205 protein-coding genes (1 of these 205 cut by a window edge) are annotated in these 226,724 nt (G+C 69.1%); 99 read left to right on the forward strand and 106 right to left on the reverse strand.

The features are described 5' to 3' along the window. On the reverse strand, positions 1-474 hold the 5' portion of the coding sequence (gene lptC, locus HD841_RS05705) for an LPS export ABC transporter periplasmic protein LptC (protein ID WP_179507844.1). Its footprint begins 159 nt before the window's first position; 474 of the gene's 633 nt are visible here — the first part of the coding sequence; the start codon lies at positions 472-474; its stop codon lies beyond the left edge, outside the window. Between the two features lie 18 nt (positions 475-492). Further along, complete coding sequence (locus HD841_RS05710) at positions 493-1,113, reverse strand: ribonuclease D (protein ID WP_179507845.1); 621 nt, start codon at positions 1,111-1,113, stop codon at positions 493-495. A gap of 284 nt (positions 1,114-1,397) precedes the next feature. Between HD841_RS05710 and HD841_RS20865 the strand changes: the two genes are divergently transcribed. After that, positions 1,398-2,237, forward strand: a complete 840-nt coding sequence (locus tag HD841_RS20865) for a cold-shock protein (RefSeq protein WP_179507846.1) — start codon at positions 1,398-1,400, stop codon at positions 2,235-2,237. A 242-nt stretch (positions 2,238-2,479) separates the two neighbouring features. Here HD841_RS20865 and HD841_RS05720 read toward each other — a convergent pair whose 3' ends face one another. Both HD841_RS05720 and HD841_RS05725 read right to left on the reverse strand, forming a co-directional pair. Beyond that, on the reverse strand, positions 2,480-3,103 hold the full coding sequence (locus HD841_RS05720; protein ID WP_179507847.1) for an HAD family hydrolase: 624 nt from the start codon (positions 3,101-3,103) through the stop codon (positions 2,480-2,482). After that, positions 3,100-3,375 carry a DUF3572 domain-containing protein gene (locus HD841_RS05725; RefSeq protein ID WP_179507848.1) on the reverse strand — a complete coding sequence of 92 codons (276 nt, stop codon included), beginning with the start codon at positions 3,373-3,375 and terminating at the stop codon, positions 3,100-3,102. Before HD841_RS05725 ends, HD841_RS05720 begins: the two co-directional genes overlap by 4 nt. Before the next feature lie 38 nt (positions 3,376-3,413). Between HD841_RS05725 and HD841_RS05730 the strand changes: the two genes are divergently transcribed. Further along, positions 3,414-3,776, forward strand: a complete 363-nt coding sequence (locus tag HD841_RS05730; protein WP_179507849.1) for a response regulator — start codon at positions 3,414-3,416, stop codon at positions 3,774-3,776. A 441-nt stretch (positions 3,777-4,217) separates the two neighbouring features. Here the strand turns inward: HD841_RS05730 and rpmG are convergent, their stop codons facing one another. Beyond that, the gene (gene rpmG, locus HD841_RS05735; protein WP_017977469.1) at positions 4,218-4,385 is read right to left on the reverse strand and encodes a 50S ribosomal protein L33; all 168 of its coding nucleotides are present in this window, start codon (positions 4,383-4,385) and stop codon (positions 4,218-4,220) included. Between the two features lie 177 nt (positions 4,386-4,562). Between rpmG and HD841_RS05740 the strand changes: the two genes are divergently transcribed. The 3 genes from HD841_RS05740 (at position 4,563) to HD841_RS05750 (ending at position 6,077) form a co-directional block, all read left to right on the forward strand. Further along, a complete protein-coding gene (locus tag HD841_RS05740; protein ID WP_179507850.1) occupies positions 4,563-4,898 on the forward strand; it encodes a hypothetical protein in 336 nt (111 codons plus the stop codon). 24 nt (positions 4,899-4,922) lie between these two features. After that, positions 4,923-5,489: a TMEM165/GDT1 family protein gene (locus HD841_RS05745; protein WP_179507851.1), complete on the forward strand. Its 567-nt coding sequence runs from the start codon at positions 4,923-4,925 to the stop codon at positions 5,487-5,489. A 96-nt stretch (positions 5,490-5,585) separates the two neighbouring features. After that, on the forward strand, positions 5,586-6,077 hold the full coding sequence (locus tag HD841_RS05750; protein WP_179507852.1) for a Dps family protein: 492 nt from the start codon (positions 5,586-5,588) through the stop codon (positions 6,075-6,077). A 57-nt stretch (positions 6,078-6,134) separates the two neighbouring features. Here the strand turns inward: HD841_RS05750 and HD841_RS05755 are convergent, their stop codons facing one another. Continuing rightward, the gene (locus tag HD841_RS05755) at positions 6,135-6,968 is read right to left on the reverse strand and encodes a metallophosphoesterase (protein ID WP_179507853.1); all 834 of its coding nucleotides are present in this window, start codon (positions 6,966-6,968) and stop codon (positions 6,135-6,137) included. A gap of 49 nt (positions 6,969-7,017) precedes the next feature. Between HD841_RS05755 and HD841_RS05760 the strand changes: the two genes are divergently transcribed. Further along, positions 7,018-8,592, forward strand: a complete 1,575-nt coding sequence (locus tag HD841_RS05760; RefSeq protein WP_179507854.1) for a cisplatin damage response ATP-dependent DNA ligase — start codon at positions 7,018-7,020, stop codon at positions 8,590-8,592. A gap of 16 nt (positions 8,593-8,608) precedes the next feature. Here the strand turns inward: HD841_RS05760 and HD841_RS05765 are convergent, their stop codons facing one another. After that, complete coding sequence (locus tag HD841_RS05765; RefSeq protein WP_373562931.1) at positions 8,609-9,469, reverse strand: glutaminyl-peptide cyclotransferase; 861 nt, start codon at positions 9,467-9,469, stop codon at positions 8,609-8,611. Between the two features lie 186 nt (positions 9,470-9,655). Here HD841_RS05765 and HD841_RS05770 point away from each other — a divergent pair, with 186 nt between their 5' ends. Together HD841_RS05770 and HD841_RS05775 are read left to right on the forward strand one after the other, a co-directional pair. Next, positions 9,656-10,120, forward strand: a complete 465-nt coding sequence (locus HD841_RS05770) for a RidA family protein (RefSeq protein ID WP_179507856.1) — start codon at positions 9,656-9,658, stop codon at positions 10,118-10,120. Between the two features lie 142 nt (positions 10,121-10,262). Then, positions 10,263-11,399 carry a GNAT family N-acetyltransferase gene (locus HD841_RS05775; protein ID WP_179507857.1) on the forward strand — a complete coding sequence of 379 codons (1,137 nt, stop codon included), beginning with the start codon at positions 10,263-10,265 and terminating at the stop codon, positions 11,397-11,399. On the opposite strand, the gene HD841_RS05780 is transcribed toward HD841_RS05775, so the two are convergent. Together HD841_RS05780 and HD841_RS05785 are read right to left on the reverse strand one after the other, a co-directional pair. Further along, positions 11,380-12,999: a hypothetical protein gene (locus tag HD841_RS05780; RefSeq protein ID WP_373562932.1), complete on the reverse strand. Its 1,620-nt coding sequence runs from the start codon at positions 12,997-12,999 to the stop codon at positions 11,380-11,382. The genes HD841_RS05775 and HD841_RS05780 overlap by 20 nt on opposite strands. 249 nt (positions 13,000-13,248) lie before the next feature. Next, positions 13,249-14,466 (reverse strand): argininosuccinate synthase, encoded by a 1,218-nt coding sequence (locus HD841_RS05785; protein WP_179507859.1) that lies wholly within the window; start codon positions 14,464-14,466, stop codon positions 13,249-13,251. Between the two features lie 134 nt (positions 14,467-14,600). Here HD841_RS05785 and HD841_RS05790 point away from each other — a divergent pair, with 134 nt between their 5' ends. Beyond that, positions 14,601-15,008, forward strand: coding sequence for an EF-hand domain-containing protein (locus HD841_RS05790; RefSeq protein WP_179507860.1), 408 nt, complete (start codon positions 14,601-14,603; stop codon positions 15,006-15,008). 142 nt (positions 15,009-15,150) lie between these two features. On the opposite strand, the gene HD841_RS05795 is transcribed toward HD841_RS05790, so the two are convergent. From HD841_RS05795 to HD841_RS05805, 3 genes are read right to left on the reverse strand one after another with little or no spacing between them, the layout of a single operon-like run. Beyond that, positions 15,151-16,380: an SAM-dependent methyltransferase gene (locus tag HD841_RS05795; protein ID WP_179507861.1), complete on the reverse strand. Its 1,230-nt coding sequence runs from the start codon at positions 16,378-16,380 to the stop codon at positions 15,151-15,153. 18 nt (positions 16,381-16,398) lie between these two features. Then, entirely contained in the window at positions 16,399-17,145 is a 747-nt protein-coding gene (locus HD841_RS05800; protein ID WP_179507862.1) for a molybdopterin-dependent oxidoreductase, read from the reverse strand. Continuing rightward, entirely contained in the window at positions 17,142-17,861 is a 720-nt protein-coding gene (locus tag HD841_RS05805; RefSeq protein ID WP_179507863.1) for a cytochrome b/b6 domain-containing protein, read from the reverse strand. Before HD841_RS05805 ends, HD841_RS05800 begins: the two co-directional genes overlap by 4 nt. 26 nt (positions 17,862-17,887) lie before the next feature. On the opposite strand from HD841_RS05805, the gene HD841_RS05810 reads away from it, so the two are divergent. Further along, entirely contained in the window at positions 17,888-18,505 is a 618-nt protein-coding gene (locus tag HD841_RS05810) for a flavin reductase family protein (RefSeq protein WP_179507864.1), read from the forward strand. A gap of 16 nt (positions 18,506-18,521) precedes the next feature. On the opposite strand, the gene HD841_RS05815 is transcribed toward HD841_RS05810, so the two are convergent. The 4 genes from HD841_RS05815 to HD841_RS05830 are packed head-to-tail and all read right to left on the reverse strand — an operon-like array spanning position 18,522 to position 21,653. Further along, entirely contained in the window at positions 18,522-19,280 is a 759-nt protein-coding gene (locus HD841_RS05815; protein WP_257015256.1) for a sulfite exporter TauE/SafE family protein, read from the reverse strand. Continuing rightward, on the reverse strand, positions 19,273-20,517 hold the full coding sequence (gene rlmN / locus HD841_RS05820) for a 23S rRNA (adenine(2503)-C(2))-methyltransferase RlmN (RefSeq protein WP_179507865.1): 1,245 nt from the start codon (positions 20,515-20,517) through the stop codon (positions 19,273-19,275). The genes HD841_RS05815 and rlmN overlap by 8 nt, the downstream gene beginning before the upstream one ends. A gap of 27 nt (positions 20,518-20,544) precedes the next feature. Further along, entirely contained in the window at positions 20,545-20,994 is a 450-nt protein-coding gene (locus HD841_RS05825) for a hypothetical protein (protein WP_179508119.1), read from the reverse strand. A 14-nt stretch (positions 20,995-21,008) separates the two neighbouring features. Further along, complete coding sequence (locus HD841_RS05830; RefSeq protein ID WP_179507866.1) at positions 21,009-21,653, reverse strand: histidine phosphatase family protein; 645 nt, start codon at positions 21,651-21,653, stop codon at positions 21,009-21,011. A 201-nt stretch (positions 21,654-21,854) separates the two neighbouring features. On the opposite strand from HD841_RS05830, the gene dnaN reads away from it, so the two are divergent. Both dnaN and HD841_RS05840 read left to right on the forward strand, forming a co-directional pair. Continuing rightward, on the forward strand, positions 21,855-22,970 hold the full coding sequence (gene dnaN / locus HD841_RS05835) for a DNA polymerase III subunit beta (protein WP_179507867.1): 1,116 nt from the start codon (positions 21,855-21,857) through the stop codon (positions 22,968-22,970). 70 nt (positions 22,971-23,040) lie between these two features. Then, complete coding sequence (locus HD841_RS05840; RefSeq protein WP_179507868.1) at positions 23,041-24,033, forward strand: lactonase family protein; 993 nt, start codon at positions 23,041-23,043, stop codon at positions 24,031-24,033. 3 nt (positions 24,034-24,036) lie between these two features. Here the strand turns inward: HD841_RS05840 and HD841_RS05845 are convergent, their stop codons facing one another. Then, on the reverse strand, positions 24,037-24,918 hold the full coding sequence (locus HD841_RS05845; RefSeq protein ID WP_179507869.1) for an SGNH/GDSL hydrolase family protein: 882 nt from the start codon (positions 24,916-24,918) through the stop codon (positions 24,037-24,039). Between the two features lie 115 nt (positions 24,919-25,033). On the opposite strand from HD841_RS05845, the gene HD841_RS05850 reads away from it, so the two are divergent. Genes HD841_RS05850 through HD841_RS05860 form a run of 3 tightly spaced genes read left to right on the forward strand, consistent with a single transcriptional unit; the run spans position 25,034 to position 27,980 of the window. Next, a complete protein-coding gene (locus HD841_RS05850; protein ID WP_179507870.1) occupies positions 25,034-26,128 on the forward strand; it encodes an 8-amino-7-oxononanoate synthase in 1,095 nt (364 codons plus the stop codon). Next, positions 26,125-26,742, forward strand: coding sequence for a dethiobiotin synthase (gene bioD / locus HD841_RS05855; protein ID WP_179507871.1), 618 nt, complete (start codon positions 26,125-26,127; stop codon positions 26,740-26,742). Before HD841_RS05850 ends, bioD begins: the two co-directional genes overlap by 4 nt. Then, positions 26,739-27,980 carry an adenosylmethionine--8-amino-7-oxononanoate transaminase gene (locus HD841_RS05860; RefSeq protein ID WP_179507872.1) on the forward strand — a complete coding sequence of 414 codons (1,242 nt, stop codon included), beginning with the start codon at positions 26,739-26,741 and terminating at the stop codon, positions 27,978-27,980. The genes bioD and HD841_RS05860 overlap by 4 nt, the downstream gene beginning before the upstream one ends. 720 nt (positions 27,981-28,700) lie before the next feature. Here HD841_RS05860 and HD841_RS05865 read toward each other — a convergent pair. Genes HD841_RS05865 through HD841_RS05885 form a run of 5 tightly spaced genes read right to left on the reverse strand, consistent with a single transcriptional unit; the run spans position 28,701 to position 33,487 of the window. After that, positions 28,701-29,642, reverse strand: coding sequence for a Gfo/Idh/MocA family protein (locus tag HD841_RS05865; protein WP_179507873.1), 942 nt, complete (start codon positions 29,640-29,642; stop codon positions 28,701-28,703). Next, positions 29,639-30,628 carry an AraD1 family protein gene (gene araD1, locus HD841_RS05870; protein WP_179507874.1) on the reverse strand — a complete coding sequence of 330 codons (990 nt, stop codon included), beginning with the start codon at positions 30,626-30,628 and terminating at the stop codon, positions 29,639-29,641. The genes HD841_RS05865 and araD1 overlap by 4 nt, the downstream gene beginning before the upstream one ends. After that, positions 30,625-31,263, reverse strand: coding sequence for a 2-dehydro-3-deoxy-6-phosphogalactonate aldolase (locus HD841_RS05875; RefSeq protein ID WP_179507875.1), 639 nt, complete (start codon positions 31,261-31,263; stop codon positions 30,625-30,627). Before HD841_RS05875 ends, araD1 begins: the two co-directional genes overlap by 4 nt. 6 nt (positions 31,264-31,269) lie before the next feature. Continuing rightward, on the reverse strand, positions 31,270-32,169 hold the full coding sequence (locus HD841_RS05880; RefSeq protein ID WP_373562933.1) for a 2-dehydro-3-deoxygalactonokinase: 900 nt from the start codon (positions 32,167-32,169) through the stop codon (positions 31,270-31,272). A 10-nt stretch (positions 32,170-32,179) separates the two neighbouring features. Then, positions 32,180-33,487, reverse strand: a complete 1,308-nt coding sequence (locus HD841_RS05885) for a sugar MFS transporter (protein ID WP_179507877.1) — start codon at positions 33,485-33,487, stop codon at positions 32,180-32,182. Between the two features lie 158 nt (positions 33,488-33,645). On the opposite strand from HD841_RS05885, the gene HD841_RS05890 reads away from it, so the two are divergent. Next, on the forward strand, positions 33,646-34,737 hold the full coding sequence (locus tag HD841_RS05890) for an aldose epimerase family protein (protein WP_373562934.1): 1,092 nt from the start codon (positions 33,646-33,648) through the stop codon (positions 34,735-34,737). A gap of 1 nt (position 34,738) precedes the next feature. Then, positions 34,739-36,520 carry an IlvD/Edd family dehydratase gene (locus HD841_RS05895; protein WP_179507879.1) on the forward strand — a complete coding sequence of 594 codons (1,782 nt, stop codon included), beginning with the start codon at positions 34,739-34,741 and terminating at the stop codon, positions 36,518-36,520. Between the two features lie 716 nt (positions 36,521-37,236). On the opposite strand, the gene HD841_RS05900 is transcribed toward HD841_RS05895, so the two are convergent. Then, positions 37,237-37,944 carry a FadR/GntR family transcriptional regulator gene (locus tag HD841_RS05900; RefSeq protein WP_179507880.1) on the reverse strand — a complete coding sequence of 236 codons (708 nt, stop codon included), beginning with the start codon at positions 37,942-37,944 and terminating at the stop codon, positions 37,237-37,239. Between the two features lie 92 nt (positions 37,945-38,036). On the opposite strand from HD841_RS05900, the gene pncB reads away from it, so the two are divergent. The 7 genes from pncB (at position 38,037) to HD841_RS05935 (ending at position 46,494) form a co-directional block, all read left to right on the forward strand. Beyond that, positions 38,037-39,341: a nicotinate phosphoribosyltransferase gene (gene pncB / locus HD841_RS05905; protein WP_179507881.1), complete on the forward strand. Its 1,305-nt coding sequence runs from the start codon at positions 38,037-38,039 to the stop codon at positions 39,339-39,341. Positions 39,342-39,724: 383 nt separating this feature from the next. After that, positions 39,725-40,621 (forward strand): NAD(P)-dependent oxidoreductase, encoded by an 897-nt coding sequence (locus HD841_RS05910; RefSeq protein ID WP_179507882.1) that lies wholly within the window; start codon positions 39,725-39,727, stop codon positions 40,619-40,621. Positions 40,622-40,658: 37 nt separating this feature from the next. Beyond that, entirely contained in the window at positions 40,659-41,369 is a 711-nt protein-coding gene (locus HD841_RS05915; RefSeq protein ID WP_179507883.1) for a phosphocholine cytidylyltransferase family protein, read from the forward strand. Beyond that, the gene (locus HD841_RS05920; RefSeq protein ID WP_179507884.1) at positions 41,366-42,472 is read left to right on the forward strand and encodes a hypothetical protein; all 1,107 of its coding nucleotides are present in this window, start codon (positions 41,366-41,368) and stop codon (positions 42,470-42,472) included. The genes HD841_RS05915 and HD841_RS05920 overlap by 4 nt, the downstream gene beginning before the upstream one ends. 304 nt (positions 42,473-42,776) lie before the next feature. Further along, the gene (locus HD841_RS05925) at positions 42,777-43,403 is read left to right on the forward strand and encodes a TetR/AcrR family transcriptional regulator (protein ID WP_373562935.1); all 627 of its coding nucleotides are present in this window, start codon (positions 42,777-42,779) and stop codon (positions 43,401-43,403) included. 29 nt (positions 43,404-43,432) lie between these two features. Further along, on the forward strand, positions 43,433-45,169 hold the full coding sequence (locus HD841_RS05930; protein ID WP_179507886.1) for a sensor histidine kinase: 1,737 nt from the start codon (positions 43,433-43,435) through the stop codon (positions 45,167-45,169). Then, complete coding sequence (locus tag HD841_RS05935) at positions 45,166-46,494, forward strand: sigma-54-dependent transcriptional regulator (RefSeq protein WP_179507887.1); 1,329 nt, start codon at positions 45,166-45,168, stop codon at positions 46,492-46,494. Before HD841_RS05930 ends, HD841_RS05935 begins: the two co-directional genes overlap by 4 nt. A gap of 3 nt (positions 46,495-46,497) precedes the next feature. On the opposite strand, the gene HD841_RS05940 is transcribed toward HD841_RS05935, so the two are convergent. Continuing rightward, positions 46,498-47,097: a TetR/AcrR family transcriptional regulator gene (locus HD841_RS05940; RefSeq protein ID WP_218845369.1), complete on the reverse strand. Its 600-nt coding sequence runs from the start codon at positions 47,095-47,097 to the stop codon at positions 46,498-46,500. A 144-nt stretch (positions 47,098-47,241) separates the two neighbouring features. Between HD841_RS05940 and HD841_RS05945 the strand changes: the two genes are divergently transcribed. Genes HD841_RS05945 through HD841_RS05955 form a run of 3 tightly spaced genes read left to right on the forward strand, consistent with a single transcriptional unit; the run spans position 47,242 to position 53,247 of the window. After that, positions 47,242-48,432 (forward strand): efflux RND transporter periplasmic adaptor subunit, encoded by a 1,191-nt coding sequence (locus HD841_RS05945; protein WP_179507888.1) that lies wholly within the window; start codon positions 47,242-47,244, stop codon positions 48,430-48,432. Between the two features lie 6 nt (positions 48,433-48,438). After that, complete coding sequence (locus tag HD841_RS05950) at positions 48,439-51,657, forward strand: efflux RND transporter permease subunit (protein ID WP_179507889.1); 3,219 nt, start codon at positions 48,439-48,441, stop codon at positions 51,655-51,657. Between the two features lie 6 nt (positions 51,658-51,663). Then, positions 51,664-53,247, forward strand: coding sequence for an efflux transporter outer membrane subunit (locus HD841_RS05955; protein WP_179507890.1), 1,584 nt, complete (start codon positions 51,664-51,666; stop codon positions 53,245-53,247). Between the two features lie 1,593 nt (positions 53,248-54,840). Here the strand turns inward: HD841_RS05955 and HD841_RS05960 are convergent. From HD841_RS05960 to HD841_RS05975, 4 genes are all read right to left on the reverse strand, one after another. Then, positions 54,841-55,866 (reverse strand): glycosyltransferase family 4 protein, encoded by a 1,026-nt coding sequence (locus HD841_RS05960; RefSeq protein WP_179507891.1) that lies wholly within the window; start codon positions 55,864-55,866, stop codon positions 54,841-54,843. Continuing rightward, positions 55,866-56,741 (reverse strand): UDP-2,3-diacylglucosamine diphosphatase, encoded by an 876-nt coding sequence (locus HD841_RS05965; RefSeq protein ID WP_179507892.1) that lies wholly within the window; start codon positions 56,739-56,741, stop codon positions 55,866-55,868. Before HD841_RS05965 ends, HD841_RS05960 begins: the two co-directional genes overlap by 1 nt. A gap of 190 nt (positions 56,742-56,931) precedes the next feature. Continuing rightward, positions 56,932-58,578, reverse strand: a complete 1,647-nt coding sequence (locus HD841_RS05970) for an inorganic phosphate transporter (RefSeq protein ID WP_179507893.1) — start codon at positions 58,576-58,578, stop codon at positions 56,932-56,934. A 265-nt stretch (positions 58,579-58,843) separates the two neighbouring features. Then, entirely contained in the window at positions 58,844-59,800 is a 957-nt protein-coding gene (locus tag HD841_RS05975) for a cation diffusion facilitator family transporter (protein WP_179507894.1), read from the reverse strand. Between the two features lie 301 nt (positions 59,801-60,101). On the opposite strand from HD841_RS05975, the gene HD841_RS05980 reads away from it, so the two are divergent. Beyond that, positions 60,102-61,490, forward strand: coding sequence for a helix-turn-helix domain-containing protein (locus tag HD841_RS05980; protein WP_179508121.1), 1,389 nt, complete (start codon positions 60,102-60,104; stop codon positions 61,488-61,490). A 136-nt stretch (positions 61,491-61,626) separates the two neighbouring features. Next, positions 61,627-63,219: an isocitrate lyase gene (locus tag HD841_RS05985; RefSeq protein WP_179507895.1), complete on the forward strand. Its 1,593-nt coding sequence runs from the start codon at positions 61,627-61,629 to the stop codon at positions 63,217-63,219. Positions 63,220-63,596: 377 nt separating this feature from the next. Here the strand turns inward: HD841_RS05985 and HD841_RS05990 are convergent, their stop codons facing one another. From HD841_RS05990 to HD841_RS06000, 3 genes are read right to left on the reverse strand one after another with little or no spacing between them, the layout of a single operon-like run. Beyond that, a complete protein-coding gene (locus HD841_RS05990; RefSeq protein ID WP_179507896.1) occupies positions 63,597-64,547 on the reverse strand; it encodes an aldo/keto reductase in 951 nt (316 codons plus the stop codon). Continuing rightward, positions 64,544-64,756 (reverse strand): hypothetical protein, encoded by a 213-nt coding sequence (locus tag HD841_RS05995; RefSeq protein WP_257015257.1) that lies wholly within the window; start codon positions 64,754-64,756, stop codon positions 64,544-64,546. Before HD841_RS05995 ends, HD841_RS05990 begins: the two co-directional genes overlap by 4 nt. Then, positions 64,756-65,094: a hypothetical protein gene (locus tag HD841_RS06000; RefSeq protein ID WP_179507897.1), complete on the reverse strand. Its 339-nt coding sequence runs from the start codon at positions 65,092-65,094 to the stop codon at positions 64,756-64,758. Before HD841_RS06000 ends, HD841_RS05995 begins: the two co-directional genes overlap by 1 nt. Positions 65,095-65,194: 100 nt before the next feature. On the opposite strand from HD841_RS06000, the gene HD841_RS06005 reads away from it, so the two are divergent. The 4 genes from HD841_RS06005 (at position 65,195) to metH (ending at position 71,145) form a co-directional block, all read left to right on the forward strand. After that, a complete protein-coding gene (locus tag HD841_RS06005; RefSeq protein WP_179507898.1) occupies positions 65,195-66,163 on the forward strand; it encodes an ArsR/SmtB family transcription factor in 969 nt (322 codons plus the stop codon). Continuing rightward, complete coding sequence (metF, locus tag HD841_RS06010; protein WP_179507899.1) at positions 66,160-67,101, forward strand: methylenetetrahydrofolate reductase [NAD(P)H]; 942 nt, start codon at positions 66,160-66,162, stop codon at positions 67,099-67,101. The genes HD841_RS06005 and metF overlap by 4 nt, the downstream gene beginning before the upstream one ends. Before the next feature lie 175 nt (positions 67,102-67,276). Next, positions 67,277-68,323, forward strand: a complete 1,047-nt coding sequence (locus HD841_RS06015) for a homocysteine S-methyltransferase family protein (RefSeq protein ID WP_179507900.1) — start codon at positions 67,277-67,279, stop codon at positions 68,321-68,323. Positions 68,324-68,472: 149 nt separating this feature from the next. Next, the gene (metH, locus tag HD841_RS06020; RefSeq protein WP_179507901.1) at positions 68,473-71,145 is read left to right on the forward strand and encodes a methionine synthase; all 2,673 of its coding nucleotides are present in this window, start codon (positions 68,473-68,475) and stop codon (positions 71,143-71,145) included. A 166-nt stretch (positions 71,146-71,311) separates the two neighbouring features. Here the strand turns inward: metH and HD841_RS06025 are convergent, their stop codons facing one another. Further along, a complete protein-coding gene (locus HD841_RS06025; RefSeq protein ID WP_179507902.1) occupies positions 71,312-72,520 on the reverse strand; it encodes a cation:proton antiporter in 1,209 nt (402 codons plus the stop codon). Positions 72,521-72,680: 160 nt separating this feature from the next. On the opposite strand from HD841_RS06025, the gene HD841_RS06030 reads away from it, so the two are divergent. Then, a complete protein-coding gene (locus HD841_RS06030; protein WP_179507903.1) occupies positions 72,681-73,607 on the forward strand; it encodes a right-handed parallel beta-helix repeat-containing protein in 927 nt (308 codons plus the stop codon). Between the two features lie 21 nt (positions 73,608-73,628). On the opposite strand, the gene panE is transcribed toward HD841_RS06030, so the two are convergent. Next, the gene (gene panE, locus HD841_RS06035; protein ID WP_179507904.1) at positions 73,629-74,552 is read right to left on the reverse strand and encodes a 2-dehydropantoate 2-reductase; all 924 of its coding nucleotides are present in this window, start codon (positions 74,550-74,552) and stop codon (positions 73,629-73,631) included. A gap of 68 nt (positions 74,553-74,620) precedes the next feature. Continuing rightward, positions 74,621-76,291: an alkaline phosphatase family protein gene (locus HD841_RS06040; RefSeq protein ID WP_179507905.1), complete on the reverse strand. Its 1,671-nt coding sequence runs from the start codon at positions 76,289-76,291 to the stop codon at positions 74,621-74,623. Between the two features lie 91 nt (positions 76,292-76,382). Between HD841_RS06040 and HD841_RS06045 the strand changes: the two genes are divergently transcribed. The 6 genes from HD841_RS06045 to HD841_RS06070 all read left to right on the forward strand — a co-directional run bounded on the left by HD841_RS06045 (position 76,383) and on the right by HD841_RS06070 (position 85,690). After that, positions 76,383-78,377, forward strand: coding sequence for a protein-disulfide reductase DsbD family protein (locus HD841_RS06045; protein WP_179507906.1), 1,995 nt, complete (start codon positions 76,383-76,385; stop codon positions 78,375-78,377). A 349-nt stretch (positions 78,378-78,726) separates the two neighbouring features. Further along, on the forward strand, positions 78,727-80,217 hold the full coding sequence (locus HD841_RS06050; RefSeq protein ID WP_179507907.1) for a circularly permuted type 2 ATP-grasp protein: 1,491 nt from the start codon (positions 78,727-78,729) through the stop codon (positions 80,215-80,217). Between the two features lie 151 nt (positions 80,218-80,368). Further along, the gene (locus tag HD841_RS06055) at positions 80,369-81,304 is read left to right on the forward strand and encodes an alpha-E domain-containing protein (RefSeq protein WP_179508123.1); all 936 of its coding nucleotides are present in this window, start codon (positions 80,369-80,371) and stop codon (positions 81,302-81,304) included. Further along, positions 81,304-82,107 (forward strand): transglutaminase family protein, encoded by an 804-nt coding sequence (locus HD841_RS06060; RefSeq protein WP_179507908.1) that lies wholly within the window; start codon positions 81,304-81,306, stop codon positions 82,105-82,107. The genes HD841_RS06055 and HD841_RS06060 overlap by 1 nt, the downstream gene beginning before the upstream one ends. Before the next feature lie 418 nt (positions 82,108-82,525). Next, positions 82,526-84,613, forward strand: a complete 2,088-nt coding sequence (locus HD841_RS06065; protein WP_179507909.1) for a catalase — start codon at positions 82,526-82,528, stop codon at positions 84,611-84,613. Positions 84,614-84,727: 114 nt separating this feature from the next. Further along, positions 84,728-85,690 carry a cell wall hydrolase gene (locus HD841_RS06070; RefSeq protein WP_179507910.1) on the forward strand — a complete coding sequence of 321 codons (963 nt, stop codon included), beginning with the start codon at positions 84,728-84,730 and terminating at the stop codon, positions 85,688-85,690. 21 nt (positions 85,691-85,711) lie between these two features. Here HD841_RS06070 and HD841_RS06075 read toward each other — a convergent pair whose 3' ends face one another. Next, entirely contained in the window at positions 85,712-86,503 is a 792-nt protein-coding gene (locus HD841_RS06075) for an arginyltransferase (RefSeq protein WP_179507911.1), read from the reverse strand. A 221-nt stretch (positions 86,504-86,724) separates the two neighbouring features. Here HD841_RS06075 and HD841_RS06080 point away from each other — a divergent pair, with 221 nt between their 5' ends. Continuing rightward, a complete protein-coding gene (locus tag HD841_RS06080) occupies positions 86,725-86,970 on the forward strand; it encodes a hypothetical protein (RefSeq protein WP_179507912.1) in 246 nt (81 codons plus the stop codon). Positions 86,971-87,262: 292 nt separating this feature from the next. Here HD841_RS06080 and HD841_RS06085 read toward each other — a convergent pair whose 3' ends face one another. Continuing rightward, complete coding sequence (locus tag HD841_RS06085) at positions 87,263-88,501, reverse strand: threonine ammonia-lyase (RefSeq protein WP_179507913.1); 1,239 nt, start codon at positions 88,499-88,501, stop codon at positions 87,263-87,265. Positions 88,502-88,608: 107 nt separating this feature from the next. Here HD841_RS06085 and HD841_RS06090 point away from each other — a divergent pair, with 107 nt between their 5' ends. After that, a complete protein-coding gene (locus tag HD841_RS06090) occupies positions 88,609-90,243 on the forward strand; it encodes an amidohydrolase (RefSeq protein WP_179508124.1) in 1,635 nt (544 codons plus the stop codon). A gap of 32 nt (positions 90,244-90,275) precedes the next feature. Here HD841_RS06090 and HD841_RS06095 read toward each other — a convergent pair whose 3' ends face one another. From HD841_RS06095 to HD841_RS06120, 6 genes are all read right to left on the reverse strand, one after another. Then, positions 90,276-90,446: a hypothetical protein gene (locus HD841_RS06095; protein ID WP_179507914.1), complete on the reverse strand. Its 171-nt coding sequence runs from the start codon at positions 90,444-90,446 to the stop codon at positions 90,276-90,278. A gap of 209 nt (positions 90,447-90,655) precedes the next feature. Then, positions 90,656-91,351: a response regulator transcription factor CtrA gene (gene ctrA, locus HD841_RS06100; protein ID WP_038663154.1), complete on the reverse strand. Its 696-nt coding sequence runs from the start codon at positions 91,349-91,351 to the stop codon at positions 90,656-90,658. A 129-nt stretch (positions 91,352-91,480) separates the two neighbouring features. Continuing rightward, positions 91,481-92,581, reverse strand: coding sequence for an AI-2E family transporter (locus HD841_RS06105; RefSeq protein ID WP_179507915.1), 1,101 nt, complete (start codon positions 92,579-92,581; stop codon positions 91,481-91,483). Positions 92,582-92,706: 125 nt separating this feature from the next. Then, positions 92,707-93,315 carry a LutC/YkgG family protein gene (locus tag HD841_RS06110; protein ID WP_179507916.1) on the reverse strand — a complete coding sequence of 203 codons (609 nt, stop codon included), beginning with the start codon at positions 93,313-93,315 and terminating at the stop codon, positions 92,707-92,709. Beyond that, on the reverse strand, positions 93,312-94,703 hold the full coding sequence (locus HD841_RS06115) for a lactate utilization protein B (protein WP_179507917.1): 1,392 nt from the start codon (positions 94,701-94,703) through the stop codon (positions 93,312-93,314). Before HD841_RS06115 ends, HD841_RS06110 begins: the two co-directional genes overlap by 4 nt. After that, complete coding sequence (locus HD841_RS06120) at positions 94,700-95,458, reverse strand: (Fe-S)-binding protein (RefSeq protein WP_179507918.1); 759 nt, start codon at positions 95,456-95,458, stop codon at positions 94,700-94,702. The genes HD841_RS06115 and HD841_RS06120 overlap by 4 nt, the downstream gene beginning before the upstream one ends. Positions 95,459-95,641: 183 nt before the next feature. Here HD841_RS06120 and HD841_RS06125 point away from each other — a divergent pair, with 183 nt between their 5' ends. After that, positions 95,642-96,499, forward strand: coding sequence for a fumarylacetoacetate hydrolase family protein (locus tag HD841_RS06125; RefSeq protein WP_179507919.1), 858 nt, complete (start codon positions 95,642-95,644; stop codon positions 96,497-96,499). Between the two features lie 39 nt (positions 96,500-96,538). On the opposite strand, the gene HD841_RS06130 is transcribed toward HD841_RS06125, so the two are convergent. The 3 genes from HD841_RS06130 to HD841_RS06140 form a co-directional block, all read right to left on the reverse strand. After that, positions 96,539-96,718 (reverse strand): hypothetical protein, encoded by a 180-nt coding sequence (locus HD841_RS06130; protein WP_179507920.1) that lies wholly within the window; start codon positions 96,716-96,718, stop codon positions 96,539-96,541. Between the two features lie 115 nt (positions 96,719-96,833). After that, positions 96,834-97,805, reverse strand: a complete 972-nt coding sequence (locus HD841_RS06135) for a sensor histidine kinase (RefSeq protein ID WP_179507921.1) — start codon at positions 97,803-97,805, stop codon at positions 96,834-96,836. After that, the gene (locus HD841_RS06140) at positions 97,792-98,547 is read right to left on the reverse strand and encodes a Crp/Fnr family transcriptional regulator (RefSeq protein ID WP_218845370.1); all 756 of its coding nucleotides are present in this window, start codon (positions 98,545-98,547) and stop codon (positions 97,792-97,794) included. The genes HD841_RS06135 and HD841_RS06140 overlap by 14 nt, the downstream gene beginning before the upstream one ends. Positions 98,548-98,645: 98 nt before the next feature. Between HD841_RS06140 and HD841_RS06145 the strand changes: the two genes are divergently transcribed. Continuing rightward, positions 98,646-99,032, forward strand: coding sequence for a response regulator (locus HD841_RS06145; protein ID WP_179507923.1), 387 nt, complete (start codon positions 98,646-98,648; stop codon positions 99,030-99,032). Between the two features lie 180 nt (positions 99,033-99,212). On the opposite strand, the gene pnp is transcribed toward HD841_RS06145, so the two are convergent. The 5 genes from pnp to HD841_RS06170 form a co-directional block, all read right to left on the reverse strand. Further along, positions 99,213-101,606, reverse strand: a complete 2,394-nt coding sequence (gene pnp, locus HD841_RS06150; protein WP_179507924.1) for a polyribonucleotide nucleotidyltransferase — start codon at positions 101,604-101,606, stop codon at positions 99,213-99,215. A gap of 211 nt (positions 101,607-101,817) precedes the next feature. Continuing rightward, positions 101,818-102,087, reverse strand: a complete 270-nt coding sequence (gene rpsO, locus HD841_RS06155; RefSeq protein ID WP_179507925.1) for a 30S ribosomal protein S15 — start codon at positions 102,085-102,087, stop codon at positions 101,818-101,820. A 19-nt stretch (positions 102,088-102,106) separates the two neighbouring features. Continuing rightward, a complete protein-coding gene (gene truB, locus HD841_RS06160; RefSeq protein WP_179507926.1) occupies positions 102,107-103,105 on the reverse strand; it encodes a tRNA pseudouridine(55) synthase TruB in 999 nt (332 codons plus the stop codon). 10 nt (positions 103,106-103,115) lie between these two features. Then, on the reverse strand, positions 103,116-103,805 hold the full coding sequence (locus HD841_RS06165; RefSeq protein WP_179508125.1) for a site-2 protease family protein: 690 nt from the start codon (positions 103,803-103,805) through the stop codon (positions 103,116-103,118). Positions 103,806-104,033: 228 nt separating this feature from the next. Continuing rightward, positions 104,034-104,642 (reverse strand): thymidine kinase, encoded by a 609-nt coding sequence (locus HD841_RS06170; RefSeq protein WP_179507927.1) that lies wholly within the window; start codon positions 104,640-104,642, stop codon positions 104,034-104,036. Here HD841_RS06170 and HD841_RS06175 point away from each other — a divergent pair. Further along, the gene (locus HD841_RS06175) at positions 104,635-104,952 is read left to right on the forward strand and encodes a hypothetical protein (protein WP_179507928.1); all 318 of its coding nucleotides are present in this window, start codon (positions 104,635-104,637) and stop codon (positions 104,950-104,952) included. The genes HD841_RS06170 and HD841_RS06175 overlap by 8 nt on opposite strands. Here HD841_RS06175 and HD841_RS06180 read toward each other — a convergent pair whose 3' ends face one another. The 4 genes from HD841_RS06180 to HD841_RS06195 form a co-directional block, all read right to left on the reverse strand. Then, on the reverse strand, positions 104,953-105,378 hold the full coding sequence (locus tag HD841_RS06180; protein WP_179507929.1) for a hypothetical protein: 426 nt from the start codon (positions 105,376-105,378) through the stop codon (positions 104,953-104,955). Between the two features lie 11 nt (positions 105,379-105,389). Beyond that, positions 105,390-105,776, reverse strand: a complete 387-nt coding sequence (gene rbfA / locus HD841_RS06185) for a 30S ribosome-binding factor RbfA (protein WP_179507930.1) — start codon at positions 105,774-105,776, stop codon at positions 105,390-105,392. Positions 105,777-105,983: 207 nt separating this feature from the next. Next, a complete protein-coding gene (infB, locus tag HD841_RS06190) occupies positions 105,984-108,845 on the reverse strand; it encodes a translation initiation factor IF-2 (protein ID WP_179507931.1) in 2,862 nt (953 codons plus the stop codon). Continuing rightward, a complete protein-coding gene (locus HD841_RS06195; RefSeq protein ID WP_179507932.1) occupies positions 108,842-109,576 on the reverse strand; it encodes a DUF448 domain-containing protein in 735 nt (244 codons plus the stop codon). Before HD841_RS06195 ends, infB begins: the two co-directional genes overlap by 4 nt. A gap of 314 nt (positions 109,577-109,890) precedes the next feature. Between HD841_RS06195 and HD841_RS06200 the strand changes: the two genes are divergently transcribed. Further along, complete coding sequence (locus HD841_RS06200; protein WP_179507933.1) at positions 109,891-110,199, forward strand: GIY-YIG nuclease family protein; 309 nt, start codon at positions 109,891-109,893, stop codon at positions 110,197-110,199. A 178-nt stretch (positions 110,200-110,377) separates the two neighbouring features. Here the strand turns inward: HD841_RS06200 and HD841_RS06205 are convergent, their stop codons facing one another. From HD841_RS06205 to rimP, 3 genes are read right to left on the reverse strand one after another with little or no spacing between them, the layout of a single operon-like run. Beyond that, a complete protein-coding gene (locus HD841_RS06205) occupies positions 110,378-110,623 on the reverse strand; it encodes a tautomerase family protein (RefSeq protein WP_179507934.1) in 246 nt (81 codons plus the stop codon). Next, positions 110,623-112,284, reverse strand: coding sequence for a transcription termination factor NusA (nusA, locus tag HD841_RS06210; RefSeq protein ID WP_179507935.1), 1,662 nt, complete (start codon positions 112,282-112,284; stop codon positions 110,623-110,625). The genes HD841_RS06205 and nusA overlap by 1 nt, the downstream gene beginning before the upstream one ends. A gap of 1 nt (position 112,285) precedes the next feature. Then, positions 112,286-112,873, reverse strand: a complete 588-nt coding sequence (gene rimP, locus HD841_RS06215; RefSeq protein WP_179507936.1) for a ribosome maturation protein RimP — start codon at positions 112,871-112,873, stop codon at positions 112,286-112,288. 163 nt (positions 112,874-113,036) lie between these two features. Here rimP and HD841_RS06220 point away from each other — a divergent pair, with 163 nt between their 5' ends. Both HD841_RS06220 and HD841_RS06225 read left to right on the forward strand, forming a co-directional pair. Next, entirely contained in the window at positions 113,037-114,179 is a 1,143-nt protein-coding gene (locus HD841_RS06220) for a PQQ-dependent sugar dehydrogenase (RefSeq protein WP_257015262.1), read from the forward strand. A 216-nt stretch (positions 114,180-114,395) separates the two neighbouring features. Beyond that, entirely contained in the window at positions 114,396-115,214 is an 819-nt protein-coding gene (locus tag HD841_RS06225; RefSeq protein ID WP_179507937.1) for a shikimate 5-dehydrogenase, read from the forward strand. A gap of 96 nt (positions 115,215-115,310) precedes the next feature. Here the strand turns inward: HD841_RS06225 and HD841_RS06230 are convergent, their stop codons facing one another. Together HD841_RS06230 and HD841_RS06235 are read right to left on the reverse strand one after the other, a co-directional pair. Further along, on the reverse strand, positions 115,311-115,706 hold the full coding sequence (locus tag HD841_RS06230) for a PaaI family thioesterase (RefSeq protein WP_179507938.1): 396 nt from the start codon (positions 115,704-115,706) through the stop codon (positions 115,311-115,313). After that, positions 115,703-116,128: a PaaI family thioesterase gene (locus tag HD841_RS06235; RefSeq protein WP_179507939.1), complete on the reverse strand. Its 426-nt coding sequence runs from the start codon at positions 116,126-116,128 to the stop codon at positions 115,703-115,705. The genes HD841_RS06230 and HD841_RS06235 overlap by 4 nt, the downstream gene beginning before the upstream one ends. 172 nt (positions 116,129-116,300) lie before the next feature. Between HD841_RS06235 and HD841_RS06240 the strand changes: the two genes are divergently transcribed. Next, positions 116,301-117,080, forward strand: a complete 780-nt coding sequence (locus HD841_RS06240) for a crotonase/enoyl-CoA hydratase family protein (protein WP_179507940.1) — start codon at positions 116,301-116,303, stop codon at positions 117,078-117,080. Between the two features lie 126 nt (positions 117,081-117,206). Here the strand turns inward: HD841_RS06240 and HD841_RS06245 are convergent, their stop codons facing one another. Continuing rightward, entirely contained in the window at positions 117,207-117,473 is a 267-nt protein-coding gene (locus HD841_RS06245) for a hypothetical protein (protein WP_179507941.1), read from the reverse strand. Between the two features lie 204 nt (positions 117,474-117,677). Next, a complete protein-coding gene (locus HD841_RS06250; RefSeq protein WP_179507942.1) occupies positions 117,678-119,066 on the reverse strand; it encodes a DEAD/DEAH box helicase in 1,389 nt (462 codons plus the stop codon). Positions 119,067-119,444: 378 nt separating this feature from the next. On the opposite strand from HD841_RS06250, the gene HD841_RS06255 reads away from it, so the two are divergent. From HD841_RS06255 to HD841_RS06275, 5 genes are all read left to right on the forward strand, one after another. Further along, the gene (locus tag HD841_RS06255; RefSeq protein ID WP_179507943.1) at positions 119,445-122,870 is read left to right on the forward strand and encodes an autotransporter domain-containing protein; all 3,426 of its coding nucleotides are present in this window, start codon (positions 119,445-119,447) and stop codon (positions 122,868-122,870) included. Positions 122,871-123,160: 290 nt separating this feature from the next. Next, positions 123,161-124,162, forward strand: coding sequence for a fumarylacetoacetate hydrolase family protein (locus HD841_RS06260; RefSeq protein ID WP_179507944.1), 1,002 nt, complete (start codon positions 123,161-123,163; stop codon positions 124,160-124,162). A gap of 402 nt (positions 124,163-124,564) precedes the next feature. Beyond that, positions 124,565-125,872 carry a thiamine pyrophosphate-dependent enzyme gene (locus tag HD841_RS06265; protein WP_373562936.1) on the forward strand — a complete coding sequence of 436 codons (1,308 nt, stop codon included), beginning with the start codon at positions 124,565-124,567 and terminating at the stop codon, positions 125,870-125,872. Between the two features lie 184 nt (positions 125,873-126,056). Continuing rightward, positions 126,057-127,064, forward strand: coding sequence for an alpha-ketoacid dehydrogenase subunit beta (locus HD841_RS06270; RefSeq protein ID WP_179508126.1), 1,008 nt, complete (start codon positions 126,057-126,059; stop codon positions 127,062-127,064). A 1-nt stretch (position 127,065) separates the two neighbouring features. Beyond that, the gene (locus HD841_RS06275) at positions 127,066-128,415 is read left to right on the forward strand and encodes a dihydrolipoamide acetyltransferase family protein (protein ID WP_179507946.1); all 1,350 of its coding nucleotides are present in this window, start codon (positions 127,066-127,068) and stop codon (positions 128,413-128,415) included. Here the strand turns inward: HD841_RS06275 and HD841_RS06280 are convergent. Then, positions 128,398-128,811, reverse strand: coding sequence for a hypothetical protein (locus HD841_RS06280; protein ID WP_179507947.1), 414 nt, complete (start codon positions 128,809-128,811; stop codon positions 128,398-128,400). The two genes, HD841_RS06275 and HD841_RS06280, sit on opposite strands and share 18 nt — an antisense overlap. Between HD841_RS06280 and HD841_RS06285 the strand changes: the two genes are divergently transcribed. Beyond that, on the forward strand, positions 128,803-129,285 hold the full coding sequence (locus tag HD841_RS06285) for a c-type cytochrome (RefSeq protein ID WP_445013691.1): 483 nt from the start codon (positions 128,803-128,805) through the stop codon (positions 129,283-129,285). The two genes, HD841_RS06280 and HD841_RS06285, sit on opposite strands and share 9 nt — an antisense overlap. A 56-nt stretch (positions 129,286-129,341) precedes the next feature. Here HD841_RS06285 and HD841_RS06290 read toward each other — a convergent pair whose 3' ends face one another. Further along, a complete protein-coding gene (locus HD841_RS06290) occupies positions 129,342-130,538 on the reverse strand; it encodes an acetyl-CoA C-acyltransferase (RefSeq protein ID WP_179507948.1) in 1,197 nt (398 codons plus the stop codon). A gap of 122 nt (positions 130,539-130,660) precedes the next feature. Here HD841_RS06290 and HD841_RS06295 point away from each other — a divergent pair, with 122 nt between their 5' ends. Then, positions 130,661-131,443 carry an enoyl-CoA hydratase/isomerase family protein gene (locus HD841_RS06295; protein ID WP_179507949.1) on the forward strand — a complete coding sequence of 261 codons (783 nt, stop codon included), beginning with the start codon at positions 130,661-130,663 and terminating at the stop codon, positions 131,441-131,443. A 33-nt stretch (positions 131,444-131,476) separates the two neighbouring features. Here the strand turns inward: HD841_RS06295 and gorA are convergent, their stop codons facing one another. From gorA to pgi, 6 genes are read right to left on the reverse strand one after another with little or no spacing between them, the layout of a single operon-like run. Continuing rightward, positions 131,477-132,823 (reverse strand): glutathione-disulfide reductase, encoded by a 1,347-nt coding sequence (gene gorA, locus HD841_RS06300; protein ID WP_179507950.1) that lies wholly within the window; start codon positions 132,821-132,823, stop codon positions 131,477-131,479. Further along, positions 132,823-133,242 carry a type II toxin-antitoxin system VapC family toxin gene (vapC, locus tag HD841_RS06305; protein WP_179507951.1) on the reverse strand — a complete coding sequence of 140 codons (420 nt, stop codon included), beginning with the start codon at positions 133,240-133,242 and terminating at the stop codon, positions 132,823-132,825. Before vapC ends, gorA begins: the two co-directional genes overlap by 1 nt. Beyond that, positions 133,233-133,445, reverse strand: coding sequence for a type II toxin-antitoxin system VapB family antitoxin (locus HD841_RS06310; RefSeq protein ID WP_179507952.1), 213 nt, complete (start codon positions 133,443-133,445; stop codon positions 133,233-133,235). Before HD841_RS06310 ends, vapC begins: the two co-directional genes overlap by 10 nt. Before the next feature lie 54 nt (positions 133,446-133,499). Beyond that, complete coding sequence (locus HD841_RS20705) at positions 133,500-133,706, reverse strand: DUF4174 domain-containing protein (RefSeq protein ID WP_373562937.1); 207 nt, start codon at positions 133,704-133,706, stop codon at positions 133,500-133,502. Next, positions 133,703-133,885: a DUF4174 domain-containing protein gene (locus HD841_RS20710; protein WP_257015263.1), complete on the reverse strand. Its 183-nt coding sequence runs from the start codon at positions 133,883-133,885 to the stop codon at positions 133,703-133,705. The genes HD841_RS20705 and HD841_RS20710 overlap by 4 nt, the downstream gene beginning before the upstream one ends. Positions 133,886-133,919: 34 nt before the next feature. Then, complete coding sequence (pgi, locus tag HD841_RS06320) at positions 133,920-135,410, reverse strand: glucose-6-phosphate isomerase (RefSeq protein ID WP_179507953.1); 1,491 nt, start codon at positions 135,408-135,410, stop codon at positions 133,920-133,922. Positions 135,411-135,537: 127 nt separating this feature from the next. On the opposite strand from pgi, the gene lepB reads away from it, so the two are divergent. Beyond that, the gene (gene lepB / locus HD841_RS06325) at positions 135,538-136,404 is read left to right on the forward strand and encodes a signal peptidase I (RefSeq protein ID WP_179507954.1); all 867 of its coding nucleotides are present in this window, start codon (positions 135,538-135,540) and stop codon (positions 136,402-136,404) included. Continuing rightward, the gene (gene rnc / locus HD841_RS06330; protein WP_179508128.1) at positions 136,401-137,069 is read left to right on the forward strand and encodes a ribonuclease III; all 669 of its coding nucleotides are present in this window, start codon (positions 136,401-136,403) and stop codon (positions 137,067-137,069) included. The genes lepB and rnc overlap by 4 nt, the downstream gene beginning before the upstream one ends. A 218-nt stretch (positions 137,070-137,287) precedes the next feature. Here rnc and hemW read toward each other — a convergent pair whose 3' ends face one another. Further along, positions 137,288-138,436, reverse strand: coding sequence for a radical SAM family heme chaperone HemW (gene hemW / locus HD841_RS06335; RefSeq protein WP_179507955.1), 1,149 nt, complete (start codon positions 138,434-138,436; stop codon positions 137,288-137,290). Between the two features lie 12 nt (positions 138,437-138,448). Here hemW and HD841_RS06340 point away from each other — a divergent pair, with 12 nt between their 5' ends. Next, positions 138,449-139,018, forward strand: a complete 570-nt coding sequence (locus HD841_RS06340; RefSeq protein WP_179507956.1) for a CAP domain-containing protein — start codon at positions 138,449-138,451, stop codon at positions 139,016-139,018. A 264-nt stretch (positions 139,019-139,282) separates the two neighbouring features. On the opposite strand, the gene HD841_RS06345 is transcribed toward HD841_RS06340, so the two are convergent. Genes HD841_RS06345 through rph form a run of 3 tightly spaced genes read right to left on the reverse strand, consistent with a single transcriptional unit; the run spans position 139,283 to position 141,249 of the window. Then, complete coding sequence (locus tag HD841_RS06345) at positions 139,283-139,909, reverse strand: GNAT family N-acetyltransferase (protein ID WP_179507957.1); 627 nt, start codon at positions 139,907-139,909, stop codon at positions 139,283-139,285. Positions 139,910-139,912: 3 nt separating this feature from the next. Then, the gene (gene rdgB / locus HD841_RS06350) at positions 139,913-140,539 is read right to left on the reverse strand and encodes an RdgB/HAM1 family non-canonical purine NTP pyrophosphatase (RefSeq protein ID WP_179507958.1); all 627 of its coding nucleotides are present in this window, start codon (positions 140,537-140,539) and stop codon (positions 139,913-139,915) included. Continuing rightward, a complete protein-coding gene (rph, locus tag HD841_RS06355) occupies positions 140,536-141,249 on the reverse strand; it encodes a ribonuclease PH (protein WP_179507959.1) in 714 nt (237 codons plus the stop codon). Before rph ends, rdgB begins: the two co-directional genes overlap by 4 nt. Before the next feature lie 81 nt (positions 141,250-141,330). On the opposite strand from rph, the gene HD841_RS06360 reads away from it, so the two are divergent. The 3 genes from HD841_RS06360 to grpE are packed head-to-tail and all read left to right on the forward strand — an operon-like array spanning position 141,331 to position 143,478. Beyond that, positions 141,331-141,849 (forward strand): DUF6438 domain-containing protein, encoded by a 519-nt coding sequence (locus tag HD841_RS06360; RefSeq protein ID WP_179507960.1) that lies wholly within the window; start codon positions 141,331-141,333, stop codon positions 141,847-141,849. Between the two features lie 2 nt (positions 141,850-141,851). Next, positions 141,852-142,895, forward strand: a complete 1,044-nt coding sequence (hrcA, locus tag HD841_RS06365) for a heat-inducible transcriptional repressor HrcA (protein ID WP_179508129.1) — start codon at positions 141,852-141,854, stop codon at positions 142,893-142,895. Positions 142,896-142,911: 16 nt separating this feature from the next. Next, positions 142,912-143,478, forward strand: coding sequence for a nucleotide exchange factor GrpE (grpE, locus tag HD841_RS06370; RefSeq protein ID WP_179507961.1), 567 nt, complete (start codon positions 142,912-142,914; stop codon positions 143,476-143,478). A gap of 18 nt (positions 143,479-143,496) precedes the next feature. Here the strand turns inward: grpE and HD841_RS06375 are convergent, their stop codons facing one another. Together HD841_RS06375 and HD841_RS06380 are read right to left on the reverse strand one after the other, a co-directional pair. Next, positions 143,497-143,751: a BrnA antitoxin family protein gene (locus tag HD841_RS06375; RefSeq protein WP_179507962.1), complete on the reverse strand. Its 255-nt coding sequence runs from the start codon at positions 143,749-143,751 to the stop codon at positions 143,497-143,499. Further along, the gene (locus HD841_RS06380) at positions 143,708-143,989 is read right to left on the reverse strand and encodes a BrnT family toxin (protein WP_179507963.1); all 282 of its coding nucleotides are present in this window, start codon (positions 143,987-143,989) and stop codon (positions 143,708-143,710) included. The genes HD841_RS06375 and HD841_RS06380 overlap by 44 nt, the downstream gene beginning before the upstream one ends. A 72-nt stretch (positions 143,990-144,061) precedes the next feature. On the opposite strand from HD841_RS06380, the gene HD841_RS06385 reads away from it, so the two are divergent. Next, positions 144,062-145,288, forward strand: coding sequence for a threonine synthase (locus HD841_RS06385; RefSeq protein ID WP_179507964.1), 1,227 nt, complete (start codon positions 144,062-144,064; stop codon positions 145,286-145,288). Positions 145,289-145,297: 9 nt separating this feature from the next. Here the strand turns inward: HD841_RS06385 and HD841_RS06390 are convergent, their stop codons facing one another. Together HD841_RS06390 and HD841_RS06395 are read right to left on the reverse strand one after the other, a co-directional pair. Further along, positions 145,298-145,759, reverse strand: coding sequence for a vgr related protein (locus HD841_RS06390; RefSeq protein WP_179507965.1), 462 nt, complete (start codon positions 145,757-145,759; stop codon positions 145,298-145,300). A 142-nt stretch (positions 145,760-145,901) separates the two neighbouring features. Further along, positions 145,902-146,351 carry a copper chaperone PCu(A)C gene (locus HD841_RS06395; protein WP_179507966.1) on the reverse strand — a complete coding sequence of 150 codons (450 nt, stop codon included), beginning with the start codon at positions 146,349-146,351 and terminating at the stop codon, positions 145,902-145,904. Between the two features lie 180 nt (positions 146,352-146,531). On the opposite strand from HD841_RS06395, the gene dnaK reads away from it, so the two are divergent. The 4 genes from dnaK to HD841_RS06415 all read left to right on the forward strand — a co-directional run bounded on the left by dnaK (position 146,532) and on the right by HD841_RS06415 (position 151,354). Continuing rightward, positions 146,532-148,436 (forward strand): molecular chaperone DnaK, encoded by a 1,905-nt coding sequence (gene dnaK / locus HD841_RS06400; RefSeq protein ID WP_179507967.1) that lies wholly within the window; start codon positions 146,532-146,534, stop codon positions 148,434-148,436. Positions 148,437-148,575: 139 nt separating this feature from the next. Beyond that, positions 148,576-149,697 (forward strand): molecular chaperone DnaJ, encoded by a 1,122-nt coding sequence (gene dnaJ, locus HD841_RS06405; RefSeq protein ID WP_179507968.1) that lies wholly within the window; start codon positions 148,576-148,578, stop codon positions 149,695-149,697. 331 nt (positions 149,698-150,028) lie between these two features. Next, a complete protein-coding gene (locus HD841_RS06410; RefSeq protein ID WP_179507969.1) occupies positions 150,029-150,484 on the forward strand; it encodes a TM2 domain-containing protein in 456 nt (151 codons plus the stop codon). Between the two features lie 351 nt (positions 150,485-150,835). Then, positions 150,836-151,354 carry a thioredoxin family protein gene (locus HD841_RS06415; RefSeq protein ID WP_179507970.1) on the forward strand — a complete coding sequence of 173 codons (519 nt, stop codon included), beginning with the start codon at positions 150,836-150,838 and terminating at the stop codon, positions 151,352-151,354. 286 nt (positions 151,355-151,640) lie between these two features. On the opposite strand, the gene purB is transcribed toward HD841_RS06415, so the two are convergent. After that, a complete protein-coding gene (gene purB, locus HD841_RS06420) occupies positions 151,641-152,951 on the reverse strand; it encodes an adenylosuccinate lyase (protein WP_179507971.1) in 1,311 nt (436 codons plus the stop codon). Positions 152,952-153,164: 213 nt separating this feature from the next. On the opposite strand from purB, the gene HD841_RS06425 reads away from it, so the two are divergent. Then, entirely contained in the window at positions 153,165-153,644 is a 480-nt protein-coding gene (locus HD841_RS06425; protein WP_179507972.1) for an EF-hand domain-containing protein, read from the forward strand. A gap of 83 nt (positions 153,645-153,727) precedes the next feature. Here the strand turns inward: HD841_RS06425 and radC are convergent, their stop codons facing one another. Continuing rightward, positions 153,728-154,420 carry a RadC family protein gene (gene radC / locus HD841_RS06430; RefSeq protein ID WP_179507973.1) on the reverse strand — a complete coding sequence of 231 codons (693 nt, stop codon included), beginning with the start codon at positions 154,418-154,420 and terminating at the stop codon, positions 153,728-153,730. A gap of 75 nt (positions 154,421-154,495) precedes the next feature. Here radC and HD841_RS06435 point away from each other — a divergent pair, with 75 nt between their 5' ends. The 16 genes from HD841_RS06435 (at position 154,496) to HD841_RS06510 (ending at position 169,305) form a co-directional block, all read left to right on the forward strand. Next, positions 154,496-157,642 (forward strand): YdbH domain-containing protein, encoded by a 3,147-nt coding sequence (locus tag HD841_RS06435; protein WP_179507974.1) that lies wholly within the window; start codon positions 154,496-154,498, stop codon positions 157,640-157,642. Between the two features lie 17 nt (positions 157,643-157,659). Further along, positions 157,660-157,866 carry a YnbE family lipoprotein gene (locus tag HD841_RS06440; protein WP_257015264.1) on the forward strand — a complete coding sequence of 69 codons (207 nt, stop codon included), beginning with the start codon at positions 157,660-157,662 and terminating at the stop codon, positions 157,864-157,866. A 1-nt stretch (position 157,867) separates the two neighbouring features. Beyond that, positions 157,868-158,239, forward strand: a complete 372-nt coding sequence (locus HD841_RS06445; RefSeq protein WP_179507975.1) for a YdbL family protein — start codon at positions 157,868-157,870, stop codon at positions 158,237-158,239. A 293-nt stretch (positions 158,240-158,532) separates the two neighbouring features. Beyond that, a complete protein-coding gene (locus tag HD841_RS06450) occupies positions 158,533-158,853 on the forward strand; it encodes an AtpZ/AtpI family protein (RefSeq protein WP_179507976.1) in 321 nt (106 codons plus the stop codon). Positions 158,854-158,889: 36 nt separating this feature from the next. After that, positions 158,890-159,681, forward strand: coding sequence for a F0F1 ATP synthase subunit A (locus HD841_RS06455; RefSeq protein WP_179507977.1), 792 nt, complete (start codon positions 158,890-158,892; stop codon positions 159,679-159,681). Between the two features lie 43 nt (positions 159,682-159,724). Then, on the forward strand, positions 159,725-159,952 hold the full coding sequence (locus tag HD841_RS06460) for a F0F1 ATP synthase subunit C (protein ID WP_038662560.1): 228 nt from the start codon (positions 159,725-159,727) through the stop codon (positions 159,950-159,952). Between the two features lie 64 nt (positions 159,953-160,016). Further along, a complete protein-coding gene (locus HD841_RS06465; protein ID WP_179507978.1) occupies positions 160,017-160,511 on the forward strand; it encodes a F0F1 ATP synthase subunit B family protein in 495 nt (164 codons plus the stop codon). Next, the gene (locus tag HD841_RS06470; RefSeq protein ID WP_179507979.1) at positions 160,504-161,145 is read left to right on the forward strand and encodes a F0F1 ATP synthase subunit B family protein; all 642 of its coding nucleotides are present in this window, start codon (positions 160,504-160,506) and stop codon (positions 161,143-161,145) included. The genes HD841_RS06465 and HD841_RS06470 overlap by 8 nt, the downstream gene beginning before the upstream one ends. Positions 161,146-161,363: 218 nt before the next feature. After that, a complete protein-coding gene (locus HD841_RS06475; protein WP_179507980.1) occupies positions 161,364-161,684 on the forward strand; it encodes a DMT family transporter in 321 nt (106 codons plus the stop codon). Positions 161,685-161,758: 74 nt separating this feature from the next. Then, positions 161,759-162,172, forward strand: a complete 414-nt coding sequence (locus HD841_RS06480) for a hypothetical protein (protein WP_179507981.1) — start codon at positions 161,759-161,761, stop codon at positions 162,170-162,172. Positions 162,173-162,468: 296 nt separating this feature from the next. Next, complete coding sequence (gene uvrC, locus HD841_RS06485; RefSeq protein ID WP_373562957.1) at positions 162,469-164,391, forward strand: excinuclease ABC subunit UvrC; 1,923 nt, start codon at positions 162,469-162,471, stop codon at positions 164,389-164,391. Positions 164,392-164,513: 122 nt separating this feature from the next. Continuing rightward, positions 164,514-165,461 carry a polysaccharide deacetylase family protein gene (locus tag HD841_RS06490; RefSeq protein WP_179507983.1) on the forward strand — a complete coding sequence of 316 codons (948 nt, stop codon included), beginning with the start codon at positions 164,514-164,516 and terminating at the stop codon, positions 165,459-165,461. Between the two features lie 5 nt (positions 165,462-165,466). Next, a complete protein-coding gene (locus HD841_RS06495) occupies positions 165,467-166,339 on the forward strand; it encodes a GNAT family N-acetyltransferase (protein WP_373562938.1) in 873 nt (290 codons plus the stop codon). A gap of 54 nt (positions 166,340-166,393) precedes the next feature. Beyond that, on the forward strand, positions 166,394-167,125 hold the full coding sequence (recO, locus tag HD841_RS06500) for a DNA repair protein RecO (protein WP_179507984.1): 732 nt from the start codon (positions 166,394-166,396) through the stop codon (positions 167,123-167,125). Positions 167,126-167,153: 28 nt separating this feature from the next. After that, positions 167,154-168,197, forward strand: coding sequence for a 3-isopropylmalate dehydrogenase (leuB, locus tag HD841_RS06505; RefSeq protein ID WP_179507985.1), 1,044 nt, complete (start codon positions 167,154-167,156; stop codon positions 168,195-168,197). A gap of 10 nt (positions 168,198-168,207) precedes the next feature. Next, complete coding sequence (locus HD841_RS06510; protein WP_179507986.1) at positions 168,208-169,305, forward strand: glycosyltransferase family 2 protein; 1,098 nt, start codon at positions 168,208-168,210, stop codon at positions 169,303-169,305. Between the two features lie 129 nt (positions 169,306-169,434). On the opposite strand, the gene HD841_RS06515 is transcribed toward HD841_RS06510, so the two are convergent. Next, positions 169,435-170,667: a phospholipid carrier-dependent glycosyltransferase gene (locus HD841_RS06515; RefSeq protein WP_373562939.1), complete on the reverse strand. Its 1,233-nt coding sequence runs from the start codon at positions 170,665-170,667 to the stop codon at positions 169,435-169,437. A 975-nt stretch (positions 170,668-171,642) separates the two neighbouring features. On the opposite strand from HD841_RS06515, the gene HD841_RS06520 reads away from it, so the two are divergent. Genes HD841_RS06520 through HD841_RS06535 form a run of 4 tightly spaced genes read left to right on the forward strand, consistent with a single transcriptional unit; the run spans position 171,643 to position 174,558 of the window. Continuing rightward, positions 171,643-172,848: a trans-sulfuration enzyme family protein gene (locus tag HD841_RS06520; RefSeq protein ID WP_179507988.1), complete on the forward strand. Its 1,206-nt coding sequence runs from the start codon at positions 171,643-171,645 to the stop codon at positions 172,846-172,848. Next, positions 172,845-173,243 carry a Co2+/Mg2+ efflux protein ApaG gene (gene apaG / locus HD841_RS06525; RefSeq protein WP_179507989.1) on the forward strand — a complete coding sequence of 133 codons (399 nt, stop codon included), beginning with the start codon at positions 172,845-172,847 and terminating at the stop codon, positions 173,241-173,243. Before HD841_RS06520 ends, apaG begins: the two co-directional genes overlap by 4 nt. Further along, the gene (locus tag HD841_RS06530) at positions 173,240-174,028 is read left to right on the forward strand and encodes a LysR family transcriptional regulator (protein WP_179507990.1); all 789 of its coding nucleotides are present in this window, start codon (positions 173,240-173,242) and stop codon (positions 174,026-174,028) included. Before apaG ends, HD841_RS06530 begins: the two co-directional genes overlap by 4 nt. Beyond that, entirely contained in the window at positions 174,025-174,558 is a 534-nt protein-coding gene (locus HD841_RS06535) for a GNAT family N-acetyltransferase (protein ID WP_373562940.1), read from the forward strand. The genes HD841_RS06530 and HD841_RS06535 overlap by 4 nt, the downstream gene beginning before the upstream one ends. A gap of 26 nt (positions 174,559-174,584) precedes the next feature. Here HD841_RS06535 and HD841_RS06540 read toward each other — a convergent pair whose 3' ends face one another. Further along, positions 174,585-175,907 carry a serine hydrolase gene (locus HD841_RS06540; RefSeq protein ID WP_179507992.1) on the reverse strand — a complete coding sequence of 441 codons (1,323 nt, stop codon included), beginning with the start codon at positions 175,905-175,907 and terminating at the stop codon, positions 174,585-174,587. Continuing rightward, positions 175,865-176,719: an ABC transporter permease gene (locus HD841_RS06545; protein ID WP_179507993.1), complete on the reverse strand. Its 855-nt coding sequence runs from the start codon at positions 176,717-176,719 to the stop codon at positions 175,865-175,867. The genes HD841_RS06540 and HD841_RS06545 overlap by 43 nt, the downstream gene beginning before the upstream one ends. A 64-nt stretch (positions 176,720-176,783) precedes the next feature. On the opposite strand from HD841_RS06545, the gene HD841_RS06550 reads away from it, so the two are divergent. Beyond that, positions 176,784-177,512 (forward strand): GcrA family cell cycle regulator, encoded by a 729-nt coding sequence (locus tag HD841_RS06550; RefSeq protein ID WP_179507994.1) that lies wholly within the window; start codon positions 176,784-176,786, stop codon positions 177,510-177,512. 702 nt (positions 177,513-178,214) lie between these two features. On the opposite strand, the gene HD841_RS06555 is transcribed toward HD841_RS06550, so the two are convergent. Then, a complete protein-coding gene (locus tag HD841_RS06555; protein ID WP_179507995.1) occupies positions 178,215-179,045 on the reverse strand; it encodes an outer membrane protein in 831 nt (276 codons plus the stop codon). A gap of 185 nt (positions 179,046-179,230) precedes the next feature. Between HD841_RS06555 and parE the strand changes: the two genes are divergently transcribed. After that, positions 179,231-181,213: a DNA topoisomerase IV subunit B gene (gene parE / locus HD841_RS06560; RefSeq protein WP_179507996.1), complete on the forward strand. Its 1,983-nt coding sequence runs from the start codon at positions 179,231-179,233 to the stop codon at positions 181,211-181,213. Between the two features lie 15 nt (positions 181,214-181,228). Here the strand turns inward: parE and HD841_RS06565 are convergent, their stop codons facing one another. The 6 genes from HD841_RS06565 to HD841_RS06590 all read right to left on the reverse strand — a co-directional run bounded on the left by HD841_RS06565 (position 181,229) and on the right by HD841_RS06590 (position 195,397). Then, positions 181,229-181,417 (reverse strand): hypothetical protein, encoded by a 189-nt coding sequence (locus HD841_RS06565; RefSeq protein ID WP_179507997.1) that lies wholly within the window; start codon positions 181,415-181,417, stop codon positions 181,229-181,231. 288 nt (positions 181,418-181,705) lie between these two features. Then, positions 181,706-182,173, reverse strand: coding sequence for a MarR family winged helix-turn-helix transcriptional regulator (locus tag HD841_RS06570; protein ID WP_179507998.1), 468 nt, complete (start codon positions 182,171-182,173; stop codon positions 181,706-181,708). Next, the gene (locus HD841_RS06575; RefSeq protein WP_179507999.1) at positions 182,170-183,357 is read right to left on the reverse strand and encodes an HlyD family efflux transporter periplasmic adaptor subunit; all 1,188 of its coding nucleotides are present in this window, start codon (positions 183,355-183,357) and stop codon (positions 182,170-182,172) included. Before HD841_RS06575 ends, HD841_RS06570 begins: the two co-directional genes overlap by 4 nt. Next, positions 183,354-185,498 (reverse strand): type I secretion system permease/ATPase, encoded by a 2,145-nt coding sequence (locus HD841_RS06580; protein ID WP_179508000.1) that lies wholly within the window; start codon positions 185,496-185,498, stop codon positions 183,354-183,356. Before HD841_RS06580 ends, HD841_RS06575 begins: the two co-directional genes overlap by 4 nt. After that, positions 185,495-186,778: a TolC family protein gene (locus HD841_RS06585; RefSeq protein ID WP_257015265.1), complete on the reverse strand. Its 1,284-nt coding sequence runs from the start codon at positions 186,776-186,778 to the stop codon at positions 185,495-185,497. Before HD841_RS06585 ends, HD841_RS06580 begins: the two co-directional genes overlap by 4 nt. Positions 186,779-186,907: 129 nt before the next feature. Then, a complete protein-coding gene (locus HD841_RS06590) occupies positions 186,908-195,397 on the reverse strand; it encodes a BapA/Bap/LapF family large adhesin (RefSeq protein WP_179508001.1) in 8,490 nt (2,829 codons plus the stop codon). Positions 195,398-195,587: 190 nt separating this feature from the next. On the opposite strand from HD841_RS06590, the gene HD841_RS06595 reads away from it, so the two are divergent. The 3 genes from HD841_RS06595 to HD841_RS06605 all read left to right on the forward strand — a co-directional run bounded on the left by HD841_RS06595 (position 195,588) and on the right by HD841_RS06605 (position 196,605). Continuing rightward, positions 195,588-195,791, forward strand: a complete 204-nt coding sequence (locus tag HD841_RS06595; protein ID WP_179508002.1) for a hypothetical protein — start codon at positions 195,588-195,590, stop codon at positions 195,789-195,791. Positions 195,792-195,854: 63 nt separating this feature from the next. Continuing rightward, the gene (locus HD841_RS06600; protein ID WP_179508003.1) at positions 195,855-196,271 is read left to right on the forward strand and encodes a cupin domain-containing protein; all 417 of its coding nucleotides are present in this window, start codon (positions 195,855-195,857) and stop codon (positions 196,269-196,271) included. 139 nt (positions 196,272-196,410) lie between these two features. Then, entirely contained in the window at positions 196,411-196,605 is a 195-nt protein-coding gene (locus tag HD841_RS06605; RefSeq protein WP_179508004.1) for a hypothetical protein, read from the forward strand. Here HD841_RS06605 and HD841_RS06610 read toward each other — a convergent pair. The 10 genes from HD841_RS06610 to HD841_RS06655 form a co-directional block, all read right to left on the reverse strand. After that, positions 196,562-196,963, reverse strand: coding sequence for a hypothetical protein (locus tag HD841_RS06610; RefSeq protein WP_179508005.1), 402 nt, complete (start codon positions 196,961-196,963; stop codon positions 196,562-196,564). The genes HD841_RS06605 and HD841_RS06610 overlap by 44 nt on opposite strands. Positions 196,964-197,066: 103 nt before the next feature. Continuing rightward, the gene (gene treY, locus HD841_RS06615) at positions 197,067-199,376 is read right to left on the reverse strand and encodes a malto-oligosyltrehalose synthase (RefSeq protein WP_179508006.1); all 2,310 of its coding nucleotides are present in this window, start codon (positions 199,374-199,376) and stop codon (positions 197,067-197,069) included. Continuing rightward, the gene (gene malQ, locus HD841_RS06620) at positions 199,373-201,280 is read right to left on the reverse strand and encodes a 4-alpha-glucanotransferase (RefSeq protein WP_179508007.1); all 1,908 of its coding nucleotides are present in this window, start codon (positions 201,278-201,280) and stop codon (positions 199,373-199,375) included. Before malQ ends, treY begins: the two co-directional genes overlap by 4 nt. A 439-nt stretch (positions 201,281-201,719) precedes the next feature. Further along, positions 201,720-203,414 carry a malto-oligosyltrehalose trehalohydrolase gene (treZ, locus tag HD841_RS06625; protein WP_179508008.1) on the reverse strand — a complete coding sequence of 565 codons (1,695 nt, stop codon included), beginning with the start codon at positions 203,412-203,414 and terminating at the stop codon, positions 201,720-201,722. After that, positions 203,411-205,522 carry a glycogen debranching protein GlgX gene (gene glgX, locus HD841_RS06630; RefSeq protein ID WP_373562941.1) on the reverse strand — a complete coding sequence of 704 codons (2,112 nt, stop codon included), beginning with the start codon at positions 205,520-205,522 and terminating at the stop codon, positions 203,411-203,413. Before glgX ends, treZ begins: the two co-directional genes overlap by 4 nt. A 114-nt stretch (positions 205,523-205,636) precedes the next feature. Next, a complete protein-coding gene (locus HD841_RS06635) occupies positions 205,637-205,876 on the reverse strand; it encodes a hypothetical protein (RefSeq protein WP_179508009.1) in 240 nt (79 codons plus the stop codon). 152 nt (positions 205,877-206,028) lie between these two features. Further along, the gene (locus tag HD841_RS06640; RefSeq protein ID WP_179508010.1) at positions 206,029-206,580 is read right to left on the reverse strand and encodes a DNA-3-methyladenine glycosylase; all 552 of its coding nucleotides are present in this window, start codon (positions 206,578-206,580) and stop codon (positions 206,029-206,031) included. 293 nt (positions 206,581-206,873) lie between these two features. Further along, positions 206,874-210,050 (reverse strand): helicase-related protein, encoded by a 3,177-nt coding sequence (locus tag HD841_RS06645; RefSeq protein ID WP_179508011.1) that lies wholly within the window; start codon positions 210,048-210,050, stop codon positions 206,874-206,876. 390 nt (positions 210,051-210,440) lie between these two features. Further along, positions 210,441-210,692: a glutaredoxin domain-containing protein gene (locus HD841_RS06650; protein ID WP_179508012.1), complete on the reverse strand. Its 252-nt coding sequence runs from the start codon at positions 210,690-210,692 to the stop codon at positions 210,441-210,443. A gap of 55 nt (positions 210,693-210,747) precedes the next feature. Then, positions 210,748-211,464 (reverse strand): arylesterase, encoded by a 717-nt coding sequence (locus HD841_RS06655; RefSeq protein WP_257015266.1) that lies wholly within the window; start codon positions 211,462-211,464, stop codon positions 210,748-210,750. Positions 211,465-211,481: 17 nt separating this feature from the next. Here HD841_RS06655 and HD841_RS06660 point away from each other — a divergent pair, with 17 nt between their 5' ends. Further along, positions 211,482-212,144 (forward strand): ABC transporter ATP-binding protein, encoded by a 663-nt coding sequence (locus HD841_RS06660; RefSeq protein ID WP_257015267.1) that lies wholly within the window; start codon positions 211,482-211,484, stop codon positions 212,142-212,144. Continuing rightward, positions 212,141-214,639: an ABC transporter permease gene (locus tag HD841_RS06665; protein WP_179508013.1), complete on the forward strand. Its 2,499-nt coding sequence runs from the start codon at positions 212,141-212,143 to the stop codon at positions 214,637-214,639. Before HD841_RS06660 ends, HD841_RS06665 begins: the two co-directional genes overlap by 4 nt. A 556-nt stretch (positions 214,640-215,195) precedes the next feature. Here the strand turns inward: HD841_RS06665 and HD841_RS06670 are convergent. Next, a complete protein-coding gene (locus HD841_RS06670) occupies positions 215,196-216,266 on the reverse strand; it encodes a spore photoproduct lyase family protein (protein ID WP_179508014.1) in 1,071 nt (356 codons plus the stop codon). Further along, positions 216,263-216,586, reverse strand: coding sequence for a hypothetical protein (locus HD841_RS06675; RefSeq protein ID WP_257015268.1), 324 nt, complete (start codon positions 216,584-216,586; stop codon positions 216,263-216,265). The genes HD841_RS06670 and HD841_RS06675 overlap by 4 nt, the downstream gene beginning before the upstream one ends. Before the next feature lie 104 nt (positions 216,587-216,690). Here HD841_RS06675 and HD841_RS06680 point away from each other — a divergent pair, with 104 nt between their 5' ends. The 3 genes from HD841_RS06680 (at position 216,691) to HD841_RS06690 (ending at position 218,093) form a co-directional block, all read left to right on the forward strand. Then, the gene (locus tag HD841_RS06680) at positions 216,691-217,287 is read left to right on the forward strand and encodes a GDSL-type esterase/lipase family protein (RefSeq protein WP_179508015.1); all 597 of its coding nucleotides are present in this window, start codon (positions 216,691-216,693) and stop codon (positions 217,285-217,287) included. 8 nt (positions 217,288-217,295) lie between these two features. Continuing rightward, positions 217,296-217,706, forward strand: coding sequence for a reverse transcriptase-like protein (locus tag HD841_RS06685; RefSeq protein ID WP_257015269.1), 411 nt, complete (start codon positions 217,296-217,298; stop codon positions 217,704-217,706). A gap of 93 nt (positions 217,707-217,799) precedes the next feature. Beyond that, positions 217,800-218,093, forward strand: a complete 294-nt coding sequence (locus HD841_RS06690; RefSeq protein ID WP_179508016.1) for a CsbD family protein — start codon at positions 217,800-217,802, stop codon at positions 218,091-218,093. 112 nt (positions 218,094-218,205) lie between these two features. Here HD841_RS06690 and HD841_RS06695 read toward each other — a convergent pair whose 3' ends face one another. Further along, positions 218,206-218,799 (reverse strand): DUF4142 domain-containing protein, encoded by a 594-nt coding sequence (locus tag HD841_RS06695; protein ID WP_257015270.1) that lies wholly within the window; start codon positions 218,797-218,799, stop codon positions 218,206-218,208. Between the two features lie 120 nt (positions 218,800-218,919). Here HD841_RS06695 and HD841_RS06700 point away from each other — a divergent pair, with 120 nt between their 5' ends. Continuing rightward, entirely contained in the window at positions 218,920-219,333 is a 414-nt protein-coding gene (locus tag HD841_RS06700; protein ID WP_179508017.1) for a DUF3597 family protein, read from the forward strand. A gap of 39 nt (positions 219,334-219,372) precedes the next feature. On the opposite strand, the gene HD841_RS06705 is transcribed toward HD841_RS06700, so the two are convergent. From HD841_RS06705 to HD841_RS06720, 4 genes are all read right to left on the reverse strand, one after another. Beyond that, positions 219,373-221,967 carry a sensor domain-containing protein gene (locus tag HD841_RS06705; RefSeq protein WP_179508018.1) on the reverse strand — a complete coding sequence of 865 codons (2,595 nt, stop codon included), beginning with the start codon at positions 221,965-221,967 and terminating at the stop codon, positions 219,373-219,375. Between the two features lie 85 nt (positions 221,968-222,052). Further along, positions 222,053-223,525, reverse strand: coding sequence for a tryptophan halogenase family protein (locus HD841_RS06710; protein WP_179508019.1), 1,473 nt, complete (start codon positions 223,523-223,525; stop codon positions 222,053-222,055). Next, positions 223,522-224,967, reverse strand: a complete 1,446-nt coding sequence (locus HD841_RS06715; protein WP_179508020.1) for a tryptophan 7-halogenase — start codon at positions 224,965-224,967, stop codon at positions 223,522-223,524. Before HD841_RS06715 ends, HD841_RS06710 begins: the two co-directional genes overlap by 4 nt. Further along, positions 224,964-226,460, reverse strand: a complete 1,497-nt coding sequence (locus tag HD841_RS06720; protein ID WP_373562942.1) for a tryptophan halogenase family protein — start codon at positions 226,458-226,460, stop codon at positions 224,964-224,966. The genes HD841_RS06715 and HD841_RS06720 overlap by 4 nt, the downstream gene beginning before the upstream one ends. Positions 226,461-226,724 lie beyond the last annotated feature (264 nt).

Below are 226,724 nucleotides of genomic sequence, written 5' to 3' on the forward strand. Positions count from 1 at the left end.
GATCGTCGCGTTGCTGGTGTCGAGTCGATATCCGTTGGCGGCGCGGAAGGCGATCGGGCCATCGACCTTCATCTGCTCGGTCTGAAGGTCGTAGCGACCCTTGTCGGCCCGCAGCGTCGCCGGCCCGTCCTCAAGCTCCAGATCGGCGGCCATGCCCTTGATCTGGACGATCGGCACGCTGCTGCTCTGCTGCACCGCGGTGCCGGCGTTGAGCGCGAACGCCTGGCCCTTGTCGTCCTGGCCGCGATAGGTGGCGGCCTGCAGCTTCAGCCGCTCCTTGGCGACCTCCACCTTGTTCTTGTCGAGGACGAACGAAACCTCGTTGGCGGCGGTCAGCGGCGCCAGCACCAGAAAGGCGGCGAGCACGCCGATGCCGATCGGCAAGCCGGTGTTGAGCAAGGTGACGATCCGGTCCTGCCGGCCGCCGGGTGCGGCCCAGCGCTGCCGCGCCGAGCGCGCCGGGCGTGCGGTCATGGCGCTCACCGGTCGGCCTCAGGCATGGGCGAAGATGTCGATCTCGGGCCAGCCGGCAAGATCCAGCGCGGCGCGCGTCGGCAGGAAATCGAAACAGGCCTGCGCCATCTCCATCCGGCCTTCACGGACCAGCCGCCGGTTGAGCTCGGCCTGCAAGCGGTGGAGGAAGCGGACGTCGCTCGCCGCATAGTCCTTCTGCGCTTCGGACAGTTCGGGCGCGCCCCAATCGGAGGATTGCTGCTGCTTGCTCAGTTCCTGGCCGAGCAGTTCACGCACCAGTTCCTTCAGGCCGTGACGGTCGGTATAGGTGCGGATCAGGCGTGAGGCGATCTTGGTGTCGTAGGCGGGTGCCGCGACGATGCCGAGATAATGCTGAAGCGCGGCGATATCGAAGCGCCCGTAATGATAGAGCTTCACCCGCGCGGGGTCGCTGAGCACCGCCTTGAGGTTGGGCGCAGCATAGTCGCTGGTCGGACCAAAACGGACAAGATGTTCGTCGGGTCCGCCGTCGGACAATTGTACGACGCACAGCCGGTCGCGGGGCGTGATGAGGCCCATCGTCTCGGTATCGACGGCGATCGAGGCGCCGGGAGCGAAGACGTCGGCGGGGAGGTCTTCCTCGTGGAAGTGAACGGTCATGCCGGTGCCCTACGCTGCAACGCCGCCGTGCTCAACGATTAAGCGTCATTGCCTTAAATCCTGCGCAACTTCTTTGCAATGCCACGCGAGCGGCCGCTAACGACCGATATTCCGCATGGAATGGCGGACGATTGCGACGAATTCATTCGCGGGCACTTGTTTTCTGCGCTATGACGAGTCCCAAGGCGCAATAGGTTTCGCGCCCGGGGGCTCGCGTTCGTCGTCCGGCGCACGGGTTCTTGTTACGGATTGGATGCGGGCGAACCGGGAAGACGAATAGGGTTATGGGTTACGACAAAGGTGGCCGCGGCAATCGTGGCGGACGTGGTCGCGACAAGCGCGACGATTTCGGTGGCGGCAGCAGCGATTTCGGCGGCGGCGGCTTCGGTGGCGGCGGCTTCGGCGGTGGCGGCTTCGGCGGCGGTGATCGCGGCGGCTTCGGCGGCGGCAACAGCTTCGGCGGCGGCGACCGTGGTGGCTTCGGCGGCGGCGGCGGTGGTGGTTTCCGTGGCGGCGGCGGTGGCGGCTTCGGCGGCGGCGGTGGCGGCGGGTTCAGCGGCGGTGGCCGCGGCATGCCCCCGCAGGTCGTCGGCGAGGGCACCGGCGTGGTCAAGTTCTTCAACGCGCAGAAGGGCTTTGGCTTCGTAGTCCGTGATGACGGCGGCGAGGACGTGTTCGTGCACATCTCGGCCGTCGAACAGGCCGGCATGAGCGCGCTTGCCGAGGGTCAGCCGCTCGGCTTCACCCTCGTCGATCGCGGCGGCCGTATCTCGGCGACTGAGCTGAAGATCGACGGCGAGCCGATGGCGGTGACCGAGCGTGCGCCGCGTGAGCCGCGCGAAGGTGGCTTCGGCGACCGTGGTCCCCGTGCCGGCGGCGCCGGTGGCGCACCGCAGCGTCAGCTGACCGGTGAGAAGGCGACGGGCACCGTCAAGTTCTTCAACGCGATGAAGGGTTTCGGCTTCATTCAGCGCGATGATGGCCAGCCCGATGCCTTCGTGCACATCTCGGCGGTCGAGCGTGCCGGCATGTCGACCCTCAACGAGGGCGACAAGCTGGAATTCGAACTCGAAGTCGACCGTCGCGGTAAGTATGCCGCGGTGAACCTCTCGGCCGCGTCGTAACGGTCCAGACCCAGTAGCGAAAAGCCCGGTCCCGCAGATGCGGTGCCGGGCTTTTTGCTGTCTGGAGCGGGCGAGGGGCGGCGGCGTTGCATGAAGTGCCGCCCGTGGCAGCCTCCTGCCGGCGGCGTTGACGCCTTCCGCTCCTAAAGGTGTGATCGATTGGCGCGCTGGCGAGCAGCGGCTGGTGAGATTGGTGCCCGACGCGCTGCGATATTCGCCGATGCCGCTCTTCGCAGCGGCGTTCAGGCTGCTCCCACGCCCGCCGCGAAGCGCCCTGCGATCCAGTCCGCTGCGTCGCGCCAATCATCGATTCGCGCGTGCGCGTCCGGGGCCGGGGGGACATTCGGTGCCAGCGTCGGTTCGGACACCATGTGCAGCCGGTGGACGTCTGGCGCATGACGCGCGACCGATTCGTGGTGGACCGCCAGGTCATCGACGAACACCGTGACCGGATCGCCATATTCCGCCCGCAGCCGCGCCACCGGCTCGCCCTTGCCGCCCTGGTTGCATTCCACGCGATGTGCGATGCCGAATCGGGCGAGTTGCTCGATCCGCGCCGTCTTGCAGGCATCGGTGATGTTGGTCAGCACGACGATATCCGCCTGCTCCGCAAGCCGGGCCAGCGCCTCGGCCGCATGCGGCACGAGCGTCTGCCGGTGCATCTCGCCGGGAAAGAAGCCGCCGAGCATCGCCCACATTTCGTCGCGGGTCGGTGCCGGGCCGCCGTTGCGGCGCCGCATGCTGTTGGCGAAGTCGGCGCCGTCGGGGGTGAAGTCGATATCGTGCGCCTCGCCGACCCAGACGCCGAAATGTTTGACCATGTGCAGCAGGACTTCGTCGCAATCGGTGATCAGCAGCGGCTTCATCGGGCCTCCAGAGCCTGGCGGGCGCCGACCAGCGCCTCGGGGGGAACGCCCAGCGCGCGTGCGCAGGCGACGAGATCGGGTTCGTAGGATTCGAGATATTCGATCACCGCGCCCAGCACCGCCGGCTCGGCGGCACGGGCGCGCAGGTCGTCGGGGAACAGGCCGGTGACCGCGATCAGCCGGTCGGCGCGGTCGGGTTCGCCGATCGTCCACACGAGAGCCTGCAGAGCGAGCACCTCGGGATCAGGGATGTTTGTATCGCGCGCGCGCATTGCCTATCGTCCCATTATCGGAAGGGTTGGTGACGCACGTGGCGAAACGGGTACTCGTTGTCGAGGACAACGAACTCAATCTGAAACTGTTCTGCGACCTGCTGCGCGCGCACGGCATGGAAGCCGAGCCGGTGCGCGACGGGCGCGAGGCGGTGGCGCGGGCGCGCGCCTTTGCGCCGGACCTGATCATCATGGATATCCAGATGCCGCACGTCACCGGCTATGAGCTGATCCTCGAGCTGATGGCGGACGAGCATTTGCGCGATATCCCGGTGATGGCGGTGACGGCCTATGCCGGCCGCGACGATGAGGACCGCATCCGGGCCGCGGGCGCCCGCTCCTACGTGTCGAAGCCGATCAGCCTCGCCCGCTTCATGGATGCGGTGAACGCGCTGCTGTGATCGCCGGTCGCGGACAGGAAGACGCCCTGCCGAGCCGGCGAGGCATCGACAGGGCGCCGCGCGCTTCCAGACCCTTGCCCCCCGAAAAGGGCCAGATGCTGCAAGCCTCATAAAAACGAGAGACCGGCGATCGGGTTCCCCGCGACGCGCGATCGGGCCGGCGGCGGGCAGGCGTCGAGCGCCTTCGCCACATAAACCAAGAGCGGCATCCTCATATGAGAACACCGCCCTTGGCCCGTAGTGACGCGATACAGGGCAGCCGGAAAATCCGGCTGCCGGTGACTGCTATGCCGAAAGAAGATGAACGCAATGTGTCCGAAGCGAGCCCGGATCAAGGCGTTATGCACGGGCGCGGCGCAAGCGAAAAGCCGCCGATGCGCATGCACCGGCGGCTTTCGGCAAATCAGGTAACGGCAGCGGCGTCGTGCGCCGCCCGGCCGCTTACTTGATCTTGGCTTCCTTGAACTCGACGTGCTTGCGCACGACGGGATCATACTTGCTGAAGCTCAGCTTCTCGGTCTTCGTCCGCGGGTTCTTCTTGGTGACGTAGAAGAAGCCGGTATCGGCGGTGCTGACGAGCTTGATCTTGACGGTAGTCGGCTTGGCCATGAGCCCTAATCCTGAAAACAAGGAGAGCGGCAGCACCAACGCCGCCGCTCGATCAGTCGCGGCGCATGGCGGATGGCGGCGACAAAGTCAACCATCGACGGCCGCGCCTTGCGGTCTTAACCAGCCTATTACCTTTGTGCGCGCACCATCGCGACGGAAAAAGAGGGGGAGAGGATGATGCCACAGGCACGTGATGGCGAGCCGCTTATGCTGGAGGCGGTGCGCGCCGACCTCGCCGCGCGAATCGCGGCGATCGATGTTCGCGCCCCCTACAGCCAGGCCCGCGACCTGCAGCCCGAGATCAACCAGATCCGGCTGATCGCGCATCGCAACGGTCTCAACCCGGTGGTCACCGTCGCGCATTTCGTCGATTCGGCGCTGTCGCGCGGCGATCGCGGGGTGCTGCTGCACGGTTGGCTGTCGGTGCTCGGCGATGCGGTCGCCAGCGAGCGACAGGACGTGCGCGCCTGCGAGGCCTTCGCTGCGGCCTGTTCGGTGCGGCTGGCGGGCTGAGGCGCGGATGGGGCTGAGGCGCGGATGGACGCATTGATGGCGGCGCTGGTCGCCGCTGCCTTGGCGCAGGTCGGTGATCGGCCCGCGTGGCTCGCGTCCATCCTGGCGGATCGGTACCGCAAACCGGGGCTGGTGATCGCTGCGGCGGCGGCGGCGGTGCTGGTCGCCGGGCTGCTCGCCGCGGCGGCCGGCGCGGCTCTCGCACCCCGGCTGACGCCGGAAGCGAAGCAACTTTTCCTCGCGCTCGCGCTGCTGTTCCAGGGCGGCGGGGTGCTGTTTCCGGTCAAGCCGCCCGATCGACTCGCCGGCTGGCGACTCGGCGCGGCCCTGACCAGCCTGCTCGGCCTGTTCATCCTCGCGTTCGGCGATGGCGTGCAGTTCATCGTGCTGGCGCTGGCGGCGCGCGCCGAACTGCCCTGGCTGGCGGCGGTCGGCGCGATGCTCGGCTCGCTCGCGGTAATTGCGCCCGCCGCGATCTTGGGGGAAGCCGGCTGGACGGCGCTGCCGCTGGCGATGCTGCGCCGGGTCGTCGGCATCCTGTTCGTGATCGCCGCGGTGGCGCTGGGACTCGCCGCGCTGCGACTGATCTGATCGCTCGATCATCGACATGCGCGAAATGCACGCCGGGGCGGGAGCGTTTCGGCTATCGGATCGTTTCCGCAACGATCCCATTTCACGGAGGTTTCCATGGCCGACATCAACCCGGCGCTGAACACGCCGACCGACCTCAGCAACACCCGCTCGGTGGCGGATGCGCTCAATGCGTCGCTCGCCGATTGCTATGCGCTGTATCTCAAGACCAAGAACTTTCACTGGCACGTCTCCGGGCCGCATTTCCGCGACTATCACCTGCTGCTCGACGATCAGGCGGCGCAGATCCTTGGCGTCACCGATGCGATCGCCGAGCGGGTCCGCAAGACCGGCAACACGACGCTGCGCTCGATCGGCGACATCAGCCGCCGCCAGACGATCACCGACAACGACCTCGACTTCGTCGATGCCGGGTCGATGCTGGCGGAGCTGCGTGAGGACAATCTGAAGCTCGTCGAGAGCTTCCGCACCGTCAAGGAGGCCGCCGAAGAGGCGAAGGACAATGCCACCAGCGGCATCGTCGACGAATGGACCGATCAGGCCGAGGAGCGCGCCTGGTTCCTGTTCGAGGCGAGCCGCAAGGGCTGATCCGCCGCCCGGCTCCGTCCGCGCCCGGCCAATCAGGGCGGGGGCGCGGACGGGCCGCTATCGCTCCCCGCTGACGGTCACCAGCCAGAAGTCTGGCGGCGCGCCGACGCGTAGCGGCACGCTGCTGGTGCCGAGCCCGGCACTCACGATGGTGATGGTGCCGCCACGCCGGACGACGCCGCAGCGCAGGCCCGGCTTCCAGAAGACGCGCGGCGGCCCGACGATCGGCAACACGCCTTGGCCGCAATGGGTGTGGCCCGCCAGCACCAGCCCGACCGTCGGCGGCACGTGCATCGTCAGGTCTGGCGAATGGGTCAGGACGATCTTCGCGCCCGACTTGCCCGCCATGGCGCGCAGCGTGCCGGGCAGATCGTCGTGATGGCTGAATGCGTCGCCGGCCCCGCCGATGACCAGGGGGCCGCGAACCACCGCCGCATTGTCCAGGACCGTCACGCCGGCACGGCGGAGTGCCGCGGCGATCAGCGCCGGCACCGATTGGTCGTGGTTGCCGAGCACCGCGACGACGCCGAGCGGCGCGCGCAATCGGGCGATCGGCGCGACCAGCGCCGCGGCTCCGGCGCGGGCGACCGCCACGTCATGCTCCGCGACATAGTCGCCGGCGAGCAGCACCAGATCGGGGCGGGCCGCGTTGACGATCGCGACGATGCGGGTGAGCCGCGCCGCATCCATCGTGCTGTTGCCGATATGGATGTCGCTCAGCAAGGCGATCCGGATCGGCCGCGCGCGCGCCGGCCAGTCGGGCAGGGCAAGGCGCAACCGCCGTTCGACGGGATCGGCAAGCGCGTTCTGGTGCCACCAGACCGCCGTCGCGACCGCGATGGCGAGCAGCAGCACGCCCACGGTCGCAACGATCCGGACGATCCTTCGCATCCGCGCGCCATACCGGGAGCGGATCGCCCTCGCCAGACGTTCCCCCATCATGCACGCCTTCGCCGCGCTCCTCGACTCGCTGATCTACACCCGCGGTCGCAACGCCAAGCTCAAGCTCATCGTCGATTATCTGCTTGCCACGCCCGATCCGGATCGCGGCTGGGCGATGGCGGCGCTGACCGGTGACCTCGACCTGCCTGGGGTCAAGCCGGCGCAGATCCGCGCGCTGATCGAGGCGCGCGTCGATCCGGTGCTGTTCCGGATGAGCCGCGAATATGTCGGTGACACCGCCGAGACGGTCGCCCTGCTCTGGCCCGCGCCGGTGCCGGCCCCGGCCGGCGCGCCGCTGTCGATCAGCGCGGCGGTCGATGCGCTGCGTCATCTCTCGCGATCGGATGCGCCGGCGGTGCTCGCCGCTATGCTCGACCGGCTCGACGCCGAGGAGCGGTTCGCGCTGCTCAAGATGGCGACGGGTGCGTTGCGCATCGGCGTGTCCGCGCGCCTTGCCAAGACCGCGCTCGCGCAGGCGTTCGGGCTCGACGTCGATGCGGTCGAGGAGGTGTGGCATGGCCTCACCCCGCCCTACGCCAGCCTGTTCGCCTGGGCCGAGGGAAGCGGGTCGCAGCCGACCGCCGCCGACGTGCCGGTGTTTCGCCCGTTCATGCTGGCGCACGGGCTGGAGGATGCGCAGGTCGATCTCGCCGATTATGCCGCCGAGTGGAAATGGGACGGCATCCGCGTCCAGATCGTCCATGTCGCCGGCCAGACGCGGCTCTACAGCCGCACCGGCGACGACGTCACCGGCAGCTTTCCCGACGTCGCCGCGGCCTTCTCGACCCCGGGTACGGTCGACGGCGAACTGCTGGTCAAGGGCGACGCGCAGGGCGGGGAGGCGGCGAGCTTCAACGCGCTGCAACAGCGACTCGGCCGCAAGACCGTCTCGGCGAAGATGCTGAACGACTATCCGGCCTTCGTCCGCCTCTACGATCTGCTGTTCGATGGTCCCGAGGATCTGCGGGCGCTGTCCTGGACCGAACGGCGCGCGCGGCTGGAGGCGTTCGTTCCCCGCCTCGATCCCGACCGGTTCGACCTCAGCCAGGTGATCGATGCGGCGAGCTTCACCGAACTGGAGGCGATCCGCGCCGGCGCGCGCGATGCGGCGATCGAGGGCGTGATGCTGAAGCGCCGTGATTCGCCCTATGTCGGCGGCCGTCGTGCCGGCCTGTGGTACAAATGGAAGCGCGATCCGCTGACCGCCGATTGCGTGATGATGTATGCGCAGCGCGGCAGCGGCCGGCGCTCGTCCTATTACAGCGACTATACCTTCGGCTGCTGGACCGAGGAGGGTGAGCTGCTGCCGGTCGGCAAGGCCTATTCGGGCATCACCGACGAGGAGCTGAAGATGCTCGACAGCTTCGTGCGCCGGAACACGCTCGCGCGCTTCGGCCCGGTGCGCGAGGTCGAGAAGACGATGGTGCTCGAGATCGCGTTCGATTCGATCCACGGTTCGACGCGGCACAAATCGGGCGTCGCGATGCGCTTCCCGCGCATCGCCCGCATCCGCACCGACAAGCCCGCCGCGGAAGCCGACCGGGTCGAGACGCTGCGCCGCCTCGTGACGTGAGCCGCGGCGGCCGGCGTCAGTTCGCCCGGCCGACCTCTTCGCCGATGCGGATCTCGAACAGCGTCGGCCAGTATTTGCCCGTCACGAACAACCGGTCGTGCGCGGCGTCATAGGCGATGCCGTTGGCGACCGCGTCGGGATCGGGATTGTTGATCTCGGCAAGCAGGGGGCGCAGGTCGATCAGGCCGTCGACCTTCCCCGTCGCCGGATCGATCCGCGCGATGAAGCCGGTCATCCACACGTTGGCGAGGATGCGGCCTTTGACATATTCGAGCTCGTTGAGCTTGGTCAGCGGCCGGTCGTTGAGCGTCACCGCGATACGGCTCCGCTCGGTGAAGGTCGTCGGGTCCATGCGGCGCAGCGTCGAGGTGCCATCGGACAGGAACAGCGCGCTGCCGTCGCCCGTCAGTGCCCAGCCTTCGCCGGCGTAATGGAAGGGCTGGCCGATGCGCTTGAGCGCGGGCAGCGACCAGCGGAAGCCGATCCCGGTCTTCCACGTCAGGCTGAGCAGGCTGTTCTTCCAGCAGCCGATGCCCTCGCCGAACAGCTCCGGGCTCAAGCGGGCGCGCGCGACGACCTTGCCATCGGCGAGCGTGACGCGGCGGACGTCGGATGCGCCCTCCTTGCCGGTGCTCTCGTAAAGCTCGCCGCCGCAGAACAGCAGCCCCTCGGTGAAGGCGTGCGGGTCGTGCGGCAGGCGCGCGACGACCTCGGCGGCATAGACCGGCACGCCGGTTTCGGCGGGAGCGGGGGCGGGAGCGGAAGCTGGCGCGGGTGCGGCTGGGGTCTGCGCGGCGGGCGCGCCGGCGGGGGGCGACGCCTGCCACGCCGACGCCGCGATTGCGCCGAGCAGCCCGAGCGCCAATGTCACCTTCACCACACGCATATCCTCATCTCTCCGCCGCAGCGGCGCTGCCGACCCGCGGCATACCCCGCGTGGCGAGGGCCGTCATCCCGCCTGATGCCGAAGGGACGCAAACGACGGGCGGCGTGGCGGAGCGTGGCTTTCCACCCGCCGTCCGGATGGTCTAGACGCGCGTCATCACAGTCGAAGGACCCCACCATGACCACCCACGTCGATCGCAAGCTCGAAGACCTCGGCCTGTCGCTGCCCGAGGCGGCGGCGCCCGTCGCCGCTTACGTGCCGGTGGTCGAGGCGGGCGGACTGCTCCACCTGTCGGGGCAGCTGCCGTTCAAGGAAGGGCAGCTCGTCACCGGCCGGCTCGGCGACGGCGTGTCGCTGGAGGATGGGCAGGAGGCCGCGAAACTGTGCGGGCTGATGATCGTCGCGCAGGTCAAGAAGCACCTCGGCGGTGATCTGTCGCGGGTGAAGCGGATCGTGAAGCTCGGCGTGTTCGTCAATTCGGCGGCCGATTTCACCGATCAGCCCAAGGTCGCCAATGGCGCGTCCGAGCTGATGGTCGCGCTGTTCGGCGACGCCGGCAAACATGCGCGCAGCGCGGTCGGCGTGCCGGTGCTGCCGCTCGGCGCCGCGGTCGAGGTGGATGCGATCATCGAACTGGCCTGATGTGGGGCGGGGCGCGTGTCGCCCCGCGTTACATCCGCAGGTGACGGGTTTCGCGGGGTGAGCGGATCGTGCCGCACGCCCCCTCCGCAAGACGGGGCCGAGCGCCTATATCGGTCGCGATGAGCTTTACGATCCTCGCCGCATGACCCAGGTCGCCGCCCGCCTCGTCGATGGCGTCCGCGCGATCCCGGCCGACCAATGGGATGCCTGTGCCGGCACCGGCAATCCCTTCGTCCGCCACGCCTTCCTCGCCGCGCTCGAAGACTCGGCCAGCACCGGCGGGCGGTCGGGCTGGCAGCCGATCCCGATCGTCGTCGATGGCGCCGACGGTGCGCCTGTCGCGATCGCGCCGGCCTATGCCAAGGGCCATAGCCAGGGCGAATATGTCTTCGACCATGCCTGGGCCGACGCCTGGGAGCGGGCAGGGGGGCAATATTATCCCAAGCTCCAGATCGCCGCGCCGTTCAGCCCGGTGCCGGGGCCGCGGCTGCTGCTGCGCGACGCCGGCGCCGCGCCGGCGCTGATCGCCGCGCTGGAGGCGGTGACCGAACAGCATGGCCTGTCGTCGGCGCATGCGACGTTCGTCAGTCCCGAACAGGTGCCGCTATTCGAACAGGCGGGCTGGCTGATCCGCGAGGGGACGCAGTTCCACTGGGCCAATCAGGGCTATGGCAGTTTCGACGACTTCCTAGCCGCGCTCGCCAGCCGCAAGCGCAAGGCGATCCGCAAGGAGCGCGAGGCGGCGGTGCAGGGGCTGACGATCCGCCACCTCAGCGGTGCCGACATCCGGCCCGAGCATTGGGACGCCTTCTGGACCTTCTATCAGGATACCGGCAGCCGCAAATGGGGGCAGCCCTATCTCAAGCGCAGCTTCTTCCCGCTGCTGGGGGAGCGGATGGGCGACGACGTGCTGCTGATCCTTGCGGAGCGCGACGGCCGGCCGATCGCGGGGGCGCTCAACCTGATCGGCGCGGACACGCTGTACGGCCGCTATTGGGGCTGTACCGAGGACGTGCCGTTCCTGCATTTCGAGCTGTGCTATTATCAGGCGATCGATGCGGCGATCGCGCGCGGGCTCAAGACGGTCGAGGCGGGCGCGCAGGGCGAGCACAAGCTGGCGCGCGGCTATGTGCCGGTGCCGACCTGGTCGGCGCATTACATCCCCGATGCGGGCTTCCGTCGCGCCATCGCCGACTTCCTGGTCCGCGAGCGCGCCGCGGTGGCCGACGAGCAGAGCTACCTTGCCGAGCTGGCGCCGTTCAGGAAGGGAGAGGGCTGACCGGCCGCCGCTGCGGTGGCAGCAGGTCGGGGTCGAGCACCACGTCCGGGCGGCGGCGATCGTCGATGCGGTACAGCACGTCGCGACCGCTGCGCCAGATCGGTGTCAGCCCGGTCAGGAAAGCGGGCTCGACCGGCGGCGGGTTGATCAGCCAGACATAGTCGAACGCCTCGCGCGGCAGATAGGCGAGCGAGACGCGCAGCGGCCGCCACCATTCGCCGCGACAGCGCCGGTCGGTGACGAGCTGCGACGGGTCGTGCGCGAAGCGGCCGGCGGGCGTGTAGCGGACGGTGAGCAACTGGCCGCCGGCCATCGACCATTGGTCGTTGGCATAAGCGATGCGCCGTTCGAGCGCGATGCCGGCGGCATGTTCGAGCCGCGAATAGAGCCATTCGTCGCGGCAGGTGCGCCCGACCATCGTCAGCAGCCGTGCGCCCTTCGGCACGTGATCGAGTGCCGCGAGCGTCCGGTCGTACTCGCGGTCGAACTGGATGTAGCTGATCGTCGTACCGACGAATCGCGCGCCGCAGAACAGCAGGCCGAGCGCCGCCAGCGTCGAGGCGCCGCGGAACGACAGGCCGTGGCGCGGGCGCAGGGCGATCAGCGCGATGGCGATCACGAACGGTGCAAGGCGCATGTCGGCATAGGCCGAACCGAAGACGATGCGCGGCAGCAGGACGAAGATCGCGGTCAGGAACAGCGTCGAGAGCAGCAGATTGCGCGAATATTCGACGCGATGGTCGCGGACGCCCTTCAGCAGGATGACGAACAGCACGGTGGCGGAGGCGAGATCGAACGCCATCCAGCGGTCGCGCAGCACCATGATCACCCAGCCGACCTTCGCCCGCCAGTTGAACCAGTCCATCGTCTTGCCGGTAACGTGATCGCCCGAGCGCCACAGCACCATCATCAGGAAGGGCAGGGCGAGCGGCAGGCAGCCGATCGCGGCGCGCGTCCAGCTTTCCAGCCAATGGCCGCCGCGGCCGTCCTTGCGCAGGTCGTGCTGGCGGATCATCTCGGCGGAGAAGGCGAGGATGCCGAGCACGCCCCAGCCGAAGGTATGGCAGACCCACAAGGCGCAGGAGAGCGGCACAAAGACGATCGCGCGCAGCTTGAGATTGCCGAGCCGGCCCATCCGCAGCCACAGCGCGAACAGGTTGAGCGCCAGCGCCATCGACAGCGCGAAGTTCACGAAGCCGAACTGGAAGGGATAGCTGTAGGCGAGCGGCAGCGCGAAGAGCGCGGTCGCGGGGATGCGGCCATGCACCTCCCGCGCGATCCACAGCAGCCCCGAAACGGTCAGCGCCGGGATCGCCATGATGATCAGCTTGACGGCGAGTTCGAGCCCGAAGATCGGCGCGAGCGGCTCGATCAGCAGATCGACCCCCAGATTGCCAATCAGCGCCCAGCGGAAATCATACCATTCCGCCAGCCACGGATAGGCCGCGCCATCGAGCTGGACGCGATAGCGTCCCATATGGCCGGGCAGATCGACCAGCGGCGGAATATCGGGCCAAAACAAAGGGATCATCGCGACGATCACCATCGCCACGACGAACCACCGCGTTTGCCACCAGTGCAGCTTATGCCCCTGCATCATCCTGCCTTAGGGGGTGGAGGCGGCGTCCGACAAGCATTGTCGTGTCGGCTGCGCCGAATGGAGGGGGCGGGGTTCGTGACCGGGCCGCCTCCACCCGTCACCCTCGACTCGTTCCGGGGGCTACGCCGCGGGGAGGCGCGGGGCTGAAGCCTCCGGCCGTGCCCTTGCGGATGGGTGGGCCCCGGACCGAGTCCGGGGTGACGGTTTGCTTCGGGCAGGCGTCTTAACCACGCCATGGCGCGCCGCGAGTCAGGCGTCGCGGCGTCCCAGCAGGCGCAGGCGCAGCGCGTTGAGCTTGATGAAGCCCGCGGCGTCGCGCTGGTCGTAGGCGCCCTGATCGTCCTCGAAGGTCACGACCTTCTCGGAATAGAGCGAGTTGGGCGACTTGCGGCCGACGATATAGACGCCGCCCTTGTAGAGCTTGAGACGGACGGTGCCGCTGACCTTCGCCTGGCTGTGGTCGATCGCCGCCTGCAGCATCTCGCGCTCCGGCGAGAACCAGAAGCCGTTGTAGACCAGCTCGGCATAGCGCGGCGCGAGTTCGTCCTTGAGGTGCGCGGCGCCGCGGTCGAGCGTGATCTGCTCGATGCCGCGATGGGCGAGATGATAGATGGTGCCGCCCGGCGTCTCGTACATGCCGCGGCTCTTCATGCCGACGAAGCGGTTCTCGACGAGGTCGAGCCGGCCGATGCCGTGACGGCGGCCGAGCTCGTTGAGCTTGGTCAGCAGCGTCGCCGGGCTGGTCGCCTCGCCGTTCAGCGCGACGCCGTCGCCGCGCTCGAAGTCGATGGTGATATATTCAGGCGCGTCGGGCGCGTCCTCGGGGTTCACCGTGCGCGAATAGACGTAATCCGGCACCTCCTGCCACGGATCCTCGAGCACCTTGCCCTCCGACGAGGTGTGCAGGAGATTCGCGTCGGTCGAGAAGGGCGATTCGCCGCGCTTGTCCTTGGCGACCGGAATCTGATGCTGTTCGGCGAATTCGATCAGCCGGGTGCGGCTGGTCAGGTCCCATTCGCGCCACGGCGCGATCACCTTGATATCGGGCGCCAGCGCATAATAGCCGAGCTCGAAGCGGACCTGGTCGTTGCCCTTGCCGGTCGCGCCGTGGCTGACCGCATCGGCGCCGACCTGGCGCGCGATCTCGATCTGGCGCTTGGCGATCAGCGGCCGCGCGATCGAGGTCCCGAGCAGATACAGCCCTTCATACAAGGCGTTGGAACGCATCATCGGAAAGACGTAATCCGCCACGAATTCCTCGCGCAGATCGTCGATGAAGATATGCTCGGGCTTGACGCCGGCCATCTGCGCCTTCTGGCGCGCGGGCTCCAGCTCCTCGCCCTGGCCGAGGTCGGCGGTGAACGTCACCACCTCGCAATTGTACGTCTGTTGCAGCCATTTCAGGATCACGCTCGTATCCAGCCCACCCGAATAGGCGAGAACGACACGGTTGATCTGATCGGTCACGGCAGCATCCTTGGCTATGGTCGGGTCGCCGCGCCCCTAGGCCCCTGCGCGCCCCCGCGCAACGGTTGCGTTCACTGTGGGTTTAAACGACGGCCGCTACTGCCGCGGCCGATCCCATTTTCTCCGGAGACATCATGATCCGTCCGTTGCTCGCTGCCCTGCCCGTCCTGCTGCTCGCCACGCCTGCGCTGGCGGCTGAGAAGATCGATCCGAAGTTGCAGGCCGAGTTCGACCGCTCCGATGCCAATCATGACGGCGTGCTGACCCGCGCCGAGATCGACGCGCGTGTCGCGCGGATGGACGTTGGCAAGAACAAGATGCCGCCGGGCAAGGCGAAGGCGATCAGCACCGCGTGGTTCAACACCGCCGACGCGAACCACGACGGCAAGGTGACGCCGGCCGAGATGCAGGGCCTGTTCCGCGCACTGGCGTCGCGGTACGATACGAACCACGACGGCGTGGTGAGCCTGGAAGAGCGGACCGCGGCGCGCGCGGCGATCATCGCGCCGGCACCGGCCGTGCCGGCGCCCAAGGGGCGGTAGGGCTCAACGCGACTCCCACCCTCTGTCGTCATCCCGGCGAAAGCCGGGACCCATGGTTGCGAGCGACTGATGGTGCGCGCCCTACCGATGACACCGTGTCCATGGGTCCCGGCATACGCCGGGATGACGATCGGGAGGTGCCTCAATATCCCCGCAGCTTGCGTTCGCCCTCGAACATATAATCGCGGGTGATCGGCAGCGCGGTGCGGCTGCGGCTGAACTGGATCTGGAAGTTGACCAGCCCGCCATTCTCGAACGCATTGGCCGCGCCGGCGAGGTAGAAGGTCCACATCCGGTAGAAGCGCTCGTCGTACAGCGCGATGATCGCATCGCGCGCCGCCACCGTGCGGCGATACCATTCGTGCAGCGTATAGGCGTAATGGAGGCGCAGCACCTCGACGTCGGTGAGGAACAGCTTCAGCCCCTCGAACGCCGCGATCGTCTCCGACAGCGCCGGATTATAGCCGCCGGGGAAGATGTATTTCGTCGTCCAGTCGTCGGTGACGCTCGGCGGCCCCAATCGGCCGATCGTGTGGATCAGCGCGACACCGTCGGTGGTAAGCAGGTCGCGGCATTTGCGGAAATAGGCGCGATATTGCGGCGGCCCGACATGTTCGAACATGCCGACCGAGACGATGCGGTCGAACTGGCCCTCGACCCGGCGATAGTCGATCAGCTCGAACTTCACCTGCTCGGCGACGCCGGCGGCGGCGGCGCGTTCGCGCGCGATCTTGAGCTGCTCTTCCGACAGCGTCACGCCGAGCACGTCGACGCCGAAATGCTTGTTGAGATACAGCGCCATGCCGCCCCAGCCGCAGCCGATGTCGAGCACGCGCATGCCCGGCCGCAGCGCCAGCTTGGCGGCGATATGCGCGAGCTTGTCGCTCTGCGCCTGTTCGAGGCTGTTGTCGGGGTCGGTGTAGTAAGCGCAGCTGTATTGTTTGTCTGCGTCGAGGAAGAGGTCGTAGAGCCGCGCCGACAGATCGTAATGATGCGCGACGTTCTTCTTCGAGCGGCGCTCCATGTTGATGCGGTCGAGCCGGTGCTTCACCGCGCCGAAGCCGCGCACGAAGGCGGAGGGTTGCAGCGCGTTCTGGCCGTCCTCCCACGCGCTGTTGCGCTTCATCAGCTGGACGAGGCCCATGATGTCGTCGCCGTCGACGGTCATCCGGCCGTCCATATACATTTCGCCCGCGGCGAGCGCCGGGTTGCGGACGATCCGCCCGGCGACACCATTATCCTGGAAGCGCAGCTGGATATGGCCGAGCTCGGGATCGGGCGTACCGAAGGTGGTGGGCGGTTTGCCGGGACGATGGAGGGTGAGTTGGCCACGCTTGACGGCGCGGCTGAGGAACATATCGATCAGCGCCATGCGCGCTGCCTTAATCCGCTAGATGCCCGCATACCAATCGTAATCGACATTATCCTCCCAATAGCCGCCCTTACCCTTACCTATGTTGGCAAGGCTGGCGACCGCCTGGATGCCGGTGACGTATTTGGCGTGCTTGTAGCCGAGCTGGCGCTCGACGCGCAGCCGTACCGGTGCGCCGTGCGGCACGGTGAGGCGCGCGCCGTTCATCTTGAGCGCGAGGATCGTCTGCGGGTGGAAGGCGTCGATCGTGTCGATCGATTCGTAATAAGGCTGGCCATTGTAGAGGTCGGCGCAGGTGAAGACGACGTAGCGCGCGGTGCTGCGCATCCCCGCCGCCTTCAGCACGGTGCCGAGCATCGGCCCCTGCCATTGACCGATCGCGCTCCAGCCCTCGACGCAATCGTGGCGGGTGATCTGGCTGCGGGACGGCATCGACGCGAGCTGGTCGAGCGACAGCGCCAGCGGCCGGTCGACGAGGCCGCCGACGCGGAGGCGGTAGCCGGCGAATTGGTCGGCGACCATCGCGGCGTAATCGGGGGTGCCGGGATCACGCGTGCCGTTGGCGCGGAAGATCGGCGACATCTGTTCACGGGTGAATTCAGGCGCGAGCGCGCCGCGGTCGAGCAGCGCGCGTTGCAGGCCGCGGTGCATGTCCTCGCCGGCGAACAGGATCTTGCGCGCCTGCGGGATCGCGGCGACCTTGTCGCAGCCGGCGAGGAGCAGCCCGGCACCGCCGGCGATGAGGGTGCGGCGGGGAAGGATCATGACCGGTCACCCTCCGGCGGCACCGTCCATCGGCCGGTGATCATCGAGCGCAGTTCGTTGCCCGCGCCGGCGAGGATGACGAGCGTCAGATGGATGACGACGAAGCCGCCGATCAGCGCCGATGTGACGAAATGAAGCGAGCGCGCCGACTGGCGGCCGCCGAACAGGTCGAGCAGCCACGGCCAGGCCGCGTCCATTCCCGGCGACAGCGCGAGGCCGGTGAGGATCATCAGCGGCAGCGCGAGGAAGAGGACGAGGATGTAGCTCCATTTCTGCAGGCTGTTGTAGGCGCCGGGATCGTCGGCGTCGTGAAAGCGCAGATTGAGGTGATCGCGGACGTCCTCGGCGAGATGCGCGGCGCTGAGATCGGCGCGCTTCAACCGCAGATGGCGTGCGAAATGGCGGTTGATCAGGCTGGCGATCATGAAGGCGAGCAGGCCGAAGGCGAGCACCAGCGCGAACAGCAGGTGCCAGCGCCGCGAGATGGCGAGGTTGTAATTGGCCGGGATCGTGATCCAGGCGGGAAAACGCGGCAATTGCGCCCAGGCGTGGTCGAAGTTCGCGCCGTAGCGCCCCCAGTAGAGCCGCGGGTGCGCGTTGGAGATGCCGAGGCCGCTGCCGAGCAGGATGAAGACGGCGATCGCATTGATCCAATGCCAGACGCGCGTCGCCAATGCGTGGCGGAAGATCGTGGTGCCGGGCGCGCTTGGGTCCATATCCGCGACATAGCAGTTAAGCAGCGATGATCGAATGGCATTTCTACGAACCGCGCGATGGCCACCGGCTGCCGCACGATCCGCTCAACGCGATGGTCGCGCCGCGGCCGATCGGCTGGATCAGCAGCGTCTCCGCCGAGGGCGTGCGCAACATCGCGCCCTACAGCTTCTTCAACGTCATCAACTATACGCCGCCGCTGATCGCCTTCTCGTCGGTGGGGTGGAAGGATAGCGTCGCCAACATCGCCGCCACCGGCGAGTTCGTCTGGAACCTCGCGACGCGCGACCTCGCCGAGGCGATGAACGCCACCGCGGCGCAGGTGCCTCCGCACGTCGACGAATTCGGGCTGGCAGAGCTGGAAACCTTGCCGTCGCGGCTGGTGGCACCGGTGCGGGTCGCGGCAAGCCCGGTGGCGTTCGAATGCACGCTGACGCAGATCGTCCGCCTGACCGACCGTCATGGCGCGGAGCTCGACCAATATCTGGTGATCGGCGAGGCGATCGGCATCCATATCGACACGGCGATGCTGGAGGACGGCATCTACCAGACCGCCCGCGCCCGCCCGATCCTGCGCGGCGGCGGCCCGGCGGATTATTTCGAGGTGACGCCCGAGACGCGGTTCGAGATGCGCCGGCCGGGCTGACGGAGGCTCGCCCGCTTCAGCCGTAGGCGCGCCAGAAGAACACAGCGGTCGTCACCGTCGTGACCAGCAGCGTCCAGCCGCGGATCACGCCGGGCGGCAGGCTGCGGCCGACGAGGGCGCCGAGATAGCCGCCGGCGATCGAGCCGACCATCATCGGCAGGCACAGCGTCCAGGCGACCATGCCGCTGGCGACGAAGACGATCGTCGCCGCGGTATTGGCCACCGCGAGCATCAGCGTGCGCGGCGCGGCGAGCGCGGCCGGCGTCGCGCCGGTCAGCAGGCCCCACATCGCGGTCAGCATCATGCCGACGCCGCCCCCGAAATAGCCGCCGTAGATGCCGAGCAGCGCCTGTCCCGCGGCAAGGCTGCGCGGTCCGGCGGCGAAGCGCGCGCTCAGCCACTCCGAGGCGTGGCGACCGAGCGCGATCGCGATCGTCGCGGCGAGCAGCAGCCACGGTACGATGACGTCGAACGCACGCGCCGGCGTCCAGGCGAGCAACAGGCTGCCGGCAAGGCCGCCGGTGAAGGTGATCGCGGACAAGGTCCGCACCCCGACGCCGCCGAGCGGCGCCAGTCCGCCGCGATAGGCCCAGGCGCTCGCGACCGCGCCGGGCTGGACCGCGACGTTGCTGGTCGCATTGGCGACGGTGGAGGGCAGGCCGAGCGCGATCAGCGTCGGCATCGTCGCGAACGACCCGCCGCCGGCAAGCGCGTTCATCGCCCCGCCGAGCAGACCCGCGCCCGCCGCAAGGGCGAGCGTGAGCGGATCAGCCAAGCGCGGCCATCTTTTGCTCGGCCTCGCGGTCCATCTGCGCGCGGCTCTTCTTTTCGGCGGCGGTCTTGAGCTGGCCGCAGGCGGCGTCGATGTCGCGGCCGCGCGGGGTGCGCACCGGCGCCGAGATGCCGCCCTCGAAGATGATGTCGCTGAACCGGCGCACGCGCTCGGGCGTCGAGGTGTCGTAGGCGGCGCCTGGCCAGGGGTTGAACGGGATCAGGTTCACCTTGGCCGGCAGGTCGTATTTGCGCAGCAGGCGGACGAGTTCGTGCGCCTCGGCATCCGAATCGTTTTTGTCCTTGAGCATCACATATTCGAACGTGATGCGGCGCGCATTGTTGGCGCCGGGATAATCGGCGCAGGCCTGCAACAGCTCCTCGATGCCGTATTTCTTGTTGAGCGGCACGAGTTCGTCGCGCACCTCCTTGGTCACCGCATGCAGCGACACTGCGAGGTTGACGCCGATCTCCTCGCCGGCGCGCGCCATCATCGGCACGACGCCGCTGGTGCTGAGCGTGATGCGGCGCTTCGACAGCGCGAGGCCGTCGCCGTCCATCACCAGCTTGAGCGCATCGCGCACCGCATCGAAATTGTAGAGCGGCTCGCCCATGCCCATCATCACGATATTGGTGAGCATGCGCCCCTCGGGCTGGCTCGGCCATTCGCCGAGCGCGTCGCGCGCCAGCATCACCTGGCCGACGATCTCGCCCGCGGTCAGGTTGCGGACGAGGCGCATCGTGCCGGTGTGGCAGAAGCGGCAGTTGAGCGTGCAGCCGACCTGGCTCGACACGCAGAGCGTGCCGCGATCGGCGTCGGGAATGAACACCGCCTCGTAATCCTGCCCGTCGGGCGAACGCAGCAGCCATTTGCGCGTGCCGTCGGTCGAAACCTGCGCCTCGACCACCTCCGGCCGGCCGATGACGAACCGCTGTTCGAGCCACGGATGCATCGTCTTGGAAATGTCGGTCATCGCCGAAAATTCGGTGGCGCCGCGATTGTACAGCCAGTGCCAGATCTGCTTGCCGCGCAGCTTCGCCTGTCGCGCATCCATGCCGGCGTCGAGCAGCGTCTGGCGCAATTCGTCCTTGCCGAGGCCGATCAGGTCGATCCGCCCGTCCTCGCGAAAGGTCTTGGCGCGCGGCACGGGCACGGGATCGATATGGCCCGGGATGGGCATGGGGGGAGCAACGCTGTCGAGCATCGCCGGCATATAGGCGAAAATGGCGCCATTTGCCATGCCTTCGGCACCGCGTCGGGTGGCCGGCTAGCGGACGCACCCCAAGGCGGCGGCATCGATCGCGGTCGCGGCGCCGGCGAGCAGGTAGACATCGGCGAACGGCCGCCCGCCCGCACCGACCGCCTCGACGCTCATGCTGCGGCCGGAGCGGATCGCGGTGACGATCGCATGATCGCTCGGCCCGTCGGTGGCCCAGGCGTCGAGGCCATTGGCGGCAAGATTGAAGCGCCGCTCACCGACGGTGAGCGTCACCGGCGCGGACAGGTCGCGCGGGCGCGACAGGCGGACGTGGAGCGAGGCGCGCAGGCCGCGACCCGGCCAAGTCGCGACGCTCGCCCAGCCGGTGGTGCGACCGCCGGCGGTCACCGGGCGCGCGATCGCATAGCAGCGCGCTGGAACGGCGTCACGGAACGCGCCCCAGCTGCGATAGACGCCGAGCGTCTCGCGGGCCTGCGCCGGCGCGGCGATCAGCAGCATGGCGAGCCACGCGCTCACGCCGGCGCGTGTCCCGTGCCGCGATGCACTACCGATTCGCGCCCCTGCTCGACCAGCACCAGCGACCCCTGCGGCAGGCCGGGTGCGATCGGCGCCCCCCAGTCGGGATGCGGGGCGAGGCCGGTCATCACGCCGCGCAGCACCCGGCTGGAGATGCCGTGCATGATGACCAGCCGGTCGCCGGCATCCTCCTGCGTGTCGGCCAGCCAGCCCGAAACGCGCGCGGCGATCTGCCGGTAGTCCTCGCCGTCCGGTGCGGGGCGCAGCAGCCCGTCGGCGGTCATCACCGCGCCGACTTCGCCGATCACCTCGGCATAATAGCGGCCGCCCCAGGCGCCCATGCCGATCTCGACGAGCCGCGGGTCGGTGCGCGCGGCGTGCCAGTCGAGTTCGAGATGTTCGGCGATGACGCTCAGCGTCTGCAACGCGCGTCCGGTCGGCGACGCCCAGAGCGTCAGCGCCGGCCTGACGCCGAGCTGGTCGCGCAACGCCCGCCCGATCTCCTCCGCCTGCGCGAAACCGGCGCGGGTGAGCGGCGTGTGCGGATGGTCGCCTTGCAGGCGCCGGGCCGCGTTGAACACGGTTTCGCCGTGCCTGGCGATGAAGTCGCGGCCCTGGCGGGCGGGGGCAGGAGGCGTCATGGCGACCGTGTCGGATCGCCGCCGACCAAAAGCAACGGCTTTCCGATCGCGGGCGTGCGCCGCGGGCGTCGGGGGTGCATCGGGCGCTAACCATGCGTTAACCGGAATCGCCCGAGGGGTCGGCGCGCTTGCTCCAACCCCTTTTTCGTGGGTAGGACAGGGGGAAACTTGCCCCGGACTCGGGGGACGGGGATTTAGATCATGAAAGCGACGATCGAACGTGCAACGCTCCTCAAGGGGCTGAGCCATGTCCAGTCCGTGGTGGAGCGGCGCAACACCATTCCGATTCTGTCGAACGTGCTGCTCGAAGCGACCGCCGAAGGCCAGCTGCGGCTGATGGCGACCGACCTGGACCTGCAGATCAACGAATCGATCCTGGCGGCGGTCGACCAGCCGGGTTCGACGACGGTGTCGGCACACACCTTGTTCGACATCGCGCGCAAGCTGCCCGACGGCAGCCAAGTGCAGCTGTCGGCGTCGGAAGGGCGGATGTCGATCGTCGCCGGGCGTGCGCGGTTCAGCCTCGGCACGCTGCCGCGCGACGATTTCCCGGTGATCGCCGAGGGCGAACTGCCGACGCAGTTCGAGATTCCGGCCGAGACGCTGAAGCAGATCATCGACAAGACCCGCTTCGCCATCTCCACCGAAGAGACGCGCTATTACCTCAACGGCATTTTCCTGCATGTCCAGGATGACGCCGCCGAACCGACGCTGAAGGCGGCGGCGACCGACGGCCACCGGCTGGCGCGCGTGACGCTGCCGCGACCCGAGGGCGCGGCGGGGATGCCGGACGTGATCGTGCCGCGCAAATGCGTCGCCGAGCTGCGCAAGCTGCTCGACGAGGTCGACGGTTCGGTCGGCGTGTCGCTGTCGGGGACGAAGATCCGCTTCGACCTGGGCCAGGCGGTGCTCACCTCGAAGCTGATCGACGGCACCTTCCCCGATTATTCGCGCGTCATCCCGACCGCGAACGACAAGATCCTCAAGCTCGATCCGCGCAGCTTCGAAGAGGGCGTCGACCGCGTCTCGACGATCGCGACGGAGAAGACGCGCGCGGTGAAGATGGCGCTCGATCGCGACAAGATCACGCTGTCGGTGACCAGCCCGGAGAACGGCACCGCGGCGGAGGAAGTGCCCGGCGAATATGTCTCGCTGCCGTTCGAGATCGGTTTCAACAGCCGCTACCTGCTCGACATCCTCGGCCAGATCGATGGCGACGTGGTCGAGGTGCATCTCAACGATGCCGCCGCGCCGACGCTGATCCGCGAGAACGACAAGGCGCCGGCGCTCTACGTGCTGATGCCGATGCGGGTCTGATCCGCTGGGCGATGATCGGTTCGCGCTCGACCGGCGGTCGCTGATCGCCGGGCTGGGCATCAGCCTCGCCGTGCCTGCCAGCGCCCGTGATATGGCCGGCGAGGGCGTCGCGGCGTCATCGGACGGAGGCGCCTTCGGGCTGACGGCCGATGGCGGGGTGCGGCCGCTGCCGATCGGCGACGGGCTGGAATGGGTGGTGCCGGATCATGCGGGCGGTCGGCTCGCGGTGTTCCGGCGCAGGGATGGCGGGCGGCTGATCGGCTTCGACCGTGCGTGGCATGCGCGCGGGGAGGCGGCGACCGGCGGCGGCGAGCCGGTGCATCTGGCGATCGCGCCCGACGGCTCGGTCGCGGCGGTGGCGGATTACAGCGGCGGGATCGTCTCGCTCCATCGGCTGCGCGGCGGAGTGCCGGGCGCGGCGACGGTGATCCGGCACACGGGGTCCGGACCCGTCGTGTCGCGGCAGGCGGGACCGCATGCGCATTGGGTGGGCTTCGGCGCCGATGGACGCTGGCTCTATGCGGTCGATCTCGGCGCCGATGCGGTGTTCGCGCATCGCATCGAACGGGGGCGGTCGGTCGAGACGCGGATCGCCTGGCAGGCGCCGGCGGGATCGGGGCCGCGGCACCTCGCCTGGCATCCGACCAGGCGGCTCGCCTATGTGGTCAGCGAGCTGGTCAGTACGCTCACCACGCTGCGGATCGGCGAGGACGGCATGCTGACCGCGCTCGACGTGCAGCCGACGCTGCCGGCCGGCACCACGGGCTATGTCGGCCATATCGCGGTCGATCCGCACGGGCGACGGCTGTACGCCTCGAACCGTGGGCCGAATACGATCGCAGTGTTCGCGCTCGACGATCCGCTGCGGCCGCGGCTGATCGAGCAGGCGCCGTGCGGCGGAGATTGGCCGCGCTTCTTCCTGTTGCGCCCCGACGCGGGCGAGATGCTCGTCGCCAACGAGCGCAGCCCGGCGATGGCGGTGCTGCCGCTCGGCCGGGACGGCCGGTTGGGCCCGCCGCGCGCCGGGCCGGCGGTGCCGAAGGGGCGTTTCGCCGCCTGGTGAGGCTCAGCCCTGGAGCAATTGCTCACGGGCGATGAGTTGCAGCGACGCGGCGAGATCCGGCGACAGGCCGAGCTCGTCGGCGGCGCGTTCCTTGCGGCCGAGGGTGCGCGGATCGACCCCGGTAATGCGCCCGAACACCACCAGGGCTTCGAGATAATAGCCGGCGATGCTCGCGTGATATTGGTCGTACGACCAAAGGTTGGTCTGGCCGTAGCTGACCCCGTCATAGGGGTTGGGGTCCGCCACGCGCGCGGCGAAGGCGCGGTTCCACGCCTGTCCCACCGGGATCACCGCCGATACCGTCGGATTGGCGCGGCGGGCGTGTTCGGCGGCGAGGCGCAGATCCTCGGCCATCGCGGTGATGCCGCGGCCGTACCAATGCCCCTTGGGCAGATAGGTCTGGTCGGCGCGGCTCCACGTCGCCATCAGATTGACGCGCACCGCCGGATTGCGGGCGCGGAACAGCGCCGCCATCTCGCCGACGCTGCGGATATAGCGGGCGGGATCGCCGGGGCGGTCGCGGTCGAGCGTGCTGAATTCCTGAAGCACGACAACGTCCCAGGCGCGGTCGAACAGGTGGCGGCGCTGGTCGTAATGGAAGGCTAGGCTCTGGCCGCCCTGCGTCTCCAGGCTCACTGCGTAGCGGAGGCCCGCCTCCTCGGTGAATTCCTTGAACAGCGCGGGCACGCCGCCATAGCCGTCGCCGTTGAGGTCGGTGACCGTGGCGGCGTGCCAGTTGCGCACCGCGGAATGCGCGCCTTGGGTGAAGCTGTTGCCGATGAACAGCACGGTGCGCGGCAGCACGACCGGGGCGGGGCCGCGCTGGGCGGCGGCCGCGGTCGGCAGCACCAGGGCCAGCAGGGCCGTGAGGATCGGCCTCGGCATCATATCAGTCCTCCATCGCACACATCGGTCGTCCTGCCGTCCCGTATCGGATGCGGCGGGGTGATGGCCAGCGCTGGATGATGGCGCCGCGCGGCGGTTTCGCTAAGGAGCGGCGATGCTCCAGTTTTATCGCGACGATCTTGCCCGCCTGGCGGGCGCGGACCGGCTGAGGCGGCTGGTGCCGCGCGCCGGTGCCGATTTCACCTCGAACGATTATCTCGGCCTCGGCACGTCGGCGCGGCTGCGCGACGCGGTGGCGGCGGCGCTCGACCGCGGCGTCGGCATCGGCTCGGGCGGATCGCGGCTGCTGCGCGGCAACGATCCCGAGCATGAGGCGCTGGAGGCGGAGGCGGCGGCACATTTCGGCGCGCAGGCGGCGCTGTTTTTCGCAAACGGCTATGCCGCAAATGTCGCCGCGTTTGCGACGCTGCCGCAGCCGGCCGATCTGGTCGTCTACGATGCGCTGATCCACGCCAGCGCGCATGACGGGATGCGGCTGGGCCGCGCGCCGCGGGTGGCGGTGGCGCACAACGATCCGGCGGCGGTCGAGGCGGCGATCCGCGACTGGCGCCGCGAGGGCGGTACGGGCACGCCGTGGATCGCGGTCGAGAGCCTCTACGGCATGGACGGCGATCGCGCGCCGCTCGCCGATCTGGCTGCGATCGCCGACCGGCATGGGGCGATGCTGCTGATCGACGAGGCGCATGCGACGGGGGTGTTCGGTGCCGCCGGCCGGGGCTTCGCCGCGGGGCTCCACGATCGCGAGACTGTCGTCACCTTGCATACCTGCGGCAAGGCGCTGGGCGCGGAAGGGGGGCTGTTGTGCCTGCCGCGGGTGCTGCGCGACATGCTGGTCAACCGGGCGCGGGCGTTCATCTTTTCGACCGCGCCCTCGCCGCTGATGGCGGCGGCGGTGCGCGAGGGCCTGCGCATCCTCGCCGACGAGCCGGAGCGGCAGACGCGGCTGTGGGCGCTGATCGCCGCGGCGGAGGCGGCGCTGGGCCGGGCGACGGGATCGCAGATCCTGCCGGTGATCGTCGGGGCCGATGGCGACGCGGTGGCGCTCGCCGCGCGGTGCCAGGCGGCGGGCTATGACGTGCGGGCGATCCGGCCGCCGACGGTGCCGGCGGGGACGGCACGGCTGCGCGTGTCGATCACGTGCAATGTCGATGCCGCGGCGATCGCGGGGCTGGGGGAGGTGCTGCGATGACGCGGACGATCGTGGTGACGGGGACCGATACCGATATCGGCAAGACGGTGTTCGCGGCGGGCCTCGCCGCGGCGTTGGGCGCGACCTATTGGAAGCCTGTGCAGGCCGGACTGGACGAGGGCGGCGACGGCCAGACCGTCGCGCGGCTCGGCGTCGCAAAGGTGCTGCCAGAAGCGTATCGGCTGGCGACGCCCTGTTCGCCGCATCTCGCGGCGGCGATCGACGGGGTGACGATCGACCCCGAGCGGCTGGCGCTGCCGGTGGTCGACGGGCCGCTGGTGGTCGAGGGCGCTGGCGGGGTGCTGGTGCCGCTCTCGGGCGACCTGCTCTACGCCGACATGTTCGCGCGCTGGCGCGCGCCGGTGGTGCTGGTGGCGCGGACCGCGCTGGGGACGATCAACCACAGTCTGCTCAGTATCGAGGCATTGCGCAGCCGCGGCGTGCCGATCCTCGGCATCGCCTTCGTCGGCGACGCGCAAGAGGATAGCGAGGCGACGATCGCGCGGATCGGCGGGGTGGCGCGGCTCGGGCGGCTGGGGCGGGTGGCGCCGCTCGACGGGCCAACGCTGGCGCAGGCCTTCGCGGCGGCGTTCCGGATGGAGGATTTCGCGTGACGTCGCCGATCTGGCATCCGTTCACCCAGCACGGCCTCGGCGAGCCGATCCCCACCGTCGTGCGCAGCGAGGGCGCCGCATTGTTCACCAGCGACGGGCGGCGGATCGTCGATGCCATCTCGAGCTGGTGGGTGACGACGCACGGCCATCGCGAGCCCCGCATCATGGCGGCGATCGCGGCGCAGGCGGAGCGGCTCGACCAGATCATCTTCGCCGGCTGGAGCCACGAACCGGCGGAGGCGGTCGCGGCGGGACTGTTGCGGCTGATGCCGGCGGCGCTGACGCGGGTGTTCTTCTCCGATTCGGGATCAACCGCGGTCGAGGTCGCGCTCAAGATGGCGCTGGGCTATTGGCTCAACCGCGGCGCGCCGCGGCATCGCATCCTCGTGCTCGAACACGGCTATCACGGCGACACGATCGGGACGATGTCGGTCGGCGCGCGCGGCGCTTTCAACCGCGCTTATGCGCCGCTGCTGTTCGACGTCGCGACGATCCCGTTTCCCACAGCAGGGGCGGAGCAGGTGACGCTCGACGCGCTGGAGGCGGCGTGCCGGCAGGCGCCGGCGGCGCTGATCGTCGAGCCGCTGATCGTCGGGGCGGGCGGGATGCTGACCTATCCGCCGCGGGTGCTCGCCGAGATGCGGGCGATCTGCGCGCGCTACGATGTGCTGTTCATCGCCGACGAAGTGATGACCGGATGGGGGCGGACCGGCACGCTGCTGGCCTGCGAACAGGCGGATGTGGTGCCCGATATCCTGTGCCTGTCCAAGGGGCTGACGGGTGGGGCGGTGCCGCTGGCGGTGACGATGGCGACCGAGCCGATCTATCAGGCGCATTACAGCGACGACCGGGCGCGGATGTTCTTCCACTCGTCGAGCTATACCGCCAATCCGATCGCCTGCGCGGCGGCGGCGGCCAATATCGCGATCTGGGAGGAGGAGCCGGTGCTGGCGCGGATCGCCGATCTCGCCACGCGGCAGCGGGCGCGGCTCACGGCGCTGTCGGGCGTGCGCAATCCGCGCGCGCTGGGGACGATCGCGGCGGCCGATCTGGGGCCCGACGGGGCGGATTATCTGTCGGCGCTCGGGCCGCGTCTGCTCGCCTTCTTCCGCGAGCGCGACCTGTTGCTGCGGCCTTTGGGCAATACGGTTTACGTCATGCCGCCTTATTGTATCGACGATGCCGATCTCGATGTGATCTATGCGGCGATCGGGGAAGCGGCCGCGAATCCTGGCTGAGAGGCGGCAACATGGACGCTCTGACGGAAACGCCCCCCTCCCGATCGTTTCTGTTTCTGCACGAGTAAGAAAGAGCGTTGCCGGGTTATTGGTGGCAGATCGGCGGTATGTGGGACAAGCGGGTGCGTTTTCCGCGACCGGGGTCGCCATATGTTGCAGTGATCCGGGACGCCGGCGTCGACGATTTTCACGCGAAGGCGCGAAGGCGCGAAGGCTGTTGCGCCGGTTTGGTTTGAATCGTTCACAAGCTGCCGTTTGCCCTGAGCTTGTCGAAGGGCTCGGGTCTCACCGTGCTTCGACAAGCTCAGCACTAACGGCTGGGGGCGTGTCGCCGTTTCTATCGCGTTGGCGAGGGGCGTTGGGGCAGGGCGGTCCGTCCCCGCGCCCTCCGCGCCTCCCCGTGAACCTTCTTCTCTTCGCGCCTTCGCGCCTTCGCGTGAGAATCTTCTTTCGCGATGCCGCGTGCTTATCGGTCGGTGGCTTCGGTTCGCGACGTGGGCGTCGACTTTATTCACGCGAAGACGCGAAGCCGCGAAGAGAAGGAAGAAGGTTTGTTCGCGCAGAGGCGCAGAGGCGCAGAGGCGCAGAGGCGCGGAGGTGTGACACCCCGGCGCGAAGCGCCCTCTGCACGGATGACGGGGAGGCGCATGGGCCGCTGACGCGTTCCGTCCCCTTCTTCTGCGTCTCTGCGCCTCTGCGCGAACAAACCTTCCTCGCGGGTTACTCGACGAACGGCTCGACCGTGATCCGGCGGCCGCGGAGGAAGGCGTCGGCGACGTGGCGCAGCGGGGCGATGTCGACGTCGCTGGTGCCGGCGCGGACGATCTCCGCAAAGCGGTGGTAGAGGCCGGCATATTCGCCGTGCAGCGCCACCTTGCGCGACGGCTCGCTGCCGTCGGGCAGGACGAGCCGGGCGCCGCCGTCATGCAGCATCAGCGTGCCGCGATCGGTTTCAACCGCGATGTCCCAGCTCTGCGGACCCTCCTGGCGGAAGTCGAAATCCGCCTCGATCGGCAGGCCGGCGTCGTCGGAGAAGCGGATGCGCGCGGCGATCGGCGCGTCGCAATTGGCAGGGAAATCCAGCTCGGCGTCTTCGATGAAGAACGGCCGCGGCAGGATGCGGGTGACGATCGACAGCGCGTTGATGCCGGGATCGAACACGCCGAAGCCGCCGGCCTCGAGGATCCAGGCCTGGCCGGGATGCCAGACGCGGATGTCCTCGCGCCACGTCACCGTGACCTTGCGGATCGCGGTGTCGGCGAGGAAGGCGCGGGCCGGCTCGACGCCCGGCGCGTAGCGCGAATGCCAGCTGGCGAAGAGGCTGATCCCCGCCGCATCGGCGGCGGCGCGGAGCTGCGCGACCTCGGCGAGCGTCGCGCCGGGCGGCTTTTCGAGGAAGACGTGCCAGCCCTGTGCGATCGCGCGCGCGGCGATCGCGCGGCGGACCTGCGGCGGGGTGCACAGCGACACCGCGTCGATCGCCAGGCCGCTGGCGATCAGATCGTCGATGTCCCTGAAATGGGGGACGCTCGGCACGCCCTCGCCATGCCGGCTGACGGTTGCGGCGAGGACGATATGCGCATTGGCGGCGATCGCCGGGACATGCTGGTCGTGGGCGATCTTGCCCATGCCGACGAGCGCGAGACGGATCGGATGGCTCACAATACGGTCACCTGAACGGGCGCCGCCTCGGCGAGCGCAAGGGGGTTGCGGAGTGGCAGCGTGAAGGGCGCGGCCTGGATCGAGAAGACGTCACCGGGCTGCGTCTGCACGCCGTCGGCGCACGACAGCGTCGCGGTGCCGAAGAAATGGACGTGGATGTCGCCGGGCCGATGGAAGGCGGCATATTTGAAATGATGATGTTCGAGATTGGCGAGCGTGTGCGACATGTTCGCCTCCCCGGTGAGGAAAGGCTTTTCCCACAAGGTCTTGCCGTCGCGCTCGATGCGGCTGGTGCCCTGGATGTCGGCGGGCGGTTCGCCGAGCAGCAGTTCGGCGCCGAGCGACGCCTGGCGCAGCTTGGAATGCGCGAGCCACAGGTAATTGTGCCGCTCGGTGACGTGGTCGCTGAACTCGTTGGCGAGCGCGATGCCGAGGCGGAAGGGGGTGCCGTCGTCGCCGATCAGATAGATGCCGGCGAGCTCGGGCTCCTCGCCGCCGTCCTGCGCGAACGACGGGGACACCAACGGCGCCTCGGGCGCGACGAGCGACTGGCCATCGCCCTTGTAGAACCATTCGGGCTGCGCGCCGATCGCGCCGGGGGCGGGGCGGCCGCCCTCCATGCCTTCGAGGAACAGGCGCATCGAATCGGTCTGCGTGCCGGCGGCGGCGGCCTTGTGCATCGCGTCGCGGCCGGCGGCCGAGCCGAGATGGGTGAGGCCGGTGCCGGCGAGCATCAGCCGCGCCGTATCGGGATGGTCGATCGCGGGCAGCAAGGTGCCGGCGGCGAGCGCCGCGGCGAGATCGACCGTCTCGTCCGAGCGGCGCGCGCGGGCGGCGTCGGCGAGCGAGGTGCCGTCCGCGATCGCCAGCGCCGCGAGCTCGCGCGTGGTGGTGACGCCGGTGAGGACGCGGGCGTCGTCCTCGGCGAGGATGACGCGGCGGGTGCCGTCGGGCAGACGTTGCTGGATAAGGCGGGAAAAGGTCATGCGAGATCCTTGGCGGCGGTGACGAACGCCGCGGCATCGCGCGCGACGTCGGCGACGGACTTGCCGGCGCGATAGAGGTTGGAGCCGAGGCCGAAGCCGTCCGCCCCCGCGGCGCGCCACGGCGCCATAGTGTCGGGCGAGATGCCGCCGACCGCGAGCACGCGAATGGTCTTAGGCAGCACGGCGCGCTGCGCCTTGAGGAAGCCGGGGCTGGCGCCATCCGCGGGGAAGAGTTTCAGCGCATGCGCGCCGGCGGCGAGCGCGGCGAAGCCCTCGCTGGGGGTGTAATAGCCGGGCAGCGAGACGAGGCCGCGCGCGACCGAGGCGCGGATGACGTCGGTATTGGTGTTGGGCGAGATGATCAGCTCGCCGCCCGCCGCGGCGACCTGCTCGACGGCCTCGGGGGTGAGTACCGTGCCCGCGCCGACCATCGCGCGGCCGGCATAGCGTTTCGCCATTGCCGAGATGCTGGTCAGCGGATCGGGCGAGTTGAGCGGCACTTCGAGCAGGGTGAAGCCGGCGTCGACCAGGGCATCGCCGACGCCCTCGGCCTCGGCGGGGGTGAGGCCGCGCAGGATCGCGACCAGCGGGCAGGCGGCGAAGGCCTCGGCGAACCGGGCAGCGGGATCGGTCATGCGCGCTTACTCCGAAAGGTGATGGCGAAGGTGATGGACGCCGCCGAGGAAGGCGGCGGTCGCATCGACCGGGACGGTGATGCCGCCGCGCGCCTCGATCGCGACCTTGTACAGGTCGGCAAGAGCGCCCTCGGCGAGCAGGTGGACGGTGCGGCCGTCGAGCGCGCGCGCGCCGACGTCGGACCCGATCAGAACGCCGCTGGCATAAGCGGCGGCATCGTCGAGCGTGCGGCGGCCGAGCAGGACGCTGGCGCGGACCTCGAACAGGGCGGTGCCGAGGTCGCAGGCGCCGGCGGCACGGGCGATGCCCTCGCGGAAGGGGGCGCCGTCGGCGACCGGGCCATCGAGCATGCCGGCGAGGATGCCATGGCCCTTGAGCAGCGCGAACAGTTCGCCGGTCATCACCGTGGCGACGTCGACGATCCGCGCGCCGTCGGTGGCGATCCATTTGTTGTGCGTGCCAGGCTGGCAGAACAGGGCATCGGCGGGGGCGAGGCCGGCGGCGATCGCGCCGAGCACCTGCAATTCCTCGCCGCGCATCACGTCGGCGCGGGTGTCGGTGAGCAGCGACACGCCGGGGACGATGGTCAGCCCCGCCGCGTCGATGCGCAGCGCCGCCACCGCGAGCGCGTGCAGGTCTGCGGGGGCGGGGACGTACGGTGCCTCATACCAGCCGCGGGTCGAGCCGATCATGCCCGCGGCGATCACCGGCAGTTCGCCGAGCCGGTCGCGCAGCGCGGCGAGGGCGGGCGGATAATCCGCCGCCGTCATCGCCAGCACGCCGCGATCGTCGCGCAGCTGGTCGCCGATGCTGCCGTCCGCCTCGATGCGATAGGCGCGGCGGTTGGTCGTTCCCCAGTCGACGGCGATGATCGCGCCGTCGCGGGGGCTGGGTCCGCTGGTCACGGGAAGGTCCTCAGCCGGCGCTATGGTCGTCGAGGTTGACCGTCGTCTTCGATCCCCACAGCGCATAGAACAGCACGTAGAGTTCGCACGCCGCGGTCAGCAGGAACGACGGCTGAAGGCCGTAGATGTCGGCCAGCTTGCCCTGGACGAACACCAGCGCACCGCCGGCGATCGCCATGATCAGCAGGCCCGATCCCTCTTCGGTGAGCGGCCCGAGGCCCTTGATGCCGAGCGTAAAGATCGTCGGGAACATGATCGAATGGAACAGGCCGACGCTGATCAGCGCCCACATCGCGGTATGGCCGGTGGTGAACACGGTGATCAGCATCACGATGAACGCGCCGATCGAGAACACCGCGAGCACGGTCTCTGCCGGGATCTTCTGCATGATCGCCGAGCCGACGAAGCGACCGACCATCATGCCGCCCCACAGCAGGGTGAGGTAGCGGCCCGCCTGTTCGGGGGTCAGGTTGGCGATCTGCGGCTGGCTGATGAAATTGACGAACAGGTTGCCCACGCCGATCTCTGCGATCAGGTAGATGAAGATCGCGGGGATGCCGAACACCAGGTTGCGGTGCTTCCACAGCGAATGCTGCTTGCGCTCTTCCTTGGCGGCGCGGCTGGTGGCGTTGCCCATCGCCGGAAGCGGGAAGCGCGCGATGACGACGGCGAGCACGACCAGCACGACCGCGACAATGACATAGGGGAGCATCACCGACTGCGCGTCGGCAAGCCGCTCGGCCTGGGTCAGCACGGTGCCGGCCTGCGAGGTGCCGCCCTTGGACCGGCCGAGGATCAGATAGGCGCCGAACATCGGTGCGAGCATCGTGCCGGCGGAGTTGAGTGCCTGCACCAGGTTGAGTCGCGACGAGGCGGTCTGCGGCGGGCCGACGACCGCGACATAGGGATTCGCGGCGACCTGAAGCAGGGTGATGCCGCTGGCGATGACGAACAGCATGGCCAGCGTCACCCCGTAGGAGGGGATGCTGGCGGCGAGCACCATGCCGAGCGCGCCGGCGGCCATGATCAGCAGGCCGACGACGAGCGACTTCTGGTAGCCGATTCGCTCGATCAGCTTCGCGGACGGGATCGACGCGAAGAAATAGGCGATAAACCAGACGCTTTCGATCAACGTCGACTGGAAATAGCTGAGTTCGAACACGCTGCGCAGGTGCGGCAGCAGCGTTCCGTTGATGACGGTGATGAAGCCCCACATGAAGAACAGGCTGGCCAGCAAAGTCAGTGCCTTGCCATAGGAACCCCCGCCGCCGGCGGCGGGCGCCGCACCGTTCGTCGTTACCCCAATCGGTCCTGCCATAATCTCATCCTCTCCGCCTGTCGCGCCGCTTCGCTGCCTTGCGCGCCGGGTATTTGTCAGACTATATAGCCCCGACACGCCGGGTCAATGCCGGGGATGCATCCAAGGAGGGGGCAATGAAGCTTCGAAAGGCACTCATCATCGCAGGCGCCGGACTCATGGCAATGGTTGCGGCGCAGGCGGATGCCGCGACCGCGCGGCGCGAGTCGGCGGGAACGCTCGCCGACGGTACCGCGGTCGAGGCGGTGACGCTATCCGCGGCCAATGGCGTGTCGGCGCGGGTGCTGACCTATGGCGCAACGTTGCAGGCCTTCTCCGGCCCGGACCGCAACGGCAAGGTCGCCGACGTCCTGCTCGGCTATGACGATGCCAAGGATTATGCCGAACATCCCAATTATTTCGGCGTAACCGTCGGCCGCTTCGCCAACCGCATCGGCGGCGGCAAGTTCACCCTCGACGGCAACAGCTACCAGCTGCCGCTCAACGACAAGGTCAATTCGCTGCACGGCGGCAAGGTCGGCTTCGACAAGCAGCCGTGGCGGATCGTCGCGATCAAGGACGGGTCGGTGACGATGGCGCTGACCAGCCCCGACGGCGACCAGGGTTATCCCGGCAAGCTCGACGTGACGATCACCTACACGCTGGGCGACGATGGCGCGCTGACGATCGCGTTCGGCGCGAAGACTGACAAGCCGACGGTGGTCAACATGACCAACCATGCGATCTTCAACCTGGCCGGCGAGGGCTCGCCGATGGGCGCGCTCGGCCACAGGCTGACCATCCCGGCCAAGGCGATCACCCCGGTCGACGCCAATCTGGTCCCCACCGGCGAGCTGCGTCCGGTCGCCGGCACCGTGTTCGACTTCCGCAACGGCCGCATCCTCGCCGACGGCGTGCGCGACGGCCGCGATCCGCAGATCGTGATGGGCCACGGCTACGATCACAATTTCGCGCTCGACAAGGGCGTGACGGCGACGCCGGGCCTCGCCGCGCGGCTCGAAGACCCTGCCTCGGGCCGGGTGCTCGAAGTGTCGAGCACCGAGCCGGGCGTGCAGATGTACACCGGCAACTTCCTCGACGGCAGCTATATCGGCAAGAGCCGCCACGTGTACCGGATGGGCGACGGCGTCGCGCTGGAACCGCAGAAGTTTCCGGATGCGCCCAACCATCCCAATTTCGCCTCGGCGCGGGTCGACCCCGGCAAGCCGTATCGTCACGTCATGATCTACAAACTCTCGGTGGCCAAATAAGATGACGCAATTGCGCAGCCGCGCCTGGTTTAACAATCCGGCCAATATCGACATGACCGCGCTCTATCTGGAGCGCTATCTGAACTTCGGGCTCAGCCTCGAGGAGCTGCAATCGGGCAAGCCGATCATCGGCATCGCCCAGACCGGCAGCGACCTGTCCCCCTGCAATCGCCACCATCTGGTGCTCGCGGAGCGCGTGCGCGAGGGCGTCCGCGAGATGGGCGGCATCGTGCTCGAATTCCCCGTCCATCCGATCCAGGAGACGGGCAAGCGGCCGACCGCCGGCCTGGACCGCAACCTCGCCTATCTCGGCCTCGTCGAGACGCTGTACGGCTATCCGCTCGACGCCGTCGTGCTGACGATCGGCTGCGACAAGACGACGCCGGCCTGCCTGATGGCGGCGGCGACGGTCAACATCCCGGCGATCGCGCTGTCGGTCGGGCCGATGCTCAACGGCTGGCACAAGGGCGAGCGCACCGGCTCGGGCACGATCGTGTGGAAGGCGCGGCAGATGCTCGCCGCGGGCGAGATCGACGATGCCGAGTTCATCCGCCTCGTCGCCTCGTCGGCGCCGTCGACCGGCTATTGCAACACGATGGGCACCGCGACGACGATGAACAGCCTCGCCGAGGCGCTCGGCATGTCGCTGCCCGGCTCGGCGGCGATTCCGGCGCCGTATCGCGACCGGCAGGAGGTCGCCTATCTCACCGGCAAGCGCATCGTCGAGATGGTGCACGAGGATCTCAAGCCCTCCGACGTGCTGACCAAGGAGGCGTTCCACAACGCGATCCGCGTCAATTCGGCGATCGGCGGCTCGACGAACGCGCCGATCCATCTCGCCGCGATCGCGCGCCATATCGGCGTCGACCTGCCGATCAAGGATTGGGAGACCGAGGGGCACAAGGTGCCGCTGCTGGTCAATCTGCAGCCGGCGGGCGAATATCTCGGCGAGGATTATTATCGCGCCGGCGGCGTTCCCGCAGTGGTCAACCAGCTCATCGAACAGGGGCTGATCCACGAGGGCGCGATGACCGTCAACGGCAAGACGATGGGCGAGAATTGCCGCGGCGTCGCGATCGAGGACGAGAAGGTGATCCGTCCGTTCGACCAGCCGCTGGTCGAGGATGCGGGCTTCATCGTGCTGTCGGGCAATCTGTTCGACGCGGCGGTGATGAAGACCAGCGTGATCTCGCCCGAGTTCCGTGACCGCTATCTGTCGAACCCCAACGACCCCAATGCGTTCGAGGGGCCGGCGGTCGTGTTCGACGGGCCGGAGGATTATCATCACCGGATCGACGATCCGGCGACCGGGATCACGCCCGAGACGCTGCTGTTCATGCGCGGCGCCGGGCCGATCGGCTATCCCGGCGCGGCGGAGGTGGTGAACATGCGGCCGCCGGCGTATCTCATCACCGAGGGTGTCCATGCGCTGCCGTGCATCGGCGACGGCCGCCAGTCGGGGACGAGCGGTTCGCCATCGATCCTCAACGCCTCGCCCGAGGCGGCGGCGATGGGCGGCCTCGCGCTGCTCAAGACCGGCGACCGGGTGCGCGTCGACCTCAACACGGGGACGGCGAACGTGCTGATCTCCGACGCCGAGCTGATGGAGCGCCGCCGCGCGCTCGAGGCGGCGGGCGGCTATGCCTATCCGGCATCGCAGACGCCGTGGCAGGAGATCCAGCGCGCGGTCGTCGGCCAGATGAACACCGGTGCGATCCTGGAAGGCGCCGAGAAGTACCAGCGTATCGCGCAGACGATGGGCCTGCCGCGCGACAACCATTGATGCGGGTGGGGCGGCGGGGCGCTGGTACCGCGCCGCGCCGCCGCCCCGCCGCCCCATCGTCATCCCGGCGAACGCCGGGACCCATGGTTTCGGTAGGTGGGCAGTAGCGCGATGCCATCGGTCGCCCGCGTCCATGGGTCCCGGCTTGCGCCGGGATGACGTGGTTTTTACCTTCTTCCCAACGCCAACATCCGTCATCCCCGCGTAGGCGGGGATCCATAAACGCCGACGTTGCGGTTCTACCGCGGAGGTCCGCGCGTTTGGATCCCCGCCTCCGCGGGGATGACGGATTTTCTTGTACGGCTCCTTATAAGACATGCGTCTTATAATTATGCGTCATCTCTGCGGTGGCCGGGACGCATGGATGCGGTTTGGCCGCTGGTGGTGCGCTGTCGATACGTCGCCGTTTCCATGGGTCCCGGCTTGCGCCGGGATGACGTGGCTTTTTACGTTCTTCCCTACGCCACATCCGTCATCCCCGCGTAGGCGGGGATCCATAGACGCTGACGTTGCGGCTCTACCCGCGGAGGCTCGCGCGTCTGGATCCCCGCCTGCGCGGGGATGACTGTGTTGGGTGCGGGGTGGGGAGTGCCCGCCTGTCGCGCCCATTTGTCGCACCTCCCTGTCGCGCCCATTTGTCGCACCTCCCTGTCGCGCCCATCCGTCGCACCCGCCTGCCGCGCCCGCCCCTCGCGCCCGCTAGCCGCACGCCCGCTTCAAGCGCGCAGCAGGCGTTCGGTGTCCTCGTGCGCCTGTTGGAGCAGGACGATGGTGGCGTCGCGGGCGGCGGGGGCGTCGCGGGCGGCGATGGCGTCGAACAGGCGGCGGTGCTGCGGCATCGAATCGCGCGGGCGGCGGCGGTCGCGGAACTTGAAGATCGTCGTCCAGCGCACCGCCGAGCCGATGCTGCCCGAAAGGCTGACGAGCAGCTCGTTCTCGGTCGCCTCGAGGATCGCATTGTGGAAGGTCTGGTCCGCCGCCTGTCCTTCGGGCGTGTCGAGGCCGTGCGCCGCCATCTGGCGCAACGCCTCGTCCATCCGCGCGAGCTGTTCGGCGGTGCGGAAGGTCGCCGCCATCTCGGCGGCGGACGGCTCGACTATCATGCGCAACTGGAACAGGCTGCGCACAAAGGTGGCGGGCGGCTCGCCCTCGAACATCCAGGCGAGCACGTCGGGATCGAGCAGGTTCCACAGCGCGCGCTCGCGGACCCGCGTGCCGGATTTCGGCCGGCTCTCGACCAGCCCCTTGGCGGAGAGCATGCGCAGCGATTCGCGCACCACGCTGCGCGAGACGCCGCGCTGGCCGGCGATGTCGATCTCGCCGGGGATGACGCTGCCGGGCGGGTGCTGGCCGGTGACGATGGCGATGCCGAGATCGCGCGCGATCAACGTATGCGCGGGCTCGCGCCGTTCACCTTTGGCCATCCGCTCTCCCCTTGTTGTCAGACAAGCGTAGGCGGGGCGCCTGCACTTGGGAAGCCTTGGCGCTCCGTGCCATCCGGGCTAGCGCTTCGCGCATGGCCTTCACCGACATCGCGACGCGCACCTGGGATCACAATTGGCGGCTCGACCCGATCGTGCGCAGCCTGCTCGACACCGATTTCTACAAGTTGCTGATGTTGCAGATGATCCGTCATCTGCACGGCGATGTCGACGCGACCTTCCGGCTGATCAACCGCAGCACGTCGGTGCGACTCGCCGACGTGATCGACGAGGCGGAGCTGCGCGCGCAGCTCGACCATGCGCGCAGCGTGCGCTTCGCCAAGAAGGAGCTGATCTGGCTGGCGGGCAACAGCTTCTACGGCAAGCAGCGGATGTTCGCGCCCGACTTCATCCAGTGGCTGAGCGAATTCCAGCTGCCGCCCTATGAGCTGCACCGCGTCGACGGCCAGTTCGAGCTGACCTTCGACGGGCCGTGGACGCATACGACGATGTGGGAGATCCCGGCGCTCGCCATCGTCAACGAGCTGCGCGCGCGCGCGGCGCTGCGCGACAAGGGGCGGTTCGCGCTCGACGTGCTCTACGCGCGCGCCAAGGCGAAACTCTGGGACAAGGTCGAGCGGCTGCGTGCGCTGCCCGATCTGGTGATCTCCGATTTTGGCACGCGGCGGCGCCACGGCTTCCTGTGGCAGCGCTGGTGCGTCGAGGCGCTGAAGGAAGGACTGGGCAGCCGCTTCATCGGCTCGTCCAACGTGCTGCTGGCGATGGACAACGACCTGGAGGCGATCGGCACCAATGCGCACGAGCTGCCGATGGTGCTCGCCGCGCTCGCCGGGGACGACGCCGGCGTGGCGAGCGCGCCGTATCGGGTGCTGGAGGAATGGCAGGCGCATTACGACGGCAATCTGCGCGTCGTGCTGCCCGATGCGTTCGGGACGGCGGCGTTCCTGCGCGATGCGCCCGACTGGGTGGCGGGCTGGACCGGCTTCCGTCCGGACAGCGCGCCGCCGATCGAGGGCGGCGAGCAGATCATCGCCTGGTGGCAGGCGCACGGGCAGGACCCGCGCGAGAAACTGCTGATCTTCTCCGACGGCATGGACGTCGATTCGATCGAGCGCGTCTACCGGCATTTCCACGGCCGGGTGCGGATGAGCTTCGGCTGGGGGACGAACCTGACCAACGACTTCCGCGGCTGCGACCCCGATGGCGCGGCGGGGCTCGAGCCGATCTCGCTGGTCGCCAAGGTGACGCGGGCGAACGGCCGCCCGGCAGTGAAGCTGTCGGATAATCCTGCCAAGGCGACCGGCGAGCCGGCGGAGATCGCGCGTTATCTGCACATCTTTGGCGCGGACGGGCGGCAGGAGAGTGCGGTCAGCGTGTGAGGGGGCGTTCCCGGTTCGTCATCCCGGCGGACGCCGGGACCTATTTGCGGACAGAATTGATTTACGCGAAGGCGCGAAGGCGCGAAGACGCGAAGATGGCCCGCTTGGGGCGGCGTGGTCCCATGATTGCGAAGGCATAACGGGACACGCCGACGGTGCAGCGCGCGCGACACCTTCGCGTCTTCGCGCCTTCGCGTGAATCAATCTCGCCTCGGCCCGCCGCCGCATCGTCGGTTTGAGGGGGAAGCGTTTCCCAAGTACGGGCGTTCGGCGGCGGTGCGTATCAGCAGCGGCACCGCAATCATGGGTCCCGGCGTTCGCCGGGATGACGAAAGCGGGCTGACGACAGGGGACAGATCGGCATCGGATGCGTTGAGGTCGCCATGATCGACATCCTCGCGCTTTCGCCGCTCCCCGATACGCTCGCGCCATCGCTGAGCGAGCATTTCACCGTCCATGTCGGCCTCGACGCCGCGCCGCTCGACCGCGTTCGTGCGCTGGTCGGCGGTGGCGCGATGCGGGTCGACGCGGACCTGATCGCGCGGCTGCCGAAGCTCGAGATCGTCGCGGTGCACGGCGTCGGGCACGACGGGATCGACAAGGCGGCGCTCGCCGCGCGCGGCGTCGCGCTCGCGATTACCGCGGGGACGCTGACCGAGGACGTCGCCGATCTCGCGATCGGGCTGTGGCTGGCGGTCGAGCGGCGGATCGCGGTCAACGATCGCGCGGTGCGCAGCGGCGGCTGGGACGTGCCGCTCGCGCGGCGGGCGACCGGGCGGCGGATCGGCGTCTTCGGTCTCGGCGCGATCGGGCAGGCGATCGCCGCGCGCGCGGCGCCGTTCGCGGCCGAACTGCTCTATACCGCGCGCAGCGAAAAGGACGTGCCCTGGCGGTTCGTGCCCGACCTGACCGCGCTGGCGGGGGAAAGCGACGTGCTGTTCCTCGCCGCCGCGGCGGGGCCGGAGACCGATGGCGCGGTCGACGCGGGCGTGCTGGCAGCGCTCGGGCTGCAGGGCGTGCTGGTCAATGTCGCGCGTGGTTCGCTGGTCGATCAGGCGGCGCTGATCGCGGCGCTCGACGCGGGCGGGATCGCCGGCGCGGGGCTCGACGTCTTCGCCGACGAACCCGCGGTGCCGACGGCGCTGCACCGCGATACCGTCGTCCTGTCGCCGCACCAGGGATCGGCGACGCACGAGGCGCGTGCGGCGATGGCGGCGATGGTCGTCGCCAATCTCGACGCGCAGTTCGCCGGCCGGGAGCCGCCGGGGCTAGTGCGTTGATTTGGCTGTCGCGGCGGGCCGCGCTACAGGCGCCACGATGCAAGCTGTGATCCTCAGCGCGGGCGTCGGCTCGCGGTTGCTGCCGCTGACGCGCGAAATCCCCAAATGCCTCGTCGAGGTCGGCGGGCGCAGCATCCTCGACCATCAGCTTGAGGCGCTGCACGCGGCGGGCGTCACCCGGGCGGTGATCGTCGGCGGCTATCGCTATCGCCAGATCGGCGCGCATCTGACGCGCGCGGCGCCGCCGCTGCCGGTGCGGCTGCTGTTCAACCCCTTCTGGTCGGTGGCGAGCAGCATCGGCAGCGTGTGGATGGCGCGCGACCTGCTCGGCGATCCGTTCGTGCTGATGAACGGCGACACGGTGTTCGCGGCCGACCTGATCGGCGCGGCGGTGGCGGCGCCGGGCGCAGGCGTCGGCCTGCTGGTCGAGCCGCTGCGCGCGGCGGTGACCGACGACATGCTGGTCACCGTCGCCAACCGGCAGGTGTGCGCGGTCGCCAAGGACCTGCCGCTCGATGTCGCGACGCATCGCTCGCTCGGCGTCATCGTGTCGCAGGGTGGCGACGCCTATGCGCAGGCGTTGGAGAGCGTGATCGCCCGACCCGAAGGCCTCCATGCCTTCCACCATGCGGTGATCGCCGAGCTGGCGGGCTATGCGCCGGTGCGCGCGATCGTCGCGGGCGAGGGGGCGTGGCAGGAGATCGACCAGCCCGAGGATATCGCCGCCTGGACCGGCCAGCATAAGTGAGGACCGACGTCGCCTTCCTGTTCCTCGGCGAGACGTTGCTGATCCCGCATCTCTATCCGGTGCTGGAGGCGCTGGTCGAGCGCACACCCGGGCTGCGCGTCGACGTGTGGGTGGCGACGTCGATGCACGAGGCGCTGGTTGCGGGCTGGCTGGGGGCGCGGCCGGGGGTGCGCATCCGCCGCGCGCCGGGCTATCGCGATCTCGGCGCGTGGGAGGCGGGGCGCAATCCGCCGCTGCCCGCCAAGCTGCCGCTGCTCGCTCGGCTCGCGCCGCTGCTGTGGGGCACGCGCGTGGTGGTGTCGGCGGAACAGACCAGCCTGTGGATCCCGGCGCTGCTGCCGACGCGCAGCCGGTACGTGAACATCCTCCACGGCGCGGGATCGATGATGAATCGCGACGACCGGCGTCGCAAGGCGGCGACGCTGACCATCGTCGCGGCCGAGCGCGAGCGCGCGGCGCTGGCCGCGCATGGCGTCGATCCCGTGGCCATTGCCGTGACCGGCTATATCAAGGCGGGGTTCCGGCAGCGCAGCCGCGCGGACCTGCGGTTCGCGCAGGAGCGGCCGGTGCTGCTGTATGCGCCGCATTGGCAGCGGCATCGCTCGTCGTGGTGGGACTGGGGCGAGGCGGCGGTGGCGCGGATCGTCGGATCGGGGCGCTACAATCTGATCTTCGCGCCGCACCAGCGGCTGGCCGAGAAGGCGCCCGAGCTGCGCGCCTTCGCCGAAACCCTGACCGGGCGGGGGGACGTGCATGTCGATCTCGACAGCTTCGCGACGGTCGATGGCAGCTATACCGCAGCGGCCGACCTCTATCTGGGCGACACCTCCAGTCAGGTGGTTGAATTCCTGATGCGGCCGCGCCCGTGCGTGTTCCTCGATCCGCGGCGCGTCGATTGGGCGGGCGACCCGAGCTACGACATGTGGCGGGCGGGGGAGGTGGTCACCGACCTCGACGCGCTGCTGCCGGCGCTGGAGCGGGCCGCCGAGCGGCATCCAGGCTTCGTCGAGGCGCAGCGGCGCTTCGCCGGGGAGTCGCTGGGGGATGTCGGCGGTACCGCGCCGATGCGCGCGGCGGAGGCGGTGCTGGCGGTCTTGCAGTAGCGCTCGCGAAGGCGCGAAGAGAGGTTGTTTCGCGCGGAGTTGCTGAGGGTCGGAAAAGCTGCGTTGAGGCCCTGACATCCGTGAGGCTTGCAACGACCACTCCACATTGCCAGCCACTCCGGACGTGATCTGGGGTAACGGACCGTTCGGGGGGCGCGGCGACCTTTCGCGTGCGCTGGGCTTCAGCATTTACCGCCCCCTCGCGTCTTCGCGCGAACCCTTCGAAACCCGGCAAAAAGAGTTTCAGTCCGCAACTGCCTTGTTTGTCGGTGCCGCGAGTTCTATACTGAGCGATATGGAAAGCATGACCCTCTCGCACGCCGATCCGGCACCGCTGCCCCCCAAGGGGCGGCCGCGCGAGTTCTGCACCGATACCGCGCTCGCCGCGGCGCTGCGTGTGTTCTGGAGCAAGGGTTATGAAGGCGCCTCGCTCGCCGATCTGACCGAGGCCATGGGGATCACCCGGCCGAGCCTCTATGCCGCGTTCGGCAACAAGGAGGCGCTGTTCCACAAGGCGCTCGACCTCTACGAGGCGGAGAAGCTCGCTTATACCCGTCAAGCGCTCGAACAGCCGACTGCGCGCGGCGTCGCCGAATGCTTCATGCGCGGGGCGCTGGCGATGCAGACCAGCCAGTGTGGCGATCCCAAGGGGTGCCTGGGCGTGATCAGCGCGATGCCGTGCGGGGCGGAGGCGGATTCGATCAAGGCCGACGTGATCGCGCGCCGTGCCTCTTCGCAGGCGGCGCTGGTCGAGCGGTTCGAACGCGCCAAGGATGAGGGCGATCTGCCCGCGCATGTCGATGTCACCGGCCTGACCTGCTATCTCTATGCGCTGTTGCAGGGGATGGCGGTGCAGGCGGGATCGGGCGCCAGCCGCGCCGACCTGGAGCGGCTGGTCGAGACGAGCCTGGCGATCTGGCCTACGCGTTAGGCCGCCTGCCACGGCGGCTGGCGTGGCTGTTGCTCGCCGCCGGCCTGATCGCATGCGTCGTCGTTGCCGGCGCCCGCTGGGCCGATGCCGTCGCACGGCGCAGCGCCGATCGCGATGCGGCGACGGTGGCGCGGACGCATGCCGGGCTGCTCGCCAGCGAGTTGCAGACCTTCCGGCTGCTGCCGCTGGTGCTGGCCGAATATCCCGACGTGCCGCGCGCGCTCGCCGGGGGCGATGCGGCGGCGGTGCGCGGGCTCGACGCGACGCTCGAACTGCTCGCCGCGCGTACCGATGCCGCGGCCCTCTATGCGATCGACGCGCGCGGCCGCGCGGTGGCGGCGAGCAACTGGCGGTTGCCGACCAGCTTCGTCGGCCAGGATTATACCTTCCGTCGCTATTTCGCCGAGGCGATGGCACGCGGCACCTCCGAATTGTTCGCGCTGGGCACGGTGAGCGGCCGGCCGGGCCTGTATCTCGCGCGCCGGATCGATCGCGGCGGCCGCAAGCTGGGCGTGATCGTCGTCAAGGTCGAGTTCGACCGGCTGGAACGCGAATGGGCGCAGTCGCCCGGCGCGACGATCCTGGCCGATGCGCGCGGCGTGATCCTGATCACCAGCGTGCCCGGCTGGCGGTTCCACCCGACCCGGCCGATCGACGCCGCCACCCGCGAGGCGCTGCGCCGCTCGCGCCAGTTCGGCGCGTCGCCACCGGTCACCCCCGCTTTCGTGCTCGCCGGGCGCGACGCGCGGGTGCGGCAGGACGGGCGGATGGTCCGCTATCGCATCGCCGCGGTCGCGGCGCCGCTTGCCGGCAGCCGGCTGTTGCATCTCACGCCGCTGCGGCCGTCGCTCACCGCGGCCCGGGCAGAGGCGGCGCTGTGGGGGCTGGGCTCGATCCTGCTGCTCGGTTTCGCCGGCGGCATGGGGCTGCGTGCCGCGGATCGGCGGCGTTCGCAGGTGCGCGCGCGCGAATCGCTGGAGCGTGAGGTGGTGCGGCGCACCGCCGAGTTGCGCGACGCCAATGCCCGGCTGATCGTCGAATCGCAGGAGCGCGGCGAGGCGGACCGCCGCTTCCGCGCCGCGCGCGAGGAACTGGCACAGGCCAACCGCCTGGGGTCGCTCGGCCAGATCACCGCCGGCGTCGCGCATGAGATCAACCAGCCGCTCGCCGCGATCCGCACCTTCGCCGAGAACGGCGCGATCCTGCTCGACCGCGGCGCGCCGGAGCGGGTGCGCGAGAATCTCGTCCGCATCGTCGACCTCACCGCGCGGATCGCGACGATCACCGGTGAGCTGCGCGCCTTCGCCCGGCGGCGGACGCCGTCGCGCGGCGCGCCGACGCTGGGGGCGGCGATCGAGGGGACGATGCTGCTGATCGGCGAACGCGCCCGCGGGGTGGTGGTGGATGCCGTCCCCGACGACCTGCGCGCGCGGCGGGTCGTCGCCGACCGCATCCGGCTGGAGCAGATCCTGGTCAACGTCATCGGCAATGCGCTCGACGCGGTGACCGGGCGCGAGGATCGCCGTGTGCTGATCGACGCGGTGGAGGCGGGCGGGCAGTTGATCGTCCGCATCGCCGACAATGGCCCGGGGATCGACCCGAGCCTTGACGACACGCTGTTCACCCCCTTCGCCTCCGCCAAGCCCGAGGGGCTGGGGCTGGGCCTCGCCATCGCCCGCGACATCGCGCGCGAATTCGGCGGCGAGCTGGCGCTGGCGCCCGACGGAGTCGGCGCGACCTTCCTGCTGACGTTGCGGCTCGCATGAGCGGACAGACCGTCCTGTTCGTCGAGGATGACGAGGCGCTGCGCTTCGCGACGGTGCAGGCGCTCGAACTCGCCGGCCTGTCGGTGCGGCCCTTTGCCGGGGCGGAGGCGGCGCTCGCCGCGCTGCCCGCGGATTTCGACGGCGTGATCGTGTCCGACATCCGCATGCCGCGGATCGACGGGCTGCAATTGCTTGCCCGCGTGCGGGCGCTCGACAAGGATTTGCCGGTGATCCTCGTCACCGGCCATGGCGACGTGCCGATGGCGGTGTCGGCGCTGCGCGACGGCGCGTTCGACTTCCTGCCCAAGCCGTTCGCCACCGATCATCTCGTCGCCACTATCGCCCGCGCGCTGGAGCGGCGCGCGCTGGTGATCGAGAACCGCCGGCTGCGCGCCGCGGTCGAGGCGGGCGAGGCGGACAGTCCGCTGGTCGGCGAGAGTGCGGCGATGGTGCGGGTGCGCGCCACGATCGGCCGCCTCGCCGCCGCCGATCTCGACGTGCTGGTCGAGGGCGAAACCGGGACCGGCAAGGAACTGGCGGCGCTGATGCTGCACCGGCTGGGCCCCCGCCGCGGCAAGCCGTTTGTCGCGGTCGATTGCACCGCATTGACCGGCGAGGGGGGCGCCGCCGATCTGTTCGGCCATGCCGCCGACAGCGTCGCGCACACCCGGCTGTCGCGGGTCGGTGCGATCGCCGCCTCCAGCGGCGGCACGCTGCTGCTCGATGCGGTCGACGACCTCTCGCCGGCGATCCAGGCCGCGCTGTCGCGCGTCATCGAGGAGCGCGAGGTGCAGCCGATCGGCGCCGAGCGGGCCGAGTCGGTCAACCTGCGGGTGGTCGCCACCAGTCGCGGCGATCTGGCGGCGGCGGTATCCGCGGGCCGGTTCCGCGCCGATCTGTATCACCGGCTGGCGATGACCCGGCTCCACCTGCCGCCGCTGCGCGAGCGCGAGCATGACCGGATGCTGCTGTTCGTCGCCTTCGTCGATCAGGCGCGCGAGGCGCTGGCGCGACCGGATTATGCGATCGGCGAGGCGGAGCGGCATCATGTGCTGGCGCATGGCTGGCCGGGCAACGTCCGCGAACTGCGCAATTATGCCTTCGCCTGCGTGCTGTCGGCGGACGACGCCCCGGCCGAGGGGCCGCAGGACCTGCCGAGCCGGGTCGCCGAATTCGAGACGCGGGTGATCGTCGACGCGCTGCGCGCCAGCGCCGGCAACGTGGTCAAGGCGGTCGAGCTGCTCGGCATCCCCCGCAAGACGCTCTATTACAAGCTCGGGCGCTACGGCATCGATCCCGATGCCTTCCGCAACGCCCGCTCCTGATCGCTAGCCGGCGACGGTCTCCGCTTCGGCGGCCGCCCGGCGCAGCCAGTCGATGTCGCGATCGATCGTCGCGGTCAGCACGTCGACCAGCGGCTGATCGTCCTCATTGGGGTGCATCATGCCGTGGTGCAGCATGCCTAACGACATGATAAGGATGACGTCGGCGAGCGCCGAGCGACGCTCCGCCAGCGCCTCGCCGGGGGCGAGCATCTCGAGCGCCGCCAGCATCAACTGGTGGACGTCGTACCGGGTGGCGTTGAAGATCGACGCGATCCGCGGATTGCGTGCCGACTCGGCGAGGATCTCGGCGAACAGCCGGGCATCGCCGCCGTCCTTGTCGGGCATGACGAGCGTGTGGATCCAGCTTCGTACCTGTGCGGCGTCGCCGGTCTGGATGGCGAGGCGCAGCGTTTCCGCGGCGAGGAACGACCGGCAGTCGGACTTGACGATCGCGGCGACGATATCCTCCTTGGCGGAGAAATCGCGATACAGCTGGCCGACCGCGACGCCCGATTCGCGGGCGATCTGGGCGATGCCGGTGGCGTGGAACCCGTTTTCGATGAACAGCTTGCGTGCGGCCTCGATCACGCGATAACGTCGCATTTCCGCATTGTTTCTTTGTGCACTGCAACAAATATTCGAGTCGATCATTCCATCCTCGTCGGCGAGCCTTGACGCCTGTTCATGACTGGTTGTAGCAGGGCGTGAGTGATCGTTCACTCACATTCTTATCAGCGGACAATTTGCATGGCGAATATGCGACACGGGGTGGCGGTGCTTGCGTTGGCACTGGCTCTGGCGGCGTGCGGCGGCGGCAACCAGCAACAGCAACAGCAGGCCCCGCAAGGCCCGCCGCAGGTCGGGTACCTCGTGGTACGTGAACAGCCGGTGACGCTGACCACGGAACTGCCGGGCCGCACCACGGCCTATGAGACGTCGGACGTGCGGCCGCAGGTCAACGGCCTGATCCGCAAGCGCCTGTTCACCGAGGGCGACATGGTCCGCGCCGGGCAGCCGCTCTACAGCATCGACTCGGCACCGTACGAGGCGCAGGTCGCCAGCGCGCGTGCCGCCCTGGCGCGTGCGCGGGCGAACATCGCCTCCACCGCCGCGCTCGCGCGCCGCTACGGCGAACTGGTCAAGATCAACGCGATCGCCCGCCAGGAATTCGAGAATGCGCAGACCAGCGCGCAGCAGGCGCAGGCCGATGTCGCCGCGCAGCAGGCCGCGTTGCGCACTGCGCAGATCGATCTCGCTCGGACCACGATCCGCGCGCCGATCTCCGGCCGTATCGGCCGCTCGGTGTTCACCACCGGCGCGCTGGTCTCCGCCTCGCAGACCGATGCGCTGGCGACGATCCAGCGTCTCGACCCGATCTACGTCGACATCCAGCAGTCGAGCGCCGGCCTGCTCAAGCTGCGCCAGCAGATAATGAGCGGCCAGCTGACCCGCGACGGCAACGCCCGCGTCAAGCTGACGTTGGAGGACGGCACGCCCTACGGTCCGCAGGGCACGCTGCGCTTCGCCGACGTCACCGTCGATCCGACCACCGGGTCACAGACGATCCGCGCGCTCTTCCCCAATCCCAACGGTCTGCTTCTGCCGGGCATGTTCGTCCGCGCCGCGCTGGTCGAGGGGACGCAGGCCAAGGCGTTGCTGGTGCCGCAGCGCGCGGTCAGCCGCGACGAGAAAGGGCAGGCGACGACGATGGTCATCGGCAACGATGGCAAGGTCCAGCCGCGCACGCTCCAGACCAGCCGCACGATCGGCGACAATTGGCTCGTCACCGGCGGCATCAAGCCGGGCGACAAGGTCATCGTCGAAGGCGGCATGATGCTGCGTCCCGGCATGCCCGTCCAGGGCAAGCCCTGGGACCCCAATGCCAAACCGGCCGCCGCACCCCAGGGTGCCGGCGCGCCCGCAGCTCAGGCGAAGTAACCCCTCATGGCCCGCTATTTCATCGACCGGCCGATCTTCGCCTGGGTGATCGCGATCATCCTGATGCTCGCCGGCGTCCTCGCGATCCGCTCGCTGCCGATCGCGCAGTTCCCGGCGATCGCGCCATCCGCGGTGTCGATCACCGCCACTTATCCCGGCGCCGACGCGACCACGCTCGAAAACACGACGACGCAGATCATCGAGCAGCAGATGAAGGGGATCGACAACCTTCGCTACTTCTCGTCCTCGTCGTCCTCGGCCGGCACCGTCACCGTCACGCTGACCTTCGAACAGGGCACCGACCCCGACGTCGCGCAGGTGCAGGTCCAGAACAAGCTGCAGGCGGCAACGCCGCTGTTGCCGCAGGAGGTGCAGCGCCAGGGTCTGGTTGTCGCCAAGGCGACGCAGAACTTCCTGATGTTCGTCGGCCTCTATTCGGCGGACGGCAGCCATAGCGACGTCGATCTGTCGGACTATGTCGCGTCCAAATTGCAGGACCCGCTCGCCCGCGTGAACGGCGTCGGCGATACGCAGGTGTTCGGATCGCAATATGCGATGCGGATCTGGGTCGATCCGATCAAGCTCAACAATTACGCGCTGACGATGACCGACGTCACGTCGGCGATCACCGCGCAGAATGCGCAGGTCTCCGCCGGCCAGATCGGCGCGCAGCCCGCGCCCAAGGAACAGATGCTCAACGCCACCGTCTCGGTGGAATCGCGCCTGACCTCGCCCGAACAGTTTGCGGCGATCCGGCTGAAGAGCAACACCGACGGGTCTGTGGTGCGGCTGGCGGATGTCGCGCGGGTCGCGATCGGCGCGGAGAATTACGGCTTCTCGGCGCAGTGGAACGGCAAGCCCGCCTCGGGCATCGGCATCAAGCTGGCGCCGGGCGCCAACGCGCTCGACACGGTCGAGGCGGTGAAGACGCGCGTCAACGCCATCGCCAAGCAGTTCCCGCCCGACGTCAAGGTCATCTACCCCTATGATACGTCGCCGTTCGTGCGGCTGTCGGTGGAGCAGGTCGTTCACACGCTGATCGAGGCGGTGATCCTCGTCTTCCTCGTGATGTTCCTGTTCCTCCAGAACTTCCGCGCGACGCTGATCCCGACGATCGCGGTGCCGGTGGTGCTGCTCGGTACCTTCGCCATCCTCGGCGTCGCCGGCTTCTCGATCAACACGCTGACCCTGTTCGGCATGGTGCTCGCCATCGGCCTGCTCGTCGACGACGCGATCGTCGTCGTCGAGAACGTCGAGCGCCTGATCCAGACCGAGGGGCTGAGCCCCAAGGAGGCGGCGCGCAAGTCGATGGACGAGATCACCGGCGCGCTGATCGGCATCGCGCTGGTGCTGTCGGCGGTGTTCCTGCCGATGGCGTTCTTCGGCGGTTCGACCGGCGTCATCTATCGCCAGTTCTCGATCACGATCGTCTCGGCGATGGTGCTGTCGGTGACGGTCGCGCTGATCCTCACCCCGGCGCTCTGCGCGACGATCCTCAAGCCGCACGATCCCGGCAAGGCAGAAGGCAACGGGCCGCTCGCCCGCTTCTTCCGCTGGTTCAACGACAAGTTCGAGCGCGGCCAGAACCGCTACGAGAAGGGCGTGCGCAGCACCGCGCGCAGCTGGAAGCGGTCGATGCTCGTCTACCTGCTGATCGTGATCGGCATGGCGGTGATGTTCGTCCGCCTGCCCACCGGCTTCCTGCCCGAAGAGGACCAGGGGATCATGATCGCGCTGGTGCAGGGGCCTCCGGGCGCCACGACCGCGCGCACCCAGAAGGGCCTCGACGCGATCAAGGACCATTTCCTCAAGAACGAGGGCAAGAATGTCCAGGGCGTCTACACGATCAACGGCTTCAGCTTCGCTGGCCAGGGCCAGAACAGCGGCATCGCGTTCATCCCGTTGCAGGAATGGTCGCATCGCGAAGGCGGCGCCAACAAGGCGCAGGCGATCGCCGGTCGTGCGATGGGGGCGCTGTCGCAGTTCAAGGACGCGCTGATCTTCGCGGTGATCCCGCCGGCAGTGCAGGAACTGGGCAATGCCAGCGGCTTCGACCTGCAATTGGTCGACGAGGCCGGCATCGGTCACGAAAAGCTGCTCGCGGCGCGCAACATGCTGCTCGGCATGGCGTCGCAGGACAAGTCGCTGGTCGGCGTGCGCCCCAACGCGCTCGACGACGCGCCGCAGCTCAAGATCGAGGTCGATCAGGATAAGGCGCGTGCCCTCGGGCTCGACCTGACCGCGGTCAACACCACGATCTCGACCGCCTGGGGTGGTGCCTATGTCAACGACTTCATCGATCGTGGCCGCGTCAAGCGCGTCTACATCCAGGCGGACACGGCCTATCGTCTGAAGCCCGAGGATCTCGGCAACTTCTACGTACGCAGTGCGACGGGCACGATGGCGCCGTTCACGGCCTTCTCGACGATCGCCTGGGCGCAGGCCCCGGCGCAGCTGACCCGCTATAACGGGCTGCCGTCGATGGAAATCCTCGGCCAGCCGGCACCGGGCGTGTCGTCGGGCGCGGCGATGAAGGCGATCGAGGCGATGCATGCCAAGCTGCCGCCGGGCACCGGGCTCGAATGGACGGGCCTCAGTTACGAGGAGCGGCTGTCGGGTGGCCAGGCACCGGCGCTGTACGGCCTGTCGCTGCTGATCGTGTTCCTCTGCCTTGCCGCGCTGTACGAAAGCTGGTCGGTGCCGATCTCGGTCATGCTGGTGGTGCCGCTGGGGATCATCGGCGCGCTGCTCGCGGCGACGCTGACCGGGCTCAACAGCGACATCTATCTGCAGGTGGGCCTGATCACGACGATCGGCGTCTCGGCGAAGAATGCGATCCTGATCGTCGAATTCGCGGAGGAGCGGATCAACGAGGGGATGAAACCCTTCGATGCCGCGGTGGAGGCGGCCAAATTGCGCCTCCGCCCGATCCTGATGACGTCGCTGGCGTTCATCTTCGGCGTGCTGCCGCTGGCGATCTCGACCGGCGCCGGCGCGGGCGGGCAGAATGCAATCGGCCGCGCGGTGGTCGGCGGCATGCTGTCGGCGACGATCCTGGCGATCTTCTTCGTGCCGATGTTCTTCATCGTCGTGCTCCGCCTGTTCGGGCACGGCGAGGACGGCAAGCGCGGTGACAAGGGCGCGGGCCATGACGATCGCGGCGATGACGACCGGCCGCATGATGACGGCGCACACGGGCCGACGCCCGCGCCGCAGGGAGCCTGAGTGGTGATGACGAGCAAGATCCTCCTCGGCCTGTTGGGCGCGACCGCGCTCGCCGGCTGTAACCTGGCGCCGCATTACGTGCGGCCGGTGGGCGAAGTGCCGGCGGCGCTGCCGCAGGGCGGCGTCTATCCGACCGCGGCGACCGACGCGCCCGACGTTACCAAGATCGGCTGGCGCGACTTCTTCACCGACGAGCGCCTGCGCAACACGATCGAACTGGGGCTGGAGAACAACCGCGACCTGCGCGTCGCGGCGGCCAACGTGCTCCAGGCGCGCGCGCAATATCGCATCCAGCGTGCCGATCTGGTGCCGTCGACCAGCCTGTCCGCGTCGGGTACCTACACCAACAACATCCAGGGCGCGGCGAGCACCCTGGGTGGCGCGGCGGGCGGCGCCGGCGGTGCGGGCACGGGCGCGGGGACCGGCAGCGGTGTCGGCACGGGCACGGGAACGGGCGTGGGCACCGGCACCGGATCGAACGCGGGCGGTGGCACCGCCGGGACGATCGGGTCGGGATCGTCGAACTTCGAATTCTATTCGGTCAATGCCGGCTTCTCGGCGTTCGAGCTCGATCTGTTCGGCCGGGTGCGTAACCTCAACCGCGCCGCGCTCGAACAATATTTCGCGACCGAGGAAGCGCAGCGTGCGACGCGGATCAGCCTGATCGCCGAGATCGCCACCGCCTGGCTGACGCTGGCGTCGGACCAGGACCAGCTTGCCATCTCGCAGCGCTCGCTCGCCTCGTTCGAGCAGTCGCTCGAACTGACCCGCGCGCAGTTCCGCATCGGTGTCGCCTCCGAACTGGAAGCCCGTCAGGCCGAGACGACCTATCAGGGCGCGCGCAACGACATCGCCGTGCTCAAGACGCGGGTGGCGCAGGACAAGAACGCGCTCGACCTGCTGGTCGGCGCCCCCGTCACCGGACCGTTGCTGCCGCAGGGCCTCGGCAACGGCGACGCCGCCTTGCAGGTGCTGCCGGCGGGGATCACCTCGGACGTGCTGCTGCGCCGTCCCGACGTGTTGCAGGCCGAGCATCAGCTGATCGCGCAGAACGCCAATATCGGCGCGGCGCGGGCGGCGCTGTTCCCGCGCATCTCCCTGACCGCGACGCTGGGCACGATCAGCACCGCGCTCAGCGGCCTGTTCGCCGGTGGCAGCTTTACCTACACCGGGGCGCCCTCGGTATCGCTGCCGCTGTTCGACGGCGGTCGCCTGCGCGGCAACGTCGATCTTGCCCGGGCGCAGCAGCAATCGGCGGTGTCGACCTACGAGAAGACGGTGCAGACCGCCTTCCGCGAGGTCGCCGATGCGCTGGCGCAGCGCGGGACGATCGACGAACAGGTCGCCGCGCAGACCGCCCGCGTCGAGGCGGCGAATGTCGCGCTGCGGATTTCGGACGCGCGCTATCGTGCGGGCGTGGAGTCGTTCCTGACGACGCTCGATTCGCAGCGCACCGCTTATGCCGCGCAGCAGCAGCTGGTGACGACGCGGCTCGGCCGGGGCAGCAATCTGGTGGAATTGTACCGGTCGCTGGGCGGCGGACTGGACGTCGACGATCCGCAGGTGCGTCCGGTCGCCGCAAGCAAATGAGCGTGGCGTCCCGGCGATGGGTTGCCGGGACGCTGGTGTGCGAATGCGACGATAGGGATGTCTGGCGAGGGGCGGAGGCGCGCGGAGGGCTCACGGCGCGGGGAGAGCCGAGTGCGGCAGCGTTAGCACGCGCTCTGCACGGACGCCTTGGCAGCGCCGTTGATCGTTGCCCGCCACGACGACAGCCTGCCATCGCGCAGCAGAAATCCTGCCGGGCGATCAACGGGGTGCGACCACGACCAGCGAAGCCCCGCTCCCTGCAAAGGAGGAACTGTCGCATACCCTGAGGTGGTAAGCCTCTATCGCGATCCTCAACCGATTCGTCACCCCGGACTTGTTCCGGGGTCCACCGCGCCGCAGGAGAACGGTGTGGTCTCAAGCCGTTCCCTCGCCGCGAAGTGCACCCCGTAAATCGTCCGGGTGACGGGCTGAGTCGGGTAGTGCACGACCAACACAAACGGCCATACGCAATTACCCACCGGCAGGCGGCGGTTCTCCGATGAAGCGCCGTGAAGCTCAAAACCCACACCGGCCTCGGGCACCGGCGACGCAGCAACCGTTCCTGCTGTTCCACCTCGACCCGAACCACGCCGGCTTCGGATCGAGCCCGCACGCGTCGCTGTCCAAGCCGATCATCGAAGGTGCGCGAACGCGGACGCAAAAGGAGCCTCCGGCTTCCCTTTAACCGCCCACCCAAGCCTAAGCAGAGCAGCACCGCAGTCATCGTGACTGGTTAGCCGCCGCTCCGGTCTGAGCAGATCGAAAGGAAATCTCGATCCACGCTCATCGCGAAGCATAAGTCGGGAGGCGCACAGGCGCAGGGAGCGCTGCCGCGTCGCGCTGGCGGCCGACAGATTGTCCACCGAGGCCGTGAGACGATCCGGACAGGTTCTAAGGGCTACCCGCAACCGTCCGGGGCTGGGCGGCCCCATATGGCCGTGCACGTGCGGCCATCGCCCTCCCAGCATATTCCTCAACCCGAGGCTTTGACGGGAGGCACAATCGCGGCGAGGAGCAAGGCTTGCTTCGACACCGTTCTCTTGCGGCCCGGTAGACCCCAGAACACGTCCGGGGTGACCCATGTGCCAAGGAACCGATCGAGCCTCATCAATGGACCCGCGTAAGTTCGCGGTGACGGGTCTCCCGGGTAAACGTATCGAGCCCCGTCGCCGCGCCGTCATATGCTATGGCCCTGCCTCTGCGGAGAGGTGCGGTTGACGTGTCCAGCCCGCGGCGCGGCGCTTGTCGATAAAGGTGGAATCCAACACCGGTATCCAAGCCGCCAAGCCTCAGATCGGCCGGCTCCCCGCATCTCGCAAATCCCCGCCGTCCTCCGCCGCCGCGGAACGCAGTTGCGGCAACGGCGACCCGCCAACCTCAAGGCAATCGCAACGGCCATTCGACGTGACGTCCTACGCAGGGGCGAGCCCTCAGACGCCCCTCAAGACGTGTGCGATCAAAACGTGGCCCCCGCACGCGACCTCAACTCACGCCGTTCCATGCGGTCGCCTCGCGGCGAGCGATCGACATGGCCGAGCAGCACCCGGCCTCGCTACCACCCGCACTGCGACCCGCGGCCCGGCCCCGGAACGCTTACGCCGCGCACGCCTCCGCCACCCGGATCGGCGCGAGGTTGTCGAGGAACTGGCGGGCGCTCGCCTCCCAGGTGAAGCGCGAGGCATAAGCGACGCAGGCGCCGCGGTCGCGGGTCAGCGCCGCGACGATCGCCGTCTCCAGATCGCCGTCGATCGCACCCCCGCTGGCGTCGAGGACATCCACCGGCCCCGGTGCCGGCAGCGCCGCGACCGGGGTGCCGCAGGCGAGCGCCTCGATCATCACCAGCCCGAACGTGTCGGTGCGGCTGGGGAAGACCAGCACATCGGCGCTGCGATAGGCGGCGGCGAGCGCCTCGCCGAAGCGCGGCCCGAGGAAATGCGCCGCCGGATAGCGAGTGGCGAGCGCGGCCCGCGCCGGACCGTCCCCGACCACCACCTTGGTGCCCGGCACCTGCGTCTCGAGGAACGCCTCGATATTCTTCTCGACCGCGACGCGGCCGACATACAGCTGGATCGGCCCCGGCAGCGCCGCGATCATCGGATCGGTCGCGCCCTCCGCCGAGAAGACGGCGAGGTCGACACCGCGCCCCCACCGGCGCAGCCGGGTGAGGCCGTGCGCGCGCAATGCGGCATCGACCGATGGCGTCGACGTCAGGATCGTATCGGCGGGCGCGTGAAACCAGCGGATGTAGCGCCAGATCCATTCCGCGCTGACCCCGGTCCGTGCCGCGACATAATCCGGGAATTGCGTGTGATAGGCGGTGGTGAAGCGCAGGCCCTTGGCGAGGCACCAGCGCCGCGCCGCGACGCCGAGCGGCCCTTCGGTGGCGATATGGATCGCGTCGGCATCGAAGGTGCGGATCAGCCGGCCGATGCTGCGTCCGCCGGTCAGCGCGAGGCGGATTTCTGGATAGCTGGGGCAGGGGAGGCTGGCGAACCGGTCGGGCGAGACGACGAGCAGTTCATGCCCCTGCGCCTCCACCTCGCGCTTCATCGCGGTGAGGGTGCGGACGACGCCATTGACTTGTGGTTGCCAGGCGTCGGTGACCAGCGCGACCCGCATCAGGCGGCGATCGTCCCGGCGCGCTGCGCGGCGCGGTCCGCCGCGACCCGCGCCGCGATCTCGTCGCCCCACAGGAGCAATTCCATCCGGCCGTCGAAATGCTCGACCAGTGCGGTGCACCCCTCGACCCAGTCGCCGTCGTTGTAATAGGCGACATCGCCGATCTGACGGATTTCGGCGGTGTGGATATGGCCGCAGACGACACCATCGACGCCGCGCGACCCCGCCGCATGCGCCACCACCTCCTCGAAACGCGAGATGAACGCGACGGCATTCTTGACCTTGGCCTTGGCATGTTTCGACAGCGACCAATAGGGCATGCCGAACCGCCGCCGCGCCTCGTTGACCCAGCGGTTGAGGACCATCAGCGCGGTATAGGCGCTGTCGCCGACCAGCGAGAGCCAGCGGTGGGCAAGGGTGATCGCGTCGAATTCGTCGCCGTGCAGCACCAGCAGGCGGCGGCCATCGGCGGTGGTGTGGATCGCCTTGCGGCGAATCTTGACGCCGCCGAAGTCCATGCCGGCGAACTGGCGGAAGACCTCGTCATGGTTGCCGGGGATATAGGTGACGCGGGTGCCGCGCTTGGCGCGCTTCATCAGCCGCCAGACCACGTCGTTATGCGCCGCCGGCCAGTAGAATTTCTTCTTGAGCCGCCAGCCGTCGATCATGTCGCCGACCAGATAGAGCTGCTCGCTGTCGACATGGTCGAGGAAGTCGATCAGCATGTCGGCATTGCAGCCGCGCGTGCCGAGATGGACGTCGGAAATCCAGATCGTGCGGAAGCGCCGCCGGGTAATGTCCGCGCGCTCGGCGACGACCGGCCGCTGCGGCAGAAAGGCAAGAACGTCGGCGCTGCTTACGTCTTTGGTGGTCATGATCGGCCCCCGGGGGCCCCGCTGCCCCGACACCGTCATGCCAGATGGATGTGACGCTGCGATCACGGCAGCGTGACGATCATGTTGCGATCGGAACGGACCCAAGCGCGCCGGCGACACCGCAGAACAAATCAACGGACGGGCGGGCGGCAGCCCCTGCCGCGCCCGTCGGGCGATTATGCCAGCGGGTTCAGGCCGCCATCGTCGTGCGCAGCACGGTGAGCAGGCCCCAATAGAGGCCGCCCGCGAGCAGCATCGCCGCCGGCAGCGTCATCACCCAGGCCAGCGCCATGTTGCGGATCGTCCGCCATTGCAGCCCGGCGCCATTGGCCACCGAGGCGCCGGCGACGCCCGAGGACAGGATATGCGTGGTCGACACCGGCATGCCGCCGAACTTGTCGGCGAGCAGGATGGTCGCCGCGGTCACCAGCTCCGCCGACATGCCCATGCCATAGGTCAGGTGCGTCTTGCCGATGCGCTCGCCCACGGTGACGACGATCCGCCGCCAGCCGACCATCGTGCCGAGCCCCAGCGCGATCGCGACGGTCACCTTGACCCAGAAGGGGATGAAGCGCGTGCCCTTCTCCAGCGCGCCGCTGTAGCTTTTGATGCCTTCGATATCCTGCGCGGTGAAGCGGCTCTGCGCGCCTTCGTCGGTGATCACCATCTTGCTCGCGTCGAGCACGAGATACATGTCGCCGCGCAGGTTCGGCGTCGCCGCCGCGGGCACCTTGTCGAGCGAGCCATAGCTTGCCAGCCGGTCGCCGACGTCGCGCGACAGCGACGACAGCGCGCCGTAGACCGCGGGCGTATCGACATGGCGGGTGGCGAGACCCTGCGTCACGGTCGCGCGGGCGGCGTCGATCGAGCGCGGCTCCGGTCCCGGCTGGCGCGCGAAGATCGCTTCGGCGGAGCGGGCCTGTGCGACGAAGGCCGGCATCGCGCTCTGCGGCACGGTGCGGTTGAGTGCATAAGCGGTGGGCGCGCAGCCGATCAGGATCAGCATGATGAGCCCCATGCCCTTCTGACCGTCGTTGCTGCCATGCGCGAAGCTGACCGCGGTGCAGGTGAGGATCAGCGTGGCGCGGATGCCGCGCGGCGGCGGCGCATCGGTCTGCGGGGCGGTGTAGAGCTTCGGGTCGCGCAGGAAGCGCTTCATCACCAGCAGCAGGATGAGCGCCCCGCCGAAACCGACCAGCGGGCTGAACAACAGGCCGCTCAGCACCTTTTCCGCCTGGCTCCAGTCGACGCCCGAGGTGCCGTTGAGCCCGCGCGACATCAGCTGATTGGCCAGGCCGACGCCGAGGATCGAGCCGATCAGCGCATGGCTCGACGAATTGGGCAGGCCGACATACCAGGTGGCGAGGTTCCACAGCACCGCGGCGAGCAGCAGCGCGAAGATCATCGCGAACCCGCCGACCGAGCCGATGTGGAGGATCAGTTCGATCGGCAGCAGCGTGACGATCGAATAGGCGACGGCCCCGGACGACAGCAACACGCCGAGGAAGTTGAAGAACCCCGACCAGACGACGGCGAGATGGGCCGGCATCGAATGGGTGTAGATGACGGTCGCGACCGCATTGGCGGTGTCGTGGAAGCCGTTGACAAATTCGAAGCCGAGCGCGATCAGCAGCGCCAGCGCGAGGAACAGGAAGACGCCGGTGGCCAGCGTCTCCCCAACTTCCGCGGTGTCCGAGATGACGCTGGCGCCGGCATACCCCAGCGCGCCGACCAGCACGGCAAGGAAGATCCAGCGCCCGGCTGGATGCAGATGCGCGTCGAGACGCGGACCGTGCGTGGAAGTCGATGCGGACGCGGCAGAAACCGTGGTAGCCATGCTGGCGCGGTGCACTGGAGATGTGACGGGTTCGTGACAATTAGGGACGCGAAGTCACCCCATCGGCGCGGTCGAGCGGCCGGTGAAACGAGCCGGCGCGCGCCGCCGCCGCCCGCGCGCGGCATTACTCGATGATATGACAATGGAAAGCGTGTGACAGCCCGGCGCGGCTCGCTCGCGATACGGTCAGACGCCGTCTGGAAAAATTTGACGCGCGCCGGCGTGGCCGCGGGCGAAGTCACGGCAGGCGGGCGATGTCAGCCGCTCATCCCGCCTGCGGCGTGGCGAGCGTTGCGGCATTCTCGCGCTTTTCGGGTCGGATGTAGATCGACGACAGCGTCGGGACCGCCGCGCGCAACTGGTCTTCCATCTCCTCGATGATGGTCTCGCCGTCGCCCATCGTGATGCTGTCGATGAAGTCGGCGCTGACCGCGACGAAGATCGCATCGGGTGCGGTGTGGATGGTGCGGACGTGGTTGACGCTGCTGATCGCCGGATGCGCGGCGACGATGCCGCGGACCGTTTCCACCACGTGCGGATTGGCGCGCTCGCCGATCAGCAGCCCCTTCGCCTCGCGCGCCAGCAGCATCGCGACCAGCCCGAGGATCAGGCCGATCAGGATCGAGGCGACGCCATCGATGCGCGGATCGGCGAAGGCATGGCTCGCCCAGACGCCGACGCCCGCGATCACCAGCCCGGCGAGCGCGGCCGAATCCTCGAACAGCACGATGAACCCCGCCGGATCCTTGCTCTGGCGGATCGAGCGCCACCAGCCGCTGTCGCCCTTCGCCTTGGCGAATTCGCGCATCGCGATGAACCAGGACGATCCCTCCAGCGCAAAGGCGATCGCGAGCACGATGTAGTTGACCAGCGGATCGCGCAGCGGCTCGGGCTCGAGGATGTGCAGATAGCCTTCGTAGACCGACACGCCGGCGCCGACCGCGAAGATCAGGATGGCGACGACGAACGCCCAGAAATACAGTTCGCGGCCATAGCCGAACGGGTGGACCGCATCCGGCTTCCGCTTGGCGCGATGCTGCCCGTACAGGAGCAGGATCTGGTTGCCGCTGTCGACGCAGCTATGCACGCCTTCGGTCAGCATCGACGACGAGCCGGTGATCCCGGCCGCGACGAACTTGGCGACGCCGATCCCCAGATTGGCGGCGAGCGCGCCGTACAGAACGATATTCTCGCGTATCCGCGCGGTCAGCCCCTGAGTCATGCCGTCTCCCTGTCGGCCCATGCCGCAGGGGAGGGTACGCGCGAACCGGCGATGTGGCTCCCGTGACAAGCGTGACCGCCAGAACGGGAATGGCCGCCGGTGTACGAAACACCGGCGGCCACCTTTCCTCCCCAGGAAACTCTCGACAATTCCAGTAGCTTCAGTCGTCCGGCGGGGGCAGGCGCGGCGCGGCCGATGCAGGGTCATCTTGTCCACCGGACGGACAGGGCGTTGTGTATAGCTGTAAGGAATTGACAAGTTGGCCGCCGTACCCGATCCTCGATCGGGTGGAGGAGCGATGATGGCGGAGCGTAAATTGTTTGCCGGCCATGCGGTGCGCCGGCTCCGCCGGCAGGCGGGGCTGACGCAGGCGGCGATGGCCGAGGCGCTCGCCATTTCATCCAGCTATCTCAACCTCGTCGAGCGGAATCAACGGCCCTTGTCGGCGACGTTGCTGGTCAAGCTGGCCGAATCCTACGACTTCGATCCGCGCGCGCTGACCGCCGGCGAGCCGGGCGGCGGTGAGGCGGCGATGCGGCGGCGGCTGGCAGACCCGATGTTCGCCGACCTGGAGATCGACCGCAACGAGGTCGGCGAATGGCTTGCCGGTGCGCCCGGCGGGGCGGAGGCATTCGCGCGCGCCTACGACCGACTCGGTGCCGGCGGCGGCAGCGGCGTGTCCGGCGGCGTCGATCCGGTCGCCGAGGTGCGTCGCGCGATCGAGCGCTGGCGCGGCCATTTCGCCGACCTCGACAGCCTTGCCGAGGCGCTGGCCGACGAGCTGCGGCTGGGAGCGGGCGATCTGTACGGCGCGATCGCCGAACGGCTGCGCGTCAAGCATCAGCTCACCATCCGTATCCTGCCGATGGACGTCATGCCCGACCTGTTGCGCCGCCTCGATCTCCACGCGCGCCAGTTGCAGCTCAGCGAGGTGCTCGACTCGGCGTCGCGGACCTTCGCCGCCGCCTATCAGCTCGCGCAGATCGAGGCGCGGGCGGAGATCGATGCGCTGGCCAAGGGCGCCGATTTCGCCGACCGTTCGGCGGAGCGGCTGTTCCGCCGCCACCTCGCCAGCTATTTCGCGGCGGCGGTGATGATGCCCTACGCGCGCTTCCTGCGGGCGTGCGAATCGACCGGCTATGATCTCGAACTGCTCCAGCGCCGGTTCGGGGCGGGGTTCGAGCAGGTCGCGCACCGGCTGACCACCTTGCACCGCGTCGGCGCGCGCGGTCTGCCGTTCTTCCTGATCCGCATCGATCGCGCCGGCCAGTGTTCCAAGCGCTTTTCCGGGGCGAGCGCCTCGCCGCTCGCCGAGGCGGAGGGGCGGTGCCCGTTGTGGCGGCTCCATCATGCCTTCGACCGGCCGGGCAGCCTTGCGGTGCAACTGGTCGAGCTGGAGGACGGCGCGCGCTGGCTGACGATCGCGCGCACCGTCACGCCGCAGCGCCGCCGCTATGGCGGGGTGCTGGCGGAGTTCGCCGTGGGGATCGGCGTCGCGGCCGAACTCGGCGGCGCGCTGGCGGTGGCGCGTGGCGTCGATCTCAAGGGCGACGCCACGCCGATCGGTCTCGGCTGCCGCGCCTGCCATCGCACCGATTGCCCGCAGCGGTCGGCGCCGCCGGCAGGACGGGCACTGCTGATCAACGAGCGGGATCGTGGCGTGTCGGGCTTCACCTTCGCCGGCGACTGATGAAAACATCCGTACAATAGGACAGCATTTTCCCTGCCGATGTGACACGGCGACGCAAAAATGACCGCAGGATCGGCGGATTGCCGTGTCACTTTCAGTACACATGCTTGCATCACGCCCAAGCGAGGATGCGCCTATGACCTACCAGCAGCAGATCGGTACCGCGGACCAACTCATCGGCGCGCGAGCGACGTGGGACGGCATCCAGGCCGAAGCGGTCGCGCGGATGCGCCTTCAGAACCGCTTCCGCACCGGGCTCGACATCGCCCGCTACACCGCGGCGATCATGCGCCGCGACATGGCCGCCTACGGTGCCAACCCGGCCGCCTACACCCAGTCGCTCGGTTGCTGGCACGGCTTCATCGGCCAGCAGACGGTGATCAGCATCAAGAAGCATTTCGGCACCACCGACCGTCGCTATCTCTATCTGTCGGGCTGGATGGTCGCCGCGTTGCGCAGCGGGTTCGGGCCCTTGCCCGACCAGTCGATGCACGAGAAGACCAGCGTGCCGGCGCTGATCGAGGAACTCTACACCTTCCTTCGCCAGGCCGATGCGCGCGAACTCAGCCAGTTGTTCCGCGATCTCGATCGCGCCCGCGCCGCCGGCAATGCCGTCGACGCGCAGCGGCTGACGCAGGCGATCGACGGCTATCAGACGCATGTCGTGCCGATCATCGCCGATATCGACGCCGGCTTCGGCAATGCCGAGGCGACCTATCTGCTCGCCAAGAAGATGATCGAGGCGGGGGCCTGCGCGCTCCAGATCGAGAATCAGGTCAGCGACGAGAAGCAATGCGGCCATCAGGACGGCAAGGTCACCGTGCCGCACGAGGACTTCCTCGCGAAGATCCGCGCCTGCCGGTACGCCTTCCTCGAACTGGGCGTCGACGACGGGATCATCGTGGCGCGGACCGATTCGCTCGGTGCCGGGCTGACCAAGCAGATCGCCTATTCGACCGCGCCGGGCGATCTCGGCGATCAGTATAACGGCTTCCTCGACTGCGAGGCGATCGACGTCGGCGATGTCGGCAACGGCGATGTCGTCATCAGCCGCGACGGCACGCTGCTGCGGCCGAAGCGGCTGCCGTCGAACCTGTTCCAGTTCCGTGAGGGCACGGGGGCGGACCGCTGCGTGCTCGACTGTATCACCGCGCTCCGCAACGGCGCCGACCTGCTGTGGATCGAGACCGAGAAGCCGCATATCGAGCAGATCGCGTCGATGGTCGATCGCATCCGCGCGGTCGTGCCCGACGCCAAGCTCGTCTACAACAACAGCCCGAGCTTCAACTGGACGCTCAACGTCCGCCAGCAGGTGTATGACGGCTGGGCGGAGGCGGGACGGGATATGGCCGGCTATGATCGTGCGCGGCTGATGTCGGTGGAGTACGACGCGACCGAACTGGGCGCCGAGGCGGACGAACGCATCCGTACTTTCCAGAAGGATGCGGCGGCGCGGGCGGGAATCTTCCACCATCTCATCACGCTGCCGACCTATCATACCGCGGCGCTGTCGACCGATACGCTGGCGCGGGCGTATTTCGGCGAAGCGGGGATGCTCGGCTATGTCGAGGGCGTGCAGCGCCGCGAAATCCGCGAAGGCATCGCCTGCGTTAAGCACCAGACCATGTCCGGCTCCGACATCGGCGACGATCATAAGGAGTATTTTGCGGGGGAGGCCGCGCTCAAGGCGGGCGGGGCGCACAATACGATGAACCAGTTCGCGGCGTGACGACCGGGGGGCGGGATCGAGTTGCCCGCCCCTGCTCCCGTCACCCCGGACTTGTTCCGGGGGCTACCCTGCGGCGGGGAGAGCGGCTCACGCTTTCGGGGGCGATCTGCATAGAGGAGAAGCATCGGTTCACGCGAAGACGCGAAGACGCGAAGGTGTTGCGCCGGCCGCAGTTGCGACCCGCTATATCAGGCTTTTGTAACCGGGCCCCGCTTATCCCAAGCGCGACACCTTCGCGCCTTCGCGCGAGCAAGCCCTTTCAGAAAAGGCGTCGCGAAGCATCAGGTTGCGATCCACGCCGACCATTCCCCCGGGCGCAGAGTGGACCCTGGAACACGTCCGGAGTGATGGGTAGGGCGGGGTGACCGCCGCCTGCATCACGCGCCTGCGTTGGTCAGGCGTTCAAGCTGGTCCTTGCTCAATTCGAGTTCCATCGCCGGCAGCAACTCCTCGAGCTGCGCCACCTTCGTCGCGCTCGCGATCGGGGCGGTGACGCCGGGCTGCGCCATCAGCCAGGCGAGCGCGATCTGGGCGTGGCTGGCGCCGGTCTCCTCGGCGACGCCGTCCATCGCGGCGAGCACGTCGGCGCCCTTGCCCTCGAGCAGTTCGGTCATCCGTCCACCGCGCACGCTTTGGCCGAGATCGGCCTTGCTGCGATACTTGCCGGTGAGGAAGCCGGAGGCGAGGCCGTAATAGGGCAGCACGCCGATGTTCTCGGTGACGCAATAATCCTGCAACTCGCCTTCGAACTTGTGGCGGCTCACCAGATTATATTCTGGCTGGAGGACGTGATAGCGCGGCAGGCCGTGTGCGTTCGCCACGTCGATCGCCGACTTGAAGCGCGCCGCGTGGAAGTTGGACGCGCCGATCACGCGGACCTTGCCGGCGTCGATCAATTTGCCGAACGCCTCCAGCACCGCGTCCTGCGGCACGCTGTCGTCGTCCTGGTGCGCGTAATACAGGTCGATCCGGTCGGTGCCGAGCCGCTTGAGCGACGCTTCCGCCGCCGCGGCGATGCGGGCGGGGGCGAGCTTTTCGCCGCCCTCGCCGGGGAGCATGCCGACCTTGGTCGCGATCAGCACCGCATCGCGCTTGCCGCTCGCCTTCAGCCATTCGCCGATCATCGTCTCGGATTCGCCGCCCTGATGGCCGTCGACCCAGGCGGAATAGACGTCGGCGGTGTCGATCATCGTGCCGCCGCCGGCCACGAACGCGTCGAGCACGGCGAAGCTCGCCGCGCGATCGGCGGTCCAGCCGAAGACGTTGCCGCCGAGCACGAGCGGGGCGATGCGGAGGTCGGTGGAGCCTAAGCGGCGCGTGTCGGTCATGGCTGGGCGTCCGTATCGTTCGAGGTGACGGCGTCGAGATCGATGCTGTTGGCGTCGAGCATCGCGGCGGCGTCGTTGAGCTGGGCGGCTTCGTCGGCGGTTACCGCGCCGGGATCGTCGCTGCCGCCGCGCGCGCAGGCGGCGAGCAGCGCGAGGGGAAGGGCGGCCGCAGCAAGCAGGCGCATCCCGCGGCCGTCCCCCGGGATCATCAGTTCTTCAGCGAACGGCCGGCCCGCTCCAGTGCGTTGCCGGTCGCGTTGGCGGCGCGGTCGGCGCCGTTGCTGATCGCATCGCCCGCACGGTCGAGGCTGTCGTCGGTCCGGTCGGCGGCATTGTCGAGGTGGTCGCCGGCATTGTCGATGTGGCGCTCGGCCGAGCCGAAGGCCTGATCGGTGGCGGCATCGACATCGCGGACCGCATTACGGGTCGTCGCCTCGGTGTCGGCGGCGATCGAGTTGGCGGCTTCCGCGGTCTCGTTCTGCGTGTTCTGGCTGCACGCGGCGAGGCCGATCGCGAGCGGCGCGGCGAGGATCAGCAGGCGCTTCATGATAATCTCCGAAAAGGTCACTAACCTCGCGCAAACGCGGTGCGGCCGGTTCGGGTCCGCGTTGACCTCATATAAAGATATCTTTATATGTTGATGCGACATGACCCTCGCGCTCGATATCTTCCGTGCCCTAGCCGACGCCACGCGGCTGCGCATCTTCTCGCTGCTGCGCACGATGGAGCTGTCGGTGGGCGAGCTGGCGCAGGTGCTCGGCCAGAGCCAGCCGCGGGTCAGCCGCCATGTGAAGATCCTCTGCGACGCCGGCCTCGCCGAACGGCGCAAGGAGGGCAGCTGGGTGTTCGTCGCGCTCGGGCGGGCGGCGGCGACCGGGCCGGTCGCGACCGCGATCGACCAGTGGCACAAGAGCGAGCCCGATCATTGGGCGGTCGCCGATGCGGCACGGCTCGCCGCGGTGCGCGCCGATCGCGCGGCCAGCGCGGCGCAATGGTTCGAGGGCCATGCCGACGAATGGGATGCGATCCGCTCGCTCCATGTCGCCGAGAGCGAGGTCGAGGCGGCGATGGCGCAGGTGCTCGGCGACGGCCCGCTCGGCAGCCTGATCGACATCGGCACCGGCACCGGCCGGATGCTCGAACTGTTCGGCGACCAGGCGGAAACCGCGCTGGGGATCGATCGTTCGTCCGAGATGCTGCGGCTGGCGCGCGCCAAGCTGCACGACCGCGCGAATACGGAGTTGCGGCAGGCGGACCTGTACGCGCTGCCGATGGCGGACGGGGCGGCGGATGTCGCGATCCTGCACCACGTGCTGCACTTCGCGCAGCAGCCCGGCGCGGCGATCGCCGAGGCGGCGCGGGTGCTGGGGCCGGGCGGGCGGCTGCTGATCGTCGATTTCGCCCCGCACGACCGCGAGGACCTGCGGACGCGCGACGCGCATACCCGGCTGGGCTTTGCGGACGATCAGATCGCGGGCTGGTTCGGCAATGCCGGGCTCGCCCTCGCACGGACCGAAACGCTCAAGGGCGGTGAATTGACGGTGACATTGTGGCTCGGACGCAAATCGGGCGCGAGCCTGCGTGAAGTGCCTTTAAAACAGGTTGGGGTGGCATGACGATTTCGGTGAACCAGCTCGAAGAGGCGCAGATCGCGCTCAAGGCGCCGCTCTATGCGGACGTCGCGGGGGATATCGACGTTTCGTTCGAATTCTTCCCGCCCAAGAACGAGAAGATGGAGGAGCAGCTCTGGGATGCGGTGCGCACGCTCGAACCGCTCGCCCCCAGCTTCGTCTCGGTGACCTATGGCGCGGGCGGATCGACGCGCGAGCGGACGCATGCGACGGTGGCGCGCATCCAGCGCGAGACGAGCCTCGCGGCGGCGGCGCATCTGACCTGCGTCGAGGCGACGCGCGAGGAGATCGATCAGGTCGCCGAGGAATATTGGGCGGCCGGCGTACGCCATATCGTCGCGCTGCGCGGCGATCCGCCCGCGGCGGGCGCGAAGTTCGCCAGCCATCCGGGTGGCTATGAGAATGCGGCGGCCCTGGTCGCCGGGCTCAAGCGGCTGCACCCGTTCGAGATTTCGGTGGCGGCCTATCCCGAATGCCATCCCGATTCGCCGGACATGGCGGCGGATATCGATAATCTGAAGCGCAAGTTCGACGCCGGCGCGACGCGCGCGATCACGCAATTCTTCCACGAGCCGGAGACGTTCTTCCGCTATCGGGATCAGGTGGCGGCAGCGGGGATCGATGCCGAGATCGTGCCGGGGATCATGCCGGTGACCAATTTCGCCAGCGTCGTGCGGATGAGCAAGATGTGCGGCACGGAGGTGCCGGCGTGGATGGCGCGGCTGTTCGACGGGCTGGAGGATCATCCCGCCTCGCGGCAGCTGGTCGCGGCGACGCTGGCGGCGGAATTGAGCCGCAAGCTCTATGCGGGCGGGGTGAAGTCGCTGCATTTCTATACGCTCAACCGGGCGGAGCTGGCGTTCGCGATCTGCCACCTGCTGGGGGTGCGATCGAAGCCGGTGGCGAACGTCGCGGCGGCGTAAATAATTTCTCCCCCGCCAGGGGGAGGGGGACCGCTCGGCGCCAGCCGAGTGGTGGAAGGGGAGGAAAGGGCGGAAGACCTATTATGACGCTCTACCCTTTCCTCCCCCTCCGTCACCGCTTCGCGGCGCCACCTCCCCCTTGCGGGGGAGGATTTAAGTTGAGATCGGACGTAGCATGACCATACGCGACACATTCCTGGCCGAAGCCGCCAAGCGCATCCTGATCACCGACGGCGCGTTCGGGACCGAGATCCAGAACTGGAAGCTGTCGGAGGCGGACTATGCCGGTACGCTCGAGCTGAGCCATGACCAGAAGGGCAACAACGACATCCTCGCGCTGACCAAGCCCGAGGTGCCGGAGTCGATCCACCGCGCCTATTTCGAGGCGGGCGCCGATATCGCCGAGACCAACACCTTCTCCGCTAACCGGATCAGCCAGGCCGATTACGGCGCCGAGCATCTGGTCCGCGAGATCAACGTCGAGAGCGCGAAGATGGCGCGCCGCGTCGCGGACGAGTTCCAGGCGAAGGACGGGCGGCCGCGCTTCGTCGCCGGCGCGATCGGGCCGACCAACAAGACGCTGTCGCTGTCGCCCGACGTCAACGATCCCGGCTATCGCGAGATCGACTTCGACTATCTCAAGGACGTGTACCGCGAGCAGATCGACGCTTTGGTCGAGGGCGGCGCCGACTTCGTCCTGATCGAGACGGTGTTCGACACGCTCAACGCCAAGGCGGGGATCATGGCGGCGCTGGAGGCGGGGGACGCGTTGGGTCGCGACTTGCCGATCATGATGTCGATGACGCTGACCGACCTGTCGGGGCGCAACCTGTCGGGCCATACCGTCGAGGCGTTCTGGCATGCGGTGCGCCATGCCAAGCCGCTGACGATCGGACTCAATTGCTCGTTCGGCGCGGAGCAGTTGCGGCCGCATGTGAAGACGCTGAGCGAGATCTGCGACACGCTGATCATGATCTATCCCAACGCCGGCCTGCCCAACGAGCTCGGCGCCTATGACGAGGCGCCGGCGACCACTGCGGGGCTGGTCGGTGAATGGGCGCAGGCGGGGCAGGTCAACGTGCTCGGCGGCTGCTGCGGTTCGACCCCGGCGCATATCAAGGCGATCGCCGAGATGGCGCAGGGCGTGGCGCCGCGGCCGGTGCCGGTCGCGCCGGTGCGGACGCGGCTCGCCGGGTTGGAGCCGTTCACGATGGCAGCCTAGGAAAATCCTCCCCGGAACGGGGAGGGGAACCGCCCGGCGCAGCCGGGTGGTGGAGGGGGCTCTCCACCAGAGGTATCGTTTGCGGAGAGCCCCCTCCACCAGCTGCGCTGGTCCCCCTCCCCGTGCCGGGGAGGAATTGAGAGAAACCGATGACCATTTCCTCCGCCCAGTTCGTCAATATCGGCGAGCGCACCAATGTCACCGGCTCGGCGCGCTTCAAGAAGCTGGTGATGGCCGGCGACTATCCCGCCGCGGTCGCGGTGGCACTGCAGCAGGTCGAGGCGGGCGCGCAGGTGCTCGACGTCAATATGGACGAGGGCCTGCTCGACGCGCACGAGGCGATGACGACCTTCCTCAAGCTGATCCAGGCCGAGCCCGATATCGCGCGCATCCCGGTGATGGTCGATTCGTCCAAGTGGGACGTGATCGAGGCGGGGCTGAAATGCGTGTCCGGCAAGCCGATCGTCAATTCGATCAGCATGAAGGAAGGCGAGGAGGCGTTCCTCCATTATGCGCGCAAGTGCATGGCCTATGGCGCGGCGGTGGTCGTCATGGCGTTCGACGAGGTCGGCCAGGCCGACACCAAGGAGCGCAAGGTCGAGATCTGCTCGCGCGCCTATGAGCTGCTGATGGGCATCGGCTTTCCGCCCGAGGACATCATCTTCGATCCCAACGTCTTCGCGGTCGCGACGGGGATCGAGGAGCATAACAATTACGGCGTCGACTTCATCGAGGCGTGCCGCGAGATCAAGGCGCGCTGCCCGCATGTCCATATCTCGGGCGGCCTGTCGAACCTGTCGTTCAGCTTCCGCGGCAACGAGCCGGTGCGCCGCGCGATGCATTCGGTGTTCCTCTACCACGCCATTCCGGCGGGCATGGACATGGCGATCGTCAACGCCGGCCAGCTCGACGTCTACGACACGATCGATCCCGAGTTGCGCACCGCCTGCGAGGACGTGATCCTCAACCGCGATCCCGAGGCGGGCGACCGGCTCGTCGCGTTGGCGGAGAAGTATCGCGGCACCGATGCGGTGGCGGAGAAGGCGGCGGCGGAATGGCGCAGCCTGCCGGTGGTCAAGCGGCTCGAATATGCCCTGGTCAAGGGCATCGACGCGCATGTCGTCGACGATACCGAGGAATGCCGCCAGCAGTTCGCACGGCCGATCGAGGTGATCGAAGGGCCGCTGATGGACGGGATGAACGTCGTCGGCGACCTGTTCGGATCGGGCAAGATGTTCCTGCCGCAGGTGGTGAAGAGCGCGCGCGTGATGAAGAAGGCGGTGGCGCACCTGCTGCCGTTCATCGAGGCCGCCAAGGAGCCCGGCGCCAAGGGCAAGGGCAAGATCGTCATGGCGACGGTGAAGGGGGACGTCCACGATATCGGCAAGAACATCGTCGGCGTCGTGCTCCAGTGCAACGGCTTCGACGTGGTCGACCTCGGCGTGATGGTGCCGTGGTCGAAGATCATCGAGGCGGCGAACGAGAATGATGCCGACATGATCGGCCTGTCGGGCCTCATCACCCCGAGCCTCGACGAGATGGTGACCGTCGCCGAGGAGATGAAGCGCGCCGGCATGACGATGCCGCTGCTGATCGGCGGCGCGACGACGTCGAAGGTGCATACCGCGCTGCGCATCTCGCCCGCCTATGACGGGCCGATCGTTCATGTGCTCGACGCCAGCCGCGCGGTCGGCGTCGCGACGACGCTCGTGTCGGACACGCAGCGCGACGCCTATGTCGCCAGCGTCGCCGAGGATTACGAGAAGGTGCGGCTCGCGCGCGCCAACAAGGGGCAGAACGACCTGCTGCCGCTCGCCGAGGCGCGCAAGCGCGGCTTCGTCGCCGACATGGCGCTGAAGGCACCGCCGGTCGCCAAGCCGGGCGTGCACGTGTTCGACGATTGGGACCTTGCCGACCTGCGCCAGTATATCGACTGGACGCCGTTCTTCCGCGCCTGGGAGCTTGCCGGCAATTTCCCGGCGATCCTTACCGACGAGGTGGTCGGGACCAGTGCGACCGGCCTGTACGAGGATGCGCAGGCGATGCTCGATACGATCATCGCCGAGAAATGGCTGACCGCGCGCGGCGTCGCCGGGCTGTGGGCGTGCCATCGGCATGACGACGACGTCTGGGTCTATACCGAGCATCGCGAAGCGCATCGCAGCCCCGATGGCGCGAGCATTCCCGAAGGCTTCCACATCCCCAATCTCGACCGCACGCAGGAGGCGAGCGTGCGGCTGCCGTTCCTGCGCCAGCAGATCGCCAAGCGGGAGGGGCGGGCGAACATGTGCCTCGCCGATTTCATCGATCCGGCGGGCGACTGGATGGGCGGCTTTGCGGTCGGCATCCACGGCATCGACGCGCATATCGCGCGGTTCAAGGCGGACAACGACGATTACAACGACATCCTGCTGAAGGCGCTGGCGGATCGCCTGGCGGAGGCGTTCGCCGAGGCGCTGCACGCGCATGTCCGTCGCGACCTGTGGGGCTATGCGCCCGACGAGCAACTCACCAACGAGGCGCTGGTGCGCGAACAATATCGCGGCATCCGGCCGGCGCCGGGCTATCCCGCCTGTCCCGAGCACAGCCTCAAGCGGATGCTGTTCGACATGCTCGACGTCGAGGGCAATGCCGGGCTGGAACTGACCGAGAGCTTCGCGATGCTGCCGACCGCGGCGGTCAGCGGCTTCTACTTCGGCCATGCGCAGGCGGAATATTTCGGCGTGGCGCGGATCGGGCAGGATCAGGTGGTCGATTATGCCGCGCGGCGCGGGGTGGACGTCGCGCAGGCGGAACGCTGGCTGCGGCCGAACCTCGACTGAAGGGCGGCGCCCGGTTCGAGCGCCGGCGCTGCCCCATCCACGCCGTCACCCCGGAACACGTCCGGGGTGACGGATGAGAGGAGGAAGCCGGTCGAGCCTCATCCTTGCAGCCATAGGCGATGGCCCTTCCCCTGGCGGGGAGGATCGGGCTGCGTGTCGATCTGGCCTAGAACCCCCGCTTCTTCAGCGCAGGGTCGCGTTTGAGCATCGGGGCGACGATGGGGATCGTCATCATCGTGCTTGCCACCGCCATCAGCAGCAGCGCGGTGAACGTCTCGTTGGTGATGATCTTCTTGTCCAACAGGATGTTGACGAAGATGATCATGATCAGCGCCTTGGTCTGGAGCAGCCAGCCGATCGCGCGGGCATCGCCCTTGGGCCATTTGAGGATACGGCCGGCGAGATGGATGCCGGCAAGCTTGCCGCCGACCGAGGCGGCGAGCAGCAGCGCCGCCGCGGCGAACACCGTCGCCCCGCCGACGCCCCATTGCGTCTTCAGGCCGGTCGAGAGGAAATAGACCGGCATCACCGCGAGCAGGATGGTCTGGCGGAAGCGATCCATCCGCGCCTCGCCGAACCAATGCGCGTCGAGCACCGCGCCCGCCAGGAACGCGCCGACCATGAAGTGCAGCCCGGCCCAGTCCGCCGCAAAGCCGCACAGCGCCAGCCAGATCAGCCCGACATACCAGCGGTCGTTCTCGGCGAGCCTGAGCAGCAGCTTGCGGATCGCCCAGGTGGCGATCGCGAAGCCGATCAGGAAGCCGCCCTGCCGACCGACCCGCTCCCAGTCGAGCAGGATCAGCGCGAGCACGCCCCAGATCGCGATATCGTCGAGGCTGGCATAGCGCAGCACGCGCTGGCCGAGCGGTTCGCGCAGGATGTCGAGCTTTTCCATCAGCAGCACGAGGATCGGCAGCGCGGTGACCGCGCAGGCCATGCCGATGCCGAGCACCACCTGCCATTCCGCCCCCGCCACGCCGCGCCAGCCGGGGAAGCGGAGCATGATCAGCGCCGCGACGCTGCCCGCGACGAGCGGCACGCCCAGCGCCAGGCCGGCGGTGACCCCGGTCTCGCGGCGCCGGCGCCACGCCTCGCCCAGGTCGAGTTCGAGCCCCGCCACCCAGACGAACAGCATCACCGACCACCAGGCGATGCCGTTGAGCGCGCTCATCGTCGGCGCGGTGAAGACGAAGGCGTAATAGTCCGGGAAGATCGCGCCGAGCACGCCCGGCCCGAGCAGGATGCCGCCGATGATCTGGACGACGACCAGGGGCGCCCAATAATCGGTGCGGCCGACGCGCCACACCAGCCATGGCAAGGTGAAGATGATGAGGATCGCGAGGAGGAAGACCTCCGTCGGTGACATGCCGTGCATTCTGCCCTCCCGTAGCGGCCCCCCGGCCGCCTTATCGTTACGGCCGCGATAGCCGATCGCCGGCGGCGCGCGCAATCACCCCATGGTCGCGGTTCATTCCGGGACACATTCGCCCCCGATCGCAGCGGCGGCCGCCGCCGGCAGGCGATAGGATGCGGGCATGACCCGTATGATCCTCGCGCTCGCGCTGCTCGCCGCCCCGGCCTTCGCGCAGAGCGGCAAGCCGTTCACCATCGCCGAGACCGGGCAGGGCTTCGACGATCTGCAGGCGGCGGTGTCGTCGGTGCGGATGGGAACCGCGACGATCCGCATCGCCCCCGGCGTCTACCGCCAATGCGCGGTGCAGCAGGGCGGGCGGATCACCTTCCAGGCGGTGACGCCGGGCACTGCGATCTTCGAGCAGCGGACCTGCGAGGACAAGGCGGCGCTGGTGTTGCGCGGGCAGGGATCGGTGGTCGATGGGCTGGTGTTCCGCGGCTATCGCGTCGCCGACGGCAATGGCGCGGGCATCCGCACCGAAATGGGCGACCTGACCGTCACCAACGCGATGTTCCTCGACAGCCAGGAGGGCATCCTTGGCGGCGAGCCGACCGGGCAGCGGATCACGATCGACCGTTCGACCTTCGCCGGGCTCGGCCAGTGCGACGAGTCGCCCGGTTGCGCGCATGCCATCTATCTCGCCAACCGGGGCCAGGTGACGATCACCCGCTCGCGCTTCGAGCGCGGCACCGGCGGCCATTACGTCAAGCTGCGCGTGCCCGAGGTGACGATCACCGACAACAGCTTCGACGATAGCGCCGGGGCCAAGACCAATTACATGATCGACCTGCCCGACGGCGCGCGCGGGCTGATCGCGCGCAACACCTTCGTCCAGGGGCGCGGCAAGGAGAATCGCAGCGGCCTGATCGTCGTCGCGGCGGAATCGAGGACCTATCGGTCGGCGGGCCTGCGCATCGCCGACAATGACGCGCGGCTGGCGCCGGGCGCGCCCGGCAACCCGGCGTTCGTCGCGGACCTGAGCCACGAGCGGCTGGCGGTTGGCGCGAACCGGCTGGGGGCGGGGATCAGGATGTTCGAGACGCGGTAAGCGAAGAGGTCTGCCGTCGTGTTATGCCGACGCGCCACGCCTGATCGTCTCGTAGATTTGCATGTTCGCAAAGCAGACGCGTAGCACGGGAGCAGATACACTGGCGGATTGAGCCCGAGCGAGCATGTCGCCGATGATATGGTCGTGTTCGGTGCGGCCGTTGTTCGTCATGTCGCGAAACATCGACGCCGTCCCCCGCGACTTGCGGTCGGTCAGCGCGGTGAGCATCCGCGCGATCGCATCCGGACGCGGCGGAAACCCCTGAGAGGTTGCGGTGGCGATGCATTCCGCCAACACCTCATGCATGAGCGATTCGCCGTCTGTTGCGGTTAGAATGGCGCCGACGGGCGCTCGCATCAACGTCGTCATACTGGCGTAGGTCGTGAGAAATGTGAACTTTTCCCACATCTCCTGCATGATGTTATCGCTGCATACCGGGGCGAAACCGCCGCGCTCCAAGAGGTGCGCCAGTGCTGTCAAGGTTCCGGCAGGCGGCTCGGATCGTGCGCCGAAGACGAAGCGTTGCAACGTATCGAGATGGACGATCGTCCCGTCGCCGTTCAGGCTCACGCCGATTTGGCACAAACCGCCGAGAACGCGGTCTCGCCCGAAATGCTCATCGAGTTGATCGAGGTGCCGCAAGCCGTTCAGCAGGGGTAGGATCAGCGTCGACGGGCCAACCGCCGGTGCGATCGCGGTGATCGCGTCGTCAAGATCATAGGCCTTGCAGCTCAACAGTACCGCGTCGAACGGCGCATCCACCATCGTCCGTGTCGTGACCGGAATATGCAGGTCGCCCAGCGGGCTGGTGATGACCAGACCATCACGGGCCAATGTTTCGGCCCGCGTCGGGCGGACGAGAAAGTGAACATCAACCCCGGCGCCAGCGAGCCGACCGCCGAAATAACCGCCGACCCCGCCCGCGCCCAAGACGAGCAACCGCATATTGCCTCCCTATCGCAATGCCGCGCCAATCGATGACCTCGGCCGTACGGCGACGGCTTCCCTTCGCCTCACCGCGCGCAGGTGTCGCCCGCGCCGGGATCGAGATCGAGACACCGCCCGTCGAGCCCCTTGACCGGCAGGCCGATCGTCGCCGCCAGCGTCGGGGCGATGTCGACCGTCTCCACCGAGAGCGGCTGTTCGAAGCCCGCCATGCCCTTGCGCCAGAACAGGATCGGCACGCGGCGGTCGTAATCCCAGGGCGAGCCGTGCGTCTCGACATAGCCGTTGCCCGGATTCTCGATCGTCGTCACCCGCGGCTTGAGCAGGACGAGCAGGTCGCCCGAGACGTCGGGATGGAACGAGGCGCGGGCCCGTTCGAGCAGCGTCCACGTCTCGGGCGGGGTCGTCGCGAGCGGCTGCGCGGCGATCTGCGCCTTGGTGAAGGCGGCGGCGACCTGCGGCTGTGCGGCGAAGCGCTTCTGCGCCTCGGCAAGGACGCGCGCGCGGTTCGCCGGCGACAGGCCCTTGGCGAGATAGACGTCGCCCTCGGCGCCGATCAGCACCGGCCCCTTGAGGCCGAGCGCGGCCGACACCGCCGCGTCGACCGCCTTGATCGAGGCGTCGGCGGAGACGTGTTCCTCCATCGGCATCGCATGCTGCTGCTGCCGCTCGGTCATGTCGTGCGCGCCATGGTCGGCGGTCAGCACCACCTCGTAATCGAGGCCCCAGTTGTCGAGCGTATCGAAGAAGCTGCCGATCGCCCGGTCGAGCTGGTCCATCTGGATGCACATCTCGGTGCCCTGGGTGCCGTAGGTATGGCCGATATAGTCGGTCGCCGAGGCGCCGATGTCGATGATGTCGGTGGTCGGACCCTGGCCGAGCTTCATGTCCTGGATCAGCCCGGCGGCGATCGCGAAGACCGCGGCGTCGCTCGCCGGCGAGACGCGGAACGCCTTGGCGTCGCCCGCGGCGCGCTGGAAGCGGCCCTGGCCGTAGACGGTGCCGGCGACGGTGATCGGCCGGTCGAGCGGCTGGCAGAAGCCGGGCAGCGGCAGCGGCTCCTGCGGGCGGGCGATCAGCGCGGCGACCGCGTCGCGCCCGCGCTGCACCGCGCGCGGCACGGCGCGGCCGGCATAGCTGCTGTAGGTCTTGCCGTCCCACCACCAGAGTTCGTCGACCTTGTGGCCGCCCATCATCACCGCGGCGCGGTCCTTGCCGGCGACCGAGACGACGCGGGTCGCGGGCCGCGCCGCCTTCATCATCTCGCCGAGCGTCGGCACCTTGAGGTGCTTGTCGCTGACCACGTACGTGTTGTGGTCGGTGCCGGGGACGGTCTCGTCCTCGCTGCAATAGACGGTCTTGTCGGGGCGGGCGATCGACTGGTCGATCCAGTTGTTGGCGACGATGCCGGTGTGCGTCGGGCGCATGCCGGTGAGGATCGTCGAATGGCCCGGACACGTCTCGGTCGCGGCATGGCTCTGATAGCCCGAGGGGAAGACGGCGCCGGTCAGCAGCCGCGCAAAGCCGCCGGTGAAATGGTTGCGATATTGCTGGAACAGATCGGCGGAGAATTGATCGACCGAGATCGCGACGATCAGGCGCGGCGGGGTGGTCGGTGCCTGCGCCGGGGTGGGCGCGGGCGCCGCCGCCGCGGGCGCGGCAGGGGCGGGCGCCTGCTGGGCGGCGGCGGGGAGGGCTGCGGCGGAGGCGAGCAGGGCGGCGGCGATCAGCGCTTTCATCGGGAACACTCGTTTTACGGGGCCGGCGCCGCTATGGCGGCGGGCGATGGATCGGGCAACTAGGGTCGGGCGGCACGCCGCCGATGGAGCGATGCGCGTACTGTGTTGCGTGCTGATGACGCTGGCGCTGCTGTGGGCGGGGACGGCGCATGCCGACCTCGCGCCCGCGGACGGGCCGAAGCACCTCGGCATGCGGCTGGTGGCGGAGAGCGAGAGCCCCCGCGCCGGCGCGCCGGTGACGCTGGCGATCGACACGCGGCCGGCGCCGGGCTGGCATGGCTATTGGCGCAATCCGGGTGACGCGGGCTTCGCGCCGTCCCTCGCCTGGACGCTGCCGAAGGGCACGGCGGTCGTCGGCGAGCCGCAATGGCCGGTGCCGACGACGCTGCTGATCGCCGGTCTGATGAACTATGTCTATGAGGCGCCCTATGCGCCGCTGGTGACGGTGCAGGTGCCCGCGGGGCTGGCGAAGGGCACGCGGCTGCCGGTCAAACTGGCGATCAACTATCTCGTCTGCACCAATGCGATCTGCGTGCCCGAGCAGCAGGATCTCAGCCTGGAGCTGACGGTCGGCGATGGCGCGCCGTCGCACCGCGCCGATTTCGACCGCTGGCGCAGTGCGATCCCCAAGCCGCTCGACGCGGCGGGGACGTATCAGGTCAAGCATGGCAAGCTCGTCATCGCCGTGCCGCTGCCCGCCGCGGCGAAGGTGGAAAATCCCGCCTTCTTCCCGTTCGGGCCGGACATGGTGAACTATGCCGCGCCGCAGACGGTGACGCGCGACGGCGACCGGCTGCTGATCGCGACCGAGGGCGCGCCCAAGGGGCGAATCGCCGGCGTGCTGCGCATCGGCCCGGACCTCGGCCTCAGCATCCACGCCGATGCCGGGACGGTGACGCAGGCGAGCGACCGCAGCGGCTGGGCGGCGGCGCTGCTCGCCTTTGCCGGCGCGGTGCTCGGCGGGCTGATCCTCAACGTCATGCCCTGCGTCTTCCCGATCCTCAGCCTCAAGGCGCTGCACCTCGCCCGCGGCGGCGAGGACGAGCGCGCGGCGCGGATCGATGCGCTCGGCTATATGCTCGGCGCGGTGTTGATGTGCGTCGCGCTCGGCGGGCTGATCCTGGCCTTGCGCGCGGGCGGGTCGGTGGTCGGCTGGGCGTTCCAGTTGCAGGACCCGCGGATCGTCGTGCTGCTGATCGCGCTGACCTTTGCGATCACGCTCAACCTTGCCGGGCGGTTCGAGGTGCCGGTGCCGCAATTCGCCTCGCATGGCGGCGCGGCGGGATCGGTGGCGACCGGCGCGCTGGCGGCATTCGTCGCGACGCCGTGTTCGGGTCCGTTCATGGGCGCGGCGCTCGGCGCGGCGCTGGTGCTGCCGTGGCCGGCGGCGCTGGCGGTGTTCGCGGGGCTCGGGCTCGGGCTGGCGCTGCCGTTCCTCGCGATCGGCTTCGTGCCGGCGCTGCGGCGGCGGCTGCCCAAGCCGGGCCTGTGGATGGAGCGGTTCCGCCGCGTGCTCGCGGTGCCGATGGCGCTGACCGTGCTGGCGCTGCTGTGGCTGGCGTGGCGGCAGGCGGGCGCGACGGGGCTGGCGATCGGCGTGGCCACGATCGTCGTCACCGGCGTCGTGCTGAGCCTCGGCGGGCGGCGGCAGACGCGCGGGGAGGGCTTCGGCTGGGCGCTCGCGCTGGCCGCGCTGGTGGTGCCGGCGGCGCTGGCGGCGGCGCTGACCGGCGGGGCGGCCAAGCCGGCGGCGGTCGGCGGCGACGCGTTCAGCGAGGCGCGGCTGGCGGCGTTGCGCAAGGAAGGGCGGCCGGTGTTCGCTTATTTCACCGCCGACTGGTGCCTGTCGTGCAAGGTCAACGAGGCGTCGTCGATCGACACCGCCGCGACGCGGGCGGCGTTCGCGAAGAACAAGGTCGCCGTGCTGGTCGGCGACTGGACCGATGGCGATCCCGCGCTGGGACGGTTTATCCAGGCGCACAACCGCGCCGGCGTGCCACTGTACCTCTATTACGCGCCGGGCGCCGCCGAGCCGCGCGTGCTGCCGCAGGTGCTGACGCCGGGGATGCTGGGGGGGCTGCACTGAGCGAGGTCTTCCCCGCGAGGGTGGGGGCTATCGCCTATGAATGGGCGTGAGGCGGTCGCCTTGCATCCCGATCCCGTCACCCCGGACGTGTTCCGGGGTCCACTCTGCGGCGAGGAGAAAGGATTGAGTCGGCACCATCCCCTCGCGGCGCGGTGGACCCCGGAACGAGTCCGGGGTGACGGATCTCATGAGGATGGCGATCGAACCTCATCATCGTAGCCATACACGACGACTCTCGCCCTGCCGGGCGGCGCACCCGCATAGTAAATTCGGTTTAAACGCCTCTTGTGCGGCGCAATGTTTCCCCGCAGCATGGAACTTGCATCACGTGGGGGGCTTTACCGTTCCGATGGGGAAACGACCGGCGTTCGACGAGATCATGGGGATGGACGGCGATACGCCGCCGCGTCCGGCACTGGCCGCCCTCGGGCGCTGGCTGGAGCAGACGCCCGACGACGAACTGCGCCGGCGGCAGGAGGCGGCGGAGAACACCTTCCGCCAGCTCGGCATCACCTTCGCGGTCTATGGCGACACCGACACGCGCGAACGGATCATCCCGTTCGACATCGTCCCGCGTGTCTTCCTCGCCGACGAATGGGCGCGCCTGTCCGAAGGGCTGGTGCAGCGGGTCGATGCGATCAACGCCTTCCTCGACGATATCTATGGCGAGCGCCGCATCCTCAAGGAGGGCGTGCTGCCCGAAGACCTCATCCTGGGCAATCCGCAGTTCCGCCCGGAGATCGCCGGCATGCGCCCGCCGCACGGCATCTGGGCGCATATCTGCGGCATCGACCTGGTGCGGACCGGGCCGGACGAATTCTTCGTGCTCGAGGACAATGCGCGCACGCCCTCGGGGGTGAGCTACATGCTCGAAAACCGCGAGGCGATGGTGCGGCTTTGCCCCGAACTGTTCCGCGAATATCGCGTCGAGCCGGTCGACAGCTATCCCGACCGCTTGCTCGAGACGATGAAGTCGGTCGCGCCGCGCGGCGCCGCGTCGGGGCCGGTGTGCGTGGTGCTGACGCCGGGCCATTTCAATTCGGCCTATTACGAGCATAGCTTCCTTGCCGATTCTATGGGCGTCGAACTCGTCGAGGCGGCCGATCTGGTCGTCGACGACGATCAGGTCTGGATGCGGACGATCGCCGGGCGGGTGCGCGTCGACGTGATCTATCGCCGGATCGACGACGAATATCTCGATCCGCTGGTGTTCCGCCCCGATTCGATGCTTGGCGTGCCCGGGCTGATCGCCGCTTATGCCGCGGGCAATGTCGCGATCATCAACGCGCCCGGCAACGGCATCGCCGACGACAAAGCGATCTACAGCTATATGCCGGAGATCGTGCGTTTCTATTCGGGTGGCGAGGCGAAGCTGCCCAATGTCGAGACGTTTCGCTGCCGCGAGCCGCAGGCGCTGCGCTACGTCCTCGACCATCTCGACGAACTGGTCGTGAAGCTGGTCGACGGCTCGGGTGGCTATGGCATGCTGGTCGGGCCGACCGCGTCGCGTGCCGAGATCGAGGCGTTCCGCGCCGCGCTCATCGCCGAGCCGCACCGCTATATCGCGCAACCGACGCTGGCGCTGTCGACCGTACCGACGCTGGCGGACGGCGGCCTCAGCCCGCGCCACGTCGACTTCCGCCCGTTCGTGCTGAGCGGGTCGAAGGGCGTGCAGGTGGTGCCGGGCGGGCTGACGCGGGTGGCGCTCAAGGAAGGCTCGCTGGTGGTCAATTCGAGCCAGGGCGGCGGAACCAAGGACAGTTTCGTGCTGATGGCCGACAGCCCGTTCCAGCGCCAGTCGATGGGCGGGATGACGCAGTCGCAGGGGTTCGGGGCATGAACGCGGCGAAAATCCTCCCCGGCACGGGGAGGGGGACCGCGACGCGCAGCGGCGTGGTGGAGGGGGGCTTCCCCATAGGACGGCGCTTGTGGAGCCCCCCCTCCACCAGCTTCGCTGGTCCCCCTCCCCGTGCCGGGGAGGAATGGGCATGATGCTCTCGCGCACCGCCTCGTCGCTCTACTGGCTCGGCCGGTACATCGAGCGCGCCGATTTCTACGCGCGGCTGATCGAGGCGACGGTGCGGCTCGACGTGATGTCGTCGCGGCCGGCGGGTGAGGTGGCGTGGTCGTCGGCGCTCGCGGTCACCGATACCGAGGCGGACTTCGCCGCTTATGGCGGCGAGCTGACGCAGAGCGACGTGGTGCGCTTCCTGACGCTCGACACCAGTCACGGCGGCTCGGTGATCCGTTGCCTCGACCGCGCGCGCAACAATGCCAAGGCGGTGCGCACCGCGCTCAGCCGCGAGGCATGGACCGCGATCAACCGCGCCTGGCTGGTGTTCGAGAATCGCCAGCGGATCGGCGAGACGCAGGCGACGCTGAGCCTGGTCGAGGCGGTCAAGAACGAGACGCGCGGCTTCGAGGGCGCGGTGCACCAGATGCTGCGCAACCAGTCGCACTGGTTCATCCGCCTCGGGCAGGCGGTGGAGCGCGCCGACAACAGCGCGCGGCTGCTCGACGTCAAATATCATATCCTGCTGCCCGAGGGCGAGACGGTCGGCGGCGTCGTCGATCGCGACCAGTGGACGACGATCCTCCAGACGGTGTCGGCGGTGACCGCCTATCGCTGGCTCTATTCGGACGGCCTGACGCCCGCCAACGTCATCGACCTGCTGATCGCCAGCCGCGAACTGCCGCGCAGCCTCGTCGCCTCGTCCGAGATCACCGTCGACATCCTCGGCCTGCTCGCCGAGCGTACCGGCAGCCACGGCGAGGCGGACCGGATGGCGCGGATGCGCGCCGCGCGGCTCGGCAAGACGCGCTCGGGCGAGGTGATCGCCAGCGGCCTGCACCAATATCTGCAAGCCTTCATCCGCGAGAACGGCCAGCTGCACGAGGCGATCGGCCGCCAGTTCCGGTTCGTCTGATGCGCCTGTCGATCGATCACCGCACCGTCTACCGCTTCAGCGAGCCGCAGAGCCGGCTGGTGCAGATGCTGCGCATGACGCCCGAGAACAGCCACGACCAGACCGTCGCGCGCTGGCGGATCGACGTCGACTGCGACGCCAAGATGCGGCGCGGTCGTGACGGTTTCGGCAACGCGGTCACCATGCTCTACGCCGAGGGGCCGATCGCCGATATCGAGATTGCGGTGCGCGGCGAGGTGCTGACCAGCCATTCCGACGGCGTCGTGCGCGGCGTGGCCGAGGCGCTGCCGCCGGCGGTGTTCCTGCGCGCGACCGACGCGACGCCGCGCGATCCGGCGATCGCCGCCTTTGCGGGGGAGGTGACGGGTGCGGCGGATGGCGCGGTCGGCAAGCTGCACGGCCTCAACCGCGCGCTGCACGCGCGCTTCGCGCACGATCGCGCCCGCCCCGAGCCGGGATTGAGCGCGGCGGCGGCGTTCGCGCGTCCGACGGCGACGTCGCGCGACCTGGCGCAGATGTTCGCGGTCGCGGCGCGGTCGCTCGGCATCCCGGCGCGCTATGTATCGGGGTACAGCCTCGTCGAGGGATCGCTGCGACCGACGCCGCACGGCTGGGCGGAGGCGCATGTCGACGGGCTCGGCTGGGTCGGCTTCGACCCGTTCACCGGCCGCTCGCCGCAGGAGGAAAGCGTGCGCGTCGCCGCGGCGCTCGATGCCTCGGGCGCGGCGCCGGTGGCGGGCTCGCGCCTCGGCGAGGGCGAGGAGGAGCTGGACGTCGCGGTAACCGTGTCGGCGGCGCAATAGTCGGGCGCCAACGGCACCGTATCAGCTGCTGTACGTCCTCCCTCGCGCAGCGGGGGAGGGGGACCAGCGAAGCTGGTGGAGGGGGCGTCCCCGCATATACGAGGTTCGCCGCATCCTCCCCTCGGTCGATGCTTCGCATTGCCCCCGGCGGGGAGGGCTATCGCATATGGCTGCAAGGATGAGGCTCGATCGGCGTCCTCCTCTCGTCCGTCACCCCGGAACACGTCCGGGGTGACGGGGCGGGATTGGAAGGTAGCGGACTCAAGCGAATGTTCATGTGCGATAGCCCTCCCTCCAGCGGGGGAGGCATTGCGGACCGCGTTATTCGCCGCCCCGCCCGAAAGTTTGCTGCGCGAAGGCACTGACCCAGATCAGCTTCGTTGAGCGACCGCAAGCCTCCACGATGCGAGATACCTTCATGACCGATACCCTGGCCCTGAACCCCGGCAACGGCGGTGAGACGCATCAGCGCACCGATGCCGATCATCCGGTGCTGACCACCAACCACGGCACGCCGATCGCCGACAACCAGAACCAGCTCAAGGCGGGCGCGCGCGGCCCGGTGCTGCTCGAAGACGAAATCTATCGCGAGAAGATCAACCACTTCGATCACGAGCGCATCCCCGAGCGGATCGTCCACGCCCGCGGCTCGGCGGCGCATGGCTATTTCGAATGCACCGAGAGCCTTGCCGACATCACCGTCGCCGACCTGTTCCAGAAGAAGGGGCAGCGCACCGAGGTGTTCACCCGCTTCTCGACCGTCGCCGGCGGCGCGGGCTCGGTCGACACGCCGCGCGACGTGCGCGGTTTCGCGGTGAAGTTCTACACGCGCGAGGGCAATTGGGACCTCGTCGGCAACAACATCCCGGTGTTCTTCATCCAGGACGCGATCAAATTCCCCGACCTGATCCACGCCGCCAAGATGGAGGCCGATCGCGGCTATCCGCAGGCGGCGACCGCGCACGACACCTTCTGGGATTTCATCAGCCTGATGCCCGAATCGACGCACATGATCATGTGGGCGATGTCGGACCGCACGCTGCCGCGCACCTTCGCCAATATGGAGGGGTTCGGCGTCCACACCTTCCGCTTCATCAACAAGGAGGGGAAGAGCACCTTCGTCAAGTTCCACTGGAAGCCGAAGGCGGGGCTCGCCTCGACGATCTGGGACGAGACGGTGAAGATCGCCGGGGCCGATCCCGATTTCCAGCGCCGCGACCTGTTCGAGCGGATCGACCGCGGTGATTTCCCCGAGTGGGAGCTCGGCGTGCAGCTGTTCGACGAGGACTTCGCCAACAGCCAGCCCTATGACGTGCTCGACGCGACCAAGATCATTCCCGAGGAGGTGCTGCCGGTGCGCATCGTCGGCAAGATGGTGCTCGACCGCTATCCCGACAATTTCTTCGCCGAGACCGAACAGGCGGCGTTCGTGCCGAGCCATGTCGTCCCCGGCATCGGTTTCTCCAACGATCCGCTACTCCAGGGGCGGCTGTTCAGCTATACCGACACGCAATTGTCGCGGCTGGGCTCGGTCAATTTCCACCAATTGCCGATCAATTCGGCCAAGGGTCGCGCTGCGGTGGCGGGCTGCCCGTTCATGAACCAGCAGCGCGATGGCCATATGCAGATGGCGGTGCCCAAGGGCCGCGCCAATTACGAGCCGAACAGCCTCGCCAAGGTCGGTGAGGAAGGCGGCGCGCGCGAGGACGCGGAGAAGGGCTACAAGACCTTCCCGTCGGAGGAGCAGGGCCAGAAGCTGCGTATCCGGCCGGAGAGTTTCGCCGATCATTACAGCCAGGCGCGACTGTTCTTCCGCTCGATGGACCCGGCGGAACAGGCGCATATCGCCTCCGCCTTCGTGTTCGAACTGTCGAAGGTCGGGCTGGAGCATGTCCGCACCGCGATGATGGCCAATCTGCGCAACGTCGACGAGGATCTCGCCGCGCGGGTCGCCGACGGGCTGGCGATGGACCTGCCCGCAGCGTCGCCGACCGCGGCGCCGGTGCTCGACATGGACCCGTCGCCCGCGCTGCGGATCATCCGCGGGCCGCTCGAGAAGCACACGCTGGAAGGGCGGTCGGTCGGTATCCTCATTGCCGACGGTAGCGATGCGGCGGCGCTCGCGTCGCTCAAGGATGCGGTGAAGGCCGCCGGCGGCCGGGCGGTGCTGGTCGCGCCCAAGGTCGGCAAGGTGCCGCTGTCGGACGGCTCGTCGGTCGCGGCCGATTCGCAATTGTTCGGCCAGCCGTCGGCGACGCTCGACGCCTGTGCGGTGCTGCTGTCGGAGGCGGCGACTGCCAAGCTCGTCAAGGAAGCCGCGGCGGTGCAGTGGGTGATGGACGCCTTCGGCCACCTCAAGGCGATCGGCTTCAACGCCGAGGCCAAGCCGCTGCTCGACAAGGCCGGCGTCGAGGCGGACGCGGGGGTGACCGACCTCAGCGGCTTCGTCGAGGCGGCGAAGCAGCGCTATTGGGATCGCGAACCCAAGGTGCGTACGCTGGCGTAAACTCCGGCTGGGGCGGGCGCTCGTCCTGAGCCGCCCGCCCCGATCTGGCTCCGGTTAACCGGATCATAAGCCACGTCTTTTACGGCCGGCCGGGTGAGGCCAGCGCGCATCTCGATGATCGGACGGGGGGTCCTGGGGCTGGCATTGCTCGCGGGATCGTCATGCGTGCCGCCGCGCCATGCCGCGACGACCGGCGCCCAGGCGGAACCCGCCGCGAGCCCGCGCCAGTTGCTGCACGCGCTGGCGCTCGATACGCCGGGGCTCGAAGGCTTGCCCGCGACCTTGCGCGCCTCGCTCGCCGACGATGCGGCGCCGGCGTTCGTCGCGGCAGCGCCCGCCTTCCTCGCCCAGGCGCAGACGCAGGACGATGCGGCCCGCGCCGCCGACTGCCTGACCGCCGCGGTCTATTACGAGGCGCGGTCGGAGCCGCTCGACGGCCAGCGCGCCGTCGCGCAGGTGGTGCTCAATCGCGTGCGCGACCGCGCCTTTCCGCACAGCGTCTGCGGCGTGGTGTTCCAGGGCTCGCAGCGGCGCACCGGATGCCAATTCTCGTTCACCTGCGACGGATCGATGGCCTATCGGCGCGATCCCGCCGCCTGGCAGCGCGCCCGCGACGTCGCCGAGGCGGCGCTGGCGGGCAGCGTCTACGCCCCGGTCGGCGCCGCGACCTTCTATCACACCAATGCGATCCTGCCGTGGTGGGCGTCGAGCCTCGCCCGGATCGGCGCGGTCGGCGCGCATATCTTCTATCGCTGGCGCGGGGCGATGGAGGGCGCGCTGAGCTTCCGCGCCGCTTATGCCGGCGTCGAGCCGATGCCGCTGCAACCCGATGTGGCGATGACCGGCGAGCAGGACGCAACGCTCTATCGCGACAGCGGCGAGGATGGCGGCGTGACCGTCCATCGCGGGCAGGTCGCGGCGATCGTCCGCCCCGATCCGCCGGCCGGCGTGTCCGTGCCGGCGGCCGCGCCGCGGATCGCGGTGACCGCGGGCGTCCGCGTCCATCTCGGCAGCGTCGCACCGCAGCGCTTCGTCACCGACGGCGCGACGATCGGCGAGGAAACCGATCCGGGCTGATCGGCCTGACCTGTGTGGCGGTCAGGCGGCGTCGAGCGCGGGTTCGCGCGCCGGCGCGGGAGCGACATCCTCGTCGGTGATCAGCCGCCAGCCATTCGGCCCGAGCAGTTCGAGCGGACGATAGCGCGTCTTGTACGCCATCCGCGCCGACCCCTTCACCCAATAGCCGAGATAGACATAGGGCAGGCCCGAATCGCGGGCGCGCGAGATATGGTCCATGATGATGACGTTGCCGAGCCCCGGCCGCGCCGCCGCACCCTCTTCGTCGGCGGCGAAGAAGCTGTAGATCATCGACAGGCCGTCGACCTGGCGATCGGTCAGGCAGGCGCCGACCAGCTCGCCGCGCGAGCCGTCGGTGGTGCGGGTGCGATATTCGATGATCACCGAATTGACCGGCGAATGCTCGATCATGTCGGCATAATCATCCTCGTCCATGCCCGCCATGCCGCCACCGGGGTGACGGGCGGCGAGATAGCGGCGCAGCAACTGGAACTGCTCGTCGGTCGCCCACGGGCGGCACACGGCGATCTCGAGATCGCTGTTCCGGCGCAGCAGCTTGCGCTGGCTGGCGTTCGGCGCGAAATCCTGCGTGACGATGCGCACCGACACGCAGGCGGTGCAGCCGGCGCAGGACGGGCGGTAGGCGACGCCCTGCGACCGGCGGAAGCCGATCCGGCTGAGCGCGTCGTTGAGCTCGCTCGCATGCGGGCCGCTCAGTTCGGTAAACACCTTGCGCTCCTGCCGCCCCGGCAGATAAGGGCAGGGCGCAGGGGTCGTGACGAAAAAGCGCGGAAAACGAAAAGGCGCAGTCACCGCCGGCAATCCCCTGGAACGTGCCACGCGCGATGCGGTGCGGCTGATCTATGAATGCATGGCGGCGCCCTGCAAAGTGCCATTCGCCTCCAAAAAGGTTAATTTCCGGGTAATTGTATTGACGCAACCATAGTTCGCATCAAAACAGGACGATGTTGCGTTGCGGGAACAAAGTGGGTAACCGGTCGTTCCCGGTATCCATTCCGCTTGGAGTTCTGTTTATGTCGAAGACTTTCGCTGGTTCGCTCGCCGCCTTGGCGATGATTGCCGCTCCGGTTGCTGCTAGCGCCGCTCCTGCCAACCCGGCGGCGTCGCTGTCGGTTGCCAAGTCGGTCCGCGCCAGCGCGCCGTCGGCGAAGAAGAGCGAGCTGGCCGGTGGCGGTCTCCTCGCCGCGCTGATCGTCGCGGGCGTGGTTGCGATCGGCGTCGTCGCCGTCGTGCAGGACGGCGATTCCGACAGCAACTAAGCTGACGGCTTGACGTAACGAGACGGGGGCTGCGCCATGGCGCGGCCCCCGTTTTCGTGTGGTCGGTGATCTTTTCCCGTCCGGGTACAGCCACGTCTATGGCTGGAGCGATCCCGCTACCCATAGCGTGCCGTCACCCCGGACTCGTTCCGGGGTCCACTTTGCGGCGAGGCGAATGGCTGGAGGGGAGAGCGTTGCCGTGTGGCCCGGTGGACCCCGGAACGAGTCCGGGGTGACGGATCGTTTGGGGCCAGGTGATCCTGCTCCCATTGGCGGTGGAGGATCGACGCCTTTACGCCTGCTCCACCATGCTGGTCTCGTAGCCGCCGTCGCGCAGGGCGGCGATCAGGCGGTTGAGGTGGTCACGGTCGCGGGCTTCGCATTCGATCTCGGTGAACAGGCCCTTGGCCGGCAGCGAGGTGAAGATGCGCTGGTGATAGACTTCGATGATGTTGACGCGCTGTGCGTCGAAGATGCGCGCGACATTGAACAGGGCCCCGGGCTGGTCCTGCAACCGCACGCGCAGCCGCGCCAGCCGGCCCGAGCGGGCGAGGTCGCGCAGCAGCACGTTGGCGAGCAGGCGCGTGTCGATATTGCCGCCGCACAGGATGATGCCGACGGTCCGGCCCTTGAAGCGCTCGGGCGCCGCCATCAGCGCGGCGAGGCCGGCGGCGCCGGCGCCCTCGACCACCGTCTTCTCGATCTGGAGCAGCAGGCTGACGGCCTCTTCGAGGTTGCGTTCGCCGACCAGCACGATGTCGTCGACCAGCTCGGCGACCATCCGTGCGGTGATGCCGCCCGGCTCCTTGACCGCGATGCCCTCGGCGAGCGTGTCGCCGGCGCAGGGCAGGTCGGTGCCGCGGATGCGGTTGTACATCGACGGGAACAGTTCGGCCTGAACGCCGATCACCTCGATCGGGTGATCCGCGGCGCGCGCGACGATCGACGTGCCCGAGATCAGGCCGCCACCGCCGATCGGGATCAGCAGCGTGTCGAGCCCCGGTACGTCCTCCAGCATCTCGACGGCCGCGGTGCCTTGTCCCGCGATCACGCGCGGGTCGTCGAACGGATGGACGAAGGTGAAGTCGCACTGCGCCTCGAGCACGCGGGCATGCGCATAGGCGGCGTCAAACGTCTCGCCCTCCAGCACGACATTGGCCTTGTGGCCCTCGGTCTGCATCACCTTCACGGTCGGGGTGGTGCGCGGCATGACGATCGTCGCGGGGATGCCGAGCCGGTTGGCGTGATAGGCGAGACCCTGCGCGTGATTGCCCGCCGAGGCGGCGATGACGCCCTTGGCGCGCGCCTCCGGCGACAATTGCAGCAGCGTGTTGAGCGCACCCCGCTCCTTGTAGGCGGCGGTGAACTGGAGGTTCTCGAACTTGAGATAGACTTTCGCGCCGGTCATCTCGCTCAGCGTCTTGCTGATCAGCGTCGGCGTGCGGACGATCGCGTCGCGGATACGGGCATGGGCGGCGCGGACGTCATCGATGCTGACGGGCAGCGCGGTTGCGGCAGGGTTCGAAGCCATATCGGTCCCGCTAGACCATCTGGTGCGGCGGGGGAACACCGCTTATGCGGGAGGTTATGGCACGATGGGTAATCAACGGGGGCGCCCGCGGCGCGGTCAGGGCGATGATGTGGGCGACGGCCGCGATCCTGCCCGCCGCGGCGGCGCAGGCGGACGGGATCGTCGATAACGTCAACGGACTGACGCTCGACAAGGACGGCAAGGTCGTCCGCTTCCAGGCGTTGCTGGTCACGCCGGAGGGGCGCGTCGGCAAATTGCTCGGCGCCAAGGACAAGCGGCCCGAGAAGCTCGACTGGCGTGTCGACTTCAAGGGCAAGACGCTGCTGCCCGGCATGATCGACGCGCACGGCCATGTCATGGAACTGGGCTTCCGCGCGCTCGAACTCGACCTGTCGGACACCAAGAGCCTGGCCGAGGCGCAGGCGAAGATCGCCGCCTATGCGCGCGCCAACCCCGACAAGGCATGGATCATCGGCGGCGGCTGGAACCAGGAGGCCTGGGGACTGGGCCGCTTCCCGACCGCGGCCGAGCTCGATGCCGCGGTAGGCGACCGGCCGGTATGGCTGGCGCGGGCCGACGGCCATGCCAGCTGGGGCAACAGCGCCGCGCTCAAGGCGGCGGGGGTCACGGCCAAGAGCGTCTCGCCCGCCGGTGGGCGGATCGAGAAGGGGGCGGGGGGCCAGCCGGCGGGCGTGTTCGTCGATGCCGCGCAGGGCCTCGTCGCCAAGGTGGTGCCGCAGCCGCTCGGCAAGGACCGCAACGCCGCCTTCATCAAGGCGCAGACCATCCTGCTCAGCTATGGCGTCACCGCTACCGCCGATATGGGAACCAGCATCGAGGATTGGCTGACCTATCGCCGTATCGGCGATCTCGGCGGCCTGCGCGTGCGGATCATGAGCTATGGCATGGGCGTCGATACGACGGTGCAGATCGGCGGTACCGGGCCAACGCCGTGGCTGTACGACGACAAGCTCAAGCTGGTCGGCGTCAAATTGTATGCCGATGGCGCGCTGGGGTCGCGCGGCGCGTGGCTCAAGGCGCCCTATGCCGATGCGCCCGGCCAGTCGGGTGCGGGCTTCATGAGCGACACGGTGCTGCGCAATCTGATGAGCCGCGCGGCGATGGACGGCTATCAGGTCGCGGTGCATGCGATCGGCGACCGCGCCAATGCCGAGGTGCTCGATGCGATCGACGAGATGGCGCAGACCTACAAGGGCGACCGGCGCTGGCGCGTCGAGCATGCGCAGATCGTCGACCCCATCGACCTGCCACGGTTCGGCAAATACGGGACGATCGCCTCAATGCAGCCGACGCATGAGACCGGTGACCGGGTGATGGCAGAGGCGCGGCTGGGCGCGCAGCGGCTGACCGGCGCCTATGCCTGGGCGTCGATGCTCAAGAACGGATCGAAGCTGGCATTCGGGTCGGATTATCCGGTCGAACGTCCCGATCCCTGGGCGGGCTGGGCGGCCGCCTTCACCCGTCAGGACGCCGACGGGCAGCCGTTCGGCGGCTGGCGCCCCGAGGAGGCGGTGACCCGCGAACAGGCGTGGTGGGGCTTTACCGGCGGCGCGGCCTATGCCGGCTTTGCCGAGGATCGCATCGGCCGGCTTGCGCCGGGGCTGCGCGCCGACTTCATCATCGTCGATCGCGACCCGCTGCTTGCCACGCCGACCGACCTGCGCGCCACCAAGGTCCAGGAAACCTGGGTCGGCGGCGTCAAGGCGTGGGAGCGCAAATAGGCGCTCGCCGGGGCGGTCGCGTCAGCCGTCGATCAGAGTGCGGCGCCGCCGGCGTCGATCATCTCCAGCGCGTGGGCGAGATGCACCGCGGCGATCTGCGCCGAAAAGGACTGCAGGCCATCGAGCAGTTCGAGGGCGTCGAGGATCATGTACTTGGCGGTGATCGTGGCTTCGTTGGTCGCGGTATCGATGGCGGTCGGCATTGGCTGTCCCCTCTGGAAACGTTTGATTATTATACGATTCTCTAAAGGGGCGTTAACGTTTGGGCAGCCAGGCTTTCTAATCTCGATCAAGGTTGAGGCCGAACACGGCACCCGCCGGCGGACGCAGCGGCTGGCGTCACGCAACAAATAAGCTGCGGCATCGGGGATGCCGCAGCTCTTGTACGCGGAGAGGGCAGGCCCGTTTCAGATCAGGCGACTGCACCAATTTCTTCTGGTTCGCGAAGCACATAGCCGCGGCCCCAGACCGTCTCGATATAATTTTCACCTTCGCAGGCGAGGCTGAGCTTTTTGCGCAGCTTGCAGATGAAGACGTCGATGATCTTCAGCTCGGGCTCGTCCATGCCGCCGTACAGATGGTTAAGGAACATCTCCTTGGTCAGCGTCGTGCCCTTGCGCAGCGACAGCAGCTCCAGCATCGCATATTCCTTGCCGGTCAGGTGGACGCGGCTGCCGTCGACCTCGACCGTCTTGGCGTCGAGATTGACCGCGAGCTTGCCGGTGCGGATGACCGACTGGCTGTGCCCCTTCGACCGGCGGACGACGGCGTGGATGCGCGCGATCAGCTCTTCGCGGTGGAAGGGCTTGGTGACGTAATCGTCGGCGCCGAAGCCGAAGCTGCGCACCTTCGAATCCATTTCGTTGATGCCCGACAGGATCAGCACCGGCGTCGCGACCCGTGCGACCCGCAGCTTCTTGAGCACGTCATAGCCGTGCATGTCCGGCAGGTTCAGATCGAGCAGGATGATGTCGTAATCGTACAGCTTGCCGAGATCGAGGCCCTCTTCGCCCAGATCGGTCGTGTAGACGTTGAAGCCTTCGGTCCCGAGCATCAGCTCGATTGCCTTGGCGGTGGTCGGCTCGTCCTCGATCAACAGCACTCGCATCGCGTCGTCCCCTGCTGGCCATACCCTGAGCACCCCTGCTGCACGGCTCGACCCGATTCATTAACCAAAGAACATCTGAAGGCAAAAGGTTAATTAGGGCTTAATCCCGACGCGATTCGAAAACATGGATTAATCTTTGTTTGCACCCTCATCCGGGTCGGTCGGCGTAAGGTCCGGACCAAGCAGGGTTTGATGCCGACTGCGCGGAATATCCTCGCCCAACACCTCGCGCAGATAGAGGCTGCGCACCAGCGTAAAGATTACCACGAGCAGCGCCGCGGAGAAGAACAGGCCGAAGATGCCGAAGATCACGCCGATGCCGATGATCGCGAAAACCGTGATCGCCGGCGGGATCGAGATGACGCGCGCCTGGACATAAGGCGTGATGAAGTTGGTCTGGATCAGCCGCACCAGCGCATAGGTGACGAGCGTGCCGATCAGCGGCCCGGTCCCCTGAGTCGCGGCAAGTCCCAGCGCCGGGATCATCGCCGCGGTGGGGCCGATATAGGGGATGAACTCCGACAGGCCGGCAAGCAGGCCGAGCGCTGCGGCGGAGGGGACGCCGGAGATCCACAGGCCGATGCCGATCAGCACCCCCATGCTGGTCATGAGGATCAGCGACGACCGCAGCCACAGCCGCAGCGTCGAGCCGACGTCGAACAGCGCATCCTCGATCGCCGGGCGCTTGGTCGGCGGGATCAGGAACAGGAAGCCGCGCTGGTAGATGCCGGGATCGGCGGCGAAGAAGGCCGCGCCGACGAGCAGCAGCAGGCTGTTGAGCAGCAGCTCGCCGCCGCCCTGGACGAGCCCGCTGACGTCCTGCGCCGCGCGCGAGCCGGCATAGGCCTGGCGCACCGCGTCGACGATCTTGGCGCCCACCGGGCTCTGCGACGCCCAGGCGGCGAGCTGATCGAGCAGGCTCGGCAATTGCGTGACGAGCACGTTGACCTGTTCGCGGAATTGCACCGCGAACAGCCAGACGAGGAAGGCGACGATGCCGAAGGCGGTGGCGATGCCGAGGCCGAGCGACGGCTTCTCGGGCACGCGCAGATGGTCGCGGTAGAGGTCGGCGATGGCGTGGATCGCGATCGCGCCGAGCATCGACCCGAAGGCGAGGATGAGCAAATTGCCCGCCTTGAACAAGGCCGCGGCGACCGCGGCGATGATGAGGATGTAGAAGATGCGGCGGATGAAGCGGGCATCGTCCGTATCGGGCGCCAGACGGTTCACGCGGCGCTCCGTTCGAGGGATCGCTCGCTGGCGGCGATGGTCACGTACCCGGTCTCCCCTGCGCCGCGAATCGGCACGTCGGCAGCGATAACGTACGATTCGGCAAAACGGCAGCAGCGCGCCGGTCAGGCCAGCCGGATCACGTGCAGGAAGCGCGGGCCGTGCGCGCCGCGGACATAGCTGCCCTCGATGTCGGTGGTGCCGGATACGCCGGTGACCCAGTAATGCGCACGCGGATAGGCGCCGTCGAGCAGCGCGTCCTCGAGATGCGCCACCACCTTCGGCACCAGCACGATATGATGGAGCGCGAGGAAATTGGGCAGCATCGGCGCAGCGGGGCCGGTCTCGAACACGAGGCTGCCCGTCTCGGCGACGCCGACGCGGGCGATGGCGAGCGCGATCGCCTCGTCGGGTGCCGCCGTGTCGTGGCGGGTGAAGCCGGTCCAGTCGCACGCCGACAGCCGCGGGTCGGGCGGGACGCAGAACGTGCGGGGCAGGGCGTGTTCGGCGCAATAGCCGGCGATCGCCGCAGGCAGATCGGCGATGTCGGCGATGCGGTCGATCGTCGCGGCAACGCTCGGCAGCGCCAGGCGGGCGAGGAACGTGTCCTCCAGCGCCGCCGGATCGACCGGCGGTCGTTCGGGCGCGACGAGCAGCGCGGCGGCCTCCGCGGCGATCGCGGCGGGGGTGGCGGTGCCGGTCAGGCGCGCAAGAATATTGGCGCGCGCGCTCATCTGCGGCGGCCCCTGCGATATTGCGCCATGAAGCTGTCCTCGGTCGGGCGCGGCATGTCGCGATAGCGCGTCCAGCCCTGGGCGAGCGGCAGGCGGCTCAACCAGCCGCTGCGCCCCATCAGCCGCATCGTGCGCAGCGCCGCGGCGGTGGCGGCGCGATACAGGCGCGGGCGACGCGCGATCCATGCCCAGGTGCCGAGCCCCGACCGCAGGCTCGCCGGCTCCAGCCCCTCGCGCCAGCTCTTCTCGCGCCAGCCGCGCAGCAGCGTCGGCAGGGGGATGCGCACCGGGCACACTTCCTGGCATTTGCCGTTGAGCGTGCAGGCGTTGGGCAGGTCGCGGCTCTGCTTCAGCCCGTCGAAGGCAGGGGTCAGTACCGCGCCCATCGGCCCCGGATAGGTGCCGCCATAGGCATGGCCGCCGATCTGCCGGAAGACGACGCAATGGTTCATGCACGCGCCGCAGCGGATGCAGCGGAGCATCTCGGCCAGCCCCTCCTCGCGCATCGTCGTACGGCCGTTGTCGACCAGGACGATGTGCATCTCCTCCGGCCCGTCGCGATCGGGCGCGCGCTTGGGCCCGGTGTAGAAGGTGGTGTATTGGCTCAAAGGCGCGCCGGTCGCCGAGCGCGACAGCAGGCGCAGCAGGTGCACCGCATGACCGGTGGAGGGGACGATCTTCTCGATCCCCGCGGTCACGATGTGCATCCGCGGCGGCACCAGCGACAATTCGGCATTGCCCTCGTTGGTGACGGTGCACACCGCGCCGGTATCGGCGACGAGGAAATTGGCGCCGGAGATGCCGACATCGGCGGCGAGCATGCCTTCGCGCAGGTGACGGCGCGCGCTTTCCGCCATCGCCGCGATCGTCTCTTCCGCATGCGGTGCGCGATGGCTCGCCTTGAACAGCGCGGAGACCTGTTCGCGCGTCTTGTGCATCGCCGGCCAGATGATGTGCGACGGCCGCTCGCCGCTGAGCTGGATGATATGTTCGGCGAGGTCGGTCTCGATCCGGCCGATGCCCGCCTCGGCGAGTGCATGCGGCAGGCCGATCTCCTCGCCGAGCATCGATTTCGAGCGCGCGACGCTCTTCGCGCCCGCCGCCTTGCACAGGCCGACGACGATGTCGCACGCCTCCTGCGCGGTGCGCGCCCAATGGACCTGCGCGCCGGCGGCGGTGGCGTTCGCCTCGAACGCTTCGAGATAATGGCCGAGGTTGGCGACGACGTGATCCTTGATCGCGGCGGCGCGATCCCGCGCGGCGTCGAAGTCCGGGAAGGCGTCGACCGCGAGGCTGCGCTTGGCCTCGGCGGTGCCGGCGGTGCGCTCGACCGCGAGCTTGAGGGTGCGGTCGGCGAGCGCCGCGTCGACGCGGGACTCGAAACTCATGCCTCTTCGCCGATCGCCGGGCCGTCGCCCATGCCGGCGATCAGCTCGATCGCGTGGAAGGCGCGCACCGGCGCGCCGTCGCGGTGCAGCTTGCCCGCCATGTTCATCAGGCAGCCGAGATCGCCGGCGAGCAGCAGCTCGGCGCCGGTCGCCGCGATCGCCGTCGCCTTTTCGGCGACGATCGCGTTGGAGATGGCGGGATATTTGACGCAGAAGGTGCCGCCGAAGCCGCAGCACGTCTCCTCGCCGGAGAGCGGCGCGAGCGCGAGGCCGTCGACCGCGGCAAGCAGCCGGCGCGGCTGGCGCTTGATGCCGAGCTCGCGCAGGCCCGAGCAGCTGTCATGATAGGTGGCGGTGGCGGGCAGGGCGACCCCCTCGGGTGTCCAGCCGCGGACCTCGTCGAGATAGGCCATGATCTCGTAGGTCTTCGCTGCCAGCGCGCGGGCGCGCGGCGCCCAGACGGGATCGTGGTCGAGGATCTCGGGATAATGGACGCGCACCGTCGCGGCGCAGGAGCCCGACGGGATGACGACATGGTCATAGGGTTCGAGCGCGGCGATGGCGCGGCGGGCGAGATCCTCCGCGGTGCTGCGGTCGCCCGAATTGAGCGCGGGCTGGCCGCAGCAGGTCTGCGCCTCCGGCACGATCACCTCGCATCCCGCCGCCTCCAGCGCGGCGATCGCGGCAAAGCCGATCCGCGGCCGGATCAGGTCGACCAGACAGGTGACGAACAGCGCGACGCGCGGGGCAGTCATCGAAACACCTTTCCTGTCGCCGGACGGGCGGGGGCCCCGTTCCGGCGTCTTGGGCTTCCGCCTCCGCGGCCGCCCATGTACGGTAACGGCCGCCAAAGCCATGGCAAATTCGTTTGATCCGGCTTCGGCACGCCTTCAGCCGCGCCCCGGCGCGGGGTACCTCTGATCGAAAGAACCGCTCTCATGAAACTCTGCCGTTTCGGCCAGCCTGGCCAGGAAAAGCCCGGCCTCGTCGACGACCAGGGTCGCATCCGCGACCTGTCCGGCGTCGTCGCCGACCTCACCGTCGATGCGATCCCCGCGGTGCGTGCCGCCGATCCCGCGACGCTGCCGGTGGTCGAGGGGACGCCGCGCTACGGCGTGCCGGTCAAGGGCATCGGCAAGATCGTCGCGGTCGGCCTCAACTATCGCGATCACGCGATCGAATCGAACCTGCCGATCCCGACCGAGCCGATGATGTTCATGAAGGCGCTGTCCAGCCTGTCCGGGCCGAACGACGACGTCATGCTGCCGAAGGACTCGACCCACAGCGACTGGGAAGTCGAGCTGGGCGTGATCATCGGCAAGACCTGTCGCTACGTGTCGGAGGACGAGGCGCTCGATCGCATCGCCGGCTATGTGCTCGCCAACGACGTGTCGGAGCGGTTCAACCAGAAGCAGCGCGGCACGCAATGGTCGAAGGGCAAGGGCCACGACACCTTCTGCCCGGTCGGCCCGTGGCTGGTCACCCCCGACGAGATCGGCGATCCGCAGGCCCTCGCGATGCACCTCGACGTCAACGGCGAGCGGATGCAGACCGGCAACACCAGCACGATGATCTTCGATCTCAAGCAGCTGATCAGCTACGTCAGCCAATATGTCACGCTGATGCCGGGCGACCTGCTGATCACCGGCACCCCGCCGGGCGTCGGCGAGGGCAAGAAGCCGCAGTCGATCTACCTCAAGGCCGGCGACGTGATGGAGCTGGCGATCGACAAGCTCGGCACGCAGCGCCAGCAGGTCGTCGCCTGGCGCCATTTGGGCGACGCCGTGCTCGCCTGAGGGCGGCGGACCGGGTGGGGCGCGGTGCGCCGCGCCCGGTCACGCGTGGTCGGGGCTCGCCGTCGCCGTCGCACCGCCCGAGTCGGCGATCAGTTGCGCATAGCAACGTGCGAGTTCGAGATGGACGCGGCGTCCATCGGTATCCCGCGCCCGGTCGGCGAGCTGCCGTTCCTGGCGTTCCCGGCGAATATAGAATTCCATATCGGCTGACATCTGCATGGTGCGCCTCCCGTTCGAAGCTGTCCCCTGCTGTCCAGTGCCTCCGCAGCAGAGGACTGTTCTGTAACGCTTTTTTAAAGGCGCTTGATTCAATTGGATCAAGCCGGCGGGACAATCATCCGCCGTCGAGCGGCAGGACGATCGCGCAGCGCATGCCGTGATCGGCGAAGTCGAGCGTCACCTCGGCATCCACCTCGTACCGCAGGCTGCGGGTGAGCAGTTCGAGGCCGAAGCCCTCGCCATCGGGGGCGACGACGCCGCCGTCGGGCAGCTCTTCGTGCCAGTCGATGTGCAGCTGGCGGGCGCCCGCCGCGCCGGCGGTCCACCAGCGCACGTCGAGCCGGCCCTCGTCGCGGCTCAGTGCGCCGTGCTGGACCGCATTGTCGGTCAGTTCGTGGAAGGCGATGCCGAGCTGGTCGGCGAGGCGCGGCGGCAATCCCACCTCCGGCCCGCTATAGGCGACGCGCCCACCGACCTGATGCGCGAGCAGCGCGTCGGCGAGCAATCCTTCCAGATCGACGCCCTGTTCGCCGGCGCGCATGATATGGCTCTGCGTCCGCGCGAAGGCGGCGAGGCGCCCGTCGAAATGGCTGCGGTAATCCTCGACCGTGTCGCTGTTCTCGGCGGTGCGGCGGGCGATCGAGCGGATGACCGCCAGCGTGTTGCGGATGCGGTGATGCAAGGCCGCGCGCAGCCGCTGCTCGCCGATCAGCCGCTGGTGCAGGTCGGACACGTCGATCGCGGTGCCGCGCCAGCCGGCCGTGTCGTCGCTGGCGGGGACGCCCTGCATGCGCAGCCAGCGATAGTCGCCGGTGCCCGCGGTGCGGACGCGCAGGTCGGCGCTGAACAGCCGCGTCGCCCGTGCGCGCTGCCAGCCGGCGAGCAGAGCGGCATGATCTTCGGGATGGACGCAGGCGAGCCAGCCGCCATCGGCGCATTCGGCGTCATTCTGGCCGGTCAGCACCGACCAGGCGGCGGCGAAGGCGAGGCCGACGCCCTCGGCGGTCGCGTGCCAGTCGATCGGTCCGCCGGGAGCAAGCGGGTCGGGAGTGGCGGCGGCGATGGCGGTAGGATTACCCGTTGGCATCCAGATGCCGTCCTTCGTGATCGAGGTGGAGATAAGCGGGGTTGAACATCGCCACATCGCACAGCCCGTCAAGATCAAGCGCCTCGAACTCGCGCCCCTTCCAGCGGATCAGATTGCGCGAGCGCAGCTCCTGCACCATCCGGTTGACGTGTACCGGCGTCATCCCCGTCGCTTCGGCGAGATCGGTCTGGGTCAGCGGGATTTCGCAGCGGGTGCCGTCGACCATGCCGACGGTGCGCAGGCGGAAGATCAGCTCGCAGAACAGGTGCGACAAGCGTTCGAGCGCGTCGCGCTGGCCGAGGTTGACCGTCCACTCGCGCTGGATCGCCGCGGAGGTGAGGGCGTCCCACCACAACGCCTGGGCGACGCGGGGGCCGAGCGTGGCCAGCCCCTCGATCTGGTCGCGGGCGATCTCGACATAGCGGACCGGGGTGAGCGCACCGACCGAATGATCCATCTCGCGCAGGATATAGCCGTGCACGTCGCACAGGTCGCCGGGCAGGTGGAAGGCGATGATCTGCCGCCGGCCGTCCTCCAGCGTCTTGTAGCGGAACGCCCAGCCGTCGACGATCAGGTGCACGCCGCGCGGCCGGTCGCCCTCGCGGATCAGGTCGCGGCGCTGGCGCACGACCAGGGGCGGGGTTGCGCAGGCGGCCTCGATCGCCGCGCGTTCGTCGTCGTCGAACAGCACATAATGCTGCAGCCGGGTGATCAGGCGGTTGGCGGGCGACGCGGAGGACATGGACAAACCTGACAGCATTTGTCGATCCGCCTCGCTTACCCATGTTAACGCCAACCGCGACTGATTCATTATCCCTTGTTTTCACAGGGAGTAAATGAATGACATTAGCAGCATCACCGCTGGCAGGCCGGTCCGTGCTCGTGGTCGAGGACGAATATATGATCGCCGACGATCTCGCGTCCGAACTGCGCGGCGCCGGTGCCCGGGTCGTCGGCCCGGTTGCCTCCCTGCCGCAGGCGATGCGGCTGCTCGCCACGACGGGGCCGCTCGACGTCGCGATCCTCGACATCAACCTGCGCGAGACGCTGGTCTATCCGCTGATTGACCAGCTCCTCGCCGCGGACGTGCGGGTGCTGATCACCAGCGGGTATGACGAAGCGATCATCCCCGATTCCTATCGCGCCCTGCCGCGCTGCGAAAAGCCGGTGTCGACCGAACGCCTGCGCGAAGCGGCGGAGCGCTTGTGCGCGGCGACCGAGGTCTGAGCGCATTTATCGCGCCGGTGTGTGGCCGCTTCGTGCCCGCATCCCGGCGCAAGTGACGTGGGGGGGGGGAGGCCGACGGCGGCATCCATCACCAGCCAAGCGGCGCGGCTTGCTCCGCCATAACGAAAAAGGGGCCCGGCATCGCTGCCGAACCCCTCTTCCCTGGCGTGATCCGAAGGATCAGTCGCGCGTCTCGGTCAGGAACGCCGGGGCGAACTCGGGCGCGGGGCCGTCATCGTTGCCGCCGCCGTTGCGCGGGCCGCGATCGCCGCCCTCGCCGCGGGGACCACGGTCGCCGCCGTCGCGACGCGGACCACGGCCACCGCCGTCACGCCCGCCGCCGTCACGGCGCGGACCACGGCCACCACCGTCACGGCCACCGCCGTCACGATCGCCGCCGCCGCTGCGCGGACCGCGCGGACCACGGTCGCCGCCTTCACGCGGCTCGCGTGCCGGACGGGTGTCCTCCAGCTCGGCGCCGGTGTCCTGGTCGACGACGCGCATCGACAGGCGGACCTTGCCGCGCGGATCGATCTCGAGGACCTTGACCTTGACGGCCTGGCCTTCGCTGAGGACGTCGGAGACCTTCTCGACGCGCTCGTTCTTGATCTCGCTGACGTGGACGAGGCCGTCCTTGCCACCCATGAAGTTCACGAAGGCGCCGAAATCGACCAGGTTGACGACCTTGCCGTCATAGACCTTGCCGACTTCCGCTTCCTCGACGAGGCCCTTGATCCACTTGATCGCGGCTTCGATCTGCGCCGGGTCGGACGAGGAGACCTTGATGACGCCCTCGTCGTCGATGTCGACCTTGGCGCCGGTCTGCGCGACGATCTCGCGGATCACCTTGCCGCCGGTGCCGATGACTTCGCGGATCTTCGACTTGTCGATCGTGAAGGTCTCGATGCGCGGCGCGTGCGCCGACAGCTCCGAGCGGGTCTCGCCCAGCGCCTTGGCCATTTCGCCGAGGATGTGCGCGCGGCCCTCATGCGCCTGTGCCAACGCGACCTTCATGATCTCTTCGGTGATGCCGGCGATCTTGATGTCCATCTGCAGCGAGGTGATGCCCTCGCTGGTGCCGGCCACCTTGAAGTCCATGTCGCCGAGGTGATCCTCGTCGCCGAGGATGTCCGACAGGACGGCGAAGTCCTTGCCCTCGAGGATCAGGCCCATCGCGATGCCCGACACCGGGCGCTTCAGCGGCACGCCGGCATCCATCATCGACAGCGAACCGCCGCACACCGTCGCCATCGACGACGAGCCATTCGACTCGGTGATGTCGCTGGTGACGCGGATCGTGTAGGGGAATTCCTCCTTGGTCGGCAGCACCGGGCGCAGCGCGCGCCACGCCAGCTTGCCGTGACCGACTTCACGACGACCCGGCGCGCCGAAGCGGCCGACTTCACCGACCGAATAGGGCGGGAAGTTATAGTGGAGCATGAAGTTCTGATAGGTCAGGCCGCCGAGCCCGTCGATCATCTGCTCCGCGTCGCGGGTGCCGAGCGTGGTGGTCGCGATCGTCTGCGTCTCGCCACGCGTGAACAGCGCCGAACCGTGCGCGCGCGGCAGGAAGTGGACTTCCGCCTCGATCGGACGGACCGTCTTGGTGTCGCGGCCGTCGATGCGGCGGCCGGTCTTGAGGATCGCGGTGCGGACGATGTCCGCCTCCAGCTTCTTCACCAGCTTGAGGCTGGCGAGATAGGCCTGGGGATCGCTGTCCTTGAGGTCGGCCATGCCGTCGCGGGCCTTGGCGCGCGCCTCGTTGATCGCGGTCTGGCGGGCCTGCTTGTCGGTCAGCTTGTACGCCGCCTCCAGGTCCTTGCCGATCAGCTTTTTGAGCTTGGCCTTTACGCCTGCGCTGTCGTCCTGGACCTTGAGTTCCCAGGGCTCCTTGGCGGCCTGTTCGGCGAGCTTGATGATCGCCTTGATGACGTCCTGCGACGCGCGGTGCGCGAACATCACGGCGCCGAGCATGACGTCTTCCGACAGCTCGTTGGCTTCCGATTCGACCATCATCACCGCGTCGTGCGTTGCGGCGACCATCAGGTCGAGGTCGCCGGTGGCGACTTCGGCGTCCGACGGGTTGAGCTGATACTCGCCGTCCTTGTAGCCGACGCGTGCCGCGCCGATCGGGCCCATGAAGGGCACGCCCGACAAGGTCATGGCCGCGGACGCGGCGATCATCGCCAGCAGATCGGGCTCGTTCTCGCCGTCATAGCTGAGCACCTGCGCGATGCAGTTGATCTCGTTGTAGAAGCCCTCGGGGAACAGCGGGCGGATCGGACGATCGATCAGGCGGCTGACCAGCGTCTCACGCTCGGTGGCGCCGCGCTCGCGCTTGAAGAAGCCGCCGGGGATGCGGCCGCTGGCGGAGAACTTCTCCTGATAATGGACGGTCAGCGGGAAGAAATCCTGGCCTTCCTTCACCGACTTCGCCGCGGTGACGGCGCACAGCACGACCGTCTCGCCGAGCGTCGCGATCACCGCGCCGTCGGCCTGGCGGGCAACCTTGCCCGTTTCGAGGGTCAGCGTCTGGCCGCCCCACTCGATCGATACCTTCTTGGCATTGAACATGTATTTTCCTTCACTCCCCGAGCCAGATGCTGCGGGGGGCCTGTCTCGCGGGCTAGCCGGCCCGCGTCGGTATGGAGCGTCTTGTCGCTCCCGTGGATCGGGGCCGAATTGCCCGTCTCCGCTACCCGGCTCATGCCGGTATTCGTGAAACTCTGATGTCCGCCTGTAGCACGGACATATGAAAAGGGCGACCCGAAGGCCGCCCTCATCGTTACTTGCGAAGGCCGAGCTTCGCGATCAGGTCGAGGTACCGCTGACCATCGGTCTTGCGGAGATAGTCGAGCAGCGAGCGCCGCTTGTTGACCATCATCAGCAGCCCGCGGCGCGAATGGTTGTCCTTCTTGTGACCCTTGAAATGCTCGGTCAGGTTCTTGATGCGCTCCGACAGGATCGCGACCTGGACTTCCGGCGAGCCGGTGTCGCCCTCGGCGCGCGCATGTTCCTTGACGACTTCGGCCTTGCGCTCTGCGGTAATGGTCATGTGTCAGTCCTCGACATCGTTACAAGTTGAAGCCGCGGACGACACGGGCCTCATGGGCCTCGACCGATACCAGCGCGACCGGGATATCCCCGTCACACGCGAAATATGGGCCATCGTCCTTGGCGATCCCGGTCAGCACACGCCCCTGACGGAGCGCTCCTGCCTGATCGGGGGAGAGGGAGAGAGCCGGGATGTCGTCCAGCCCCGCCCTCAACGGCAGGAGTAACTGTTCAAGGGTGCGCCCCATACCGGCTTGCGCCAATTTGTCCAGCGATATCGCGGGGGCGAGGGTGAACGGCCCCGCCTTGGTGCGGCGGAGCTTGGTGACGTGCCCTACCGTGCCGAGCGCCAGCGCGATGTCGCGCGCGAGGCTGCGGATATAGGTGCCCTTCGAGACGTGCGCGGTGAGGGTGAGTTCCGCCAATTCCTCCCCCGCTTCAGCGGGGGAGGGGGACCGCTCGCCGCCGGCGGGTGGTGGAGGGGGCGTCTCCCCGGACGCTGCCTTTGCCGTATCCTCCCCCTCCGTCAGTGCTTCGCACTCCCTGGCACGGGAGGAATGCAGGGTGTGGATTGTCACCTGCCGCCCGGCGAGCACCACCTCTCCCCCGGCTCGCGCAAGATCATAGGCCCGCTCGCCGTCGACCTTGAGCGCCGAATAGGCGGGCGGCACCTGCGTGATCGGCCCGGTGAACCGCGGCAGCACCGCCTCGACCTGCGCCGCGGTCGGCCGCACGTCGGAGGTCGCGATCACCGCGCCTTCGGCATCCAGCGTATCGGTCTGCTCGCCGAAGCGGATCGTGAAGTCGTAGATCTTGTCGCTGTCGAGCATCCGCCCGGCGAGCTTGGTCGCTTCGCCCACCGCGACCGGCAGCACGCCGGTCGCGAGCGGATCGAGCGTGCCGCCATGGCCGACCTTGAACTTGCCATAGCCGCCCTGCCGCAGCGCGCGCTTGACCGCGGAGACGACCTGCGTGCTGCCAAGCCCCAGGGGTTTGTCGATGATGAGCCAACCGTGCATCGCGCCGCCGTTAGGCGATTGCCGACGCCAACGCCAGGAACCAGCCGATCACCGCCTGCGCCGGCGGCCCGACGACACGCCCGACCAGATCGGCGCCGGGGAAGACCATCGGCAGCACGACCAGCACGAGGATCAGCAGCAGGAAGCCGAACCGCCCGATCTTGGCATAGTGCGCGGCGAGCGGCCGCGGCAGCAGCCCCTCGACGACATGGCCGCCATCGAACGGCGGCATCGGCAGCAGGTTGAAGATCGCGAGGAAGACGTTGACCAGCAGGAAGTTGATCAGATTGGCGAGGACGAAGCCGGCGACGCCGACCGGCGCGGTGCCGCCCGTCGTCGCGGCGATCACCCCGATCGCGATCGCGGCCAGCGTCGCCAGCGCGAAGTTCATCCCCGGCCCGGCGAGCGCCACCGCGACCATCCCCCAGCGCGGGTTGCGCAGCCGCTGTGCGATCACAGGCACCGGCTTGGCCCAGCCGAACACCGGTGCGCCGGCGATGGCGAGGCCGAGCGGCAGGATCACCGTCCCGACCGGATCGACATGGCGGATCGGGTTGAAGCTCAGCCGCCGCTGCTCCTGCGCGGTGGGATCGCCGAGCCATTTCGCCATCCAGCCATGCGCGACCTCGTGGAAGACGATCGCGATCACCAGCGGGATGATCCAGACGGCCGTGCGGTAGACAATATTCTCGGGGTTCATCAGCAGGATATGGCGTGGGGCAGGGCGCTGCGCCAGAGTGCAGCGGATCGCCTTCCCCACCGTTCGTGCCGAGTTCGTCGAAGCACGCTGGGACTCACTGCCCCCTTCGACAGGCTCAGGGCAAACGGGAGGGCCGGGCGCCTCGCTGACATGCGGGCGACGCAGCGCGACATGCCGCGGCTCGCCTATTCCACCGCGCGTGCTGAGCCTGTCGAAGCACGGCGAGACTCACTGCCCTTCGACAGGCTCAGGGCGACCGGGAGGGGCGAGCGCCTCGGTGAAATGCCGCCGGCACAGCGCGACGTAGCGGTCGTTGCCGCCGATTTCGGTCTGCGCGCCCTCGGCGATCGCGCGACCTTGCGCGTCGACGCGCAGGTTCATGATCGCCTTGCGCCCACACACGCACACCGATTTGATCTCGATCAGCGCATCCGCGATCGCGAGCAGTCGCGCCGACCCTTCGAACAACCGCCCCTGGAAATCGGTGCGTAACCCGTAGGCGAGCACCGGCACGTCGAGCACGTCGCAGACGCGCGCCAGCTGCGCGACCTGCCTGGCGGAGAGGAACTGCGCCTCGTCGACGAGGACGCAGGCGAGCGGCTCATGCGCCTGGCGCTCGGCGACGCAGGCGGCGAGATCGGTGGCGGCATCGAACGGCGTCGCCGGCGCTTCGAGCCCGATGCGGCTGGTGATCGTTCCCGCGGCGAAGCGATCGTCCACCGCCGCGGTGAACAGCATCGTGTTCATCCCCCGCTCGCGATAGTTGAAGTCCGCCTGCAACAGGTTGGTCGACTTCCCCGCGTTCATCGAGGCGTAGTAGAAATAGAGCTTGGCCATCAGCGCCTCAGACCGCAGGACGATCCGTATGTCTAGCGACGTGCCGCCCGAGTTATACCCGATTATGGTCGTCGAGGACCGCTATCAGGGCGTTTATTCGCAAGGGCGCTGGTGGGCGGTCGCGAGAGCCGATGCGCCGCTGGATGGTACGACACGGATAACGTGGCTGATGGAGACCGGTCCGTCCGGTGACGACGTTACGGCCAGCGTATTCTGGCGATATGCGCCACCATGGATCGCCGCCGACGCGACGGCCGATGCTGCCATCGCCAAGTTGATGACCCAGACCGACGCCGACCGCGACGATTGATCACCGCCGCCGCTGGAAGCGGATCCCCGGTGGAAGGAGCGATTTCGCCCAGCGCCACCAGCCAACCAATCGCCGGTGTGAACGAGCGCTTGGCGGTGCTCCGGCCGCGCGAGCGAGCGGGGCGCCACCAAAGACAGTGTTGACGAAGGTCTTTACCGGCATCTCCAAAAGCGCCGCGGGCAAAGCGATCGTCCGGCTGCCGGTATCTTGTTCGACCCCGTCGATGGCCACGATCAAAGTACCGGCGGCCGTCGCCCAGACGACGAGCCTGTCATCGATGACTTCAATGTCGGGAAAGCCGTCGCGAGGCCCTTCTCCAACCGCGAGCGACAACACCGATCGGGAGGGCAGCGTCAGCTCGTCACACCATGGCTCGATCCATATCGTCAGCGGAAGCGGAGAGGCGTTGCTGATCTGGATCGTCATGGCGCAAAGCGTCAATCCTCGCCCAGATCGCGCGCCACCTCGGGCTTGCGGAGCAGCGCGTCGATATGGCTGCCCTCGTCGAAGCTCTCGTCGCTCAGGAACTTGAGCTTGGCGGCATATTTGGTCTGGATGCGATGCGCGACCTCGCGCTGGAGATAGGCGGTGTTGGTGCGCAGCGCTTTGAGCACCTTCTCCTCGTCGCGGCCGAGCAGCGGCTTCACGAACACGGTCGCGTGGCGCAGGTCGGGGGACATGCGCACCTCGGTGATCGAAACCATATGCTTGGCCAGCGTCTCGTCATGCACGTCGCCGCGCTGGAGGATCTCCGACAGCACGTGGCGCACCTGTTCGCCGACGCGCAGCGTGCGGACCGATTTTTCCTGGGGGTCTTTGTTCATCTTTTCCCTATCCCGACGGAGCATCAGGTCGTCCATGCTCCCAGCATGGACTGAACAGCACGGGGCGCTGTTCCCCTGATGCTGGAGGGCCCCGCTCGGCGCAGCCGAGCGGGAGGGTGAGGGCAGCATCTACCACATCACCTGCCCTCACCCTTCCGCCGGCTTTGCCGGCTCCCTCCCTCTCCCGCCGGGGAGAGGGAGAGTGGATCACAACGTCCGTTCGCGCATCTCGACTTCGAACGTCTCGAGGAAGTCGCCCGGCTTGATGTCGACGAAGTTCTGCGTGAACGTCACGCCGCATTCCAGACCGGCGCGCACTTCGGCGACATCGTCCTTGAAGCGACGCAGCGACGCGATTTCACCCTGGTAGATGATGACGTCGTTGCGCGTGATGCGCGCCTTGAGCGCCTTGCGGATGACGCCATCGACCACGAGCAGACCGGCGGCCTTGCCGTGCTTGCCCGCCGAGAAGACATCGCGAATTTCCGCGCGGCCGACCACGGTCTCGAACGCTTCCGGCCCGAGCTCGCCGGCCATGCCCGCCCGGATCTCGTCGATCAGGTCGTAGATGACGTCGTAATATTTCAACGCCACCTTCTGCCGATCGGCGATCTCGCGCGCCTTGGCATTGGCGCGAACGTTGAAGCCGATGATCGGCGCACCGCTCGCACCCGCCAGCGTCACGTCGCTCTCGGTGATGCCACCGACGCCCGAATGCAGCACGCGCGCCTTGATGAGATCGGTCGAGATCTTGTTGATCGACGCGACGATCGCCTCGACCGTACCCTGGGTATCGGCCTTGACCACCAGCGGATATTCGATCGCGGCATTCGCCTTGAGCGCCGAGAACATGCTCTCGAGGCTCGCCGGCGCCGTCGTGGTGCGCTTCTGCGTCAGCACGCTCTGGCGATATTCGGCGACCTCGCGGGCACGCGCCTCGTTCTCGACCACCTGCAGCGGATCGCCCGCCGACGGCACGCCCGAGATGCCGAGCACCTCGACCGGCATCGCCGGACCCGCTTCCTTGACCTGACGACCCTTGTCGTCGACCAGCGCACGGACCTTGCCGCTCTCCGCGCCGATGACGAAGACGTCGCCGACCCGCAGCGTGCCGCGGTTGACGAGGATCGTCGCGACCGGGCCGCGGCCCTTGTCGAGCTTCGCCTCGATTACCGTGCCCTCGGCGGGACGGTCGGGGTTGGCGCGCAGTTCGAGCAGTTCCGCCTGAAGCTGGATCTTCTCGATCAGCGTGTCGAGCCCGGTCTTCTTGAGCGCCGAGACCTCGACGTCCTGGACGTCGCCGCCCATTTCCTCGACCACCACCTCATGTTCGAGCAGACGCTCGCGCACGCGCTGGGCATTGGCCTCGTACTTGTCGATCTTGTTGATCGCCACGATCATCGGCACGCCGGCCGCCTTGGTGTGGTTGATCGCCTCGATCGTCTGCGGCATCAGCCCGTCGTCGGCCGCGACCACCAGCACCACGATGTCGGTGACGTCCGCGCCACGCGCACGCATCTGCGTGAACGCCTCGTGGCCCGGCGTGTCGAGGAAGGTGACCTTCGACTTGTCCTTCAGCGTGACCTGATAGGCGCCGATATGCTGGGTGATGCCACCGGCCTCGCCGCGCACCACGTCGGTGCCGCGCAGGGCATCGAGCAGGCTCGTCTTGCCGTGGTCGACGTGACCCATGATCGTGACGACCGGGGGACGCGGCTTGAGCGACTCCGGCGCATCCTCGACCGTGTCGAGCGCCAGATCGATGTCGCTGTCGCTGACGCGGACGATGTTGTGGCCGAACTCGGTCACCAGCAGCTCGGCGGTGTCCTGATCGATCGTCTGCGTCATCGTGACGGGCATGCCCATCTTGAACAGCGTCTTGACTAGATCCGCGCCCTTTTCCGCCATACGGTTGGCGAGTTCCTGGACGGTGATCGCCTCGGGAACCTGCACGTCGCGGATCTGCTTGGCCTGCTGCTCGCGCGGGCCGCCGAAGTGACGCTTTTCCTTCTCACGCGCCCGCTTGAGCGCGGCGAGGCTGCGCGAGCGCGCACCATCGTCGCCGAGCGCGCGGTTGACGGTCAGCTTGCCGCCGCGACGCTCGTCGCCCTTGCGATCGCGCTGCGTCGGCCGGCTCGGCGGCGCGTTGCGCGGCGTCGCCTGACCCGAAGGCAGGTTGCGCGAGGCGGCGCCACCGGCATTGCCTGCACCCGACGCGGTCGCTGCGGCAGGAGCCGGAGCGGGCGCGGGGGCCGGCGCCGGCTTGGGCTGCGGCTTGGGGATTTCGGGACGCGCGACCGGCGAGAAGCGGCGCGGCGCAGGCAGCGACGGATCGCGGGTGAACCCGACGATCGGCGCGGGCGCCGGCGCAGGGGCCGAAGCGGGCGTCGGGGCCGGAGCCGGAGCGGCCACGACCGGAGCGGGCGCAGGCGCCGGCGTCGGTGCCGCGACCGGGGCGGGCGCTTCGACCGGAGCCGGAGCCGGCGCGGCTGCCGGCGGCACGACGCGCTCGACCGGGCGGAAGCCGCGGCCGGCGGGAGTCGGCACGACGGGCGGCGCCACCGGCGCTGCGACCGGCGCAGGCGCAGGTGCAGGCGCCGGTTCCGGCGTCGGCTCGGGGGCCGGAGCGGGCGCGGGTGCCGGAGCGGCCGCCGCAGCCGCCTTTTCGGCGGCGCGGGCGCGCTCGTCCTCGGCGGCCTGGGCACGCGCCGCTTCCTCGCGGCGACGCGCCTCTTCCAGCGCCTGCATGCGCTGGTCCTCGGCTTCGCGCAGCATCCGGGCCTGACGCTCCTGCGGCGTCTCGTTCGACGGCGCCGGGCGCGGGGCAGGGGCCGGTGCCGGGGTCGGCACCGGGGCAGGCGCGGCGACGGGCGCCTCGACCTGCGGTTCGGGTGCGGCCTGTGCCTCACCCGGACGGCCGAGAACGCGCCGCTTCTTCGTTTCCACGATCACCGTATTGGACCGGCCGTGGCTGAAGCTTTGCTTCACCTGGCCGGTCTCGACCGTGCGCTTCAGCCCCAGGGGCGCGCGCATGCCAAGTTTCGGCTTATCGTTGTCGGTGTCGCTCACTCAAATTCCTCGTTCACGTCTACGGCCGGTCGCAGCCCGTCGGATGCATCCCCTGGAAGTACAGGGGAAAGTCCGGGCGCCGATGCGCCTTGCGAGGCCGTTTCGCAAGGCACGGAAGTGGGTTCAGGTCCGATAAAATGCAGCCAGCGGTCGAGCGCATCGCTCACCCGCGCGGCGGCAGCGCGGTCGGTCAGGCCGATGTGTACCACATTCTCGCGGCCCAGCGCCAACGACAATATGGGGCGGGGCATCGGCAAAACCAAGCCCCTCAACGGCGATCCCTCGCGGTCCGAGCCGATCCGCCACGCCTGGTCGAGCTTGCGGTTGCCGTCGGCGCCGGCATCCGCCGCATGATATAGCGCATGAAGCTGGCCCGCGCGCGCCGCGGCCTCGATCTTCTCCGAGCCGGTCAGCAAGGTGCCCGAACGCGATTCGAGGCCGAGCCGGTCGAGCGCATTGCGTTCGAGCGCGGTGGCGATCCGCGCGGGCAGATCGTCGGGGATGACCAGGTCGGCGCCCTTGAAGGCACGGGCGAGTGCGCCGCGCAGCTTCTTCCTGGCGATCGCCTCTTCGAGTTCCGCGCGAGTGACGCCGATCCACGCACCGCGACCCGGCGCCTTGGCGCGAACGTCGGGCAATACCTGCCCGTCGGGCGCGATCGCCAGCCGGATCAGATGATCGCGATTGTCGCGGTCCTGGGTGAGGATGCACTTGCGGACAGGATCGGTCATGCACCGCCTCCCGCGGAGGTGGGATTGGAAACGGCAGTCCGACACGCTCCGTCACCCCGGACTAGTTCCGGGGTCCACTGGGCGGCGTGCTTCTCGGCGTGGGGAAGGCGCGACCGCAAGTCCCTAGGCTGAATGATGGCGTCGGCAAGACGCGGGCTCTGAGCGCCCGCGCCGGTCGCACACCGCTCTCCCCGCCGCGGAGTGGACCCCGGAACGAGTCCGGGGTGACGGCGGATATGTGGCACCCGCTTCGTCTCCACCGAATCGTCACCCCGGACTTGTTCCGGGGTCCACGGCGCGGCAAATTCCCGGGCATGAGGGACCGGCAACCCTGCGTCTACATACTGGCGAGCGGCTTCAACGGCACGCTCTACACCGGAGTGACGTCGAACCTGATCGGTCGCATCATGCAGCATCGCGACGGCACGTACGCAGGCTTCACCAGTCGCTACGGCATCGTGCGGCTGGTGTGGTTCGACACCACCGAGACCATGGCCGACGCGATCGCCAGCGAGAAACGCATCAAGGCGTGGCGGCGCGACTGGAAGAAGAACCTGATCGAGCGCGACAATCCGGATTGGCACGATCTGGCGGTCGCCCTCGGGCTGCCGCCGCTGGACTGACCCCGGCTGCTCCCCCCGCCGCGGGGTGGACCCCGGAACGAGTCCGGGGTGACGGATCGCGAGGGGCGAAACGGGTGCCACGCCGCTACCATTAAGAAACAGCCGCACAGCCGCACGCGTGCCCGCGGTCGCCCGCGAGTCGCATCGCTGATCGCGAACCTGCTGGAGCGCTAGCGCCTCATTGTGAGGGAACCGCATGCGCGTCCTCCCTCGATGGTGCCGGCGCCGCCGGCGCGGCGTCGCGGTCGGCGATCAGCTGGCCGCCGGCGCCGTAATTCTCCGTCGAGACCTCCTCGATCACGACCTGGACCGCGGCCGGGTTCTTGCCCAGCCGCGTGACCAGCGAGGCCGTCACGTCGGCGACGATCCCCGCTTTCTGGTCGCGGGTCGCGCTGCCCGCCAGTCGGATCGAGACGAACGGCATCAGGCTTCCTCCGCCTCGCTTTTGGTCGTCTCGGTCGCGTCTGCGGCGTCCGCATCGTCATCGGCAGCCTCGGTCGCGGCCGGAGCCTCGTCGTCGGCGAACCAATGCTGGCGCGCGGCCATGATGATCTCGTTGCCCTGTTCGTCGCTCAGGCCATATTCTGCGAGGATGCCGCCCTTCGGCTCGGGGCGCTTGGGGGCGTCCTCGTTGCGGCGGCGCGGCTCGACGCGCTTCTTCTCGACCAATTCGTCGGTGGCGAGATCGGCGAGATCGTCGAGCGTCTTGATCCCCGCCTTGCCGAGCGTGACCAGCATCGCCTCGGTCAGATACGGCATGTCGATCAGCGCGTCCTCGACGCCCAGCGCGATCCGCTCCTCGCGGTTGGCGGCCTCGCGGCGGTCGAGCGCTTCCTGCGCACGGCTCTGCAGCTCCTGGCCGAGGTCCTCATCGAAGCCCTCGATGCCGGCGATCTCGTCGAGCTCGACATAGGCGACCTCTTCCAGCGCGCCGAAGCCCTCGGCGACCAGCAGCTGCGCCAGCGTCTCGTCGACGTCCAGCTCGTTCTGGAACATCTCGGTCCGCTCGGTGAACTCCTTCTGGCGCTTCTCGCTGGCATCCTGCTCGGTGAGGATGTCGATCGCCTTGCCGGTGAGCTGGCTGGCGAGGCGCACGTTCTGGCCGCGGCGGCCGATCGCGAGGGAGAGCTGATCGTCGGGAACGACGACCTCGATCCGCTCCTCTTCCTCGTCGATCACGACGCGGCTCACCGAAGCGGGCTGCAACGCGTTGACGACGAAGGTGGCGATATCGGGCGACCAGGGGATGATGTCGATCTTCTCGCCCTGCATCTCCTGCACGACGGCCTGCACGCGGCTGCCCTTCATGCCGACGCAGGCGCCGACCGGATCGATGCTGCTGTCACGGCTGATGACGCCGATCTTGGCGCGGCTGCCCGGGTCGCGCGCGGCGGCCTGGATGGTGATGATGCCGTCGTAGATCTCGGGCACTTCCTGCGCGAACAGCTTCTTCATGAAGTCGGGGTGCGCGCGGCTGAGGAAGATCTGCGGCCCGCGGTTTTCGCGGCGGACGTTGAGGATCAGCGAGCGGATACGGTCGTTGACGCGCACCACTTCGCGCGGGATCTGCTGGTCGCGGCGGATAACGCCCTCGGCGCGGCCGAGGTCGACGACGACATGGCCGAACTCGACGCGCTTGACGACGCCGGTGATGATCTCGCCCTGGCGGTCCTTGAACTCTTCATACTGGCGCTCGCGCTCGGCGTCGCGGACCTTCTGGAAGATGATCTGCTTCGACGCCTGCGCCTGGATGCGGCCGAATTCGATCGGCGGCAGCGGATCGACGATATAGTCGCCGACGACCGCGCCCTTCTGCAGCTTCTGCGCCTGGGCGACGTCAACCTGCTTGAAATAATCGTCGACTGCCTCGACCACCTCGACGACGCGCCACAGGCGCAGGTCGCCGGTGTTCGGGTCGAGCTTGGCGCGGATGTCGTTCTCGATGCCGTAGCGGGTCTTGGCGGCGCGCTGGATCGCTTCCTCGAGCGCCTCGATGACGATGCTCTTGTCGATCATCTTCTCGGTGGCGACCGAGTTGGCGATTGCGATCAGTTCCGCGCGGTTGGCGGTGGCGACGGTGGCCATCTTACTTCTGTCCTTCGCTAAGGGCATGATTGTCGTTGGAGTCGGTGTCGTCGGACACCTCTTCGAATTCGTCGGCGCCTTCGCTCGACAGCGGCGCGGTGGCCGCGAGCAGGCGGTCGGTGATCGTCAGCTTGGCGTCGTGGATCTGGTCGAGCGCGACCGTCATCGGCTGATAGCCGCGCACGTCGATCGTGACCTTGTCGCCGTCGATGCCGACGAGGTCGCCGGTCAGGATCTTGCGATTGTCGATCTTCTCGACGAGCGTGATCTTCGCCTCGTGACCCGCCCAATTGGTATAATCCTGCGGCCGGGTGAGCGGCCGGTCGATGCCGGGCGACGACACTTCGAGGCGATAGGCGTCTTCGATCGGGTCCTTGCCCTCGGCTTCCAGCGCGTCGAGCACGTCCGAGATGCGGCGCGACAGATCGGCGCAATCGTCGATCGTCAGCTGGCCGGTGTCGGGCCGCTCGGCCATCACCTGCAACGTGGGGTCGGACTTGCCGCCGAACATCTTCACGCGCACGAGGTCGAAACCCAGCGCGCGGGCTTCCGGTTCGATCAGTTGCGTGAGGTGGGCGATGTCCGCCATGCAGGCTCCAGATATGCGTGTCCGCCGCCGCGGAGGGGGTCCCCCGCAGCCTCTTTCACCTGACGATGTAAGAGAAGGCAGTCGTCATATACGCTTGCAGCCGCGTGGAAGCAAGCATCCTCGTCGACCATCGTGCGTATAAGACGGCAACCGGGAGAATATCATGCGTCTTGCTCTGTTTGCCGCCTTGCCGATCACGCTCATTGCCTGCTCGGGGAACGCCCCCGCGACCGAGGGGGACGCGCAGGCGGGCGAGACGCCGCCCTCGGCCAAGCCGTTCCGCGCGACGGTGGTCGCCAATTTCGTCTCGCCCTGGGCGCTCGCCTTCCTTCCCGACGACCGGATCGTGGTGACCGAGAAGGCGGGGCAGATGATCCTGCTGTCGCCCGACGGCAAGCGCCGCCAGACGATCGCGACGCTTCCCGTCGATGCGGCGGGGCAGGGCGGGCTGATGGACGTCGTCCCCGCGCCCGATTTCGCGGCGAGCAAGCGGATCTATTTCAGCTATTCGACCAAGGGCGCGGGCGGCAAGGGCGTCGTGCTGGCACGCGGCCGGCTGCGCGACGACGGCCGGGGCGGCGACCGGCTCGGCGAGATCGAGGCGCTGTTCCAGGCGCGACCGTTCGTCGAGGGCGACGGCCATTACTCGGGCCGTATCGCTTTCGCGCCCGACGGCGAATCGCTGTTCTTCACCAACGGCGAGCGGCAGAAATTCACCCCCGCGCAGGACCCGCAGGCGACGCTCGGCAAGGTGCTGCGGCTGACGCTCGACGGCAAGCCGGCGCCGGGCAACCCGCTCGCCGCCAAGGGTTTCGCGCCCGAGGTGTGGAGCTATGGCCATCGCAACCTGCTCGGCATCGCCTTCGACAGCGAGGGGCGTTTGTGGGAGCAGGAGATGGGGCCGAAGGGTGGCGACGAGGTCAATCTCATCATGCCCGGGCGCAATTACGGCTGGCCCAACGTGTCGAACGGCAGCCATTACGACGGCCGCGACATCCCCGATCATGCGCCGGGTGACGGCTACGAACCGCCCAAGGTGTGGTGGAATCCGGTGATCTCGCCGGGCGGGCTGATGATCTATTCGGGCAAGATGTTCCCGCAATGGCGGGGGGATGCGTTCATCGGGGGATTGTCGTCGCAGTCGCTGGTCCGCGTCGACCTAGACGGGCAGGATGCGAGGAAGGGCGATCAATGGCCGATGGGCGCGCGTATCCGCGACGTCGATCAGGGGCCGGACGGTGCGATCTGGCTGATCGAGGATGGCGGCAAGTCGCAGGGGCGGTTGATCCGGCTGACGGCGAATTAAATCCTCCCCCGCCAGGGGGAGGTGGCACGGCGAAGCCGTGACGGAGGGGGAGGATACGGTAGACATGCCGTATGCGGAAACGCCCCCTCCACCACCCGCTGACGCGGGCGGTTCCAGTGCAGGGTTGGATTGCCCCCGGCAATCCAAGATCATGCCGGGGGCATGATCGACCCTGCACTCCCGCTAAAGCGGGGGAGGAATTGAGAAGGAACGACCATGACCAAACCCCTGATCGGCCGTGACACGCGGCTGTGCATGTCGCTGTCGGCGCGGCCGAGCAATTTCGGGACGCGCTTCCACAACCGGCTCTACGAGCTGCTCGGGCTCGATTATGTCTACAAGGCGTTCACCACCACCGATCTGCCCGCCGCGATCGGCGGCATCCGCGCGCTCGGCATCCGCGGCTGCGCGATCTCGATGCCGTTCAAGGAGGCGGTGATCCCGCTGCTCGACGAACTGGAAGGCTCGGCGGCAGCGATCGACAGCGTCAACACGATCGTCAACGACGACGGCCGGCTGACTGGCCACAATACCGATTATTCGGCGGTGCGCACGCTGGTCGAACAGGCTGGAGTGGCGGCGGGTACGACGGCGATGCTGCGCGGTTCGGGCGGCATGGGCAAGGCGGTGGCGACCGCTTTGCGCGACGCCGGACTGACCCGTGGCACGATCGTCGCGCGCAACGAGGCCGCGGGCCGCGCGCTCGCCGCCTCGGTCGGCTGGGATTGGGCAGCGGAGGTCGACGGGCGCACTGCCGGCCTGATCGCCAACGTCACGCCGCTCGGCATGGAAGGGCCGGACGCGGATGCGCTGGCGTTTGACCGCGACACGATCGCGGCGGCGGAGCTGGTGCTCGACGCAGTGGCGCTGCCGCCCGATACGCCGCTGCTCCGCGCCGCGCGTGACGCCGGCAAGCGGGTGATCACCGGCGCGGCGATCGGCACGCTCCAGGCGCTGGAGCAGTTCGTGCTCTACACCGGCGTCACGCCGACGCCCGAGCAGGTCGCCGACGCGGAGCGGGTGGCGCGGGGGTAAGCGCCGCCCTCGATCCCTGCGTCATCCCAGCGGAAGCCGGGACCCCGACATCGTGTCCATGGGTCCCGGCTTTCGCCGGGGTGACGAAGAAGCGGATCAATCCCGCACGATCAGATAGTTCATCCGCGCGCTTGCGATCGGTTTGGCGCGGTCGTCCTGCCACGCCACCGCCTCGACATTGGCGATGCGCGTGCCGAGCCGGGTCACGATCCCCTCGGCCTGCGTCGGCTTGTCGCGACCGCCGCGCATGAAGTCGACGGTGACGTTGACCGGCTTGATCCGGCCGCCGCCCTCCTCGGCAAGCGCATGTTGCAGCGAGACGATCGCCGCCACCTCGAGCAGGCCCGCGATCGCGCCGCCGTGCAGGAAGCCGGGCCGCCCCAGCACGTCATCCGCGAACGGCAGCGACAGGATCGGCGCCGCGCCGTCGCGCGGGGTCAGCGTGATGCCGAGCAATTTGGCATAAGGCGGCAGGCTGGCCTGTGGCGTCATGCCATCGCATCCATCAGCATGAACGTCCCCGCGACATGCGCGAGCGGATCGTCGGGAGTCTCGTCATAGGCGATGCCGCGCACGAAGGCGATCGAGCGGGTAAGGCGCAGGCACTCGCCGCGGCCAATCACCGTCCGCCCCGGCACCGCCGGGCGCAGATAGTCGACGCGGAGGTCGAGCGTCGCCTGGGGCGCGAACTTGTTGCGCTTGACCCACACTGCGATGCTCGTCGCCATGTCCATCAGCGCGATGATCGGTCCCGAGGCGAGCACGCCGCTCGCCGGATCGCCGACCAGCGCGTCGGTATAGGGCAGGGCCAGCTCGACCCAGCCGTCGCCGCGGCCGTGATAGCCGATGCCCAGCGCCCCGGCATGACCACCGAACCGGTGCGCCATGAAGGCGTCGATGTTGAAGCCGCTCATGCCTTTGTCTCTACACGCCATCGGCGGTAGCGCAACGCGCGGGGTGGCGGTAGCGTGGCGATACGGACGCCCCACCCGTCCCGTTTGCCCTGAGCTTGTCGAAGGGCGTGAGTCCCACGGTGCTTCTACAGGCTCGGCACGAACGGGTTGGAGCGGGCAATGGGAGAGAGCCATGAACGATCGCGTCACCCTCAACGTCACCGACGGGATCGCCGACGTCCGGCTTGCGCGCGCGGACAAGATGAATGCGATCGACCCGGCGATGTTCACCGCGATCGGCGCGACGATCGACGAACTCGCCGGGCGGCGCGACGTGCGCTGCGTCGTGCTGTCGGGCGAGGGCAGGGGGTTTTGCGCCGGCCTCGACATGGCGAGCATGGCGCAGGGCGGATCGGGGATGTCGACCGAGCGCAATGCGCAGGGCGCGATCCCGCCTCAGCACGTTACCTGGGGATGGCGGCAATTGGCGATGCCGGTCATTGCCGCGGTGCACGGCGTCGCCTTCGGCGGCGGCTTTCAGATCATGTCGGGCGCGGATATCCGCATCGCCGCGCCGGACACGCGCTTCGCGATCCGCGAGGCGCATTGGGGGCTGGTACCCGATATGGCGGGCTTTCCGATCTGGCGCGGGCTGGTGCGCGACGACGTGCTGCGCGAACTCGTCTATACCGCGCGCGAATTCGATGCGGCGGAGGCGCTGGCGCATGGTTTCGTGACGCGGCTGGCGGCGGACCCGCTCGCCGAGGCGCTGGCGCTGGCGCGGACGATCGCCGGGCGTAGCCCGCATGCGATCCGCGGCGCGAAGCGGCTGCTCAACATGGCGCACGATGCCGATCCGCGCGATATGCTCAAGGCGGAAACCGAAGAGCAGATGAAGGTGATCGGCAAGCGCAACATGATGGAGGCGGTCGCCGCCAATATGGCCAAGCGCGCGCCGGTGTTCGAGGATTGATCGGCAGCGTTCCGCGCCTACCCTCTGCCTGTCGCCGGCTTCGCCGTCTCTTCCCCCCCCGGCGGGAGAGGGAAAAGGCGCGCAGCGCCGCAGGGTGAGGGCAGGCGGAACGTGCGTCAGGCTCGCTTACAGCACGACGGTTTCGGGCTTCGACTCCTCGATCGCCGCGAGCACCATCCGTTCCCACACCGCCGGATCGCCTGCCGCCGCCATCTTGCGGTCCGGCTCGCGCAGCGTCCGCAGCACTGCGCGCGCGTCCGCCAGATAGTCGCGCCACGCCAGATCGACCTGTTCGCCGGCGCTCTCGGCGTCGCCGCCGGCGTTGGCGCTGATCCGTTGCCCGGCGAGCACGCGGGCGATCCGTTCAGGCAGCGGGGTGGTCGATATGTCCATGGCATCATCTCCTCTGCCGGAACAATGCCTCACATTGCAGCAGGTTGCCATGAATACGGAACGGCCCCGCGGGATCGCTCCCGCGGGGCCGATCGATGTCAGCACTTACTCCACCCGTTCGCCCTGAGCCTGTCGAAGGGCCTGAGACCCAATGCCCTTCGACAGGCTCAGGGCAAACGGTGTGGGTAGAAAGCTGGCTAGCGCTTAACGTGCCGCACCCGAGCCCTGGCCGCGACCACCGCCGCCGCCCGAACGGCCGCCGCGGCCACCGCCGCCGCTGCCACCACCGGCGCCGCCGCGCTGGCCGCCACGGCTGGCGTTGGCATAGTTGCGCGTCGCGGTCGGCGCATGCGTGGCGCGCGGACGCGCCGGCTGACGCTGGCCGCGCGGCAGGTCGGCGCGCGGCGCGGGATCGGCACCGATCGCCTTGACGCGGGTCGCCTTGATCTCGTTCGACAGCGCGGTGAAATTGTCGGGCAGCGGCCGCACCGCGACCTTCTGACGCGTCAGCTTCTCGATGTCCTTGAGGTACGGACGCTCGTCGTCCGCGCAGAAGGCGACGGCGATGCCGCTCGCCCCGGCGCGCGCGGTGCGGCCGATGCGGTGGACATATTGCTCCGCCACGTTCGGCAGTTCGAAGTTGATGACGTGGCTGACGCCCGAGACGTCGATGCCGCGCGCCGCGATATCGGTCGCGACCAGCACCTTGGTCTTGCCGTCCTTGAACTCGCCGAGCGCGCGCTCGCGCTGGCCCTGGCTCTTGTTGCCGTGGATCGCGTTCGCGGCGATGCCGTTGCCGGCGAGCAGCTTCACGACGCGGTCCGCACCATGCTTGGTGCGGGTGAAGACGAGCGCGCGATTGATCGTCGGATCCTGCAGCACGATCGTCAGCAGCGCCTGCTTCTCCGCCTGATTGACGAAGGTGACGTACTGGTCGACGCGCTCGGCGGTGGTCGAGGCGGGGACGACCGACACCGTCTTCGGCTCGTGCAGGAACTGGTTGGCGAGTTCGCGGATCGCCACCGGCATCGTCGCCGAGAAGAAGAGCGTCTGGCGCTTGCGCGGGATCATCCGCACGATCTTCTTGAGCGCGTGGATGAATCCGAGATCCATCATCTGGTCGGCTTCGTCGAGGACGAGGATCTCGATCATCGACAGGTTGCACATGCCCTGTTCGACGAGGTCGATCAGGCGACCCGGCGTGGCGACGAGGATGTCGACGCCGCGGCTGAGGTCCTGGCGGTTCTTGTTGATGCTGGTGCCGCCGAACACGGTCGCGACCGACAGCTTGCTGAACTGGCCATAGCCGCGCGCATTGTCGGCGATCTGGCTGGCGAGCTCACGCGTCGGCGCGAGGACGAGCATGCGGCAATGCGTCGGCAGCACGCGCTTCTGGTTCTCGGTGAGGCGCTGGATCGAGGGCAGCACGAATGCGGCGGTCTTGCCGGTGCCGGTCTGCGCGATGCCGAGCAGGTCGCCGCCTTCGAGCAGGATCGGGATCGACTGCGCCTGGATCGGGGTGGGGGTGGTATAGCCTTTGGCTTCGAGCGCGCGGACGAGCGGCTCGGCGAGGCCGAGAGTGGCGAATGACATGGAAACAACTTTCAAATCGGGCCTTACCCGCGCGCCGGCATCCATTGGGACACGGCTCGCAGGGGGCGGGGAAAACTGACACCCCGCGTGAATAGGGAAGCCCTGAGCGTATCGACCGAGGCGGAGCCGGGGGTGGCAGAGCCAACCCGTTCACGCTGCATGACGCCTCGATGGGCTGCCATGTGCGCTGCAACGCGGCAAAAGTCAAGGCCGGCCGGAATCGGTTGCAAGTGTGTCCTCAAGCCAACCCTTCCGGCATCTTCGCGTTTATAATAGAAGTTTGCCTATCATCTTGCCTTGACTTGCTTCCGCCGCCCCATAGGCTCCCCGTCATTCGAGACCGCGAAGAGTGGCCGAATATCAGGGGATTAAAACATTATGCTGCATTCTGCATTGCGTCGCACGACGCGCCGCGTCCTGCTCGCATCGTCGGCGTTGATCGCGCTGCCGGGGGCCGCCCAGGCCCAGACGGCGATTTCCGATGTGTCGATGAGCCTGAAGGGCATCCTGCCGATTGCCGAGATGCAGGGCGGGGCGGCAACGCAGACGCTGCCGCAGGCCGATCCGAGCGTCGTCATCTCCAATCCCGGCACGCCGGGCACGATCCTCGATCAGGGCGTCAACGGCGTCGGCCAGATGATCATCGATCAGAAGAACGGCTTCGTCGGCCTGTGCACCGGCACGCTGATCAACCCGCGAACCGTGTTGTTCGCGGCGCATTGCGTCAACGAGAGCCCGACCGGCACGGCGATGAACCCGTGGAACTACGGCAAGGGCGCCGGGCAGTTGCCGATGGGCTTCGGTTTCGAGGCGGACACGATCGCCGGACAGCGCGCCTGGTTCCGCAGCAACTACAGCACCAGCACCGCCAACCATTTCTACAACGTCAATCAGGTCGTCTACAATGCGGACTCGCTGAACCTCGGCCTCGCCAACAACTTCCTGCAGGCCGATGTCGCGCTGGCGACCTTCGATACGCCGGCGGCCGACGTGCCGACCTGGACGATGCTGTTCTCGCCGCTGCCCGCGCCCGCGTCGATCGACGACACGACCGGCACCGGCTATCACGTCACCATCACCGGTTACGGCACCAACGGCACCGGCCTGACCGGCGCCAGCGGCGCGATCGATTACCGTCGCCGCGTCGCGGAGAATTACGTCGGGCTGCTCGGGTCGATCGACGATTTCTACTTCGGCCTGTTCGGCGGCAACGCCGGCCTGCCCGCCAATTTGTACCAGACCGACTTCGACGATCCGACCCGCCGCTATCCCGGCGACTATAATCTGTTCAAGGACGAGGCGCTGCCCCGCGAGGGAACGACGGGACCGGGCGATTCGGGCGGCCCGCTGATCCTTGACCGGACGTTCAACAAGGCGACCGTTATCGGCGTGCTGTCGGGCAGCTATACGTTCAGCGGCCAGGTCCGCGGCGGCTATGGCACGACCGCTTTCTATCAGCCGCTCTATCTCTATTGGGACTATATCCTCGCCAACAATCCGTATCGCTACGCCAATACGGTCGCCGGTGACGGCAAGTGGAGCGATGCCAGCCATTGGGTCACGGCGCTCGATCCCGCCTATCAGGTGATTGTCAACGGCCAGCTCGCCAACGGCGTGCCGACTGCGCCCGGCCTCGGCATCGCGCCCGATGCGGAGAACAAGTTCGGCCAGGTCTGCGATCAGGAGCCGGCGTTCAACTACGACCAATGCTATGACGTGAAAACCAAGATCACCTATGTCGACGGCCAGCCGGTCGCGACGGCGCAACCGGGCGTGCAGGGCGGCACCGCGAGCAGCGGCAACGATCAGGCGACCGTGCGCAAGATCGATGTGGACGCCGCTGCTGCCACCGCGGCGGCCGGCGAGGCGGCGGCTGCGGCGCTGCCGGCCGCGACGCTCGCCAACGGCCTGCCGGGCGCGACCAACTTCGTGCCCAACAACATCGATCCCGATGCGGCGACGCGGCGCAGCGCGCGCTATTACGACGTGACGCTGAGCGCGGCGGGCACGACGACGCTCGACACCGCGGTGACCATCGACCGGTTCAGCGTCGCGGGCACCAATGCCAAGCTCGCGATCACCTCGGCGGGATCGCTGACCAGCCTGATGGCGGTCAACCAATATACCGGCGCGGTGCAGGTCGACGGCACGCTGTCGACGCGTGGCGATTATTTCCTGATGAGCGGCCTGCTCACCGGCAGCGGCCGGATCAACACACCGTTCCTCACCAGCGCGACCGGCATCATCGCGCCGGGCACGATGGGGACGATCGGCACGCTGACCGTCGGCGGCAACCTCATCCTCGCCTCGGGCAGCACCTTGCTCGTCGACGTCGGCCCCAACGGCACGTCGGACCGCGTCGCAGTGGTGCGCAACGGCACCACCGACGGCATCGCCAGCATCGGCGGCCGTGTCGGCTTCGCCCCGGTCGCCGGGCATCTGATCCGCTACAACGACGTCTATACGATCGTCACCGCGGCGGGCGGCGTCGCCGGCACCTTCCAGTCGCCCGCGGCGCTGTCGGCGATCCTGACGCCGCAGTTCGTCTATTCGGCCAATGCGGTGCAGGCGCGGATCATCGCCGGCAGCTATGCCAGCGTCGTCGCCGCGACGCCGATCCAGACCGCCTTCGCCGGGCTGCTCGATCGCAACCGCGCGAGCAACTACAACGCTTTGTCCGGCCTGTACGGCGTGCTCGATCTGCAGGATGCGGGGACGATCCGCTCCACGCTGGAAGGGCTCGCACCGCGGACCACGCCGCTGAAATACGGCATGGGCACGGTCGCGACCGAGAATATGTCGCGCTTCTACCGCCAGCATCTCGGTGCGCTCGACGCCAGTGAACCGCTGTCGGGGACGCTGACGATGACCGGCCAGCCGCTGCAATTCGCCGCGCTGATGGCGAGCGACCTGCCGATGACGCAGGCGACGGCGAGCGACACGACCTCGACGACGGTACGCGAGGGCGTGCTGCCCGAAAACGTCAACGTGTTCATCGCCGGCGGCTATGTCGACGGCGACAGCCGCAGCCTGCGTGACGCCAACCCGGCGGGCGGCCGCGACGATTTCGACGGCTTCTACGTCGTCAGCGGCATCGAGGCGAAGGTCAGCGACACCGGCGTGCTCGGCTTCGGCTTCGGCTATAGCAAGCTCGACGGCACCACCGGCGGCGTCGGCCAGTCGGCGCGCGGCGAGCTGTTCCAGGGCACGCTGTTCGGCAAGCTGCAGGGGCCGAGCGGGCAGGTGCTCGACGCGCAGGTCAGCGGCGGCGTGTTCCAGGCGTATACGCGGCGTACCGTGGCGATCGCCACGCTCGCCTCGACGCTGCGCAGCCGCGACAATGCGCTGGCGGTGTCGGCGGAGGTTGGCGTCGCGCAGATGTTCGACCTCGGCGGGGTGCAGGTCGGGCCGCGGATCGCGGCGCGGGTCAACCATATCGGCTTCACGCCGACGGTGGAGACCGGCGGCGACGGCGCGCTGCGCTTCGACCGGTACAATCTGAACAGCGCACAGGGGCGTGCCGGCGTGCAGGTCGCCGGCGGCGACGTGATCAAGCCGTTCGCCTCGGCCTATTACGTCCACGACTTCAAGGACCAGCCGGGCGTGTTCACCGCCAATTTCATCGGCGGCACCGCACCGGCGGGCTTCCGCCTGTCGAGCCAGGATCAGGATTGGGCCGAACTGGCGGCCGGCCTGTCCTATGCCACCGAGCGGGTCGAGCTGTCGGTCAGCGCCGACACGACGGTCGCGCGCAAGGACGTGCGCAACCAGGCCTATCGCGGCGCGATCAAGTTCAAGTTCTGATCTGTCGTTGAAGCAGGGCCGGGGCCGCTCTCCCGCAGGGGAGGGCGGCCCTTGTCGTTTGCCCCATTCGTCATCTCCACAATTCGTCATCCCGGCGAAAGCCGGGACCCATGGTCGCGGTGAACGCGCGTAGCCGCGCATCATCGGCCGCGGCGCATCCATGGGTTCCGACTTTCGCCGGGATGACGATTGGGATGGAGGCGCATGTCGTATCGGGCGATACTTTTCCGTCGCAACCCGGTCCGCCAGCCGATACACCGGCAGGCCAACGACATAGAGGATGCGCCCGGATGAAACTCGCCAGTCTCAAGAAGGGCCGTGACGGCCGGCTCGTCGTCGTCTCGACCGATCTCGCCTGGTGCGCCGATGCGACGCATATCGCGCCGACGCTGCAGGCGGCGCTCGACGACTGGGACCGGTTGCTGCCGGACCTCCGGAATCTTGCCACCGACCTCGACCACGAGGTGATCCCGCGCGCGCGCTTCCACGAACATGACGCCGCCTCGCCGTTGCCGCGGGCGTATCAATGGGCGGACGGCTCGGCCTATGTGAACCATGTCGCACTCGTCCGGCAGGCGCGCGGCGCCGAAATGCCCGAGACCTTCTGGCACGATCCGCTGATGTATCAGGGCGGCTCGGACGGCTTCCTCGGCCCGCGCGACCCGATCCCGCTTGCCGACGAGGCGTGGGGCTGCGACCTCGAGGCGGAGGTGGTCGTCGTCACCGGCGACGTGCCGCTCGGTGCGAGTCGCGAGGAGGCGCTTGCCGGCATCCGGCTGGTCGGGCTGACCAACGACGTCAGCCTGCGCAACCTCATCCCCGGCGAACTCGCCAAGGGCTTCGGCTTCTTCCAGTCCAAGCCGGCGAGCGCCTTCTCGCCGGTGTTCGTCACGCCGGAGGCGCTCGGCGACTGGTGGCGGGACGGCAAGCTGCACCGCAAGCTGCATGTCGATCTCAACGGCCAGCCGTTCGGCCGCGCCGAGGCGGGTGAGGACATGACCTTCGACTTCGGTACGCTGGTCGCGCATGCCGCCAAGACGCGCCGGCTGGGGGCGGGGACGATCGTCGGTTCGGGTACGGTGTCGAACCGCGGCCCCGACGGCGGTCCGGGGCAGACGATCGCGGCGGGCGGCGTCGGCTATTCCTGCCTCGCCGAACTGCGCACGGTCGAGACGATCGCCACCGGCAAGGCGACGACGCCGTTCCTGCACAAGGGCGATACGGTGCGCATCTGGGCCGAGGACGACCGCCACCACCCGATCTTCGGCGTGATCGAACAGACGGTGGAGTGACGGCTGGTTCTCTGCCCGTAAGGGGGAGGGGTGTCGCCTATGGCTGGAGTGAGGAGGTTCGATCGGCGTCCTCTTCGCGTCCGTCACCCCGGACTTGTTCCGGGGTCCACCGGGCCGCGGGGGAACGCTGTGTTCTCAAGCCATTCTCCTCGCCGCGGGGTGGACCCCGGAACAAGTCCGGGGTGACGGGGGAGTTTGGCAAGCGTGGGGGCAAAAAGGATGCTCATGGCCAATCCCTCTGGCGCTGAGGGATCTCACCGCGCTGCTGGCGCAGCATGGCGCTCGTTCGATGCATCCGAATGGCTCGATCCACCGAAAAGCCGCTTGAAATTTAATTACAGGCGCGCAACACGATCCAACAACAGCGCCGGCGACCCTCGTCGGACGTGAAGGAGAGAGATGGTGGCCAGCGAGCATCCTCGCGCCGATGGGCAGCCGCCCCGGAACCTGCCCGGGCTGACGCTGCACGTGCCCGAGCCCAAGTTCCGGCCCGGCGATGCGGTCGACTTCGTCGGCGTCGACGTGCCGCCCGCCGGCGCCGCGCGACGCCCTGACACCGCGGCCTCGGCGCACGACTTCACCGACCTCGCCTATACGATGGTCCGCGTCCTCGATGAGGACGGCCGCGCGGTCGGCCCGTGGGACCCGAAGCTGTCGCCGGACATGCTCCGCCGGATGCTGCGCAACATGGCGCTGCTGCGCGCCTTCGACGAGCGGATGTTCCGCGCGCAGCGGCAGGGCAAGACCAGCTTCTACATGAAGGCGACCGGCGAGGAGGCGGTGGCGATCGCCGCCGCGCAGGCGCTCGACTTCGAGGACATGTGCTTTCCGTCGTATCGCCAGCAGGGGCTGCTCATCGCGCGCGGCTATCCGCTGGTCGAGATGATGAACCAGATCTACTCGAACCGCGGAGACAAGCTCCAGGGCAAGCAGCTGCCGATCATGTATTCGGCGCGCGACCACGGCTTCTTCTCGATCTCGGGCAATCTCACCACGCAATATCCGCAGGCGGTCGGCTGGGCGATGGCCTCGGCCGCCAAGGGCGACACGCGCATCGCCGCCGCCTGGTGCGGCGAGGGATCGACGGCGGAGGGCGACTTCCATTCCGCCTGCACCTTCGCCGCGGTCTATCGTGCGCCGGTGATCTTCAACGTCGTCAACAACCAGTGGGCGATCAGCAGCTTCTCGGGGTTCGCCGGGGCGGAGGCGACGACCTTCGCCGCGCGTGCGATCGGGTACGGCATCGCCGGGCTGCGCGTCGACGGCAATGACGCGCTGGCGGTCTATGCCGCGACGCTCTGGGCGGCGGAGCGCGCGCGCACCAATGCCGGGCCGACGCTGATCGAGCATTTCACCTATCGCGCCGAGGGCCATTCGACCTCCGACGATCCGACGCAATATCGCAGCGCGGGCGAACCCACCGCCTGGCCGCTCGGCGATCCCATCGCGCGACTGAAGCAGCATCTGATCGTGATCGGCGAATGGGACGAGGCGCGCCACGCCGCGCAGGACCGCGAACTCGCCGAATATGTCCGCGCCGAGCAGAAGGAGGCCGAGAAGAACGGTATCCTCGGCCATGGCCTGCACCAGCCGCTCGATACGCTCTTCGACGGCGTGTTCGAGGAAATGCCGTGGCATTTGCGCGAACAGCAGGCGCAGATGATGGCGGAAGAAGAGGCGAGCGGCCGGCCATGGGCGCGCAAGTCGTGAGTCCGCCCCGCCGATCCGTCATCCCCGCGCGGGCGGGCCTCCATGGCCGCGACCTCTGCGGCTCTCACTTCCACCTGCGCGTCTGGATCCCCGCCTCCGCGGGGATGACGGAGGGCTTTGTATGACCGACACCGCGATCCAGGGCGAACCCGTCGCCGACACCGCCGACACCGGCACCGCCCGCATGAACATGATCCAGGCGATCAATTCCGCGCTCGACATCTGCATGGCGCGCGATCCCGACGTGCTGGTGATGGGCGAGGACGTCGGTTATTTCGGCGGCGTCTTCCGCGCCACCGCCGGCCTGCAGGCGAAATACGGCAAGACCCGCGTGTTCGACACGCCGATCACCGAGACCGGCATCATCGGCGTCGCGATCGGCATGGGCGCCTATGGCCTGCGCCCGGTCCCCGAAATCCAGTTTGCCGATTACATCTATCCCGCGCTCGACCAGCTCGTCTCCGAGGCGGCGCGGCTGCGCTATCGCTCGGCGGGTGAGTTCATCAGCCCGATGACCGTGCGCTCGCCGTTCGGCGGCGGCATCTTCGGCGGCCAGACGCATTCGCAGTCGCCCGAGGGCATCTTCACCCACGTGTCCGGCATCAAGACGGTGATCCCGGCAACGCCCTATGACGCCAAGGGCCTGCTGATCTCGGCGATCGAGGACAATGACCCCGTCCTCTTCTTCGAGCCCAAGCGCATCTACAACGGCCCATTCAACGGCTATTGGGACAAGCCGTCGGAAAACTGGTCGAAGCATCCCGCCGGCGAGGTGCCGACCGGCTATTACAAAGTGCCGCTCGGCAAGGCGGCGGTGGTGCGCGAGGGCGAGGCGCTGACCATCCTGTGCTACGGCACGATGGTCCATGTCTGCGCCGCGGTGATCGCGGAGCACGATATCGATGCCGAGATCGTCGATCTGCGCACGCTGGTGCCGCTCGACATCGAGACGATCGAGGAGTCGGTGAAGAAGACCGGCCGCTGCATGATCGTCCATGAGGCGACGCGGACCAGCGGTTTCGGCGCCGAACTGTCGGCGCTGGTGCAGGAGCGCTGCTTCTACCATCTCGAAGCGCCTATCGAGCGCGTCACCGGCTATGACACGCCGTATCCGCACAGCCTCGAATGGGCGTATTTCCCGGGGCCGGTGCGCATCGGCCAGGCCCTCAAGAAGATCATGAAGGACGCATAGGATGGCCCGCTTCACCTTCAAGCTGCCGGACATCGGCGAGGGCATCGCCGAGGCCGAGATCGTCGCCTGGCATGTCGCGGTCGGCGACCGGGTCGAGGAAGACCAGAATATCGCCGACATGATGACCGACAAGGCGACCGTCGAGATGGAATCGCCGGTGTCGGGCGTCGTCGTCGAACTGGCGGGCGAGGTCGGCGATCAGGTCGCGATCGGCGCCGCGCTGGTGGTGATCGAGACCGAGGATGCGGGTGAGGGCGAGGGCGCGGGCGAGGTGATCGCGGCGCCGCCGTCGGCCGAGCAGGCCGAGGTCGCCGAGCAATATGAGGCGGAGAATCCGGGGGTGGAGGACATCGCCACCGCTCCCCTCCCGCTTGCGGGAGGGGCTGGGGGTGGGCCCGAGTCGGAGCCTGCACCCGATCCTGATCGAACCCCCGCTGCGGCTCCGCCGGGCCCACCCCCGGCCCCTCCCGCAAGCGGGAGGGGAGAGCATGTCCTCGCATCGCCCGCGGTGCGTGCGCGTGCGCGCGATCTCGGTATCGACCTCGCGCAGGTGAAGACCGACGCCGATCGCGTCCGGCATGCCGATCTCGACACCTTCCTGCGCTACAACGCCGGCCAGGGCTATCAATCCCCCGGCGCATCGCGCGCCCGTGCCGACGAGCAGGTCCGCGTCATCGGTATGCGCCGCCGCATCGCCGAGAATATGGCGGCGTCGAAGCGCAATATCCCGCACTTCACCTATGTCGACGAGATCGACGTCACCGCGCTGGAGGCGATGCGCGCCGACCTCAACGACCATCGCGGCGCGCGGCCCAAGCTGACGTTGTTGCCGCTGCTGATCGTCGCGATCTGCCGCACGCTGCCGCACTTCCCGATGCTCAACGCGCGCTATGACGACGAGGCGGGCGTGGTGACGCGCTCGGGCCGTGTCCATCTCGGCATGGCGGCGCAGACCGACGCCGGCCTTACCGTGCCGGTGATCCGCGACGCGCAGGACCGCAACGTCTGGCAGCTCGCCACCGAGATCGCCCGCCTCGCCGAGGCGGCGCGCGCCAACAAGCTGAAGCCCGAGGAGCTGGGCAACGGCACGATCACCGTCACCTCGCTGGGGCCGCTCGGCGGCATCGCGACGACGCCGGTGATCAACCGGCCGGAAGTGGCGATCATCGGCCCCAACAAGATCGTCGAACGCCCGGTGTTCACGGGGCGCGGCGACGAGATTCGCCGCGCCAAGCTGATGAACCTGTCGATCAGCTGCGACCATCGCGTCGTCGACGGCTGGGATGCGGCGAGCTACGTCCAGGCGCTCAAGACGCAGCTCGAAACGCCGGTGTTATTGTTCGCCGACTGACCGGCTGGCAAGGCGGGGACCGGCGGCGTGCCGCGTCTCCGCCCGCGCCAGCCGTTCCTCCACCCGGCGCAGCATCGCGCAGAAACTCTCCCGCTCTTCAGGGGTGAGCGCGGCACCGCGCTGGACATAGCGGTCGACGCCGTTCCATACCCGCTCCAGATCCTGGCGCATGAACGCCGCGGGTCCCGGCGCGATCAGGCCGGCACGCTGGCGTTGGTCGAGTCGCTGACTGGCCACGGTCAGCCGCCGGGCGAAATAGGCCTGCTGCTCCAGCGCCCGGGTCGTCACTAGGCGGCGATGCGTTGCATAAGAGGGAATCGACGTCGCCGACGGGATCGGCATGCCGGCCGCCGCAACGGCGCCGGATAGCGCGAGGACGAAGATCTTATGGGGCATGGTCGGTTCATATCGGACAAAGGTAAAGAAGCCGGCAAAGCCGGTGCGGCGGTCGCGCTCTGGCTGGCGGCCGCGGCGATGCTGTCGGGCTGTTCGAAGGACGATCGCGAGGCCCGGCGCGCGGCGGCGGGGCCGTCGCCCGACCGCGCCGCCTTGCTGCGGGTCGCCAGCGTCTCCGCCGGCGAGCGCCAGTTCGCGCGCTGCGCCGCGTGCCACGCGATCCGTCGCGGCGCACCCGATCGCAACGGCCCGACGCTGTTCGGCGTGATGGGGGCGCCGGTGGCGCAGGTCAGCCCGCGCTTCGGCTATACCGCGGCGCTGCAACGCGTCGGCGGCCGCTGGACGCCGGAGCGGATGGACGCCTGGCTCACCAATCCCCAGGCCTTTGCGCCCGGCACGTCGATGGGCTTCGCCGGCCTCGCCGATCCGCTCGACCGTGCGGATGTGATCGCCTACCTCCAGGCGCAGCACTAGGCATTGGCGCTTGTGCGCGCCGGATCGCCTCTACGGATAGCGGGTCGTGCCGATCGTCATACGATCTCGAACAAGCCCGCCGCGCCCATCCCGCCGGCGGTGCACATCGTCACCACGACATACCGCACACCGCGCTTGCGCCCTTCGATCAGTGCATGGCCGATCAGCCGGCTGCCGGTCATCCCGAACGGATGCCCGACCGCGATCGCGCCGCCATTGACGTTGCAGCGGGCCGGATCAATCCCCAGCGTGTCGCGGCAATAGAGGCATTGCGACGCGAAGGCCTCGTTGATCTCCCACAGACCGATATGACCGACCGACAGACCGGCGCGGGCGAGCAGCTTGGGCACCGCGAAGACCGGGCCGATCCCCATCTCGTCCGGCCGGCACCCCACCGCCTGGAAGCCGCGATAGACGCCGAGGATGTCCTTGCCCTCCGCCTGCGCGGTCGCGCGGTCCATCAGCAATTGCGCCGAGGCGCCGTCCGACAATTGGCTCGCGTTGCCGGCGGTGACGTGGCGACCCGGCCCGGTAAAGGCGCCGCCGGCCCACACCGTCCTCAGCCCGGCCAGTACCTCGACGGTGGTGCCGGGGCGGATACCCTCGTCCTGCGTCACGGTGACCGTTTCGCTGCCGGTCCGCGCCCCGGCGGCATCGAACAGCGCCCGCTCGACCGTGATCGGCACGATCTCCTCGGCGAAGGCGCCGCGCGCAAGACCCTCGGCGGCGCGCTGCTGGCTCATCGCGGCATAATCGTCCTGCGCGGCGCGGCTGATGCCATAGCGTTCGGCGACGATCTCGGCAGTCTCGATCATCGGGACATAGGCCGCCGGCTGGCGCGCGACGACGCTTTGATTGACGGAGCGGGGCGCATCCTTGCCGACGGTGTGGCTGATCGACTCCATCCCGCCGGCCAGCGCTACGTCGGCTTCGCCGCAGATGATCGTCCGCGCCGCCAGCGCCACCGCGCTCAGCCCGGACCCGCATTTGCGATCGAGCGTCACCGCCGGCACGCTCTCGGGCAGCCCCGCGGCGAAGACCGCCATGCGGCCGGCATTGCCGCCCGTCGTGCCCCATTGGTTGCCGACGCCCCAGAAGACGTCGTCGATCCGCGCCGGGTCGATGTCGGCGCGCGCCACGGCGGCGTTCATGACGTGTGCGGCAAGCACCGGCGCCTCGGTCGCGTTGAACGCGCCGCGATAGGCCTTGCCGATGCCGGTACGGGCGGTGGAGACGATCGCAGCTTCACGCATCGGGCAGTCCTTTAGAGGATCGGGTATGGCACCTGTCTAGGCTGTTCCCGTCGCCGTTGGAAGGGCTGCCCTGTTGCCGCAGGGGGCTGGCGCAGCGGTCGCGATCTCGGCAAGACGGTGTCATGACCAACCCTCAAGCGCCCGTCACCATCATCCACGATGGCCATGTCGCGATCGTCACCTTCGCGCGGCCGCCGCACAATTTCGCGGACCTTGCGCTGATCGAGGCGATCGGCGCGGCGTTCGCCACCGCCGATGCCGATCCGCACGTGAGGGCGATCGTCCTGCAATCGGACGGCCGCATCTTCTGCGCCGGCGCCGATCTGGCGCGCGACAATCCGGTCGAACGGGAGCAGCCGGAGGGGACGCGGAATCCCTTCTATGTCGCCGCCGCGCGGCTGTTCGCGGTCCGCAAGCCGGTGGTCGCGGCGGTGCAGGGATCGGCGGTCGGCGCGGGGCTCGGGCTGGCGCTCGTCGCCGATTTCCGCGTTGCGGCGCCCGAGGCGCGCTTCGTCGCCAATTTCGTACATCTGGGCTTCCACCCCGGCTTCGGCATCTCGGCGGTGCTCGAGCGCGTCGTCGGCCGCCAGCGCGCGCTGCTGATGAACCTCACCGGCCGCCGCATCAAGGCGGAGCAGGCGGCGGAATGGGGCCTCGTCGACCTGCTCGTTCCCGCCGACCGGCTCCGCGCCGAAGCGCTCGCGCTGGCACAGGAGATCGCCGCCGGGGCGCCGCTCGCGGTGCAATCGACCCGCGCGACGCTCCGCGGCGACCTGTTCGACCTCGTCCAGCGGCAGACGGACCACGAACTTGCCGAACAGGCGTGGCTGCAAAAGACCGCAGACTTCGCCGAGGGCGTGAGAGCCGTCAACGAACGCCGCCCCGGCAACTTCACCGGCCGCTGAGTCCCCCCGGGCGGGAGGGGACTCAGGCGTCGGTCACTTCATCAGCACCAGCTCTTCCGCCATCGTCGGGTGCAGCGCGACCGTCTCGTCGAACTGCGCCTTGGTCAGCCCGGCCTTCACCGCGATCGCCGCGGCCTGCAGGATTTCGGGCACGTCGGGGCCGATCATGTGCAGCCCGACGATCCGCCCGGTCTCGCCGTCGCACACCATCTTGTACAGCGCGCGCTCGTTGCGCCCGGCGAGCACGTTCTTCATCGGACGGAAGTCCGACGAATAGACGCGGATGGAGCCAAGCTTCTGCTTCGCCTCGCTTTCGGTCATGCCGACGCCGGCCATCGGCGGGTGGCTGAACACCGCTGCGGGGATGTTGGCATAATCGACGGTCGTCGGCTTGTCGCCGTAGAAGGTGTCGGCGAACGCCTGCCCCTCGCGGATCGCCACCGGGGTCAGCTGGACGCGGTTGGTAACGTCGCCGACCGCGAAGATGCTGTCGACGCTCGACCGGTTTTGTTCGTCGACGACGATCGCGCCCTTCTCCAACTGCACGCCGGCTTCTTCCAGGCCAAGCCCGGCCGTGTTGGGGATACGGCCGGTCGCGAACATCACCATATCGACCGTCACCGGATCGTGGTTCGACATGCGCACGGTCAGGCAGCCGTCCTCCGTCTTCTCGATGCCTTCGAAATTGGCGTCGAACTTGAACTCCAGCCCCTTCATCATGCTGATCTGCAACAGCCGGTCGCGGATCGACAGATCGTAGCCGCGCAGGATGTCCTGCGTGCGGTTCATGATCGTGACATGGGCGCCGAACTGATGGAAGATGCCGGCGAATTCGTTGGCGATATAGCCGGCGCCGGCGATCAGGATACGCTTCGGGATGGCGTCGAGATGGAAGGCGTCGTTGCTGGTGATGCCATGTTCGGCGCCCGGACAATCGGGCACGGCCGGATGCGCCCCGACCGCGACGAGGATGCGCCCGGCGGTCTTCTCGGTCCCGTCGGCGAGGCGGACGCTGTGCGGTCCGGTGACGACGGCGCGCTGGTGGATGATCTCGACGCCATGCGTCTCCAGCGTCTGCGTATAGGCGCCGTTGATCCGGTCGACCTCTTCCAGCACGTTGTCGCGCAGCGTCTTCCAGTCGAACGCGCATTCGTCGGGCACCTGCCAGCCGAAGCGCTTGGCGTCCTTCAGATCCTCGGCGAAATGCGCGCCGTAGATCAGCAGCTTCTTGGGTACGCAGCCGCGGATGACGCAGGTGCCGCCGACGCGATACTCCTCCGCCACCGCCACCTTGGCGCCATGCGCCGCGGCGACGCGGCTCGCGCGCGTGCCGCCGGACCCTGCGCCGATGACGAACAGGTCATAGTCATAGTCGGACATCAATTCACTCCGGGAGCGTCGAGCGCCGACCGGAGGCCGAGATGCTGGACGAAAGGGTCGAAATCACGATCGCTGTACAACAGCGGAAGGCGATCAAGGATGCAGCGGGTGGCGATCAGCGTATCGATCGTCTTGCGGATCGTAATGCCGAGGCCGCGGAGATGGCGATAGTGGCGGGCGGCTTCAACGGCGACGCGGTGGTCGGCGATCGCCAGTCGATCGAAGCGGGCGAAGAAGCGCATCGCCTCATCCGCGCGCGCCTCGCTTCGTGCGCCTTGCAGCACTTCCATGAGGACGAGGTCGCCGATAGCCAAAAGATCGCCCCTATCGAGATATCCCGTCAATGCTCGCGTCTGGATCGTATCCCGATTGCTGAGCAGGTCGATCCACACGCTGGAGTCGACGACGATCAGCCCCATTCGCGCACCGGATCGTCGGTACGCATAGCCTCAAGATCGCCGTCCCAACCGAGCCCGCGCAGTCCCTCCAGGGCCTCGCGCTGGCGCTCGAGCTTGACGTAACGGCTCAGCACGAAATGGACGACATCGCGCTTGGTCTTCAAGCCGCTCAACTGCGTGGCTTCCGCCATCAACGCGTCGTCGATATCGATATTGGTCCGCATGTGTATGGCTCCGCACAACCGTACACATAGAGGGCGTGCTCTCGCTCCGCAACGCTACCGCCCACCGGCACGGCGCATCGGCATCGCGTCGATCGTCCCGGCGAGCACCTCGGGCAGGATCGGTTTCGCCGAGCGGAGCTTCTCGCCGCCATCCTTGCCGATCAGGATCGCGACGAACCCGCCCGCCGGGAGCCGATAGCGCTTGCGCAACGCTGCGGCGCCATCATCCGCGCCGCTCACCCGGTCGCCGACGATCGTCACACCGCCAGATCGCGCTCGCGCGCGCCGGCGTCCCAGCCGGCCAGCGCCCGCCGTTGCGCCAACAGAGCCGGATCATCCCCGCGCGGCGCCGCGAGCAGCAACACGCGCCGTTCCCAGCGCATCGCCGCAACCGTGGCGGGAGCCGGCGCGAGCGCCGCGGCGAGCAGAAGCGGGATCATCGTGCCACAACGCACGACGATCCCATCGGTGGCGTTACTCCAGCCCGGCGCGCCGGATCAGATCCTCGGTCGACGGATCGAACGACTGGCCGCCCTGATCGGCCGCCTTGGCCATTTCCTTGCCCAGCTCGACGCCGAACTGGTCGAACGAATTGATGCCGAGCAGCACGCCGTTCACGAACACGCGATGCTCGTAGAAGGCGATCATCGCCCCCAGCGTTCGCGGATCGAGCACCTCGAGCAGCAACGTCGACGACGGCCGGTCGCCGCTGTACGAGCGCGCGGGGTCCTCGACCTGCTTGCCCTTCATCAGCGCCGCGCCCTGTGCGAAGGCGTTGAGCAGCAACTGGCGATGATGGTCCTCGGCGAGCGTATCGCCCGGCTCGATCACCGCGATGAACTCGACCGGCACCAGATGCGTGCCCTGGTGAAGCAGCTGGAACACCGCATGCTGCGCATCGGTGCCGACGCCGCCCCAGGTGATCGCCGCGGTCGGCCGACCCACGGGCGTGCCGTCGGTCTTCACGCCCTTGCCGTTCGATTCCATCTCGAGCTGCTGGAGATAGCTCGGCAGCAGCCGCAGCCGCTCGTCATAGGCGAAGGGCGCGCGCGTCTCGGCGTGGCGGACCTGCGTGTAATAGAGGTCGGCGAAGGCGGCGAGCGCCGGCGCATTCTCATGCAATGCGGTCAGCCGGAAATGGCGATCCATCGCCGCCGCGCCTTCGAGCAGTTCCTCGAACGCGCTCCAGCCGAGCGCGATCGCCGCCGGAAAGCCGATCGACGACCAGAGCGAATAGCGCCCGCCGACGCCTTCGCCGAACGGCAGGATGCGCGTCTCGTCGACGCCCCATTCCATCGCCTTGTCGGGCGCCGCGGTCAGTGCGATCACCTTGCCGTAGGGGTCCTCGACGCCATGTTCGGTCATCCATTGCAGCGCCGATTCGGCGTTGAGCATGGTTTCCTTGGTGGTGAAGGTCTTCGACGCCACGACCAGCAGCGTCGCCGCCGGATCGAAGTCCTTGATCGCGTCCTCCAGAGCGACGCCGTCGACGTTGGAGACGATCGCGACGTCATAGCGCGCATCCTCACGGCCCAGTGCGTCGACCAGCAGGTGCGGCCCGAGCGCCGACCCGCCGATGCCGATGTGGAGCACGTGGCGGATGTCGCCGAGCGCGCCGCCCTCGATCGCGTCGATCAGCGAGCGCATCCGCTCGTGGAACTTGCGCGCCAGCGCGACGCTCTCCGGATCGCCTTCGCCGCGCTCGGCGGTGTGACCCACCGGCCGGTCCTCGGTGACGTTGACGTGCTCGCCGCCGAACATCGCGTCGCGCTTGCCGGCGAGGTCCTGCGCCTGCGCCAGCGCGACGAAGGCGTCGACCGCCTCCGTCGTCAGGTGCGTCTTAGACCAGTCGAAATGGATCCCCGCCACGTCGAGGCTGAACTTGGACAGCCGCTCGCCGTCTTTCTCGAACAAATCGACCAGCTTGGGGGAGGGGAGGGCTTCGATCGCAGACCAGTCGCTCATGTCGTTTTCCGTCCTTCGGGGAAGGGATGTTCGTGTCTGCTCCGTATCGATCCTGCGCGGGCGGGCAAGCCCCGGTCGGTCGGAACGACTACTCAGGACGCTCGGGGGACGCTAAGGCTCCCGCTCTATGGACCAGACTCCCACGACGGCCGCGGCGGCGGCCCCCGCGCAGGCGAAGCCACCGCGCTCCGAACTCAACGAGACGCTGCGCTTCCTCGTCAAGCTGGCGATCGCGGTGCTGATCCTCAGGAGCTTCCTGTTCGCGCCTTTCTCGATCCCCTCGGAATCGATGCTGCCGCGGCTGCTGATCGGCGACTATCTGTTCGTCACCAAGTGGAACTACGGCTATTCGCGCTGGTCGCTGCCGGGGGGGCTGCCGCTCATCCCCGGGCGCATCTTCGGCCGCGATCCCGCGCGCGGCGATGTCGTCGTCTTCCGCTCGCCCGCGCCTGCTCCCGGCGATACCGATCCAGAGCACGCGGACCATGACGTCATCAAGCGCGTCATCGGCCTGCCCGGCGACACGATCCAGGTCCGCCACGGCCAGGTGATCCTCAACGGCAAGCCGATTCCCAAGCAGCGCGTCGGCGACTTCGTGCTGCCGCTCACCCCCAATTTCGATGCGCAGAAGTGCGGCGCCAAGTTCCAGGACGTCGATGCCGCCGGCGTCGCCATCTGCCGCTATCCGCGCTTTCGCGAGACGCTGCCCAACGGCAAGAGCTATATGGTGCTCGACCAGGCGGATATCCCGCAGGCGGACGATACCGGCCTCTACACCGTGCCGGCCGGCGACGTCTTCCTGATGGGCGACAACCGCGACGACAGCGCCGACAGCCGCTTTCCCGCGCCGATCGGCATGGGCTATATCCCGATGGAGCGGATCGAGGGCAAGGCGATGGTCACCTTCTTCTCGACCGACGGCAGCGCCTCGTTGATCAATCCGATCAGCTGGTTCACCGCCGCCCGCTGGCAGCGGATCGGAGAGGGCTTCTGAGCACCGCACTGCCCGAATGGCTGGCCGACACCTTCGGCCGCCGCCCCGCCGATATCGCGCCGTATCAACGCGCCCTGACCCACGGCAGCCAGGCGGCCGAGAATTACGAGCGGCTCGAATTCCTCGGCGACCGCGTCCTCGGCCTCGTGATGGCGGAATGGCTGTGGGAGCTGTTCCCCAAGGAGCCCGAGGGGCAATTGTCGAAGCGGCTCAACGCGCTGGTTACCGGCGCTGTCTGTGCGGACGTGGCGCGCGAACTCGGCGTGCGCGCGCATCTGCGCCTCGGCAAGCAGGCGCGCGACGACGGCGCCTATGAGAGCGACAATATCCTCGGCGATGTGATGGAGGCGCTGATCGGCGCCTGGTATCGCGAGGCGGGCCTCGACGCCGCGCGCGCCTTCGTACGCAAGGCATGGGGCAATCGCGTCCAGCACGGCGACAAGGCGCCGCAGCACCCCAAGTCGGCGTTGCAGGAATGGGCGGCGGCGGCGGGGCGGCGCACGCCCGAATATGTCGTCGTCGACCGCTCGGGCCCGCACCACGCGCCGCGCTTCACCGTACAGGTCAAGATCGGCAGCTTCGCCGACGCGACCGCGACCGGCGCGAACAAGCAGGAGGCGGAAACCGCGGCGGCGAAGGCGTTGTTGGAGAAGCTGAGCCCCTGACAGATGGTCGCGTTTGGGGGGGGGCTACTACTTATGGACCTAGGTCCGTCCGCTACACACCCACCAGAACTTGGTCCGGGGCCATTCTGCGGCGAGGAGAATGCTGGAGGTATAAGCGCGCGCCGGTGGACCGATGGCGCTTGGAACACGTCGGGGGTGACGGCGTAGTCAGCGCGGGGTTGGCCTCGCCGCCGTCGGTCCCCTTGGCGGGGCCGGGGTCAGGCGTCCTTCACGACCAGCGGCAGGATCGCGTCGAGCAGGAGCGTGCCTGCCTCCGTCACGCGCAAGCGGCCGGGTTCCTGCGCGACCAGTCCCTGCGCTGCCAGCCGTTCCACCGCGGTCCAGTCGATCGGGGCGATACCGCCCGCCAGCGCCGCGACATGCGTCAGGTCGACGCCCTCGCGCAGGCGCAGGCCCATCACCAGCGCCTCGCTGGCACGGTCGTGCGGCACGAGCGGGTCCTCGATCTGCAGGCCGTGGCCGTTGCGGGCGACGCCGGACAGCCAGTTCTCCGGCTTCTTGTGGCGCTGCGTCGCCAGCCCGCCGCGGCGGCCGTGCGCGCCGGGGCCGATGCCGGCATAATCGCGATAGCGCCAATAGGTGAGATTGTGGCGACTCTCCGCGCCGGGGCGGGCGTGGTTGGAGGTTTCATAAGCGGGGATGCCGGCGGCATTGGTCAGCGCGCGCGTCGCCTCGAACAGGTCGGCGGCGGCATCGCCGTCGGGGATGGTGAGCCGGCCCCTGGCCGCCTCGGTGGCGAAGCGCGTGCCCGGTTCGATGGTCAGCTGGTAGAGCGAGAGGTGTTCGGTGCCGAACGACAGCGCGCGGGCGAGTTCCGCCTCCCACGCCGCCAGGCTCTGGTCGGGCAACGCGTAGATCAGGTCGAAGCTGACGCGGCCGAAATGCCGCTGGGCGGTGGCGAGCGCCGCCAGCCCCTCGTCGACGCCGTGCGCGCGATCGAGGAAGCGCAGCGCCGCGTCGTCGAGCGATTGCAGCCCGAGCGAGACGCGGTTGACGCCGGCCGCGGCGATATCGGCGAAGCGGGCCGCCTCGACCGAGGAGGGATTGGCCTCCAGCGTGATCTCGATATCGGCGGTCGGCCGCCAGTGGGTCTGTGCGGCGTCGAGGATCGCGGCGACGGTGGCGGGCGGCATCAGCGACGGCGTGCCGCCGCCGAAGAAGATCGAGCCGAGCGTACGGCCGGGCAGCGCCCGCGCCTCATGGGCCAGATCGGCGAGCAGCGCGTCACGCCACGCGTCCTGATCGACCGTGTCGCGGACATGGCTGTTGAAGTCGCAATAGGGACATTTCGAGACGCAGAACGGCCAATGGACGTAGAGCGCGAGCGGCGTCTTGTCGGGAGTCATGATGGTGCCGATATGGCGGGAATGACATGGAAACGCCACTCATGGCTTGCCGCCGCCCTCGTGTTCGTCGCCGGCTGTACGCAAGCGCCCGAGCGTGTCGTCGAGCCGCGGGCGAGCGTGGAGCCGGCGCCGCGCGGGTCGGTGCTGTTGCGCCAGGCGATGCTGGCCGGGCAGAACCGGGCGCGCGCCGACGTCGGCGTGGCGCCGTTGACGTGGAGCGAACCGCTCGCCGCATCGGCGCTGGCCTATGCGCAGACGATGGCGCGCACCGGACGGTTCGAACATGCGCCGCAGTCGCTCGGCATGGACCGGGAAGGTGAAAACCTGTGGACCGGCACGCGCGGCGCCTATCGGTTCGACGAGATGGTCGGCCATTGGGTGGCGGAGAAGAAGGATTTCGTGAACCTGCCGGTGCCGCAGTCGAGCAAGACCGGGCGCTGGGAGGATGTCGGCCATTACACCCAGATCGTCTGGCGCGGCACGACGCAGGTCGGCTGCGCGATCGCCAGCAACGCGAAGGATGATTTCGTGGTGTGCCGGTACGCGCCGCCGGGCAATGTGTGGGGCTCGGTGGCATATTGAGGGCGGAACACCCATTCCTCCCGCTTGCGGGCGGGGCCATGGCATATGGACGTTCGTGCGAGCCCGTCGTTGTCCACGCCCACCCCGTCACCCCGGACGTGTTCCGGGGTCCACTCTGCGGCGGGGAGTAAGGCTTGGGACGCTCCGTCCCCTTGCGGCCCGGTGGACCCCGGAACACGTCCGGGGTGACGAATCTGATGAGAAGGCCGATCGAGCCTCATCACCGCAGCCACAGGCGATAGCGCTCTCCCTTGCGGGGAGGGATCAGGGGATCGTCGCCGTCGTGTAGGGTGCGTACACCCGCCAGCCGAGCGTGGCATAGAGCGCGGCGCCCATCGCGGTCGCGGTCAGCACCTGGCGCGACGCTGGCGCGCACGTCTCGCCCAGCGCCATCATCAGCGCTCGTCCCAGCCCGCGGCGGCGGTGCGGTTCCTCGACGACGATGCGGTCGTAGACGAAGACGCCGTCCAGTTCCGCCGCATAGCCGCTCGCCGCAAGGCCGCCGTCGGGCGCGGCGATCGTCACCTGCGTGACGCCGCCGTCGCGCGCGGTCGCCAGCCGATAGCCCGGCGGCACCACCGGCGGAGCGCGGACGGGGCGGTCCGGCACCATCATGCAATTGGCGTCGGTGATCGTCCAACGCGGCGGCAGCAGCGCGCCGAAGCTGTCGGCATCGGCGCAGAGCTTCACGAAGATGCCGGGCTCGGCGATCGTCGCGAGCAAGGCGGTGAGGCCGGGGCCGGCCGCCGCGAAGACGTGGCGGCGGCGTTCGACCTCGCCGCCGGTGTCGACGCGCCAGCCGCCGTGGTCGGCGACCGGCGCCGGCAGCCCGCGCGACAGCGAGCGGGCGGCGAGCCAGCCCCGGACGAGGACCGGATCGACGCCCGTCATGGCTCAGAGCACCGCGGCAACCAATTGGCGGAAGGCATCGGCGCGGTGGCTGATCGCGTGCTTGGCGGCGGCGTCCATCTCGCCGAACGTCTCGGTGCCGCCGTCGGGCAGGAACATCGCATCATAGCCGAAGCCGTTGCCGCCGCGCGGCGGCCAGACCAGCGTGCCGTCCACCCGTCCCTCGAACCATTCGACATGGCCGTCCGGCCAGGCGAGCGCGAGCGCGCAGACGAAATGCGCGCTGCGCGGCATGTCCGGTTCCTCGTGCAGCCGGTCCTCGACCAGTCGCATCGCGAGGTCGAAGTCTTTCGATTCGCCTGCCCAGCGTGCCGAGAAGATGCCGGGGTCGCCGCCCAGCGCATCGACGCACAGGCCGCTGTCGTCGGCGAGCGCGGGCAGGCCGGACAGGTCCGCCGCCTGCAACGCCTTCAGCTCGGCGTTGGCGACGAAGGTGGTGCCGGTCTCCTCGGGCTCGGGCAGGTCGAGTTCGCCCGCCGAGACGGGCTCGATGCCGTAGGGCCCGAGCAGCTCGGCGATCTCGCGGACCTTGCCGGCATTGTGGCTGGCGATGACCAGCCGGCCGGGCGCGAGCTTGCGGATCGCCTGCGGGGTTTCGCCTTCGCCGCTCATCGGACGGCGCGGTCCTGCGCGGCGAAGATCTCGGTACAGCCGATCCGTGCGAGGCGGAGCAGGCGGAGCAGCGCCTCCTCGTCATAGGTGGCGTGTTCGGCGGTGGCCTGCGCCTCGGCGATGTTGCCGTTCTCGAGCAGGACGAAATTGCCGTCTGCATCCGCCGCCGAATCCTCGAGATAGTCGAGGTCGAGCACCGGCGTGCCCTGATAGATGCCGCAGCTGACCGCAGCGACCTTCTGCAGGATCGGATCGACGGTCAGCTTGCCGCTGCTCAGCAAAGTGTTGACCGCGAGCCGCAGCGCGACCCAGGCGCCCGAGATGGCGGCGGTGCGGGTGCCGCCGTCGGCCTGGATGACGTCGCAGTCGAGCGTGATCTGGCGCTCGCCGAGCAGCTTCATGTCGACCACCGAGCGCAGCGACCGGCCGATCAGGCGCTGGATCTCCTGGGTGCGGCCCGACTGCTTGCCCTTGGCGGCCTCGCGGTTGCCGCGGGTGTGGGTGGCGCGGGGCAGCATGCCATATTCCGCGGTCACCCAGCCTTCGCCCTTGCCGCGCAGGAACGGCGGCACGCGCTCTTCCAGGCTGGCGGTGACGAGGACCTTGGTGTCGCCGAAGCCGACCAGCACCGATCCTTCGGCGTGGCGGGTGAAGTTCGGCTCGATCGTGATGCTGCGCATCTGATCCGGGGCGCGGCCGCTGGGGCGCATTCAACTCTCCTCAAGGTTCGATGGCGCAGCCCTAGACGGCACCGCAGGCACACGCCAGTGGTGAGCAGAGGGGAGACAGACATGCGCAAGGAGATCGTGGGTGTGATGCTGGCCGCCGTCGGCTTGGCGGGGTGCGTGGTGGTCGATGCGTCGCGCGACGGCGGCAAGCCGGTCGCGGCGGAGAGCGAGACGATCCGCTACGAGACCGGGGCGTGCTTCGGCGCCTGCCCGGTCTATACGGTGACGATCGCGCCCGACGGCAAGGGCACGTTCGAGGGGCAGCGGTTCACCGCCGTGACCGGCACGCGCAGCTTCCAGGCGTCGCCCGAAGCCTATCATCTGTTCGCGGCCAAGCTGGCGCCGTATCGGCCGCAGGGCGAGCGGCAGCTGCGGGCGGGCCAGCCCGGCTGCGCCCGCCTGGCGACCGACCAGCCGTCGGTCGACGTGCGCTGGACGGGCAGTGGCGCGGCGCCGTCGCACCTCAACGCCTATTTCGGCTGCGACATGGAGCAGAATGCCGCGATGTTCCGCGCCTTGGCCGATGCGCCGCGGGCGCTGCCGATCGGTGGCTTTATCGGCGGCGGCGCGCGTCCTACATAAGGATCATGGCACCACCGGTCACCGAGCTCACCGATCGCGCCCGCGACATCTTCCGCGCCGTCGTCGACGGCTATGTCGAAAGCGGCATGCCGGTGGGGTCGAAGACGATCGCGGTCGCGTCGGGGATCAACCTGTCGCCGGCGTCGATCCGCGGCGTGATGCAGGAGCTGGAGGAACTGGGGCTGCTCGCCAGCCCGCACACCAGCGCCGGCCGCATCCCGACCGAGCGTGGGCTGCGGTTGTTCGTCGACGGCATGATGCAGGCGCTCGAGCCTTCGGCCGAGGAACGCGCCGCGATCGAGGCGCGGGCGGGACACCGCGGGCCGGTAGAGGAGGCGCTGGCGGCGACCACGGCGGCACTGTCCGGCCTGTCCGCCTGCGCGGGGCTGGTGATGGTGCCCAAGCGCGAACTGGCACTGCGCTCGATCGGGTTCGTCGCGCTGTCGCCCGATCAGGCGATGGCGGTGCTGGTCAGCGAGGACGGCTCGGTCGAGAACCGGGTGATCCAATTGCCCGCCGGGATGACCCCCTCGGCGCTGGTCGAGGCGGGCAATTACATGACCGCGACCCTGTCCGGCCTGACGCTCGCCGAGGCGCGGGCGCGGGTCGGGCGGCAGATGGCCGAGGGCGAGGCGGCGCTCGACGGCGCGGCGCGGACGCTGGTCGAGGCGGGGCTCGCGGTATGGAGCGAGGATGGCGCGCGGCGGCCGGTGCTGATCGTGCGCGGGCAGGGGCGGCTGATCGACGCCGCCGCTGCCGCCGATCTCGACCGGGTGCGCGACCTGCTCGACGATCTCGAGGGCAAGCAGGAGATCGCGCAATTGCTCGACAGCGCCAGCGCCGGCGATGCGACCCGGATCTTCATCGGCGCGGAGAACAAATTGTTCGCGCTGTCGGGGTCGTCGGTGATCGCGCGGCCGTTCCGCGGCCCCGGCGGCCGGGTGGTCGGCGTGGTCGGGGTGATCGGGCCGACGCGGTTGAACTATGCGCGCGTCGTGCCCATGGTGGATTTCACGGCGGCAACGCTCGCCCGTTTGATGGGCTGACACTACAGGGACCTACATGACCGAAGAGACGATGACGAACCCCACGACCGATGCCGAGGCGCTGCGCCAGGAGACGGCCGAGGCCGCGCCCGAGGTCGCGGAGCACGATCGCTCGGCGGAGCGGATCGCCGAATTGGAGAACCAGCTCGCCGATGCGAAGCAGCAGACGCTGTATGCGCAGGCCGAGATCCAGAACGTGCGTCGCCGCACCGAGAAGGAAGTGGCCGATGCGCGCAATTATGCGACGACCTCGTTCGCGCGCGACATCCTGTCGGTCGCCGACAATCTGGCGCGCGGCCTGTCGGCGATCCCCGCCGACCTGCGCAGCGACGAGCGGCTGAAGGGCCTGGTCACCGGGCTGGAAGCGACGGCGCGCGAGCTGGAAAGCGTCTTCACCCGCAACGGCATCACCAAGGTCGAGGCGATGGGCGCGATGCTCGACCCCAACAAGCATCAGGCGATGATGGAAGTGCCCAGCGACGCCGAGCCCGGCACCATCGTGCAGGAGATGCAGGCGGGCTATATGCTCAAGGATCGCCTGCTGCGCCCGGCGCTGGTCGGCGTGGCGAAGAAGCCGGATTGAGGTGGATGGCGGCGCGGGTCAGACCTGCGCCGCCTTCAACGCCGCGTTGATCCGCGCCTGCCAGCCCGGGCCAGTGGCGCGGAACTTGTCGATGACGTCGGGATCGAGGCGAAGCGTCACCTGCTTCTTGGTCGGTGCCGCCTGTGCGCCACGGCGGCGCAGGCGTTCGCGCCGTTCCGCCAGCGCCTGCTGCAGCGCCTCTTCGGTGACGTCGAAATCCTCCGGATCATCAGGATCTGCCGGAATGGCGATGATATCCGCGAGCTTCTGCATCGTTGCTTTTCCTTACCGATATGAACCGGGTCGTCTGGTCGCGTTCGACATACACTGCCGTCCATAGACGGTCGCCGACCATACCAACCGCTTTCCAACGCTCTTCGCCGTCTTCCGGCCGCGCCGACGGGATCAGCAGCACATTGTCGTCAGCGAAGATCCGTTCGCCAAAGGCCAGCGGCACGCCATGTTTGGCGCGGTTGATCACGTCCTTCGCCGGATCGAAGGTGATCTCCATGGCTAATTGTAGCTACGATCCGCCTTTCATTCAAGTGGACGCTATGCCACTGGCAAGGCTAGTATCGTTGCCATGAACCCCAATCTCACCGCCGATCGCCCGTCCTTCGTCACGCATCTCGAATGCTCGCTGACCGGCGAGCGGTACGAGGCGGACCGGTTGCACGGCCTGTCGCGCGCCGGGCGGCCGTTGCTGGTGCGCTACGACCTCGCCGCGGTGCAGGCGACCCTGTCCCGCGACACGCTGGCGGCGCGGCCGACCGACATGTGGCGGTGGCGCGAGCTGCTGCCGGTGCGGCGCACCGAGGATGTCGTCAGCCTCGGCGAGATCGAGACGCCGCTGATCCCGATCCCGAAGAGCGCGGGCAGCGCCAACGTCTGGGTCAAGGACGAAGGGCGCCTGCCGACCGGCAGCTTCAAGGCGCGCGGGCTGGTGATGGCGGTGGCGATGGCCAAGGAACTGGGTGTCACCCGCATCGCGATGCCGACCAACGGCAATGCCGGCGCGGCGCTGGCGGCCTATGCGACGCGGGTGGGGATCGAGACGATCGTCTTCTGCCCGGAGGACACGCCCGAGGTGAACGTCCGCGAGATCGCGATGCAGGGCGCGCGGGTGTGGCGGGTCAATGGCCTGATCGACGATTGCGGTGCGATCGTCGGCAAGGGCGCCGCCGAGGGGCGCTGGTTCGACTTCTCGACGCTCAAGGAGCCCTATCGGATCGAGGGCAAGAAGACGATGGGGCTGGAGCTCGCCGCGCAATTCGGCTGGGCGCTGCCCGATGCGATCTTCTACCCGACCGGCGGCGGCACCGGCCTGATCGGCATGTGGAAGGCGTTCGACGAGCTGGAGGCGCTCGGCTGGATCGGGTCGAAGCGACCGCGCATGTATGCGGTGCAGGCGTCGGGATGCGCGCCGATCGTCCGCGCTTTCGAGGAGGGCGTCGAACATGCCGAGCGCTGGGAGGATGCGCATACCGTCGCCGCAGGCATCCGCGTGCCCAAGGCGGTCGGCGATTTCCTGATCCTGCGCGCGGTGCGCGCGAGCGGCGGCAAGGCGCTGGGGGTCGGCGATCCCGCGATCCTCAAGGCGGTGGACGAGGCGGCGCGCAAGGACGGGCTGTTGCTGTGTCCCGAGGGCGGCGCGACGCTGGCCGCCTATCGCGAGGCGCTGCGCACCGGCGAGGTCGACGAGGATGAGCGGGTGGTGCTGTTCAACTGCGCGACCGGGCTGAAATATCCGATGCCGGAAGCGCCACGGACGCTCGACCGGCACGGCCCGATCGATTTCGACGCGCTGTAGAGCGGGCGCTTAGCCGAACGGCAGCAGCGTCTCATATTGCGCGAGGCTCGGGGCACCGGGCACGCGCGCGCCGTGGCGGAGCAGGAAGGCGTGGCGGACGATCTCGCCCTGCTGCTCGATGCCGTAGCGGTGGAGCGGCTGGCCGGGCTTGATGGCGTAATCGTAGCGGCACCACGGATGGCGTGCGAGCGGCAGGAAGATGCCACGCTGGTGCTGCCAGATGTGCACCATCTCGTGGATGAACAATCCCTGGTCGGTGAGCGCGGCAACGGCGAAATCGTCGCGCCAGCTCTGCCCCTTCGGGTGGAAGTGGATGCAGCCGCGCGGCGCCATCACCGTGTCGCGCGGCTGGAAGAAGGCCCATTTGCTGCGTGACAGGCGGACCGCTTCATAGTCGATCGTGTCGCGGAAGACCGACGCCGCGAGCGCGCGTTCGCCTTCGGTGAGGGGACGGGTGGTTGCGGACGTCATCCTGTCCTCCCCTCCGTCATCCCGCCGAACGCCGTGACCCAAGGATGCGATGGCCGTGCGGTCGTTCGCGTCATCGGCCACATCGACACCATGGGGCCGGGCATTCGCCGGGATGACGCTGTCGGGGCGTGGTCAGCCCTCATCAGAAATCCGGAGCCGGCGCCGCCGCGCCGACGGTCGTCGCGCCGACGTACAGCCGGCCGCCGTTGGCGAAGTTGAGCGTCAGATTGTAGATCTTGCCCGCCTTCGCCTTCGGGTTGATGTCGAACAGCATGACGTGGCGGCCGCCGGGGGTGAAGGCGACCTTGGTCTTGGCCGGCACCGGAACGCTGGCGAGCGGCTTCATCGCCGTCATGCCGCCCTGGCCGGTCATGCTCTCGTGCATTTCGGCGCGGATCGCGATGTCGGCGGTCACGTCGATCAGCGTCGCATCGGAGCGGCCGCCGTGGAGGGTGAAATAAGCGGCGCCCGGCCGGCCCGGCACCGCCGGCAGGCGAATCCACGCATCGTCCACCTCCACCCGGTTGGGGCCGCCGCAGCCGCCCAGCGCGGCGGCGAGCACCAGCACCAGTCCCACTCCTGTCCGACGCATCGTCGCTCCTCTTCCCGCAACCGCGATCATTCCCTTCGCAGCCCTATGGTCGCGACCGTCTTGCGGCAAGCGGAACCCCACCTATATCGCCGCCATACCTTGGAGCCTTCGCTGCCATAACGGGGCAAAGGTTCCATGGATTTGCATTGATTTCGTATGTGAGGGGCTCAGTAAGCACACATGGCTAAAGTAATCGGTATCGACCTCGGCACGACCAACAGCTGCGTTGCGGTGATGGAGGGCGGCAAGCCCAAGGTGATCGAGAATGCGGAAGGCGCGCGCACCACGCCGTCGATCGTCGCCTTCGCCAAGGACGGCGAGCGGCTGGTCGGCCAGCCGGCGAAGCGCCAGGCCGTCACCAACGGCGACAACACGATCTTCGCCGTGAAGCGTCTGATCGGCCGCCGGTTCGACGATCCGATCACCAAGAAGGACACCGAGCTGGTCCCGTACCACATCGTGCGCGGTCCGAACGGCGACGCCTGGGTGCAGGCCGGCGGCAAGGAATATTCGCCGTCGCAGATCAGCGCCTTCACGCTGCAGAAGATGAAGGAAACCGCCGAGAGCTATCTGGGCGAGACGGTGACCCAGGCGGTCATCACGGTTCCTGCCTATTTCAACGACGCCCAGCGTCAGGCGACCAAGGACGCCGGCCAGATCGCCGGCCTCGAAGTGCTGCGCATCATCAACGAGCCGACCGCGGCGGCGCTGGCCTATGGCCTGGACAAGCAGGACGGCAAGACGATCGCGGTCTATGACCTCGGCGGCGGCACGTTCGACGTCTCGATCCTCGAGATCGGCGACGGCGTGTTCGAGGTGAAGGCGACCAACGGCGACACCTTCCTGGGCGGCGAGGATTTCGACAACAAGCTGGTCGATTATCTCGCCGAGGGCTTCAAGAAGGATGAGGGCATCGACCTCACCAAGGACAAGCTCGCGCTGCAGCGCCTGAAGGAAGCCGCCGAGAAGGCGAAGATCGAGCTGTCGTCGGCCGCGTCGACCGAGGTGAACCTGCCGTTCATCACCGCCGACCAGAACGGGCCGAAGCATCTCGTCAAGACGATCAGCCGCGCCGATCTGGAGCGTCTCGTCGACGACCTGATCAAGCGCACGATCGAGCCGATGAAGAAGGCGCTCGCCGATGCCGGCGTGAAGACCGACGACATCAGCGAGGTCGTCCTCGTCGGCGGCATGACGCGCATGCCCAAGGTCCGCGAAGCGGTGAAGGCGTTCTTCGGCAAGGAGCCGCACACCGGCGTCAACCCGGACGAGGTCGTCGCGATGGGCGCCGCGATCCAGGCGGGCGTGCTGCAGGGCGACGTCAAGGACGTGCTGCTGCTCGACGTGACGCCGCTGAGCCTCGGCATCGAGACGCTGGGTGGCGTGTTCACCCGGATGATCGACCGCAACACGACGATCCCGACCAAGAAGTCGCAGACCTATTCGACCGCGGACGACAACCAGGGCGCGGTGACGATCCGCGTGTTCCAGGGCGAGCGCGAGATGGCGGCGGACAACAAGCTGCTCGGCCAGTTCGACCTGGTCGGCATCCCGCCGGCGCCGCGTGGCGTGCCGCAGATCGAGGTCACGTTCGACATCGACGCCAACGGCATCGTCAACGTCTCGGCCAAGGACAAGGGCACCGGCAAGGAGCAGCAGATCCGCATCCAGGCCTCGGGCGGCCTCTCGGACAGCGACATCGAGCAGATGGTTCGCGATGCCGAGAAGTTTGCCGAAGAGGACAAGAAGCGTCGTGCCGGCGCCGAGGCGAAGAACAACGCCGAATCGTTGATCCACACCACCGAGCGGCAGCTTGCCGACAATGGTGACAAGGTGGACGAGGCGCTGAAGGGCGAGATCCAGTCGGCGATCGACGCCGCCAAGGCGGCGGTCGAGACCGGCGATGCCGATCAGATGACCGAAAAGAGCCAGGCGCTCGCGCAGGTCGCGATGAAGCTCGGCCAGGCGATCTACGAGAAGCAGGCCCAGGCCGATGCCTCGCCCGAAGGTGGTGCGGGTGGCGACACGCCGAAGGACGACGTGGTCGACGCCGAATTCTCGGAAGTCGACGACCACAAGGCGTAACATCCATGATCTCCACCGTCATGCCAGCGGCGGTCCCGGCGAAGCGAGGCTTCGCCGGTGATCCGCCCGCCGGCATCTCCCGTCATCGGGGAGGCCCCGGCATGCGCCGGGGTGACGGCCGGGGGGCGGCGAGGCGATCATGAGCACCACAGTCGATTATTACGAACTGCTCGAATGCGAGCGCGGCGCGGACGCGGCGACGATCAAATCGTCGTATCGCAAGCTCGCGATGAAATACCATCCGGACAAGAATGCCGGGTGCAAGGACAGCGAAGCCAAGTTCAAGGCGGTCAGCGAAGCCTATGAGGTTCTGAAGGATCCCCAGAAGCGCGCGGCCTATGATCGCTACGGCCATGCCGCGTTCCAGAACGGCGGCGGCGGTGGCGGCGCACAGGACTTCGGCGGCTTCTCCGATATCTTCGAATCGGTCTTCGGCGAATTCATGGGTGGCGCGCGCGGCGGTGGCCGGGCGCAGCAGCGGCGTGGCGCCGATCTGCGCTACGACATGGAAGTGACGCTGGAAGAGGCGTTCCACGGCAAGGCGACCGAGATCACGATCGACGTGTCTGCGCAATGCGACACCTGCCAGGGCTCGGGTGCCAAGCCGGGGACGCATGCCTCGACCTGCCGCCAGTGCAACGGGCACGGCAAGGTCCGCGCGCAACAGGGCTTCTTCGTCGTCGAGCGCGCCTGCCCGGTGTGCCAGGGCGCCGGCGAGATCATCGCCGATCCGTGCCCCGATTGCCGCGGCGAGGGGCGCGTCGAGAAGACCAAGACGCTCAGCGTCAACGTGCCGCCCGGTGTCGACGAAGGCACGCGCATCCGCCTGTCCGGCGAGGGCGAGGCCGGACCGCGCGGCGCGCCGGCGGGCGACCTGTATATCTTCCTCCACGTCAAACGGCATCCGATCTTCGAGCGCGAGGGCACGACGCTGTTCGCGCGTGCGCCGATCAGCTTCACCACCGCGGCGCTGGGTGGCGCGTTGTCGATCCCCGGGCTCGACGGCCGCACGCACGAGATCAAGATCCCGGCGGGTATCCAGTCGGGCAAGCAGCTCCGCCAGCGCGGTGCCGGCATGCCGGTGCTGCAGGGCCGCGGGCAGGGCGATCTCGTCATCCAGATCGAGGTGGAGACGCCGACCAAGCTCACCGTGCGCCAGCGCGAATTGCTCGAACTGTTCCGCGAGACCGAGACCGGCGACGAATGCCCGGACAGCCAGGGATTCTTCGCCAAGCTGAAGGGCGTGTTCGTCGCGGAGTGAGGGTGTCGGCAATCCCGTGATCCCTGAGTGGGGGCGGGGGGATGGCTCTTGCCGGGAACCTTGATCTAAGCCCGTCCGTCACCCCGGACTGGTTCCGGGGTCCACCCGGCCGCAAGAGCACGGTGTCGACCCAAGCCCCTCTCCTCGCCGCAGAGTGGACCCCGGAACAAGTCCGGGGTGACGGATCTGATCAGGACGCAGATCGAGCCTCATTCCCGTAGCCATAGGCGATAGCCCTGTGATGACGGAGATGGGCACGTCGCAGCCTCGCGCCATCTTGCGCCCGCGTCGCGGATGCGGATGATGCGCGTTCGATCAATCGGGGGACGGCATGCGCGGACAGGTATTGGGGGTGGATCAGCGCACCGGCGAGGGGCTGGTCGCGGGGGACGACGGCCGGCGCTATCGCTTCACGCCCGAGGATTGGGCGCAGCGCGGCGAACCGGCGATCGGCCTGTACGTCGATTTCGAGGCGGAAGGCGACCGTGCGCTGAGCGTCTTCCCGATGCCCGCGGCAGGCGGCGTCGCCGCGGCGCTGGCGCGGCCCGCACCCCGCGAGCCGGTGACCGATCGCAACAAGATCGTCGCGGCGGTGCTCGCCTTCTTCCTCGGCATGCTCGGCATCCACCGTTTCTACCTGGGGCGAACGGGATCGGGGATCGTGATGCTGGTGATGACGATCACCGTCGTCGGCATGCTCGTCACCGGACCATGGTCGCTGATCGACATGATCCGCTATCTCCTCATGTCCGATCGGGAGTTTGCCGCGCGCTACGCACGGCATTGAATATCGCGGCCCCAAGCCGCGCCCTCTCGGCCCGGTCGGGCAAGGGGGCGGGCGGGCCGATGGGTCACAGGGTGGAAATGATCACCCCGACCACCAGCGCCTGAGCCGCGATCGCCAGCACGCTGCTGGCTGCGGTTTCGAACATACGCATGGAAGGTCTCCGATGCCGGAGGAATATCCGGCAAGCGCGAGATGGCTATAATTGCTTGATATCGCAATATTGTTGCTTGCACGTAGCCGTGCGTTTCACGCAACTGTAACAAAGCGTCGGTACGCCCCGGCGGCGCGCGGGGTGCTTGCGAAATGGCCACGGCACGTCAGACTGCGCCTTTTACCGTTCCGGAGATGCCGATGCCCAACCTGCCGTTCGCCGCGCTGCTCGCCGTTGCGTCGTTGACGCTGCCCGTTGCTGCCGATGCGCGGGTGGCGGCTCCGCGCGTCGGGGCGACGAGCTTCGAGCAATTGTCGCAGCCGCTGCCCTTGCCCTATGACGGCAACGCCGATGCCAAGGCGGCGGTCGCCGCGGCGAAGGCGCGCGCCCTCAAGGGCCACAGGAAGCTGCTGATCGATCTCGGCGGCAATTGGTGCCTCGACTGCCGCTTGCTCGCCGGGGTGATGGAGCTGCCGACGATGCGCGGCTTCGTTGCAAGCCACTATGAGGTGGTGACGGTGGATATCGGGCGGTTCGACAAGAACCTCGACATTCCCGCCCGCTACGGGATCAAGGGACGGCTGGCCGGCGTGCCGGCGCTGCTGATCGTCGATCCGAAGACGGACAAATTGGTCAATGCCGGGCGCGAGACGGCGCTGGCGGATGCGCGCTCGCTGTCGCCGCAGGGCCTCGCCGACTGGCTGGCGCAATGGGTGTGAGCTGATCCATTCCTCTCCGACAGGGGAGGGCGAGTGCCGATGGCTGGGGTGGTGAGGTTCGATCGGTATGCACTTCATAGCCGTCACCCCGGACTCGTTCCGGGGTCCACCCAGCCGCAAGAACATGGTGTCGGATCACGCCGCTCTCCCCGCCGCAGAGTGGACCCCGGAACAAGTCCGGGGTGACGGAATGGGGAAGGCGACCGGCTCGAACCAACGTTCCTATGCGATCGCCCTGCCGCCAAGGGGGGCACCGCGAAGCGGTGACGGAGGGGAGGACGTGTCGTTACCCGAACACGCGCGCGAAGATCGTGTCGACGTGCTTGAGGTGATAGCCGAGGTCGAACTTCTCCTCGAGCTGCTCGGGCGACAAGGCGGCGGTGACCTCGGCATCGGCCTTGAGCAGGTCGAGCAGCGAGAGCTGGCCGTCCGATTCCCAGACCTTCATCGCGTTGCGCTGGACGAGGCGATAGGCGTCCTCGCGGCTGACACCCGCCTGGGTGAGCGCGAGCAGCACCCGCTGCGAATGGACGAGCCCGCCCATCTTGTTGAGGTTTTTCTCCATCCGCTCGGGGTAGACGAGCAGTTTGTCGATCACCCCGGTGAGGCGGGCGAGCGCGAAGTCGAGCGTGATCGTCGCGTCGGGGCCGATATAGCGCTCGACCGACGAGTGCGAGATGTCGCGCTCATGCCACAGCGCGACATTCTCCAGCGCCGGCGTGACATAGCCGCGCACCATGCGGGCGAGGCCGGTGAGGTTCTCGGTCAGCACGGGGTTGCGCTTGTGCGGCATCGCCGACGAGCCCTTCTGGCCGGGCGAGAAATATTCCTCCGCCTCGAGCACTTCGGTGCGCTGGAGGTGACGGACCTCGGTGGCGAGCCGCTCGATCGACGAGGCGATGACGCCCAGCGTCGCGAAGAACATCGCGTGGCGGTCGCGCGGGATGACCTGCGTCGAGACGGGCTCGACCGAGAGGCCGAGCTTGGCGGCGACATGCTCTTCCACCGAGGGGTCGATGTTGGCGAACGTGCCGACCGCGCCCGATATCGCGCAGGTGGCGATATCGGCGCGCGCCGCGATCAGCCGGGTCTTGCAACGGTCGAACTCGGCATAGGCCTGCGCCAGCTTGAGGCCGAAGGTGACCGGCTCGGCATGGATGCCGTGGCTACGGCCGATCGTCGGCGTCATCTTGTGCTCGACCGCGCGGCGCTTGAGCACCGCGAGCAGCGCATCGAGATCGGCGAGCAGGATGTCGGCGGCGCGGGCGAGCTGCACCGCGAGGCAGGTGTCGAGCACGTCGGACGAGGTCATGCCCTGATGCATGAAGCGCGCCTGGTCGCCGACATTGTCCGCCACCCAGGTGAGGAAGGCGATGACGTCATGCTTGGTGACGGCTTCGATCGCGTCGATCGCGGGAACGTCGATGTCGGGGTTGGTGCGCCACCACGCCCACAGCGCCTCGGCGGCTTCCTTCGGCACGACGCCGAGGTCGGCGAGCGCGTCGGTGGCATGCGCCTCGATCTCGAACCAGATGCGGAAACGCGCCTCCGGCGTCCAGATCGCGGTCATCTCGGGGCGGGAATAACGGGGGACCATGGTGTTCCTTCGTCCTGACGGGAGCACGGCTCATCGCGGCCATTTTGGCCCGACTCGCGGATTTCTGCGGCGGAGTAGCAGCGTGGGCGCCCGGCCACAAACCTCCCGTTCCGGAACCATTGCAAACGCCGACGCATTTTCCATATCAAGTATGCGATCCGGTCGGCACAGTCGATCGACGCATGCTTTGTGTAGAACGATGGGAGACAAGCAATGCTGAAATATGCTCTTCTCGCCGGAGTAGTGACGCTGTCTGCGCCAGCTCTGGCGCAAACCCAAGCCAATACTGTGCCAAGTCAGTCGGCACCGGTGCAAACTACGCCGGATGCGGCTGGTGCCGATACGCAGCCGCAACCGCAGTCGACGACGCCGGCCGATTCGACCGCCGCCACCGACCCGAGCGGCGCCACCCAGACCGCCGCGACGCAGCCCGCATCGGGCGCCGATCAGGTAGCGAGCGTGGTGCAGACCGAATTCCCGACCTATGACGCCAACCAGGACGGCAAGCTCGAAAAGGCCGAATTCGCCAGCTGGATGGTCAAGCTGAAACAGGCGAGCGACCCCAAGGCGAGCCCCGAAAGCGCCTCGACCAAGAAATGGGTGAACGCCGCCTTCGCGCAGGCCGACACGGACAAGAGCCAGTCGGTGTCGCAGCCGGAGCTGATCGGCTTCCTGAGCAAGGGTCAGTCCTAACGGGCGACCGATGACGGACGAAGGGCCGCCGGAGCGATCCGGCGGCCTTTTTCGTGCCCTGCGCCGCGCGGTGGCGGCCGGGATCAGATCAGGCCCTGTGCCTTCAGGCTGACATGGCCGTTGAGACCGATGATGATATGGTCGTGGAGGACGATGCCCATCGCGGCGCCGGCATCGGCGATGGTGCGGGTGATCGCGATGTCGGCACGGCTGGGGGAGGGATCGCCCGAGGGGTGGTTGTGGACGAGGATGATCGCCGCCGAGCCGAGGTCCATCGCCCGCCGGATCACCTCGCGGACATGGACCGCGGCCTGATCGATCGAGCCCTCGCTCATCACCTCGTCGCGGATCAGCATGTTGCGGGTGTTGAGGTGGAGGACCCGGAAGCGCTCGATCGCGTGATGCGCCATGTCGGCGCGCAGATAGTCGAGCAGCGCCTGCCAGTTGCTCAGGATCGGCCGCTCGGCCACCTCGGCCTTGAGCAGGCGGATGGCGATGGCGTGCGCGATCTTGATCGCCGCGGCGGCGGAGGCGCCGACGCCCTTCACCCGGGTCAGCGCCTCGGCATCGGCGGTCAGCAGCCCGCCGATGCCGCCGAATTCGCGCAGCAGCGCCTTGGCGATCGGCTTGGTGTCGATCCGCGGCAGGGCGAGCGTCAGCAGATATTCGATCAATTCGTGGTCGAGCAACGCGTCGCCGCCGCCGGCGAGCAAGCGCCCGCGCAGCCGTTCGCGGTGGCCGGCGGTGTCGTCCGGCGGGGAGGAGGGCGCGGCCATCGCCGCCGAGGCTATCGCCGCGCCGCGACGGGCGCAATTGCGCGGATGTGCCGGCCCCGCCTATGAGGGGCGACGATGGGCGAGGGCGCGGACGAGTTGAACGATACGCCCGCGCGGCCACGCCGCCTCGCGTCGTGGAGCCGGCGGCGGCGGATCGCGCTCGGGGTCGCGCTGGCGGTGCTGATCGTGCTTATCGGCCTGTGGGTCGAGCGCAAGCCGATCGCCAGCCGCGTCATCGATGCCGAACTCGCCAAGCGCGGCGTCGTCGCGCGATATGACGTGCGCGATCTCGGCTTCGGGCGGCAGCGGCTGAGCAATGTGGTGATCGGCGACCCCGCCGATCCCGATCTGGTCGCCGACTGGCTGGAGACGCGCACCCGGATCGGCTTCGGCGGCGCGACCCTCAGCCGGGTGCGGGCCGGCCATGTCCGCCTGCGCGGGCGGATGATCCAGGGCCGCCTGTCGCTGGGCGAGATCGACAAGCTGATCCCGCCATCCTCGGGCAAGGCGTTCGCGCTGCCGGCGCTGGACGTGGATGTCGCGGATGCGCGGCTGCGGATCGAGACGCCGTTGGGCGTCGCCGGGCTGCGCATCGCCGGACGCGGGCGGCTGGATGGCGGCTTTGCCGGCACGGTTGCGGTGGTGAGCGACCGGCTGGTGCAGGGGGCGTGCGGCGCGGAGGGGCTGCGCGCCGCGATGAAGGTGACGGTGACCTCCGGTGCGCCGCGGTTGCACGGGCCGGTGCAGCTCGCCGCCGGGCGCTGTGCTGGCGTTGCGGTGCAGCGGGCCGGCGCGGATCTCGACGTGCGGCTGACCCCGGCGCTCGACGGCTGGCGCGGCAATGCACGGCTCGCGAGCGGCCCGGTGCGGGGCGCCGGCGCGCGTCTTGCCGGACTGAACGGCGACGTGACCTTCGACGGCGCGGCGACGGGCACCAGCGGCACGATCGATCTGGCGGCGCGCGGGGCGGCGGCGGCGTTCGGCAGCGCCGGCACCGTCGCCGCCAAGGGGCGCTACCGGATCGCGGCGGAGCAGGTGTTCGCCGGCACCGTCCGCGTCGCCGATGCCCGCGTCGCGCCGCAGCAGTTGCCGGCGATCGGCGCGACCGCGGGCGCGGGCACGCCGCTCGCGCCATTGGTGTCGGCGATGGCGCGCGCGCTGCGCAACGCGGCGGCCCGGTTCGACGGATCGGCGGAGCTGGCAGTGCGGCAGGCCGGCGGCACGGGGCAGGCGCGGGTGACCGCTGCCGGGCTCCACGCGGCGAGCGGCGCGCAATTGCGGGTCGGTGGCGGTTCCGGGTTGACCCTCGGCTGGCCCGACAACCGGCTGCGGATCGACACGCGGCTTGCCATGACGGGCGGCGGCCTGCCCGATGCGCAGGTGACGCTGGCGCAGACGCGCGCGGGCGGCGCGATCGCGGGGCGGGCGACGATCGCGCCTTATGCGGCGGGTGGAGCACGGCTGGCGCTGGCGCCGGTCAGCTTCACCGCGGGGCCGGGAGGCGCAACCCGGATCGCGACGCGGGTGGAGCTGTCCGGGCCGCTCGGCGACGGGCGTGTCGATGGACTGACGCTGCCGGTCGATCTGCGCTGGAACGGGCGCGGGACGCTGGTCGCCAATCCCGCCTGTACCCCGGTGGCGATCCGGCGGCTGGGGGTGGCCGGGCTGGTGCTCGATCCGCTGCGCACCACGCTCTGCCCGATCGCCGGCGCGATGATGACCCTGACCGAGGGAAGGCTGGCGGGCGGCGCGCGCATCCCGGCGGCGGTGCTGGCCGGGCGGCTCGGACAGACGCCGCTGACCGTCGCGGCGAGCGGCGCCCAGTTGCGGCTCGGCGATGGCGGCTTCGTGCTCGACGGCGTCGCGGCGCGGCTGGGCAGCCCGGAGCGCGTCACGCGGATCGACCTGGCGCAGCTGACCGGCCGGATCGCAGGCGGCGCGGTGGCGGGCACGTTCAGCGGCGGCGCGGGGCAGATCGCCAACGTGCCGCTGCTGCTGGGGGCAGCGGCGGGCGACTGGTCGCTGCGGGGCGGCGCGCTGCGGCTGGCGGCGACGATGACGGTCGACGATGCCGCGCCCGATCCGCGCTTCAGGACGCTGGCGGCGCGCGACGTCACGCTTGACCTCGTCGGCGGCACGATCACCACGCACGGCACGCTGTACGAGCCGAGCAAGAGCGTGAAGGTCGCCGATGTCGCGATCGCCCACAGGCTGGCGACCGGCCGCGGCACGGCCGACCTGACCGTGCCGGGGATCGCCTTCACCGAACATTTCCAGCCCGACCTGCTCACCCGCCTGACCTTCGGCGTCGTCGCCGACGTGCGCGGCAGCGTGACCGGGGCGGGCCATATCGCGTGGAGCCCCGAAGGCGTCACCTCGACGGGCCGGTTTGCGACCAGGGATACCGATCTTGCCGCCGCCTTCGGCCCGGTCACCGGGATCAGCACGACGCTGACCTTCACCGACCTGCTCGGGCTGGCGAGCGCGCCGGCGCAGGTCGCGACGATCAAGACGGTCAATCCGGGCATCGCGGTCACCGACGGCACGATCGTCTATCAATTGTTGCCCGACATGCGCGTGAAGATCGACAGCGGCCATTGGCCGTTCGCCGGCGGGACGATGACGCTGCTGCCGACGACGCTCGACTTCACCGAATCCGCCGCCCGCCGGATGACCTTCCGCATCGACGGAGCCGCCGCGGACCAGTTCCTCGAACAGTTCGACTTCAAGAACCTGACCGCGACCGGCGTGTTCGACGGCGAGCTGCCGATGATCTTCGACGTGCAGGGCGGCCGGATCGAGGGCGGCCGGCTGGCGGTGCGCGAGGGCGGCGGCAGCCTCGCCTATGTCGGCGATCTCTCGCAGAAGGATCTGGGGCTGTGGGGCAATATCGCCTTCCAGGCGCTCAAGTCGCTGCGCTATCGCAACCTGACGATCGGCATGAACGGGCCGCTCGCCGGCGAGATGGTCACGGAGGTGCGCTTCGCCGGGGTGACGCAGGGGCAGGGGGCGAAGAGCAACTTCCTCGTCCGCCGGCTGCAGCGCCTGCCGTTCGTGTTCAACATCCGGATCAAGGCGCCCTTCCGCGGATTGCTCGATTCGGCGCAGTCCTTCTACGACCCCAGCCGGCTGATCCAGCGCAACCTGCCCGCCCTGCTCGAACGCCAGCAGCAACAGCAGCGCACCCCCATTCAGCCCTCCGCAAGCGGACCCATGCCATGACCGACACAGGATTGAAGATGGAGCAGCGAATCACGACCTTGGCACGCATGACGGGATTGGCCGCGATCGGTCTGACGGCGACGACGCTTGGTGGCTGCATCAACGTCTCGGCGCCGGACAAGCCGATCGAGATCAACCTCAACATCAGCGTGACGCAGGAGGTCGTCTATCGTCTCGATGGCGAGGCGAAGTCGCTGATCCAGCAGAATCCGGGGATTTTCTGATATGAAGACGAAGCTTTTGATCGTTGCCGGTGCGGTGGCCCTGCTGGGCATCTCGACCATGGCGATGGCGCAGCGCGATCCGGCCTATGCCGCCGCGCGTGAGGCGAAACAGGTCGGCGAACAGCCCGACGGCTATCTCGGCGTGGTGAGCGGCGGGCCGGCGGTGCAGGCGCTGGTCCGCGACATCAATATCAAGCGCAAGGCGGCCTATACCGCCAGCGCGCAGGCGAGCGGCGCGACGGTGGAGCAATTCGCCTTCACCAGCGGCTGCAACCTGGTGGCCAAGGTCGGCAAGGGGGAGATGTACAAGACCCCGTCCGGCCAGTGGAAGGAGAATACCGGCACGCCGGAACTCGACCCGCGGTGCAAGTAAAATACAGTCCTCCCCCGCCAGGGGGAGGGGGACTATCCGGCGCATGCCGGATGGTGGAGGGGGAGGAAAGGACGGGAGCCGAACGATGGCTCCCACCCTTTCCTCCCCCTCCGTCAGCGCCGCGCGCTGCCACCTCCCCCTGGCGGGGGAGGACTTATGCCTTCACCAATCCCATCGGGGAACCAGACGGTTGACACCCCGGCACCCCCCACCTAAACGGACCGGGCCTTGGCGGGATCGCTCGCCCCGCGCGTTTTCTCCCCCGGCTGAACGAAACAGGCGAGGGATGGCGCGTGGCGGACGAGGAACCTGGACGAGACTTCACCAGCGCGGACGATCCGCGGCTTTCCGCGCTCGATGAGCGGCTGAAGGAAGCCCGGCATGCCGAAGCGTTGCGGACGGGGCAGGGGGCGCCGACGGCCGATGCGGGATATTCGCTCGGCAATCGTGTGCTCGCCGCGCTGATCGGAAGCCTTGTCGGCAGCGCGCTGATCGGCTGGTGTATCGACCACTGGTTCGGCACGAGCCCATGGGCGCTGATCGTGATGCTGTTCCTCGGAATTGCCGTCGCGTTCAGGCAGATCATTCGGATTGCAGGCGAACGCCCGGAATAACCGGGCGTTTGTCGTATTAGGGAGCGAACGGGCCACGTGGCGGCAGAATCGGGCAGCAAGATCGATCCGATGCACCAGTTCCTGATCGAACCTTTGTTCGGTCGGCATTGGGTGGTCGCGGGATACGACATCTCGTTCACCAACTCGGCACTGTGGATGGTGATCACGCTCGCCAGCCTGTGGCTGTTCATGCTGGGCGGGATGAAGCGCGAGCTCGTCCCCGGCCGCTGGCAGGCCGCGGTCGAGGGCTTCACCGGCTTCGTCTCCAACATGCTGACGTCGAACATCGGGCCGCAGGGCAAGCGCTTCGTCCCCTATGTCTTCTCGCTGTTCATGTTCATCCTGTTCGCCAACATCTGGGGCCTGACCCCGGTCGGCATCGTGCCGGGTTGGCATCCGTTCACCATCACCAGCCACCTGACCGTCACCGGCGTGCTGGCGATCATCAGCTTCGCCATCGTGCTGATCGTCGGCTTCGGCAAGCACGGCTTCCACTTCTTCAGCCTGTTCGTGCCGCACGGCACGCCCAAGCTGATGATTCCGCTGATCTTCGTCGTCGAGCTGATGAGCTTCCTGGTGCGCCCTTTCTCGCTGGGTCTGCGACTGTTCGTCGCGATGACCGCGGGGCACATCCTGCTCAAGGTGCTGGCGGCGTTCGTGATCAGCGGCATCAACCTCGGCGCCGGCTATGGTCTGCTGATCTCGCTGCCCAGCTTCCTGCTGATGATCGGCATCACCCTGCTCGAGCTGCTGGTGGCCGCCATCCAGGCCTATGTCTTTGCGCTGCTGACGAGCGTCTATCTGAACGACGCCGTCAACCTGCACTGAGTTTTTCGTTCCAACCTACTGATTTTGATACGGGAGTTTTGACATGGACGCAGAAGCCGCCAAGATGATCGGTGCCGGTCTGGCCGCGATCGGCATGGGCCTCGCCTCGCTCGGCGTGGGCAACGTGTTCGCCAAGTTCCTCGAAGGCGCGCTGCGCAATCCGGGTGCTGCCGACAGCCAGCAGGGCCGTCTGTTCATCGGTTTCGCGGGTGCCGAGCTGCTCGGCCTGCTCGCCTTCGTGACGATGATCATCCTGCTGTTCGTCGCCTAACCATCGCCGTCCGGCCGGGCGCCCCGCCCGGCCGACAGCTTTGAGGTCGCGCTAAAGGTCTTCAATGCCACAGATTTCCCAGATCGCCGCCACCTACGCCTCGCAGATCTTCTGGCTGCTCATCACCTTTGGCATCCTGTATTTCGGGATCGGCAAGATGATGGTGCCGCGGGTCATCGCGACTGTGGACGCGCGTGAAGGCCAGATCGCGGCCGACCTTGCCGCGGCCGAACAGGCCCGTCTCGCCGCCGACCAGGTCGAAGCGGCATGGCGCCTGAAGATGGACGAGGCGCGCGCCGCGGCGCTCGCCGAGACCACCGCCGCCAAGGCCCAGGCCGCCAAGGCCGCCGAAAGCCAGATCCGGTCCGCCGACGCGGAGCTCGCCGAGCGGCTCGCCCATCACGATCTCGCGGTGGGCAATGCCAAGGCGCAGGCGATGCTCAACCTCCAGTCGGTCGCGGCGGATGTCGCGCAGGAGCTGGTCGCCAAGGTGTCGGGCCTGACCGTCAGCATCGATGCCGCCGCGGATGCGGTGCGCCGGAGCAATGCGCATGGCTAATCCCGCCAGCAATCCCAATGCCATGGTCGCCGCCAACCTCGCCGATGCGGCGTCGTCGGAGTCGATGCAGCCGCAGAACGTGCGCGACGGCAGCCAGCTGACCGCCAACGTCTCCGAGCCGGGCGCCGAACATGCCGTCGAGGAGACGGCATTGGGCTTCAACACCACCGGCTGGGTCGGCATCGCCGCCCTCGTCGTGCTGATCGGCATGCTGATCGTCAAGGTGCCGGCCAAGATCGCCGCGACCCTCGACAAGCAGATCGCCGCCGTCCGCCAGCAGCTGGACGAAGCCAAGAAGCTGCGTGCCGAGGCCGAGGTGCTGCGCAACGAATATGAAGCCAAGGCCAAGGCGGCCGAGGCGGATGCTGCGACGATGCGCCATCATGCCCAGCAGGAGGCGCATCAGATCATCGCCAAGGCGAAGCACGATGCGGAGGAGCTGATGGCCCGCCGCACCAAGCGCGCCGAGGACAAGATCGCCGCCGCCGAGCGGACCGCGATCGCCGAGGTTCGCGCTCTCGCTGCCGAGACCGCGGCGAAGGCCGCGGCGGTGCTGATCGCCGAGCAGCTCGACGCGCAGGCCGACCGTGCGATGATCGACCGCTCGATCGCCGGCCTGAGCCGGGTGAATTGATCCTCTAATTCCTCCCCGCTCGCGGGGAGGGGGACCGCCCGCGCAGCGGGTGGTGGAGGGGGTTCTCCACGCACGCAGCGTCTGTGGAAGCCCCCCTCCGTCAGCGCTGACGCGCTGCCACCTCCCCGTGCCGGGGAGGAGTTACACTTTCGACGCGCGTCTCTTCCCGGGTTTCCGGCGCCGTCCTGCATCACCGAGCCCGTACAGGAGTAACATCCATGTCGTGGCTCATCCTGGGCATCGCCGTGTTCACCGAAATCTGCTGGGCGCTCAGCCTGAAATGGGCGGCGACGCTCGCGACGTGGCAGGCGTCGAGCGTCCCGATCATCCTGTCCTTCGTCAACATGGGGCTGCTCGCGCTGGCGATGCGGGGGCTGCCCGCCGGCACCGCTTATGCGGTGTGGACCGGCTGCGGCGCGGTCGGCGTGATCATCGGCGGCGTGCTGCTGTTCGGCGACAAGGTCAGCATGGTGCAGGCCTGTTTCATGGCGCTGACCGTGGTCGGCATCGTCGGCACCAAGATGTTCGCGCAGGCCTGACCCTTTCGCCCCCGTCCGGGGCTGCTACAAGACGGCACGGCGCGCGCCTCGCGTGACCGTGTCGAGGTGGCCCGATGTCGATCCTTTTCGCTGCGCTGATGCTGGTACAATCCTCGCAGGCCGCGCAGGCGGCGGACAAATTCGCGCTCGACCTGCCGACGGACACTGCCTCGGCGTCGGCGGAGCGGCCTGCGGAACGTGTGCCCGCCGCGCCGGCGGGGGGCTTTTCGCTCGACACGCCGATCGCGGATCTGATCGCCGACCCGCGCGCCAAGGCGATCCTCGATCGCGACGTGCCGGGGATGAGCGACGATCCCAATCTGCCGAAGTTCCAGACGCTGTCGCTCCGCAAGCTCGCGCCGCTGAGCGGCGGGCAGATGACGCCGGCCTTGCTGGCGAAGATCGGCACGGATCTGGCGGCGATCGACGGCGCGCCGACGCCGGTGAAGAAGGTCGAGAGCCGCCGGTCACTGCCATCGGGACGGTAACTCCAAATCCTCCCCCGCGACGTGAAAGCCGTCGCATAGGGCAGCGATGCTGAGGCTCGACCGGTGGGCTCATGAGGTCCGTCACCCCGGACGTGTTCCGGGGTCCACCGGACCGCAGGAGAAGGGGGCGAAGGGAGCCTTTCCCCTCGCCGCAGGGTGGACCCCGGAACAAGTCCGGGGTGACGGCGTAAAAGGGGTGGGGCGTTTGGCATCAGCAGACTGGTGGAAGGGCCCGGAATGACCCACACCGTCGCAACCCACTAGCCCCGCACCGTCGCGACTCCTACATGACCCCAATGTCCGGTTACGGTCCTCCCGATCGATTCAACGAAGAGCGCGCCACCTTTACCGTCCGGGGGTCCGATACGCCGGATCTCGAGGCGGGGGTCGCCGCGATCCGCAACGTTCTCGCCACCTTGCCGAGCCGCTCCGGCGTCTATCGGATGCAGGATGCCAAGGGCGACGTGCTCTATGTCGGCAAGGCGCGCTCGCTCAAACAGCGGGTCGCCAATTACACCCAGGTCAAGGGGCTGACCAAGCGGCTGCAGCGGATGATCGCGCAGACCCGGTCGATGACGATCGTCACCACCAACAACGAGGCGGAGGCGCTGCTGCTCGAGGCGCAGCTGATCAAACGCTATCGCCCCGCCTACAACGTGCTGCTGCGCGACGATAAGTCGTTCCCGTTCATCCTGTTGCGCGGCGACCATGATTTCCCCCGCGTCCAGAAGCATCGCGGTGCCCGCCGCGCGCCCGGCAATTACTACGGGCCCTTCGCCAGCGCCGGCAGCGTCAACAACACGCTCAACGCGTTGCAGAAGCTGTTCCTGCTGCGCTCGTGCACCGACGGCTTCTTCAAGACGCGTGACCGGCCCTGCCTGCTCTACCAGATCAAGCGCTGCTCGGCGCCGTGCGTCGGCCGCGTCAGCAAGGAGGCGTACAAGGAACTGGTCGACGATTGCCGCGACTTCCTCGCCGGCAAGTCGACCAAGGTCCAGGCCAAGCTCGGCGCGCAGATGCAGGCGGCGGCGGAGAACATGGATTTCGAACTGGCCGCGCTGATCCGCGACCGGCTCAAGGCGCTCACCTTCGTCCAGGGCTCGCAGGCGATCAATGCCGAGGGGGTCGGCGACGCCGACGTCTTCGCGCTCGCGTGCAAGGACGGGACGATGGGCATCCAGGCGTTCTTCATCCGCGGCGGCCAGAATTGGGGGCATCGCAGCTTCTTCCCGCAGCATACCAACGAAGTGCCCGAGGACGAGGTGCTGGCGAGCTTCCTCACCCAATTCTACGAGGAGGTGCCGCCGCCCAAGACGATCCTGCTCGATCGCGAACTGGGCGAGGGCGCGCTGCTCGGCGAGGCGCTGGGCGAACGTGCCGGCTACAAGGTCGCGCTGTCGGTGCCGCAGCGCGGCGACCGCCGGCGGCTGATGGATCAGGCGAAGCGCAATGCGATCGAGGCGCTCGAACGGCGGCTGGCGGAGAGCACGACGCAGGCGCGGCTGCTGCGCGAGGTCGCCGACCTGTTCGACCTGGCCGAGCCGCCCGACCGGATCGAAGTCTATGACAACAGCCATATCCAGGGGACGAACGCGCTCGGCGCGATGATCGTCGCCGGGCCGGAGGGCTTCCGCAAGGGCCAGTATCGCAAGTTCAACATCAAGGGCAACGAGGCGGCGACCGACAGCGACGTCGGCATGATGCGCGAGGTGTTCCGCCGCCGCTTCGCGCGCCAGCTCGACGAGGCACCCGATCGCGACGACGGCACCTGGCCCGACCTCGTGCTGATCGACGGCGGCAAGCCGCAGCTCAATGCGGCCAAGGCGGTGCTCGAGGATCTCGGCATCGAGGACGTGTGCATGGTCGGCGTCGCCAAGGGGCCGCATCACGGCCGCGACGGGCGCGAGGTGTTCCACATGCTCGACGGGCGCGAGTTCCAGTTGCCGGTCAACGCGCCGGTGCTGTTCTACCTGCAACGGCTGCGCGACGAGGTGCACCGGTTCGCGATCGGCGCGCATCGCGACAAGCGGTCCAAGGCGATCGGCGCGAGCCCGCTCGACGAGGTGCCGGGCATCGGCCCGGCGCGCAAGAAGGCGCTGCTGATGCATTTCGGCACCGGCCGCGCGGTGCGCAACGCGAGCCTTGAAGATCTCAAGAAGGCGCCGGGCGTGTCTGCGGGCGTCGCCCAGCAGGTGTACGACTTCTACCACGCGCGGTGAGGCGCATTCGCCACGCCCGGCGCGCCGCGCGCCGCCGCCCCGGCCGGCGGCCGTTCGGGACATGCCGCGTAAAACACGGATGTGCCTACCAATTGTTCACGTGCGTGCCGTAAGGCCGGGCAATGACGTGCGTCTTCCTGACGATCGATACCGAATTCGCCTGGCGGCACCATGCCGCGGGGCTGGATGTCGAGACGATCTATGCGCGCTCGATCGAGCCCGCCGGCGTCGGGCTGAGCTATCAGCTCGATCTGCTCGCCGAACATGGGCTCAAGGCGTGTTTCTTCGTCGATCCGATGCCGGCGCTGGTCTTCGGCCTCGCGCCGGTCAAGCGGATGGTCGATACGATCCTGGCCGCCGGTCAGGAGGTGCAGCTGCATCTCCATCCGAGCTGGACCGGCGCGCGGGTCGGTGATCGCGGCGCCTGCTATGGGCGGTTCCAGCTGCATGAATATACGCTCGCCGAGCAGCGGGACCTGATCCGCGGCGCGGCCGAGCTGCTGGTCGCGGCCGGTGCGCCGCCGCCGGTCGCCTTCCGCGCGGGCAGCTTCGCGGCCAATGACGATACGATGGTCGCGCTGGCGGCGCTCGGCTTCACCTATGACAGCAGCCACAATGGCGGCGAGGCGGCGGCAAGCCGGATCGCGCTGCCGCCGGCCCAGATCGCCCCAGTCGCGCATCATCTGGTCGAGGTGCCGGTCACGGTGATCGAGGACGCACCGGGGCTGTGGCGCACCTTTCAATTGTGCGCGCTGTCGGGGGCGGAGAGTGCCGCCGCGCTCGACCATGCGGCGGCCGAGGATCATGCCGCGGTGACGATCGTCAGTCATGGCTTCGAGCTCGCCAACCGGCTCGGGACGCGCGCCAATGCCGTGCATGTCCGCCGCTTCGACACGCTGTGCCGGCTGCTGGCGCTGCGCAAGGCGGCGTTGCCGACGGTCCACTTCGCCGACCGGCCGCCGCTGGCGACCGGGCAGGACGATCGTCCGCTTGGCGCCAACGCGCTGCGCCGGCGGCTGCGACAGGCGGAACAGCTCTGGTCGAACTGGGTGGCAGAACGCGGCGTGTGACGCCGGTGGCGCTCCCGTTGCGGATCGGCGCGCGGACGCTCGCCACGATCCGACGGCGCCTGATCCGCGTGGCCTTGTCGCTCGACGACGTGCTGGAGGGGCGGGTGCCGACCCTGCCGGACGCAGCGGGAGACGGCTGGCTCGTCACGTCCTTGCCCGCGGCGCGCGTCGCGCAGGTCGAGACCGAGGGTCGCATCGTGATGGTGCGTCAGCATTATACCCGCTTCTACACCGATCTGACGATCGGCCATGACGCGTGGCTGGCGGCCCTCTCGTCTTCGGCCCGTGCGACGCTCCGCCGCAAGACGAGGAAGGCGGCTGCGGCGGGGCTGACGATCCGCGCCTATCGTACGCCGGAGGCGTTCGCGGCCTTCCACCCGCTGGCCCGCACGGTGTCCGCGAAGACGTATCAGGAGACGCTGCTGGATGCCGGCCTGCCCGAAGATGCCGCGGCGGTGGCCGACCTGATGGCGCGGGCGGCGGCGGACGACCTGCGCGCGTGGCTGCTGCTGCACGAGGGCACGCCGGTGGCCTATCTGTGCTGCACGGCGCAGGGCTCCGCACTGCGCTACGATCATGTCGGCCATGATCCCGCCTGGGGTGCGTCGTCGCCGGGCACGGTGTTGCAGGCGGCGGCGATGCGCGACCTGTTCGACGATCGGTTCGCGCGCTTCGACTTCACCGAGGGCGAGGGGCGGCACAAGCGGCAGTTCGCCACCGGCGGGGTGGCGTGCGTCGATCTGCTGGTGCTGCGGCCGACGCTGGCGAACCGCGCGACGGTGCTGGCGCTGGCGGCATTCGATCGTGCGGTGGCATCGGCCAAGCGCAGCGCCCGGCATCCGCGGCTGGCGACGCTGGCGAAGCGGCTGCGGCGATAGCGGGCTCGGCGTCTCCCCTCTGGCGGGGGAGGCGTTGGGGGCTATATCCCTGCGATGCACCTGCGCGCCGAAGCCATTGTCCTCGCGATCCGTGCGCATGGCGAGCATGGCGCGGTGGTGCGGGCGCTGACCCGTGCCGACGGCGTGCAGCCGGGCTATGTGCGCGGCGGACGATCGCGGCAGCTGCGGCCGGTGCTTCAGCCCGCCAATGCCATCGCCGGGGAATGGCGCGCACGCACCGGGGAGCAGCTCGCGGCGCTGACCGTCGAGCCCGTGCACAGTCGCGCCGCGCTGCATGGCGAGCCGCTGCCAGCCGCGGCGCTCGCCTGGGTCACCGCGCTCACTGCTGCGGCGCTGCCGGAGGCGCAGCCCTATCCGCGGCTCTACGATGCGCTCGGGGCGGTGCTCGATGCGGTCGAGGCGGCGCCGGCGGCACGTGGCTGGGCGACCGCCCTGGTGCGCTACGAACTGCTCGTGCTCGCCGAACTCGGCTTCGGCCTGGATCTGACCGCCTGCGTGGTGACCGGCGGCGCGGACGATCTGGCGTTCGTCAGCCCGCGCAGCGGCGGTGCGGTGAGCCGCGGCGCCGCTTATGGCTACGAGGCGCGGCTGTTCGCCTTGCCGGCGTTTCTTACGGAAGGCGGCGCGGCGGACTGGCCCGATATCATCGCGGGGCTGGCGATCACCGGCCATTTCCTCGCGCGCGACCTGCTCACCGATCGCCGCGCCGATCCGCTCGTGGCACGGGAACGGCTGGTCGCGATGCTGAAAAGGGCAATTGCCTAAGCGGCGGCGGCGCGGCTAGGCAGCGGCCATGGCAATGATCGCACTCCTGCCGGGCGACGGCATCGGCCCCGAAGTCATCACCCAGGCGCGCCGCGTGCTCGACGCGCTCGATCTCGATCTCGTCTATGAGGAGGCGCTGGTCGGCGGCGTCGCCTATCACAGCGTCGGCCATCCGCTGCCCGAGGCGACGCTCGACGTCGCACGGCGGGCCGATGCGCTGCTGTTCGGCGCGGTCGGCGATCCCAGCTGCGACTCGCTGGAACGCGCGCTCCGCCCGGAACAGGCGATCCTCGGCCTGCGCAAGCATCTCGCGCTCTTCTCCAACCTGCGCCCCGCGACCCTGTTCGAGGGGCTGGAGGATGCCTCGGCGCTCAAGCCGGAGGTCGCCCGGCAGATCGATCTCCTCATCGTCCGCGAGCTCAACGGCGACGTCTATTTCGGCGAGAAGGGCCGCCGCACCACCGCCGCGGGTCAGCGCGAGGGCTATGACATCATGAGCTATGACGAGAGCGAGGTGCGGCGCATCGCCCGCGTCGGGTTCGAGGCGGCGCGCAAGCGGCGCGGCCAGCTCTGCTCGGTCGACAAGGCGAACGTGCTCGAAACCTCGCAATTGTGGCGCGACGTGGTGATCGAGGTCGCCGCCGACTATCCCGACGTGACGCTGACCCATATGTACGTCGACAATGCCGCGATGCAGCTGGTGCGCCATCCCGGCCAGTTCGACGTCATCGTCACCGGCAATCTGTTCGGCGACATCCTGTCGGATCAGGCGTCGATGTGCGTCGGCTCGATCGGCATGCTGCCTTCCGCCAGCCTCGATGCCGCGGGCAAGGGGCTGTACGAGCCGATCCACGGGTCCGCGCCGGACATCGCCGGGCAGGGCAAGGCCAATCCCTGTGCCGCGATCCTGTCGGCGGCGATGATGCTGCGCCATTCGCTCGGCAACGGTGCGGCGGCCGACCGGATCGAGGCGGCGGTGGCGCAGGCGATCCGTGGCGGCGCACGCACTGCCGATCTCGGCGGGACGATGACGACCGGCGCCATGGGGGATGCGGTGCTCGCCGCCTTGTGAGCAAGCCGCTGTGAGTCCATTGCTCGAGATTGCGGTCGTCATCCCGACGTTCAACGAGCGCGCCAACGTCGCGACGCTGATCGCCAGGATCGAGGCCGCGCTGGCGGGGCGGCGCTGGGAAGCGATCTTCGTCGACGACGACAGCCCCGACGGCACCGCCGAGGCGGCGCGCGAACTCGGCCGCCTCGACACGCGGGTGCGGGTGATCCATCGCATCGGCCGGCGCGGTCTGTCCTCGGCCTGTATCGAGGGGATGTGCGCGACCGCCGCGCCGGTGGTGGCGGTGATCGACGGCGACCTGCAGCACGACGAGACGCTGCTGCCCAGGATGCTCGACCTGTTGCAGGCGGATGCCGACCTCGACGTGGTGGTCGGTTCGCGGTTCGTCGATGGCGGCGGGACGGGCGATTGGGACCGCGACCGCGTCGCCAAATCGGCCTTCGCCACCAGGCTGTCGCGCAAGGTGCTGAAAGGCGACCTGAGCGACCCGATGAGCGGCTTCTTCGCGATCCGCACCGCGCAGGCGCGCCGGCTCGCGCCGGACCTGTCGGCGATCGGCTTCAAGATCCTGCTCGACCTGATGACCGCGAGCGTCGAGCCGCTCCGCTTCGTCGAACTGCCCTATACCTTCCGGGTGCGGACCGAGGGCGAGTCGAAGCTCGATCACGTCGTCGCGATGGAATATCTGATCGCGCTCTACGACCGGATGTTCGGCCGGTTCGTGCCGGTGCGCTTCGCGATGTTCTCGTGCATCGGCGTGCTCGGCGTCGGTGTCCATATGGGGGTGCTCGGGGTGGCGATGCTGCTCGGCGCGGCGTTCCTGTGGGCGCAGATCCTCGGCGCGCTGGCGGCGATGACGTTCAACTTCGCGCTCAACAACGCGCTGACCTATCGCGACCGGCGGCTGAGGGGTTTTCGGGCGCTGCTCGACGGCTGGCTGTCGTTCTGCGTGGTCTGCTCGGTCGGGTTGGTCGCCAACGTCGGCGTCGCGGCGTTCGTGCACGACTTCCACAACGAAGGCGCCGCCGCGTCGGCCCTGCTCGGCATCCTGGTCGGCGCGGTGTGGAATTACGCGCTGTCGTCCAAGTTCGTCTGGGGACGGTATTGAACGACGGCTTTGTCCCTCGCGGGGAACGCTATCGCCTGGAAACGGTCGTTTGAGCCTGACGGGTAAGAGGAGGCAACCGACCGAGCCTCGTCACCGCAGCCATATGCGAGAGTCCCCCCCGCGGAAGAATCAGATCCAGCTCGTCAGCCACATCCACCGGTGGAACGACCCCGGCCCGCGCAGCGCGGCGGCGGACAGGATCGGGTAGAAGTGGATGAACAGCACCGCGCTCGCGGCAAGGAACGCCTCGTCCCAATAGCGCAGCCGTATCCGCCAGTGATCGAAGGCCGCGGCGATGACCAACGCCAGCCAGATGCTGGACAGATAGTAATAATAATAGAAACCCAAAGACTTGGGGATCAGCGCCCACATCGCGACGCTGGCGATCCAGAGCAAAGCGACGCCGCCGGTGCGCGCGTCGCCGTCGCGCACCCACGCCGCCAGCCCGGCGACCGCCGCGACCAGCCCGCCCCACATCACCACCGGATTGCCGAGCAGCAGGATGCCGCGCTGCGCGCCATCCGCCGGCTCGTAGAAATACCAGATCGGCCGCCAGTCGAACGGCCACGTCCACCAGCGCGACTGATAGGTGTGCGGCGGCAGCACCTGCGTCTGTTGGCGATACATATCGAGCTGGAACGGGAGCAGCCGCGCGACCGTCAGCGGCTGGTCGGCGTAGAGGAAGGCGGGCCAGAAGGTCGCGCAATAGGCGAGCATCGCCACCCCGCCGAGCAGGACGAGGGCAACGACCGGATGCAGGCCCGGCCAGAGGTCCGGCCGCCGCCAGCGCACGACCAGATAGGTCGCGCCGGCAAAGCCGAGATACGGCAGCGCCGTCCATTTCGTCCCCACCGCGAGGCCGAGCAGCAACGCGCCGAGCAGCCACCGCCACCATAGCGCCGCGCCGCGCGCGCGCATCGCCCACAACAGGGCGGCCAGTCCGGTGACAACGAACGCCGCCATGAACCCGTCGAGCATCGCGATCCGCGCCTGCACGAAGACGGTGAAGTTGAGCAGCGTCAGCACCGCGCCGATGCTCGCCGTGCGCACCCGGCCGAAAAGCAGCCAGAGGATCGCGAACACCCCCATCACGACAGCGCTCGCCGCCACCGTCGACAGCGCGCGCCAGCCGAGCGGGCCGTCGCCGAAGATCATCATCCCGAGCGCGATCAGCGTCTTGCCGAGCAACGGATGCTCGATGTTCACCGGCCCGACCAGTCCGCGCAGCATCCGCGCCGCGGGGACGTAATGGACCTCGTCGAAGACGAGCACGTGCGGCGTGGTCAGCCGCCAGCAGAACAGCAACTGCGCGACGAGGCCGATGGCGAGCGCGGCGGGCAGGGGGCGGGAGGGGAGGCGCACCGCGGCCTTGTCTCCGGCGGGAGGCGGCTTGGCAAGACCAACGCCTCCCCCGCAAGGGCGGGGCTGTCGCATACCGAGCGCGCCGCGCTCCCGCCCACCCCGTCACCCCGCCCACCCGTCACCCCGCCCCCCCCGTCACCCCGGAACGAGTCCGGGGTGACGGATCTGATGAGGAAGCCGATCGAACCCCATTCCCGCAGCGATCTGCGATTGCTCAGTACGCAAGGGAAAGGGGACCGCCCGGCGCCAGCCCAGGGAACGGGTGGAGCTCCATAGCGCCACGCGCGCGCCGCGTTCCCCGCCCACCCCGTCACCCCGGACTTGTTCCGGGGTCCACTCCGCGGCGAGGAGAAGGGCGTGTTTCGACGCCATGCTCTTGCGGCTGGGTGGACCCCGGAACGAGTCCGGGGTGACGGATCTGATGAGGAAGCCGATCGAACCCCATCCCCGCAGCGATCTGCGATTGCTCCATGCGCAAGGGAAAGGGGCCGTTCGGTGCCAGCCGAAGGAAAGGGTGAAGCTCCATAGCGCAACGCCCGCGCCGCGTTCCCCGCCCACCCCGTTACCCCGCCCACCCCGTCACCCCGGACTTGTTCCGGGGTCCACTCCGCGGCGAGGAGGAGGGCATGTTTCGACGCCATGCTCTTGCGGCTGGGTGGACCCCGGAACGAGTCCGGGTGACGAGTCTGATGAGGAAGCCGTTCGATCCTCATTCCCGCTCCCATACGCGATTGCTCGGTACGCAAGGGGGCGGCGCCAGCCCAATGGTGGAGGGGAGGAGAGGATGGAGCCCCATAGCGCAACCCCTGCTCCCGCCCCCCGTCACGGCTTCGCCGCGCCACCGCGCCGCGCCAGTCATGCCCCCATCACCACCCCGAACGATCGACGCCATCCGACCCGCCACGCCGCTCCCAGGAAGGCGCAGGACGCCCGCAACGCTTGCACCGCCTGCACCCGTGCGGCTAAGCGCATCGCATGAAGCGCAAGGCAGGACAGGACCGCTCGATCACCGCCAACTGGCGTCCGGCGACGCTCGCCATCCGCGGCGGCACCGCACGCAGCGAATATGGCGAGACCAGCGAGGCGCTGTTCCTCACCTCGGGCTATACCTACGACAAGGCGGCCGATGCCGCGGCGCGCTTCGCGGGCGAGCAGGAGGGGATGACCTATTCCCGCCTGCAGAACCCGACCGTCGAGATGCTGGAGCACCGCATCGCGCTGCTCGAAGGCGCCGAGGCGTGCCGCACGATGGCGAGCGGCATGGCGGCGATGACCGCGGTGCTGCTCTGCCAGTTGCAGGCGGGCGATCACCTCGTCGGCGGCCGCGCCGCCTTCGGCTCGTGCCGCTGGCTGACCGATACGTTGCTGCCCAAGTTCGGCATCGCGACGACCATCGTCGATGCGCGCGATCCGCAGCAGTTCCTCGACGCGGTGCGGCCCGAGACCAAGGTCTTCTTCTTCGAGACCCCCGCCAATCCGACGATGGACGTCGTCGATCTGCGCGCGGTCTGCGGCATCGCGCGCGAACGCGGCATCATCAGCGTCGTCGACAATGCCTTCGCCACCGCGGCGTTGCAGCGGCCGATGGACTTCGGCGCGGATGTGACCGCCTATTCGGCGACCAAGATGATGGACGGGCAGGGCCGCGTGCTCGCCGGCGCGGTCTGCGGCAGCAAGGATTTCATCGACAACACCCTGCTGCCCTTCACCCGCAACACCGGCCCGACGCTGTCGCCGTTCAATGCCTGGGTGGTGCTCAAGGGGCTGGAGACGCTCGACCTGCGCATCCAGCGCCAGTCGCAGAGCGCGATCACCGTCGGCCGCTTCCTCGAAGGCCGCGTGCCGCGCATCCTCCACCCCGGCCTGCCCAGCCATCCGCAGCACGATCTGGCGATGAGCCAGATGTCGGCGACCGGCCCGATCTTCGCCTTCGAGGTCGCCGATCGGGCGCAGGCGCATGGCCTGCTCGACGCGCTGGCGCTGATCGATATCTCCAACAACATCGGCGATTCGCGCTCGCTGATGACGCACCCCGCCTCGACCACCCATGCCGGGGTCGCCGAGGACAAGCGGATCGAGATGGGGATCAGCGAGGGCATGCTGCGCCTCAACGTCGGGCTCGAGGATCCGCAGGATCTGATCGACGATCTCGACCAGGCGCTGCGACAGGTCGGCCTATGAAGCAATTCTTCCCGCATGCCGCGACCACCGATGGGGTGACCGTGCGCGTCGCGGTGAGCTATCTGCCCGAACAGTCCGAACCGCGCCGCGGCCGTTGGTTCTGGGCCTATCATATCCGGATCGAGAACGACTCGGCGCGGTCGGTGCAATTGCTGACCCGCCACTGGGTGATCATCGACGGCCGCGGCGCGCGCCACTCGGTCGAGGGCGAGGGCGTCGTCGGCGAGCAGCCGCTGATCGCGCCGGGCGCGAGCTTCGACTATGTCTCGGGCTGCCCGTTGCAGACGCCGAGCGGCGCGATGCAGGGCAGCTATCGCATGATCGACGAGGACGGCGCCTGTTTCGACGCGACGATCCCCAAGTTCGCGCTGTTCGCCTCGGCGGTCGATTCGTGAAGCGCACGCACCTGCCGCTCAACGGGCTGCGCGTGCTCGATGCCGCGGCGCGCCATCTCAGTTTCACCCGCGCGGCCGACGAGCTGGCGGTGACGCCTGCCGCCGTGGGCCAGCAGATCCGCGCGCTGGAGGATACGCTGGGCGTCGTGCTGTTCCGGCGCACCACGCGCGGGCTGGAATTGACGCCAGAGGCGGAGGCGGGGCTCGGCGCGCTGCGCGACGGCTTCCTCCAGTTCGAGGAGGCGGTCCGCGCGATGCAGGCGGGCCAGTCGTCCAAGTCGCTGACCATCGCCGCGCCGCGCGACCTCACGGAGAAATGGCTGATGCCGCGGCTTGCCGAGGTGGCGCAGCGCGACGGCGAACTGCGGTTCGTGTTGATCGCCGCGGATGACGCGGTCGATTTCACCGAGGCGAATCTGGACCTCGCGATCCGCTGGGGCGAGGGGCCGGGCGAGCACGAGGGCGAGGCGCTCGAGTCCGAAGGCATGGTGACGATCGCGGCACCGGGTGCGGCCGAGACGCTGATATCGTGGCCGGGATGCCCCGGCGGCGAGGGGCATGCGCTGGTCCGCGTCGCCGATGCCGGGCTGGCGATCGACGCGGCGGTCGCCGGGCTTGGGCGGGCGACCGTGTCGGAACTGCTCGCGGCGCGCGATATCGCCAGTGGCAAGGTCGCGGTGGTCGGCGATCCGCAGCCGTCGCGCTTCGGCTATTGGCTGGTCGCGCCGCTGCCGCAATGGCGGCAGGCGAAGGTGCGGGCGCTGGTCGACGCGCTGACCGGGTGAGCGGCACGCCGACGCCGACGCCGACGCTGACGACGGAGCGGCTGACGTTGCGGCCGTTGACGCCGGACGACGCCGACGCGCTGTTCCCGTCGATGGCGGACCCGGTGGTGATGCGCTGGTGGTCGCGCGGCCCGTTCGGCTCGGTCGAGGAATTGCGCGCGCATTTCGCCGACATGGGGCCGGGCGACCGGGTCTGGGCGGCGGTATTGCGCGGCGAGGCGGCGGCGGTCGGCTTCGTCTATGTCGGCGAGAAGCGACCGCGCGTCAGCGAGATCGGGTATCTCTTCGCGCAGCGGCTATGGGGCAGCGGCATCGCACGCGAGGCGGTGCGCGCGGTGATCGCGCAGGTGTTCGGCGAGGGAACGCGCCGCATCTTCGCCGATATCGATCCCGAGGCGGTGGCCTCGGCGCGGCTGCTCGAACGGATCGGCTTCACCTGCGAAGGCCGGCTGCGCGAGGAATGGGAGACGCATATCGGCGTGCGCGACACGCTGATCTACGCGATGCTGCGCCGCGAGTGGCGCGCCTGAGCCTGTGCTAGCGACGGCCGGCGGGATCAGGCCCGGGCGATCAGCCCCAATGCGCGTGTTACCAGGGCGGCGAGGCGCGGTTCGTCGACCGCGCCATCCGCACGGTGCCAGCTCGCGCAGATTGCATACCAGCGGCCGTTCCTGGCCTGTGCCAGCACGTTGAGCGCGATGACGCCCGGTTCGGAGCCGCCCTTGAAGCCGACATAGGCGAAGCGGGCGGTGGTGGCCGGATCGACGCCGTGGTTGATCGACAGGATGTCGCGCACCACCGGTCCCGCGTCGCGGAGATGGGCGAGCAGCCGGGCGGTGTCGCGCGGCGCGGCGAACCATTCGACCGTCTCGCTGGCGAGCGGGCCGGAGGAGAACATCAGCGGGTCGAGCCGCGCGGCGGCGATCCGGCCGTCCTCGGCGGCGAGCAATGCACGGCGGCCGGCGGCGTCGGCCTTCCCCCAGGCGGCGGTGAGCGCGGGATCGGCCTTGATCGCAAAGGCTTCGCGGGTGGTCAGCACCGGGCCGGCGGCGCCGAACCGCGCCGCCATCGCATCCACCTCGCGGCGGCCGAGCAGGCGGAGCAGCGTGTCGGTGGCGGTGTTGTCGCTGATCGAGATCATCAGCGTCGCCAGCGTCTGGAGCGTCACCGGTGATGCCGCGGGCCAGGTCTGGAGGATGCCCGAGGGCAGCGACGGCGGTCCGATCGGGACGACATCGGTCCAGTGCCGCGTGCCGGCCGCGACCTGCCGCGCCGCCTCGGCCAGGATCCACAGCTTGAACGCCGAGCCGAGCGGGGCGGGTGCATCGCCGCGGGCCTCGATCTGCGCCACCGGCTGCGCCCCGTCGAGCGCATAGACGCCGAAATGGACGATCCCGGGCAGCGCACCGAGGTCGTCCTGCACCCTCCCCAACGTATCACCCCGCACTTCCGCACCGGTGATGCGTAGGCCGGCGATGGCGTGCGGCGCGGCGGGATCGACCGCGAGGTGCAGCGTCGCGGTGCCGCGGTCATAGGCGATCACCGCCGTCGCCGCCCAGCGACCGACGGGATCGAGGCTGGCGATCCGCCGCGGCTCGCCGAGCGTTATGCGCAGCTGGGCGCTGAGCGCGGTCCATTGCGCGGCGGGCACCGCCTGGCGGAAAGCGGAAGTGAACAATGTGGCATAGCCAGGCTGGCCGGCGAGCACTGGGACCAGCGCACTGACGGCAGCGCGTACGGCGGGATCGGCAGTCGCGGCAGCCGCGGAAGCGGGCGGGGTTTGGGCGTGGGCTGAAAGCGGCGTGAACGCGAGCAGCGCCGAGACCGCCAGCGCGATCAGTTCTTGAGCTTCCAGCCTCGCTTGAGCAGCTGATAGCATAACACCCCCAGGACGATGTCCACCGCGAGAATCGCGATGCTGCCGACCATGATGGGCGAATCGGCGGTGCCGAGGAAGCCGTAACGGAAGCCCGAAATGATGTAGAAGAACGGATTGGCGTGGCTGAAGGCGCGGAAGGCGGGGGCGAGCCGGTCGACCGAGTAGAAGGTGCCCGACAGCAGCGACAGCGGCGCGATGACGAAATTGGTCACCGCCGCGGCGTGATCGAATTTCTCTGCCCAGATCGAGGTCAGCACGCCGAGGAACGACAGGAAGGCGGCACCGAGCAAACCGAACCACAGGATCGCCAGCGGATGCGATGGCGTGACGTGGACGCCGGGATAGAGTGCCATCGCGCACCAGCAGATGAAGCCGACGATAAACGCCCGCGTCATCGCCCCGCCGACCAGCGCGGCGAGCAATTCCGCCGTCGACAGAGGCGGTTGCAGGTAATCGACGATCGTCCCCTGGATCTTGCCGACGAGCAGCGAGAAGCTGGCGTTGGCGAAGGCGGGCCCCATCATCCCCTGGCTGATGATCAGCCCCGGCGCGATGAAATCGGCGAACGGAACGGTGACGCCGCCGACCTGGACCGGACTTTTCGCGCCGGTCGCGATCGTGAAGACGATCAGGAACAGCAAGGTGGTGATCGACGGTGCCCACACGGTCTGGAGGTGGACCTTGAAGAACCGGCGCACCTCCTTCACATAGAGGGTCTTCAGGCCGCCCCAGTTTACGTTCCGGATGACCGGGACACCGGGTGCGGACCGGATTGCCGATTGGATCTCGCCGATTGGGGGCTGGCTGCTCATGGCCCAAGCGGGTAACCGCAGCGGCAGCCGCCCGCAACCCGGCGCAAGAGTAAGGAACGTGATAATGTCCTGGACCGACGAGCGGATCGACACGCTCAAGACGATGTGGGAGGCGGGGCAGACCGCCAGCCAGATCGCCGAGGCGCTGGGCGGCGTCAGCCGCAACGCGGTGATCGGCAAGGCGCATCGCCTTGGCCTGCAGTCGCGCCCGTCGCCGGTGAAGCCGAATGAGCCGGCCGCTGCCGCTGCCGCCCCCGCGCCGGCACCCGTGGTGCCGCTGCCCGAGCCCGAGCCGGAACTCGCACCGGTGGTCGCCGCGCCGCCCGCTCCGCCGCGCCCCGCGCCCGAGCCCGCGCCGGTCGTCGCCGCCGAGTCGGACGACGATGAGGACGAGGAGATCGAGGACGAGGCCGACGAGGAGGATGAGGTCGTCGCCGCGCCGAAGCGCGAGCCGCAGCCGATCCTGCGCTCGGTGGGGCCGGGCGGCTTCGTCCGCCAGTCGCCCGGCGAGCAGCAGCCGCCCTCGACGCCCGCGCCGCCGCGCCGGCTGGTGCCCGCCAAGCCCTCGCCCGAGATCGCGGGCAAGACGACCTTGCTCGATCTCAACGACCGGATCTGCAAATGGCCGCTCGGCCATCCGGGCGAGCCCGACTTCCACTTCTGCGGCGAGAAGGTGAACCCCGGTTTCCCGTATTGCGTCGCGCATTGCGGTCACGCCTATCAGGCGCAGCTGCCGCGCCGCGACCGCCGTCCGCCGCCGCCGCTGCCGTTCGGCGGCCCGCGCGTACGCTGATCGTGCGATCCGATGTGATGGAGGTCGCTCCCCGCGAGGGGGCGGCCTTTTTCATTGATGGCAGGCCTTGTGGCCAGCGGGGCGCTGCCGGGTCCGAGGTGATGAGCTCCGCGAAGGACCGTCACACCGGGCCGCAAGGGCAGGCTTCCCCCGGGTCGGTTTCGGTCGGCGCGGCGCGCACCCCGGAACAGGTCCGAGAGCTCTGCGGAGGTCCGCGTCGCCGGTAAAGCAAGACAGTGCTCCTGCGAATGCAGGAGCCCAGAGACAAGCAAGACAACGTCTTATAGCGCTCGGGACTTCTGGGCTCCTGCTTTCGCAGGAGCACTGGGGCAGGTGCGCAGCGGTCTCGAACAGGTCCGGGGATCACGCGTGGCGGGGCGATGAGTTTCCCGGCCCTTGGGGCGCGGCTGCGCAACGCGTTTTCCGCTGCCGACCGTTCGGCCGGGTTTTCGCGTGAGTCCGAGGGACATTCATCCTGTCGGGCGACATGGACAACAGGGACACCATACCGGCAACGATCCACTTCGATCGTTTCCGAAACGGTGACGATCGCGGTGCGCCGATGAGAAAGAGCCTCGCCGCGGGGATATGTGCGCACCATAGGACAGCCGCCGAACGATCGCGTTCCACCTCGCTCACAGACAAAAGGGGCCGGCTTCCTGCGAAGCTGGCCCCTTCGCCCATCCGGCGTAAGCGCTGCGCCTAGAAGCGGAAGGCCGCGGTGGCGCGCAGCGAGTGCCAGCGGAACTTCTCGTCCGAGCGGCGGAAGTCGGTCGTCGTGCCGCCGACGACGAACGGATTGCCCAGCGGCGCGCTGCCCTGCGACACGCGGACGCGGGCGTCGTCGTCGTTATACTGGTGGAAGGTGTATTCCATGCCGACCGAGACATGCTCGCCAATCTTCTGTTCGATGCCGCCACCGCCGACGATGCCGAACTGCTTGCGCTTGCCGAACTGGGCGAAGGCATTCTGCGCGTTGGTCGTGGTGAAGCTGCGGTCGATATTGGCATAGCCGGGGCCGAAGGTGCCGTAGAACAGGGTTGTGCCGGGCGCATAGCCGACGCGGCCGCGGATGCTCGCCTCCCACTTCACGTCGCGGGTCATCACGTAATTCGCCGGCGTGGTGGAGAAGCCGCTGACGCTGTCGCTGATCTCGGTCTTGCCGAATTCGCCGAGCGCGCCGACGACGATGTTGCCGACCTGCGAATCCATGCCGATGCGACCGTAATAGGACCAGCCGTCCTTGTCGTTGGCACAGCCGCCGGGCAGCGGCGTGCGGCCGCGGGCACGGCCGTTGCAGAAGCCCTGCGAGAAGGCGTTGCTGCCGTTCGCGATCACCGTGTCGCCGAAGCTGCCGTTCGACCCGCGGTCGAACAGGATCGTCGATCCGGTATCGTTGGGCTGGACATCATAGCCGCCCGCGGCGGCGACATAGACGCCCGTGAACGGCGCGGGATCGCCGGTTTCCTGTGCCTGGGCGGCGGTGGCGAGGGTGACGGCGGCGAAAGCGCCGAGCAGCAGGGTGGTACGCATGATCTCTCCCAAAGTGTTGCGCTCGCAGGAACGTACTGGATGCCACTGATATGCATCAGTTTTTCGATTCACATTCACTGTGGCTTTGATGCATCGGTCGAGCAATCGAGGAGCAACAATCGGCACGGCCGCCGCCGCGGTCCGGCGCTGGCATCGGCGGCGATGTTCCCTTATGGTTCCCGGCAATGGCCCAAGACCTTTTCGCGTCCTCCGCGACGCCCGATACGAGTTACGACGCCTCTTCGATCGAGGTACTGGAGGGGCTCGAACCCGTCCGCCGCCGCCCCGGCATGTATGTCGGCGGCACCGACGAGCGCGCGCTGCACCATCTCGCCGCCGAAGTGCTCGACAATGCGATGGACGAGGCGGTCGCCGGCCATGCGACGCGGATCGAGGTGACGCTGGAGCCGGGCAACCGGCTGACGATCACCGACAACGGCCGCGGCATTCCGGTCGACCCGCACCCCAAGTTCCCCGACAAGAGCGCGCTGGAAGTAATCCTGTCGACGCTCCATTCGGGCGGCAAGTTCGCCGGCAAGGCCTATGCGACCAGTGGCGGCCTGCACGGCGTCGGCGTGTCGGTGGTCAATGCGCTCTCGTCGGACACGTTGGTCGAGGTGGCGCGCGAACGGCAGCTCTACCGCCAGCGGTTCAGCCGCGGCGTGACGCAGGGGCCGCTGGAGCATGTCGGCGCGGCGCCCAACCGGCGCGGCACCTCGGTCGCCTTCACCCCCGATACCGAGATCTTCGGGCCGGAACTGGCGTTCAAGCCCAAGCGGCTCTACCAGCTCGCCCGGTCGAAGGCGTATCTGTTCGCCGGCGTCGAGATCCGCTGGCATTGCGCGCCCGAGCTGGTCGAGGGGACCGACACGCCCGCCGAGGCGGTGTTCCAGTTTCCCGGCGGCCTTGCCGATCACCTCAAGGAACAGGTCGGCAGCCGCGAGTGCGCGACGACCGACTTCTTCGCGGGCAATCAGGACTTTCCCAACGCGCAGGGGCGCGTCGAATGGGCGGTCGCCTGGCCGCTGTGGAGCGACGGCAGCTATAGCTGGTATTGCAACACGATCCCGACGCCTGATGGCGGTACGCACGAACAGGGGCTGCGCCAGGCGCTGGTGCGTGGCTTGCGCGCGTTCGGCGAGCTGGTCCACCAGAAGAAGGCCAAGGAGATCACCGCAGACGACGTGATGGTCGGCAGCGAGCTGATGCTCAGCGTCTTCATCCGCGATCCGCAGTTCCAGAGCCAGACCAAGGACCGCCTCACCAGTCCGGAGGCGGCGGGGCTGGTCGAAAAGGCGGTGCGCGACCATTTCGACCATTGGCTCGGCCACAATATGGACCGCGGCAAGGCGCTGCTCGGCTATGTCCTCGAACGGATGGACGAGCGGCTGCGCCGCAAGCAGGAGCGCGAGGTCAAGCGCAAGACCGCGACCAGCGCGCGCAAGCTGCGCCTGCCCGGCAAGCTGACCGATTGCGCCAGTGACGGCAACGAGGGCACCGAACTGTTCATCGTCGAGGGCGATTCGGCAGGCGGCTCGGCGAAACAGGCGCGCGATCGCAAGACGCAGGCGATCCTGCCGATCCGCGGCAAGATCCTCAACGTCGCGAGCGCGACCAGCGCCAAGATCGTCGCCAATCAGGAAATCGCCGACCTGGTCCAGGCGCTGGGCTGCGGCACGCGCAAGGAGTGCGACGCGAGCCAGCTCCGCTACGAACGCGTCGTCATCATGACCGACGCCGACGTCGACGGCGCGCATATCGCGACCTTGCTGATGACCTTCTTCTTTCAGGAGATGCCCGACCTGGTGCGGCGCGGCCATTTGTATCTGGCGCAGCCGCCGCTCTACCGGCTGACGGTCGGCGCGAAGTCGCTGTATGCGCGCGACGATGCGCATCGCGCCGAGCTGGAGAAGACCGCGTTCAAGGGCAAGAAGGTCGAGGTGGCGCGGTTCAAGGGACTGGGCGAGATGAACCCCGGCCAGCTTCGCGAGACGACGATGGATCCGAAGACGCGTGGCATGATCCGCATCACCCTGCCGCAGGAATATGAGGAGCGCGCCGGGGTGAAGGATCTGGTCGACCGGCTGATGGGCAACAATCCGGCGCATCGCTTCGCCTTCATCCAGGAGAATGCGGCGCGGCTGGACGAAGAGGCGATCGACGCCTGATCGCCGCCACCTCGCTCAGCGCGCGTCGCGGTCGTCGGCGTCGCGGTCGTCGAGGCAGGTGCCGGGCGTGGTGCTGAGCAGGTGGATCGTCTCGTCCTCCTCGAGGACGATGAAGCCGATGTCTTCGAGGGCCAGCTTGAGGTGGATGCGGGTGAGGTGATCCCCTTCCTCGAAGGCGAAGACGGCGTCGGCGGGATCAATCATCCGCGTCCAACTCCATCCGATTATGCCCGTTCCACCCGGTAAGCGCTTAAATAGGTTAAATAAGACGAACCGTTACACTCAGAGTGGCGGCCATTGCGGCGGGGCCGGGAGCTGCCGCGCCTGCATGCGTCCGTGCAAGAAGCCGGCATGCCAGGCGGCGCGGACCAGCACCGCGCGAAAGTCGAACGGGCAGTCGCGCGCGGTGCCGTCGACGCCGGACAGCCGCCCATCCTCGAACGCGACCTCCAGTGCGGCGGGATCGTCGGGATGGGGCGCGTGCGGGATCGCTCAGCCGCGCGTCGCGCCGGGGTGGAAGGTGCGCGGATCGGCCGCCGCTTCGGCGGTGTCGGGCGTGTCGAACAGATGTTCAAGCATCGCCGCCATCGCCGCATAGCCCTTGCCGGTCAGGCGCACGCGGACGCGGCGATGATCGGTCGGATCGGGGCGGCGGGAGAGCAGCCCGGCCTCCTGCAACCGGTCGATGCGGCGCATCGCGCTGGTCGTGCTCTCGCCCGACATCAAGGTGAGATCCTTGATATAGAGGCGTTCGCCGGTGCCGGCGGCGATGAACAGGTCGATCATCATGTCCCAGGCGGGATCGACGAGCAGGTCGCGCGGCAGGAAGTGGCTCATCCGGGACCGCAGCTGGCGCGCCTGGCGGGCGCGGGCGAGCAGCGTCGGCGTGAACGGCGTGGCATCGGCGCCGTCGACCGGGGTGGCGCCGGCGAAGGCGGCGTGGTCGAGGGGCGGGCTCATCGTTCGCGCAGTGCCTCCTGCGCACGGTTGAGGGGTTTGAGCAGATATTGCAGCACGGTCTTGCTGCCGGTGTGGATGTCGACCGTGGCGACCATGCCGGGGGTGATCGGGAAGCGACGCCCGGCCGCGTTGGTCAGCGAGTCCGACCTGGTGCGCACGAAAACACGGTAATAGAGCACGTCGGGCTTCACCTCGTCGCGGATCGTATCGGGGGAGATGGTGGTGACGACGCCGTCGAGGCCGCCGTAGATCGAGTAATCATAAGCGGTGACCTTGACCTTGGCGGCCTGACCGGGGCGGATGAAGGCGATGTCGCGCGGCTGGATGCGTGCCTCGATCAGCAGGCGGTCGTCGAGCGGGACGATCTCCATGACCTTGCCGTTGGGCGGGATGACGCCGCCGATCGTCGAAACCTCGATATTCTTGACGACGCCGCGCACCGGCGAGCGCAGCGTGAGGCGACTCAGCGTGTCGGAGCGGCCGCGGATCACCGGGCCGAGCGTGTCGACCTGTTCCATCACCTTGGCGAGATCCTGCCGCGCCTCGACCATATATTGCGAGCGCAGGTCGGCCTTCTTGAGTTCGAGGTCGGCGCGCTGGCGTTGCAGGCGCAGCACCTCGACGTTGCTCGCCGCGCCGACGGTGATCAGCGACTGGCCGATCGAGACCTCGCGGCCGATCAGCGCGAGGCTCTGGTCGATCAGCGCGACCGAGGATTGCAGGCTGCGGCGGCGGGTCTCGTAGAGGCTGGTCTCGGCGGCCTTGAGGTCGGGGAAACGGTCGAGCTCGGGCGAGAAGCGCAAGGGGGTGCCGTTCGCCTCGGCCTGCAGCCGGCCGGCGCTGGCGAGCGCGGCGCGATATTTGGCGGCGCTCTCCTCGACGGTCGAGCCGGCCTGGGTGGGATCGAGTTGCGCGAGCAACTGGCCCGGCTTGACGATATCGTCCTGCCGGACGAGCATCCTGGCGAGGATGCCGCCCTCCAGCGATTGCAGCACTTGTTCGCGGCTGGTCGGCACGACGCGCGCCTCGCCGGTCGCGACCTCGTCGAGGCTGGCGAACCACGCCCAGCCGAGCGCGGCGACGAACAGCGCGGCGAGCAGCCAGATCAGCCGGGTCGCGGTGATGCGCGCGGCCTCGCCGTCGTCGCCGAACAGATGGTCGTCGTCGGCGGTGATGCTGGTCATGCCGCTGCACTCCGGGTGCCACGCATCGTGGCGAGGATCTGGTCGCGCGGGCCGTCGAGGATGACGCTGCCCTGATCGATGACGATGATGCGGTCGACGATGTCGAGCATCCGCATCCGGTGGGTAGCGACGATGATGGTGCGGTCCCGGCTCCACGCGCCGAGCTGCTGGATGAAATGGCGTTCGGTCGCCTCGTCCATCGCCGCGGTGGGTTCGTCGAGCAGCGCGACCATCGGCTGGCGGAGCAGCAGTCGCGCGAGCAGCAGCGCCTGCACCTGTCCGCCGGACAGGCCGCGCCCGCCCTCCTGCACGACATGGCCAAGGCCGTCGCGCAGCCGGCGCAGCATCGCGTCGGCGCCGACCATGGCGAGCGCGGCCATGATCTCGCTATCCGAGGCGGCGGGCGCGCCGAGCGTCAGGTTCTCGCGCAGCGTGCCGTGGAACAGGCGGCTCGACTGGGTGAGCAGCGCGACGTCGCGGCGGACGTCGGCGGGGTCGATCTGGTGCAGCGCGAGGCCGTCGAGCAGCACCTCTCCCGACACCGGTTGCAACATGCCCGACAGGCCCTGGAGCAGCGTCGACTTGCCGGCGCCGTTGCGGCCGAGCAGCGCGATCCGGTCGCCCGCGGCGATCTCCAGATTGGCGATGCTGAGCGCGGGCGGCGCGTTGGGATCGGCATAGGTGAACACCGCCGAGCGCAAGGCGAAGGCGCCGGTGACCGCGGGCAGCGGGATGCGGTGGTCGGCGTCGGCGCTGTCGACGGGCAGCGCCATGATCTGGTTGAGGCTGCCCATCGCGACCTTCGCGTGCTGCCAGCGGCCGAGCAATTGCGTCACCTGCGCCATCGGCGCCATCATCCGCGAGCCGAGGATCGAGGTGGCGACGAGCACGCCGGTGGTGATGCTGCCCGCAATGACGAGCGGCGCGCCGACGAAGATGATCGCGGCATAGACGCCGTTCTGCACGCTCTGCGTCCACACCGACAGGCCGTTGGTGAGGCCGCGCAGCCGCAATTGCGCCTCGCCGGCGACGGCATTGTAGTGGTTCCACTGCTGGTGGAAGCGCTCCTCGGCCTGGAGCGCCTTGATGTCCTCGATGCCCTGCACCGCCTCGACCAGCATCGCGTTGCGCAGCGAGGATTCGCGCATCGATTCCGTCGCGAGCATGCGCAGCCGGCGCTGGGCGAGCAGGCCGGGCAGCAGCAGCAGCACGAGCGCGACGAGCGGCACCAGCGCGAGCAGGCCGCCGATATACCAGAGCAGGCCGAGGAACATCAGGAAGAAGGGCAGGTCGGCGACGGTGGCGATCGTCGTCGAGGTGAGCATGTCGCGGACCTGGTCGAGGTCGCGGAGCTGGGCGATGAAGGTGCCGGTCGAGGGCGGGCGCGACTGGTTGCGGACGCGCAGCGCATGGCCGAAGACGCGGTCGGAGATGCGCAGGTCGGCGCGCTTGCCGAGCACGTCGACGATGTTGGTGCGCAGCCGCCGCAGCGCGAAGTCGAAGCCGATCGCGACCAGCACGCCGACGAACAGGATGGTCAGCGTCGGGATCGACGCCGCCGGCACGACGCGGTCGTAGACCTGCATCGAGAACAGCACGCCGGCGAGGCCGAGCAGGTTGGTGACCACCGAGGCGACCATGACATGGCCGTAGGCGGGCGCGTCGCGCATCAGGATCTGGCGCAGCCAGTGATCCTCGAACGGGCGGATATAGGTGTCGACCCGCGCATCCGGCGAGGAGCGCACCGGCCGCGGCACGACGAAGCCGGTGGCGGCGGCGCGCAGCTCGGCGAGCGGCAGGCGGGTCTGGCCGCCGCGATCGCCGGGCAGCACCAGCCGGGCGTGATCGTCCCCGTCGATGCCGTCGATCAGCGCGATCTCGCCATCGGCGAGGCGGACGATCATCGGCAGCCGCCAGCCGCTGAGCGTGACCGCCTGCGGGGTCGCGAAACGGACGGTGAGGCCGGTGGCGCGGGCGAGCGCCAGGATGCGCGCGTCCTCGTCGCCGCCGAGATCCCATTGCGCGGCGAGGCGAGCGCGCTGTTCGGAGACGGGCAGGCGATAGTGGCGGGCGACGCGGCCGAGCAGTTCGAGCCATCCGTCGACGGTTCCCGGCGGCGCCGGAGCGCGCGCGGCGGTCACAGCGTCACCCCGCGCACCGACGTGCCCGACAGGCCGAAGGCGTCGCGCATCCTGCCCGACACGTAGAGGCAGTCGATCTGCAACCGGCGCAAGTTCTGCGTGGTATTGACCGCGTCGAAGCGCACCTGTTGCAGTTCCTGTTCTGCATTGAGCAGATCGACCAAGGTGCGGGTTCCCATTTCGAGATATTGGATGCGGTAGAGCCGGCCGGTCTCGCGCATATTGTCCTCGCGCGAGGCGAGCGTGGTGACGAGGCGCGAGAGGCTGTCGATCTGCTGCTGCGCCTCGGCGAGCTGCTGGCTGCTCTCGTTGCGGACGCGGCGCGCGCTCGCCTCGGCGGCGTCGAGCCGGTAGGCGGCGCTGCGCACGCGCGCCTTGGTGAGGCCGCCGGCGAAGATGTTGCTCGTGACGCGCAGGCCGAAATTGTAGATGCTGCGGTCGCCGAACGGCGAGCCGATGTCGGTCGAGGCGTCGCCGCCGAGCGAGAGGGTCGGCAGGCGGTCGGCGCGGCTGCGGCGCAGATTGGCGGCGGCGCGCTCCGCCTCGGCATCGGCGGCGGCGACCGCGGGAACGGCCCGCCACGCCGGGGCGGGGCCGGCGCAGCCGCGCATCAGCCAGTCGGGCACGTCGGCGGAGACGCCGGCGGGCGCCGGGCGGCCGAGCAGGAAGGCGAGGTTGCTGGTCCAGCGCCGCTCCTCCGCCTCGACCTGGGTCAGGCTGGCCTGCGCCGCCTCGACCCGCGCCTGCGCCTGCAGCGCGTCGGAGCGGGTGGCGGCGCCCATCGTCGCGCGCTGGCCGACGAGTTCGCTGATCTGGCGGATGCGCTCGGCCTGGTCGCGGGCGATGGCGCGCTGCGCGGTGGCGCGTTGCAGCTCGATCACCGCATAAGCCGTGTCGCGGATCAGCGTGTCGACGGCGAGCAGCATCTCGGCGCGGCTGGCGCGGGTGCCGGCGCGGGCGGCGGCGACATCGCTCGACACCTTGCCGAAATCGTAGAGCATCTGCGACGCGCCGAACTGCGGCCGCGGCCGCCACGTGCCCGACACGCGGCTGTCATAGCCGCTGCCGATGCCGGCGCTGACCGTCGGCAGATAGCCGGCGCGCGCCGCCGCGACGTCTTCGCCCGCCGCGGCGAGCGTGCCCGCCGCCTCGATCACCGACGGATGCCAGGCGACGGCATCGCGCGCGGCGGTTTCGAGCGTGACGGGACCAGGCGCGTCGGCGGCCATGCCGCTGCCGCACAGCGTGGCGGTCATCACCACGCCCGTCGCGACCAACATCCTGGGTAACCGTCGTCGAAAACGCATTGCAATCGGGTCCTCTCTTGCCGCGCAAAAGAGGCCCGGTTGCTTAACAAAGAGTAGATTTCACCCTTTTGCCATCAATACTTTAGATGCAGTTTGCGGTGCTTATACAACATGATTGATGGTAGTTTGGTGATGCGTTTGATCATCCACCGTCGCAAGATAGTCGAGCGGGTCGGCGACGATCTGCGGCGCGACCGGGACGACCGCGGCATTGTGGTCCACGAACGACGCCTCGGGCTGGAGGCTGCCGGGATGGCTGGCGAGATAATGCGAGAGCACATCCTCCAGCTCGCCGCGGCCTTCGAACAGGTCGTAGGTGGCGAGGCCGATCGCAGTGCCGTCGGCGTCGCCGGTGACGGTGGTCGCCGCAGCCGTGGCGAGATGGCCGTCGGATACACCCGCATGCATATCGAGTGAAACCACATCGGGTTCGATACTATAGACCGGCGCAATGGCGTAATGGACCATCGCCGAGGCGTTATCGCCCGGCACGTCGATCGTGACGGTCAGAGTCGTGCTGACCGCGACGCCGTTGGGCTGGACGAGTTCGTAGGTGAAGGTGTCGCGCAGGTCGGTGGTCGAATAGACCAGGTTCTGGTTCGGCTGGTAGACGTAATGGCCGACCTCATCGACGGTCAGCGTGCCATGCGTGCCGTTGACGACGACCGGGGTATTGCCGACCTCGGTGAGCGCGGTGCCGGTGCCGACGCGGACCGCCAGGAAGTCCGAATGGCCGTTGTCGTTGGCGAGCAGGCTGCCCTCGACCGGCGCGGGGCTGACCACGATATGACGGTCGAGCAGCGTCGACACGCGGTCCAGCGTCACGTTGGTGTCGAAGCGGGTGGCGAGCAGCGTGTCCGCGGCCAGCGTGTAGCGATAGTTGCCCGGCGGCAGGTCGTTCAGCGCGAAGGAGGCGCTGGCGATCCCGCCGGTGAGGTTGAGCACCGCCAGGTTCTGGATCGACTGGGTGGCGCCGGTGGTGAGGTTGGTCAGCGTCAGCGTGTAATTGGGGGCGACGCTGAGCCCGCCCGAGGTCGCCGCGCGGAAGGTGACGTCGGTGTCCGTATTGGGGGCGAGCAGGAACGTGCCCGTCGTCTCGCCATGCGACCCGACCGGCAACAGCCCCCCTCGCACCGGCACGGCGGCGAAGCTGAACGCGGTCGTGGGCGCCGCTTCAACGACATTGGCATAGGTGACCGGCGCCAGCGCGACATCGGCTACCGCGACCGGCGCGCCGGTGATCGCGCCGCTGCCGACGGTGATCGACAGGGTGGCGCTCTCGCGTTCGCCGTCGCTCGGATCGAGCAGCGTATAGGAGAAGACGTCGGTCCGGCCGATCGCCGCGGCATTTGCGTCGGGCGTGTAGGTGTAGCTGCCGTCGGGGTTGATCAGCAGCGTGCCCCATTCGCCGTCGACGCTGGTGGCGCCGGTGACGGCGAGCGTCGTGACCGCGCCGGTGACGGTGTTGGTGACGCTGACCACCTGCGTCCCCGGTGAGACCACGTCGACGGCGGCGTTGGCGCCGGCATCGGTTATGACGTTGCCGGTGGCGGCGACCGGCCGGATCGTCCCGACATCGGTATAATCGATATCGGTGCCGCTGACCGCGAGGCTGCCGAGCAGACCGACGCCGACGCCGAGGCCGCTCTGATAGGTCAGGAAGGCGCGATAGTCGCCCGGCGTGAGCGTCTGCGCAGCGGTGAGATCGCCGTTCAGCAGCCCGAGTTCGAGCAACGATCCGCCCGGCGTGCCGTTGACCGCGACCCATCGTGTGCCGTCGAAGCGCTGGACGACGACGCTATAGCCGCTGGTCGCGCCGATGGTCAGCGTCGCGTCGTAGGTGAAGCTCGCGGCGAGGTTGTGGCCGTCCTGCACGGTGAAGCGGACGCTGGGGGTGCCCAGCACTTCGGCCTGCAGGTTGAGCGCGCCGGCCGAGACCAGCGCGCCATAGGCGGTGCTGCCGACCGCGGTCGGGGCCGCGGCGACGACGGGGAGGAGGTCGATCGTCGCGGTGGCGGTGTTGCCGAACGCCTGGATGTCGAACGGCGCGACGACCGTCGCGGCGCCCGAGACGTTGCCGGCCCGGTCCGCCTGCGTGACCGCGAGCGTCGCCCCTGCGACCTGCGGAATGGTCAGCGTGATGCTGAAGTTGCCGCCGGCATCGACCGTGCCGGTGCCGAGCAGGGTGCCGCCGCTGCGCACCTCGACCCGCGCGCCGATCTCGCCGGTGCCGATCAGCGTGGTGCCCGTCGGGTTGACCAGCAGCGCGGCGGGCGGCGGCGGGGCGGTGATGTCGGGGGCGGTGGCGGTGGCCGGGGCCGAGATGTTGCCGGCGGTGTCGGCCTGGATCGCGGTCAGCGTCTCGCCGTTGCGCTGCGGCGTGCTGAGCGGGACGAGATATTCGCCGGTGCCGGTCACCACCGCGGTGCCGAGGACGGTGAGGTCGGCGGCGCGGATCGTCACCGTCGCACCGGGCTCGCCCGTGCCGATCACCGAGCTGCCGGTGCCGCCGACCTCCAGAGTCGGGGCGGCGGGGGCGGTGGTGTCGGGCGCAAGCGCGAGCACCGATGCGGCCGGGACGTTGGTACCGGCCTGCGTGACGGTGAGCGTCTCGCCATTGTGCTGCGCCGTGGTCAAGGTGATCGAATAGCTGCCATTCGCGTCGGCAGTGGTCGTGCCGAGCGTGGTGCCGCCGAGCGTGACGGTGACCGTCGCACCCGCGGCCGCGGTGCCGGCAACGGTCGTGCCGTCGAGCAACACGGCGGCGGTGAGCGGCGCGGGCCCGACCACCGTCGGGGCGGTGGCCTCGGCCGGCTGCGAGCCGTTGCCGGCGGCGTCGCTCTGCGTGACGGTGAGCCGCTGGCCGCCGGTCTGCGGCTGGGCGAGCTGAACGGTATAGGTGCGGTCCGCATCGACCACCGTGGTGCCGAGCGTGGCGCCGTTGCCGTCGACCACCGTGACCCGGGCGCCGGGCTCGCCGGTGCCGGTGACGAAGACGCCGTCCGAGGTCACCGTCGCGACGGGCATATCGGGCGCCGTTGAGTCGGGTGCGATCGCCGGGGTCACGGGCGAGGTGCCGGCGCCGTCGCGCTGCGTCGCGCCGAGCAGCTCGCCATTGCGCTGCGGCGTGTCGAGCGGGGCGATATAGGTGCCGTTGGCGGCGACGAGGCCGGTGCCGATCACCGTGCCGTCGAGCGCGGTGATGGTGACCAGCGCGCCGGGCTGGCCGTTGCCGATGACGCTGGTGCCGTCGGGGGTGACGCTGGCGGTCGGCGCGCCCGGCAGCACGAGGTCAGGCGCGGTGACCGTCGTGGTGGGCGAGGGATTGCCGCGCGCGTCGGCCTGCGCGAGCGTCAGCGTCTCGGCATTGATCTGCGCCGGCGACAGCGCGATCGTGAAGCTGCCGTTGGCATCGACGACGGCGCTGCCGAGCGGGCCGCCGACGCCGCGGACGGTGACCGTCGCGCCGGCCTCTCCGGTGCCGGTGATGCTGGCGCCGTCGCCCGCCACGGTGCCGGTCGGTGCGGCAGGCGCGGTGATGTCGGGTGCGGTGGCGGTGGCGGCGGCGGAGACGTTGCCGATGGCGTCGGCCTGGGTCGCGGTGACGCCCTCGCCGTTCAATCGTGCCGGGGCGAGCGGGACGCTGTACTTGCCATCGGAATCGGCGGTGACGGTGACGGTGAAGCCATCGGGGCCGGCGACGGTGACGGTGACGCGGGCATTGGCCTCGCCGATGCCGCCCGCGGTCGTGCCGTCGGCGGCGACGACCAGCGTCGGCGCGGCCGGCGCGGTGATGTCGGGGGCGGGCGCCTGGACCGGGGGCGAGACGTTGCCGCCGCCGTCGGTCTGGGTGACGGTGAGCGTCTCCCCGTTCGCCTGCGGCGTGCTGAGGGTGACGGCGTAGCTGTTGTTGGCGGCGACGATCGTCACGCCGATCGGAGCGCCGGTGGGGTCGGTCACGACGATCCGGGCGCCCGCCTCGCCAATGCCGCTGACGGTGGTGCCGTCGGGGGAAACGGTGGCGGTCGGCGCGACCGGATTGATCAGGTCGGGCGCGGTGGCCGTCGCGGGGGCGGAGACGTTGTTGTCGGCGTCCGCCTGGACCGCGGTAAGCGTGCCGCCGTTGTTCTGCTGCGGGACGAGGGGCACGGTGAAGCTGCCGCCGGCCGCGACGATCGCGCTGCCGAGCACGGTGCCCGCGGCGTTGGTGATCGTCACCCGCGCGCCCGCTTCGCCGGTGCCGGTCACCGCCGTGCCGTCGCCGTTGACGCTGAGCGTCGGCGCGGCGGGAGCGGTGAAATCGGGTGCGGTGAGGGTGACGGCGGGCGAGGTGTTGCCGGTCGCGTCGGTCAGCGTCACCCGGACGCTCTCGCCGTCGACCTGCGCCGGGGTCAGCGGCACGGTGAAGCCGCCGGTGGTGTCGACCGTCGCGGTGCCGAGCACGGCGCCGGCGGCATCGCGCACCGTGGCGATCGTGCCGGGCTCGCCGGTGCCCGAGACGAAGCCGCCGTCGGTGCTGACCGTCGCCAGCGGTGCGGGCGGCGCGGTATAGTCCGGCGCGACCAGCGGGATCGCGGGCGAGACGTTGATGCCGTCCGACTGGGTGACGGCGAGCAGCTGGCCGTCGACCTGCGGCGTCGACAGGGTGACCGCATAGCTGCCCGCGGTGTTGACGGTGGCGGTGCCGAGCGACCCGCCGTTGACGTCGCGCACCTCGATCGTGGCACCGGGCTCGCCGATGCCGGTGACGACGCTGCCGGTCGAATCGAGCGCTGCGGTCGGTGCGGCGGGCGCGGTGAGGTCGGGCGCGATCGCGGTGGTCGGCGGTGAGGCGCCGATCGCGTCGCTCTGCGTGACGAAGACGGTCTCGCCATCGACGCGCGGCGGGGTCAGCGCAACGCTGTAGGTGCCGTCGGCCGCGGCGGTGCCGCTGGCGATAACGGTGCCGGCGTCGTTGTAGACGGTGATCGTCGCGGCGCCCATCGCGCGGCCGGTCACGGCGGTGCCGTCGCTCGCGATGCTGGCGGAGGGCGGCATCGGGACGACGCCGGGGGCGAGATCGGGCGCGGGGGCGTTGACGAGCGGCGACGGATTGCCGGCGGCGTCGGTCTGGCGCACGGTCAGCACCTCGCCGTCGACCTGCGGCGTCGACAGCGTCGCGGTATAGCTGCCGTCGGCGGCGACGGTTACGGTGCCGATCTCCAGCCCGACCGGATTGCGGATGCTGATGATCGCATCGGGCTCGCCGGTGCCGGTGACGCTCTGGCCGTTGGCGGCGACGGTGGCGGTGGGGGCGAGCGGCGCGGTGATGTCCGGGGCGGTCAGCGCCACGGGGGGCGAGGCGTTGCCGGCGCCGTCGGTCTGCACCACCGCAAGCGCCTGACGATCGACCTGCGGCGTGGTGAGGGTGATGGAATAACCGCCCTGCGCGGTGACGATCGCGCTGCCGAGCAACGCGCCGGCGGCGTCGCGCACGGTGACGGTCGCGCCGATCTCGCCGGTACCGGTGACGATGCTGCCGCTGGCGTCGAGCGTTGCGGCCGGTGCGGCGGGCGGGGTAGCGTCGGGCGCGATGAGCGCGAGCGACGGCGACGGGTTGCCGGTGGGGTCGGTCTGGACGACGGTCAGGGCTTCGCCATTGGCTTGCGGCGTGGTGAGCGTGACGGCGTAGCTGCCGTTGCGGCCGACGACGGCGCTGCCGAGCGGCGTGCCGTCCGCAGCGGTGACCGTGACGGTCGCACCGGGTTCGCCGGTGCCGATCAGCGTGGTGCCCGCAGACACGACGGCGCCGGTCGGCGCGCCGGGGGCGGTGAAATCGGGTGCGACGGCGTCGGTCGCGGGCGAGCCATTGCCGGTGGGATCGGTCTGCGTGACCGAGACCGTCTGGCCGTCGCCCTGCGGGCTGGTCAGCACGACGGTGTAGCTGCCGTCCTGCGCCACCACCGCCGACCCGAGCGGGGCGCCGACGGCGTCGCGGACGGTGACCGTCGCGCCGGCTTCGCCGGTGCCGCTGACCGAGACGCCATCGCTGGCGACGGTGGCGGCCGGCGCGGCGGGCGCGGTGGTGTCGGGTACGACGATGCCGGTGGCGGCGGAGACGTTGCCGGCGCCGTCCGTCTGGGTGACGGAGAGGGTGCCGCCGTTCGCCTGTGCCGCCGGCAGCGTCACGGCATAGGTGCCCGAGGTGGTGGCGGTGGCGGTCGCCAGCGCGTTGCCGGCGGCATCGCGGACGGTGACGGTGGCACCCGCCTCCGCAGTGCCGGTGACGATCTGGCCGGTGGTGTCGAGCGTCGCGCTGGGCGCACCGGCGGCGGTGGAATCGGGGGCGATCGCGGTGGCGGGGGGCGACACGGCGCCGGCCGCATCGGCCTGGGTGACGCGGATCGTCTCGCCGTCGAGGCGCGCCGGGGTCAGGGCGACGCTGTAGCTGCCGTCGGCGGCGGCGGTGCCGGTGGCAATCGCCACGCCATTGGCGTCGTAGAGGGTGATCGTCGCGCCGCCGGCGGCGACGCCGGTGACCGCCGCGCCGTCACCGCGCACGATGGCCGTAGGGGCGGCGGGCAGGACGTCGGCGATCAGGTCGGGCGCGGTGGCGGTCGCGGTGGGCGACAGGTTGCCGGCGGCATCGGCCTGGCGGACGCTGAGCAGCTCGCCGTCGATCTGCGGCGTGGCCAGCGTCGCGGTGTAATTGCCGTCGGCAGCGACAGTCGCGGTGGCGATCACCGCGCCGAGCGGATCGCGGATCGTGACGGTGGCGCCGGGCTCGCCGACGCCGCTGACGCTCGCGCCGTCTGCGGCAACGGTGATCGTCGGCGCGGCGGGGGCGGTGAGGTCGGGCGCGGTAAGCGGGGTCGCGGGCGAGGCGTTGCCGGCGGCATCGGTCTGGATGACGGCGAGGCTCTGGCTGTTCACCTGCGGGGTCGCGAGCACGATCGCGTAATTGCCCTGCGCATCGACCGTCGTCGTGCCGAGCGCGGTGCCGGCGGCATCGCGCACCACGATCGCCGCGCCGGATTCGCCGGTGCCGGTTACGATCGTGCCGGTCGCGTCGAGCGCGGCGACGGGCGCGGCCGGGGCGGTGGAATCGGGGGCGGTCAGCGCCAGCGGCGCCGCCAGATTGCCGGCGGCGTCGCTCTCCCGCACCGTCAGCGCCTCGCCATTGACCTGGGCGGGGCTCAGCGTCGCGGTGTAGCTGCCGTCGGCGCCGACGATCGTGGTGCCGAGCACGGTGCCGGCGGCATCGACGATGGTGATGCGCGCACCCGCTTCGCCGGTGCCGCTGACGCTGGCGCCGTCGCCGGCGATCGTCGCGGTCGGCTGGGCGGGAGCGGTGAGATCGGGGGCGAGGGTGCTCGCGCTGCCCGAGGCGTTGCCGGCAGCGTCGGTCTGGCGCGCGTCGAGCCGCTCGCCGTTGACCTGCGCGGTGGCGAGCGTGGCGCTGTAGCTGCCGTCGGCGGCGACGATCACCGTCGCGAGCGTGGTGCCGGCAGGATCGGTGATGGTGACGCGGGCGCCGGGTTCGCCGGTGCCGGTGACGACGGTGCCGGTGCCGTCGACCGCGACGGTGGGTGCGGCGGGGGCGGTGATGTCGGGTGCGGCGACGTCGAGCGTCGGCGAGACGTTGCCGGCGGCGTCGCTCTGGGTGACGCTGAGCGGCCCGCCATTCGCCTGCGGCGTCGCGAGCGTGACGGTGTAGCTGCCGTCGGCGGCGACCAGGGCGGTGCCGAGCACCGTGCCCGCGGCGTCGCGGACGGTGATCGTCGCGCCGGGCTCGCCGCGGCCGGCGACGGTGGCGCCGGTGGCATCGACCGCGGCGGTGGGTGCGGCGGGTGCGGTGAGGTCGGGCGCCTGGATGGTCACCGCGGGCGAGACGTTGCCGGTGGCATCGGTCTGGGTGACGGTGAGCTGCTCGTTGTCGACGCGCGCCGGCGCGATGGTCAGCGTATAGGTGCCGTCGGCACCGACCGTGGTGGTGCCGATCACGGTGCCGGCAGCGTCGCGGACGGTGATCGTCGCACCGGGCTCGCCGCGGCCGGTGATCGCGCCGCCGTCGCCACGGACGGAGGCGACCGGCACGGCCGGCGGCGTGGTGTCGGGCGTACCGCTGCCGGAGGGGGTTTCCGACACGGGCGAGCCGCCGCCCGACGCCGATTCGTCGCGGTCGCCGTCGTCGCTGCCGCCGCCGCTCGCGACCGCGACGATCCCGCCCGCCGCAGCGGCGCCGCCGAGTAGCATCGCGGGCAGGGCGAGTGACGATCCGCCCTCGCTGGCGGCGGCGGTGAGTTCGCCGAGATCCTTGATCGATGCGAACCGCGGCGTGCCGGAGGCACTGCGGGCGGCCCAGAGCTGGCCGTCGGGCTCGCGCAGGACGAGGTCGTGGGGGACGGCGGGGGCGTCGGGGTAGAAATCGGCGATGCGGACGCTCTCGCCATTGGCGAGGCGGATGACGAGATCGTGGCCCTCGCGGTCCATGGCGGCGATCTGCGCACGCGTGATGTCGAGGCGGACGATGCTGGGGGCGTCCAGATCGACGCTGTTGCCCGCGATCTGGTTCACGGCACCGGTCGCTTTCGAGATCACTTCGACGTTCATGGCCCTGTTCCTCTACTGGCACTGATTTGCACCACTAAGTCCGTAATGGACAAAAGGTGCGCATGGCATAATGCTAGTAAAGTCGACGGCCGGGGCTAGGCTGCTTCTATTCCGATTCCGGTTTTGATTACCGTTGTCGGTTCCGTGACACACTCTAGCGAGGTGAACATGGAGAAGAGGGACAGGACAGATGAATCCTGAGTTCGAATATTTGCGCCGCCGCGAATTGCATGAGCTGCACATGGCGCGGTGGGCGCGCTGCAAGCGGGCGCGGCGGGTGCATCACCATCTCGCCACCATCTATGCGACACGGCGCGCGGCGCTCGCTCCGGCGCTGCCGGCGGCTGCGCCCTGGCGCGCGTGGCGCAGCTTTTGGCGGCTTCTGTGGGACTGAGCGGAACGCCCCGCCGGTTCGTTCGTCCAATGCTGCGAACGCAGATATGGGAGCGAATCAGCAATGGCGATCTTCAACAAGGACATGATCGACCTCGCCGGCAAGAACACGCTGTGGCAGAAGGAGGTCTATCGCGACGCCAAGGTGCAGATCGTGTTGATGGCGATTCCGGCCGGCGAAGAGATCGGCATGGAGACGCACCCCGCCGATCAGACAACCTTCATCGTCGAGGGCGAGGCGCAGGTGGTGATCGACGGCCATTCGACCACGGCGACGCCCAACCACCTCGTCGTCGTGCCCAAGGGCGCGCAGCACAATATCGTCAACAAGGGCGCGGGCGCGCTCAAGCTGTTCTCGGTCTATGCGCCGCCGGCCGAGCCGGAGGGCGCCGCCTTCAAGACCAAGGCCGAAGCCGAAGAGGCCGAGAAGGGCCTGCTGGCCAAGGCGGTCGACAAGGTGAAGGACGTCGTCGGGCACTAAGTCCCGACTCGTTCTGGTCACTTCGCTCCATCGGGGGACAGGCGTCCGCCGATGGAGACGATTGTCGTTTGATTTTTAGCGGGCTTGGTTGCATCCACCACCGCGCGGCATGGGTGTCGTTCGGAGCGGAGGTATTCGCATGGCTGATGACAATGCGACCCGGCTTGACGAGGCCCGCATGCTGATCGCGCGGGCGCTTGAGCTGATCGTCGAGGCCGACGAGACGCTGGCGGCGGCCGAGCTGGAGCAGGCGCTGGACACGGTCACGCGCCGTGCCGACGAATTGCGCTTCAGTTCAGGACCGACCCCGCGGCGACCGTCTGCGACTCAATGATCGCCTGACAGGCTTCGGCAACCATCACGAAGCCGGCTTCGGTCAGCGTGATGATCCCGCCGCGTTCGGTGACGAGGTCGCGATCGACCAGCACGTCCACCCAGCGCCGCGCGACCGGCGCCGATACCGCCGTGGCGGTGATCAGCGGCGGGAGCGCCATCGTCTGCTCCTCGGCGACGAACAGCGTGTACAACAGGTCGATCGGCGGATTGTTGACGAACTCGCCCGGCATCACCGATCGCAAGGCGGTACGGGCGGCGAGAAGACCCTGCGCGACCCCGCGCAATTGTTGCAGCATCGCGGGCGACCGGGCGGCGATCGCCTTGGCCCAGAAATCGACGAGGCGTGCTTGTGGCATGGGTCCCCGATATCCTCTTATCCTATCTTACCCTAGTCCTGCCGGAGCGGTACTGATCAGACAACCAGCAAACCCCTGTTTTTGATCACGCTGCTGATAAATATCAGCCATTTCCGATGATATCATACCACGTCGATCCTTTTGCAAAGGCGTCCGAGGCGGCGATTGTGCTGCCGTCCACGAAACGGATGCTTGCGTCGGGCACGGCGGTACCGCGGACAAGCACCGCGACATGCAGCTGGCGCCCGCCTGCACTGCGGGTGAAGGCGAGGATACGGTCGCTGCCGTCGACCGTCGCGGGCCGGTATTCGCCGTCGGCGAACAGCGCGGGCTCGGCACGGCGCAGCGCGAGCAGGTCGGCGATCAGTTGCAGCTTTGCGGGTGCCGCATCGCTGCCGAGCAGCGCCTGCCGCGCCGCATAATCCACCGGGCGGCGATTGTCGGGATCGACGAGGCTGAGATCGGCAAGCTCGGTGCCCTGATAGAGGTCGGGAACGCCGGGCAGCGTGTAGCGGAGCAGCGTCTGCACGAGCGTGTTCGCGCGCGCCGCGGGCTCGATCTCGGCGACGAAGGCGGTCACCTCGGCAACGAAGCGCGGGTCGGCGAGATAGCTGTCGATCAGCGCCGCGCCGGCGGCCTCATAGGTCTCGTCGGGCGCTTCCCAGGACGAGCGCAGCTTGGCCTCGCGCAGCGCCTTCTGCTGCCACGCCTTAAGCCGGTCGGCGAAATCGCCGGCCGCGCCCTCTTCGGGCCAGGCGCCGACGATCGTCTGGAGCAGCATATAGCGGTCGCCGCCGTCGACGTCGTGATCCCAGGTCCACGCCGTCGCTTCCCACGCCTCGACGCGCGCCCGCCACGCATCGGGGATGGTGCTGAGCACCGCCAGCCGCGCGCGGACGTCTTCGCCGCGCTTGTGGTCGTGCGTCGCGGTGGTCAACATCGCAGCCGGCACGTCGCGGGCGCGATCGGCCATGATGCGGTGGAAGGCGTCGACGGGGATGCCGAGGATCGTCGCGTCGAAGCCGACATCGTTGCGCGAGAGCAGACGGCCCGAGCGGTAGAAGGCGGTATCCTCGACCGATTTGGCGGCGATCGGCGCGGAAAGCTGCTGGAAGCGGCGGACGGCGTCGGCGGCGTCGCCCGAAGAACCCTGCGGCCCCTCACCGGCGAGCCAGGCGAGGATGCGATCGACGACATGCGCCTCGCCGGGCGGGATCAGCCAGGCGACGCGTTCGCGGACGAGTCCGCGGATCGCGGCATCCTGCGGCGCGGCGGCGTCGCCGGTGCCATAGGTCCGATAGACCGGGAAGACCCACAGCAGCCGTTCGATCGCGCGGCGCAGCATCACGGGCGTGACGGCCTCGTCCTGGTTCAGCGCGACGAAGGCGGCGACGCAGGCGTCGAGCTGGGCGGAGAACTGCCAGGCCAGCAGATCCTGCCGCGCCTCGAACTCCTCCGCCTCGAACCCCTGATAGCGGCCGCTGACCTCCTGCCACACCTCCTCGAGCGGCAGCGCGCCCAGCGGATCGTGGATCAGCGTCGCGACCTGTTCCATGAAGTCGTAGCCGCTGGTGCCATCGACACCCCAGCCGAGCGGCTGCCCTTCGCCGGCGCCGAGGATCTTCTCGATGACGATCCATGCATCGGGACCGAGCCGTTCGCGCAACGTGCGGCAATAGCCGATCGGATCGGTGAGGCCGTCGACATGGTCGACGCGCACGCCGTCGATCAACCCTTCCTCGTACAGCCGGACATACAGCGCATGCGTCGCCTCGAACACCTCGGGGTCCTCGATGCGGACGCCGGCGAGGTCGTTGACGGTGAAGAAGCGGCGCCAGTTGAGCAGGTCGTTGGCGACGCGCCAGCTCGCCAGCCGGTAATGCTGGCGGTCGAGCAAGGTGGCGAGGTCGGTTTCCTCGACATCGGGGCGCAACGGGAAGCGGTGCTCGCCATAAGCGACGATCGCGTTGCCCTCGACCGCGAGGTCGCCGTTGGCGAGCGTGGCGGCCAGCGTATCGCCGAGCACCGGCAGCAGCAGCCGCTGCGACCAGTCGATGTCGAAGAACCGCGCGTAGGCGCTCGCCTGCCCGTTGGCGAGCACGTCGTTCCACCAGGCGTTGCCGCCGCCGGCGACGCCCATGTGATTGGGGACGATGTCGATGATGACGCCCATGCCGCGCGCCTTGAGCGCGGCGACGAGGCTGCGGAAGCCCTCCTCGCCGCCAAGCTCCGGGTTGATGCGGGTCGGGTCGATCACGTCATAGCCGTGCGTCGAGCCCTTGGCGGCGACGGTGATCGGCGAGGCGTAGAGATGGCTGATCCCGAGATCGTCGAGATACGGCACCAGCGCCTCGGCATCGGCGAAGGTGAAGCCGGCGTGGAACTGCATGCGATAGGTGGCGCGGGGCGTCATGCGGGGCTCTTCGATGCGAGGATGAGGGTGCGGCGGGCGACCTCCGGCCGGGCGAGCAGCGCCGCGGTCGTGTCGGGCATGCGGCGGCGCCAATTGGGATGTTCGTCGGTGGTGCCGGGCAGATTGGGCTGTTCCTCGATGCCGACGAGATCCTCGAGCGGCACGATGGTCAGCGGGCAGGGCGCCTGACGCGTGAAGGCGAGCGCCGCGTCGATCGCCGGGGCGGGATCGTTGGGCGTCGGGCCGGACGCGACGCCGGCGGCCGTGCAGGCGGTCCACAGCGCCTTCTTCTCGCCGATGCGGCGCAGGCGGTCGGCGGGTTCGTCATCGCTGCTGCGGTTCAGCTTGTGGTTCCAGGTGATGTCGCGGCCGGTCCACCAGCCCGCCAGCGTCGCGGTGTCGTGGGTGCCGGTCATCGCCACCGCCTGCGCATCCCATGTCGTCGCAGGGGTGAAGCCCTTGGCGTCGCGCTCGAAGGGGAGGACACGCATGCCGAGCATGCCCTTGTCCGCCATCGTATCGCGAAAGCCGGGCGGCACGGTGCCGAGATCCTCGCCGATCACGATCGCCCCGGCGCGGTGCGATTCGAGCGCGAGGATGCGAAGCAGGTCGGCGAAGGGCATGGCGAGATAGGCGCCGTCGCTCGCCTTGCCGCCGTCGGGGATCACCCACAGGCGCTTCAATCCGAGCGCGTGGTCGATGCGGAGGCCACCGGCGTGGCAGAGCGTGGCGCGGACGGTGCGGATGAAGCCGTCGAAGCCGGTGCGGCGCAGCGCGAACGGCGACAGCGCGGTGATGCCCCAATTCTGGCCCTGCGGCCCGAGCGGATCGGGCGGCGCGCCGATCGACAGGCCGGTGAGCAGGTCGTCGCGGCGGTTCCAGCCATGGCTGCCGCCGGCGTCCATGCCGACGGCGAGATCGGCGATCAGGCCGATCCGCATGCCGGCGTCGCGCGCCGCCACCTGCGCCTGCGCAAGGCTGGCGTCGGTGAGCCATTGCAGGAAGGCGTAGAAGGCGACGTCCTGCGCGTGGTCGGCGACGAAGCGGGCGACGGCGGGGCCGGCGGGATCGTGATAGGCGGCGGGCCAGTCCTGCCAGCCGCGTGCGCCGCTCTCGGCGAAGAAATGGCTGTGGAGGGCGTCGAAGCGGGCGTGCTCGTCCCAGTCGGGCCGCTCCGCGCGGGCGGCATCGAAGCGGGTGCGCAGAGCGGCGGGGGCGCGATCGAAGGCGGCGCGCAACTGCGCGATGCGGTCGGGCCATGCCTGCCGCCAGTCGATCAGGTCGCCCCCGGCGGGGCCGGTGTCGGACAGGCCGGCGAGCACGGGATCGGCGAGCAGCGCGTGGTGGAACAGCCGGCTCGAGGGCGCATAGGGGCTGAACCGCGTCGCATCGGCGGGGAAGAGCGCATGCGTCGGGCTGATCGCGAGCGTATCCGCACCGGCTTCGGCGAAGGCGCGCGCGGCTTTGGCGAGCGTGCCGAGGTCGCCATATGGCGCCGGGCGCGATCCGCGCAATGCGGGGATCTGCACCGCCGGCCCCCAGCTATGGCCGGGTGGCGGCGCGACGCAGCGCGGCGGGGCGATGGCGAGCGTGACCGGGCCGGTGGCGGTATCGAGGCGGTGGTAACCGGGCTCGGCGATCGCGGGGATCGTGCCGTCGGCGGCGATGGTGACGGCGCAGGTGGTGCCGTCCTCGAGCACCAGTTGCGCGGTGCCGGGCTTGGCGGGGGTCACGATCGGCTGGCCGGTATCACCGGTGACGAACGGCACGCCGTCGACGCGCGTGTCGAGCGTAGCGAGGATCGCGCGCAGCACCGCATCGTCGACGCGGTGCTGGCGACCGTCGGCATCCTCCCATTCGGCCTGTAGCCCGGCGGCGGCGGCTTCGGTGGCCAGGTCGCTCACGATGTTGCTCCGTCGCCTGCGAGAAACGAGACGCCTGTCACCTTCAGCCCGTCATGCCGGACTCGTTCCGGCCTCCACCGATCCGCTGGCGTAAACAGCGTTGCTCTCGCGGAACGGTGAACCTCGGAACACGTCCGGGGTGACGAGGTGGCCGCGAACATGGCGGTCCGCATGGTCTTGAAATCGTTTTCGCGCGCAGAGGCGCTGAGAACGCAGAGGGTGGCGCGTGGCTTGGCCAGCGTCGCGGTCCGATGATCCGTCCCGACGAAGAGGGATTCACGCGAGGGCGCGAAGCCGCGAAGAAGAAGCAGAACGGGAGCCCGCCGATGCGAGACATCTTCGCGCCTTCGCGCCTTCGCGTGAACATCATCTTGGCGCAAGAGGCTGCCGCCGGCCTCGACGGCACCCCCCCTGCGTCCTTCGCGCCGCTGCGCGCCCGTCATTTCGCGATCCACGCGCGGAAGCGTTCGCCTTCGGCGTGCAGCAACTCGCCTTCGCATTCCGGGAGCGGTGCCGGGTCGTAGGCGAGGTCGAGCGCGATCGTCAGCACGCTGCCGTCGCCGAGCCGCCAGCGCGCGGTGACCGCCGCCTCGCCGGTCGCCTCGGCACCGATCGCCCGCGTGCCCGCCAGATGCGGCACGATCGCGCTCTGGCGCAGTGCGATCAGGTCGCGGATCAGCGTGCGCCAGCCATGCGCGTCGGGGCCGGGCTCGGGGCGGGAGCGTTCGAACGTGTCCGGCGCATTGGGGTCGGGGATGCGCTCGCGCGCGGCGGGGTCGGCGAAGGCGTCGAACTTGGCGAATTCCTTGCGCCGGCCCTTGCGCACCGCATCGGCCAGCTCGTTGTGGAAGTCGGTGAAGAACAGGAACGGCGTTTCGCTGCCCTCGGTATCGCCCATGAACAGCATCGGCACCTGCGGCCCAAGCAGCAGCAGCGCGGTCGCCGCGCGCAGCCGCGCGGTGTCGGTGAGCATGGTCAGCCGCTCGCCGAGCGCGCGATTGCCGACCTGGTCGTGGTTCTGAAGGAAGGCGACGAAGCGTGTCGGCGCGAGCTGCGCGCTCGGCGTGCCGCGGGGCGCGCCGTCGTGATTGGCCGAGCCTTCGCCCTGATAGATGAACCCTTCCGCCAGGCAGCGCGCCAGCCGTTCGGCGGGCCGGTCGGCGAAATCGCTGTAATAGGCGCTGGTCTCGCCGGTGAGCAGCACGTGCAGCACGTTGTGGAAATCGTCGTTCCACTGCGCATCGTACGCGCCGTCGCGCAGCCGTTCGGCGTCGTTGCGCTCGTTTTCGAGGACGAGGTGGATCTGCCGGTCGGGGAAGGCGGCGCGGATCTCCGCCGCCATCGCGTCGAGGAAGTCGGTGTTGCCGATGGCGTGCACCGCGTCGAAGCGCAGGCCGTCGATGCGATATTCGCCGAGCCACATCAGCGCATTGTCGACGAAGAAACGATGCACCGCCGGCTGGTCCACCGCGACCGCGCCGCCCCAGGGGGTGTGAACCGCGGCGTCGAAGAAGTCGGGCGCATAGACCGACAGATAGTTTCCGTCGGGGCCGAAGTGATTGTAGACCACGTCGAGAAAGACCGAGAGGCCGAAGGCATGCGCCTCGTCCACCAAGGCCTTGAGGTCGGCGGGCGCGCCATAGGCTTCGGCGGGGGCATAGGGCAGGACGCCGTCATAGCCCCAGTTGCGCGTGCCGCCGAAGGCGTTGACCGGCATCAGCTCGATCGCGGTGATGCCGAGCGCAGCGAGCGTCGGGATCTGGTCCATGACGCCCCGGAAGCCGCCAAGCACGCCGGCGTGCAGCTCGATCAGCACCGTCTCTTCCCACGGCCGGCCGCGCCAGTCGGGCACCGTCCAGGCATAACCGGAATCGATCACGAGGCTCCAGCCATGGACGCCGCCCGATTGCGCGCGGCTCGCCGGATCGGGCACGGCGAGATCGTCGAGACGGAAGCGATAACGGGTGCCCGCGGGTGCGTCGGCAGTGGCGGTGAACCAGCCGCCCTCGGCAGCCTCCATCGCGATCGTCGCGCCGCCGTCGATCTCCAGGGCCACCGCATCGCGCGCCGGCGCCCATATCGCGAAGCGGGTGCGGCCGTCCTCCAGCAGCTGTGCGCCCCAGCGGTGGCTCATGCCTCGCCCTCCCCGAAGCTGCTCGTCCAGGTGACCAGCACCGCGCCCTGCGGCGACACCTCGTAGCTGTCCTCGATCGCCAGTTCGCCCTGATCGGGCTTGGCGCTGTCGATCAGCACGGTGCGCCCGGCATGCGGCGGCGGCAGGTGGAAGGTCACCGGATCGGCCGAGCCGTTGAGCAGCAGCGAGATCGCCTCGACCTCGCCCGCCTCGTTGCGGCTGGCGCGGCGCATCATCAGTGCGCGCCCCTCCGGGTTCTGCCAATCCTCGGGGCTCAGTCGCTCGCCGCGCTCGTCCCACCATTCGACGTCGTTGATGCCGTGGCCGGGCGAATCCTGGCCGTAGAGGAAGGTCGCCGCGCGCAGCACCGGATAGCGGCGGCGCAGCTCGGCCAGCCGCGCGACGAAGTCGATCTGCGTCTGCCCGGCCTCGCTCGCCGCCAGTTCCCAGTCGAGCCAGCTGATCTCATTGTCCTGGCAATAAGCGTTGTTGTTGCCCTGCTGCGTCCGTCCGAATTCGTCCCCGGCGACGAGCATCGGCGTGCCGAGCGAGGCGAGCAGGGTGGTCAGCATCGAGCGCTGGACGCGGCCGCGCGCGTCGTTGATCGCGGGATCGTCGGTCGGGCCTTCGTGACCCCAGTTGCGCGAATGGTTGTTGTCGTGGCCGTCGCGATTGTCCTCGCCATTGGCCTCGTTGTGGCGCTGCTCGTACATCACCGTGTCGGCGAGGGTGAAGCCGTCGTGCGCCGCGAGCATGTTGATGCTCGCCCATGGCCGGCGCGAGCGGCGGTCGAACAGGTCGCCCGACCCCGCCAGCCGCGCGGCGAGATCGGCGCGCTGGCCGGCATCGCCGCGCCAGAACTGGCGGACGGTGTCGCGGTATTTGTCGTTCCACTCGGCGAAACCGGGCGGGAAATTGCCGAGCTGATAGCCGCCGGGGCCGACGTCCCACGGCTCCGCCATCAGCTTCAGCCGGCCGAGCACCGGGTCCTGGCGGACCACGTCGAAGAAGGCGGCGCCGGGGTCGAAGCCGTCATCCTCGCGCCCAAGCGTCAGGCCGAGGTCGAAGCGGAAGCCGTCGATGCCGAAGCTCGTCGCCCAATAGCGCAGCGAGTCGGTCACCATCTGGATGACGCGCGCCTTGGTGAGGTTGAGCGTGTTGCCGGTGCCGGTGTCGTTGATCGTGTAGCGCGGCTGATCCTGGACCAGCCGGTAATAGCTCGCATTGTCGAGCCCGCGCCATGACAGCGTCGGACCCTTTTCCGAACCCTCACAGGTGTGGTTGTAGACGACGTCGAGGATCACCTCGATCCCCGCCTTGTGCAGGCGGTGGACGGCGCGGCGCAGCTCGTCCTGGCTGTCGGTCGACATATAGGCCTGTTCGGGCGCGAAGAAGCCGAGCGTGTTATAGCCCCAATAGTTCCTGAGGCCCTTTTCCTGCAGGAATCGGTCCTGCGTGAAGCTGTGGATCGGCAGCAGTTCGAGCGCGGTGACGCCGATCCGCTTGAGATGCGCGATCACCGCCGGGTGCCCGAGCGCGGCATAGCTGCCGCGTTCGCGTGGCGGCACTAGCTCCATCAGCTTGGTCAGTCCCTTGACGTGCGCCTCGTAGATCACGGTTTCGGACCAGGGCGTGTTGGGCTTGGTGTCGCGCGACCAGTCCCAATGGTCGTCAACCACCACCGCCTTGGGCATCGCCGGCGCGCTGTCGCGCTTGTCGAAGCTCAGGTCCTCGCGCGCGTGGCCGACCTTGTAGCCGTGCAGCGCGTCGGTCCATTTGATCTGGCCGTGCAGCCGCCGCGCATAGGGATCGAGCAGCAATTTGTTGGGATTGAAGCGGTGGCCGTTCTCCGGCTCGTAGCGGCCGTGCGCGCGATAGCCGTAGATCAGGCCGGGCGCGGCATCGGGCAGATAGCCGTGGAACACCTCGTCGGTACATTCGGGCAGCGTGATCCGCTGCAACTCGCGCTTGCCGGCAGAATCGAAGACGCAGAGCTCGATACGGTCGGCATTGGCGCTGAAGACCGCGAAATTGACGCCGAGACCGTCAAAGGTCGCACCCAGCGGATACGGCGAGCCCGGCTCGAGCCGGTCGGGCAAGGAATGCACGTCTTAGGAACCCCCATGATGATCGTCGCTCCGCCAAACGCAGGTGCGGCATGGAAGCTCCCCCGCTAAAACGCGGGCGGCGCGCCGGCGGTGGGGCCGGCGCGCCTGTTCGGATCAGCGCTTGGCGAGCGGGTCGAGGCCCTCGGCACGCCACTGGCTGAGCGACTTGCACTCGCGCCGCGGGATGTGCGAGCCGGTGACCTGATCGACCAGGCAGACGCGCGGATTGTACGTCGCGCCTGCGGTGGCGGCAGCCGGGGCAGCCGGGGCGGTGGGGGTGGCCGACGGGGCGGGCGCCGCGGCGGAGGCGGCGGTGACGGACAGGAGCGCGGCGGCGATGGTGGTGATGAGCATGATGTTCCTCCCAAGGACACAGCCCGATGCGGCTGCATCTGTGGTAGTGCATTATGCATGCCAAACACTGCCTACGAGGGAAGAGGGCGGATTTCGGCCGTTTGATCCTGCGTGGAACGCCAACATCTGGCGGGCGGTGCCGAAGCTTGGGATCAGCGTGCGGGCTTGCTGAGGAAGCGCGAGCCGATCGCGCAGAAGCGCCACGGCGTCTCGACCGCACGGGTGATGCCGATCCGCGCGCCGGCATGGGTCGGCAGCGCGGCAGCGGCGGCGGCGAGCGTGAAGGGCGGCCGGTCGAGCGGTACGCCGTCGAGCGCCTTGTCGACGCCGAGCGCCTGGCACAGCCGGCCCGGTCCGGCGCACAGCAGGCGCGGATCGGCGAGGCCGCGCCGCGCGACCATCGTCGCGACGCCGTCGGTTGGCTCGATCGCGCGGATCAGCACCGCGCTGCCGGGACGGCAGACGAGGTTGAGGCACCAGTGGATGCCGTAGCTGCGATAGACATAGGCGTGGCCGGCGGGGCCGAACATCGCCGCGTTGCGCGGTGTCGGCCCGCGCGCGCTGTGCGAGGCGGGGTCGTCGGCATCATAGGCCTCGGTCTCGACGATCGTGCCGCCGACGCCGTCGATCAGCAGCGCCGCGCCGATGAGGTCGCGGGCGACGGTCGCCACGTCGCGATCGAAGAAGGAGCGGGGGAGGGGCATCGGGGTGGAGTTAGGCGCGGCGGGCGTGCGGGGGCAACACCTGCCTCCCGACACAGGGCGATTGCCCATGGCCGGGGGCGAGGTTCGATCGGTTTCCTGATCATAGCCGTCACCCCGGACTTGTTCCGGGGTCCACCCAGCCGCAAGAGAATGGTGTCGCATCAAGCCCTTCTCCTCGCCGCGGAGTGGACCCCGGAACGAGTCCGGGGTGACGGGGTGGCGTTGGCGGGCGACCGGCTCAAACAGACGGTCCTATGCGATAGCCCTGCCTTGCGGCGGAGGAGGGCTAAGCGTCACCATTCGTCGAGCACTGTCTCGAGCCGTTCCAGCCGTGCCTGCGGGTCCTCGATCCGTTCGGCGAGGATCAGGCGGCCGTTCTTCTCCGTAAAGCCCTCCGGCGGCGTCACCGGCTTGCGCGGGGTCAGCGCGATCGCGCCCGGGCCGGCGTCGATCCGCGCGATGTCCGCCGCGCGCGCCGCGACGCGGATGCGCGCGACGGCGAGCAGCAGCCGCGCAGCGTCGGGCAGGTCGCCGAACCGGTCCTCCAGCTCGTCGGTCAGGGCGTCGAGCCCGTCGGCATCCTCGATCCGCGCGAGCCGCGCGTAGGTGGTGACGCGCAGCTCCTCCTCGGGCATCCAGCTGTCGGGCAGGTGCCCGTCGAGGCCGAGATGCAGTTCGGGGCTCCAGCGCTCGACCGTCTCGCCGCGCGCGGTGCGCAGCGCGCTTTCGAGCAGATGCTGGTAGAGGTCGATGCCGATGAGCTTCATATGGCCCGCCTGCGTCTCGCCGAGCAGGTCGCCGGCGCCGCGCATGTCGAGGTCGCGCGCGCTGATCGCGAAGCCGGCACCGAGCCGGTCGAACGCCTCCAGCGTCTTCAGCCGCTTGAGCGTGCGCGGCGCGATCGTCGCCTCGGGATCGGTGAGCAGCAGCACCTGGCCGCGCCGGATGCCGCGGCCGACCCGCCCGCGCAGCTGGTGCAGCTGCGACAGGCCGAAGCGGTCGGCGCGCCAGATCACCATCGTATTGGCGCGCGGCACGTCGAGCCCGGCCTCGATGATGTTGGTGGCGAGCAGCACGTCGCCGTCACCGCCGGCGAAGCGCACCATCGCCTCGTCGATCTCGGCGGCGGGCATTTTGCCGTGCGCCTGGACGATCTCCAGCTCGGGCACCGACTTGGCGAGCTTCTCGGCGAGCGGCGCCATGTCCTCGATGCGCGGCACGACAACGAAGCTCTGGCCGCCGCGGGTGCGCTCGCGCAGCAGCGCGGTGCGCACGACGGTGGCGTCGAAGGCGCCGACGACGGTGCGGATCGGCTGGCGCCGCGCCGGCGGCGTGGCGATGACCGAAAGCTGCTGGAGCCCGATCAGCGCGGTCTGCAAGGTGCGCGGGATCGGCGTCGCGCTGAGCGTCAGCACATGGCCGGCGCCGAGCTCGCGCAGCCGCGTCTTGTCGGCGGCGCCGAACCGTTGCTCCTCGTCGATGATGACCAGCGCGAGATCCTGATAGGCGATGCCCTTGGCGGCGACCGCGCCGGTGCCGACGACGACATGCACCGATCCGTCGGCGAGCCCGGCCTTGATCCGCTTGCGGTCGGCGGCGGAGGTGAGGCGCGACAGGCCGGCGACGACGATGTCGGTCCCCTCGAACCGCGCCGCGAAGCTTTCGAGATGCTGGCGGGCGAGCACCGTGGTCGGCGCCGCGATCGCGACCTGATGGCCGGCAAGCGCGGCGATCGCCGCGGCGCGCAGCGCGACCTCGGTCTTGCCGTAGCCGACATCGCCGATCACCAGCCGGTCCATCGGCCTGCCCGAGGCGAGATCGTCGCGCACCGCGGCGATGGCGCGCGCCTGATCGGGAGTCTCGGTAAAGGCGAAGCCGGCGGCGAACCGCTCGTAGGCGGCGATATCGGGGACGAGCTTGGGCGCGGCGCGCTGGCCGCGTTCGGCGGCGAGTTCGGTCAGGCCGCGGGCGCTTTCGGCGATCGCGGCATCGATCGCGCCGCGCCGCTTCTGCCAGCTCGCGCCGTCGAGCTTGTCGAGCGTCACCGCCTCGGCATCCGCGCCGTAGCGCCAGATGCGATCGGCCTCGGTGACGGGGACGAGCCGGACGCCGGCGTCGGCATAGGTCAGCGCGATGGCGTCGCCCGCCTCGTCGGGCAGGGATTGCAGGCCGGTGACGACGGCGAGGCCGTGATCCTCGTGCACGACGACGTCGCCGATGCGGATCTCGCCATAATCGAACAGGCCGGTGTCGGCGACCGGGGTGGTCGGGCCGTCGCGCTCGGCGCGGCTGCCGAGCAGGTCGGCGGCGGCGATGGCGAGCACGCCGTCGCGACGAAAGCCGCGGTCGGCGGCAAGGGGCAGCGCGTGAACGCTGCCCGGCGCGGCGCTGCGGATCGCCTGCCATGAGGAGGCCTCTGCGACCGGCAGCTTGAGCGTCTTGGCGATACGGCGTTGCAGGAAGCGCAGGTCACGCGTCCCGCCCAGGATCGCGAGCCGGTCGCCGGCGTCGATCGCCGCGCGTGCTGCCTTGGCGAAGGCGCGCATCGGCGCCTTGTGCTCGACGAAGCGGGGTGGCGGGTCGCCGGCGCGCTCCAGCGGCGGCAGGGCGCGATCGGCGAGCGCCTTGCGCCAGCGCGCATCGCTCAGCGTGTCGCTGATCGCCCGTTTCGGCCGGCGCCGGGCGGCATCGGCGGCGAGCGCGAGGAAGCGGGCGCGGCGCGCGTCGGCGGCGGGTTCGATGCCGATCCGCGCGTCCGGCAGATGGGCGGCGAGCGGCACACCGGCGTCGGCGAGCGGCGGTTCGGCGACGCGGCCGAGTTCGCGCGCCGCGATCGCGCCGGTGGTGCGCTGGTCGCCCGGGTCGAAACAGCGCAGGCCGGCGACGTGGCCGTCGACCACCTCGACACGCAGCGGCAGGCTGGCGTCGGCGGGGAAGACATCGAGCACCTGGCCGCGCAAGGCGACCTCACCGGGCTCGTCGACGCGTTCGTCGGGGGTGTAGCCGATCTCGGTCAGGCTGGCGAACAGCGCCTCGAGATCGATCGGGGCGCCGTCGTCGACGCGCGGCGGCGCGGCGGCGAAGGAGTCGGGGGCGGGATAGGCGCGGCCGAGCGCCTCGCCGGTGGTGATGCAGGCGATGCGCGGCCGCTCGCCGCTGTCGAGCAGCAGGCGGATGCGGCGCAGCGCCGAAACGCGCTGGCCGACATTGCCGGGCGAGGCGGGGGCGGCATCACCGGGCAGCGCGTCGCTGCCGGGGCAGAACAGCACCTCGGCATCGGGGACGGCGAGCGCGAGCGCATGGCTCAGTGCGATCGCGCGAGGTTCGTCGGCGACGGCATAGAGCAGGTCGCCCTCGCCGAGCCGTTCGGCCAGCGCGGCGGCGGTCTCGGCAATGCCGAGCGGGTCGGGGCCGGAGGTATCGGGTGCCAGCAGGGGAGCGTCGGCGGCAGAGCTGGCGGTGGCCGGCATAGACCTATGTTGCCTTTCGGAAGAGGGTCGTTCCGAACGGCCGGTCGGCTGCGACGTTCCTTCGGTGTCGGTGCGAAAGCTGTGGATAGCGCGTTCAAGGCCGCGCCGCGGCCCGCTTACCCGGGATATAGACCGGCTCGACATTCAAGCTTTGGAGATAGCGCCGGCCCCGGGAGGGCAAGGCTATCGTGTGGACGTTCGCTTGAGTCCGCCGCCCCCCAATCCCACCCCGTCACCCCGGACGTGGTCCGGGGTGACGGATACAAGGAGGACGTTGACACGAACCTCATCACCGGAGCCATAGGCGATAGTCCTTCCCCCTAGAGGGGAAGGAGTTGGGCTGAATGTCGATCCGGCTTAATCCGGGGTGGCGGGCCGTCTGATCCGGCGTCAGTCGACCTGCGCGAGATAGCGTTCGAGGTCGTCGCTGCCGCCGATGCGTTCGCCGTCGATGAACACCAGCGGCGTGGTGGCGACGTCATGCTCGGCCTTGAACGCGTCGACCTCATCGCGCGACCGCAGGATCTGGTCGTCGACCTCGAAGCCTTCGGATTGCAGGATCTGCTTGGCGCGGACGCCGAACGGGCAGATGTGGTCGGGCAGGACCATACGGTACAAGGTAGCGGTGCGGCTGTCGGCCATGTCGGGTCCTTTCGGGCAGTTGCGTCTATAGCGCGGCAGCGCCGCGTGCGTTCCGTCAGCCGCCGGGTTTGAGGTTGGCGGCGACCAGCGGCGTCAGCCGGTCGGCGATGCGCGCGACGCCGGCGGCATTGGGATGGACGCGATCGGCCTGCATCAGCTTGGGATCGCCGATCACCCCGTCGAGCACGAAGGGGTAGAGGCCGGCCTGATCGCGTTTCGCCAGATCGGGCCAGATGCGGTCGAAGGCGGCGACATATTCGCTGCCGAGATTGGGCGGCGCCTTCATCCCGGTCAGCACCACGGGCACGCCGCGGCGGTGCAGCACGTCGAGCATCGCCGTCATGTTGGCCCGCGTCTCGGCGGGCGGAAGCTGGCGCAGCACGTCGTTGCCGCCGAGGCCGAGCAGCACGAGGTCCGGCTTGCGCGGCAGATTGTCCAGCACGAAGCCGAGCCGCTGCCGTCCCGCCGCGCTGGTGTCGCCCGAGACGCCGGCGTTGACGATCGTCGCGTTGATCCCGCTCCGCCGCAGCCGGGCCTGCACCGCATCGGGCAGGCTCTGGCCGCGGTCGAGGCCATAGCCGGCGTACAGGCTGTCGCCGAACGCCAGCACCAGCCGTTCGGGGCCGGCGGGTCGGGGCGCCGCGCTGGCGCCGACCGCGGCGGTGGGTGTCGGCGCGGGCGCCGGAGGCGGGGCCGGGCGGTCACAGCCCGCCAGCATCAGGGCTTGGCCGAGCGCGGCCGCTGCCGCATAGCGTATCATCAGCCCCTTCAAGGCCTTGTCCTCCCGATATGACCGAACCCGCTATGGTGATCGATGCGCGCGATGTCACGCTGACGCTCGGCGAAACCGCGATCCTGCGCGGCATCGACCTGTCCGTCGCCGCCGGCGAGAGCGTCGCGCTGCTCGGCACGTCGGGGTCCGGCAAATCGTCGCTGATGGCGGTGCTTGCCGGGCTGGAGCGGGCGAGCGGCGGACGGGTGACGGTGGATGGACTCGATTTCGGCCGCCTCGACGAGGATGCGCTGGCGAAGGCGCGGCGCGGGCGGATCGGCATCGTGCTGCAGGCCTTCCACCTGCTGCCGACGATGACCGCGCGTGAGAATGTCGCGGTGCCAATGGAGCTGGCCGGGGCGGCGGATGCTTGGGCGCGGGCGGAGGCGGAACTGGCGGCGGTCGGCCTCGACCACCGGCTCGATCACTATCCCGCCCAGCTGTCGGGCGGCGAGCAGCAGCGCGTCGCGATCGCCCGCGCGCTCGGGCCGCGGCCGCCGCTCGTGTTCGCCGACGAGCCGACCGGCAATCTCGACACCGCGACCGGCAGCGCGATCATGGACCTGCTGTTCGCGCGGCGGGCGGCGATTGGCGCGACGCTGGTGGTGATCACGCACGACCGCCGCCTCGCCGAACGCTGCGACCGGGTGGTGACGCTCGCCGACGGGCGAATCGTGTGAGCGGCTGGGCGCTGTCGTGGCGGCTGGCGCGGCGCGAGCTCGACTGGCGCTTCCGCGGCCTGCGGCTGCTCGTCGTCTGCCTGCTGCTCGGCGTCGCGGCGCTTGCGGCCATCGGTGGGCTCGCCGACGCGGTGGGGCGCGAATTGGCGGCGCGGGGGGCGGTGATCCTCGGCGGCGACGTCGAACTGGCGGTGTCGCAGCGGTCGGCGAGCGATGCCGAGGGCGCGGCGATGGCGCGCGTGGGTGCAGTGTCCGAGACCGTGCGGATGCAGGCCAATGCGGTGGCGGGCGGCAATGCGGCGCCAATCCAGCTGAAGGCCGTCGATACCGCTTATCCGCTCTACGGCCGGGTGACGCTGGCCGGCGGGCGCCGGGTCGGCGCGCCGCCGCCGGGGCAGGCATGGATCGCGCCGGCGCTCGCCGAGCGGCTGCGGCTGACGCCCGGCGGCCGCGTCATGATCGGGGCGGCGCGCCTGACCGTCGGCGGGATCATCGCCGACGAGCCCGATCGGCTCGGCGAGGGCTTCACGCTCGGCCCGGTGGCGATCGTCGCGCTGGCGAGCCTGCCGGCGACGCAGTTGGTGCAGCCGGGCAGCCTGTACGAGACGCGCTATCGCCTGCGCCTGCCGTCCGGCAGCGATCCGGCGCGCGTCGCCAAGGCCTATGAGGCGCGCTTTCCCACCGCGGGCTGGGAGAGCAAGACGCGCGAGCGCGCCTCGCCGGGGGCGTCACGCTTCGTCGACCGGATGGGCGAGTTCCTGACGCTGGTCGGGCTTGCCGCGCTGGCGATCGCAGGGATCGGCGTCGGCAACGGCGTGGCCTCGTTCCTCGCCAGCCGGCGCGGTGGAATCGCAACGCTCAAGGTGCTCGGCGCCACCACCGGCGACGTCGCACGCATCTATGCGATCGAGATCGGCGCGGCGGCGCTTGCCGGGATCGCCGGCGGGCTGGCGATTGGCATCGCCGCGGTGCCGCTGCTCGGCAAGGCGCTCGCCGGTGCGCTGCCGGTGGTGCCGGACCTCACGCTGGAGCCCTGGCCGCTGCTGCGGGCGGCGGCCTACGGGCTGCTGATCGCGATCGCCTTTGCCGCGCCGCCGCTCGCGGCGGCGGGGGCGACGCCGGCGGCGGGGCTGCTGCGCGGGGCATTGGCTCCGATGCGCGCCGCGTCGTGGCGCGGGCGCGGCGTGGCGCTCCTCGCGGGCAGTGCGGCGGTGGCACTGGCGATCGCCACCTCGGCGCAGCCGGCGATGGCCGCGACCTTCCTGGCGGCGGTGGCGGGAGCGCTGCTGCTGCTCGCCGGGCTCGGGCGGCTAGTGCGCGCCGCCGCGGGGCGGCTGCCGCGGTCGCGCCGGCCGCTGCTGCGGCTCGCCATCGCCGCGCTGCACCGGCCGGGCGCTCGGACCGAGGCGCTGGTGGTGGCGCTGGGGCTCGGCCTCACATTGTTCGTGCTGCTCGCCGCGATCCGCACCAGCATCGATGCCAATATCGCCACCACCGTGCCCGCCCGCGCGCCGGCGCTGTTCGCGCTCGACGTGCCGCGGCCGCGCGAGGCCGAGTTCCGGCGCATTGTCACGGCGGCAGTGCCGGGCGCGGTGATCAAGACGGTGCCGATCCTGCGCGGGACGATCACCGGCTATCGCGACGTGCGCGTCGCCGATCTCAAGACGCTGCCCGAGGGCGCCTGGGCGCTGCGCGGCGAGCGCGGGCTGACCTATGCCGCGACCGTGCCCGAGGGCAGCAGGCTTGCCGCCGGCCGTTGGTGGCCGAAGGACTATGCCGGGCCGCCGCTGGTCTCGGTCGACGAGCGGCTGGCCAAGGTGCTCGACCTGCGGATCGGCGATCCGCTGACCGTCAGCCTGCTCGGTGTCGAACGCACCGCCCGCGTCGCCTCGCTGCGGACGATCCAGTGGGATACGCTCGGCTTCAACTTCGTGCTGGTCTTCTCGCCCGACACGCTGGCGGACGCGCCGCACAATCTCGCCGCGACGATCGACCTGCCGCGGGGCAGCGAGGGGCGGGTGACGCGGGCGCTGCTCGCCCCCTTTCCGTCGGTGTCGGTGATCGAGGTGCGCGGCGTGTTGGCGCAGGTGCGTGATCTCGTCGGGCAGGTCGCGGCGGCGATCGCCGCGGCGGCGGGGGTGGCGGTCGCGGCGGGCATCGCGGTGCTGATCGGCGCGATCGCCGCCGCGCGCGAGGCGCGCACCTATGACGCGGTCATCCTGCGCACGCTCGGAGCGACGCGCGTGCAGTTGCTGGCGGCGCAGGCGCTCGAATATCTGCTGCTCGGCGCGGTGGTGACGCTGGTGGCGCTGGCGCTCGGGCTGGGTGGCGCGTGGTATGTCGTGGTGCGGATGTTCGACTTCGCCTGGGCGCCCGATCCGCTGGTGGTGGCGGTAACGCTGCTCGCCGGGCTGGGCGTGACGCTGGGCATCGGGTTGGCGGGGGCGTGGCCGATCCTGAGCGTGCGGCCGGCGCGGGCACTGCGGGAGGTATGACCGACAATTCCTGCCCCGCGAGAGGGGCGTGACGGGGGCAGGGCGGACGCGCCTCGTCGGGTGGCCCGTGTCCTCCCCCTCCACCATCCGGCTTGCGCCGGACGGTCCCCCTCCCCCTGGCCGGGGAGGATTTGGTGCGGGTCGGCATTCGGACGTTAGGGAAAACTCCTCCCTGCAAGGGGGAGGTGGCATGCCGAAGGCATGATGGAGGGGGAGGACAGGGCGGACGCGCCTTGTCGGGCGGCTCGTGTCCTCCCCCTCCACCATCCGGCTTGCGCCGGACGGTCCCCCTCCCCCTTGCGGGGGAGGATTTGGTGCGCATCGGCATTCGGACTTTAGGGAAAGCTCCTCCCCTGCCAGGGGGAGGTGGCATGCCGAAGGCATGACGGAGGGGGAGGACAGGGCGGACGCGCCTTGTCAGGTGGCCTGTGTCCTCCCCCCTCCACCATCCGGCTTGCGCCGGACGGTTCCCCACCCTGGCGGGGGAGGATTTGGTGCGGGTCGGCATTCGGACTTCAGGGGAAAGCTCCTCCCCTTGGCGGGGGATGAAGTGGCTTTAGGTCCAGTAGAGGATCCGCGCGTGCGGCAGGTGCCTTGCCACCTCCGCCTGGAAGAACCGCTTCAGCCCGCCCATCGTCTCGGCATCGTAGACGTATTTGAGCGACCCGAACTTGGTCCGCTTCTGCGTCCGGTTCTCGGCGCCCATGTCGAGCTTCGATGCGGGATACCAGCTGTCGAGCACCGCCTTCGACCCCGGCGTGTAGCGGTGTGTGATCAGCTCGATCGTGCAGTCCGTCGTCACGTCGGCAAGCGCCGCCCCGGCCTGCGCGAGCAACTCGCCATAGGCCTGTTCCCAGCCCTCGGCGGCGATGATCGGCGCGATCGTCAGGCCGATGGGATAGCCGGCGCGGCCCATCCGCGCGAGCGCCGCCAGCCGCGCGGCGACCGGACTCGTCCCACCCTCGAAGCGGGCGAAGCGCGCCGGGTTGATCGATGCGCGCATCCGAGTGCGGCCCTGATGGTCGAGGGCGAGCAACGGCTCGACCGAGTCGAACTTGGTGGTGAAGCGCAGCTGCACCGGCGCCTGCCATTGGCCGAATGCCGCGATCAGCGCCGACAGCGAGCCGGTGAGATGTTCGAGCCCGAGCGGATCGGTGTAGCAGCTCGCCTCATAGGTCGTGCCCTCGTCCGCGCGCGCCGCCGAGCGCGAGGTCACGGTGCCTTCGCCGAGATAGTGCGGCAGCGCTGCGACGATCGCCGGCAAATTGGCATAGGCGCGGGTGATCGGCGGCCCCTTGAGCGAGCCCGCCAGATAGCAATAGCTGCAATGCGCCGGGCAGCCCTCGGCAAGGTCGACGCGCCAGTCGGCCGAAGGCGCGATCGGTTGCAGCCGCAGCTTGCCCGGCGGCGCGACGACCACCGCCAGCGTCTTCTTCGCGGCTGCATAGGCGGCGGCGGGATCGTCGGGCAGGCCGAGCGCCAGCCGGTCGGAGGCGAGCCGCTCGACCGGAATGCCGCGCGCCTCGGCGCGCGCGGCGATCGCGCGGCCATGCTCCCAGGCGAGCGCCGAGCGGGTGACCAGCACGCGCTTGGGCAGCCACGGCCGCGTGGCGCGCGGTTCGCTCATGCCAGCGTCTCGAACCAGTCAGCATAGGGCGTGTTCGCCGCCATGTGCCGGTTGAGGTCGGGTGCCCCATCGTCCCACCAGACCGGGCCGCGCTCGCCGAGCGCCTGTTTGGCGGCGTCGACACGCGCGCGGGCATCGCGTTCGGCGGCGGCGTCCCTGCCACGCAAGGCGGTGCCGACGTCGCGGCGCGCCTGCATCAGTTCGTGGACCAACGCCGCGCGGCGATCCTCGCCGAGGGCGGGATTGGCGCGACGCCACAGCCGTCCGCGCACCACGATATAGCGGCCATCGGGCGTCATCGGAGGGGCGGCGTCACGCATCCCGGACCAACGCACCAGCCGGCCATGCGTCGCAAGCCGTTGGCTCGCAGTGGAAAGATCGTCCGGCCACCCTACATGCCGTCTCACCCCCCAACGGAGATTCCATGACGTATTCGCCGGTTCACGCCGATCCCCTGCTGCTGGCCTATGGCGACAGTCTGATCGCCGGTTACGGCCTTGCCGCCGCCGACGCCTTTCCCGCCCGGCTGGAACAGGCGCTGCGCCGCGACCGGCCCGGCACCGCGGTGATCGCGGCGGGCAGATCGGGCGATACGACGCAGGACGCGCTGCTGCGGCTGCCACGGACGCTCGCCGGCCTGTCGCGCCGGCCGGACCTCGCCGTGGTGCAGATCGGCGCCAATGACGTGCTGCGCGGCATCGCGCCGGAACGGATGCGCGCCAACCTCGATGCGATGCTGACCGAGTTCGGCCGTTGCGCGATCCCGGTGCTGCTGACCACGATCGAGCCGCCGGCGATCTTCGCCGACCATATTCGCGGCTATGCCGGCATCCATGCCGCGGTGGCGCGGCAGCATGGCGCGGCGACCTGCGCCTTCTTTCCCGCCGGTGTGCTCGGTCACCCGGCGATGGCGCTGGCGGATCGTATCCACCCCAATGCCCGCGCGATCGGGCAGGTGGTGGATCAGGTCGCGCCGGCGGTCATGGCGGCGCTGCGCGCTGCCACGCGGGCGGCGGCCTGACGCTTGCCTTGGCGGCGCGGGGCGGCGAGACGGTGACGATGGATCGCATGACGCTGCACTTCGACGGAGGGTCGCGGCCAGACCCCGAGCGGATGGAGATCGCGGTGGTGACCGGCGGCGTCACCTACGTTCGCGACGACCTTGGCCCCGGCGACAATTGCACCGCGGAATGGCTGGCGCTGCTCTACGCGGTCGAGATCGCGACGGCGGCGGGGGCGCGGGATGCGGTGTTCATCGGCGATGCGCGGACGATCGTCGAACAGGCGCTCGGCCGCTGGAAGTGCCGCAGTCCGCATTTGCAGCCGCATCTCGCCGCCTATCGCGCCGCGACGGCTGCCTTCGCGCGCGTCCACGTCCGCCACGTCGGCCGGTCGAAGAACCTTGCCGGGATCGCGCTCGCCCGCCGTCACCCCCGCTAGCCGGGCGATCATTTCGCAGGTGCGGAAACAGCAGCGGAAACACTGGGGGGGCTGCGCGTTGGTCGGTGTCATCATTGAACAGGAGCGACCGTAATGAACCAGGATCAGATCGAAGGTACCGCAGGCGATCTCACCGGCAAGCTCAAGGAAGGCCTGGGAAAGGCGACGGGCGACACCGAGACGCAGAATGCCGGCGTGGTCGATCAGATCAGCGGCAAGGTGCAGAAGACCTTCGGTGACACCAAGGAAACCGTCGCCAAGAACGCCGCACCGCTTGCCGACAAGGCGCGCAAGTTCGCCAGCGATCGTCCGTTCGCCGCCGCCGCGCTCGCCGGCGTGGTTGGTCTGGCGATCCTGAACACGCTGCGCGGCAAGACGTCGGCCTAAGCGCCGGCGCAAGCGCGTACGAAAAGGGGCGTCGGCAGGATCTGCCGGCGCCCCCCTTTTAATGTCCGTCCGACTGGCGTGGCCGGGATCACCCGGCCACGTCCGCGTTCGATCAGGACTTGAGGCCCTTGGCCATGTTGAGATGCGCGGCGACGGTCGGGACGAGACCCGATGCGAAGGTCTTGAGCGCCGGCACGTCGCCGGTCGCCGCATAGCCGCGGAGCAGGTCGAGCGTCTGCTGATGGCCGGACTGCTGCGCCGCGATATAGGCGGCGTCGAAGTCCGCGCCCTTCTTGGTCTTCAGCGTGTCGACCAGCGTCTGCTGCTCGGGGTTCAGCTTGGGATCGGGGGTCAGCGCCGGGGTCAGGCCCGCGGTCGTCGCCTTCAGCTTGTCGGTCGAGGCGGTGTGCGCCGCGATCATCTGGTTGGCGAACTTCTTCACTGCTGCCGAGCTGCTGTTGTCGAGCGCAAGCTTCGACGTGGCGATCTCGAAGGCATCGCTGGCCGCCGCCGAATTGACGAACGCCTGGCTGCCCGTCGCCGGCGCAGTCGCGTTGGCATCCGCGGTGCCGGCGGTGTTCGCGTCGAACGCCGTGGTGTCGTTGGTGGCGAGCGTGGTGTCGTTCGCGGTCGTCTCGGTCTTCTGACCGCAGGCGGCCAGCGCCAGCGCCGATGCCGACAGGATCACCATGGATTTCTTGAGCATCTGTATCTCCCTTGCTGCGCGCCCTGAACGTCCGGGCGTCGCGACGCGTTCCGTTTGGCATGGGAGCGATCCGGGCGGCCCGACGTTGCACGTCTGATCCCAATCCTCAGGAGACACGCGTTGAGCATTTTCGGCAACATCATGGGCAAGATCTTCCACCACAAGAAGGACGCGCCCGCTGCCCCCGCCGCGCCGCAGACGACGCAGGCGGCTCCCACCCCGACGCCTGCTCCGGCCGCCGCGCCCGCCGCTGCCGCACCGGCCGCCCCGGCGCAGCCGGTCGATGTCGGCGCCGTCCTGTCGGAGATGGCGACGATGAAGAACGGCGGCGGCAATTATCAGTCGTCGATCGTCGACCTGCTCAAGCTGCTCGACCTCGATTCGAGCCTCGCGGCGCGCAAGGAGCTGGCGCAGGAACTCGGCGTGCATGCCGGCGACGACGGCAGCGCCGAACAGAATATCGCGCTGCACCGCGCGGTGATGGCGAAGCTCGCCGAGAACGGCGGCATCGTCCCCGACAGCCTGCGCGGCTGACGCTGCGCGACCCCTCTCCCGCTGGGGGAGGGGTCGCTCCTACCCGAGCGCCGTCCGGGTGATCGCGTGGCGGCGGCGCAGCATCGCCGGCACATCCTCGCGCGGCATGCTGTGACCAAACCAGAAGCCCTGACCGACGTCACAGCCCTGGGCGAGCAGATAGCGCGCCTGTTCCTCGGTCTCGACGCCTTCCGCGACCACGGTCATGCCGAGCCGGTGGCCGAGGGCCACCACCGCATCGACGATCGCGGCATCGCCGGCATCGCAGTCGAGATGGCTGATGAAGCTGCGGTCAATCTTGATCGTATGGACCGGGAACGCCTTTAGGTGGGTCAGCGAAGCGTAGCCGGTGCCGAAATCGTCGAGCGCGATATGCACGCCGGCGCGGTTGAACGTCTCCAGCATCGATGCAACGCATTCCGCGCCGCGCCCGACGAACACCGTTTCGGTGACCTCGAGCTCGAGCCGGTCGAACGGCACGCCGGCACGGCCGAGCCGGCCGAGGATGCGATCGGTCAGATCATCGCGGCGGAACTCCGCGGGTGACAGGTTGAACGCGATCCGGCCGAAGTCGAGCCCCCCGTCGAGCCAGCGCCGCATGTCGTCGACGATGGCGCCGAGCATCCGCTCGCTCAGCCCCAGCGCCAGCTCGAAATCCTCGAACGCGGCGCAGATCGTCGCGGGCGCCTGTGGCCCGAAGGTCGGATGCTGCCAGCGCAGCAGCGCCTCGAAGCCGCACACCTGCCCGGATTCGAGCGCCACCTTGGGCTGGTAGAAGGGCATGATCCGGTCGTCGCGGATCACGTCGCGGGCGATGCTGAGCATCGACGAGCGGCGTTGCAGATCGGCGCGCATCGGCGGCTCGAACATCAGCAGCCCGCCGCGGTAGTTCGCCTTGGCGGCGTACAGTGCGATGTCGGCGGCCTTGAGCAGCTCGGCCGCGGTCGCGCCATGGGTGGGGAACAGCGAGCCGCCGGCGGTCGCCTGGCAATCGAGGATGCGTCCGTCATGCGACAACGGCTCGCTCACCGCATGGAGCGCGGCGCGGACGCGTTCGGTCACCTGCTGCGCGTCACCGGCACTTTCGATCAGCGCGGCGAACTCGTCACCGCCCAGCCGCGCCAGCGTGCAGCCGGTGCCGAGCGCGCGGTGCAGGCGCGTGCCGAGCGTGCGCAGCACGATGTCGCCGGCGTCATGGCCGATCGTGTCGTTGGTCTCCTTGAGATCGTCGACGTCGAACAGCACCAGCGCCAGATTGCTGTCCGCCTGCTGTGCCTGAGCGATCGCCGCTTCCAGCCGCTCGCCGAAGCTGGCGCGATTGGGCAGGCCGGTGAGCGCATCGTGATGCGCGGCAAAGCGGATGCGATCCTCGGCGGTGCGCTCCTCGGTGACGTCGCGGGTGGTGACGAGCACGCGGCTGAGCTTGCCCGACGGCGCCTCGATCCGCCACCCGCCGGTCTTGATCCAGCGTTCCTCGCCGGTGTCGGCGCGGTGGATGCGCAGGATCGTGTCGAAGCGATGGCTGCCGTCGCCGGCATCGACCGCGGCGATCAGCGCCTGCAGGCGGTGGCGATCCTCCGGCACCACGAGGGCGAGCGCCGTGGCCACCGTCGGGGGGGTGTCGGCCGGCAGGCCAAGCATCGCCTTCAGCTCGTCCGACCATTCGCGCTGGCCGGTGCTCGCGCTGTAATCCCAGATGCCGAGCCCTGCGGCATGCGCGGCGAGGCGGAAGCGCTTCTCGCTGTCGCGCAGCGCATGTTCGGCGAGCTTGCGGTCGTGGATGTCCTCCAGCGTGCCGTACCAGCAGATCGTCGCGCCGGCGGCATCGCGTCGCGCCGTCGCGCGCGAGCGGAACCAGCGATAGTCGCCGTCGGGCGAGCGCAGCCGGTATTCGATATCGATGGTCCGGCCGGTCACTACCGCGGTCCGCCATGCCGCCATGGTCGGTGCGCGATCCTCGGGGTGGAGCGCGCTGAGCCAGCGCATTCCCATCGCCTCGCCGGGGGTGCCGCCGGTCACCGTCTCCCAGCGCGAGCTGACCGTCCGGACCAGCCCGTCGGCATCCGCCGTCCAGGTGATCTGCGGGTTGAGTTCGACGGTATGGCGGTAATGTTCCTCGCTCTCGCGCAGGCGCGCCTCGGCGGCGCGGCGTGCGGAAATGTCCTGCACGATGGTGATCGTCGAGAGTGCGACCCCCGCGGCATCGCAGACGAAGGAGACGTTGACGTCGCACCACACGGTCGTGCCGTCGGGGCGGACGAAGCGCGCCTCGACCTGGAACGGGGTCGAGTGCGGCTGATGGCGATTGTACGCGGCGACGACGCCGGCCAGGTCGTCGGGGTGCAGGAAGGCGTCGATTGACAGGCCGGACAGCGCGGCCTGATCGCGGCCGACGAGCGCGCAGAACCGGTCGTTGACGGTCAGCACGCGGCGGCGGCGGTCGCGGTGCAACAGGCCGATCCCGGCGCGGCTCAGCACGGTGTTAAGCGGCAGGCCGGTGTCCAGCCCGGCGACGGCGCGGGCCACCGCGGCGCGGATCGCGGCCGTGTCGGCGACCGGCACGGTGTCGCCGCCTGCCGATTCGGCATCGGCTAAGTCATGGCGATCAAAGCCGCTATCCTCCCAACGATCCAATGTTCTTCCTTCGCGCGATCAATCGCCCGTCCGGCTTGGGTGGCCGGCGCTTAACGAAGGGTAACAAAACCGATTTGAGTAGGTCTCAGCCGGCGAGCGGCAATTGCTGCGCCAGCGCCGCATTCTGGCGACGCATGTGGCGCAGCGCCTCGGCGACCCGGTCGGCGTCGAGCGCATCGACCACCGGGTCGTAGCCCGACGGCACGATCCCCTGGCCGAGCAGCACCGCGACCCAGCTCGGCACGGTGAACAGCTCGTCGTCGTAGCGGAAGATGCGGCCCTTCTCGCGGAACAGCGCGATCTTGTGCGCGAGCGTGTCGGGCAGCGCCATCGTCCGCACGTGCCGCCAGAACGGCGTGTCGTCGCGGCGGGTGGCGGCATAATGGAGGATGATGAAGTCGCGAATCGCGGCATAATGATCGCCCATCAGCCGGTTGTATTCGTCGCGCTCGATCGGGCTGAACCGGTTGTCCGGGAACAGCGCGAACAGCTTCGATATCCCCTCCTGGATCAGATGGATGCTGGTCGATTCGAGCGGTTCGAGGAAGCCGCCGGCAAGGCCGAGCGCAACGACGTTGCCCGCCCAGCTCTGCCGACGTCGCCCGGCGGTGAACGACAGCCGGCGCGGCGCCGCGGTCGGGACGGCGTCGAGGTTGGCCATCAGCACGCGTTCGGCCTCGGCATCGTCGGTGAAGCCGCTGGCGTAGACGTAGCCGTTGCCGGTGCGGTGTTGCAGCGGGATGCGCCACTGCCAGCCCGCCGCATGCGCGGTGGCGCGGGTATAGGGAAGCAGCGGCTGCGTCCGCTCGGTCGGCACCGCGATCGCGCGGTCGCAGGGCAGCCAGTGCGACCAGTCCTCGAACCCGACGCCCATCGTCTCGCCGAGCAGCAGGCTGCGAAAGCCCGAGCAGTCGAGGAACAGGTCGCCCGCGATTTGCCGGTCGCCCTCCAGCCGCACCGCGCCGACATGGCCGCGCTCGTCCTGCTCGACGCCGATGATCCGCCCCTCGACGCGCACCGTCCCCTGGTCCTCGGCGCGTCGGCGCAGGAAGGCGGCGTAGAGGCCGGCGTCGAAATGATAGGCGTAGTCGACCCCGGACAGCGGCGAACGCGGGTCGGGGGCGGGGGGCGCGAAGCGGCCGGCGCGCGCGGCGACCGCCGCCATCGCATAGCCTTCGAAATCGCCGATCCCCGGCCGGTCGCGCAGCTTGAGCCAGAGCTGGTGGAAGTTGAGCCCCTCGATATCGCGACCCGGCGTGCCGAACGGGTGCATGTAGCGTTCGCCTACCGCACCCCAGTCGACGAATTCGATGCCGAGCTTAGGCGTGCCGCCGGTCGCGCGCAGGAAGTCCGCCTCGTCGATCCCCAACCGTGCGTTGAAGCTGCGGATCGGCGGGATCGTCGCCTCTCCGACGCCGACGGTGCCGATCGCGTCGGATTCGATCAGGGTGATCGTCCGCTGCCCGTCGTTGAGGAAGCGCGAGGCGGCCGCCGCTGCCATCCAGCCGGCGGTTCCCCCGCCGACGATCACCACCCGGCCGATCGGTGTTCCGCTCATCGCCTGCCTCGCTGCGCTGCCGCCAGATACTCGGGATAGGCGGGCAGGCCGGCGGGCAGCGCCGCGACCGCCTGGCGCAACCCGGCCAGCGCCGCGACCGCACCGGCGCGTGGCGCCGACAGCGCCAGCGGATCACGCCGCACCGGCCGCACGCCGAGTCCGATCAGCGCCTGCTGCCACGTCGCCTGCGGCACCATCTCCTCCTCCAGCGGCGGCAGCGTGCCGCGCTGGCCGAATTGCGCGAGCGCCGTCGCCAGTTCGGCGGGGTGCTGCCGGGCGCGCTGCGCATGCCAGATGTCGCCGCGCCGGTGCCCGACGCCATAGAAGGCCGCCGCATATGCGTGGAGCCGGTCGGCGCGCAGCGTCGCGCGGCGGTTGTATTCCGCGACCAGCAGCGGCTCGGGCGTGCGGACGGGCATCAGCGCCAGCGCGAGGTCGAGGTTGGCGAGCGCCAGGGTGAACCCCGGCCAGCCCAGCGGCCCCAGCGCCGCGGCGGCATCGCCGAGCGCCAGCACGTTGCCGGTCAAGGGCATGACCTGCCGCCGCGGCCGGATCGCGATCCGCTCGCCGGGGCTGGTCATCTGCCTGGCGGCGCGCGCGTCGCTGGTCGTCGCTGCGGCATAGGCCACGGCGGCGAGCGTACGCCCCGCGAGCGGCCAGCGCGCCGTCCAGCCGCTCGTCGTCGCCTCATAGCGGTCGAGCGGCGACGGTCGCGGCGGTGCGGCGCCGAGCAGCAGCCGGTCGACGGGCAGCGTCGCGCTCCAGTCGATCCATGCCGCGTCCTGCGCGGCAAGCAGCGCGGCGGGGCCGCTCGCGTCGACGAACAGGTCGGCGGTCAGCGACAGTCCGTCGCTCGTCGTCAGCGCCGTGACCCGGTCGCCTTCGCGATCGATGCGGACGCTCTCCGGTGCAACGACGCGCACCCGCGCGGCACGCAGCGCGTCGAGGAAGGCGGGCGTCGCCGCATCGGCATCGAGCCGCAGCGTGTAGGTGACCTGCGACAGCAGCGAGCGGGGATCGTCGACCGGCGGCGCGAACCGCTCCGCCGTCGCCAGCGCGGCAGCAGGAACCAGCGCGTCGAACGGTCCGTCGCCATGCGCCAGCCACAGCTGATGCAGCGCCGCGCCGGCGATCGTGGGCATGGTTTCGGACTCGCCGATCGTGAACGGTGCCTCGCCCCAGGTGAAACGCTCGCCGATCCGGTGCGTCGCCGCGCCCGCCGCGACCAGCGCCGCTTCGTCGATCCCGAGCGCCTCGAACGCCTCGGCCGCCTGCGGCGTCACCGCGGGCAGGCGGTCGGCAAGCGCCGCCGGATCGGGTGCGGTGGCGACGAAGGTCACCGTGGCGCGCGGCAGGGCGCGTGCGAACCCGATCGCCGCGCTCAGCGCGACGAGGCCGCCGCCGACCACGACAACGCTTTGCAGGCTCTCGCGCCGGTTCACGCCGTCGCCTGCAGATACGCGGCATGGTCAGGCATCGCGTCGACCGCGTCAGCGATCCCGCCGCGCAACGCGGCGAGCGCACGGTCAAGCGCCGCGGCATCGGGCAGGTCGGCGCGCGGGTCCCAGCCGTCGGGCACCACGTTCTGACCGAGATACACCGCCACCCAGCTCGGTTCGAGGAACAGGCCGTGGCTGTAGCGCGATACCTGTGCGGTCTGCCGCCATAGCGCCATCTTCTCGGCAAGGCTGTCGGGGATCGCCATCGTGCGGACGTGGTCCCAGAACGGCGAATCGTCGCGCGTCGTCGCGTGATAATGGAGGATCAGGAAGTCGCGCAGCCGGTCGTATTCGGCATCGACCAGCGCGTTGAACCCGTCGCGGTCGGCATCGGTGACGCGCTTGCCCGGGAAATGCTCGACCAATTGCGTGATCGCCATCTGCACCAGGTAGATGCTGGTCGATTCCAGCGGTTCGAGGAAGCCCGAGGCAAGGCCGATCGACAGCACGTTGCCGGCCCAGCTGCGTCGTCGCCGCCCGGCGCGGAAGCGCAGGTGGCGCGGCTCGGCGAGCGGCGGGTTCTCCATCGCCGCGACCAGCGCATCGGTGGCGGCGCCTTCCGACAGATGCGCGCTCGAATAGACATAGCCGTTGCCGACGCGGTGGGTGAGGGGGATGCGCCAGCGCCATCCCGCCGCCATCGCGGTGGCGCGGGTGAACGGTTCGATGCCGCCGTCGGGCGAGGCGCAGGGTGCGGCGACGGCGCGGTCGCAGGGCAGCCAGTGCGACCAATCCTCCCAGGCCTCGTCCATCGCGCCGCCGATCAGCAGCGCGCGAAAGCCCGAACAGTCGATGAACAGGTCGCCCGCGATCCGCCGCCCGTCGGCGAGCACGATCGCGGTGACGTCGCCATGCTCGGGATCGCGCTCGACCGTCGTCACCAGTCCCTCGGTGCGCCCCGCGCCCCGCGCCTCGGCATGCGCGCGCAGGAAGGGGGCGAAGCGCGTCGCATCGAACTGATAGGCATAGCCGAAGGCGCTGGCGAGATCGTGGGGGTCGCTGCCGGGGCGGGTGAAGCGCTGCGCGACGGCGGCGACAACCGCGGTCGAATAGTCGCCGATCGGTGCCGCCGCCCCGGCCTGGTGGCGCCGCAGCCAGTAATGATGGAAGCCGACGCCCGATAGCGGCCGGCCATAGCCGCCGAACGGATGGATGTAGCGGTCGCCGATCGCGCCGAAGTCGCGGAACTCGATGCCCAGCTTGAAGGTCGCGTGGGTCGCGGCCATGAACGCCGCCTCGTCGATGCCCAGCCGGGTGACGAACGCGCGCAGGTGCGGCAGCGTCGCTTCGCCGACCCCGACGATGCCGATCTCCTGCGATTCCACCAGTTCGACCTCGGCGGCGCCGGGTGCCAGCGTCGCCAGCGCCGCCGCGGTCATCCAGCCGGCGGTGCCGCCGCCGACGATCACCACCTTGATCCGCTGATCCGCCTGCACCCACCCTCTCCCACATGTGTCGTTCTACGGCGCAACCCGTTCGGAACGCGTCGCTTCCCCGTGTCCCTATGCTGATCTCTACAGGGAATGTGTATCGTTGACAGCGGCTTCGTGGCACGGCTTGGTGGCGCTACCACGATGTAGATGGTTCCCAGGGAGAGGATGATGATTTTGAGGTTCGGTACGGCTTGCGCAGCGCTCGCGCTGATGGTGGGCGCGTCGCCCGCAACGGCGCAGCAGCAGGCGGCCAGCGCCGCCGTTCCC

It is taken from the genome of Sphingomonas melonis, from assembly GCF_013409985.1.
GTDB classification, from domain to species: Bacteria; Pseudomonadota; Alphaproteobacteria; order Sphingomonadales; family Sphingomonadaceae; genus Sphingomonas; species Sphingomonas melonis_A.

Bases quoted from the DNA above. Each gene is read 5' to 3' on its own strand.
- HD841_RS05710 (WP_179507845.1), bottom strand. From the start codon at position 1,113: ATGACCGTTCACTTCCACGAGGAAGACCTCCCCGCCGACGTCTTCGCT.
- HD841_RS20865 (WP_179507846.1), top strand. From the start codon at position 1,398: ATGGGTTACGACAAAGGTGGCCGCGGCAATCGTGGCGGACGTGGTCGC.
- HD841_RS05720 (WP_179507847.1), bottom strand. From the start codon at position 3,103: ATGAAGCCGCTGCTGATCACCGATTGCGACGAAGTCCTGCTGCACATG.
- HD841_RS05725 (WP_179507848.1), bottom strand. From the start codon at position 3,375: ATGCGCGCGCGCGATACAAACATCCCTGATCCCGAGGTGCTCGCTCTG.
- rpmG (WP_017977469.1), bottom strand. From the start codon at position 4,385: ATGGCCAAGCCGACTACCGTCAAGATCAAGCTCGTCAGCACCGCCGAT.
- HD841_RS05740 (WP_179507850.1), top strand. From the start codon at position 4,563: ATGCCACAGGCACGTGATGGCGAGCCGCTTATGCTGGAGGCGGTGCGC.
- HD841_RS05745 (WP_179507851.1), top strand. From the start codon at position 4,923: ATGGACGCATTGATGGCGGCGCTGGTCGCCGCTGCCTTGGCGCAGGTC.
- HD841_RS05750 (WP_179507852.1), top strand. From the start codon at position 5,586: ATGGCCGACATCAACCCGGCGCTGAACACGCCGACCGACCTCAGCAAC.
- HD841_RS05755 (WP_179507853.1), bottom strand. From the start codon at position 6,968: ATGCGAAGGATCGTCCGGATCGTTGCGACCGTGGGCGTGCTGCTGCTC.
- HD841_RS05760 (WP_179507854.1), top strand. From the start codon at position 7,018: ATGCACGCCTTCGCCGCGCTCCTCGACTCGCTGATCTACACCCGCGGT.
- HD841_RS05770 (WP_179507856.1), top strand. From the start codon at position 9,656: ATGACCACCCACGTCGATCGCAAGCTCGAAGACCTCGGCCTGTCGCTG.
- HD841_RS05775 (WP_179507857.1), top strand. From the start codon at position 10,263: ATGACCCAGGTCGCCGCCCGCCTCGTCGATGGCGTCCGCGCGATCCCG.
- HD841_RS05780 (WP_373562932.1), bottom strand. From the start codon at position 12,999: ATGATGCAGGGGCATAAGCTGCACTGGTGGCAAACGCGGTGGTTCGTC.
- HD841_RS05790 (WP_179507860.1), top strand. From the start codon at position 14,601: ATGATCCGTCCGTTGCTCGCTGCCCTGCCCGTCCTGCTGCTCGCCACG.
- HD841_RS05795 (WP_179507861.1), bottom strand. From the start codon at position 16,380: ATGGCGCTGATCGATATGTTCCTCAGCCGCGCCGTCAAGCGTGGCCAA.
- HD841_RS05800 (WP_179507862.1), bottom strand. From the start codon at position 17,145: ATGATCCTTCCCCGCCGCACCCTCATCGCCGGCGGTGCCGGGCTGCTC.
- HD841_RS05805 (WP_179507863.1), bottom strand. From the start codon at position 17,861: ATGGACCCAAGCGCGCCCGGCACCACGATCTTCCGCCACGCATTGGCG.
- HD841_RS05810 (WP_179507864.1), top strand. From the start codon at position 17,888: ATGATCGAATGGCATTTCTACGAACCGCGCGATGGCCACCGGCTGCCG.
- rlmN (WP_179507865.1), bottom strand. From the start codon at position 20,517: ATGGCAAATGGCGCCATTTTCGCCTATATGCCGGCGATGCTCGACAGC.
- HD841_RS05825 (WP_179508119.1), bottom strand. From the start codon at position 20,994: ATGCTGCTGATCGCCGCGCCGGCGCAGGCCCGCGAGACGCTCGGCGTC.
- HD841_RS05830 (WP_179507866.1), bottom strand. From the start codon at position 21,653: ATGACGCCTCCTGCCCCCGCCCGCCAGGGCCGCGACTTCATCGCCAGG.
- dnaN (WP_179507867.1), top strand. From the start codon at position 21,855: ATGAAAGCGACGATCGAACGTGCAACGCTCCTCAAGGGGCTGAGCCAT.
- HD841_RS05845 (WP_179507869.1), bottom strand. From the start codon at position 24,918: ATGCCGAGGCCGATCCTCACGGCCCTGCTGGCCCTGGTGCTGCCGACC.
- HD841_RS05850 (WP_179507870.1), top strand. From the start codon at position 25,034: ATGCTCCAGTTTTATCGCGACGATCTTGCCCGCCTGGCGGGCGCGGAC.
- bioD (WP_179507871.1), top strand. From the start codon at position 26,125: ATGACGCGGACGATCGTGGTGACGGGGACCGATACCGATATCGGCAAG.
- araD1 (WP_179507874.1), bottom strand. From the start codon at position 30,628: ATGACCTTTTCCCGCCTTATCCAGCAACGTCTGCCCGACGGCACCCGC.
- HD841_RS05875 (WP_179507875.1), bottom strand. From the start codon at position 31,263: ATGACCGATCCCGCTGCCCGGTTCGCCGAGGCCTTCGCCGCCTGCCCG.
- HD841_RS05885 (WP_179507877.1), bottom strand. From the start codon at position 33,487: ATGGCAGGACCGATTGGGGTAACGACGAACGGTGCGGCGCCCGCCGCC.
- HD841_RS05890 (WP_373562934.1), top strand. From the start codon at position 33,646: ATGGCAATGGTTGCGGCGCAGGCGGATGCCGCGACCGCGCGGCGCGAG.
- HD841_RS05895 (WP_179507879.1), top strand. From the start codon at position 34,739: ATGACGCAATTGCGCAGCCGCGCCTGGTTTAACAATCCGGCCAATATC.
- HD841_RS05900 (WP_179507880.1), bottom strand. From the start codon at position 37,944: ATGGCCAAAGGTGAACGGCGCGAGCCCGCGCATACGTTGATCGCGCGC.
- pncB (WP_179507881.1), top strand. From the start codon at position 38,037: ATGGCCTTCACCGACATCGCGACGCGCACCTGGGATCACAATTGGCGG.
- HD841_RS05910 (WP_179507882.1), top strand. From the start codon at position 39,725: ATGATCGACATCCTCGCGCTTTCGCCGCTCCCCGATACGCTCGCGCCA.
- HD841_RS05915 (WP_179507883.1), top strand. From the start codon at position 40,659: ATGCAAGCTGTGATCCTCAGCGCGGGCGTCGGCTCGCGGTTGCTGCCG.
- HD841_RS05925 (WP_373562935.1), top strand. From the start codon at position 42,777: ATGACCCTCTCGCACGCCGATCCGGCACCGCTGCCCCCCAAGGGGCGG.
- HD841_RS05935 (WP_179507887.1), top strand. From the start codon at position 45,166: ATGAGCGGACAGACCGTCCTGTTCGTCGAGGATGACGAGGCGCTGCGC.
- HD841_RS05940 (WP_218845369.1), bottom strand. From the start codon at position 47,097: ATGCGACGTTATCGCGTGATCGAGGCCGCACGCAAGCTGTTCATCGAA.
- HD841_RS05945 (WP_179507888.1), top strand. From the start codon at position 47,242: ATGGCGAATATGCGACACGGGGTGGCGGTGCTTGCGTTGGCACTGGCT.
- HD841_RS05950 (WP_179507889.1), top strand. From the start codon at position 48,439: ATGGCCCGCTATTTCATCGACCGGCCGATCTTCGCCTGGGTGATCGCG.
- HD841_RS05955 (WP_179507890.1), top strand. From the start codon at position 51,664: ATGACGAGCAAGATCCTCCTCGGCCTGTTGGGCGCGACCGCGCTCGCC.
- HD841_RS05960 (WP_179507891.1), bottom strand. From the start codon at position 55,866: ATGCGGGTCGCGCTGGTCACCGACGCCTGGCAACCACAAGTCAATGGC.
- HD841_RS05965 (WP_179507892.1), bottom strand. From the start codon at position 56,741: ATGACCACCAAAGACGTAAGCAGCGCCGACGTTCTTGCCTTTCTGCCG.
- HD841_RS05970 (WP_179507893.1), bottom strand. From the start codon at position 58,578: ATGGCTACCACGGTTTCTGCCGCGTCCGCATCGACTTCCACGCACGGT.
- HD841_RS05975 (WP_179507894.1), bottom strand. From the start codon at position 59,800: ATGACTCAGGGGCTGACCGCGCGGATACGCGAGAATATCGTTCTGTAC.
- HD841_RS05980 (WP_179508121.1), top strand. From the start codon at position 60,102: ATGGCGGAGCGTAAATTGTTTGCCGGCCATGCGGTGCGCCGGCTCCGC.
- HD841_RS05985 (WP_179507895.1), top strand. From the start codon at position 61,627: ATGACCTACCAGCAGCAGATCGGTACCGCGGACCAACTCATCGGCGCG.
- HD841_RS05990 (WP_179507896.1), bottom strand. From the start codon at position 64,547: ATGACCGACACGCGCCGCTTAGGCTCCACCGACCTCCGCATCGCCCCG.
- HD841_RS05995 (WP_257015257.1), bottom strand. From the start codon at position 64,756: ATGATCCCGGGGGACGGCCGCGGGATGCGCCTGCTTGCTGCGGCCGCC.
- HD841_RS06000 (WP_179507897.1), bottom strand. From the start codon at position 65,094: ATGAAGCGCCTGCTGATCCTCGCCGCGCCGCTCGCGATCGGCCTCGCC.
- HD841_RS06005 (WP_179507898.1), top strand. From the start codon at position 65,195: ATGACCCTCGCGCTCGATATCTTCCGTGCCCTAGCCGACGCCACGCGG.
- metF (WP_179507899.1), top strand. From the start codon at position 66,160: ATGACGATTTCGGTGAACCAGCTCGAAGAGGCGCAGATCGCGCTCAAG.
- HD841_RS06015 (WP_179507900.1), top strand. From the start codon at position 67,277: ATGACCATACGCGACACATTCCTGGCCGAAGCCGCCAAGCGCATCCTG.
- metH (WP_179507901.1), top strand. From the start codon at position 68,473: ATGACCATTTCCTCCGCCCAGTTCGTCAATATCGGCGAGCGCACCAAT.
- HD841_RS06025 (WP_179507902.1), bottom strand. From the start codon at position 72,520: ATGCACGGCATGTCACCGACGGAGGTCTTCCTCCTCGCGATCCTCATC.
- HD841_RS06030 (WP_179507903.1), top strand. From the start codon at position 72,681: ATGACCCGTATGATCCTCGCGCTCGCGCTGCTCGCCGCCCCGGCCTTC.
- panE (WP_179507904.1), bottom strand. From the start codon at position 74,552: ATGCGGTTGCTCGTCTTGGGCGCGGGCGGGGTCGGCGGTTATTTCGGC.
- HD841_RS06040 (WP_179507905.1), bottom strand. From the start codon at position 76,291: ATGAAAGCGCTGATCGCCGCCGCCCTGCTCGCCTCCGCCGCAGCCCTC.
- HD841_RS06045 (WP_179507906.1), top strand. From the start codon at position 76,383: ATGCGCGTACTGTGTTGCGTGCTGATGACGCTGGCGCTGCTGTGGGCG.
- HD841_RS06050 (WP_179507907.1), top strand. From the start codon at position 78,727: ATGGGGAAACGACCGGCGTTCGACGAGATCATGGGGATGGACGGCGAT.
- HD841_RS06055 (WP_179508123.1), top strand. From the start codon at position 80,369: ATGCTCTCGCGCACCGCCTCGTCGCTCTACTGGCTCGGCCGGTACATC.
- HD841_RS06060 (WP_179507908.1), top strand. From the start codon at position 81,304: ATGCGCCTGTCGATCGATCACCGCACCGTCTACCGCTTCAGCGAGCCG.
- HD841_RS06065 (WP_179507909.1), top strand. From the start codon at position 82,526: ATGACCGATACCCTGGCCCTGAACCCCGGCAACGGCGGTGAGACGCAT.
- HD841_RS06070 (WP_179507910.1), top strand. From the start codon at position 84,728: ATGATCGGACGGGGGGTCCTGGGGCTGGCATTGCTCGCGGGATCGTCA.
- HD841_RS06080 (WP_179507912.1), top strand. From the start codon at position 86,725: ATGTCGAAGACTTTCGCTGGTTCGCTCGCCGCCTTGGCGATGATTGCC.
- HD841_RS06085 (WP_179507913.1), bottom strand. From the start codon at position 88,501: ATGGCTTCGAACCCTGCCGCAACCGCGCTGCCCGTCAGCATCGATGAC.
- HD841_RS06090 (WP_179508124.1), top strand. From the start codon at position 88,609: ATGTGGGCGACGGCCGCGATCCTGCCCGCCGCGGCGGCGCAGGCGGAC.
- HD841_RS06095 (WP_179507914.1), bottom strand. From the start codon at position 90,446: ATGCCGACCGCCATCGATACCGCGACCAACGAAGCCACGATCACCGCC.
- ctrA (WP_038663154.1), bottom strand. From the start codon at position 91,351: ATGCGAGTGCTGTTGATCGAGGACGAGCCGACCACCGCCAAGGCAATC.
- HD841_RS06110 (WP_179507916.1), bottom strand. From the start codon at position 93,315: ATGAGCGCGCGCGCCAATATTCTTGCGCGCCTGACCGGCACCGCCACC.
- HD841_RS06115 (WP_179507917.1), bottom strand. From the start codon at position 94,703: ATGAGTTTCGAGTCCCGCGTCGACGCGGCGCTCGCCGACCGCACCCTC.
- HD841_RS06120 (WP_179507918.1), bottom strand. From the start codon at position 95,458: ATGACTGCCCCGCGCGTCGCGCTGTTCGTCACCTGTCTGGTCGACCTG.
- HD841_RS06125 (WP_179507919.1), top strand. From the start codon at position 95,642: ATGAAACTCTGCCGTTTCGGCCAGCCTGGCCAGGAAAAGCCCGGCCTC.
- HD841_RS06130 (WP_179507920.1), bottom strand. From the start codon at position 96,718: ATGCAGATGTCAGCCGATATGGAATTCTATATTCGCCGGGAACGCCAG.
- HD841_RS06135 (WP_179507921.1), bottom strand. From the start codon at position 97,805: ATGCCAACGGGTAATCCTACCGCCATCGCCGCCGCCACTCCCGACCCG.
- HD841_RS06140 (WP_218845370.1), bottom strand. From the start codon at position 98,547: ATGTCCTCCGCGTCGCCCGCCAACCGCCTGATCACCCGGCTGCAGCAT.
- HD841_RS06145 (WP_179507923.1), top strand. From the start codon at position 98,646: ATGACATTAGCAGCATCACCGCTGGCAGGCCGGTCCGTGCTCGTGGTC.
- pnp (WP_179507924.1), bottom strand. From the start codon at position 101,606: ATGTTCAATGCCAAGAAGGTATCGATCGAGTGGGGCGGCCAGACGCTG.
- rpsO (WP_179507925.1), bottom strand. From the start codon at position 102,087: ATGACCATTACCGCAGAGCGCAAGGCCGAAGTCGTCAAGGAACATGCG.
- truB (WP_179507926.1), bottom strand. From the start codon at position 103,105: ATGCACGGTTGGCTCATCATCGACAAACCCCTGGGGCTTGGCAGCACG.
- HD841_RS06165 (WP_179508125.1), bottom strand. From the start codon at position 103,805: ATGAACCCCGAGAATATTGTCTACCGCACGGCCGTCTGGATCATCCCG.
- HD841_RS06170 (WP_179507927.1), bottom strand. From the start codon at position 104,642: ATGGCCAAGCTCTATTTCTACTACGCCTCGATGAACGCGGGGAAGTCG.
- HD841_RS06180 (WP_179507929.1), bottom strand. From the start codon at position 105,378: ATGACGATCCAGATCAGCAACGCCTCTCCGCTTCCGCTGACGATATGG.
- rbfA (WP_179507930.1), bottom strand. From the start codon at position 105,776: ATGAACAAAGACCCCCAGGAAAAATCGGTCCGCACGCTGCGCGTCGGC.
- HD841_RS06195 (WP_179507932.1), bottom strand. From the start codon at position 109,576: ATGACCGATCCTGTCCGCAAGTGCATCCTCACCCAGGACCGCGACAAT.
- HD841_RS06200 (WP_179507933.1), top strand. From the start codon at position 109,891: ATGAGGGACCGGCAACCCTGCGTCTACATACTGGCGAGCGGCTTCAAC.
- HD841_RS06205 (WP_179507934.1), bottom strand. From the start codon at position 110,623: ATGCCGTTCGTCTCGATCCGACTGGCGGGCAGCGCGACCCGCGACCAG.
- nusA (WP_179507935.1), bottom strand. From the start codon at position 112,284: ATGGCCACCGTCGCCACCGCCAACCGCGCGGAACTGATCGCAATCGCC.
- rimP (WP_179507936.1), bottom strand. From the start codon at position 112,873: ATGGCGGACATCGCCCACCTCACGCAACTGATCGAACCGGAAGCCCGC.
- HD841_RS06220 (WP_257015262.1), top strand. From the start codon at position 113,037: ATGCGTCTTGCTCTGTTTGCCGCCTTGCCGATCACGCTCATTGCCTGC.
- HD841_RS06225 (WP_179507937.1), top strand. From the start codon at position 114,396: ATGACCAAACCCCTGATCGGCCGTGACACGCGGCTGTGCATGTCGCTG.
- HD841_RS06230 (WP_179507938.1), bottom strand. From the start codon at position 115,706: ATGACGCCACAGGCCAGCCTGCCGCCTTATGCCAAATTGCTCGGCATC.
- HD841_RS06235 (WP_179507939.1), bottom strand. From the start codon at position 116,128: ATGAGCGGCTTCAACATCGACGCCTTCATGGCGCACCGGTTCGGTGGT.
- HD841_RS06240 (WP_179507940.1), top strand. From the start codon at position 116,301: ATGAACGATCGCGTCACCCTCAACGTCACCGACGGGATCGCCGACGTC.
- HD841_RS06245 (WP_179507941.1), bottom strand. From the start codon at position 117,473: ATGGACATATCGACCACCCCGCTGCCTGAACGGATCGCCCGCGTGCTC.
- HD841_RS06250 (WP_179507942.1), bottom strand. From the start codon at position 119,066: ATGTCATTCGCCACTCTCGGCCTCGCCGAGCCGCTCGTCCGCGCGCTC.
- HD841_RS06255 (WP_179507943.1), top strand. From the start codon at position 119,445: ATGCTGCATTCTGCATTGCGTCGCACGACGCGCCGCGTCCTGCTCGCA.
- HD841_RS06260 (WP_179507944.1), top strand. From the start codon at position 123,161: ATGAAACTCGCCAGTCTCAAGAAGGGCCGTGACGGCCGGCTCGTCGTC.
- HD841_RS06270 (WP_179508126.1), top strand. From the start codon at position 126,057: ATGAACATGATCCAGGCGATCAATTCCGCGCTCGACATCTGCATGGCG.
- HD841_RS06275 (WP_179507946.1), top strand. From the start codon at position 127,066: ATGGCCCGCTTCACCTTCAAGCTGCCGGACATCGGCGAGGGCATCGCC.
- HD841_RS06285 (WP_445013691.1), top strand. From the start codon at position 128,803: ATGGGGCATGGTCGGTTCATATCGGACAAAGGTAAAGAAGCCGGCAAA.
- HD841_RS06280 (WP_179507947.1), bottom strand. From the start codon at position 128,811: ATGCCCCATAAGATCTTCGTCCTCGCGCTATCCGGCGCCGTTGCGGCG.
- HD841_RS06290 (WP_179507948.1), bottom strand. From the start codon at position 130,538: ATGCGTGAAGCTGCGATCGTCTCCACCGCCCGTACCGGCATCGGCAAG.
- HD841_RS06295 (WP_179507949.1), top strand. From the start codon at position 130,661: ATGACCAACCCTCAAGCGCCCGTCACCATCATCCACGATGGCCATGTC.
- gorA (WP_179507950.1), bottom strand. From the start codon at position 132,823: ATGTCCGACTATGACTATGACCTGTTCGTCATCGGCGCAGGGTCCGGC.
- vapC (WP_179507951.1), bottom strand. From the start codon at position 133,242: ATGGGGCTGATCGTCGTCGACTCCAGCGTGTGGATCGACCTGCTCAGC.
- HD841_RS06310 (WP_179507952.1), bottom strand. From the start codon at position 133,445: ATGCGGACCAATATCGATATCGACGACGCGTTGATGGCGGAAGCCACG.
- HD841_RS20710 (WP_257015263.1), bottom strand. From the start codon at position 133,885: ATGATCCCGCTTCTGCTCGCCGCGGCGCTCGCGCCGGCTCCCGCCACG.
- pgi (WP_179507953.1), bottom strand. From the start codon at position 135,410: ATGAGCGACTGGTCTGCGATCGAAGCCCTCCCCTCCCCCAAGCTGGTC.
- lepB (WP_179507954.1), top strand. From the start codon at position 135,538: ATGGACCAGACTCCCACGACGGCCGCGGCGGCGGCCCCCGCGCAGGCG.
- hemW (WP_179507955.1), bottom strand. From the start codon at position 138,436: ATGACTCCCGACAAGACGCCGCTCGCGCTCTACGTCCATTGGCCGTTC.
- HD841_RS06340 (WP_179507956.1), top strand. From the start codon at position 138,449: ATGGCGGGAATGACATGGAAACGCCACTCATGGCTTGCCGCCGCCCTC.
- HD841_RS06345 (WP_179507957.1), bottom strand. From the start codon at position 139,909: ATGACGGGCGTCGATCCGGTCCTCGTCCGGGGCTGGCTCGCCGCCCGC.
- rdgB (WP_179507958.1), bottom strand. From the start codon at position 140,539: ATGAGCGGCGAAGGCGAAACCCCGCAGGCGATCCGCAAGCTCGCGCCC.
- rph (WP_179507959.1), bottom strand. From the start codon at position 141,249: ATGCGCCCCAGCGGCCGCGCCCCGGATCAGATGCGCAGCATCACGATC.
- HD841_RS06360 (WP_179507960.1), top strand. From the start codon at position 141,331: ATGCGCAAGGAGATCGTGGGTGTGATGCTGGCCGCCGTCGGCTTGGCG.
- grpE (WP_179507961.1), top strand. From the start codon at position 142,912: ATGACCGAAGAGACGATGACGAACCCCACGACCGATGCCGAGGCGCTG.
- HD841_RS06375 (WP_179507962.1), bottom strand. From the start codon at position 143,751: ATGCAGAAGCTCGCGGATATCATCGCCATTCCGGCAGATCCTGATGAT.
- HD841_RS06380 (WP_179507963.1), bottom strand. From the start codon at position 143,989: ATGGAGATCACCTTCGATCCGGCGAAGGACGTGATCAACCGCGCCAAA.
- HD841_RS06385 (WP_179507964.1), top strand. From the start codon at position 144,062: ATGAACCCCAATCTCACCGCCGATCGCCCGTCCTTCGTCACGCATCTC.
- HD841_RS06390 (WP_179507965.1), bottom strand. From the start codon at position 145,759: ATGACGTCCGCAACCACCCGTCCCCTCACCGAAGGCGAACGCGCGCTC.
- HD841_RS06395 (WP_179507966.1), bottom strand. From the start codon at position 146,351: ATGCGTCGGACAGGAGTGGGACTGGTGCTGGTGCTCGCCGCCGCGCTG.
- dnaK (WP_179507967.1), top strand. From the start codon at position 146,532: ATGGCTAAAGTAATCGGTATCGACCTCGGCACGACCAACAGCTGCGTT.
- dnaJ (WP_179507968.1), top strand. From the start codon at position 148,576: ATGAGCACCACAGTCGATTATTACGAACTGCTCGAATGCGAGCGCGGC.
- HD841_RS06410 (WP_179507969.1), top strand. From the start codon at position 150,029: ATGCGCGGACAGGTATTGGGGGTGGATCAGCGCACCGGCGAGGGGCTG.
- HD841_RS06415 (WP_179507970.1), top strand. From the start codon at position 150,836: ATGCCCAACCTGCCGTTCGCCGCGCTGCTCGCCGTTGCGTCGTTGACG.
- purB (WP_179507971.1), bottom strand. From the start codon at position 152,951: ATGGTCCCCCGTTATTCCCGCCCCGAGATGACCGCGATCTGGACGCCG.
- HD841_RS06425 (WP_179507972.1), top strand. From the start codon at position 153,165: ATGCTGAAATATGCTCTTCTCGCCGGAGTAGTGACGCTGTCTGCGCCA.
- radC (WP_179507973.1), bottom strand. From the start codon at position 154,420: ATGGCCGCGCCCTCCTCCCCGCCGGACGACACCGCCGGCCACCGCGAA.
- HD841_RS06435 (WP_179507974.1), top strand. From the start codon at position 154,496: ATGGGCGAGGGCGCGGACGAGTTGAACGATACGCCCGCGCGGCCACGC.
- HD841_RS06440 (WP_257015264.1), top strand. From the start codon at position 157,660: ATGGAGCAGCGAATCACGACCTTGGCACGCATGACGGGATTGGCCGCG.
- HD841_RS06445 (WP_179507975.1), top strand. From the start codon at position 157,868: ATGAAGACGAAGCTTTTGATCGTTGCCGGTGCGGTGGCCCTGCTGGGC.
- HD841_RS06460 (WP_038662560.1), top strand. From the start codon at position 159,725: ATGGACGCAGAAGCCGCCAAGATGATCGGTGCCGGTCTGGCCGCGATC.
- HD841_RS06465 (WP_179507978.1), top strand. From the start codon at position 160,017: ATGCCACAGATTTCCCAGATCGCCGCCACCTACGCCTCGCAGATCTTC.
- HD841_RS06470 (WP_179507979.1), top strand. From the start codon at position 160,504: ATGGCTAATCCCGCCAGCAATCCCAATGCCATGGTCGCCGCCAACCTC.
- HD841_RS06475 (WP_179507980.1), top strand. From the start codon at position 161,364: ATGTCGTGGCTCATCCTGGGCATCGCCGTGTTCACCGAAATCTGCTGG.
- HD841_RS06480 (WP_179507981.1), top strand. From the start codon at position 161,759: ATGTCGATCCTTTTCGCTGCGCTGATGCTGGTACAATCCTCGCAGGCC.
- uvrC (WP_373562957.1), top strand. From the start codon at position 162,469: ATGTCCGGTTACGGTCCTCCCGATCGATTCAACGAAGAGCGCGCCACC.
- HD841_RS06490 (WP_179507983.1), top strand. From the start codon at position 164,514: ATGACGTGCGTCTTCCTGACGATCGATACCGAATTCGCCTGGCGGCAC.
- recO (WP_179507984.1), top strand. From the start codon at position 166,394: ATGCACCTGCGCGCCGAAGCCATTGTCCTCGCGATCCGTGCGCATGGC.
- leuB (WP_179507985.1), top strand. From the start codon at position 167,154: ATGGCAATGATCGCACTCCTGCCGGGCGACGGCATCGGCCCCGAAGTC.
- HD841_RS06520 (WP_179507988.1), top strand. From the start codon at position 171,643: ATGAAGCGCAAGGCAGGACAGGACCGCTCGATCACCGCCAACTGGCGT.
- apaG (WP_179507989.1), top strand. From the start codon at position 172,845: ATGAAGCAATTCTTCCCGCATGCCGCGACCACCGATGGGGTGACCGTG.
- HD841_RS06540 (WP_179507992.1), bottom strand. From the start codon at position 175,907: ATGCTATCAGCTGCTCAAGCGAGGCTGGAAGCTCAAGAACTGATCGCG.
- HD841_RS06545 (WP_179507993.1), bottom strand. From the start codon at position 176,719: ATGAGCAGCCAGCCCCCAATCGGCGAGATCCAATCGGCAATCCGGTCC.
- HD841_RS06550 (WP_179507994.1), top strand. From the start codon at position 176,784: ATGTCCTGGACCGACGAGCGGATCGACACGCTCAAGACGATGTGGGAG.
- HD841_RS06555 (WP_179507995.1), bottom strand. From the start codon at position 179,045: ATGCGTACCACCCTGCTGCTCGGCGCTTTCGCCGCCGTCACCCTCGCC.
- parE (WP_179507996.1), top strand. From the start codon at position 179,231: ATGGCCCAAGACCTTTTCGCGTCCTCCGCGACGCCCGATACGAGTTAC.
- HD841_RS06565 (WP_179507997.1), bottom strand. From the start codon at position 181,417: ATGATTGATCCCGCCGACGCCGTCTTCGCCTTCGAGGAAGGGGATCAC.
- HD841_RS06570 (WP_179507998.1), bottom strand. From the start codon at position 182,173: ATGAGCCCGCCCCTCGACCACGCCGCCTTCGCCGGCGCCACCCCGGTC.
- HD841_RS06575 (WP_179507999.1), bottom strand. From the start codon at position 183,357: ATGACCAGCATCACCGCCGACGACGACCATCTGTTCGGCGACGACGGC.
- HD841_RS06585 (WP_257015265.1), bottom strand. From the start codon at position 186,778: ATGTTGGTCGCGACGGGCGTGGTGATGACCGCCACGCTGTGCGGCAGC.
- HD841_RS06590 (WP_179508001.1), bottom strand. From the start codon at position 195,397: ATGAACGTCGAAGTGATCTCGAAAGCGACCGGTGCCGTGAACCAGATC.
- HD841_RS06595 (WP_179508002.1), top strand. From the start codon at position 195,588: ATGAATCCTGAGTTCGAATATTTGCGCCGCCGCGAATTGCATGAGCTG.
- HD841_RS06600 (WP_179508003.1), top strand. From the start codon at position 195,855: ATGGCGATCTTCAACAAGGACATGATCGACCTCGCCGGCAAGAACACG.
- HD841_RS06605 (WP_179508004.1), top strand. From the start codon at position 196,411: ATGGCTGATGACAATGCGACCCGGCTTGACGAGGCCCGCATGCTGATC.
- HD841_RS06610 (WP_179508005.1), bottom strand. From the start codon at position 196,963: ATGCCACAAGCACGCCTCGTCGATTTCTGGGCCAAGGCGATCGCCGCC.
- treY (WP_179508006.1), bottom strand. From the start codon at position 199,376: ATGACGCCCCGCGCCACCTATCGCATGCAGTTCCACGCCGGCTTCACC.
- treZ (WP_179508008.1), bottom strand. From the start codon at position 203,414: ATGAGCCACCGCTGGGGCGCACAGCTGCTGGAGGACGGCCGCACCCGC.
- HD841_RS06635 (WP_179508009.1), bottom strand. From the start codon at position 205,876: ATGCTCATCACCACCATCGCCGCCGCGCTCCTGTCCGTCACCGCCGCC.
- HD841_RS06640 (WP_179508010.1), bottom strand. From the start codon at position 206,580: ATGCCCCTCCCCCGCTCCTTCTTCGATCGCGACGTGGCGACCGTCGCC.
- HD841_RS06645 (WP_179508011.1), bottom strand. From the start codon at position 210,050: ATGCCGGCCACCGCCAGCTCTGCCGCCGACGCTCCCCTGCTGGCACCC.
- HD841_RS06650 (WP_179508012.1), bottom strand. From the start codon at position 210,692: ATGGCCGACAGCCGCACCGCTACCTTGTACCGTATGGTCCTGCCCGAC.
- HD841_RS06660 (WP_257015267.1), top strand. From the start codon at position 211,482: ATGACCGAACCCGCTATGGTGATCGATGCGCGCGATGTCACGCTGACG.
- HD841_RS06670 (WP_179508014.1), bottom strand. From the start codon at position 216,266: ATGAGCGAACCGCGCGCCACGCGGCCGTGGCTGCCCAAGCGCGTGCTG.
- HD841_RS06675 (WP_257015268.1), bottom strand. From the start codon at position 216,586: ATGCGTGACGCCGCCCCTCCGATGACGCCCGATGGCCGCTATATCGTG.
- HD841_RS06680 (WP_179508015.1), top strand. From the start codon at position 216,691: ATGACGTATTCGCCGGTTCACGCCGATCCCCTGCTGCTGGCCTATGGC.
- HD841_RS06690 (WP_179508016.1), top strand. From the start codon at position 217,800: ATGAACCAGGATCAGATCGAAGGTACCGCAGGCGATCTCACCGGCAAG.
- HD841_RS06695 (WP_257015270.1), bottom strand. From the start codon at position 218,799: ATGCTCAAGAAATCCATGGTGATCCTGTCGGCATCGGCGCTGGCGCTG.
- HD841_RS06710 (WP_179508019.1), bottom strand. From the start codon at position 223,525: ATGAGCGGAACACCGATCGGCCGGGTGGTGATCGTCGGCGGGGGAACC.